Here is a 230,686-nt window from a genome sequence, read left to right as displayed (position 1 = left end):
ACTTAAATAGGATCCTTTTGAAAGGATCCTGCTTAATTGGATCTCATTTACGATCCTTTAAATAGCAATTTTCAGCTTTTCTTACCATCATTTTCAGCTCAATAATGAACAAACCAAGTCGACGAAAGCCCTTTATTTATCCTGAACTGAGTCAATTTAGCTAGAAAATATGTTTATTTAGAAATAATTTAAATTTATTTTATCGTTGGATCCATCACTTATACACAAGATGATCGATGATCATGATCCAAAACCTAATAGTGTTAGATTACGGGTTATACAAAGAGATCTTAATTATTGTGATCACACTTTATACACAGTTAGATCAAACCTTATCCTTTAATGTGGACAAGATGCTGCATAACTACTGTATAATCGTTACATATCCACTTGATAAGAATCGACCAAGATCGCCCTGTGGATAAGATCGCTACTTACCCCCAAGCTATACAAAACAGATCAACGGATGATCACAACAAAACGTTGGCTGTAACTTACTGATATACAATAATTAAATTGACTTACACACCGATCCTTCGATCCCTAATAATAATAATAATAAGTAAAGATCTAAATAGATCTTATAAAGATTAGTGAAGATCGTACCGATCTTCTGAATAAATTTTAAGCATTTAACTTATGCTAAATAACATATAGAATATGTGCCCCTTTTTTGGGATATACATGATTGAAGAGGTTTTAAATGTTTTATCAAGATGAGTTTGATGTAATCGTAGTTGGTGGTGGTCACGCAGGCACAGAAGCGGCACTTGCGGCAGCACGCATGGGCTCAAAAACATTATTATTGACTCACAACATCGAAACCTTAGGTCAAATGTCATGTAACCCAGCAATTGGTGGGATTGGCAAAGGTCACTTAGTTAAAGAAATAGATGCGCTAGGTGGCACCATGGCAAAAGCTATCGACAAGGGCGGGATCCAATTTCGAACTTTGAATTCCAGTAAAGGCCCTGCGGTACGGGCTACACGAGCTCAAGCGGATAGATCTTTATACCGATCAGAAATCCGAAATATCATTGAACACCAAGACAACCTGACCATTTTTCAGCAATCATGTGATGATCTGATCGTAGAAAACGACAGAGTTACAGGCGTAGTAACCCAGATGGGTTTAAAATTCCGTGCTAAAACCGTAGTCATCACTGTTGGTACTTTCCTAGGTGGCACAATTCATATTGGGATGGAAAATTACAAAGGGGGACGTGCAGGAGATCCCCCATCGATTGCGTTAGCAGATCGCTTGCGTGCATTGCCATTTCGGGTTTCTCGTTTAAAAACAGGTACACCTGCGCGTTTAGACGCTAGAACACTCGATTACAGTGTGATGCAAGAGCAACTTGGAGATACCCCTACCCCGGTATTTTCGTTTATGGGCAAAGTCGAAGACCATCCTCGACAAATTGCCTGTTACATCACGCATACTAATACTAAAACCCATGATATTATTCGCGGAGGTTTAGACCGCTCGCCAATGTATACCGGCGTCATTGAAGGTATTGGCCCACGTTATTGTCCATCAATAGAGGACAAAATTAATCGTTTTGCTGATAAAGATTCTCACCAAATCTTTGTTGAACCTGAAGGTCTAAATAGCATTGAAGTTTACCCTAATGGGATTTCAACTAGCTTACCCTTTGATGTTCAATTCGCCTTGGTGCGTTCGATTAAGGGCTTTGAAAATGCACATATTATACGTCCGGGCTATGCGATCGAATATGATTTCTTCGATCCTAGGGATCTAAAACAAACTCTAGAAACAAAATTTATCAAAGGATTGTTTTTCGCCGGACAAATTAATGGCACTACAGGCTACGAAGAAGCAGCGGCACAAGGTTTAGTTGCTGGAGCCAATGCTTCCCTACAAGCTAAAGGTCAGGAACCACTGATCTTACGTAGAGACGAGGCCTATATGGGAGTATTGATTGACGATCTGGCTACCATGGGTACAAAAGAACCCTATCGCATGTTTACCAGCAGAGCTGAATATCGTTTGTTACTTCGAGAAGATAACGCTGATATCCGGTTAACGGCGAAAGGTCATGCGTTAGGCTTGGTTGACGAAGAACGTTGGCAAGCATTCAATATTAAGCTTGAAGCTATCGAGCTTGAACGTCAACGTTTACGTGATACTTGGGTTTATCCTAAGCACGCATCGGCAGAAGCGCTTAATCCATTATTAAAGAATCCTCTAAGCAAAGAAAATACCTTAGAAGACTTGATTAGACGCCCAGAAATGACTTATGAAACCTTGATGAAGGTGACGGATTTTGGCCCTGGGATCGCGGATCCTAAAGCGGCCGAACAAGTCGAAATACAGATCAAATACGCGGGCTATATTGAACGTCAGCAAGATGAGATCGCTAAATCACGTAAGAATGAAAATACCTTGATCCCAATTGACTTCGATTATGGTCAAATTTCAGGATTGTCAAATGAAGTGGTGGCAAAACTTAGTGATGCAAAACCAGAAACGTTAGGTAAGGCATCACGTATATCAGGTATAACTCCAGCGGCTATTTCTTTGCTTCTAGTTTACTTAAAAAAGCATGGTCTACTAAGAAAGTCAGAGCGTAAAACGGCCTAATGTCAGACAATACAGAATATTTAGTTAATTTATTAGTTGGCCACGTAAGCAAAATTGATTTGCAGGTTAGCGAAATCCAAATACGTAAGTTAGTAGGGTTTGTACAGTTGCTGCAAAAATGGAATAAAGCTTACAATCTGACGTCAGTACGAGATGCTGAATCAATGTTGCTAAAGCACATTATGGATTCTATCGTAGTTGCTAGTCATTTGAATCAAAGCCATTACATAGACGTTGGCACAGGCCCTGGTTTGCCAGGGATCCCGCTAGCGATCATGCTTCCCGACACACACTTCATATTGCTAGATAGTTTAGGTAAACGTGTTCGGTTTATGAAACAAGTAGCTTATGAGCTTAAGATCGATAATATTATGCCCGTTCAATCAAGAGTCGAAGACTTTGTTAGTCCCCATCAGTTAAATGGTGTACTAAGCCGTGCTTTTGCTTCGTTGAATGATATGTTGAGTTGGTGTCAGCACTTAATCGATGAAAAGGGGTCATTTATTGCTCTTAAAGGGCAGTTACCTCAACAAGAGATAGATGAATTACTTGCAGGCTTTACGGTGGCGAATGTTATTCAATTACAGGTACCAGAATTAGACGGCGAAAGACATTTAATTAAGATTGTTAAGTGTTAATCGAGCATTCCCTTTTAGCGGCAAAAGCTTTATCTTCTGCTAGATAATTTTTTCACTACGTGTATCTGTTCTACGTAACTGATACGCCATATATACGACTGGAATACTATTTTGGGAAGAGTCATTGCAATTGCCAATCAGAAAGGTGGCGTAGGTAAAACTACTACTGCGGTGAACGTAGCTGCTTCAATGGCAGCTACCAAGCGTAAAGTCTTATTGATCGATTTAGATCCACAAGGTAACGCCACCATGGGAAGCGGTGTTGATAAGTATGATACACCTAATACTTGTTATGAGTTATTGATCGAAGAAAAACCTTTCAAAGAAGTCGTTATTACAGAAACAAGCGGTAAATACGATCTTATTGCCGCTAATGCTGACGTGACTGCTGCTGAAATTAAGTTGATGGAAGTATTTGCTCGAGAACTGCGCTTGCGAAATGCGTTAGCTTCTGTGCGTGATTACTATGATTTTATTTTTATTGATTGCCCTCCTTCGCTAAATCAATTGACGGTCAATGCCATGGCTGCTGCAGATTCGGTTCTCGTGCCGATGCAGTGTGAATATTACGCACTTGAGGGCCTGACAGCATTAATGGATACCATTAAAAAACTGGCTTCTGTGGTAAATCCTGCATTAACAATTGAAGGGGTGTTACGTACAATGTACGATCCACGTAATCGCCTTGCTAATGACGTATCGGAGCAGCTTAAGCGCCATTTTGGTGAACAAGTATACCGTACAGTAATACCGCGTAATGTTCGTTTGGCTGAAGCTCCTAGCTTCGGTACGCCAGCAATGTACTATGATCGCTCTTCTACAGGATCTAAAGCTTATTTGGCACTTGCTGGTGAAATACTTCGACGTAGCAAAAAAGATACCGTCGCGAAAGTTAGTTAACTCAATATTAATACCGGTTGAATAGAGAAATACATGTCAGTGAAAAAAAGAGGATTAGGGCGAGGTTTAGATGCATTATTGGCGACTAGTCAAGCATCACGTAATGCTGAAGGTCAGCAAATACAACATACCGACAGTGAATTACAACAACTAGCCATCGAGTTCCTTAAGCCTGGTAAATATCAACCCCGTAAAGATATGTCATCTGACGCACTGGAAGATTTAGCCTCATCTATCCGTTCTCAGGGTATAATTCAGCCGATTATTGTACGTACCGTTGGTAACAACGAATTTGAAATTATTGCGGGCGAGCGTCGCTGGAGAGCATCCCAACTGGCTGGTTTAGAAACCGTCCCCTGTTTAATCAAAGATGTGCCCGATGAAGCGGCTGTTGCGATTGCTTTGATTGAAAATATTCAACGTGAAGATTTAAATGCCATGGAAGAAGCTCAAGCACTTGAGCGTCTGATGAATGAATTTGAATTAACTCACCAAGAAGTCGCTACCGCCGTTGGCAAGTCTCGCACTACAGTGACTAATTTAATGCGTCTAAATAATCTTCACGAAGATGTAAAATTATTACTCGAACACGGCGATATTGAAATGGGCCATGCTAGAGCACTGCTCGGCCTTGACGGTGATTCGCAACTAGAAGCAGCACATATAGTGTCTGGCAAAGGTTTAACCGTTCGCGATACCGAAAATTTAGTGCGTAAATTTCTTGAACCAGCTAGCCCAAAAGTAGATAAAAAACTTGATCCTGATGTAGAGCGTTTACAAGATAAGTTGTCGCAAAATTTAGGCGCACCAGTACAAATTGCCCATAACGCCAAAGGCAAAGGTAAAGTAGTTATAAATTTTTCTAGTTTAGATGAATTAGACGGAATTTTGTCGCACATAAAGTAATGTTACAAATAGGCAGACGAAATACCCTTTTCAGTTGTAAATTCGTCGCAGATAAGTATACTTTCGGCGCTTTTGAAGGTATCAGCAAGTAGAGGAATAAGTTGATAGCGAGTTTAACCGCATCGGGTCGAGAGTTGGCAAAACACATTTTTTATTGCCAAGTGATTGTTATTATCGTCCTAAGTGTATTTTTCGCGGTATTTTTTGGTCATAACTCGGCTATATCATCTCTGTTGGGCGGTGTTATTTGTATGTTGCCCAGCGCCATATTCGCCTATTTTGCATTTAGATACGCTGGTGCCAGTAAAAATAAACTGGTCGTGCAACAATTTAATAAAGGCTCAAAACTCAAATTTTTCACCACTATCATTTTTTTTATTGTGGTTTATCAATGGAAAGACGTACAACCGCTGCCATTGTTGTTGAGTTATGTAGTGACCTTAGTTAGCCAGTGGCCAGCAATATTATTTTTAGGTCGCGTTAGAGATTAACGAGACTAATACAAATTTTTTAACTTTACATACTTGGGTGGCAAAATGGCAGGATCTGCTGGCGAACAAACCATTAGTGGTTATATTCAGCACCATTTAACCAATGCAACTGTTGGCGAAGGTTTCTGGACCTTTCACGTCGATACACTAGCTTGGTCGGTGGTACTTGGATTAGTCTTTATTTTGAGCTTTCGCGCGGTCGCGAAAAAAGCAAGCGCAGGCGTGCCAGGCAAATGGCAAGCATGTGTTGAACTGATCGTCGAGTTTGTTGACGACACAGTGAAAAGTACATATCACGGTAAAAGTAAATTAATCGCACCTTTGGCATTAACCATTTTTGTATGGGTATTGCTGATGAACTTAATGGATTTAATACCGGTAGATTTTCTTCCTGTTTTGGCATCATTAATAGCAGGCGAGTCTATGGATGTTATTGCCGCTGGCCAATCTCATACTTATATGAAAGTAGTACCAACCACTGACGTAAACATGACCTTCGCGTTGTCTTTGGGTGTATTCGCACTTATGATTTTTTATTCGATAAAAATCAAAGGTGTTGGCGGTTTTTTGAAAGAGCTTTATGCTCACCCGTTTAATACGCCTTGGTTGTACTGGTTTAACTTTATTCTAGAGACGGTATCTTTGATTGCTAAGCCATTGTCCTTATCACTACGTTTGTTCGGTAACTTATACGCCGGCGAGCTGATATTTATTCTTATTGCAGGAACCCTAGGTGTTTGGCAGTTGCCAATTCACTTTTTATGGGCAGCATTTCACTTGTTAATTATTCCATTACAAGCGTTTATATTCATGATGTTGACCATCGTGTATTTAAGCTTAGCAAGTGAAGAACACTAGTTTTACAACGTTTTATTTTTTTAACATTAACTTAAACACAAAGGTGAAAATCTATGGAAATCTTAGGTAATCTTTATATCGCAGTTGGTATTTTGATAGGACTATGCGCATTGGGCCCAGCGATTGGTTTCGGACTACTAGGTGGTAAATTTCTAGAGTCTGCTGCTCGTCAACCTGAGCTAGCGCCTCAACTACAAGTTAAAATGTTCATTGTTGCTGGTCTTATAGATGCAATCGCAATGATCGGTGTAGCAATCGCTCTTTTCTTATTGTTCGTTGAAAGCGCGAAGTTTGCTGTTTAAGCACCTAACTAGACAATAACGAATATAGGAGGAGCGGTTTTGAATATCAATGCCACTCTATTTGGCGAACTTCTAGCATTTATTTTCTTCGTGTGGTTTTGCATGAAGTTTGTATGGCCCCCAATTATGGGCGCAATAGAAGAACGTCAAAAGAAAATTGCTGATGGTCTTGCTGCGTCTGAACGCGGCGAAAAAGATCTAGAACTAGCTCAAGATAAAGTAACTGAGCAGTTAAAAGAGGCGAAAACTCAAGCAGCTGGAATTATCGAGCAGGCTAAGAAGCGTGGTACTCAAATTGTTGATGAGGAAACGCAACGTGCCCACCAAGAGCGTGAGAATATCATTGCTCAAGGTCATGCTGAGATCGAAGCTGAGCGTAACCGTGCAAAAGAAGATTTGCGTAAGCAAGTCGCAGCGTTAGCTGTTGCCGGTGCTGAGAGAATTCTTGAGCGTCAAATTGATGCAGCAGCGCAAAGTGACATAGTTGCAAAACTTGTCGCCGAGCTATAAGGGGAATTTGAGCTATGTCTGAATTGACTACCATTGCTCGCCCTTACGCAAAAGCTGCGTTCGATTATGCGGTTGAGCAGAAAATTATCGCGGGCTGGCAAGAAATGCTGGTCTTTGCAGCGCAAGTCGCGGTCAACCCTGATATTAAAAATTTAATGTCTGGGGCTGTCGCGCCTGATTCGCTAGCAGAGATTTTTAATAAAGTCTGTGGTGAGCAACTCGACCAACATGGTCAGAACCTAGTAACGGTTTTGGCTGAAAATAAACGTCTTCAAGCGCTTCCTGAAATATCTGTTTTGTTTAACGAATTCAAAGCTGAATTCGACAAAGAGATCGATGCTGATGTTATATCAGCAAGCGAACTTAATGCTAAACAAAAAGCCGATATTAGCGCAGCCCTTGAAAAGCGTCTTGCACGAAAAGTTAAGCTTAATTGTAGCGTCGACCCTACGCTGATTGCCGGAGTAGTTATTAAAGCCGGTGATACAGTGATTGATGGATCGGTTAAAAGTAAATTAAACCGTCTCACAGACGCGTTACAAGCATAACGGGGAAAAGAGCATGCAACTGAATTCCACTGAAATTGCAGAACTGATCAAACAGCGAATTGAACAGTTTGAAGTAGTAAGTGAAGCTCGTAACGAAGGAACTATCGTTGGTGTAACCGACGGTATTATCCGTATTCATGGCCTTGCAGATGTAATGCAAGGTGAAATGATTGAGCTTCCTGGTAATCGCTACGCTATCGCATTGAACCTAGAGCGTGACTCTGTAGGTGCGGTTGTTATGGGCCCTTACGCTGACCTTCAAGAAGGCACAAAGGTAACCTCATCAGGTCGTATCCTTGAAGTACCAGTAGGTCGTGGATTACTAGGTCGTGTTGTAAACACACTTGGTGCCCCAATCGATGGGAAAGGAGCAATTGAAGCTGATGGGTTTGAACCCGTAGAAAAAATTGCCCCTGGCGTTATTGAACGTCAGTCGGTAGATCAACCTATTCAAACCGGTTATAAATCGGTTGATGCCATGATCCCAGTTGGTCGTGGACAACGTGAATTGGTTATCGGTGACCGTCAAACAGGTAAAACTGCTTTGGCCATCGATGCGATCATCAATCAAAAAGACTCTGGCGTTAAATGTGTTTATGTAGCAATTGGCCAAAAAGCGTCAACGATTGCTAACGTAGTGCGTAAGCTTGAAGAACACGGTGCAATGGCTCATACCATTGTTGTTGCAGCATCTGCTTCTGAATCAGCGGCATTGCAGTACCTAGCACCCTACTCTGGCTGTACTATGGGTGAATACTTCCGTGACCGTGGTGAAGACGCGTTGATCGTATACGATGACTTGTCTAAGCAAGCTGTTGCTTATCGTCAAATTTCACTATTACTACGTCGTCCGCCAGGTCGTGAAGCCTATCCTGGTGACGTTTTCTACTTGCACTCACGCCTTCTAGAGCGTGCTGCACGTGTGAACGAAAACTACGTAGAGAAGTTCACCAACGGTGAAGTTAAAGGTAAAACAGGTTCTTTGACCGCATTACCTATTATCGAAACCCAAGCCGGTGACGTATCAGCATTCGTACCGACCAACGTAATATCAATTACGGATGGTCAGATCTTCCTAGAAACTGATTTGTTTAACTCAGGTATTCGTCCTGCGGTTAATGCTGGTATTTCAGTCTCTCGTGTTGGTGGTGCTGCGCAAACTAAAATCGTTAAGAAGTTAGGTGGTGGTATACGTCTAGCGCTTGCTCAGTATCGTGAATTAGCGGCATTCTCGCAATTCGCATCTGACCTTGACGAAGCGACTCGTGCTCAACTTGAGCATGGTGAGCGTGTAATGGAATTAATGAAGCAGAACCAATATTCTCCACTTTCAGTGGCTGATATGGCTCTTTCATTGTTCGCTGTTGAAAAAGGTTACTTGAAAGACGTTGAGCTAGATAAAATCTTAGATTTTGAAGCTGCGTTGCACTCGTACATGAACAGCGATTACGCTGAGCTGATAAAAACTATCAACGATACAGGTAATTTCAACGCTGAAATTGAAGCCATGTTAGCTGAAGCTTTAGAGAAATTTAAAGCAACACAAACTTGGTAATCAATGGCACTGTCTTCGCGGACAGTGCATTCGTTGAATAATCGGAGATAGATTTATGGCTAGCGGTAAAGAGATAAAAGGTAAGATCGGGAGTATTAAAAATACTCAGAAAATCACCAGTGCAATGGAAATGGTTGCTGCGTCTAAAATGAAAAAGGCGCAAGACCGTATGACTGCAAGTCGTCCATACGCTGAGAATATTCGAAACGTGATCGGTCACCTGGCTAACGCTAACCTTGAATATCGCCATCCTTACTTAGAAGACCGTGAGATAAAGCGTGTCGGCTATATCGTTATTTCTACTGACCGTGGATTATGTGGTGGTTTAAACACCAACGAATTCAAGAAGGTCACGAAAGAAGCGAAAAAATGGCAAGAACAAGGTGTAGATGTTGATTTTGCAGCACTAGGTTCTAAATCATGTGCATTTTTCAACCGTTTCGGTGGCAATATGTTGGCCGCTGAATCAGGCATTGGTGATTCACCAAGTGTGAAAGATGTGATTGGTTTAGTACGTATTATGCTAACGGCCTTCAACGAAGGTAAAATCGACCGCCTGTATTTGGTGTTCAACAAGTTTGTAAACACCATGGCTCAAGAGCCACTGATCGATCAATTGTTACCTTTGCCTAAATCTGACGATAAAGCATTAAAGCACCGTTGGGATTATATATACGAACCGGATCCAAAACCAATTTTGGACACATTACTGGTTCGTTACATTGAGTCTCAAGTATATCAAGGCGTAGTTGAAAACGCTGCCTCCGAGCAAGCTGCTCGCATGGTCGCAATGAAAGCGGCCACGGATAACGCAGGTGACTTAATTGATGACTTACAACTGATATACAACAAAGCTCGTCAAGCAGCAATCACACAAGAAATCAGTGAGATTGTAAGCGGCGCGGCAGCGGTGTAGGCAAAGGTTTTAGAATTTAAGAGGAATTAACATGAGTCAAGGTAAGGTCGTCCAAATCATTGGCGCCGTTGTGGACATTGAATTTCCACAAGATTCGGTTCCAAAAATATATGACGCATTGCGTATTGCCCAAGGTGATTTGCAAGGTTTGACCCTAGAAGTACAGCAGCAACTAGGTGGTGGCGTAGTACGTACAATTGCCATGGGTTCTACTGACGGCTTGCGCCGTGGCTTGGCCGTTGAAAATAGCGGTGAAGCCATTCAGGTGCCAGTGGGTAAGGCTACACTTGGTCGCATCATGGATGTACTGGGTAACCCTATCGATGAAGCGGGCCCAATTGGTGAAGAAGAGCGTATGTCTATTCACCGAGCTGCTCCTACATATGAAGAACAGTCAAGTTCAGTTGAGCTACTTGAAACAGGTATCAAAGTTATCGACTTGGTATGTCCGTTCGCTAAGGGTGGTAAAGTTGGATTGTTCGGTGGTGCGGGTGTAGGTAAAACCGTAAACATGATGGAGCTTATTCGTAACATCGCTATCGAGCATAGTGGTTATTCGGTATTTGCTGGTGTTGGTGAGCGTACTCGTGAAGGTAACGATTTCTACCATGAAATGAACGAGTCTAACGTACTTGATAAAGTATCGTTGGTTTACGGTCAAATGAATGAGCCTCCTGGAAACCGTCTACGCGTAGCGTTGACTGGTTTAACCATGGCCGAGAAATTCCGTGACGAAGGTCGTGACGTACTGTTCTTCGTAGATAACATCTACCGTTATACACTTGCTGGTACTGAGGTATCTGCATTGTTAGGTCGTATGCCATCTGCGGTAGGTTATCAACCAACATTGGCTGAAGAGATGGGTGTGCTACAAGAGCGTATAGCATCAACTAAGACTGGTTCAATCACGTCGATTCAAGCGGTATACGTACCTGCGGATGACTTGACCGATCCCTCACCTGCTACAACGTTCGCTCACTTAGATGCAACCGTTGTATTATCACGTGATATCGCCTCTCTTGGTATCTATCCAGCTGTTGACCCACTCGATTCAACATCACGTCAACTTGATCCGCTTGTTATCGGTCAAGAGCACTATGACACTGCACGTGGCGTTCAATCGGTACTTCAACGTTATAAAGAGCTTAAAGATATTATCGCTATTTTGGGTATGGATGAGTTATCTGAAGAAGATAGATTGTCAGTTTCACGTGCTCGTAAAATTCAGCGTTTCTTGTCTCAGCCTTTCTTCGTAGCTGAAGTATTCACTGGTTCACCTGGTAAATACGTATCTTTGAAAGATACCATCACTGGCTTTAAAGGCATTCTTGAAGGCGAATTTGACCACCTTCCTGAACAAGCTTTCTATATGGTTGGTTCAATCGAAGAAGCATCTGAGAAAGCCAAAAAAATGTAAGCGTATCTTCGGATACGTTTGATTTTTTTTGTTAGGAGGTTTTATGGCAATGACAATTCAACTGAATGTGGTAAGCGCAGAAGATAGTATATTTTCTGGATTAGTACAGAGCATTCAAGTTACCGGAAGTGAAGGTGAGCTTGGTGTTCAGTACGGTCATGCTCCTTTGCTTACTACCATAAAAGCTGGAATGGTTAATGTGGTTAAGCAGTTCGGCGAAGAAGAATTGATTTATGTTGCTGGCGGCGTACTTGAAGTACAACCCGGTCACATATCAGTACTAGCGGATACAGCAGTTCGCGCGTCAGATTTAGATGAGCAAGCCGTTTTAGAGGCGAAAAAGCGCCTTGAAGAACATATTGCGAATCCAAGCGCTGATTTTGAATATGCAGAAGCTGCTGCAGAGCTTGCCGAAACCATCGCGCAGTTACGATTGATTCGCAAACTTCGCAAATAATTGAAATGCTAAATTGTTTCATGTGAAACCCGGCTATAAGCCGGGTTTTTTGTCTCCAAAATAAACGCAGCAGAGGCGTCGCACTTCAATTATTCTTTTATTGGTGTTAGCACATTAATATCTTATTTCAACGTCTCTGATAGCCTTTGAAGAGCTATTTTAATCGGTTCAATAGCGTCTTCGTATACACTTATGTTTTGTTCGCCGGTGATCAGTAAAGACGAAAGTTGTTCAAGATAAATATTGGCGTGTGTAAACGCGTTATCTGCAAAAGCTTGCTGTAAAAGAGCGACTATTTTTAAGGCTGTAAACGTGTCTCCTTTTCTCATTAATTTAATAACATCATCAATCGCAGCTTCACTGCGCGAAATAGCGGCCGGCAATTGCGCTAAGTATGTTTCAAGTGACTGGTTAAAGTTTACGATTGCTTGAGCTAAGTCTACTCCTGGTAGACCGAGGCACATATGGGTGTATTTAAGTGTTTTCGCTATGCTTTTTGTTAACGTAAATTCGTCATTATCTGCGATAAGTCTTTCATAAGATTTAAATACCTCACTTATATTGGCTAAGCCAAATGAGCCAGCAGCACCCTTAATTTTATGGATTGATTCAGTGATCGCTGTTAAATCTTTATTTAGCCAAGCTTTCTCTATAATGGCCAGCTCATTGCGTAAATCTGCAATGTATCCATTGATTAGAGGCAGCATTTTTTCGTCGGCGACTTTCACTTTATCCGGAGTTGTTAAGTTAAGGTAACGGCTGACTTTATTAACGAATATATTTCGTTCAATGGGCTTGGCTAAATGATCGGTAAAACCAATTCGTAAATAATAATCGACTTCATGCTTCATCGTGTTGGCAGTCAAAGCGATAGCGGGCGTGGTAATTCCCAAACTACGGATTTGTTTTAGTGTTTCCACTCCATCAAGTTCCGGCATATGAATATCAAGTAGTAACAAATTAAATTGTTCGGTCTGTAATACGTTCAAAGCTTGTCGACCTGTTGCAACTTCAGTTACCGCTATATTCATGCGTTTTAGCAGTAAAGCCACGAGCTCTCGATTGTTTGGGTGATCATCAGCGAGTAACACCTTACAAGCACCTAAAAGAGGTAATTTCGGAGAATGAACAACCTGATTAATGTTTGAAAGGTCAACTTCCTGCGCGGTACTTAACCAAGGTGTGTCCTTAGGGGTAACCAGTTTAATCGTAATAGTAAAGTTACTGCCTTGGCGGGGCTGACTTTTGGCCTTGATGTCGCCACCTAACCCTTGGGCTAAGCGCTTCGCTATACTCAAACCTAAACCTGTACCTCCTACTTGGCGATTGATCAAGCTATCGGCTTGAGTAAAGGGATTAAAAAGCTTATGTAAATCACCTTGACTGATCCCTTCTCCGGAATCGATCACCTCGATTACCAGCATCGAATCCAAGATACTGACGTGTAAACGAATATGCCCGAGGTGTGTAAATTTCAGCGCGTTGTTTGTTAAATTAAATAATATTTGTTTGAGCCGAGTCGCGTCAGTAATAATTTTTTCAGGCAGCGGAAATACATAATCTATGCGAAAACGTAAGCCTTTGTCTTTTGCCCTTTTACTCACCACTGACTCTATTTCCCCGAGTAAAGAAAACAAATGGCAAGGTGAGGCGTCGAAGTCGAGTTTGTTGGCATCAATTTTACTGAGATCAAGAATATCATTAATAATATGCAGCAAATGTGCGCCGTTTTGATAAATAATATTAGTCACGCGTTCTTGCTCGGCTTTGTCGATATCGCCTAATAATATTCCGTCTGCATATCCCATGATGGAGGTAAGAGGCGTGCGAATTTCGTGACTCATATTGGCTAAGAAGTGATCTTTAGCTGAATTTGCTTCAACAAGATTGCGATTAGACAGGGCTAAATTTTGATTCGCTTCTACTAGAGCCTGAGTACGAAGCTCGACAGCGTGTTCTAACTGAGATTTAAGTTGGTTATTGCGTAAATTTATCAAGCGCATCTTTTCGGCGAGCGCAAATGCTAAAATCAAGGAATCTGCGGCAATACCAACAAAGCCTAATAAATAGATATCTATGTTACCGATACCAGGCAATATTCTTAAATTTAATAAGTTGCCAATGATATTTGGCGCTATCACACAAATTAGAGCAATAACAAAATAACGAGCTGGTTTATACCCTTGTTTCCATGCAACGATACCTACACCTAGACCGATTAATAAAACGGCTGTACTCATTATGGATACGGCTATTAAGCCCATCGCTTGGCTATAAAATGCTAGCGGAAGTAACAATAAGCACAAGCAACCCACTACCAATAGAAGGTACATAATACGTTTAGATGTAATATTCAGACGGAAAAAAGCAATTTGAAAAAATGCGGAAAACGCTGAACCGAGTAAAAATCCCGGCATTAGCCAAATTTTTGTACTGAATAGATTTAAATACTCAAATACGCCGAAAAGAGCAGCCCATGAACTGGCATAAAATAGTGTAGACAGCGCGTAATAAAGGTATTGGTTATCACGCATAACAATAAAGATAAATAGGTTATATAAACCCAACGCTAAGCAAATTCCGAAGCAGGTAAATAAGGTGACATTTTGAATAGCCACAATGTGCTTCATATGGTCTTGGGTTTGTAGCTTTATCTTCATCGGTGCAAAGAAAAAGTCACTACTGAATAGCATTAGTACTGTAATCGTTTCACCCGGTTGCACGGTTATATGACTGCCATAATGTAACGGATAACTATTTTCGTGATCTAATCCAGATAGCGTTGTCAGTGCAGCGTTGTTATTTTTGTACACGGATATTTGTAACGTCTCGACAACGGATCCATTGGAATGAAGAAACCAATTTTTATTTTTGGTATCGTTATAAATTTCGAAGGCGGTAACGTATCTGTCTTTAAATGGGCTACTCATATCTCGCTCTTTAAAAGAGTGTAGCCAGTCTTTCAAAGCGCTTTGATAGTTAGGAAGTTGAGCACTACCTATACTCAAGTAAGTCAATTGAGTACTAATGTCACTTTGCGTTATTTCTGATGTTGAAAAATGCGGAACTGTGATGCTTTGCGCTTCAGTATCGACACTAAAACAGCACAACATAAAAGCGAAAAAAATAGCTATTTTCAAAATAACACCAACATACTCACTAGACTCTCTATGTTTCCAACCCAACGTCACAAAACCGCGGTAGTAGCTTCCGCAAAATAATAAAATATTGTCGCCAATCAACGACTAATTCAAATTATGCATGACAAAGACTAGATAAGGTTAGTGTTTTTACCTTTTTGGGCCGTTTTCCATAAAAAAAGTGTGGTTATTATAATATTTTCTAAGTTTTACTGGTCTTGGCTTAACTGATTGGATAAATGACGTGCGAATACCCGTGCTTGCATACCCATAAACGTTTCAAGTAATGGGGTTTTATCAATTCCCTGGGTGAGGTACAGCGTTTGCGCCAATGCCTCAAGTGTTGATAAGCCTGATTCAACTGTTGTATTGCGGATCTGATATTTTCCTTTGGGTGGCTCAGCAAAGTTCCATGCGGGTAAGTCATGTAACCAAGGGTTTAATTGCCACATTTTATAAGCCTTACGCCAAGTCGCATCAAGTAATATAAGCGTATCAACATTGCGACGTTCTCTATTGTCTATCGATTCCAATGGAATGCTATTTTGACTTGGATAAACGACACATGCCTTTCGCTTTTGTTCTTTCAAATCATCAATAAGCTGGCAGAAGTCGTGTGCTGTCTCACCCACCCATATTTGACTATTTGGAACACATAAGCGGATTAATTTCACACTACTCTTAGCGTGATTAACTTCACTAGGATGCTGCAGAATAATAACTTCCTGCGTGCTAGTGACAGTACATAGCAAATTACACATACACACTGATTGTGGATAATCGCAGTGTGTACATATAACTCTACTCATAACCCTAAACCAAAAGAGTCAGAGTTTAAGTATGCTATTGATGACAAATAAACGTGTTTGAGCATGGGGATTCTCATCGATGAAGGCATAATGGGGGCTGAACAACCATTCTATCGAGTCATGACTATGGTGAAAAAGACATATTATAACCAAATTTGGCAAACAGTTTGCGTTATCCCAAAAGGAAAGGTTGCTAGTTATGGGCAGATTGCCGATCTGGCGGGATTACCTGGACGCGCTAGGCTGGTGGGGAAATCTCTTGGTTTTGTTCCTAAAGATATGTTTGTTCCTTGGTACCGTGTGTTGCGCTCAACGGGACAACTTGCTTTTCCCGTCGGCTCAGAACAAGCGTTGCTTCAAGCCGGTTTATTACAGGAAGAAAATGTAGCGGTTATTGCAAATAGGGTGAAACTCGCTACTTTTCAATGGCGACCAACACTCGACGAGATGTTATGGAAACTGAACTCTTAACTGCCTTATTTTATATTTAAAGCCTTTTAATCATTGTGTGTACTTACTAACAAAACTTTATGAACACATTAATGGATTTTTGCAATGGATCTTAGATATTGAGAATGTTTTGTTAAATCGTCGGACTTCTACAGTAATGGTGAATAAAATCTAAGTGGTTCGGTAACGTACTCACTCGCCTAGCCGTTTGATGTTTACTGTTTGATAAAAACATCGTTAGTTCTTGCTCAGACATTGAATCGACTATGGGGTGGTAAGCTTCAGGCTTTATGCCCTGACCTAGCATCACTTGTAACCATGACGCTTCACCGAATAATTCACCATTGCCCTGATACACATGACCCCGTTGAACGAATTGTTCCATACGCACCCGCAAAGTATCAGGTATCGACATATCTTTACAATAGCGCCAAAATCTAGAGTCTTTGCGCGCGGTAGCGTGGTAATGCAAGATGATAAAGTCTCGAATATTGTCGATTTCATTTCGCATGGTTGAGTTGAATTTATCCACCAAGGCAGGCTCCATGCGCTTTGTGGGTAAGGACTGCATAAGACGAATGATACTTTGTTGAATAAGATGAATACTGGTTGATTCTAACGGCTCTATAAAACCACCAGCCAAACCTATAGCGACACAATTTTTGTTCCACAGCTTACGTCTGACACCCGTTTTGAACTTGATCACCCGAGGCGTATTTAAAGGTTTTCCTTGAATATTCGCCAGTAGCTGCAGTTGGGCGTCGTTGTCGGTCATGTACTTGCTACAAAACACTAAGCCATTGCCCATACGGTTCTGTAATGGGATTTGCCACTGCCAGCCAGCATTATGAGCAATAGAGCGAGTATAGGGCACGCTATCATTATGTAACTCAGTTTGCACGGCTACGGCGCTGTCACAGGGTAATAAGTGGCCCCAGTCTTCATATCCAGTGTGAAGAGCCTGTTCAATCAATAAACCACGAAAACCGCTGCAATCAATAAACAGATCACCATTAATTACCTGTCCATTCGCCAGCACTAATGATTCAATCTCCCCGTTATTGTGATTTAAATTGACCTGCTGAATTGTACCTTCTACCCGCATTACGCCACTTTTTTGCGCGATATCGCGTAAAAATTTAGCATATAAACTGGCGTCAAAATGGTACGCATGATTTCTCTCTTGTTTAGGGGCTGTTGCAAATTTACCTAATCTGCATGCAAGGTGCTCTGGGCAATAATCGCCAATTTCGCTAGCGATTTTTAATTTCTTACCCCGTAACCAAAAATGTTGAAAGCCCGCAGCCCAACACCCGTGAGAGAAGTGCCCGAACGAATGTAAGTAAGATTGATTTTTTTCTAGCCAGTTTTCGAACATGATGCCTAGCTTAAAAGTGGCGTTAGTTGCCGCCATAAATTCAGCCTCGTTGATTTTTAATAAATCATGAAATAGATGCAAAGTAGGAATGGTTGCTTCACCAACTCCTACTGTGGGGATCGCATCAGATTCAACGAGCGTCACTTGAATATTTTTGCCAAATAATTTACCAAAGGCAGCTGCAGACATCCATCCTGCGGTGCCACCACCAGCGATAACCACATGTTTAATAGCGTATTCATTCATTATTATTACTCGTACTGCATCTGCTTTATTAACGTCTGAGTTTATTTTGTAAATCAGCACGTAATTTACGTAAGGTTAATTCGTCCATTGGGCTAGCTAACATATTCTTAGCTTTATCCGGTATATGTGAGTAATCACTTTCTTGATAATCAAATACATAATGATCAAATAAATGCCGCCAAGCATCTCGCTGATGTTCCGGTAAATCTCGTAGGCTCATCATGGCGAGTAACAAGGCATTAGTCGGCCTGCCCATTTGTGCAGGACTATCGCGCCACCAATGAGTTATAAGCACATTGAATCCACTTAACCCTTGTACATGATGCCACCACATACTTGGTAAAATAAGCGCATCACCAGCGTCGAGTTCTGCTACTTGGGCTGATTCAAGGGCGTGAGTAAAATTTGGATGCAGTGTCAAATCAGGATCCGCAAAATCCACTGTACTAATTGCCTGACCACCGGGTGCTTTATCTAATGGGCCAACGTAAAGATTTTTTATTTGGTCAGGTGGAAACAAGGTAAAGCGGCGTTTGCCTACTGCACAGCAGGCTAAATTTTGGGCAAAGTCATAGTGAGCGGCAATGAGACTGGCATTACCCAGCCAAATATTGACCAGCGGCGCGTTAACGTCACGCAAAGATTCTATTTGTTCAAGTAGCAGGGGTAAGTTCTGGGCAATGCTGGTGGCGCTAACATAGACACATTCTTGGCTCTCAGCTTGAGCGCGGCTGAGGATTTCGTCGAGTACTTGAGTAAGTGCTTGTTGCTTTATCTGAAAATTGAAACCCGACATATCGTGATTGTAAAATACGCGTCCTTTTTCCGATGCTGGCAGATAACTGACATTAAACGGTTTACCTTGATCGAACTGTAATAAATGTTTTGCAGCAGCTAAATCAGATTTTTTTGCCGCCTTTACAAGCGGCCAATGCTGGCAATAGCCTTTTAGAATGATTGGCTCATGACTTGAAAGTAAGGCTGATGGTAGGTTGTCTGGTGAAATACCTTCGATACACTTTACGCTTTGTGTAACGTGCGAAGTATATGTGATTGACTCCTTAGAATTCACAACTCACTCATCTGCAGTATGGCTAATACGCTGATTTTTGCGGGCGACTAAATCTCTGAAATGCACTTGCGAGGCTAAAATAAGATAGGTTGCTTGCAAGTAACCTGCATTGTGTAAGCGCACTATATTCTCCGGACTTAGATTATTAAGTACCTCTTCATTAATCGTATAAAAGCCAATTAGTTGATGATTTGCGCCATTATCTAAGGTTATATCTAACGTCATCGACTCAAGCAAATTGAGCGTGGTTAATGCTTTGACGAATGCTTCGTTGCCTTGTAGTCCGTGGTGCAGTGTTTCTAATATTGTGGCTATATCTTCTAAATATGGACTGTTACCCCCGTACTCTAAAAATAATTCAATGCCCTCAGTTTTGCTCACGCGAGGTGAATCTAAATCGATAGTAATAACACGTTCCTGCTCTGTTATGCCATCGGTTGTAATCTCCTGTTTCCCAATAAAGAATGGCAATCGTTGAACTGACAAAGGTAGATAAGCTGCATCCCATTTATCATCTTGTAAAAATAGGTTTTCATGCTGTTCAAAACCAAACAATGTGATGGGGGTGAATTGACCACTTTCAGGATTTTTATGAAATACAATAGGGTAATGTGCTTGTACGCTGCGTATTTCATCCACGAATGTGGGTGTAAACCAAAGGTTGTCATCATACTCATCACCTCTTTGGGTGATCACACGTAAATCGCTATGCTCAATACTATTTAGTAATGCATGGTTTGCCATATAAGCCCCATCTTTATTTATTACTGCCAATTAACGTTCATTATCGATTATTTTGTTCATTCGCTTAATTAGACAAAAGCCGCAGTACGTCTTAAGTACTGCGACAAATTTTTTGAAATTTTTAGCGAAGAATATTAAAAGGTATATCTTGCTCCAATGTTGTATCGAGCACCAGATTGCGTAAGTTTATAAATCAAACGATTATCTCGGCCGAATTCATTGATATATTCATCAGTAATATTGATACCTTCTAAGAAAACAGTCAGTCCTTCGAGCTGCTTTACTTCGTAACTTACGTTAAAGTCAATTTGATAATAAGCGTCGGTAAATATAGGCGCTGTTAAGTCACCATTTACTCGGCGTTCATTTAAAAATTCATCGCGCCAGTTATAGGCAATTCGAGCTTGCAAACCGTCTTTATCGTAAAAAGCAACTAGGTTAGCAGTGTCACTTAAGCCCACTAATGCTTCGGTGTCACTCAATGATGACTTATCGTACTCTAGTCCAGAATCAACCATTGTGTAGTTAACAATTGCGCCAAAACCGGATTCACCGAACAAGTGCTGAACATTAAATTCAATACCGTCAATAGTGTGCTCTGTATCACCGTTTATCGGTACGTTGATTCTAAAGTTAACAAGGTTGTCAGTAGCTGAATCCCCCAATATTGTTCCGCCGTCCAACTCGCCATTTTCGTTAAACTTGGGTGTAACGTTTGGATCATCAGCATAGTTTTCAAAGATGTAAGTGCGCAACTGTTGGTTAGTCGCACCGGCGCCTAATGCAGCCACTGCAGCATCAAATTTTTCACCGTCTAATGGGTTAGCAAGATTGAAGATCGTTGAGTTGTTGGTACCAGTGGTAATCCAATTTGTAACATCTTTTCTAAAATACCCTAGAGATACGTAACTACCTTCTTCGTAATACCATTCAGCAGATAAATCGTAATTTACCGACTCCAATGGACGAAGTCCTGGATTCCCTGAATTCCCGGAGTAACCACTTAAGCTACCCGCGGTGCTGATAGTAGTGCCGCCTTGTAGGGCTCCATATCCAGCACGTGAAATAGTTTTACTCAACGCAGCGCGCACAATCACGTCATCAGTGACCGACAGATTAAAATTAAAACTAGGTAAGAACTGTGAATAGTCAGCAGATTGTTTAAGTGTTTCAATGCCGGTAACGCCAGTTACAGCCGTAGAAGTCGCTTCAGACCACTCAACGCGACTGTATCCAGGTGCTGAGGCGGTAGAGGTGATATCCGTTTTTTCGTAACGCATACCTAGATGAGCATTATACGGCATGTCACCTAACTCACCATCATAGTGGAATTGCACAAAAGCGGATGTTGTTTCTTCTTCAGTAAAGCGGTTGGTTTCAGCATCCCAGTTGGTTGAAGCACAAAAATGTCCTTCACCATTTGGCCCCGCTGATGCGCCTTCAGGTGCTAAACAGTCTCCCCATACTGTATCGACGTTGGCTACTGGATCTGCAAATTCAGCAGCGCGCACAATTTCATCGAAATCGGCGTACCAAATACGATTGAATAAATCGTATTCACCTTGGGTTGCTGTACCCTCAAAATTACCTGATTTGGCATCGAATTTATCGAGAATAGTGTCTTCGGTCCAGTTCACGTCAGCAAAGTCACCTTCCACCCCTACACCGCCCCAGTCAGCCCGCTGCACTTGGGTATGGCGATAGCGATTATTTACTGTATTAATAGATACCCCAAAATCGATACTGGTGTCGTCATTTAATACATATTTACCTTTCACTTGGGTCTGGTCTATTTCTGATGTATAGAAGTCATTGGCAAACCAGCTTCCCGATAGGCGCATGGTATTTGGATTAAAGTTCTCGATACTACCAGTGGCAATGCCTGGTAACTCGCCTGTTAGATCCAAACCTGTCCGAGTACGTGTGTAAGAAGGTAATTGAATATTGTTACGGGTACCATGGCGAGGGTCTGAAGCCTTCATTTCAGCTTCTGAACTGTGGTGATCTAGTGTTAGCTCAAGGTCGTCATTAACCAGCCATTCTATATTGAGACCTATTGAATCAATGCTCTCTTCACGACCCCATGAACCAACTGTCAATGACGTATCCTCTAAGTCTGCGTCGCTGTTGATTTCATATATTTCTGAATAAACCAGCGGTACCGAGTTTGGCTCCCCGGCCCAAATTGATTCGCTGCGATCACCAGCATAACCAAACCATACTGAAGCGTCGGTGTGTTGCTCTTCTACGTTATTGCGGATCAAGGTGTAATCTAAAGTCGTAGTAATATTATCAGTGGGCCTAAACTGTAAAACAAGTTGGCCATTGGTCCTGTCTCTCTGGCGCTCTTCAAATACATATCTAGGTTGTTGGGGGTTTGAATAGATACCTGATGTTGGACGATTTGTACCGCCTTCTGCCCCAGCAGGCACGCCACCCCAACCGGTATTGGTATATTCACTGGCGCGATATCCTTGGGTATCAATAAATTCTTGCATTCCGCTTTCACGTTCTTGATAACTACCAGATATAGATATACCAAATGTTTCGTCAGCGAAGGTTTGCGAGTATAAGCCACTTATTTCCGGTGTTTTGTCGCCCTTATCAGTCGATTTGTCATCGACTAATTTAGCCCCAAAAGTCGCTTTCGTGGCTGGTGACTGAAATGGACGGTGAGTGGATAAGTTGATGGTTGCGCCAATACCACCAGAAGTTACGCTAGCATCTGCGGTTTTATAAACTTCAACTCCAGATACACTTTCTGAGGCAATATTAGCAAAATCGAAGGTTCTACTACCTGTTGTGGTAGGCAGTTGACGGCCGTTTAAGGTAATAAGGTTATTCGCTGCACCAAAGCCACGAACGGTAACTTGCGAGCCTTCACCACTGGCGCGGTCAATCGATACGCCAGTAATGCGTTGAAGTGATTCGGCGAGGTTAGAATCGGGAAACTTCCCCATGTCTTCTGCGGATATAGCGTCTACTATGCCGCTTGAGTCGCGTTTTATATCCATGGCGCGTAATAAACTGCCACGAATACCACTGACTTGAATAACTTCTACATCTTGTTGGGCTGCTTGCTCTTGCGCCATAACAGGCATAACGGCTGCACTGCTGAGTAGCACTGAAATACTGCTAGTCAGCAATGACTTTTTAAATTTAGTGTGTGAGTTCATAAATGTACCTTGTGATCCTGGTTGATAATCATCCAAAGAGGCGCAAACCTTGGTGCTGCAAATAGCCTTACGCTAACAGCAAGATGTAAACGCAGGATTACGTTAAAGTCATGTTAACTATATGTCAATAAACCATATTTAACTTCTTATTAACAAAAGTTGTTATTAATTTATTTTTTTTCGTGAATTGTTACTTTGCGACGTAATTGGAGAATATATAGCCAGTGATAACCCTAAATTGATCGGCTTAGTACAAATGCGCTGAGAAAGTAATAGTGAATGAAAAGGTACTTATTGCTGTTTAATGATCTATCGGATTTGCGCAAATATGCAAAATCGTTTATTTTTCTCGCATCCTCGGTCTTACGTCTATTTGGAATATATTTTTAGTGTTGAAAACTATCCCGGTAAATGAACTAGAAATCGGCATGTATGTTGACTCGATTGCAGTGCAAAACGGTAACCTAAAAATTAAAAGTAGAGGAAGAGTGACAAGTGATGCTGCTATTGCTGCAATGAAAAAACAAGGGATCGTATCCTTGATTATCGATTTAAGTAAGCAGTTACCTAAGCCTGAAGAATCCCTACCCCAAGTTGAAGACGTTAAAGATATAAATATTAGTTTTGCCGATGAAATAGGTAAAGCAGCCAAGCTTCATGATAAAGGTAAAATTCTGCAACGTCGCTTGCTGCAATCGGTTAACAAAGGCTTACCGATTGACATTGCCATTCCAAAAGAATTTACGACTAAACTGGTGTCGTCCATTAATCGTAATCCCAATGCGTTACTGTGCATGACGAAAATTCGCGAGAAAGACAGCTATTTACTTGAACATTCATTGAACGTCGCTATTTTATTGGCTAATTTTGCGAGTTACCTAGAAATGCCTGACGACGAAGTGCAAGAGTTAGCCTTATCTGGTTTTTTACACGATATTGGTAAAATCAAAGTACCTGATGATATTTTGCATAAACCTGGTCGTTTAACTGATCAAGAAATGGTCGTGATGCGTGATCATGTCTATTTTGGTGTGCGTGTACTAGAAGATATGGGGATTCCCGAACGTATTATTGAAACTATCTCTCAGCATCATGAAAGGCTAGATGGTTATGGTTACCCTGAAGGTGCTAGGGGCGACGAGATTGGATTGTTTGGTCGAATGATAGCAATAGTTGATACATACGATGCCATTACTGCTGATCGTTGCTACAAGGCTGGAATGCCATCGCAAAAGGCATTGAAAATTTTGCACGCAGACACGCCAATAAAATACGATCAAGATTTAGTGGAGCAATTCATTAAATGTATAGGGGTATACCCGGTAGGCAGTTTGGTGAAATTATCCAGTGAGAAAATAGCGGTAGTGATTAAACAGAACGACAACCATCCTCTCAAACCTCTAGTGAAGGTTTTTTATTCTGTTCGCAGTGCACATTACTTATCACCAGTTGAAATTGACTTATTGCACTCCCAGTACCGAGTTGAAAAGGCGGTAATGGCGAGTGAATTCAAGTTAGACTTCAACCGGTACTTCAACGAATCGATCGCTATTTAGCTGCTTCGCACGCACTGTAGAATCACTTTTACCTGATCCGTTGTAACGTCCGAAGGGCATACTCCTTTGCTCACCAATGTGTGGCGAATTTGCTCGGCATCATCGGCAGCTAACGCGTTGCTATTACGTTGAATATATCGAGTAAGTTGCTGCTGTAATTTTCGTGTTAAACAAGACATCTGTACATCTAAACCAGTTAATTATCTTTCATTTAAAATACGTACCCGCTACGTGGACCATGCCAGGTAAAATCGCGGCTACACTGTGCTTAATTTCTATTAGCATATAGCAAGCCATTTAATTAAAAATAATATAAATCAAACGTTTATTATTGTGTGTCATATTCTAATCTAGTCATTGTTAAAAATTTTGACATAGACTAAAGGCTAGAAAGCCAAGCTTTTGACTACGTATTTATTTACCTAATGACAGGGTAAATTGATGTGCGCGCATACTAGATTAGTTGCAAAGATAAGAGAACCCTTTCAATAGTGAAAATGCTACTTATATATTCAGATAGGTTGTTAAAAAACTTAATTGCCCGCGCTAGGTGAGGCTACGTTGCATTAATGAAACAGTATATATTGCTGCCAAATACGGGTAAGTTATTGAATTCAAGTTGGTTAATCAGCTTAAATGTATGTTTCACATGGAACGAAAATATCAATGTATAGCAATCGCATAAGTTCTCGTTCAGAAATGTTTAGTCAATTGATTTGAGACTTTTAGCCGTTCAGGCATGAACCGCATAAAGGTGAGAAACTAACGGCTAAATGAGAAGTGCTTTGGATTAGGTAGAACTGGAGGTAAAAAACCTCTAAAAATAGAGGCTTTTACAGTAAAAATTTATTGGCTAACTTTATTTACTCGATATTCGCAATCTGCTCACGCATTTGTTCTATCAATACTTTTAGCTCCACCGCCGACTGGGTAATGTCACTGTTGATTGACTTCGAGCCTAGTGTATTTGACTCGCGGTTAAATTCTTGCATCATAAAATCTAACCGGCGACCTACTGGTCCCCCTTTTTTAAGAATTTTTCGGGTTTCACCTATATGTGATACCAAGCGGTCAAGTTCTTCTGCCACATCGACTTTTTGCGCCAGCATAATCATTTCTTGCTCGACGCGATTGGCATCAAGTTCTATTTTGGCTTCTTCAAAACGAGCGAGTATTTTATCTCGTTGCCATTGGATAACGATTGGCATGTGAGTGGTGACCTTATCCACTTCCACTTGAATTCCATCAAGACGCTGTTCGATCATCGCGCGCAAATTGGTGCCTTCAGTAGCTCGGGCAGTAATAAAGTCGTTAAGGGTTGCGTCAAATTCAGCCAGTACATCTGCCTGAATACCTTCCATATCTGCTTCTTCTGCGGCTATAACACCAGGCCAGCGCAGCACATCTAATGGATTAACGCCGGCTGATTGGCCATGAGATTGTACCCAATCTGCAGCATTCATGACTTGGCGCGCTAGATCTTCATTTAAACTTAGTTTGCCCACTGCTGCGTCATTGGCTACAAAACGCAACGCACATTCAACTTTACCGCGTTGTAGCTGCTTGCGAAAACGTTCACGTAATATAGGTTCAAGACTTTTGAATTGCTCAGGTAGACGAAAATAGGTTTCAAGAAAGCGTTGGTTAACGGAGCGGATTTCCCATACGGCGGTTCCCCACTGCGCTTTGAGTTCGCGACGGGCAAATGCAGTCATGCTGTATATCATTCGGTTAATTCCTTAGTTAAATCATGAGGTCATTATACCTTTGTGAACTCAATGCGCGATAGCTATCATCTGCCCAGATTTTTACAGGGATAGATAAGTACTGTTTTAAGCGATTTTATTAAGAACCCCTGTCACCATTTCGGTATAATGCGCGCAAATTATTTAAAGGAGTCACCTATGCGCCCGAATGACAGAACTGCGAGCCAAATTCGCCCCGTTACTATTACCCGTAATTTCACCTGCCATGCAGAAGGATCGGTATTGATTGAGTTTGGCAACACTAAAGTATTGTGTAACGCATCAGTGACCGAAGGTGTACCGCGTTTTATGAAAGGACAAGGTAAAGGCTGGGTAACCGCTGAGTACAGCATGTTGCCTCGTGCTACGCACACTCGCTCCGACCGTGAAGCAGCCCGTGGTAAGCAAGGTGGACGCACGCTAGAAATTCAACGCTTAATTGCTCGTTCATTGCGCGCAGCGATTGATTTGAAACTACTCGGTGAGAACACTATAGTCGTAGATTGCGACGTGATTCAAGCTGACGGTGGCACACGAACGGCTTCGATTACGGGTGCTTGTGTGGCATTAGTTGACGCCCTAACGTGGATGCGTAGTAAAGGAATAATCAAAGCGAACCCTATGAAGCATATGATTGCGGCTATTTCTGTGGGTATTTACAAAGGAAACGCCATTGCTGATTTAGAATATATCGAGGATTCTGCAGCAGAAACGGACATGAACGTGGTGATGACCGACACTGGCAAAATGATCGAAGTTCAAGGTACTGCTGAAGGTGAACCGTTTAGCATCGAAGAAATGCACGAGATGCTAGAGCTAGCAAAACACGGCATACGTGAATTGTTCGATGAGCAAAAAATCGCGCTTAACTAAGCTTTAAAATAAAAACAAACTGCTTCTCAAGATATAGGTAGATAAATGCTAGATTATCAAAAAGAATTTATTGAATTTGCCCTTGGCCGTGGTGTGCTTAAGTTTGGTGAATTCACTTTGAAGTCAGGGCGTAAAAGTCCATACTTTTTCAATGCTGGATTATTTAATACCGGTCGAGATTTAGCGAGATTGGGCCAGTATTACGCTCAAGCTTTACAAGCGTCAAAGATTGATTATGACCTGTTATTTGGCCCTGCTTATAAAGGGATCCCCATCGCTACTACTACTGCAGTAGCGTTGGCAGACAAACATGACGTAGATAAGCCATATTGTTTTAATCGTAAAGAAGCCAAAACTCATGGTGAAGGCGGTAGTTTAGTCGGTAGCCCCCTTACCGGAAAAGTGATGCTAGTTGACGATGTGATCACCGCTGGTACTGCAATTCGAGAGTCGATGCGTATCATTGAAGCTCATAACGCTAGCCTTGCTGGTGTACTAATTGCCCTGGATCGTCAAGAGAAAGGTCAAGGTGAGTTATCTGCTATTCAAGAAGTTGAACGTGATTTTGCCACTCAAGTCGTATCAATTGTTAGTTTGGCAGATTTAATTGAATATTTGCAGACCCAAGTTGATGCACAGCCTGAGTTATCCGAACACCTAGCTAATATCAAACAGTATCGCATTGATTATGGGATTTGATGTGGCGTCAGCGGATTTTGACAGTGCCAATCATCAACTTGATGCCATTGGCCTGCGTTGCCCTGAACCCGTAATGATGGTGCGTTTGAGTATTCGTAATATGCAACTTGGGGAAACCCTGGCAATCTGTGCGGATGACCATTCCACCACGCGAGACATACCTAGCTTTTGTCGCTTTATGGGGCATACTTTGCTTGCTAGCGAGATCGAAGATAAACCTTATCGTTACTTGATCCGCAAAGATAAGAGCTAGCAATAATTCTGTTAAATACACAGCATATATTGCTTAGAATTTTGTATAAGCCACTGCACTAAACTGCAGCGGCTTGCAGTAACAGGTTCATCAATATGCGTTTACTTTGAGTGCACTCGCAATGTATCTCTTCGGCACAAACATTATGTTCTGCTAATAGTCGCCTGAGCACATCTACGCGTAGTTGAATGGGTAAAAATTGTTCTTGGTCGAGAGACCCCGCAGCATAATTTTGCATATTTCCCCCTGCTATATAAATTTACTAATGAATACAGTGTTCCTCTTTTACTTGCCCTTGCATAAATTGATGATGGAAACCTGCCCCCAATGCTAAAGACTTTATACAGTCAATAATACATCGCTGAAGTTGTGGCTGCTGATAGCTTATAACGAGCTCGGGCTTTAGCCTCTTTTGTGCTTGCTCATAAACAGCTAAGCTCAAGGTTTTCTGACCTAATTTGTGAAGAGTGTCAGCTAACAATACCGCTGTAGCGGTGAAGTCGACGATTTTTGTTGAGGTTTGTCGCTCTGCTTGAACCAGCACTATTTCTGCCGTTTCGTATGCACAGCCTAGAAACGGTAGAGCCTGTTGCCAAGCGCCTTGCTCTCGATAATACTGCCCATTATCTTGCGTTTCTCGAAGGTGAGTCTGAGCAGCCAGAGGATTGGTGGTTAACCATTGACGGTGGTTAGGACACAGAAAGTTATGTGACATATCGATTCTCTTATTGATTGCGTAAAATCAAGTTAACGCAAATGAGAATGATTATCAATTATTATTGTTAAGTTAATTAACCTTTCTTGATTAAAGCGGAATTAAAACACAAGAAAGGTTCTTATTTTAAAGTTAACTTATTGATTATAATTATATATTTAATTTAGTCAGGTTTTTTGAATTTAAATGTCCAGCGGTCAGTTTTGCCCGTTACACTCTTTTCGCCCACTTCGTATTTTAATTCATCACCTTCCCTGTAATGCAGATCACTGTAATCAACTAGTTCGAAACCAGCCTGTTGAATCTCCTGGATGGCCAGTACAGGATCGACTCTACGCCGATTTGCTGATGTTTCCGGTTCATTGTGCCGAGCTGTGTGATCCACTACCGCGTAAATCCCCCCTGGTTTGAGTGCGGCAAACGCCACTTCATTCATTTTACGTCGGCCTTGCTCGTTAAAATTATGGTAGTTTCGGAAGGTTAGCACCATATCTAGGTTAGTTACGCCCAAAGAACTCACGTCCATTGAATATAATCTGTCGCCTTCTTCACGCCACATTCGGGCGTCCTCTGCTAGCACTTTGGCTTTTTCAAAACCAGGCTCTTTGAGTAACTTGCTTGCTATGTTACTCGTACCTATAGCAGCGTAATATTGACCTTCTTCGGCTACTACAGGGGCGAGTATTTTTGTGTACCATCCTCCACCAGGCATAAGCTCAGCAATGTGCATGTTTGGTTGTAAACCAAAGAATGTTAGGGTTTCTAGAGGCATCCTATTCGCATCGCGAGCAGTATCGCTGGGCCCACGAATGTCGCTAGCCAAAGCGGCTTGAACATTCTCTTTTAAGTTATGGTGGGCCGCTAATGCAGAGCCTGACAAGAATAGACTTGCAGCAGTAAGTATAGTTAACGAATGGTATGCTAATTTCATGTGGCGCTCCAAAAAGTGATAGGTTTATTTTAAATAAAAATGGTTATCCAAAGAGGTGACCGAGTCGTACACGTGAAGCTTTCAACTTTCATTTTGAAGCATCGGTAAACGCGGTCATCGATTAGAGGCGTTACGCCTCAGGGGTTTTATAAATTTGACCATTTTTCATTATAAAACTGACATGTTGCATGCGTTTAATATCATCCAGTGGGTTACCCTTTACCGCAACGAGATCGGCCAGTTTGCCAGCTTCTATCGTACCCAGCGTGTCAAGTTGCTCAATAAGAATAGCGCCGTGGTAAGTGGCTGCGCGTATTGCCTCAATGGGCTTCATACCGGCTTCTACCATTAATACAAATTCCAAGCCGTTATCACCATGAGCTGATACCCCTGAGTCGGTACCAAAGGCAATTTTCACTCCCGCTTCGTGCGCTCTAGATAAGGTTTGTAAAATTAATGGGCCAATGGTTGCGGCTTTAGGGCGAACGAGCTCGGGAAAGAACCCCTCTATTTTTGCTTTTTCAGCCACCCAATTACCCGCCATAACAGTCGGCACGTAATAGGTATTATGTTTTTTCATTAATTTAAACGTTTGCTTGTCCATGTAGGTGCCATGCTCGATGGACGTTACGCCTGCTTTTATGGCTCGTTCCATCCCCTCTTTCCCGTGAGCATGCACAGCAACAGTCATACCGTAGTCTTTGGCCGTATCGACTATGGATTTTAGTTCATCGTCCATAAATTGGGGGTTTTGACCGCTCTTTGCGACTGATAATACGCCCCCTGTTGCTGTTATTTTTATTAAATCAGCACCATCCTTATAACGTTGACGAACCGCTTTTCGTGCTTCAGCTACGCCATTTATCACCCCTTCTTTTGGGCCCGGATCACCTTGAATGCGACTGGCTTGGCCATTAGTAGGATCGGCATGGCCACCTGTTGTGGCAATAGACTTAGCGGCAGTGAATATGCGAGGTCCGTCGATCACACCTTTGTTGATTGCATTGCGTAAAGCAATTGATTCGTTGTAACCATCACCTAGATTACGAATGGTGGTAAAGCCCGCCATTAGCGTTCTGTTCGCGTATTGAACACCTTTAATAGCGAAGTCAGCTTCGTTTAATGTAAAGCGCTCCATGTAACTTGCAGGCCCATTGAGCTGGGATGTAACGTGGGTATGCATATCCATAAGGCCTGGCATCAAGGTGTATTCTTGAAGATTAATGACCTTATCCTGCTCATTACCGGAGACAAAACCCTGTTTAATTTGACTAATTTTATTGTCATCGATCACAACGGTCACCTTACTCAGCACATCGTTAGAATTCGCTGGGATAAGTTTGCCTGCTTGAATGTAGGTGGCTGCTAATGAATTGGCACAGATAAGCGAGGCAGCAAAGGCTGCGCTGGCAATGGAAACACGCATAATATTATTCTCGTTCTAGCTAGTGATTGTCCAGACTAGGGGAAATCCTGCAATAGGTCAAAGTGCTAATGACAGGTGATAGAAGTCTATATGTTTGCTGCGTAAATAATTAGCAACACGATAATTTTGATAAATAATTATTAGACGTGTACCGCAGACAAATGGCTAGGCTAAAGGTGGCCTAAGCAAAATCTGTAGTCACCACTAGAGATATATAATGCGTTACCTTCTTGTTCGGCTTGCGCTATCAGTTGGTAGTAAACATTCTGATGTAGTCGAGCCCATAAATTGCGCCGAATATTAATATAGGGCAAATCGAGCTGATTTTTACTGTCTTCTTTAAGCTCAACGGGGTGCTCGGCGCTGACGATGATTTGTTCTTCGGTTTGCGTAGTGAAAACCAGTAAGTCGTCTTGCCTATCCCACTGAGTGATTACGTAGGGTACATCTTCGACAGTTATTCCAAGCTTCTCGACAGGCGTAACTAAATAATATTTATCATCTACTTTTTTTAACACGCTGGCGAAAAGCTTTACGAGGGCCTTGCGACCAATAGGTGTGCCCATGTAAAACCAACTACCATCGTGTTTTATGACTAAATCCATGTCACCACAAAAATCTGGGTCCCATTTATCGACAGGTGGCAGCTTACCTTGTTGATCACCAAGTTGTTTTTGTAGTGTGGCTAAGTCCATGGGCTATGCTTCTTATTCTTGTGCCGCAGAAATAGCGGTTTTCAATTCACGTAATTTGGCTTTGATACGACGCATATTTTCAGGACCGGTACGTAATAGCTGTTTTTGCGGAGCAGCAAGCGCTTCAAGGCGTTCATCTTTGAATTTGAACATCACGCTATTAGTATAAACTTCTACTGGTACTGGTACTTCAGGTGTATCGAGTAATAGGTCGATGGCGTCTAAAAGCGTTTCATCAAAATCTTGGCCTGGGCTGCTAATTTCAGCAAAAATTTTGTTAATCGCAGGTTTATACTCTTCGTATAACAGCTCAAGAGATTGGGGATCAAGCGATTCAAGTACATCCACGTATGGCGTATAACGTTTGTAACTAGCTGGATCTATCCACTCCTTTTCCGCTTGTTGGAACGTACGGAATGATTGCTCTGGTGCTTTAAGAACTTGATGATTTGCTGGTAGTTCGTCGTCAGCCAAGTTATTAGTCATAATCACGAAACGTTGTAATAAGTCGTTATTAACCAATAAACGCGCAAGCTCACCGTAGTCTGACAATTTAAGCAATTCTGTTTTTACTGCAGCATCGCTGGTATCCAATGGTTCAGGTGAAGGCTCAGGGATTGGTTCAGGTTCAATTTGTTGATCGATTTCAGGCTCAAGAATTGGTTCGGGTTCGACTTCAGGCTCAGGGATAGGCTCAACTTCAGGCAATGTCGTTACCGGTACTTCAATTGGCGCAACAGGTTCGTCAGGTTTTTGTGCAGGCCAAAATAATACAGTACCAACAATGACAATCAGCACAACAGCTATGATTAAGTAAGGGGCTAATGACTTACTTTTAACGTCTTCTTCACTCATAAAAACTCCTTAAGGGGCAATAACTAGGCCTGAAAATATGGATGTCTAGACACAAGTTTAATGCATCAAAATTTTTAACTAATAGGTAGTAACTTATAGTGTTGTGATAAAAGATCAATCTATCAAGAGGGTTTTCTCCCTCAGAATCACAAAAATATTTGGACAATCAGGCTGCCGCAAAATTCAATCGAAGTATACAAGGAATGTATGAATATATAATAAATGTTAATAATATGTTGCCAGAGAGGGGCGGGCATCTTAATTTATCTTAGTTAATTGCCATATTTTGTTTGATTAAGGTTTTAGTTCAATGAGTTATATTATCTACGCGATCCCATTCTTCTTTTTGCTCATCGCAATGGAATTAGTTGCCGAATACGTTCGAAAAACTGATTACTATCGTACCAACGATGCCATTAATAGCCTTACTGCTGGCGTGTTAAGTCGTATGGTTGGGCTCCTAAAGGCATTGGTTCCCTTTGCCCTGTACATCACTTTGTATGATAATTTTGGACTGTTTTCTCTTGGTGAAAACATCTGGTTGGGGCTCGTTGCTTTTATATTATATGACTTTTGTTATTACTGGAATCATCGATTCGGACATGAAATGAGTATCTTGTGGGCTGCTCATGTGGTGCACCATTCGAGTGAAGAGTATAACCTGACGACTGCTTTGCGCCAGACCAGTGGTAGTTTTTTAAGTTGGATTTTTTATCTTCCTTTAGCCGTTTTAGGCATAGATCCTTTACTTTTATTAACGGTGGGATCGCTTAATCTCATCTATCAATTTTGGGTGCATACACAGCACATCGGCAAACTTGGTTGGTTAGAGTTGGTCTTTGTGACTCCGTCAAACCATCGAGCGCATCACGCACAAAATCAAATTTATATTGATCGTAATTATGGCGGCGTGTTTATTATTTGGGATCGTCTGTTTGGCTCATTCCAAGAGGAGCTAGACAACGAGCGGCCTATTTTTGGAATTCGTAAAGCATTGCACAGCTGGAATCCTATATTTGCCAATACGCACGTGTATCAACAACTTATAAAAGACAGCTGGCGTACACAGCGATGGGCAGACAAGCTTAGAGTTTGGTTTGGTAGAACAGGTTGGCGTCCAGCTGATATGGAACGAAATTATCCACTTAGTCGTGTAGATTTAACGCGTTTTGAAAAGTTTGAAATACCCTTAACAACGTTGCGTAAACTATACAGTTTATTGCAACATACCTTAACGACACTTGTTGGGTTACTCTTTTTACTCAACATCACTAATTTGGCGTTAAATCAACAATTGCTGATTATTGCTTGGGTAATAGGCGCCAGTGTATCGGTTGGGGAAATTTTAGCCTTGAAATTGATAGGCTGGTGGTTAGAAATAGCTAAGTACTTATTATTGACGACAGTCGTGATTACCCAACCTATTCCAGGGTGGTTAACAATAACTCTCACAATTTTTACTATATTGAGTGCGATAATGTGGCGGTCATTGAAAAAAGAGCATAACGAATTATCAAATGAAAAAGCGAATTTCGTGCCTACAAGCTGATCTAACACGCTGTTAAATAGGTAGGCATATTACAGATGTATCACTTCTGATTTATGCCAATAAATCAGGCGACATTTAAGGGGTTAAAATGATCATATATATGCTGCAAGATGTATTGGCAACTGAACCTAACATTGACATAGCTAGCGTGGAATCACACGAAATGAGCATTTACATCCTACGCTTAACCATTGCAGGTAAACAGGGAGTGGTATATGAAAAATCAACCCAACGACCCAAAGCGTTTAGGAGCCTTGAACAAGTACGTGCCATATTAAGTAGATGTAATGTTGCCAGAGCAGAGCTTATTCATCACAGTCCATTTGATGAAATGATTGGCAATCCTCAATCTAATAATAGTATGGTCTTGCCATTCTCAATTCGTTCTAGCGTGTAACAAACCACCACTGAACTAACGGTTTTCAATGGTGTTGTGTACAAACAAATAAGCGTAATAACAACATAATGCGACGATAGTAATAATGCCTAAAATTGAGCCCCAAGCAACTGGGTCGCTTAATATAAGTGCCATCATGATCGATTTCCTCTGAGTTAGTTTGTTACAACTATGCTAGCGAAAATCACTATGTAAAAATTGATCTACATCAATAATTAAGTCTATGTAGGCTGGTTTGGATTTGCCATACGCCCTTCATCAAATAACGTTAAGCTTCAATAATTTTTAACCAATGAGTCCATATATTGAGCTGATCTAATGCCAGTTTAATACACACCAAAAGTGGTACCGCTAATAACACACCTACTGCGCCCCACAACCAACCCCAAACCAATAACCACAATACCACTATAAGTGGATTTAACTGCATATTGCGGCCTAGCACTGTGGGCGTAATGAACTGGGACTCAACTAAATTTAATAAAAAATAAACGCCTGGTGGTATTAGTGCCGTGAGCTGTACACCAAATTGAACTAAGCCAGCTAAAGTCAATATTGTGGCACCAATTAAAGAACCCACATAAGGAATAAAGTTGAGCATACCTGCCAAGACGCCCCATAATAATGCATCTTCGATTCCGATGAAATATAGGGTTAACGCGGTACTCAATCCAAGTCCAGCATTGATAATACTTACGGTGACAATATAACGAGACAGTTCTTTTTGAATTGTAGCAACTAAGTTACGGACCTGCCCTTTGTCAGTAATTTTTGGGAAGTATTGAATAAACGCCTCGAATAAGGAGGGGCCAAAAATGAGTAGAAATAGTGTTAATATAATGCCTGTCGCCAGTTGCGCTAAAATCATAGGGGTAGTGGCAAGCATGGATATCATCAATTCCATACCTCCTTGCTTGATACGCTGCGTTACGGTGTTTTCTGCACTAGGTTCGGCTTTCGCTACGGAAGGTTTTTCGTCGAATAATCCGAAAAAACTAAAGCTTTCGTTATCTTTAGTTTGCACTTCAGTGGGTTTATTTTTGCCGTCCATTGCATCACTTAACGAATCAATCTGTTCTGTAAGATGCTGGGTTAATTCAGGTACAAGCTTGGCCCATTTTTGGGCTGGTTCAGCTAATTCGCTGGCTAAAAAAGTAAAAGGTGCGATTAAGGTACTGACCAATAAAAATGCAGAAATTGTGCGTGGCACATGAGCACGCTGTAACGCACCGACCAAAGGGCTGAGCATAAGTGCAATAAGCGACGTCACGACCACTGGCAGTAATAATGTCTGTGCGAAGTACAAAGTGTATAACACACCAAGTGCTAACAGCCACAAAACTGGCTCTGTTCGCTTGGCTTTTAGTGGAGCATCTTCGGGGAATGGGTGCATTAAAGTCTCGTCGTTATTCGTTCAGCGGCCAATAGCATACATTGGGAAATCAGCGCAGAATAGAAATAAAAATGCTCGACCTGTAATAGCCGAGCATCTAACAATTAATTTACCTTAATGATGTTCAAATTCGACTTTTAATAGCTCTATTGAATCCCTAAAAGTCAGGGTTTGAATATCACCCTTACCTTCCACATTGATGGTGTTAATTTGGCTTGGCCATAAATCTCGTAGGGCGTTATGACTGATCACTAAATTATCGAGTTTAGCAGGTTGTTTTGTTTCCTGATAAACCCAGAAAAAATTACCGTCTACTTCGAATCCTGCCGTTTTTAATGCAATGGGCTGTCCATCTTCTCTGGCCATTGTGAAACGTTCACTGACGTAATCACTAAATTGCTGCTGAGTTTTCGCTGAATCGATGATATCGGCGTTTTTGCCAAAAATATGCCGTACTGCATGTTCGGCGTCATGCAGGTTAAACCTATGCATAACTTCTATATTTTCAGTGCGGGGATTAAAAAGTACTGTACTGATAGCGGTTTTCTGTTGATGAGAAAACGCTGAGCTTGCGACTAATAAAAGCAGCAAGCCAGCAAAAGCACGGGTCATAAAATTAATCATGCCTAGTCGTTGTTCTCATCTTCGTCATCATCTGAGCTTTTTATCTCAGTTTTGATGTCTTGCATAATATCTCGAGAGACCTTCTTAGTGCTCTTCTTCGCTTTATAAGCTTCGATGCGCGATGGAATGATCTTACGTGGATAATCGTTATTGCTAACGTCAACATCAGCCGTTTCCCAGCGAGGATCAACTGATACACTGACCAATTCCTGGTCTTTATCGGTCACGATTAATTTGCTAACGGCTTTGGGGGTACGACGCCATATTTCAGCAGGAATATATTGGTTTTGCGTACTACCATCTGCAAATGTTAGCTGCAATATAATCGGCATGACTAGACCGCCTTTATTTGAAAAATCAAGAACATAGTAGTTCTTATCTTCTTTAACTGCGCGTTCAAATACAGTGCGTTCCCAAGGTTCTAGGTCTTTCAAGAATTTGTTGTATTTATTACGCTCTTTGTTGGTCACGGTGAAGCGGTCGTTTTCGTCATAGAAGTCAGTGATATCAGAGAAGCGATTCACCCATAATTCTTTGCCTTCAGCTTTATTGCGCTCCTCAGTTAATGACAATGGCTTGTCTAACTCTTCTTGGCGCTGGCGATCAAAGTCAATATCGGGGTTTTTCGTGTCTAAGCGAAGTTTAGAAATCTTATCTAAAGAGATATCAACATGATCTGTTGTGTAAAACCAACCACGCCAGAACCAATCTAAATCGACACCACTGGCTTCTTCCATCGTACGGAAAAAGTCAGACGGGGTGGGGCGTTTAAACATCCAGCGCTGGGCATATTCTTTAAAGGCAAAGTCAAATAACTCACGACCCAAGATGGTTTCGCGCAAAATATTAAGTGCAACTGCTGGTTTGGTATAGGCATTTGGACCAAGATGTAAAACACTGTCAGATTGGGTCATGACAGGCACCTGTGACGACGACTTCATGTAGCCTACAACGTCACGAGGCTCAACACCCCAAGGAATAGTTGGATCCCATTCACGGCCGGCAACGCCGTCTAAGAAGCTGTTTAAGCCTTCATCCATCCAAGACCATTGACGCTCATCCGAGTTAACGATCATGGGGAAATAGTTATGCCCAACCTCGTGAATAACGACACCAATCAAGAAACGTTTTTCTGCTTGAGAATAGGTACGACTACCATCGTCTTGTAATTCAGTACGAGGACCATTAAACGAAATCATGGGATATTCCATACCGCCAACTGGGCCATTAACTGATTGGGCAGTAGGGTATGGATAGTCGAACGAGAAGCGAGAATATACGTCTAGGGTATGTACTACCGACTCGGTAGAATACTTTTTCCATAAGTCCCCACCTTCTTTCGGGTAGAACGACATAGCCATAACCAAGTCTTGGTTCGCCCCTTTTTGCTTATGACCTTTGGCATCCCACATAAATTTACGTGATGAAGCCCAAGCAAAGTCTCGCACATTTTTGGCACTGAACTTCCAAGTCTTTTCTTTGTTAGTCGCTTCTATTTCGTTATCTAATGCTTCGTCGGCGGTTACTACAAATACAGGACGTTTGGCGTTTTCTGCTTCTTTTAAGCGTTTACGCTGAGTAGAAGTAAGTACTTGCTTCGGATTCTGTAGCTCACCTGTTGAACTAACAATATGATCCGCGGGTACCGTCATTTCAACATCGTAGTTACCGAACTCTAAAGTAAACTCACCACGACCAATAAACTCTTTGTTAGTCCAAGCTTCGTAATCGGTATAAGCGTGCAAGCGTGGGAACCATTGTGCTAGCAAGAAAATATCGTTGCCACCTTCACGCTCATCATCCGGAAAGTGCTCATAACCCGAACGGGCAGAAACGGCATCTTCTTCAACGATGTTATATGCGTAATCGATAGCAAATTCTACTGACTGACCAGGCGTTAATGGCTTGGCTAAATCAATCCGCATATTCGTACCTACAATGACGTGATGAAGCTTGTTGCCTGATTTATCAACGACCTTCTGTATGTCATAGCCTAACTCATGATCAGCAACAAATTGATCGCGACGAAGAGCAGCTAAACTTAATTGAGCGGGTTTACTGCCACTCGCGCCTTGAGTTGCGGGGCCACGTGCACCAATGCCACCAAAAGTCGTCGTCATGGCTGACATAGAGTCATTTCTGAATTTATTTTGATCTAATTGTAGCCACAAATACTTAAGTGTATCTGGAGAGTTGTTATTGTAGGTAATGGATTCACTGGCATCTAAACGATGTTTTTCTTCGTTTAAATGAACTTTAATTTTGTAATCAACTTTCTGTTGCCAGTATTGGTGACCTGGCTGACCGGCCGCATTTCTATATACGTTAGGTGTTGGAAGCGATTCGTCGAGTTGGCGAAACTTGTCTTTAAAGTCGCCTTTGGTTTGCTCGATTGCAGCATTTGCTGCATTAATTGATAGCAGCGATAGTAGCGCTGTAGTGATTATTTTATTAAACATCTTATTCCCTGGCATTTTAGTACGAACTGCATTGAATTAATTATTATTTGTCAGCGCTACTCGGCATAATATTATAAATAGGCAATAAGATCTCGCTGTGGGAGTATTTACTCTGCGTCAGATTGTAAGGAAATTGTACAGCTCGGTGAACTTACGTTTTTACCCTCTCCACTTCGTTCGATATATTTTGTATTCAAAAGACCATAGCTTATAACGACTAAAGCTTGTATCTAAGCGGGTTTATCGTAATCTAATAGGATATTAACTAGGTAGGATTTTACATGTCATCGCTTTCGTGGCAACGGGCCGTAATTAAAGTCGGTAGTGCCCTAATAGCCCCTGATGGCAAAGGGTGTAGCAGTCAATATCTGCTGCCCATTGCACAATTTATATGTAACAGCCGTGCGCAAGGTAAAGAAGTCATTTTGGTCTCTTCAGGCAGTGTTGCCGCTGGGCGTAATAAAATAGCCTTTAAGCATCATCCATCGATTGCCGAGAAGCAAGCTATGGCTGCTATTGGGCAAACCCACATGATGGCCAATTGGGCTCGTTTGTTTGATTTTGACTGTGCGCAAATTTTGCTTACCGCCGATGATCTACACAACCGTACGCGCTATGTGAATATTAAAAATACTTTGCGAGAACTACTGCGTAACGGTGCTTTACCAATCGTAAACGAAAACGATACCGTAGCAATCAACGAATTAAAAGTAGGTGACAATGATAATCTTGCCGCTTATACCGCATTGGTTGCTCGAGCTGATACGTTAATTATTTGCTCGGATATTGATGGTTTATACAATGCTGATCCAAGACAGAATCCACAGGCGAAATTCATTCCGACTGTGCACGAAATTGATCAACAAATTCATGATTTAGCGGGCGGTGCTGGTACTAGTGTTGGGACTGGGGGTATGCGCACTAAAATTCAAGCAGCTGAAAAATGTGCAAAGAGCGGTATACAAACTCTGATAGTTAATGGCCGAAACCCTGACGTGTTTAAACAACTTGGGCAGGGTAAGCAGGCCGGAACGTTGTTTGTGCCAAGCAAAAATCGCGATAGTGCGCGCACGCAGTGGTTGCGCCATACTTTACGCTCGAAAGGCACACTGGTTATTGATGATGGTGCCGAGCAAGCATTGATGCGTAAAGGGGCTTCACTTCTTCCTTCAGGTATTACCAGTGTTTTGGGCGCGTTTAAAGCGGGTGAAGCGGTTGATATTCGCTATAAAGACCAGATAATAGCTAAGGGATTAACCTTATACAGCAACAGCGAATTGATACAGATTAAAGGTCTTCGCAGTGATAAAATAACCGAATTACTTGGCTATTCATCTGGTGAAGTCATTATACATCGTGATGACATGGTTTTACTTTAAGGTTTCTGGGTATCTGTCGACTGACGTTCAGCGATAGACTTCCGGTGAGATCCAATACGTTTTTTAAAAGGCTTATCAGAATGGAATTTTCAATCGCTCAAGCGGCAAAAGCAGCGCGCGTTGCTTCACGTCAAGTGGCTAAATTATCGTCTATAGAAAAAGAAACCCTATTAAAGGATATTGCTCAGCGCATGCTGGAGCAGACTGATGCGATCATCACTGCTAATAAGCAAGATTTAGCGGCAGGTCATGAGAGTAACCTAGATGACGCCATGCTGGATCGTTTGCTATTAACTCCCCAACGCATTCAAGGTATTGCTGAAGCGGTATTAAACATCGCTGCTCAAGCTGATCCCGTTGGCAGCATTGAACACCTGCAACAAATGCCCAGTGGTATTCAAGTGGGCAAAATGCGTATTCCTTTAGGGGTTATCGCGATGATTTACGAATCACGACCTAATGTGACCATTGACGCTGCGGCATTATGTCTTAAAGCAGGTAATGCAGTAGTATTGCGGGGAGGTAAAGAAGCTATTCACTCTAATTTGGCGTTGGCCGAATGTATAAGCTACGCTTTAGACAAAAATGGCATCGACCCTGCTGCCGTGGTTGTTGTGCCTAACCCTGACCGCGCAGTTATGAATGAACTGATGACCCTAAATCAAGATATTGATTTAATTATTCCCCGTGGTGGAGAGGGATTAATTCGCTTCGTTAGTGAAAACAGCCGTATTCCTGTTATTCAGCATTATAAGGGAGTGTGTCATCTATACGTGGACGATGCTGCCGATGAAGATAAGGCTCTCAATTTACTGAAAAATGGTAAAACTCAGCGCACAGGAGTATGTAATTCTCTAGAAACCTTGCTAGTCCATCAGGATATTGCCCCGACATTTATGCTAAAAGTTAGAGCCTTGTTTGATGAGTTCAACGTCAAAGTGCACGCCTGTGAACGCAGTATCGGTTATTTCGAGAATGCTGGTAAAGCGACAGTAGATGATTGGCATGCAGAATACTTAGCGATGGAAATCGCTGTGCGTATTGTAGACGATTTTGATGCGGCTATAGAGCATATTGAAACCTACAGTTCAGGGCACACCGAAGTCATTGCTACGCAAGACTTTAGCCGTGCTCAAGCTTTTATTCGTACGCTAAATTCTGCTGTTGTCATGGCCAATGCGTCTTCACGGTTCTCAGATGGTGGAGAACTAGGTTTAGGTGCTGAGATTGGTATTTCAACCAGTAAATTACATGCTTATGGCCCTATGGGCGCAGAATCACTGACGACTCAAAAGTTTATTGTTTTAGGTGACGGTGAAGTTCGCGCTTAATAACTTATAGATAAAGAAGCAAATATGCATAGGGCGCTGGAGTGCGCCCCATTCCTTTTGGAGTTCACTTTGTTCATCTTGTCAGCCGTTACACAGTTTTACTCTTTTCAAGCATTGGCGCGCTTACTCGATAGGTCTGACGTTCTCGTTAATACGCTGCTCTGTAATATTAATAGTATTATTTTCAGCGTCAAATCTGCGGTATTATTACTTGTCTCTTCTATTGTGTTTTTGTGCCTAAGAGACAATTTTAGTAAGCGCTTGCTAACCCGAAGCGTTAGTCTAGACCTATTGATAAGTTCAACCAATTTTCATCGATTAATCACAGCGCATTTATCTGTAATCCAATGCCAATTTTCAGCTGCTTTCTTCGCTCTTGTTGAGCCCTCAGCCAATGCCATATGTAAACCAAATTCTATCTCAACTTTAAAAGGTAATTATTATGAAACGAATAGTCGTTATAGGCGGCGGGGCGGGTGGTCTTGAGTTAGTTGCTCAACTGAGTCGTTATTGTCGTAAGCATGCTGATGTGGAGATGATTTTAGTCGACAAGGTAAGAACCCATGTTTGGAAACCCTTGTTGCATGAGGTTGCTGCGGGGATAATCGATAAAAACTCTGATGGAGTGGATTACCGTATTCACGCAAGTCGACTTAAATATGAATTTCAGCAAGGTACGTTAAAAGGTATCGATGAGCCGAATAAATCAATTGCATTAGATGCCCTGTATGACGAAGAGGGCGAATTGATATTGCCAGAGCGTAATATTGAATACGATATACTCGTGTTGGCCATTGGTAGCGTGAGCAACGACTTTGGTACGCCTGGGGTGAAAGACCACAGTTATTTCTTAGACTCTCTTGGTCAGGCTGAACGTTTTCATCGCGCTTTGCTGAATCAAATGCTTAGGGTGAATCAGCCAAATACCCAACAGTCTACCTTGCGCGTATCGATAGTGGGGGCAGGAGCAACGGGTACCGAGTTAGCCGCTCAGTTACATCATGTGGCTAACCTTTCTCGTGCCTATGGTATGCCGGCTATGTCGGCCCAGCGTTTAGAAATTTCTATTATCGAAGCAGGACCGCGTATGTTGCCTGCGCTGCCTGAGCGCATTGCCAATGCGGCGAAAAACGCCTTACAAAAAATCGGCGTGAAAATTTATGAAAATACCAAAGTCATTCGTGCTGAGAAAAACGGTTTTGTAACTGCTGATGATGAATTGATTGAAGCTGATTTAATGGTCTGGGCTGCTGGTGTTAAAGCCGCAAACTTGATTAAAGAGTTAGATATTTTCGAGACCAATCGCGCACAACAAGTGTTAGTTGACCCGCAGCTGAGAGCAAAAGGTCTACAAAATATTTATGTGCTGGGTGATTGCTGTGCATTCCAACAAGAAGATGGGACTTGGGTGCCACCGCGTGCCCAGTCGGCCCATCAAATGGCCTCGATTGTATATAAAAATGTAGTGAATCAGCTTCAAGGTAAAGAGCTAGAAGATTACAAATACAGCGATTACGGCTCTCTGGTGCATTTAAGTAAATACAGCACTGTTGGTAGTTTAATGGGCAATTTATCCAGCAGCAGTATGTTTGTTGAAGGTAAATTAGCGCGCTTGGTATATACCTCATTATATAGCATGCATCAATTTTCTGTGCATGGTTGGCTTAAAGCGGTGCTTATCATGCTAAGCAGAAGGGTCAGTAAATTTGTTGGGCCCAAACTTAAATTACATTAGTTATAGGCCTTTATTTTTGTCGTTGATACAGCAGAGTCATTTGGCTCTGCATGTCTATCAAGCATTCCAAAGTAAACTTACTTCACGTTAAATATTGTCAATTAAATTTACATTTCCTTAAACTTACTCCGCCTCGTTAATCATAACCAGTTGTATTTAAATGATATTATTTTTATGGCTTGATGTTTGCTTGGCTCGCGTGGAATTTAATTGCAACATCATTTATAAAAAGGATATTACAAATGTATGATTTAAAATATTTAATAAAGAAGGTGGCATTGTGCAGTATTATTGCATCTAGCTTTATCACTATGACCGCTAGCGCGAGTGTATTGTTAGAGGGTTGGACCGGCGCTGGTGAATCTGGGTTCGGCAACATTGCCTTGGACAAAAACGATGACAGCTCAAGTGCAGAGATTCTTTTCAGTAGTTTTGATGACTTAGGTTTTGACTCGGGTGTTAATTTTTTCAGCAACAGTCATGATTCTTTCTACGTAAATAACAACGGCAACATTAGTTTTAATGGTGCTATTAGTCAATTTACGCCAGATCCATTTCCTGCTACGAGTAACGCCATGATCGCACCTTTCTGGGGTGATGTGGATACACGTTGTACCGACTGCGGCGATGTCTTTATTGGTTCGCCTAATGCTGAAACCTTGGTTATTACTTGGGATAAAGTTGGCTTTTTCCCTTCCGATAACTCGCTCACAAATACCTTCCAATTAGTATTGATTGACCGTGCTGACACTGGTGCCGGTAATTTTGATGTGGAATTTCGCTATGAGGATATTAATTGGACTACGGGCGATGCGTCTGGCGGCAGTGATGGCCTAGGCGGCACTCCCGCACAAGCAGGCTATGACGCCGGCGATGGTGTTAACTTTTTTACTGTGCCTGGCTCCCAAACCGATGGAATTGTCAATTTAGACACGGCTGATAGTAATACCAGCACAGTAGGTATTTGGAAGTTCGCTATTCGTGACGGCCAGTTACCGGGCGACAACGCTGAAAATCCTATTTTGCCAGTGATTAACCCTGAAACGCCTACTGACTATAACTTTGAATTTGTCATCATAACCCCTGAAATACCTATCTTCATCGACCCAGATGTAGCCGTTGGTTATGACTATATCGTTAACAGTGGCCCTAACGTGCAATCAGTTATGTTACCCACTGGTTTTGGCGATGACGTTTATGACCTTTGGTTATGGGATGACGCTCTAGCCTCTTGGTATGACACTGATACAGATTTATTCGGCGGCGTTACTTTTGATTTTGGTACCGCAGTGGATCGTTTTCGTATTTTAGGTATTGAAACGTCTGAAATGGTTGATCCTACCGACGGAAGTGCATTTGTAACAGCATTGACCTTTGATTCTGCGGGTACAATAAACATCAATCAAAATGCTATTACTGAGTTTGTTGGTGGTACGCAAGCGGTTTCTGCTCCTGCAGGGCTAGGTATCTTCGCTCTATCTTTGTTGGTACTATTTCGCTCTAGAAAGCGTCGCGCTTAACGTTAGTTGAATAATAAAAAGAGGAGCGATTGCTCCTCTTTTTTTGCCTTTATGGAGTGATTTTATGCGGTTAATTTTTGCTGCTTTTACCTTTTTATTCTTTTTATCTGGCGTCACGCATGCTCAAAGTCAGCAAACGTTTGGTTCTTGGAGTTTGTTATGCGGCGATCAGGGTAATTGTTCTGTGAGTCAGCTGGTGGCTATGGACCCCGAAGGCAAAAAAGTGTTATTGGGTGCCAATGTTAATTTTTCTATGTCCAATAGCTTTCCAGTTTTAATGTTACGCATGCCACCCAATTTAAATAAAACCAGTGGTGTGGGGATCAAAATTGACGACAATAAAGCCATTCAAGTTGCTTTATCTCAATGTACAGCAGTGGCCTGTCAAAGCGTGATCAAGATAGATAAAACGTTATTTGCAGAATTGCGCGACGGTAAATTGGCAAAAGTGGCCTTTGCCTTAGAAAAAAGTAAACAACTTACCCTGCCCTTATCGCTAAATGGATTCGCAGAAGCGTATACAGCATTACTCGATTCACGAAAAACCTCTGAAGGACGTTAACTTTCTGCTATTTTGATCGGTATAGCCTATTACCGCCTTTCCTGTTATCAACAATGTTATTTCATTCACCCTCGGCATATCCCTTTCCATACGTTACGTGAGAGATTATTCTGCACAGTTAAAATTAGTAGCTTTGATCTCGATAATTTATACTATAAAGTTTAAGTTGATGAAAAATATACTGAAATTATATTCAGTGAATAAAAGGATGTGCAAAAATGGCGTATGATTTTGGTACCAACACGCTCGGGATCAGTAATCCGTTTAAACCCGAAGGTGCTGCGAAAGCACTAAGTGGGCTGGCCGTAGTAGTGCTTGGGGTGATCGCGCTTTTAGGTGTGGCTGATGATTTGAAAAACGATATGGTCTTGGCGTGGGTTAACGCATTACTTGGGTTAACCTTACTTACTTTGGGTTTACGCCATGCTGGGATTGGTTTATTTCAGTTGTTTAAATATTTTGTTGGCCGCTCGGTGCCAACATCCCTCGCCTACAACCATAATTCAAGCGAAAAGCAAAATGCCGAGCGTGAGCGTTTTCAAACTGCCTACGATGCGCAGGAGTTAGAATCCATGTTAATGGGGCGCAAAAACGCCACCTTTACTGAGCCTGAAGGCTGGATAGCGCGATTGATACATACGTTAGTACCGCGCTTAATATTTAGTCCCTATCCTATCCGTAACTTTGTGCAAGAACTCGGCGGTCTAGTGTGTGCCACTGTGGTCGGCTTAATTGCTTTCGGTGCCGCTTATTTCGTTTCTGCGTCAGGCTTAGTGGGTAATGCAGGTGTTATTATTACCCCTATTTTATCCGTATTGTTATTGGTGTATCTGATTGCCCAGTGGCGCAGTACATCCCATTCGTTGGCAGCGCCTAATATGCGTAAACTGCAAGCAAAAACCGCCGCTAGTCTAGCCAAACTTTTGGTCTTTGCGATTGTGGTTCCGATTGCTATTGGCTTTGTTTATAGCCAACTAAATAGTCGTTTGGCAGAGCAAGTACAGCAAGTGTTGACTGACGTCGTAGCGTTTGATGCATGGTGGAACTTACTATTATTGATCGTTATGGTCTTTGCGGTAATAGGATTATCGTGGGTGATGGTGAAGGAACGTTTAGCCCTAGCTAATCCCAGTACAGAGGTCAGTGAGTTTCGTGAAAACTTACAAGAGTCTGTGCATCCAAATGAGATTTTTATCAATATTGAAAACATCGTTTTGGCTAATCGCCGTTACAAAGAAATCCCCAATCGTATGTATCAGGAATTTGACCCTAAGCTGCAGGAGCAAAGTCAGGGCAAAGGGAGTTTCAAAGGCAAGTTACTTATTGAAACGCAACCCGAATTTAGTCAGTTAAACTACAGCGCTAAATTTAACGCATTTCGTTTGCTCGCTACAATTTCCGCGCAAATATTGGTCTTTGCTGGCGCTTTACTTTTGTTCTTTACTGTACAAGAAGGCTACCAGCTGTATCAATTTATCGCCCAACAATTATTTAATTTAGAGGGGATGAGTCAAGTACGCGTTGATGCAATTTTACATGACTTTGGTTTACAGTTGAGCGGCTTTTTGGTGTTGTTATTTAGCTGGCTAACGGTTGCTGCAGGGGCGACTATTCTAGCCAGGGGCACTAATTTATTTTGGGCGGAGATGCAGTTTAGTAGTTTATTGATGTGGATGAAAACAGAGGGCACATTTACCGAGAGCAAGGTGTCTACTGGAATGTCGATTCATGACTCTACGCGTTCTGAGAACGTTGTGGTTCGTAGTTCTATTACGCCTTGGATTATTACCTCTCGTGTGATGACATCTACATTTGCCACTACTGGGACTAAGAACTTAGAGATGCCGCGCTACGTCATGCAAATGGATAAAAACAATCAAGAACTGCAAGGGATCGTAGGGGAAATCACGCAGTTTTTACGCAAACGAGAAGCCATTGCCTCAATCACCAATGAGCAAGACTTGTCCAGCGCCGAAAACATTTATCGGGTGAATGAAGCAAGTCGCGCTAAATCTGATGTGTTAATAGGTGAGAATGCCACATCAGAAAAGCAAAAGCTTGAGGAGCAAGCGGCAGGAAAATTGCGTCAAGATGAGTTAAACGCATCATCTTGACGTAGACCGCTAGTTAGGCTAATTAATAAAAGCGGGCTAGCCTTGGGCAGCCTGCTTAACCATAGCGTAATAAAATTGAATGGCTTGCATATAATCTTCAACCAATATTTGCTCATTGACACCATGAAAACGTTTCATCGTCTTGGGATCAAGACGTACCATCATAAAACGATATACGTTATCTGAGAGTCCGTAGAAATTAGACGCATCAGTCCCGCCTTGTACTAAATAGGGGGCAACCAGCAAATTTGGGTCTAGACGTCGAATAGTCTGTTCAATAAGCTTATACCCGTATGTTTCAGTGGATGAGACTGGCGAAGCTTCATTGGTCATAAAGGCTTCTATCTCTACTCTAGGGTCGCCTATCGCTTTCGTAATATGCTGAGTAACGCTGTCGATTGTATCCCCTGGTAATATCCTAAAATTAACGACAGCTTCTGCCTCTGTGGGTAAAACGTTCGATTTGGAACTGCCTTTTAGCATCGTTACCGCAGTTGATGTGCGAATGCTGGCCGCTGAACTAGGGCTGTCTAGCATCATACTTTCCACTGCGGGAGAGAATAACCATAAGTTTGACATAGGTAAGCGCGTAGCTAAGTCGGTAGCGAAACCAATATGCTGGAATGTCTCAAGAATAAAGCGCATGTCAGCACTAAACGGGCTGGCTTCAACCTTAACTATGGCTTGTGCGAGTATGCCCGCTGCTGTGTGTGCTGGTGGTTGAGAAGAGTGCCCGCCAGGGGCTTTAACCGTTAAACGCAGATTCACGAACCCCTTTTCGGCCACTCCGATAACGGCCACTGATTTTGATACACCAGGCAGCATGTCTTGGGTTACCACGCCGCCCTCATCGAGAACGAATTCAAAGACGACATTTTTTTTTGCTAAAAATGCGGCGATTTGTCGCGCACCGTCTTTACCACCCGCTTCTTCATCGTGGCCAAAGGCAAAATAGATACTGCGCTTAGGTTGAATATTTTGTGCCAGCAGCATTTCCATTGATTCCATCAGTGCGACGACACTGATTTTGTCGTCAATCGTGCCGCGCCCCCAAACCGTCCCGTCGATGACGTTTCCGCTAAAAGGGGGATGTTGCCACTGGTCAGCCGTTGCTTCGTCGACTGGCACGACATCCATATGGCCCATAAAAAGAGCGGGTTTAAGCGTTGGGTCACTCCCCTTTAGATGGTAGAGCAAGCTATAGTCATTGATCACGTCTAAGTTGGCCCGTTGATGAACCAGAGGAAAAGAGTCTTTTAAATATTGTTGGAAGGCTAAGAAGGCTTCATGGTCAAATTGGCTACGGTCATCAAAGGATATGGTGGGTATCTTTATCGCTTGCGAGAAACGTTTTAGGGCGGCTTCGGTATCTATTTTTACGAGTTTTATCGGATTTTCAACCACGTATTGTTGGTCGTCATAAAAGGTGTTCGCGCGGTAAAATAGCAGGCCGCTTAGCAGCAGAATAAAAACGGCAAAACTTATCAATATTTTTTTCATATTTCGCTACTTATCGTTCATTTAAAGATAGAATCGCCAATCAGTATAACGCTATCTTAATCGGGGGATCTAGTTGTCTAATTCAGCCTTATTTTCAATTGTCTCCCTTATTTGGGGAACGACTTGGATTGCTATTACATTTCAGTTAGGTGAAATACATCCGGTTTTGTCAGTGGCCATTCGTTTCTCTCTCGCAGCTGCGATTTTAGGTGTTTTCTGCGTGGTAAAGGGATTATCTTTACGTTTGCCTAAGCATTTACACATCAAAATGGCCGCGGCAGGATTATGTTTTTATGGTCTGGAGTACAGTCTGCTGTATTTAAGTCAGCAATATATTATTAGTGCACTTGTAGCCTTGATGAGCTCAGGCATGATTTATATTAATGTACTGCTCAGACGGGTTATTTTGAAGAAGCCTATTCGCATGGAGGTCGTCATTGGAGCGGCATTTGGTATGTTCGGGATTGGGCTGATTTTTTATCCTGAATTTTCCCAACTAAAGGCGGATACTTTGCTTGTCTTTGGGATTACCTTGGCATTGGCTTCATTTTTATTTGCTGGTTTGGGTAATGTCTTGTCTGAACGCATATTAGATTATGGTACGCCTGTGGTGCAGATGAATTTTTGGGCCATGAGTTATGGCTCCATAGGTATCTTGGCGTTTGCTTTGGTGAGCGACATTGATTGGGTACTGCCTACGCGCTGGGAATATTACCTAGCTATATCGTATTTAAGCATCTTTGGTTCGGTTATAGCCTTTGGCGCATATATGAAGTTAGTCCGCCAGATGGGCTCTGATAAAACAGCATATGTGGTGCTGGTTTATCCCATTGTTGCGCTATTAGTCTCGACCATTTTTGAAGGTTACCAATGGTATTTAGCTTCATTAATAGGGGTTTTCTTTGTTATTTTGGGCAACGCCATTGCGATGGGGAAGTTGTCAATTAAACGTACGCCGGCAGCAATTTAGCTTAGCGAGATAATTGCCGGCCAATGGTAAGAGCTGTCGTACAGTGTAGTTTCACTATACTGCGCTCGTTACAAGCGAGGGTTTATGAGCGATATATTACAACTACTTGAAAATAATAGAGTTTGGTCAGAGGGAATGAAAGAGGCCGAACCTAACTTTTTTGATAAACTTGCCACTCGGCAAAAACCGGAATATCTGTGGATTGGGTGTTCTGATAGTCGCGTTCCTGCAAATCAGCTTTTAGGTCTTGTGCCTGGAGATATATTTGTACACCGTAACGTCGCGAATTTAGTGGTACACACTGACTTTAATTGTTTGTCGGTTTTGCAGTACGCAATTGACGTGCTTAAAGTTAAACACGTAATTGTGTGTGGCCATTATGGCTGTGGCGGGATCGATGCTGCACTTAAGGATCAGCAACTCGGATTAATTGATAACTGGCTAGAAAACATTAAAGATATCGCTAAATTTCATCAAGATGAGCTCGCAACCTTATCCGGCGAGCAGCGCTCAGCACGGTTATGCGAACTAAATGTGATTGAGCAGGCGAATAACATTCGTCGCAGTAATATCTTCAAGGATGCCGCTGCTCGCGGACAGCGTGTTCGTATTCATAGTTGGATCTATAGCCTGCGTAACGGACGCATCAAAGATTTAGCCAAAAAAGAAGGATAAAGCCCAATGCGCTGTACCTCTGTTCGTTTGTATTACTTGACGTTCCTAGCCCTTATTTTAACTGTAGGTTTGGGCGAGGCAAGCGCAGAGCAGCGTTGGTATTTGGTGCGTCATTTTGAGAAACAAACTGGGGACGATCCTAACTTAACTTTCAAGGGACAACAGCGAGCAGCGGCTTTAGCTAATTACTTTCGTTATATTCCATTATCGGGAGTGTTTTCAACTGATTATAAGCGCACCACTCAAACGGTAGCTGATATCGCCAAGCAGCAAAATATGCCGGTCACCCTCTATGATCCTTCTCATCCTAAAACGTTTATTCAACTTATTTCGACTCAACGTGATGTGTTGGTGGCGGGACATAGCAATACGATACCTGACTTGGTCCGTGCGCTTGGAGGGCAAGCTGAAGATTTAACGGACAAAGATTATGGACGATTATTTATTGTGACGCGCATTGATGGTGATGTAACCACGCAGAGTGTCATTGTACCGTTTTAAATCATTCAACACCTGAAATTGTATTTTTTGTCAATTTCGCAAGCTGGTCAACGGTGTAATAAGATTGTAGAGCTAATGTAATGTTTTATAATTAGTTTTTACGATATATCAGCGTTCTTGAATGGCGTTTAACGGATAGCAAAAAATGATAAATATTTCTTTCAATAAATGACGAGCAATGTTGATAAAACGTTCAAGTCCTACTTCAGTCAATGGTAGAATTGACGTTTAATCTAACAGAGGAATTTTCATGCCCAACGCCCGCTCTACAACTGCTGCCAAGGTTAAACCTGCTTTAGGATTAGTCGAATTCGTAGCTCTAATGGCGTTGATGACTTCTCTAGTGGCATTGAGTATAGATGCCATGTTACCGGCGTTAAATCAAATTGCGCTAGATTTAGCGATCACAGATCCTCAGGATACCCATTTAATAGTTTCATTATTTTTCATCGGTATGGCATTTGGCCAACTGTATTTTGGACCGCTATCTGACGCAAAAGGCCGACGCTATACCATTATCACCGGGTTGATCATTTTTGGTCTTGGCACCGTTGTGTGTATGTTTGCTGAGTCATTAAAGGTGTTATTGATTGGTCGCGTTATTCAAGCTTTTGGGGTGTCAGGCCCGCGTATTGCAGCTTTAGCAGTCATTCGAGACCAATATAAAGGTGAGGCAATGGCTCGGGTTATGTCGTTTATCATGATGGTTTTTATTTTAGTGCCTATGCTAGCCCCGAGCTTCGGCCAAGCGGTTCTTTTTTGGTTTTCATGGCAGCATATTTTTTCATCGTTCTTGGTCATCGGCTTATTAACTGGCGTATGGTATTTTCTGCGTCAGCCGGAAACCTTGCCTAAAGATAAACGTGTCCCCTTTAGTTGGCATCAGCTTTATCATTCTAGTCGCTTTATTCTGAGTAATAAGCTCGTGATGTTTTACACCTTCTCTATGGGATTAGTCTTTGGTGGCTTTCTAGCCTATATCAGCGCTTCTCAGACAGTGTTTCAGGTCATATATGACACAGGAGACCTATTCCCTCTATATTTTGCTCTGCTCGCTTTCTCAATTGGATTTGCATCGTTTATCAACGGTACGTTAGTCATGCGTTTGGGTATGCGTAAATTGTGTACTTGGGCCATTTTTGGATGGCTAGGATTTACCTCTATACTACTGATTATGTGCTTAATATATGAGGGGCTTCCACCCCTTAATTACTTAATCAGCATTTTGTTTGCTGCATTTTTTTGTATCGGCATTTTATTTGGCAATCTTAATTCTATGGCTATGCAACCTTTAGGCGATACGGCGGGTCTTGGTGCGGCGATCATTGGCTCACTGAGTAGCATTATATCTGTGCCCTCTGCCGTATTTGTAGGTAGCTTCATTGAAAACTCAATGACGCCTATTGCTATTGGCTTTGTAGGTTTTGGCTTCGCCTCATTTTTATTTTTTTGGTTTGCAGAGCGGCCCAAAGCACCAACTTAGCGACCATCCATTCTACGCCCCTAAACTTTCTGTTAGGGGCAATCTTAATTACCTTGGAACAGTTCGTGCTTCAAGGCTTTAGTAAAGCATTCATATATCGTTCAGTTAAAGGCTGGATAATTGGCATTATAGATTTTGCCTAACGTAAGTAGTAACGATAGTCGAGGCAAAGTCGTTTTCTAAGGAGTCTCAGATGTACAAGAAACTGGTTGTTGGATTAGCGTTGTCGGGCCTAATGTTAGGTGGGTGTGCCTCTAATTCCATGGGTAATGCCTCTAACACGCAAAAAGGCGCAGGCATTGGCGCCATCGTAGGGGCTTTACTGGGTAAAGGCACTGGTGACAACGACAAAAGCCGATATGTGTGGGGTGCAGCAGTCGGCGCACTAGCAGGTTCTGCTATTGGTAATTACATGGATAAGCAAGAGCAGGAGTTTCGTGACGAACTAGCAGATAGTGGCGTTGAGGTTTACCGTGAGGGTGATACTTTGCGCTTATATATGCCTAGCAGTATTACGTTTAGCTCTGGGAATGCTTCAGTCGATGGTAGTTTTTATCCTGTCTTAAAAGATGTGGCTTTGGTTATTAACAAGTATGAAAAAACTACATTGATGGTAGAAGGCCATACCGATAGTACCGGCGCAGATGATATGAATCAGCGTTTGTCTGAAGCTCGGGCTAATAGTGTGAAAAATTATCTAGTGCAGAATGGTGTCGATAACAGAAGAATTTCAACGCTAGGTATGGGGGAATATGCGCCGATTGCTGATAATACCACTGACGTTGGCCGTCAGAAAAATCGTCGAGTAGAGCTTAAAATTATACCTATGAGTAAAAACTAAAAAAGATTAGTGATAATGGGGGCGCAATGCAACGTGCCTCATTGTTATCCTTAACAATGAAAGCAGGACGTCGTTATTATATGTTCGGGTTTTCTAAAACGGATAAAATTTTTATAAATACTATTTAACTAAACGAATAGCAGGACGTTGAACTTTAGTGGGCTCTATCGCAAGAACTTTTGAACTACGAACACCGTTTTTCATGCGGTCATAGCATACATATTTCATGTCTAACGACTCACAAAATTTGTAAATAGTTAAAAAATCGCTTTTAGATAGTTCTTCGTTGTCTTTGGTTAGTTGGGTATCGATATACATTTGCTCACCATTGGCGGTAAGCATCGCTACTGCTGAATATGGATCTCCGTGTTTGGCGACTTTTAACGCTCTAACCATTTTTACTTCAAAGACCCAATCGCCCATTTTAGTCATTCTAGTTATTTTTTCGCTCATTGGATTTCCTGTTATCTTGGTGGGTAAACATTTGGGAGTTCGGGAACTTCGACTAAAGCAATACATAGGCCATGTTTTTTTTCCGCTAATAACAAGGGTTTACGGCAGGGATAATTTTTTTCGTGTTGCTATATCGATACAATGGCATGTATTGCATATGCTGATTGTTAAAAAATTGTTCCTTTAGACTAAGGTCTATATGTTTCTCTATGATTTTTATACAGAAAAAACATGGTTTTTAATGTATGATTTTAGGTACACTCCTTTTATTTACCTCCAGATTCTGACCTATAGTTACATCAAAAATAGTATTTTATCGCTATCCAATAAATGAATATTTATTGAGCGAAAATAAAAATAATCCCGATATACAGTACCCGATACGCGACTGAATAAAGACATAATACTACGGGGAATGATGCTTTTTTGTACGAATTTTAAACGACTTAAGCCAGAATAAGCCCTTTCATAACATCAATTTTTGTAGCTGATAAACAACATATTCTAGTCGCTTTTTATACGACATCTGCGATATTTAGAGGTAAACAATGATTATGATACAGCTATATTTAGTTGAAATTTGCTCGGTATGGTCTTGATTCGTATTGAGACAGATAGTCTCAGACATAAAAAAGCCCAGCCAAATTGGCTGGGCAAAGAGGGCTTTTTACAGCACCTAACGACAGAAATTGTTCAATTTACTATTCGTTTTATGAAGGGTTAAACCGCTTCAACTATGGCTTTCATGTCAGTCATGTAACCACGTAATTTGTCACCTACGCTTTCAACACCATGCTCGCGAATCGCCTTGTTTACGGCAACGAGAGTTTTATTATCAACACTATTACTGGTCGCTGCGAATGGCTTACCGATTAACTCGGTGCCTATGCTTGGCATCAATTTATCTGCTAATAATGGGATGGCTACATTAGCAAATAAGTAGTTGCCATATTCAGCAGTATCAGAGATAACGACGTTCATTTCGTACAAACGCTTACGAGCGATAGTATTCGAAATAAGCGGTGTTTCATGTAGTGACTCGTAATATGCTGATTCAGGAAGAATGCCTGCTTCAACCATTACGTCGAATGCTAGTTCAACACCCGCTTTAATCATGGCAACAATAAATACGCCGTTATCGAAAAATTCTTGCTCATCGATTTTACCGCTGTATTCAGGGGCGTTTTCAAAACCAGATTGACCCGTTTCTTCACGCCACTTTAATAAGTTAGCATCGCCGTTGGCCCAATCTTCCATCATAGTGCGCGAAAATTCGCCGCTGATGATGTCGTCTTGGTGTTTACCAAATAACGGTTTCAACATATCTTTTAATTGTTCAGACAAATCAAATGCTTTGATCTTAGCCGTATTAGACAGTCTGTCCATCATGTTAGTAACGCCACCGATTTTAAGTGCTTCGGTGATGGCTTCCAGGCCGAATTGGATCAATGCGCCTGCATAAGCTGGGTCGATACCGTCAGCAACCATTTTTTCGTAACCAAGAACCGCTGCTGTTTGCTGCATACCACAAAGAATGGTCTGCTCGCCCATTAAGTCAGACTTAACTTCAGCTACAAAAGATGACTCAAGTACACCTGCACGGTCTCCGCCAGTTGCACTTGCTAGTGCTTTAGCGATATCCCAGCCTTGTTGCTGTGGATCATTCTCAGGATGAACTGCGATAAGGGTTGGTACGCCGAACCCGCGTTTGTATTCTTCACGAACTTCAGTACCTGGACATTTAGGCGCGCACATCACAACCGTAATATCTGAACGAATTTGCTGTCCTTCTTCAACGATGTTGAAACCGTGAGAATAACCTAGTGCGGCACCTTCTTTCATTAAAGGCATAATCGCCTCAACTACGCTTGAATGCTGCTTGTCAGGCGTTAAGTTGTAAACTATGTCAGCGCTTGGAATAAGTTCTTTATATGTACCAACGGTGAAACCGTTACCGCTAGCACGCTGAAATGATTCGCGTTTTTCATCGATTGCGGCTTGACGTAAAGTGTAAGAAACGTCTAAACCTGAATCACGCATATTAAGGCCTTGGTTTAAACCTTGAGCGCCACAACCTACGATTACGATCTTTTTACCTTTAAGAAAATTACAGCCTTCTGAAAATTCGCTGCGCTGCATGAATCTGCAACGACCAATTTGGTCTAGTTGCTGACGTAAAGATAATGTATTGAAATAATTTGCCATTCTTTTTGATTCCTATAAGTGCAACAAGTCAGTGACGATCTCGTGTGGTTGAGAGAATAGGGTATTTCTTCTGTTGATTAAAATGATATATTTGCAACGTAACGTTTCATATTTTGCAACACTGTATTTGATAAGGAATTAATGTGGATATTCGAAGCTTGGAATTGTTTCAACATTTGGCCAGCAGTTTACATTTCAGTAGAACTGCCGAAGCCCTATTTGTAAGCCCTTCAACGTTAAGTCGTATCATTCAGCGCCTTGAGGAAGATTGTGGAACGTCCCTTTTTGTCCGTGATAATCGTAAAGTAAAACTGACGGCTGCGGGGGCTAAATTACTTAGATTCACCCAGCAAACGTTGTCAGAATGGAAGAAAGTAAAGTGGGAATTACAACAAGATCATAAGCAAATACAGGGTGAGCTAAGTCTTTATTGCTCAGTAACAGCGAGTCAAAGTCATCTACCAAAATTACTTGATAGTTTCCGTCATCAATACCCGCAAGTAGAGATAAAGCTCAGCACTGGTGATCCAGCGTTATCAGCCAGTAAGGTCATGCAACAAGAAGTTGATGCCTCGATTGCTATCCATACTCCTGACTTTCCCCAGGAATTGACATTTTTGCCTTTAGGAGAGGTTCCCTTATTACTTATTGCGCCTAAAGACACCCAATTAACGCGTTTAAGCCAAGTGGATTGGCGAGAACATTCGGTCATTTTACCTGAGTCTGGGCCGTCAAAACGTATCGTGCACCATTGGTTTGCTGAGCAAGGGATTCGTCCACGAGTATATGCAACGGTTGCAGGTAATGAAGCGATTGTCAGTATGGTTGCTTTGGGCTGCGGGTTGGGCATAGTACCGGAAATCGTACTCGATAATTCGACCATCAGTCAGCGGGTAAATCGCATCAAACTCGATGATATCGAACCCTATCAGATTGGATTATGTTGTATCCGCAAACGTCAAAGTGAGCCAGCTATTCAAGCTTTATTTAATTGCTAACTTGGGTGCAGCTAATTATAGGCAAGCTGTGCGAGCATTCGATCAAAAGCACGGTAATTAAGAGCTTCGGCTAAGTGTTGACGCTTTATATTAGGCTCGCCTGCTAAATCAGCTATGGTGCGTGACACTTTCAGCACTCGATGATATGTACGTAAAGACAATCCTAGTTTTTCAACCGCACCTTGTAAAAAATGTTGATCCTCGGGCGAGAGAGTACAGTGTTTTTGCACTTCTTTGCTGCCCAATAGAGTATTGGGTTTATTACTGCGGGCGAGGGCGACATTACGCGCTTGGATAACTCGTTGGCGTATCTCATTACTGCTTTGTCCTCGTTCTTTCACTTGCTCAGAAAATTCGTTGCTATTTAGTTTAGGCACATCTACTTGTAAATCAATACGGTCCAGAAAAGGTCCCGAAATGCGATTCAAATAACGCAGTATCTGATCTGCTGTACAACGCCCATCATTGAGGCTGCCAGTGGGACTGGGGTTCATTGCTGCGACTAATTGAAATTGTGCAGGAAACTGCGCCTGTCGCGCGGCTCTAGATATAGATACGAAGCCAGATTCTAAAGGTTCTCGTAGAACATCGAGTACTTTGCGGTCGAATTCGGGTAGCTCATCTAAAAATAAAACTCCGTGATGAGCTAATGATATTTCTCCGGGTCTTGGCACACTCCCACCTCCGACGAGTGCCACTGCTGAGCTGGTGTGGTGTGGATGGCGAAACGCTCGCTGCTTCCATGTTTCCGGATTAACAGGTTTTCCAACAATCGAGTGAATAGCGGCACTTGCGAGTGCTTCTTCATCGGTCATGGGCGGTAATATGGTGATTAAGCGACTAGCAAGCATTGTTTTGCCTGTACCTGGAGGTCCGGTGAAAAGTATATTGTGGCCCCCAGCTGCCGCAATTTCGAGCGCACGTTTTGCCGATATTTGGCCCACAACATCTTGTAAATCAACTTCATACTCGGCTTCTTTGGCAATATTGTCCGAGGTGAATAAGGCAAGGCTTTTTTGTTTGCCAAGATGATGAAATACATCAAGTAACTGACTAGCAGGAACGATCTTTGCGCCACTGATTAGGGCTGCTTCATTCGCGTTATCAAGGGGCAAAATTGCAATGCGCCCGGCTTTGTAACAGGCATAAGTGAAAGGCAGAGCACCTTTGATGGAGCGTATTTCGCCAGATAAGGCAAGCTCTCCCACCAGCTCTATACCGTTTAGGCTTGCGCCAGCGAGCTGATTGCTTGCAGCGATAATACCGATGGCGATGGCTAAGTCGAAACGTCCACCTTCTTTGGGTAAATCGGCAGGTGCGAGGTTGACCGTAATACGCCGAGCGGGGAATTCAAATCCAGAATTAATTAATGCGCTGCGGACTCTGTCTTTCGCTTCTCGCACCGACGCTTCGGGTAAGCCAACTAAGTTAAAACACGGTAAACCATTGGCCAGATGCACTTCTACCGTTATAAGTGGCGCATCTATACCAACACTGGCTCTTGAAAACACCACTGCCAACGACATATGCAAAGTCCTTTGCAAGTCAAATAGAATGTCATAAGGCTAGTCAACGCAGAGACTTAATGCCACTGCATTGGATTTACTGGTAATTATAAATAACGACAGCTATTCCATATGCTCTGGGTTAAAAACGGGTAAGTTCCAATGCCATTTCATGGCCAATAAGCGAATGGTTAGGGTGATAACAAAGCCGAGTATCATGCAGCTATAAGTAGATAAGCCAAAGAATAGCGCTGAAACATAACTTAAGCCGCCGATGATACAAGCCGTTGCATAAAGTTCGCCTTTGAGCACCAAAGGAATTTCTCGACAAATGACATCGCGAATAAGACCACCAAATACGCCAGTCATAGTGCCCAGTGCAATGGCGATAAATGGCGACGTGCCGTAAGTAAGTGCTTTTTGTAATCCCATGACATTAAAGAAAGCGAGACCTATAGCATCGGCGACTTGTAAATACCGTAAAGGAAAGCGATGGCTTATTCTGAGCCAAATGATGGTGCAAAAAGCAGCTGCTAATATTGCAAAAAAGAAACTATGATCTTGCACCCAAAATACCGGTAAATCGAGGATGATATCGCGTAATGTTCCGCCTCCAGTGGCTGTTACCGACGCCAGCACGACAACGCCAAAACTATCCATTTGCTTTTTGTAGGCCATCAACGTGCCTGAAACGGCAAAAACCGCAACGCCCATTAAATCAATCCAATGTAACCAGGTACTCATAATATTCTCACTGCTATTTGAGACTGAATGATACCGATAAATGACAAATTCTAAATAGCCAAACCACTATGTTTGTATATAAACGACACAAAAAAAGCATATAGCATTGCTTGATCCTACATGGGGGTTCGTGTTACCTATATATACAGTGACGATATACCAAATTTAAACTAGTAATTAAACTAAGTGTTCTATTCCTACTCGTGCAGCAAAGTAATTATTTTGGTGACAGTGGCGGAGACGTATTCTCCGGGGGGATAGATCTGGATATATGTCAGACTTATTTAGACCCCCCGCACGAAAGTTCGGGGGGTTTTTTGCTTTTATCAAGCATTCTTTAGCTTGGTATAGAAGTAAGATTAAAATGTAATGGCGACGTCATTACATAGCACAATTTAGATGATACCGATTTTGACGAGAAGGCGAGGTTTTTCACGCATAAGATAATTCGATATGCGCCTCGGCTGATTATTTAACACTATATAAAGTAGAGAGAAGAGAGAATGCCCAAATTACGTTCTGCAACCACAACCCAAGGTAGAAACATGGCCGGTGCTCGTGCGCTTTGGCGTGCAACTGGTATGAAAGATGGTGATTTTGGCAAGCCTATTATTGCTGTTTCTAATTCATTTACGCAATTTGTACCTGGCCATGTGCATCTAAAAGACATGGGGCAACTTGTAGCGCGCAGCATCGAGGCTGCAGGTGGCGTAGCCAAAGAATTTAACACCATAGCGGTCGATGACGGTATCGCCATGGGTCACAGTGGTATGCTTTACAGCTTACCATCGCGTGAAATCATTGCCGATTCAGTCGAATATATGGTGAATGCCCATTGTGCTGACGCTATTGTATGTATCTCGAACTGCGACAAAATCACTCCAGGCATGTTAATGGCTTCGATGCGCCTAAATATACCGGTAATCTTTGTTTCTGGCGGACCAATGGAAGCTGGTAAGACCAAGCTTTCAGACCAAATTATCAAACTAGATTTGGTTGATGCTATGGTTGCTGGGGTTGATGACAATGTCAGTGATGATGAAAGCAACGAAGTAGAACGTTCTGCTTGCCCTACTTGTGGTTCATGTTCAGGCATGTTTACTGCTAATTCAATGAACTGTTTAACCGAAGCCCTTGGTTTATCTTTACCTGGTAATGGTTCAATGCTCGCTACTCACGCAGACCGTGAAGGCTTGTTTAAGCAAGCAGGCAGTCAAATTGTTGAGCTTTGTCGTCGTTATTATCAGCAAGACGACGAGTCAGTGTTACCACGTAACATTGCTAACTTTAAAGCGTTTGAAAACGCTATGAGTCTTGATATCGCGATGGGCGGTTCAACCAATACCATTTTACATCTCATCGCAGCAGCTATTGAAGGGGAAGTGCCTTTCACCCTCGATGATATTGACCGTTTATCGCGTAAAGTCCCTCACCTATGCAAGGTTGCACCGTCTACACCGCTTTACCATATGGAAGATGTGCATCGTGCCGGTGGCGTACTGGGTATTCTAAATGAACTGAATAAAGCTGGATTATTACATGGCGACAATATGCATGTATTAGGCAAAACGATTGGAGAGGTGATTGCAGAATGGGACGTTACTAATCCGGCCAACGAACATGCTCTAACGTTTTATAAGGCAGGCCCTGCGGGTATACGTACCACTAAAGCCTTCAGCCAAAATTGTCGTTACCCAACGGCGGACACCGATCGTGAAAATGGCTGTATTCGCAGTCGTGCCAATGCATTTAGTGAAGAGGGTGGCTTAGCCGTATTGTTCGGCAATATTGCAGAGCAAGGTTGTATTGTGAAAACTGCTGGTGTGGATGAGTCGATTCATGTCTTTACGGGTCGAGCGCGTATATACGAAAGCCAAGATGATGCAGTAAAAGCCATATTAGCTGACGAAGTGATCGCCGGTGATGTGGTTGTTATTCGTTACGAGGGGCCTAAAGGTGGCCCTGGTATGCAAGAAATGCTCTATCCAACCACATATTTAAAAGCGAAAGGTTTAGGTAAGCAGTGTGCATTGATTACCGATGGTCGCTTTTCGGGTGGCACGTCAGGTTTGTCTATCGGACATTGCTCCCCTGAAGCTGCTAGTGGTGGTGGTATCGGTTTGGTTGAAGAAGGCGATAGCATGACGATTGACATACCTAATCGTAAGATTGGAGTCGATATCTCAGATAGCGAGCTTGAAACACGTCGTGAAAAAATGGAGCAAAGTGCCAAGCCTTGGAAACCAGCTACTCGTCAACGTAAGGTATCCTTGGCTCTTAAGGCCTATGCGCTATTGGCCACTAGTGCCGATAAAGGCGCGGTGCGTAATGCTGCGATGTTGGAAGATTAAATGGCCCTGTCAGCAAACGAATATTTGAAACGCATTTTATTAGCGCCCGTTTATGACGTGGCGGTAAAAACGGATTTGGTCAAGCTTGACAAACTATCTGCTAATTTGGGCAATGAAGTGTGGCTCAAACGTGAAGACCAGCAAGTGGTTAAATCGTTTAAATTGCGTGGTGCCTATAACAAACTTGCTAGTTTGTCTGATAAGCAATTACAAGCTGGTGTGGTGGCCGCTTCGGCGGGCAATCACGCCCAAGGTGTGGCGTATTCCGCGAGGATGAAAAAAATTCAGGCTACTATTGTTATGCCTGAAACCACTCCCGATATTAAAGTAGATGCGGTGCGCAGCTTTGGTGGGCAATACGCTAACGTTATTTTGTTTGGTACCAGCTTTGATCAGGCCAAAGACGAAGCCCTACGCCTAGCGAAACTCCATGGTTATACTATGGTAGCCCCCTTTGACGATGAAGACGTTATCGTTGGACAAGGTACTATTGGTCGCGAATTGCTTGAGCAAAACCCCGATATCGATACCTTGTTTATCGCCGTTGGCGGTGGTGGCTTAGCCGCGGGCATTAGTGTTTTCCTTAAACAGTTAAAACCTGATTTAAAAATTATTGCTATAGAATCCGACGAGTCAGCTTGTTTGCAAGCAGCGTTAAAAGCAGGAAAGCCAGTACCTTTAGACACTGTTGGCATTTTTGCCGATGGCGTTGCGGTGAAAACTATCGGTACAGAGCCCTTTCGTTTACTGCAAGAATACGTTGATGAAGTGATCACGGTTAATACCGATGAAATTTGTGCGGCGATTAAAGATATTTTTGATGATACCCGGGTAATCGCCGAACCTGCTGGAGCACTTTCGATAGCGGGTATGCATAAATATCTACAGCAAAACCCCATGCAAGGGCACACGTTTGGCGGTATTTTGTGTGGTGCCAATATTAACTTTCATACCTTGCGTTATGTGTCAGAACGTTGTGAGTTAGGTGAACAAAAAGAAGCAGTTTTTGCAGTGAAAATTCCGGAGCATGCTGGCGCCTTTAAACAATTCTGTGAGTTGCTAGGTGGGCGCATAATCACCGAATTCAACTACCGCTTTGCCACAGACCGAGAAGCGCACATCTTTGTGGGTATTAAATTACGTGGAGGCAGAACGGAATTCAAGCAGCTTACTGAAACGCTGGCAGCTCATGATTACCAGTGTTTTGATCTAAGCGAAAACGAAACAGCTAAATTACATGTTCGGTATATGGTGGGTGGCCGTCCAGCTAATCTGCAAAACGAACATATCTTTTCTTTTGAATTTCCGGAATACCCTGGGGCTTTGATGAAGTTTTTAAATACCTTAGGCGAAACTTGGAATATCACACTGTTTCACTACCGTAATCACGGAGCTGCAGCAGGATTAGTTTTATGTGGTTTCGAAATTCCTCCCGAACAGCGAGAAAACTTTAATCAACATTTAGATGCATTGGATTATCAGTACACAGAGCAGACAGTAAACCCCGCTTACAAGTTTTTCTTGTCGGATGTAAATGGCATTTTAGCTAGCAAGTAAAACTTAAAAAGATGTGATGGGTTGGTAAAAACCCACACATCTTTTTCATTAATTAGCCTGCCAAATTAATTTTTAAACAACCTATCGCTAAATTTGCTGCAAACGCTGAGTGATTTCAGGAGAAATCAAGTTCTCTACCGTGGCCAATAACGCTTCACTCGTTTCAGAGTGCTCTAACTGACCTTCGCTGGACGCATTAATTAAGGCATTGTCTTTAAGCGCGTGAATAAAAGTTGATAGTACGTTCTTATCAAAAAACTCTGGTGAATTGATACCATGCAGCGCGGCTAAGCGTTCTGCAAATTCGCGACTTTTTTTCTCTAAACGACCGCGACTAATGGTTTGCTCTTTTTTCAGGATCGTCAGAACAACTGCGTAGCGTTGCAATGTTTCTTGAATACTGCGATTGAGTAACCAAAACGAATAAAACGCTTTGCTGGTAGCCGCTGGTGGCAAGATTTCATTTTCTTGGGATTTCAACAGGCCCGTTTCAAGCATGGCACTTATTATGTGGTCAGTGTATTCCATCGCTTGCTGATGATTCATATAGATAAATAATTCACGTTGCAGAAGTGGATAAAGCTGCCCAACCAGCGCAATCACTTTATCTTTAGCTAAGCCTTTATGAGCGAATACGATGGCACTGATTAAACCCGGAATTGCGAACAGATGAAGAATATTGTTGCGATAATAGGTTAACGCTACTGCATTCTTGCGTTTAAGCGAAATAATGGTGCCAAAAGTGTCTTCGGATACTTCGAGTTTATTGAGTTTTAATGTGCTTTCGAGTAGCGCTTTGCCATTACTTTCTGGCGCGCTAGATAATTCACTATAAGGGGCAAGTTTGAGTAATGCTAGATAATCATCAATCGCGCGTTCTAACTCATCTTGTGCCATGGCGTGTTTCTTTGCTGACAATAAACACATGGCGCACAATGACATACCACTGACTGCAGCCGCTTGATTTATACGGCCCATCACATCATTCGCTAGCGTATTTACGACTGGGGTTAACCAGCGTGGCTTTTTGTCTGTTTCTACGTTTTGCGCGTCACGCCAATCAGGCTGTTGGGTGTCTAAAAAGTTTGTGAGATTAATGGGTTCACCAAAGTTTAGGAAACCATTACCATAATTTTTGAGCTTACGAACCGCAGAAAAAACCTGGAAAAATGATTCCTTCTTCTTATCTGTGCCTTTTAGTTCTTTTAAATAGCTTGAGACTTCCATGACGTGCTCATAACCTATATAAACAGGTACTATGCTCACCGGCCTGTTAATTCCTTTAACAAGGGCTTGGAGTGTCATGGCAAGCATGCCCGTTTTGGGGGGCAGTAAACGTCCTGTGCGACTTCGGCCTCCTTCAGGGTAGTATTTTACCGAGTAACCTTTGTTGAATAACAACTCTAAATATTCTCTGAATACAGCGGTGTAAAGTTTGTTTCCTGCAAAACTACGGCGTAGAAAAAAGGCACCACATTTACGTAAAATGCCGCCTATGGGCCAAAAATTAAGGTTGATCCCCGCTGCAATATGAGGGGTAACTAGCCCTTCGTGGTATATAACGTAGGTCAACAGTAAGTAATCCATATGGCTGCGATGACAAGGCACATAGATAATTTCGTGACCACTTTGAGCAAGCGCCCGAACCTTGTCGGCATGTTTTACTTCTATACCGTTATAAACTTTATTCCAGATTTTAGTTAGCAAGCGGTCGCCGATCCTAACGATGCCTTCACGATAATCAGCAGCAATTTCGTCAACGTATTTTTTGGCTTTAGCTTGAATTTGGTGTTTGGATTGTTTTTTACCGCGAGCTTCGTCATTCACCGCTTGACGCACAGAGTCGGCACCTAAAACTGCGTTATAAAGTGCTTGGCGCTCTAATAAGGTTGGACCAATCAGGTTTTGACGGCGGCGATGAAAATGTGTTCCGGCTAATCGAATCAGCTTATGGGCTATTTCTTCGTCACTGCCTTTTAAATCCGCCATGGTGCGTGAAGATACAGCTTTGCTATAGCACACAAAATTATCACGGCCTAAAAATAAAACGATAAAGAATTTACGCAGCCAATTGGGAGAGACTTGGTGGGCAATAATATCTGACCAACCTGATAGTTTGCGGCCCGGCGCCCTACCCCAAAATATTGAAACGGGTACTATTTGCAAATCTAATTCGGGGTGTTCTCTGTGAATTTGAAATAGTCGAGTGACATCATCGGCGATTTTGGTAATTTTAACTTTACGGGTCAAGATCGAGCGAGGTTGTTGTAAATACAAACAGGCGGGTAATTCTTGGCCACCAATACTCACCGTATCAGTTGGTTTGGGCAAACCCAAGTAATTGGTCGACATCTTTAAAGCAAATTGGTCGGTGACCGAGTGCGTGCGTAATAAATAGATAATAGGTTTAGCTGTATCGATCCCAAGTTCAGTCTGTATATCTGTGGGGATGCTGTTGACCTTAACGAGCCATTTAAGCGGAACAGATATAATTGTTAGCAGCAGTGTATGCAGCCATGCCATAGAGTGGTACCTAAATAGTGAAAGACCTCAATAGGATACCACGTTATTCAGCTTTTCCACCCCGTAGGATCAGTTTACAGGTCAGAGGTCTTGTATAAATTCCCCCTCAAACGACTGTGAACAATAAATATTTGAGATTTAGCAACGACTGTATATACTCACAGTTAAACTGTATGAAACAACAGGCTGTGTATGCGTCCACTAACTCTTAGGCAAGAAGAAGTCTTGCAATTGATTAAAACCACTATGATCGATACCGGAATGCCGCCTACACGTGCGGAAATTGCGAGGCATCTTGGTTTTAAATCTGCTAATGCCGCTGAAGAACATTTAAAAGCTTTAGCACGAAAAGGCGCCATTCAAATATTACCGGGTACCTCCAGAGGTATTAGACTTACTGAGCCATTAGAAGATCAATTAGAAAATCAAGGTTTGCCTCTCATTGGGCGAGTAGCTGCTGGCGAACCGATTTTGGCTCAAGAGCATGTTGAAATGCACTATAAAGTCGATCCGAATTTATTCAAGCCTAGTGCTGATTTTTTACTACGTGTTAGTGGAATGAGCATGAAAGACATTGGTATTTTGGATGGTGATTTACTCGCTGTACATAAAACTACTGACGTTCACAACGGTCAAGTAGTTGTGGCACGTGTTGATGAAGATGTCACGGTGAAGCGCATTGAACGCAAAGGTCGCCAAGTAATCTTACATGCTGAGAACGAAGAATTTCAGCCCATTAAAGTCGACTTAGCAACCCAACCTTTCAATATTGAAGGTATCGCTGTGGGCGTGATACGTAATTCAGATTGGATGTAAGCAGGTAAACAGTTTGTACTGATTTACTCTGATAAATATGTATTACGTTTGGGGTTTCGCAATGAAGCCCCAATGCATTTTTGAATGAACATTTCCCCCCCTATTTATACTCTATAACAAGCCTCATCTAGATTATTATTGCAATTTTTTTTGTTACTGAGATGTAAACGTAACATACTGATTGATTGATTAAATTTTACCCAATTGAATATAAAATAAACAAAATAGCTGGACTCTTCCCCCTGTTTTGGGTAATGCTTGTTGCATCCTTAACAAGTTGGTAACATTTATTAACTTGTATTGAATCTTATAATAATAAATGAAGACGTAAATTTTGCTGGCTATCGCCACTATTTCAAACGTTTGACAAGCAGGGGGTCGAGTGAAGAAAATTTCGTTGAGTGTGATGGCAATGCTAAGCGCGTTTCAAAGCGGTACTGTTTTCGCAGAGTCCGTATCTGACTTAGATCAATATCAACTAAATATGCGCAAAGGTGTCACGGACATCAGTGCGGATGTATATGACTTGCATATGTTGATGTTTATTATTTGTGTGGTTATCGCCGTTGGTGTTTTTGGAGCGATGTTTTATTCCATTTTATTTCACCGTAAATCCAGAGGTGCAAAACCAGCCAACTTTCACGAAAGTGTAAAAGTCGAAATCGCTTGGACCGTTATCCCTTTTGTTATTTTAATTGTTATGGCGGTTCCTGCAGCGAAAACGCTAATCGCTATGGAGGATGCCAGTGAGCCTGATATCACCGTGCTAGTGACAGGCTCACAATGGAAGTGGCATTACAAATACATGGATAACGACGTTGAGTTTTATTCTCGTTTAGCAACTCAAGCCGGCGAGATATCTGGCAAATTGGACAAAGGCGTTAATTATCTTCTAGAGGTCGATCAGCCCCTCGTGATACCGACAGATAAGCGCGTACGCTTTTTGATTACTTCAGACGACGTCATACATTCTTGGTGGGTGCCTGACTTCGCTATTAAACAAGACGCTAACCCCGGTTTTATTAATGACGCGTGGACGAAAGTAAACGAGCCTGGTATCTATCGCGGTCAATGTGCTGAATTGTGCGGTAAAGACCATGGTTTTATGCCTGTGGTGGTCATTGCTAAAGAGCCCGCAGAATATGATAAATGGATAGGTGAAAGACAAGCCATTCAAGAGAAAGCCAAGGCGGAAGAACAACGATTACTTGCAATGAATATGAGTAAAGACGAATTGATGAGTAATGGTCAGAAAATTTACACTGCTAATTGTGCTGCGTGCCATATGCCAAATGGCGAAGGGTTACCTGGCGTATTCCCAGCGTTAAAAGGCAGTAATATCGCGTTGAATGATATGGCAGCTCATATCGACATCGTATTAAACGGTAAATCTGGCACAGCCATGGCAGCCTTTGCTAAGCAGCTAAGTATGTCTGAACTGGCAGCGGTGATTACATTTGAGCGTAACGCTTGGGGTAATGACACAGATGAGTTGGTACAGGCTAAAGATATTAATGCTGCTCTGAACGGGCAATAGGGGGACGATCATGAGCACAGTTACTGAAACGCTTCATCAAGACGACGACCATCACGAACATCATGCGCCACCTTCAGGGATAAAGCGCTGGTTATATACTACCAATCATAAAGATATTGGTACGTTATATTTGTGGTTCGCGTTCATCATGTTTTTAATCGGTGGAGCCATGGCGATGGTTATTCGCGCCGAGTTATTTCAACCGGGTTTGCAAATAGTCGAGCCACACTTTTTTAATCAAATGACCACTGTACATGGCTTGATTATGGTTTTTGGTGCGGTTATGCCGGCTTTTACAGGTCTAGCTAACTGGCTTGTGCCCATGATGATTGGTGCGCCTGATATGGCTTTACCACGCATGAATAACTGGAGTTTCTGGATCCTGCCTTTTGCCTTTTTAATTCTCTTGTCTTCGTTGTTTATGGATGGCGGCGGTCCTGCATTCGGTTGGACTTTCTACGCGCCTTTATCCACGACGTATAGTGGTGACAGTACTGCTCTATTTGTATTTTCGGTTCATATCATGGGTATCTCGTCGATTATGGGTGCGATTAACGTCATCGTTACCATATTCAATATGCGAGCACCCGGAATGACGTGGATGAAAATGCCACTTTTTGTATGGACGTGGCTGATCACTGCCTTTTTACTAATCGCAGTGATGCCGGTTTTAGCTGGCGCGGTAACCATGGTGCTGACAGATAAGTTTTTTGGGACCAGTTTTTTCGATGCGGCAGGTGGTGGCGATCCAGTAATGTTTCAGCATATTTTCTGGTTCTTCGGTCATCCCGAGGTGTACATCATGATCTTGCCGGCATTTGGTATTATTTCGCAGATAGTTCCGACATTTTCTCGAAAGCGGCTGTTTGGTTATTCCTCAATGGTTTATGCGACCGCATCAATTGCCTTATTGTCATTTATCGTTTGGGCACATCATATGTTTACGACGGGTATGCCTGTATTTGCCGAAATGTTCTTTATGTTGGCGACTATGTTGATATCCGTCCCAACGGGCGTAAAAATATTTAACTGGGTGGCAACTATGTGGCGTGGCTCGTTGAGCTTTGAAGTGCCTATGTTATTTGCGTTAGCGTTTATAGTGCTGTTCACCATTGGCGGTTTGTCGGGTCTGATGTTGGCGATTACCCCAGTGGATTTCCAATATCATGATACCTATTTTGTGGTTGCGCATTTTCATTATGTGCTAGTGACCGGCGCTATATTTTCGATTATGGCCGCTGTTTACTACTGGTTACCGAAATGGACTGGAAAGATGTTTGATATCCCGTTGGCTAAATGGCACTTTTGGTGCTCATTAGTTTCGGTTAATGTGTTGTTCTTCCCTATGCACTTCGTCGGTTTAGCCGGTATGCCAAGACGGATCCCTGATTACGCGTTGCAATTTGCAGATTTCAATAAATGGATAAGCTTAGGCGGATTTGCATTCGGTTTATCGCAATTAATTTTCTTGGTTATCATTATTAAAGCTTGCCGTAAGCAAGGTGAACCTGTGAGCGACCAAGTTTGGGAAGGAGCGGAAGGCCTAGAATGGGAAATACCTTCACCAGCTCCTTATCATACGTTCGAAACGCCGCCAGTTATTAAGTAAGTGGTAAAGGAGAATTTTATGTTGCTAAGTGAAGTGAGGTTTTCAAAAAAAAGACTGCTTAAACGGTTTGTAGCATTGGCCTTTGGTTTTATAGCGTTTGGTTTTTGTAATAGTCTGCAAAACGATGCGTATATGCCGCTAAATGACACAGAGTATTTTGCACTAGAAGGTAAAATGCATAATTCTGAGATCGCACAGCAGGGGTTAGTTCAGTCTTACTCAGGTATGTTCTGGCAATCCTTATGACAGACAAAAGGCAACAACCTCAAGCGCCTGACGCCGCCAGCAATAGTCACCCGCCTAGCAATGCTAAGATGGTGGGTAAGTTGTTGGTAGTCGTTCTGGGAATGTTTGGTTTTGGTTTTGCGTTAGTTCCACTTTACGATGTGTTTTGTGATTTGACTGGATTAAACGGTAAAACCGCAAACTCAGCGGCTATCTATGAAGTGATGGAGATTGACGAGTCACGCACCATAACGGTGGACTTTATCACACGTACCAACTCAGGTATGGCATGGCAATTTGAAGCGCAAACACGGCAAGTGAAAGTGCATCCTGGTCAAATGAACGAGGTGAATTTCACAGTTAAAAATCCTACACAGCACTTAGTCGTTGGCCAAGCGGTACCATCAGTTTCGCCGGGCATGGCTGCGTTATTTCTCAATAAAACAGAGTGTTTTTGTTTTGAGCAGCAAGTTTTGCAAGCAGGTGAGTCAGCGGTCATGCCTATGCGGTTTTATGTAGACCCTCAATTACCACAAGACATTACCTATTTTACGTTGCAGTACACTCTATACGACGTCACGTCGACGGCAGGTGATCTTGCAATGAATAGCGGTGAACAGGAGAACGAATAATGGCTCAGCCAAATTATGAAAAATACTATGTACCAGCTAGTAGCCCGTGGCCAATTGTGGGGGCTGTGGCACTATTTTTGATTGCCGTTGGAGCCGGAAATTTTGTTATTGAACATTCAAAAGGAACAACTGGTTACGGTGGATATATATTATTAGCTGGCTTTGCTACGTTAATTTTTATGTTGTTTGGCTGGTTCAGAAATCAAATTCATGAATCCATGACTGGTCTATACAGTGCACAATTGGGCCGTTCGTATCGTCAAGGTATGGCCTGGTTTATTTTTTCAGAAGTGATGTTCTTCGGTGCTTTTTTTGGTGCTCTATTTTATGCCCGCATGATCGCCATTCCATGGCTAGGTGGCTCGTCTAATAACGATGCAACTAATGAAGTGCTTTGGCCAGCTTTTCAGGCTATGTGGCCTTTAGTAGAAACACCTGGTGGAACTAAAACTGAGGCCATGGGGTGGTACGGATTACCCCTTATCAATACTGTGATTCTGCTAATCTCGTCAGTGACATGCCATTTTGCACACGTGGCTTTGGAAGAAAATAAACGTGGTCGGCTAAAACTGATGTTGGGTCTCACCGTGTTGTTAGGCGCTATATTCATGTCTTTACAAGTTGAAGAGTATATTCACGCTTACCAAGAAATGGGACTAACGTTGCAGTCCGGCGTATATGGGAATACCTTCTTTTTGCTTACTGGCTTTCATGGATTACATGTAACCTTAGGTGCGATTATTTTATTCATCATGTTATTGCGAATATTTAAGGGGCATTTTACACCTGAACACCATTTCGCCTTTCAAGCGGCTAGTTGGTACTGGCATTTTGTCGATGTAGTTTGGGTGATGTTGTTCTTTTTTGTCTATATTTTATAGCCGAGCTAGGTATCCCATTGGCCTAATATTTATGCCAATGGGAAAAAATAGATATTGAAGGGGTTTAGAAAGGACGATGGTTTGGTTCGATAAGCCCCGTAGCAATGGCGATAAGAAGCAGGACTACAATCGCTACCGATGTTAAGACGCGTCGTCCAATATATTTACTCATATTGGGTTGTTTAGGTTCGTCTTTAAGCATTATCACCATGGCTTTGAACAAATTAAAGATCATAACAATAAGTAGTATTCCGATGATTATCTTTATTAACACTTTTATTCTCCCTCTCGCTGATGTTTCTATTGTTGATTAAGCATGCTTAGCGTCCTTAAGCGATTGCCTATAGTTTCTACCCTAGTGACTTTATGTGCTGTTGTCATCATGTTTGCTCTTGCTAACTGGCAACTTCAAAGAGGGCTGAACAAAGCACAGCGAATTGAAAGCATGGCGACTGCATCAGCACGTGAACCGTTCTCTTTCGAACAGATCAAAATGTATAAAGGAGATATTCAAGATTTACCGATCACGATCAACGCGACGCTTAATCCAGAGCAGGTATTGCTGCTTGATAATCGTATACATCAAGGGCGTCCGGGTTTCGAGGTTTTAGCCGTGGCTAAAAGTGACGGGCATAATGTATTGGTTAACTTTGGATGGATAACAGGAAAGCAAATCCGCTCGGATTTACCTACTGTGACGTTACCTAATTTATTGGCTGGCGAGCGAGGGCGAGTTGTTCTGCCGAGTAATAACCCACTTATTACAGAAACAGCAACATTGACAACAACTTGGCCTAAGGTCATACAACAAATAGATATCCACTTTGTAGAACAGATGCTACAGATAGAACTCGTTCCTTTTGTCATTACGCTGACCGTCAATGACAACCCACAGTTTGTGCGTAAGTGGCAGCCAGTAATCATGCCACCAGAAAAGCACTATGCCTATGCCATTCAATGGCTCGGCTTAGGTGTGGCCGCATTTTTAGTTTATTTTTTTGCACTTCGCAATCGACTTAAGAAGGTATCCAATGATGAACACCAGTAATAAACGCATGATAATTACCCTCGCCGTTGTTTTTATTTTGCCGGTGGCATTGGCCAAGCTTGCCTTAGATAACAATTGGTTTAATAAAGCATCAACAAATAAGGGACAATTGCTTACCCCTACGCTAGATATGACCGCCTTACAGGACAAAACCACCGAGCCTAAATGGCAGTTGTTATACGTACTGCCTACTAAATGCAGCGTTGAGTGTAAAAATGCCTTATACAGTGTTGAACAGATATGGGCTGCATTGGGCAAAGAGCACGATAGGGTACGTGCAACGGTTATCAGTACTCCTGATAGTGATGTCTTGGCTATGCAGAGAATAGAGCAGCAGAATTCGGTTAAGTTGTTAAAAACTAACGCGGAAAATGTTAATAATGTGTTTAAAGGTGAGCCGACAAATGCTATTTTCATTGCTGATACTTTGAATAACGTCATCTTGCGTTATCCACTTCAGGTTGAGCAGCAGCAAGCTATTTTGCATAGTCGCGACATATTATCCGATTTACGAAAGCTGCTGAAATTATCGCGTATAGGCTAGAGGGAAATACATGAGGAAGTTGGTATTGGCGGGGCTTATCCTTGCCGTAACTGTGATAGTGCTAGGTGCATATACACGGTTAACCGATGCAGGGCTAGGATGTCCAGATTGGCCGGGGTGTTACGGCCATTACAAGGTTCCGGCTGCACAAGAGCAGATCAACGCTGCAGAGCTAGCATTCCCTGAACGGCCATTAGAGCCTCAAAAAGCTTGGAACGAAATGATCCATCGCTATTTTGCCAGTGCGCTCGGTTTATTGATTGTTGTTATCTTTATCATCAGTATTGCTAAAAGGGCCTATCACCGACCAATTAAATTACCGTTTTTTCTTCTGTGCTTAGTGATTTTTCAGGGTATGTTGGGCATGTGGACTGTTACACTAAATTTATTACCTATAGTGGTGCTTGGCCATTTGCTCGGTGGTTTTGCTGTTCTGTCATCGCTATTTTTATTGTATTTACGCTTAGTGCCGTATCGAATTCCGGGGGGCGACCATCAGGTCCGTAGGCTCGGAAAGTATGCTTTGTTGGGTATCGGTATTTTACTTGGACAGATCGCGTTAGGGGGTTGGACGTCTGCTAACTATGCAGCTCTTGCGTGTACCGAGCTACCTATTTGTGAGAGTAACTGGTACCAGAAATTGGATTTTATTGGCGCATTTAGCCTACCTGAAGCGGTTAACTATGAATATGGCGTCCATAATTATGCCCAACGTATGACGATGCACATAGTGCATCGAGCGGGTGCATTACTCACCTTTATCTATCTGTGCTGGCTGGCAACACGCATATATGCAGTGGCCAGTTCTAGTTTCTTGAAAAAAATTGCAGTGGCGTTGGTTGTCGTGCTGGGTATTCAAGTTATTTTAGGTGTCAGTAATGTCGTGTTTAGTTTGCCAGTTGCTGTCGCAGTATTGCACAACGCAGTTGCTGCGTTGTTGTTGCAAATACTCGTTTTGCTTAGCTACAGCCTTTATCGAAAAACATAGGAGAGACCAATGAGTAAATCAGTTGGTATTACACCTCATAACATCACTGCTAAATTTACCGCAAATTGGCGTGATTATTATGAAATGACCAAGCCCAAAGTGGTGATGTTATTATTATTAACGGCCTTGGTGGGTATGTGCTTGGCAAGCGAAAACTGGATAAGCTGGAAGATCCTTATCGCAGGCCTAACAGGTATTGGACTTCTTTCCTCTGCCGCTGCGGTTATCAACCATGTCGTCGATAGGGAAATCGATGCTAAAATGGCTCGAACCTCTAATCGGCCTTTACCTAAAGGAAAGGTTTCTCCTAAAAGGGCGATTATATTTGCAGGGCTACTAACCGTTGTTGGCTACATTATTTTAGAATTGTGGGTTAATCGTTTAACGGCACTGCTCACTTTAGCGAGTTTAGTTGGCTACGCTTTCGTTTATACTATGTACTTAAAGAGAGCTACTCCACAAAATATTGTAATTGGTGGGTTAGCAGGCGCCGCACCACCCTTACTAGGTTGGACAGCGGTAACAAATGATATTCATGCACACGCTCTGCTATTAGTGCTAATTGTTTTTATTTGGACCCCGCCTCATTTCTGGGCGTTGGCTATCCATCGTGAGAAAGATTACGCACGGGCGAAGATCCCCATGTTACCTGTAACCCATGGCATTGAATTCACTAAAACTTCAATCTTGTTATACACAATATTACTGACGCTTATTTGTTTATTACCTTATCTCATAGGTATGACAGGAGTTATCTATTTGCTTGGCTCTAGCGCATTAAATGCCGGCTTCTTGTACTATGCGTGGAAATTGAAATTCGCCAGTGACGACAACACCGCCATGCAAACGTTTAAGTTTTCAATTATTCATTTGATGGTATTGTTTGTGGTCTTATTGGTTGATCATTACATGAGATTTACTTTTTGAAAAAATTAAGTTTAGGGTTAGTCGCCGTGGTGGCATTGGTGGTCGGGATCGTAATTGCGATAAATATTGCGCCGCCACAGAGTGAAAAAACTGAATATATTAAGCTGTATCCTCAGGCTAGGGCGTTACCTGAATTTTCGTTAGTTGATAGCAAGGGCCAAGTATTGACCAACAAAAATTTTCGGCAGCAATGGACGTTGATTTTTGTGGGATACACTTTTTGTCCCGATATATGCCCAACTACCTTAGCTGATTTAAGCAGTATCTATCCACAGCTGCAAAGTATCGATGGCCAGTACCCAATTAAAGTCGCGTTTATTTCTGTCGATCCGGCACGTGATACCACTGAAAGGCTAGCCGAATATATAGAGTTTTTTGAACCTGATTTCATAGCTGCCACTGGAGAACACGCCGATATCTTTCCATTTGTTCGAGCTCTGGGCATGATGTATTCCATTTCACAAAGCACTGATGACCCAAACTATTTGGTCGATCATAGCGCGTCGATTGTGTTGATAAATCCGCAAGGAAATGTGATCGGCCGATTTAAGCCTGAATTTTCGCCAGGGAAAGTCGCGGTCAGTGACAGCGAGCGCATTCTGCATGATATGGCTATATTGGCTACAGAACCGCAATAATGTTTGTTGTGCGTAAAGCAAACGCGGTTGATGGCAAAGATGCCGTGGCATTGATTATTTCATCCGCTCCCGTTGCGTTAAATAGATTATTTAGCCAGCATACAGAAGAGCGTGATTACCTCGCTAAAACTTTTTTAATAAAGGCATTTACTAAGCAAGCCGGGCAATTTGGCTATGGTAACCACAGAGTTATTGAAATTGATAATAAAGTCGCGGCCATAGGTTGTGGTTGGCAATTTGATATGGGCGAGGCTTATGTGCAAGCTACGCTTGAAAGTATGACCAGCTATTACCAAGGTACAGATGTACTCGAGGTTTTACATCGATGTCAGGTCTTACAACAAGTATTTGCGCGTCCTGGGGTTGATGAAATGTGTGTGGGGCACATAGGTGTGGCAGACGAATTTCAACGTCAAGGGTTGTGTCGTCAATTACTAGCGCATTTCGAATCTTTGGCAAAAGCGGACAATAAGCAAGCGCTGACTCTGGATGTAAAACAAGACAACCTTGCTGCTATTCACTGTTATCAGCGTTTCGGTTTCAACGTCGTTCGCACCACCAAGGACGCAAGCCCAATGTCACTCGGCATTTATGTGCATATGCGCAAAACGCTATAGTTTGCTAGTAAAGGTCATGCTACCCCGCAGTTCAAACTGATCACCCCATCAAATTTTAATATTTAACTAAAACTCAGTCCAACCACTTGCCATCTGTTGTTGGTACAAACCATGGTTTAGAGTACCAATAATAACGTGATGGCTGTCGTTTACTTGGCGCTGTACAGTTAACTCTTGAACGTCCCAATGGTAATTGTTGGGTAAACGCTATAGAAATACGCTCGCCTTCACGTGTTATGGCTTGAGAATTACCTTGAAAATAACAGGCCAATTGACTGTTATTAATGTCGTCACTTTGTACGCTAAATTGAAATACAAATGGGTCTGGATCGACTAAAGGTGTTGTTGGTGAAACATTCGTTACTGGCATGGCTAAGCTCGCCATTTTGACCTTTAGTCGGTCTAAGTTGGCGTAAATACCGGCAGCGGGAAAGCGTGACAAAGCTGAAAAGTCACTATAACTGGCGATAGCACCCGAAGACTGCGCAAAACCCACGTAGCCAAGTTCTGTTAAACGTGCTTGTAAAGCAGGTGAGAATTCGCCATAAGGGTAGGCAAAAAATTTATCCTTAACATCTAAGTTTTCTTCAAGTAACGCTTCGGCCTGTTGTATATCGGCTATGCGACGGGCTAACCAAGCAGTATCACTTTCATCAGGTAAGCGGTTTAACATGTGCTCATGACGTAGATTATGGTTAGCAAAGCTTGCTCCTTGCTTAGCCATATTGCGCATATCATCCCAACTTAAATGATAGTCAACTTTGTTGACTAAATCTGGGTTGATAAATACGGTATAGGGTAGATTCAGTTTGGCCATTATAGGGTGGCCATTTTGATAAATATTCTTAAAGCCATCATCAAACGTGATCGCGATCGCATTGTCTGGCAGTGTTCGTTTTTTCTGAAGTGCTACGATGATGTCTTTTAATGGTAAAACATTGTAATGCTCGGCCAAATAATTCATATGTTGCGTAAACGTTTGCGGCGTTACACTCGTTGAAGCAGGTGTTGTATTGCTGACGTGGTGATAAAGTAAAATAACTGCATTGTCCGCAGCTTGCACCTTACTGCTTGAGATGAAAATACAGGTGCAAACTAATATACAAAAAATGATACGATCCATAGAGTTACCTTTAAATATGTTGAAATTTAACTGGCACCGCGTAACGCTGATAAACGTTGCATCGTACCTAATAGCATAAGTGTAACATTGAATTCTCTCAGCATAATGTGCTGGTTCAGCTTTGATAAATTATATTTTTCTTAAATTCGGTAGATAGCGATTTGGCTCAATCACACGTTTCAACGCACCAAGGATTCTGGCATCGCGCCTCTCATCAGCAGCTGATTTTGCTAGCATTACCCATGATCCTGAGCAATATAACGACTCCACTAATCGGCATGGTCGATACGGCAGTGCTGGGTCACATGGGGAGCAGTCAATACCTTGCCTGGTGCGGCGATAGCCTCACTTATTCTGACTCAAATCTACTGGTTATGTGGCTTTATTCGAATGTCGAGCACAGGCCTTAGTGCGCAAGCAAAAGGCGAGCAGGACGCTGAAGCGAAAAGTCGAGTGTTTTGGCAAAGTTGTAGCGTAGCGCTCGTTCTCGGCTTAGTTATATGGGCAGTGCAAAAGCCCTTACTAACACTGGGTGTTCACTTTGCCCAGCCAGAAACGCAACTATTAGAAGTGATTCAGCAGTATTTTAGTGTGCGTATAGCTGGCGCTCCAGCTGCCTTAGTGAATCTTGCGATAATCGGATGGTTAATCGGTCAGCAAAAGACTAAACAAGTACTTTATATTCAAATTTTTGCCAACCTACTCAATGCTGGGTTGAGTATATTGCTGGTTTTTGTGTTTGACCAAGGCGTGAAAGGCGTCGCACTGGCGAGTGTTGCCGCTGAATACAGTATTTTGCTACTTGGTATGTGGGTGGCGTTTAAAGGTATGGGATTACTTATGCCTCATCGGGCACTATGGCGATGGTCTTCACTTGCGCAGCTAATGAGCCTTAATGGATACAGTTTTGTGCGCAATCTAGCACTGCAGGTGTGCTTAGCTTTTGTGATTTTTCAGGGGGCTAGATTTGGTCCTTTAACCGCTGCCAGTAATGCGATTATTATGCAGTTTTTCGCCTTGATTGCGTTAGGCCTAGACGGTATTGCTTATGCGGTTGAAGCACTGGCAGGTGAGGCTAAAGGCAAGAACGATGCGCAAGAAATAAAGCAAGTCGTACTTCGCGGGTTGTTATGGTCCGGTGTGGTCGCTACGCTTTATAGCCTAAGCTTTTTGTTATTTGGTCGACAAATTATTGCTATTTTAACGGATTTACCTGAGCTGAGATCCTTCACGGAGCACTACTTATTGATCATTTGGTTATTGCCCATTATTAGCCATTGGTGTTTCTTGCTTGATGGAATTTTTGTGGGATTGACCCGGGCCAAAGCCATGCAAAATAGCATGCTACTTAGCGCAGTGTGTTTCTTCTTTCCTAGTTGGTGGTTACTGCAAGATTATCAAAATTATGCATTATGGATTGCGCTATTGCTGCTTATGTTAGGGCGAGGCCTTAGTCTTGGTGGCTATTTCGTTTACCTTTATCGTGCTCAGCGCTTGTTAGGCTAAATGCACTTTGCATACGGTAAGCAAGAATGCCAACGTAGCCATAAAGGGCATAAACACTGCCAATAATAAGTGCGAGTAGCCCAGGAATTTGTAACCAAACCCAGCTATTGGCACCTAATAATACCAACACGACACCAATACAAAAAAAACCAAGGCCGTATTTAAAACGACCCCAGCTTTTGTGAGGATCAGCCGCTAACCTAGAGAGCGATTTTTTTTGCATTGCACGGGTCTATTTACTAGTAGTACGAGTGCTCACCGGCTTCGTGCTCGGTGGCATCTTTGACTGCAGTCAGTTCGCCAGAAAACTGTGCAAGCATTTGTTTTTCGATGCCATCTTTGAGCGTTACATCAACCATCGAGCAGCCGTTACAACCGCCACCAAATTGCAATATGGCTTCGCCTTTATCAGTAATTTCCACCAACATTACTTTACCGCCATGGCTGGCTAGTTGTGGGTTGATCTCTGCCTCGATCATATACTGTATGCGCTCTTCAAGAGGCGCGTCGTCATCGACCTTACGTGCTTTGGCATTCGGGGCTTTTAACGTTAACTGAGAGCCCATTTGGTCGGTCACGAAATCAATTTCGGCTTCGCTCAAAAACGGTGCGCTTTCCGCATCAACGACTGCATCGAAGCCATTAAATTCAAGGGTGATATCCGTTGATTCAACTGCGTCAGGTGGGCAATAAGACACACCACATTCCGCACTTGGCGTACCAGGATTAACAACAAACACCCGAATATTACTGTCAGGCTCTTGTTTTTCAAGCAATTTACAAAAATGCGCTTGGGCTGTATCTGAGATAGAAATCATAAAAAAGGTCCTGTTGTAGAAACATATGAAGATTATATCAAAATTACTTGACTAAAACACTCAAGTAATAAGGTTTGCTTATGTTAATTTCAGCTTAAATATGCGAACCTTTTAAGCTTATTTTGCGGTAATAAAAGGTTTATCTATATGAAGCGCGGTTGTTTTTTGGGATTTGTAAGTCTAATTTTGTTTTCCTTTTCGGCCCAAGCCCTAATCGACAGCGACTATTTACCCAATAATACGCAATTTCGTGATGATATTCCTAGCCCTTCCCAAGTCATCGGTGCGCCAGTCGGGGAATGGCACGTCCGCCATGATCAGCTAGTCGAATACATGCGTATCTTGGCCGCTAAGTCTGACCGGGTTAGCATACTAGAAACAGGTCGTTCACATGAAAACCGCCCTCTTTTATTACTGACCTTTAGCTCAGCTAAGAACCAGCAAAACTTAGCATCAATTCGTCAACAACACGTGTCGTCATTTGGTCAAAAAAGCGCACCAGATCAACCGCTTGTCCTATGGATGGGCTACAGCGTGCATGGCGATGAATCGTCAGGCGCTAATGCCGCGTTGTTAATCGCTTATTACCTTGCAGCAGCTAAAGGCGAAGCTGTTGAAGCCTTGCTTGATAACAATGTGGTGCTGATGGAGCCCAGTATCAACCCCGATGGCTTGGCTCGATTTGCCCAGTGGGCTAATGGCAATCGTGGTCAGCAGCTAGTCGCAGATCCTAATCATAGAGAGCATCAACAGCCTTGGCCGAGTGGAAGAACTAATCATTATCTATTTGATTTAAATCGGGACTGGCTATTGCTGACTCATCCTGAATCACAAGCGCGTATTGCTCAGTTTCATCGTTGGCGACCTCATGTGCTAACTGATTTTCATGAAATGGGCACTAACAGTAGTTATTTTTTCCAACCAGGTATTGCTTCACGCAATAACCCGTGGACCCCGGCGCGCAATACTGAGCTAACGGCCGAGCTGGCAAAGTTTCATGCAGCCGCCTTAGATAAAACTAAACAGTTGTATTTCACACAGGAAGCATACGACGATTTTTATTATGGGAAAGGGTCAACCTACCCAGATGCCCAAGGCTCAATTGGTATTCTGTTCGAGCAAGCAAGTAGTCGTGGGCATAAGCAAGAGTCTATTCATGGTGTGCTGAATTTTAGCGATACGATTCAGAATCAAGTAACGACATCTCTTTCTACGTTCACTGGCGCGCAAGCTAATAAAGCCGCGCTACTCGCTTACCCTGAGCAATTTACCGCGCAAACAAATAAGCTTATTAAAGATGATAAAACCGTCGGCTATCTGCTCAGTGAATCCCAAGACGCCAGCCGTTTTGCACAATTGAAATCTATTTTACAGCAGCATCAAATTAAGTTCAGTTACTTGGATAAAGAAGTCAGCGTGGATGATACCGTTTATCAGCCATTGTCGAGTATCTTTGTGCCGTTGAATCAACCCCAGTACCGTTTGGTTAAGTCATTGTTTTCAGAAAGAAAAAGCTTTAATGATAATAGTTTTTATGACGTATCAAGTTGGAATTTACCGCTCGCATTTAATATTCAATACTCTCCTGTTGAACGCAAGTTATGGCGGAATATCCCCGTTAATGATGAACAAAATGCGTCTGCTAAACAATTAACGGCCATTGATGGGAAAGACGCCTACGCTTTCGGATTTTCATGGCAGGACTCTAACGCCCCTAAGCTGCTTTATCGATTATTGGCTGGTGGTGTAAAGGTCAAAATAGCAGGTTCAGATTTCGCTGCCCTGACGACGCAAGGCAATATTAGTTTTACAGCAGGCTCAGTACTGATCCCGTTAGCACTAAAGCAACCCGATAATCTAGAGTCACTATTGAACGAAGGTGCAGCACAAAGCGAAATAAAAATTTGGTCTATACTATCTGGCTTGACCGCGCAGGGCATCGATATAGGCAGTCGTGATATGCACGGACTTAAAACACCTCAGGTATTATTGGTAGGTGGAGAAGGCACTTCGCAGTATGAAGTGGGAGAAGCGTGGCATTACCTTGATACTGTTGTTGAAATGCCAGTGACCATGACTGACTTATCGCGTTTACCTCGACTAGATTTAACGCGTTATAGCCACATTATTTGGGTCAGTGGTAATTACGCTGATGTGCCTGAAAAAACAGTGCGCACATTAGAAAAATGGTTATCGGCTGGGGGCGTAATGATAGGGCAGCGCACTGGTGCTAAGTGGCTTGCAGATAAGGATTGGTTAAAAGCGTCATTTTTCAGTCAAGATGAAATTAAACGCGCCTTTTCGACGACGGATTTAAATTATGCAGATCGCAATCAACTCGCGGCGAAACGACGTATTGCTGGTGCGGTTTTTGATACCCAGCTTGATTTGAGTCACCCCCTTACTTTCGGATTTACGCGTTCACATCTGCCGTCATTTAAAAATAGTACTGTGGTTATGCGAGTGCCTAAAACGCCATTTGTTACTGTGGGGCGCTATACGTCTACCCCCTTAATGTCTGGTTATGCTGCAGATGAATTACAAGCGCTAGTGAGCAAAAGTGCGTCAATTGTGGCTAACAGTGTAGGTAAGGGGAAAGTAATTGCCTTTGTGGACGATCCTAATTTTCGTGGTTATTGGCGGGGAACTAGGCGGTTGTTAAGCAACGCGATATTTATGTCTAATCTTATTGCCACCGATCAGCCATAATCCCTCAGATAGCTGTGGCCATGTTAACGTGATGGCTTACTATCATGTTCAAGAGTAAGGCACATACTCCAAATATCAATTTGTATGTTTGGGTTATGGCTTTTGATAAGTTGGTAAATAGCTTCAACCGTTGCACCCGTGGTGATGACGTCATCTAAAATCGCTATATGCTGGAATTTGACGGGACGATGTAGCGAGAACGCATTTTTCATATTGGCCTTTCTCTGTGAACTGGAAAGTGACGTTTGTGTTTGAGTGGCCTTATGGCGCGCAATTAAATCAGGTTTTAAAGCGATGCCTGTAAGAGCAGAAATGCACTTACCTAGCTCTATACTTTGATTGTATTTACGTGTTTGATAGCGCCGCGGATGTAATGGCACGGGTATTATTGCTTGGGGTAATGAATCATTTTTTCTTAAAGCGTGATGAAAAAAAAGCTCGGCTAACGCATTAGCATGCATAATTTTATTCGAAAATTTCAAACCAGTAATTAGGCGCGACAAAGGCCATTGATAATCTGCCATAGCCAATACATGATCAGCCGATAACAATTTAAGTCCCCGTTGTGCCTTTGGCCAATTCAGTAAGTTGTAATCATATTTTTCACATTCAAATAATACTAAATCTTGGGTGCAATACGCACAAACTAGCGCTTCAGTGCCTTGTTTACACAATAAGCATTGTTGATATTTAGATATATTTAACTTTGCAAAATTCCACACAAGAGCTGCATCCACTTGATTTCACGGTTTGCGTCTTTACACTAACGCGCTAATCCTTAAGCGTAGATGAAGTAAATGACAACAGCTTTAAAAACTCGTACATCAGGTAGTGGCCCCAATCTCGTTTTAATACATGGATGGGGTGTGAATAGTGGCGTTTGGCAACCGATTTCTGCGCAATTAGAGCAGCTTTTTAGCGTGACATATATCGATTTACCCGGATTTGGTCAGAACAGTAATGCATTTCCAGAAACGTATAGTATCGAGGCTGTGGCCGCTGACGTAGCTACCGTTATTCCGGCTAATAGTATTGTTATCGGTTGGTCGTTAGGAGGGCTAATTGCACAACAAATAGCCTTAACTGAGTCGGCAGCTATCAAACAACTCATACTCATAGCGACCTCACCTAAGTTTCAAAAAGATGATAGTTGGCCGGGTATCGCGCCTAATATTTTACGTGCGTTTTCACTGCAACTGGTAAAAAACCTAAGCAAAACAATCGATCGGTTTCTCGCTATACAAGCGATGGGTAGTCAGTCAGCGAAAACAGATATGAAAAAAATTAAAAGTAGTATCGAAGCATATCCGCAAGCTGATATTCAAGCCCTTACCGCTGGACTTGATATATTGGAATGTGTTGATTTAAGACCGAAGCTGCATACGCTAAAAATGCCAGTGCATTGGATGTTAGGGCGTCTCGACAGCTTAGTGCCGGTCAAGTTGGAAGATTATATACAATACTCCTTACCCGCTACCCACAGCGTGACAGTATTCCCTCACGCATCCCATGCACCATTTATCTCTCATACTGAAGAATTTTTGACTGATCTGGTAAGTAAAATCGACATGTAAAAAGTAACTGTTAAATTTCTCTTTTTTGGTTAATAATTAAGCATAAGAGGTAAGTAGAGGTAATCACAGTGGCAATTTCACTTAACAGCAATATTAATTCGGCATTTGCCAATGGTGTTCAAGGAATTCAGCGTTCCAGTGACCAGGTCGCTGAGGCAGCCCTAGACATTGCTAATGTAAATGGTGATTCGCAACGCCATAGTAATACTTCGAGCGTGAACCTGACCGATAGCATAGTTGATTTGAAAACCGGCGCATTAGGCGTCGAAGCGTCCGCTAAAGTAGTAGACGTAGCAAATGACACGATTGGTACCTTGTTAGATACCTTCGCCTAACAATAAATTATTTAACGGAAAAAATGATCTAAGAAAATGAACATCGTTACGCCCATTCCTATCGCTGTTGGGTTTCCGACAGCGAATATAAACACTGAAGCTGCACGCAGAGATAATACCCTGCGCGAAACAGTTCCAGCGACGACGGGGTCTGAAAATTCAGCCGCAGAGTCGGGCTTAGCCGGTGATCATGACAAAGTAAGAACGCCTGCTCAACCGCTTACGTACGAACGCCCCCAGATTCAGCCTCAAGGCGAGCCTGCATCTGATGTGCAGCAAAACGCAGATAAAGACAATGCCCAACAAGAAAGTGCAGGCAAAGACGATGCTGAACAGCAGCAGTTGGCGCAACAACAAGAAGAACAGCAAGAAAAAGCAGAAATAGACGAACTTCAAAAACGTGATACAGAGGTGCGTACTCACGAGCAGGCTCACGCTAATACCGGCGGTCAATATGCTGGCGCGCCTGATTACGAGTATACGACAGGTCCTGACGGTAAGCGTTATGCTACCAGTGGTGAAGTGTCTATTGATGTGTCAGAAGCGGATACACCAGAAGAAACGATCCGTAAGATGCAACAAGTCAAATCGGCTGCTCTTGCGCCAGCGGAACCTTCGCCGCAAGACTTGCGTGTTGCGACTGAAGCCAGCCAAAAAACGCTTGAAGCGCGCAAAGCATTGGCTGAGGACAAAAGCGAAAACACCTTAAGCGTAGCAGGCAGTGTTAGCGTAGAGAAAGGCAACGGTCAAACAACGCCTCAAGCGATATTTGGACCGGAATTAGATGAAATTGTACGTGGTACCAATGAAGGTACGTCTATCCGCGACTTAGATGCAGAAACGTCGTCCTTGAAAACTGAAAGTTCGCAGTCTGCTTTTAACGACGAAGCCGTTGCAGAGCAGCGTAACGGCAATACTTTAATGGCTGAGCAAGTTGTGCAGCGCTTTTATCAAAGTATCAGTGAACCGAAAAGCTACGGTTTGAATTACTCCGCTTAATAGTGCCAATTCTAATACATCTAAAACGCCTATAACCTCAGGTAAGCGGCGTTTATTCGTTGTGTCCTTAATATACGTTACACTAAGGCTAGCGTACAGTGAGTGCAACAGACAACGCTATAGCGCTAATAACCGAAATCATTCACAAACCGGCTTTTATCCTCAGGCGTTGCAGATTCATTACATTTACCAAGAATATGAAAGCGATTTTCCGATTCGTAGGTATCAATTTCAACGTATCCTTCACGACAATAGCCCGTTTCATTTAACTTCAACTCGAGGCGACTATAAAGCGCATTGAGCGAATTTTCGTTTGTATCTTCGCTGTCTGTTTTGCGTGAATTATTTCTGTCTGGAGGAGGGCCGCCTCGGCCGCCACGCTGTGACTTGTTTTTTCCACGGTCACCTTTTTCTTGGTTAGAGCCAATACTGAAATTGAAGACTTTGTCATTGGTATATTTGATATTGGTCACGAACATATCGCTTTGTTTTGTTTCTGGGCGATGTTTGCCTGCGCATGCACTTAGCACCATAGGCAACAATACCGCTAATGGAATAAATTTTTTCATTGTCATTGTTAAAGTTCCGCTTTATTAGGGTCAAGGAAACAAGAATTTACCCATTGTTTGACGTATTAGTTCTTATGTTAGTTTCGCTAGGGTATGTAAAAGCTATGTAAAGGTATTAATTTGCCGACGGTTGAATTTGAAGAGTAGCGAAGTTAATTTCTTAACGTGTGCTATGTAAAAAAGAGGCAGCGTTAAAGTTCGATGAGCTATACCGACTTAAGTGTTTTGGTCAATGGTGATGCGAGCAATTGTTTCTGACAACAATAAAAAATCCGCTAAACATAGTCAGCGGATTTTTATTTTCTTTTCGTCGGACGTTTTAAGGCTTATAGATTCTATCGCTGGCAACAGCGTGGTAGAAGCTTAGCTTTTTTTGGCTTTTGCAAAGGCATCAGCAAACGCGTTACCCATAGCTAGATTCGCTGAGGCTGGCTTGGGCTTTTTGTTGTGAGGCTTGCCCGATGGTTTATTAGCTTGATGCGGTTTATTTTCACTATTACTCCGGCCTTGATTTGCCGGTGTATTGATATCGTCGTCTAAGCGCATGGTGAAAGATACCCGCTTACGGGCGACGTCTACTTCCATAACTTTAACTTTGACAATATCGCCAGTTTTAACAATTTCGCGCGGATCAGAAATATATTTATTGGTCATGGCCGATATATGTACTAAGCCATCTTGGTGTACACCTACGTCTACAAAGGCTCCGAAATTAGCAACGTTGCTAACCACACCTTCTAAAATCATCCCTACTTTTAAATCACTCAACGATGACACGCCTTCTTTGAAGGTCGCTGTTTTAAACTCGGGACGCGGATCACGGCCAGGTTTATGTAATTCTTTAATAATGTCGCTTACAGTGGGTAGACCGAAAGTGTCATCAACAAACTGTTCTGGTTCAAGCTTCTTAAGTAGCTCGGTATTACCGATTAAGTCGTTGACTGCACTACCTGAATTTTTCACTATCGCTTGCACGACCGGATACGCCTCTGGGTGAACCGATGATGCATCAAGTGGATTGCTACCATTCACAATACGTAAAAATCCAGCTGCTTGCTCGTAGGCTTTAGGGCCTAAACGCTCGACTTTAAGTAAATCTTTGCGGCTAGCAAATGCGCCATGGGCATCTCTGAAATTAACGATGTTTGTTGCCAATGTGCGGTTTAAGCCTGATACATGGCTTAATAAGGCGGCAGATGCCATATTTAAATCTACACCCACAGCGTTAACACAGTCCTCAATCACTCTATCTAGTGAACGACCTAGGTTGCTTTGGCTGACATCATGTTGATACTGGCCAACACCAATGGCTTTAGGCTCAATCTTGACTAACTCAGCAAGCGGGTCTTGCAAACGCCGTGCAATAGATACTGCGCCCCTTAAAGACACGTCCATATCTGGTAACTCATTTGATGCCAGCTCTGAGGCCGAATAAACAGAAGCGCCAGCTTCACTTACCATTATTTTGCTTAGGCCTAACTCTGGATTCGCTTTAATTACTTCAGCCGCGAGCTTGTCTGTTTCGCGAGAGCCCGTACCGTTACCAATACTGATAAGCTTCACTTTATGCTGCTTACACAACATACCTAGCGTGCGTAAACTCTTATCCCATAAGTTCTGTGGAACGTGAGGGAATATGGTGCTGGTGGCTACAACCTTGCCCGTAGCATCCACAATCGCAACCTTCACACCTGTTCGTAAACCCGGATCGAGCCCCATGGTGTTTTTGGCGCCTGCAGGTGCCGCCATCAACAAATCATTAAGGTTTTTGGCAAAGACTTGAATCGCTTCCTGTTCGGCTTGCTCTTTAATCACGCCGAATAACTCGGTTTCCATATGCAGGGCAATTTTCACCCGCCATGCCCACTGAACAACAGTCATTAACCAAGCATCAGCAGGGCGATTAGCGAAATTTAATCCAAAGTGCTGAGCGATAATATGTTCGCCATGTGAGCTTTTATCACTGCCTTCTTTTTGTGGATCAGCGTCCATGGAAACCTGCAAGAAGTTTTCATTTCGACCACGAAAAAGAGCCAAGCAGCGGTGGGATGGAATTTTGCTCAAGCGTTCACTGTGTTCAAAGTAGTCAGTATATTTAGCTGCTTCTTTTTCTTTGCCTAGGATCACTTGACTCTTGATATGGGCATTTGCCATCAAGTACTGACGCACTTTTTGCAGCAATGCTGCGTCTTCTGCAAAGCGCTCCATTAATATATATTTTGCACCTTCTAACGCCGATTTTTCATCTGCCACACCTTTGTCTAAGGCAATAAACTTAGCGGCTTCGGCTTCTGGGGTTAAATTCGGATTATCAAAAAGGGTATCCGCTAACGGCTGCAAACCCGCTTCAATAGCGATCTGACCTTTGGTTCGACGTTTAGGTTTGTACGGTAGGTATAAATCTTCGAGTTCGGTTTTATTATCACAACTTAAAATGCTGCGCTTAAGCTGGTCTGTTAGCTTACCTTGTTCATCAATCGTTTTGAGGATCACGTTACGTCTGTCATTAATATCACGAAGATAAACCAAGCGTTGCTCCAGCAGACGAAGCTGAATATCGTCTAAGCCATTGGTCGCTTCTTTACGATAGCGGGCAATAAAGGGCACGGTTGAGCCTTCATCTAAAAGCTTGACGGCAGCTTGTACTTGAGTGGCGTTGACTTGAAGTTCACTCGCGATTTTTTCAATGATCATGTAACGGCCCTATTTTGGCGAATTTATGAAGGTATAAAGTAATTATGAAAATAGCTCAACAAGGCTATATATGGCCTTGACGGTAAAATACCAGAGTAAACAGACATTATTGTCGTTTATTTTTGAAATTGTCGAAATGGATTGTAGAGTGATGTAAAAAGGTCGCGGCTGAGAGGCTCTGACTTCTATTGATTAGGGCCACTAACTTTGAAATTGTTACGTTTTTTAGGAGGGGGTGTTTTGTTTGGCTATCTTTCAGTAAATCAACTGCTACGAGCATTCCAAAACGGTATTTGAAAAATATAAAAACGTCTGATGTAACACTAATAAAGTTCAAGGGGCCAATCGCATAGCTAAGGGATACTTTCACTTTCTTATGGCTACAACGAGTTAATTACTTACGCCAGAACATTGGATAGCTAAGCCTCAAACTATCAACACTATCATTTAGTATATCTAGTCATGTTTGTGGTATTTGTTATCGCTCTCGTTAAAGAGTTCCTAAATAAATCTACTAAACAGTAGTAAATATCTAGGACTTATATAGCCACTCCGGCTGAGTCAAATAGATCAAAGTTACTGGGTCAGAGATGCTGAAACGTAAATTTTGGGTTTTAGTCTAGACTAATTAGTCACTGCTTATTAGAGGAAGACGAGTGGTTAAATTTCTTCGACTTCATCTAGCGGGTAGCCCACCAAGAGAAAAAGAGGGCGGTGTGGGCTGCGCATTTTATTTCTTGTACTCTATCGAAGTGATATACCAGTCTTTACAGCCAGTGGGTGTTCTAACACTTGCCACATCATCCACTTCTTTTTTGATTAACGCACGCGCCATCGGTGAGTCAATGGATATATAACCCTTCGCATCACCGTAGATTTCTTCTGGACCAACGATACGAAACTTTTTTGTTTCTCCCTGATCATTCTCGATTTCCACCCACGCACCGAAGAATACTTTTCCATCTTGCTGGGGGGAGTAATAAACTATTTTCAGATCTGGCAGTAGTTTTCTTAAGTAACGAACGCGGCGATCAATTTCTCTTAGCTTTCGTTTGTTGTATTGATAATCTGCATTTTCGCTTCGATCACCTAAGCTTGCGGCCCAGGTGACGATTTTAGTGATCTCAGGTCGTTGCTTTAACCAAAGATCGTCGTGTTCATCATTGAGTTTCTTATAGCCCTCAGGCGTGATCAATTTTGTTTTCAAGCCTTAATCCCTTTCTACGTGGTAGCGAGTATTATTTGTGCGCAATATGTATGCGTTATGCCGATTAGCTATTATTTTTCATATTGGGCTTTAGATTTCAGAAAAACACGTGCTCTAGAGCAGCCTACATCTGCTTAAGCCTAACTGGAATAAAAACGATTTTATTAGCGTAATTTATTACAAAAAATAATGGCTTTCTAGGTATCGGTTTTTAGTTTGTAGGCTAATCTTAATACATCAAGTAGTTTGACAGCGGATACGCTTCAATTAACTAGTTGATTATATCAAATTCACCCTTTATTTTTTTGATGCTAAGGCAGGGCATCTGCAGAGATACAGCATACCAAGTTCAACCATTACCCGGATATTCTGGGCCAAATAACCCTTTTTAAAGGGTCTAAAACCGAGGGAACAAGGTTCAGCAAGGAAAGAAGCTGGTGAGTAATAAAAAACCGAACATCTGGTGATGCTCGGTTTTTTTATTTATTACAGTTTATTAATGATGGGTCTACACGACTTCAAACATTTACAAACCTAATTTCAACACGATAAAAATTATTCGCTAGCTTCTTCAGCTGAAGCTACATCTAATAATTCAACTTCAAACACTAAAGTTGAATTAGGTGTGATTTTACCTGTTGCGCGCTCACCGTAGGCTAATTCAGATGGGATAAAGAATTTGAATTTAGAGCCAACTTTCATCAATTGAACGCCTTCAGTCCAACCTGGAATGACGCGAGCTAATGGGAACGTTGCAGGCTCGCCACGGGTATAAGACGAGTCAAACTCAGTCCCATCAAGTAACGTTCCTTTGTAATGCACAGTTACCGTGTCTTCGGCCGTAGGAGAAACACCTTCACCTTCTGTTAGCACTTCATACTGTAAACCTGAATCGGTTACTGTCACTTCTTCACGCTCGGCATTTTCAGCCAAGAATTTTTCCCCGTCGGCAACATTGGTTTCAGCTTTTGCATCAGAAATGGCTTGTTGCTTTTCGCGAGAAGAGGCTTCCATGGCTAAAGTAAGCGTTTGAATTTCTTTCATCTCAAGCTGTGATTGTCCTTGCAGGGCAGCAACAAAACCTTTAACCACTAAATCTTTATCAAGGTTAACGTCTAATGCTTGTTGTTCTGCCATTTTCTGCTCAATAAACTGACCCACGCTCGCACCCATAGCATAAGCTTGTTGCTGTGCTTCGGTATCAAGCTTTTGCTCTTCAACTTTTAATAAATCCGTGTTTTGTTGACCACAGGCGGTAAGGCCAATGGCTGAGGTAATTAAAATCGCGATAGCAGTTTTTTTCATTTACTTCTCCCCTGAGATAATATGTGTCGAATACGTGACTTGTGAAGTGTTTCAACTTGATAAAGCGCTTATACTAAACGCCCTGAGTGAAAAGAGAAACCCAATTAGGAACAATCCATTGACCGTATTGATAAGATTAAGTTTAATTTTTTTATTCCTAAGTGGCTGTTCTGGACAATCATCAACGCCAGTAGTGTCTTGGCGACATGCTGACGACGGTGCTTATGCGGCAAATATTTCGGCTGATGCCTCGTTAGCTGTAGTCTCTAGTGTGACAGGTGGTATATCGGTTTGGGATCTCGAGCAGAATGAAAAACTTTACACGTGGCAGCACCAAGGCGAAGGCAATAACTTGGTTGCCAATGTGCATATCGCCTTTGATAACAGTTACGTGGTGACTTCAGACCGAGAAGCTTTTGCCTTATGGAATGTTGCCAGTGGCGACCCTGAAGGATTTTGGCGCATTGATGAGTCAAGCATTCGTGACGTGGCGGTCTCGAATCAAGGGCGCGCAATTTTAGTGGCCAGAGGCAATGGCAAAGTTATGTTTTTTGAACCGAAAACCGGTCGCCGACTGGAGTTTTTAGGACACCAAGAAAAGGTAAATAGCGTCGATATATCGCCCAATGGATTTTATGCCCTCACGGGTGGGAACGATTACACCGCTTATCTGTGGGATACTCGGACTGGACAAGTTATTCATAGTTTTACCCATACTAGTCGCGTGACCAAAGTCACATTAGATGATAATGGGCGTTATGGGTTTACCGCAGACAGCAAGCGCGATGCGCGTATATGGGATCTCGTTACAGGTAAAGAAGTTAGTAATTTACATTATCTTGCTCGACAGAAGATTTTTAGCACAGCTGTTTTTTCCCAAGACGGTCAATATTTATTGACTGGCTCACCGGCAAAACGATTGAATTTGTGGCGTGTGTCAGACGGTAAAGAATTACAAGAATGGCAAGTATCACCAAGAGAAGGCAGCCGACCGCAAACCGCAGTGGTATATGGCGTTGGTTTTGCCAAGAACAATCAAGTTGTGTCAGAGAGTAGCAGCGGTTTAGCTGAGTTCTGGCAGATAAATGAGTAATTAAATTAGAGTTAAATATGCAACACATAGAAGCAGATATAGAGCAGTTACAAATGAAAGTAGCCTTTCAAGAAGATACCATAGAAGAACTAAACAAAGCCTTGATCAAGCAACAAAAACAACTAGAGTCTTTGGAATTTCAGTTGTCGCATGTCATCAATAAGGTTAAAGAAATTGAAGTGCCCAGTGGCGATTCTCTTGACGTCGAACCGCCACCGCCTCATTACTAAGAGGACGGTCTTGAAGATGAATGATTACTCAGGTTTGAATACGCCAATCACGTTTTTACTTTGGTGAGACGCTTTTTTCACCTCTTTATTGGTTTGAGTTTGTTGATAATGGCACTTTATACATTCCATTTTTTCAACATTGTTCTCAAAATAAAGCATCAGGGTATCCATGCTTTTACATTGGGGGCAGGTTGCCCCAGCGATAAAACGTTTTTTAATTTTAGTAGTCATACAAGAGGATTTCTTCGGTCAATCATCTTGTTATCATACCGCAATCGACCGACTATGTTATCCGTCAATAGGTATTCATGATCCAAATTTCTGATTTATCCCTTATGCGTGGCAATAAAACGTTGCTACACGAAACTAATGCTGTGTTGTACCCAGGGCATAAAGCAGGCCTTATCGGCGCTAATGGCTGTGGAAAATCCAGCCTTTTCGGCCTTATTCGTGGTGAATTACATCCTGAGCAAGGAGAATGTAATATTCCCAAAGACTGGCAAGTGGTGTCAGTGGCACAAGAAACACCCGCCGTTGACCGCTCAGCCCTTGATTACGTGATCGATGGTGACAAACTTTATCGTCGTTTACAGGCTGAATTAGAAGAAGCCGAAAACGCTCATGATGGGGTTAAAATTGCTGCCTTACATGGCCAGTTAGATCATGCTGGTGCTTATGATATTGAATCTCGTGCGGCCACAATCTTAGCTGGGTTGGGCTTTGACAATCAGGCTATTGGCAGACCTGTCACGGCGTTTTCAGGCGGCTGGCGCATGCGTTTAAACCTTGCCCAAGCGCTGCTTTGTCATTCTGACTTGTTGTTACTAGATGAGCCAACTAACCATCTGGATTTAGATGCGGTAATTTGGCTCGAAAAATGGTTACAGCGTTACACTGGTACCTTGTTACTTATTTCACACGATAAATCATTTCTTGATAGTACCGTGAGCGAAATCATTAGCGTAGAGCATCAACAACTCATAAGCTACACGGGTAATTATGATGCCTTCGAGCGCCAACGTGCGGAGCGTCTGCGGTTACAGAATCTGCAATTCCAGAAGCAACAAGACAAAATCGCTCACTTAGAATCTTTCATTAATCGTTTTGGCGCAAAAGCCAGTAAAGCCAAGCAGGCCCAAAGTCGGGTTAAGCAACTTGAAAAAATGGAAACCTTATTACCCGCTTTAGCTGCTTCGCAATTTAATTTTGAATTTTTTATGCCGCCGAAATTGCCGAATCCCTTAGTGAAAATGGAACAAGTGCAATTAGGATATGACGACACCATCATTCTAGAAAAACTACATTTAAACTTGGTACCGGGCAGTCGTATTGGTTTATTAGGCCGAAATGGTGCTGGTAAATCGACCTTGATCAAATTGCTTGCCGGTGAAAAGCAGCCTATGAAAGGCATTTATGAAACCTCAGCTGGATTGCGGATAGGTTATTTTGCTCAGCACCAGCTTGAGTACTTACGCGCCGACGATTCTGCTATGGATCACCTTCAACGTCTTGACCCGAAAGCAACTGAGCAAGGGATGCGCGACTTTTTAGGCGGTTTTGGTTTCAGGGGAGATGATGCTCTTGGGCGTGTTGCGCCTATGTCTGGTGGAGAGAAAGCCCGTTTAGTTTTGGCGCTAACCGTGTATCAAAAGCCGAATTTATTGTTATTAGATGAACCGACCAACCATTTAGATTTAGATATGCGTCACGCTTTGAATATGGCGCTGCAAGGTTTTGAAGGCGCAATGGTGCTTATTTCACATGATAGATTTTTGTTGTCATCTGTATGTGATGATTTCTATTTAGTGGATAACCAACAAGTGACGATGTTCGACGGGGATTTAGATGACTACCGTGATTGGTTATTAAAATCAGATCGAGACAAGCAATCAGCAGACAAACAAACGAGTGACAAAAAAGAACCTAAACTCGATCGTAAAAATATTAAACGCCTAGAGGCTGAGTTTAGACAAGCAACGCAATCTCTACGCAAGACGGTGCAGACTCAAGAGAAAAAAATGGCCGAGCTTGAAAGCAAGCTTGAAGTTATAGAACAGAAAATGGCTGACCCCGATATTTACGATATAGACAAAAAAGCCGAACTGAAAGTTCTATTGGCTGACCAAGCTAGTTGCAAGATGGCTCAAGAAGAGGCCGAAATGTTGTGGCTAGATGCCCAAGAGCAAATTGAAGTCAAGCAAGCGGCTTTTGATGCCGAGGTCGCTAGCTAACCTTAACGACCTTTAACTGTTGTTGCAGCCAGATAAATGGATGACTCATATACGTAAAACCAATAGATTGATTTTACGTAATTATCTCCCGAGTTCGGTTTCCCCCAGAACAATTGCATATGCTTACATATGGCTGGGGAGTTGGTATACTCTGGAGAATGACTATTTTGCAATCTGGAATGCATACGCTACTCAATGTCTCAGTCTTTAACCGCTTCTCGTTCGCTTGCTCAGCCTCAGACCATTACTGAAAATCACGTATTTGGTGAAATTGTACGAAGTACTTTTACACCACCGTGGTGGGCTAAAAATCGACATATTCAAACTATTTGGCCGCGTTTTTTTCAGCGGCGCCTAAACGTGCATTGGCAAAAAGAACGTTTGATTCTACCTGATGGTGATTTTGTGAATTTAGCGTGGAGTGGCGAACGCAAAGATATTGAGCAGTCGAAAGGATTAGTGGTTATTTTTCATGGTTTGGAAGGCTCAAATAAATCCCATTATGCCAACGACATGACCGCCAATTTAGTGACTCAGGGGTACGTTGTCGTTCTTATGCATTTTCGTGGTTGTGGTGGAGAACATAACTCGTTACCTAGAGCCTATCACTCGGGCGAAACCCAAGATGCTTGGTACTTACTCAACTGGCTGGCAGAACTTTATCCTGGTGTACCCAAAGTGGCGATGGGATTCTCACTAGGTGCCAATATGTTGCTAAAACTTTTGGGTGAGCGTCCCAAGCAAAAGATTTTACGTGGTGGTATAGCCATATCCCCACCATTTAAATTGGCTGAATGCTCGTTAAGTATCAACCAAGGCATGTCGCGCATGTACCAATCCTATCTTTTGAAAAGTATGGTAAATAATCTTGTGGATAAAATGCGCACCATCGATTACTCCGACCATTTGGAAATTGACGATGTAAAAGCGCGAAAAATTAAGACCTTTAAAGAGTTTGATGACCATGTCACGGCTCCTTTACATGGTTTCGATAGTGCCGATGATTACTATGATAAGTGCAGTGCAATTAATTTCTTACCCACCATTGCGACCCCAACCTTAATTATTCACGCTAAAGACGATCCCTTTATGAATGAGTCGGTATTACCAAAAGCAACCAACTTAGCTTCTGTGGTACGTCTTGAATTAAGTGATAGAGGGGGCCATGTTGGTTTTATGCAGGGGACGCCATGGCAGCCTAAAATTTGGCTGCATGAGCGAGTAAATCAATATTTTCAGGAGATTTTGCGCGTCTAAGTGCAATTCAATGTAGTTTATGATTATACCTATTAGTGAAATAAGCGCCGATGCCCTTAGTAATTTGATTGAAGGTTTTGTGTTGCGCGAAGGGACCGACTATGGAGATGCTGATTGCAGCTTAGCTGATAAGGTGGAACAGGTGCGTTCGCAGTTAAAATCAGGAGAGGCGTTATTGGTGTATTCCGAATTACATGAAACCGTCAATATTATCCCCAAAGGCCAGCTAGAGCTGACCGATGAGGTGACAGAATAAGTTAGCTGATATTACATCAATGCAATAAATGTCAAATTGAAGGTAACGGGCACCGTTGGGCTGATGCTTGACAACTTCGCGACGTTTTGTAGCCAGTCGATACCTGATTGTAAGCCATAATCTCCAGCACTTATCAGTATCGGCTTGGCACTGGTTGCCACAAATCGATTGTGGTCAGTTTTGGTCACTTGAACCTCTATTTCTAATTCGTGTTGCTGACCCATAATCGTCAGTTTACTAGGAATAATAAAGGTACCAGACTGGCCACTGGTGAATTTCGTGATCTCTTCAGGTAGTGTCGCCTTCAAGGTTGCCTTGGGGAAGTTATCCACCATAAACAACTTTTCACGCATACGCGTATTACGGATATCGATACCTGTTTGTACCGAAGATAAATCTATATCAACAGATAATTCACCCGCACTACTAAGGGAGCCGTCAAGCCGAGAAAAATGATGAATTTCGCTCACGTTAACATTTTTAGTCGAGACGAAATTAAGGTGAGATGCGTTGTTTAGTAATCGCCAATCGGCAGAAGCTGATGCGCAGAAAAGTAAGCTAGATATTGCAGCTAATTTTAGTAGCTGAGTGCGCTTGGTGATGTTCATTTGTCATTTCCTGTGGTGTATTTTACGATGGTTTGCCAATTAACTCTTTGATCTCCCATGACGATAAAATCTGGGTTGGTGACTGAGTTACGCTCGTTATAGCTAAGGGGGGAAAAGTCGTGCGCCAAAATGCTGCCTCCGGCCTCACTTACGATGCACTGAGATGCGCCCGTATCCCATTCTCCGGTGATACCTACTCGCAAAAACACATCCGCTTTACCTTCAGCAATAAAGCACGATTTTAACGAACAACTACCAGTTGGGTAAGTTTGATAAGTACGATGACTACTCATGCTTTGCATGACTTTTTCTCTGGCTTGTCTGCGGCTGATAGCAATCATTACCGCGTCATTTTCGATGTCGTCAAATTTACGCACAAAAATTTGTTTATTCTCTGACAAGCTTTCTTTAAAAGCACCATTGTCTTTAGATGCAAAATAAAGGGTTTCGCCGGGCGGCCAAAAGATTACCCCTATGATTGGTTGGTTTTTTTCGACCAGTGCGATATTAACGGCAAAGTCACCACTTCGAGCGATAAATTCTTGGGTGCCATCAATAGGATCGATTAACCAGTATCGATCCCAATCCTTTCGCTGGGCTAATTCACCGTTCTCAGACTCTTCTGACATAATAGGAATATGTGGGGTTTCGCGCTGCAATATAGCAAGAATAATTTCATTGGCTTTATAGTCAGCTGACGTTACTGGAGAATCATCTTCTTTCTGATAACTTTGATAATCGCCGCTATCATAAATCTCCATTACTACTTTTCCAGCCTCCCGGGCAGCGGTTTTAGCAATTTCGAGTAATGCAGGTATTTGGTCGATAGGCATTATTGTTCCTTTAACCACTTTTGGGCCAGAAAAAGCGCTGTGATACAGCGGGCTTCGATAAAATCTTCACGGGCAAGCAAACCATCAAGATCATGTATAGACCATGGAATGACATCTAACGGCTCTGGCTCATCGCCAGGCAATGTTTGTTCGTACAAATCTTCGGCGATGAATATATCCATGCGTGCATTAAAAAATGCCGGCGCCATACTGACGTTTTGTATGTAGTGAAGTTTTGATGCGCCATAACCCACTTCTTCTTTCAGCTCACGATTTGCTGCATCTTTAGGCTCTTCGCCTGCATCAATTAGGCCTTTAGGGAACCCTAATTGATAAGAATGCATACCGGCGGCATATTCTCGAACCAATAGAAATTCATGGTCGTTGATAAAGGGCACTATCATCACTGCACCACGTCCACCGCCCGCCATGCGTTCGAAGGTACGAAATTCGCCGTTAGAAAACTCAAGATCAACTTGCTCAACGGTGAATAATCCGCTTTTTGCGACAGTTCGTCGTTGATGTATTTGTGGAAGTGGTTTGTTGGGGTCTATTTTGCTCATCTGCCTATCACGTTATCATAGCCTCACTAATTGCATCAATGACGCGTAAACTATTGTAAGTACGAATATAACGCTTAACTTAAGGACATGCCACTTGCCTGACTTACCTTGGAACAAAATTAAAACCGTTTTACTTGATATGGACGGTACATTGCTCGATTTACATTTTGACAGTCACTTCTGGTTAGAGCATTTACCGCGCAAATATGCCAGTACAAAAGGGATCAGCGAGGAGCAGGCTAAGGAATATATGATGGCCGAGTATCGACAGGTATTTGGCACGATAGATTGGTATTGTTTAGATTATTGGGCAAACCGACTTGAGCTAGATATTATGCAAGCTAAGCGCGAGGTTGAGCACCTTATTGGCTTGCGTGATGATAGTATTCCATTCCTCGATGCCCTTAAAGCGTCTGGCCGAGAGGTGGTATTAGTGACGAACGCGCATCCTGATAGCCTTTCGTTAAAAGTTGAACATACTGCCCTTGATAGTCATATCGATACGCTTATTTCCACTCACGAATTCGGTGTTACCAAAGAGTCTCAGATGCTGTGGCAGAAATTGCAACAACGGCTTGGTTTTGAGTGCCAACATACGTTGTTTGTGGACGATAGCTTGCCAATTTTGCAATCAGCTAAAGACTTTGGCATTGCACATTTACTGGCTGTGAGTAATCCAGACAGCCAATTACCGATAAAAAATGTTACACAATTTTTGGCAACCCACGATTACCGATCGCTAATAGCTGATATTGAAAAGCATCCGTTCGGTGGGTAGCAAACATTTAACGAAAAGTGACACTATTTGCAATTTTTTGCATATTTTTTCGTAATAACTCGCAAAACCTGCGCTTTATTACCTCAGTGGCGTTTCATATTGTTGTTGATCGCCCTATAATTCGTGCCAATTTCATCAATCTATAGGTCAATTTTATGAGTCTTAACGATGTTCCAGCTGGTAAAAACTTACCAGAAGAAATTAATGTAGTTATTGAAATCCCTGCACATTCAGATCCAATAAAATATGAAGTGGATAAAGATACGGGTGCTATTTTTGTTGATCGCTTTATGGCGACGTGCATGCATTATCCGACTAACTACGGTTATATAAACGAAACTTTATCAGAAGATGGTGATCCAGCTGACGTATTAGTTATGTCGCCCTTCCCACTTTTGGCTGGTTGTGTCATCAAATGTCGTCCTGTTGGCGTGTTGAAAATGACTGATGAGTCAGGTACTGATGCAAAAATTTTAGCTGTTCCTGTTGATAAGTTATCTACTATTTATCGTGGCATTAAAGATATCGATCAAGTTGATGAGTTGACCTTGAACCAGATTCAACACTTCTTTTCGCATTACAAAGATTTAGAGCCTGGTAAATGGGTGAAAATCGACGGTTGGGAAAACGTCGAGTCAGCAAAAGCTGAAATCGTTAGCAGTGTTGAGCGTTACAAAAACGAAGGTTAGTCTTTCCATTTAATAAAATGAGAATTTATACCTAAAAGCCGACTGTCTGTCGGCTTTTCTATTTGTGCTTCCCCGCGGCTATGAGACACTAAACCGATACTTGGCAATGACCTAACCTATGAAACGTTTTCGTTCACTTGGCTCTAACCCACAATACTTTTTACTGGCCATGGCTTTTGTAATGCCGCTGGTTTTTTCGGTATGGAATGCACTATTAAATAATTTTGTGGTCGAAAAAGCGCAATTTAATGGTGCCCAAATCGGCATGTTGCAAAGCTTACGTGAGGTGCCAGGGTTTTTAGCATTTAGTGCCGTATTTCTATTGTTGGTGTTAAAAGAACAAACCATAGCTTTAGTATCTTTAGCGCTTATGTGCGTAGGCATTGCACTGACTGGGTGGCTGCCCTTTGAGCTCGGTTTATATTGCACAACAGTGTTAATGTCTATTGGGTTTCATTATTTCGAGACGATCAATCAATCGCTAACGTTGCAGTGGTTGGATAAAAACAAAACAGCCCATTTTATGGGCCAGCAGCTGGCAGTAAAAAGTTTTGCTTCGCTACTCGCGTATGGCGCCATTTGGCTATTAATGGAATGGGCTGGCGTCTCTTATATTATAATGTATATGCTGGCTGGTGGTGTGGGTCTGCTGATTGTTATTTGGTTGTGGTTTGCGTTCGACAAATTTACTCAGACCTCGGTGCAGCACAAGCACATGTTTTTACGTAGACGATATTGGCTTTACTATGGTTTGGTATTTTTTAGTGGTGCTAGACGTCAAATTTTTATGGTTTTCGCATCGTTTATGATGGTAGAAAAATTTGCATACTCGGTGGGTGACATCAGTCTGCTATTTATGCTGAATTATGTGTTTAATTTACTCTTTGCACCCAAAATTGGTCGTTGGATCCATAAAATCGGCGAGCAGCGTGCTCTGTGTATTGAGTATGCCGGTTTGATAGGGGTTTTTGTTGGCTATGCATGGGTCGAAAATAGCCAGTTAGCGGCAAGTTTGTATGTGATTGACCATTTGTTTTTCGCTATGGCGATCGCCGTAAAAACGTATTTTCAGAAAATTGCTGATCATAAAGACATTGCTTCGACGGCCGGCGTGAGTTTTACCATAAACCATATTGCTGCTGTAGTGATCCCCGCATTATTAGGAATTGTATGGTTAACCTCGCCTTCATCGGTATTTTATATTGGTGCAGGGTTCGCTGTGTGTTCCTTGGTATTAGCGTTGAATATTCCTGTGCAGCCAACACGCGGGAATGAAGTGCGAGTGAATATGTTACGTTGGGCAAATTTGCCTATTGAAATACCAACTAAGGAGCGTTCATGAAGTACCTAGTGTTTTTACTGGCGATAAGTCCGTTTAGTGTTTTTGCGCAAGAGCCTGAAGAGTTATTTTGGGAAGATATGATCCCGAAAAATTATATTGCTCCTCAAGATGAGGTCAATCACGATGGCACTATGATTCAACAAAGCTTAAATGCGCCTGTGGTCAAAGAGCTTAACGGCAAGTTAGTAAAAATTCCTGGCTTTGTTGTACCCTTAGAAGGTGATAGTGATACCACGACTGAATTTCTTTTGGTCCCGTATTTTGGGGCCTGCATTCATGTACCACCTCCACCACCAAATCAAATTGTTTATGTGAAATTTTCGAAAGGTGTACCAATAGATAATATATATGATGCGGTCTGGGTCACAGGTACCCTTTCCACAGAAGTATGGCAAGGTGACATTGCAACAACAGGCTACACTCTGCAGGGCATTGAAGTGACTCCCTACGATGGCTAAGGTCGCGTAAGTGAGCGCAAACACATGAAAACGGTAAATATGGTTTATTAACGGTATATATTTAGAGTGCTAACGCAATCGTTTCACGCAGCCATTTATGGTGCAATAGGTCTTCTTAGTCTTATACAGGGCTTATTGCTGCTGAAAAATAACATTGCCTGGATTAAACGATACCCATGAAGTGAGTATATATTTATCGCTTGAAATAGGCACTTGGCCTCTATGGGTATGAGTAAAGTAAGCTGGTGCAATGACCATAGTACCTTTGCGTGGTTTGATACTTACATCTTGATAATAGAAGTCTGTTTCCCCCCCTTCATCTACATCATTTAAATAAAACATAAATAATAAGACTCGGTGCAATGCGTCGGTGCTATTGGTTTGAGGGTAAACTTCAGAATGCCAATAAGGGTAACCACCCTGTTGGCATTCATATTTTTGCGCATTTATATCACCTAATCGAAATAGGTAGCGCATTAAATTGCTTAGATTAGGAAGACCGACCTCGTTAAAGTTTTCATGGGATAGTTTAACGGGTTGACCTGTTTTAGGATGCTTAACTGTTAAGCCTATCGGCCCAATTAAGGCGAAAAAATATTTTTCGAAATAACGCAAAATATGCTGCCCTACCACAGGCAGCAACGCTTGATACGGCGCTTTAAATTCAGGTTGTTGAACAATCGACACATCGAAACTGCGCTTCTTTTCAGTGTCAATACCGCCACCAGTACGACCCGGCTGTGTATGTTTACTTAATTCGAATTGAGTGACGAACTGATCGCACATCTCGTCACTAATGGCATGTTCAATAACCTGAATAAAGGATTCTGGCTTAGCCATTCACGCCACGAGGTATCGCATGTTCGGTAAGTTGAGCTCGCATATCTTCGTTTATTACCAACGATTTTTTATCAGCGTAGTTATACTGAACCAAGGTAGTCGTGCCTGTAGCACGCTTAGTTTCTTTTTGCCAAAGCTCTTGATAAACATCAAAAGAACTTCCGCCAATCCGACTAATATAGGTACGTACCTGTACTGGATGGCCGTAATGCATTTGATCAAGAAAATCGACTTTGTAACTAGCCAAAATAAGTGGCCAATTTTGCAAGTCTAACTCCGGCGAAAAGATTCTAAAAATGGGCTCACGAGCCATTTCGAACCAATCCACCAACACCGTATTACTCACATGCGCTAGGGCATCCGTTTCACAAAAGCGTACATTAAATTCTTCAAGTAACATCGGTCAATTCCTTCTTTTTGTTTGATAGCAAAGGTTTAAGAAAACGCGCTGTATGAGACACCTCAACCTCGCAAACTTCTTCTGGTGTGCCTTGAGCAATAATTTGTCCGCCACCTGAACCACCCTCAGGGCCAAGATCAATTACCCAATCGGCCGTTTTAATAACGTCAAGGTTATGCTCAATAACCACTACAGTATTGCCATGGTCACGCAGACGATGCAATACCTGTAATAGCTGTTTAATATCATGAAAATGCAAACCAGTTGTTGGTTCATCCAATATATACAGGGTTTGTCCTGTATCTCGCTTCGATAATTCTTTAGCGAGTTTCACCCGCTGGGCTTCGCCACCGGATAGCGTGGTTGCTGCTTGTCCTAATCGTACATAGGACAAACCCACTTCTTTTAACGTTTGTAATTTGCGGGCAATGGCAGGAATAACATCAAAGAACTCTCTCGCATCTTCAACGGTTAAATCCAGTACTTGGTGAATGTTCAAGCCTTTATATTGGATCTCTAACGTTTCCCGATTGTAGCGTTTACCTTTACAAACATCGCAAGGGACATATACGTCGGGCAAAAAGTGCATTTCAACTTTTATGACTCCATCACCCTGACAAGCTTCACACCGTCCACCTTTTACGTTAAAGCTAAAACGACCAGGTTTGTAGCCTCTCGAACGGGCTTCTTGGGTGCCGGCAAACAATTCACGTACGGGAGTGAAAATGCCTGCATAAGTAGCAGGGTTTGAGCGCGGAGTTCGGCCAATGGGGCTTTGATCAATATCGACCACTTTGTCGAGCAATTCCATGCCGGTAATCGATTTATATGGCGCTGGCTCACCTGTAGTGGCACCGTTTAGCTCGCGATGAGCAATACGGTAGAAGGTATCATTTATCAGGGTTGATTTTCCTGAGCCTGATACACCGGTTACGCATGTCATCAAACCAAACGGAATGCGTAAGTCCACATCTTGCAAGTTATTGCCTGATGCGCCGCACAGTTCAATCCACTTGTCTTGGTCGATTTCAGTTCGCTTAGGGGGGATAGCGATAGACTCACGACCTGAAAGGTATTTTCCGGTCAGTGAATGCTCACTTTTCATAATGTCTTCAATGGTACCCTGAGCGACGATCTCACCGCCGTGTACACCCGCACCTGGGCCAATATCCAGCACAAAATCTGCGGCACGAATTGCGTCTTCATCATGTTCCACCACGATGACGGTATTGCCTAAATCCCGTAGGTGCTCCAATGTTGTCAGCAAGCGTTCGTTATCTCGCTGATGCAAGCCGATAGAAGGCTCGTCTAGCACGTACATAACCCCTACTAACCCTGCGCCAATTTGGCTGGCAAGACGAATACGTTGTGCTTCACCGCCTGATAATGTATCAGCGCTGCGTGATAACGATAGATAGTTTAGGCCCACGTTAACCAAGAAATTCAAGCGGTCATTGATTTCTTTAAAGATTTTGTCAGCGATTTTTTCCCGTTTTCCGGTTAATTCTATTTCGCTGAAAAACTGTAATGTCTCTGCAATCGACATGCTTGTAATCGTAGGCAGTGCGGTTTCACCAATAAATACGTTACGGGCTTCAAGGCGTAAACGGGTGCCATTACAGCTACTGCAATGCTGTTGGCTTAGATATTTAGACAGCTCATCTCGTACCGCGTTTGATTCTGTTTCCTTATATCGGCGTTCCATGTTGGGAATAATCCCTTCAAACGGGTGCTTGCGCTCCATGATATCGCCACGATCATTTATGTACTTAAACTTGATCGAAGTGCCTTTGCTACCGTTTAGCACCAAGTCTTTAGCTTCGTCGTCGAGTTCAGCGAAAGGTTTGGCTAAATCAAACTTATAATGGTCAGCCACAGCCTGCAGCATTTGGAAGTAATAATAACTGCGTTTGTCCCAGCCACGAATAGCGCCGCCAGACAAACTTAATTCATCATTGGCGATAATACGTTGTGGGTCGAAAAACTGCCGAGTACCCAAACCATCACAAGTTTGACATGCGCCTGCGGGGTTATTGAATGAAAATAATCTTGGCTCAAGCTCAGCCATCGAATAGCCACAATGGGGGCAGGCGAAATTAGATGAAAAGACCACTTCTTCTTTTTTAGGGTCGTCCATGTAAGCAATTTTTGCCGTGCCAGCAGATAAATTCAATGCTGTCTCGAATGATTCAGCTAAGCGCAGCGCCAAATCATCACGCACCTTAAAGCGGTCAACAACGACTTCGATATTGTGTTTCTTATGTAAATCGAGATCAGGCGGATCAGATAAGTCGCATACCTCGCCATCGATACGTGCCCGAATAAAACCTTGGGCAGCAAGACTTTCTAAGGTTTTAACGTGTTCGCCTTTACGGTCCTGAACGACAGGTGCCAACAGCATGAGTTTTTCGTCAGCAGGCATCGCCATCACACGGTCAACCATCTGACTAACGGTTTGCGCATCTAAGGGAACATGATGTGTTGGGCAACGAGGTTCGCCTACGCGGGCATAGAGCAAGCGTAAATAATCATAAATTTCAGTAATCGTCCCCACGGTTGAGCGTGGGTTATGAGACGTGGATTTTTGCTCGATAGAAATGGCTGGCGATAAACCTTCGATGTGATCCACATCAGGCTTTTCCATCATGGATAAAAATTGTCTAGCGTAAGCTGATAAAGACTCAACATAGCGACGTTGGCCCTCGGCGTAAAGGGTGTCGAATGCCAGTGAAGATTTACCTGAGCCAGACAAGCCAGTTATTACGGTAAGTTTGTCTCTAGGGATATCTAAATCAATGTTCTTTAGATTGTGAGTGCGCGCGCCTCGTACAGCTATTTTATCCATTATTGACCAAAGTCGACCTCAAAGGAGTGAGTATTACATACTTGATATAAGAGCTCTATGTGGTTGATCAATTATACTTTCAATACTCAGTTGATTAATGGCTATCAATTACGAGCGTAGGCGCTGATTAGATCGCTTAATAAATTTGTAAGTTCATGTTTGTAAGGGATGCATATCCTTGAACTTATGTTATTTTCACTCATATTCGCAACCATTTTGCTGTCGTTGTGCGCGATATATTTATGCTAAACTTCAGCGCCTTTAAATCCTCAATCGAATAGTTACTGATTTGAATAGAACTGAAATCCGCGCTTCTTTGGCTTTGGCTGCCGTTTATGTCCTGCGAATGTTAGGATTATTTATGGTGATGCCTGTTCTGGCCATTCTTGCCGTAAATTACCCAGATTATTCTGCTTTGATGCTTGGCCTAGCAATTGGCGGCTACGGGCTAACGCAAGCGATTTTACAAATTCCCATGGGCGTGTTGTCAGATAAAATTGGCCGTAAGCCCGTTATCATCGGCGGTCTGTTGATGTTTGCCATTGGCAGCGGGGTTGCGGCAACGGCTGACAGCATGTTATGGATTGTCATTGGCCGATTCTTACAGGGCGCAGGTGCCATTGCTGGGGCCATTATGGCGTTGGCGGGCGATGTTAGCCGGGAGCAGCATCGTCCAAAAGTGATGGCGATTATTGGAGTGGCGATTGGATTCTCATTTTATATAGCGCTATTAATCGGGCCTGTTATCGCCGATAGTTATGGCCTTCACGGTATTTTTGCCATTACGGGAATATTAGCGATTCTATGTATTCCGTTAGTGATCTGGGTGGTCCCCAGTGCAATAAACTACGCCCCCAAAGGTGATACATTACCGGCTCTAATTGATGTCAAAAAATTGTTTTTTGATCCACAGTTACGCCGTTTGAACGTTAGCGTTTTGCTGCTTCACATGATGATCACGGTTTTATTTGTGCAAATGCCATTACTGTTAAGTGCATTAGGTTGGCAGTTGGACCACCACTGGGAACTCTATCTACCCATACTCAGTGCCTCGGTCGTTGGTTTGGTTGCCCTGATGATGCTAACGAAAAAAATGAGCCAGGCCAGTGTTATCCGTTTCTGTATATTATTGTTAGGTGGCGCGTTACTGGGCTTGCATTTTGCCCATGGTACCGTGCTGGCCGTCATGATTTTTGGTTGGTTGTTTTTCACTGGATTTAACTTCTTAGAAGCCAGCTTTCCGGCCATGGTGTCAAGTATTGCCCCTGCGGGTAAAAAAGGTTCAGCCATGGGAATTTATGCTAGCTTTCAGTTTCTTGGCGCGTTTTTAGGCGGGACTCTGTCCGGTTTAGCAAGCCAATACATCGGCCCTCAGTGGGTGTTTGTTATTGCAGGCGGCGTATGCGCCCTGTGGTGGCTTGGTTTGCGCAAACTTGATGGTAGCGAGCGTTTGAAGCGTTACACCTTAACGCCTGATTTTACCCGTTATTCTGCGCAAACCATAGGCGAGCAGTTATCGACGTTAGAAGGGGTGGTTGATGTCACTGTGGTGCCTGATGAAGGTGTGGTTTATATCAAAGCTGACGGTAAGCTATTTGCATTAGATAAAGCGCAAGTTTTGGTAAATGGTTGATATCATTTGAACGATAATCAACAGCAAATTTCCAAGAAATAATCTCATAAATAACGTTATAATGTGTAGCACAGTGAAAATCATTTTTGTTTGCTACAACATTCAGATTTTGCGCTAAGCGGTGATGTAAAGCGCATACCTAGCCTTTTGGGCAGCACGTTTAATGATCACTAATTAATTGAAAAATAGACAAATCCATACATAAAGCCAGCGTATTATCTAAGCAATATATGCATAGAAATTTGAGCTTTAGGACACAGCATAGGAGTTAAAATGGCGAGCAAAGGCGTAAACAAAGTCATATTGGTGGGCAATTTAGGACAAGATCCTGAAGTACGTTATATGCCAAATGGTAACGCGGTAGCGAATTTAAGCATCGCGACCAGTGAAAGCTGGAAAGACCAACAAGGGCAAATGCAAGAGCGCACCGAATGGCATCGCCTAACGATGTATCGCCGTTTAGCCGAAGTTGCCGGTGAATACTTACGTAAAGGTTCGCAAATTTACGTTGAAGGTAAATTGCAAACCCGCAAATGGCAAGACCAGCAAGGTCAAGACAAGTACACCACTGAAATCATTGTCGACCAAATGCAAATGTTGGGTGGCAAAGGCGGCGGTCAGTCCGAAGGTGGTTTTCAGGGCCAACAACGTCCCGCAGCTGCAGCCCCTCAGCAACGCGCACAAAATTCAGGCGGCCAACAGCCAGGATATCAACAAGCACCTAACCAAGGTTACAACCAGGCTCCTCAAGGTGGCCAACCTAACCAAGGTTTCAATCAAGCCCCACAAGGTGGTCAAAACAAACCAGCACCGATGGCTGAACCCGATTTTGATTTTGATGATGATATTCCGTTCTAGCTTACGTGCGTTAGCACATTGAAATAATATTAATTAAGCCTCTGTTATCAGGGGCTTTTTTTCGCCTATTGTCTGGGCCTGTGCGACATTTTGTCGCATTACTTAACGACTCACATTGCACTACACTTACCCCCGTTTTAAGCACTTTCCGCTGCTTTAGTTGCAATATCTTTGGAATACACGCCATGCTCCAGTTGAATTCAGGCTCACCTTTTAACGTAAAGCAGCTTTATTTAGCCCTTTGGCGTTGGCATTTTTACGCTGGCGTGTTTGTTATCCCATTTTTGCTGATGTTGACCTTGAGTGGCTTTGGGATGTTAATAGCTAAGCCCGTTGAAGCGTTCTTTAATCCGACTTTTACCATGGTTGATGTTGGTGCTGAGCCCTTATCTGCTGAAGCGCTGCTGAGTTCGGTAGACGCGCGATATCCCAAGTTCGATGTAAAACTTTATATACCCAGCACAATGGATACTGACGCGGCTAAATTTGTAGTGGTATCGGGTGGCGGCGAAGGCCACGGGGATCATCATAAACAAAGTTTAATGGTTTATGTGAACCCATATACTGGTGGATTGCTGGGCGCAAAAGATCCAGCAGGCTCAATTTACGCGTTACTAGAGACATTTCACGGTTCATTATTTATGGGCGATATTGGTGATAACCTAATTGAAATTGCCTCAGGCTTGGGCGTATTAATGATCATAAGTGGTTTATATCTCGCGTGGTCAAAGTCTGACAGCCCTAACAAAACATCAATCTTTATTTTAAAAAGTCGTGTGGGCTGGCGAAGACTTCACAGGCTTATCGGGTTTGTTATCGCCATACCCTTGTGCTTATTCTTGCTGTCTGGATTGTCTTGGACCAATATTTGGGGCGGTGTCTTGGTGCAACCTTGGGGTTCGCTGCCGGGTACGGGTTTCGAGGTTCCTAAAACAGAAATAACCCATGATGCAATGAATGAGCATGCTGCGCATAAGGTGCCTTGGGCGTTAGAGCAGACACCTCTACCTGAATCGAAGATCGCCGAGCAAACACTTGGATTAAATTCTATCGTTGGCATTGCTAAGGGGGAGGGGTTAACGCATTACCGCATACATTTCCCGAAGTCTGAACGCGACGCATGGACTATATCGTCTACCACTATAGCCGGCGATATAACCAATCCTTTTGCTGAACGTACCGTGCACCTTGACCAAAGTAACGGTCAAATATTGGCAGACTTGCCGTTTGCTGATTACCCCACACTAGGTAAAGCTATGGCCGCTTTTGTTCCTTTACACCAAGGGGATTTAGGCTGGTGGAACTGGTTAGTAAATGTATTTCTGTTGCTTGTTATATTAGCAATGATGGTCAGCGGGGTGATGATGTGGATAAAGCGACGACCGAAAAAAAGGTTTCAGTTGGCTCCACCTAGCGTTGCTAGTCAGGGGCATTATACGGTATTCGGTATCATGTTTATTATCTCCTTGTGCTTTCCCCTCTCCGCATTAGTCCTAGGCGTTATTATAGTGGTAGATTTTTTGCTGATATCTCGCTCAAGGCAATTAAAGCGCCTGTTAAAATAAGTAGTCTAAATTCAATTTAGTAACGTATCAGTACGAAGAGTAAAAATCGTGTCTAGTATCGTGCGTTAACAATGTGAATAAGCGTGAATAACCGTCAAATTGTATGAAAAAAGCAAATTTACCCAGCAAGGTCTGCCCTATTTGTCAGCGACCGTTTTCGTGGCGCAAAAAATGGCAAAAGAACTGGGAGCAAGTAAAGTATTGCTCGAAGCGTTGTGCAAGGAATCGAAAGCAACTTAATGAAAATGCGTAATCATTTAGGCCTTATTTTCACCATGAGAGGCTCAGCTTTTTCTAGGACGGTTTGCAGCGTGTGTTGCTTGAGGATCCGCTTACTTTCTAGTTGGACATCATCGCGTTTTTGAAACGCCCAAAGCGTGTCTCTCGCTCGCTTGGCTGTTTGTTCAAGATCAACGATAGGATGCGGATAAGTTTCCCCTAATATCACATCATATAACTTTGATTCCATGGGAGTGAGTAGCCATGGTGTATGGATTAACACGTCAGGTAGCTCTGTTATTTCAGGCACAAAGCGGCGAATAAATTCACCTTTTGGGTCTTTCTCTTGTGATTGTTTGACTGGGTTGTATAAGCGAATAAGGTTGGTGCCGGTTACCGATGCTTGCATCTGAAACTGCGGATAATGTATTCCTGGTTCAAAGTCTAAAAACAATTGCGCTAAGTGAGGCGCTCCTTCTCGCCGATATTTAAATGGTGACACAAAAAGCTTACTAGCATGGCTCGCATACGAAAATTAAGATAACCCGTTTGATTTAGGCAGCGCATCGAAGCATCCACGATTGGAATGCCTGTTTGACCGTTTTTCCATGCTTGTAAATTAAGGTCTTTGGCCTCTCCTTGAGCGTATTCATATGCAAGGTAGGCTTTGTTTATGGGGCGAAACTCCATCTCTGATTCACTTTCGAATTTTTGTATGAAATGGCAATGCCAATGCAGGCGCGCTCGAAATGCGCTGATCGCTCTTTGCCATCCGATTTTTTGCTTTTTCGAAGCGGCGAATTGGTAAGCTTGGCGAGTACTTATATTCCCCCACGCTAAATAGGGAGACAGTCTGGAGCAGGCGGTTCTGCTTTTGGTCGGGCTAGACAGGGAGTAGGCGTAAGCTTTGCCCCGCTCTTTTAGAAAATGGTGGAGGGTATACCAAGCTCGTTTTTCACCTCCAAGTTGAAATGCTGGGTCGCTCGTTTTGTACCCTTCTGGTATTACATTACTGTTATCTAGCATTTTGGATTTTTCTGGGGCTAACCAATTTACTTCATTCAGAGGCTGATCTGCACATTGCGCGTTCATGTGCGCGTGCCATTTTTGCTCCCAGTTACGTCGATTAGTTACACCACGGATAACCCCGCCGTGACTAAATTCATGCCAGCCTATACCTTCAGCATTCAATAATAGCGCGATAGCCTTGTCGCGCTTATAAGTGCATGCAAGGCCGATTTCTTGATGGCTATACACGCCAGCAATATGAAAATGCTCCATCAGTTGATAGAACGCGTTTTGTGCCTCTTTAAAGAACACGATAACCCGAGAGTGATAAGCGGCAAGTTGACTGTTCAGGTCTACTATTGATTGCCAAATAAACCGCCAATGACGTATATCGTAATGAGAGTCTGCTATGACCGATGGCTCAAAAACGTAAATCATTAATACGGGCAGTTGATGTTGTGCGGCCGCGACTAAGGCTCGATGATCTCTTAAGCGTAGGTCTCGTTTAAGCCAAACGATGTTAATCAGGGTTTTATCCAAGTGGCCAATCTACCGCATCAGTTTGGTCAATAGGATTAACGTTACTATCACCGGCCCATTGACGAACAAATTCTCCGTTTGGATCATATTGCTCAGCCTGCTTAGCGAGATCGAATCGCCGATGGCCTCGAGGATCGACTCCTACACCCGCTAGATATTGCCAATTTCCCCAGTTTGATGCCACATCGAAGTCGATAAGCTGCTGCTCAAAGTAGGCTGCCCCGAAACGCCAATCAACGCCGAGCTCATTCACTAGACAACTCGCGACCCACTGACGGCCTCGGTTTGACATAAAACCCGTCTGATTCAATTGCTTCATACAGGCATTAACGATGGGATAAGGCGTGTGGCCTTGGCACCACATCGCGAACCGCTGGGCTATAAAGGTGGTTAGCGGTCGAGCTTCTTGTGTACCAGAAAATTGAAATAATTTTGATTGGTATTTGATCAAATGCCATTGGAAATATTCACGCCATAGAAGCTCAAAATACAGCCAATAGGTAGAGTCGTTTTTTCCATGCTCTGATTCATAACGGGTCAGCTCAGAGAATACTTGCCTGACAGAAAGGCTTCCATTGGCGAGCCAAGGGGAAAGTTTGCTGGAATAGTCCCAACCATCGAGACCATTGCGTGTGAGTTTATATTCTTTGATGTTGTGGCTGGTAAAAAGTGTGTATTCGAGTTGCCCTAACGCAGCGTCTTCCCCCCCTGTAAAGTCATGGTGTTTGACCATATCTAACTGATCGAGCTCCCGCACCGGTAACCATGCTAATTCAGGCGCCGGAGGCAAAGAGGTCGGTGATGGTAAAGCAGAGACTACTTGTTGTTCCTCAATGCGTTTTCTAAACGGAGTAAAGCTTGCGGGTAGGTATTCAACTTCAAAGGGCAGTGTATTAATGTGAAATAAGCATTGGGCGTTTTCCTGAATAAAATGAATATCAGGATTACCCTGTTTTAATCTCTGCCATTGCTGACGTTCATACACGCCGGGGTGCATGCCTGAGGCGACTATGTTGGGGGTATAGGTTTCTATTAATGAACCAAGTATATCTAAGGTTTGGCCATCGAGTACAAACAAACGTTGTCCGCGTTTTTGCAAATTATGCTGCAAAGTTGCCAGACTTTGCTGCAGAAACGCCCAGCGTTTATCGCCCATATGTGCCGACTGAAAGTGGCTGCTCTTAAACCATCGAGGGTCGATTACAAATACACATAGAAGTTCGTCAACTTGTTCACTAAGCGTCACAAGTGCAGGATTATCATGTAGACGCAGGTCATGTCGAAACCAAAAAATCCCACGTTTTTTGTGTTCAGAAGCTAACTTTTTCAAAAATGGGCACCCGTAAAGTAATCATAGTAATTATCGATAAATACGCGTGTTCACAGGGATGGGATCAGCTTAGTCAAAGCAAGCAGAATAAGCCGCCTATATTGATATAGGGCGGTGGCATAACGTTTTATGTACGGGGTATTAAAATGTCTATTTAGCCATATTAATGACGTGCACTTGGGTATATTCCAATAACCCTTCTTGGGCGAACTCAACGCCTATGCCGGACGCTTTTGCGCCACCGAATGGCACTACATTTTACCCTGAGCTTTGGGCGCTGGCGAATCATGACGAATATGCCGACAAGTTAATGGATGAAGTGTATGCCTGTGTACGCTTACCTCTTGAAGATTGTATTAAACAATTGAACCCCGTATTGAGCTTTGAGCAAGTGCAAAAAGTGGCATTGTTTATTTCTTATTCCATGGAAGGTATGACCATGTTTGTAGGCCACGGCAAAGTATGGAACGATTCGATTCAACAGATGGCCAACATCGCCACCATGAGTTTTCTAGCAATGGCGAGAAATATTACATCTGAAGATATAGAAAAAGAAATATAAACCGGCTCGTCGCACAACTGAGCGTCAATAAATTGCGCCGTGTTAGTACCCATTGCATTTTATTAGTTGGTTTTGTTGTGCATTAAGAATAATAAAAAAATTTAACGTTTAAATTTTGTTTCCAAAATAACCGATGAATTCGTACGCTCTACACCTTTGAAATTACCAATTTTGTCTAAAATATGACTGAGTTGCTCAAGCGATTCTGCTTGCACTATGGCAATCAAGTCATATTCACCGCTAATGGCATAAAGCTCGCTTACTTCACTGACTTGGCGAAGTTCGGCGTTGGTTTTAGCGGTTAACTTTTGTCTTACTTTAATCGACACGTGCGATGACACAAGATTGTCTTGATATTCGCTACCATATTGCACTGCGTAGCCTTTTATTACGCCGCTTTCTTCAAGCTTACTCATTCTATTTTGCACGGTGGAGCGAGACAAATTTAGCACTCTAGCTAGGTCCGAAATACTTGCTCGAGCGTTAGATCGCAGTATAGAAAGAAGTTGTTGTTCTTGTTTGGTTATCATTTTGACACTTATTTTGGTTATTTTGACAAATTACTCTGCCATTTTAACCATAATGCTACTGCAATTTTAATCTGTTTATCCTGATAATATAGCTTTACCCACACTTTGTTTATCGGCAGAGTGACTCATTTAAAATCTAACAGGAGAACCAAGTATGCAAGTAACCAGAGAATTGTTCGATGAAGTGATGGTCCCCAATTATGCGCCTTCAGCGATCATTCCCGTGCGTGGTCAAGGTTCTCGCGTGTGGGATCAAAATGACAAAGAATATATAGATTTTGCTGGTGGCATTGCAGTGAACTGCTTAGGCCATTGTCATCCCGCGTTGGTGCAAGCCCTAACTGAGCAAGGCCAGAAGTTATGGCATTTGTCGAATGTTATGACTAACGAGCCAGCGTTGCGTTTAGCTAAAAAATTAACTGAGTTGACGTTTGCCGATAAAATCTATTTTGCCAATTCAGGTGCTGAAGCAAACGAAGCTGCATTAAAGCTAGCCCGTCGCTGGGCGCTGGATGTGCACGGTCAACATAAATCGCAAATTATCTCGTTTACCAAAAGCTTTCACGGTCGTACATTTTTTACCGTAACGGTGGGCGGCCAAGCGGCGTACAGCGACGGCTTTGGTCCTAAACCGGGTGACATCGCTCATGCAGATTATAATGATTTAGCCAGTGTCGGAGCGCTAATTTCTGACAATACCTGTGCTGTGATGTTAGAACCCTTGCAAGGCGAAGGCGGCATTATCTCCCCTGAAGCTGATTTTATTAAAGGCGTACGTGCACTATGTGATAAACATAACGCGTTAATGATTTTTGACGAAGTGCAAACAGGTGTTGGCCGAACAGGCGCGATGTACGCGTATCAGGATTTGGGCGTTACGCCAGATATTTTAACGTCAGCTAAAGCATTGGGTGGTGGATTTCCTATCGGTGCAATGCTGACGACCACTGAAATAGCCAAACATCTAAAAATTGGTACTCATGGTTCCACTTATGGTGGTAACCCGCTTGCATGTGCGGTCGCTGAAGCTGTTTTAAATGTGGTGAGTGATAGTGATGTACTCGCTGGCGTTACAGAACGAGAGCAACTATTTCGCGGTGGTCTCGAGCGTATCAATGCTAAATATAACGTCTTTTCTGAAATTCGAGGCAAAGGCTTACTTCTCGGCGCTGCACTAAATGATACCTATAAGGGGCAGGCGAAAGCATTATTAAACGCCGCCGCCGAGCAAGGTTTGATGTGCCTGATTGCGGGTGCTGATGTGGTGCGTTTCACCCCGTCTTTAGTGATCCCTTTGCAAGATATCGAGCAAGGTCTGGTGCGCTTTGAACAAGCAGTGGCATACCTCGTAAAAGGCTAGACAATATGTTAGTAATTCGCCCTATTTGCGCTGCAGATTTTCGTGCGCTAAAACAGATTGCGATTGAATCTGGGCATGGCTTTACATCATTGCCTGACAATGATGAATTATTGCTGAGTAAAATAACTCGGGCGGAAACGAGTTTTGCTGAAAAGGTAACGACTCCTGGTCAGCAAAGTTACTTATTTGTACTGGAAGATACCCAAAGCAAAGATATTATTGGTGTAACGGCTATTGAAGCCGCCGTTGGGCTGAGTGCGCCGTTTTATCACTATCATATTGCTAGCCATGTACATTATTCGCCTAGCTTAGGGGTAAAGAAAGTCGTTGAGACCTTGAACCTATGCAACGACTACACGGGTGCATCTGAAGTATGCACCTTGTTTGTGCGAGAAAAATACCGTCGAGGTTTTTCTGGTCAGCTTTTATCACGTGTACGCTATCTATTTATGGCTAACCACCCCGAGCGGTTTGCAGATTTGGTGATTGCTGAAATGCGCGGTGTTTCCGATGAAAACGGCCACTCACCATTTTGGGCATGGTTAGAATCAAACTTTTTTGGTATTGATTTCCCTACTGCGGATTACTTAGTCGGGATAGGCGATAAGTCCTTTATTGCTGAATTGATGCCCAAACACCCTATTTATGTGGCATTACTTAGCCCTGAGGCACAAAACGTAATTGCCAAAGTGCACGAAAAAACCGCACCGGCTTTACGTTTGCTACAAAAAGAAGGTTTTTTGCACCGCGGGTATGTGGATTTGTTTGACGCTGGGCCTACGGTCGAAGTGGCCCTTAAAAATATACGCACGGTGCAGCAAAGCTGCGTAGCTAAAGTCGTTATTGATGATGCAGTAACGCCTGCTAAATTAGCTTATTCGAAAGAGCAAAATTACATGTTGTGCAACACAGACGTGAGTCAATTTCGCGCCACAGTATCGGCTCTAGTGAACTATTACGAGACAGTAAACGAACTACATATTCATAGGGATATGGCCGAAGCGCTGGGGTTATCCAATGGTAGTGACGTTCGCTTTATCGCACTTTAAGAAGCAAGGTTAAGCCTTGTCTTTTACCGACATAATATTGAATAAAAGGTTGTTAATTATGCATACTAACGTAAACACGTTGTTTGAAAAATTATGGGAAAGCTACTTAGCGGTTACACCTTCCGCGGTCACCGTACATGATTTATTTGGAAAAACCCAAGGCCAAGAAGTGATTAATGATCATATTGCACTGCGCACGTTTAATTTACCTAACATCGGATTAAGCGCCTTGGCCGCGCATTTCGAAGCATTAGGTTATCAAGCTTGCGGTGAATACCACTTTGTCGCAAAAAAACTTTACGCCAAACATTTTGAGCATCCTGAACACCCTGATTTACCTAAAGTGTTTATCTCAGAATTACTGCTTGAACAATGCAGCGAATCATTACAAAGCACCATCGGCGCGTTAGTTGCCAACATGGATAAAAATGCCGTGACTCAAGATAACTTCTTGTACTCAGGGCGTCACTGGGATATCGATTACGCAACCTATCAACAACTGTTGCAAGAATCCGAGTTTGCCGCATGGGTTGCAGCTTGGGGCTATCGCGCCAATCACTTTACAGTGAGTAACAATCATTTGAGTGAATTTGATTCTATCGAACAAATCAACCAAGCAGTAAAAGATGCCGGTTTGTCATTGAATACATCAGGCGGAGAAATCAAGGGTTCGGTTGAGGTTATGCTAGAGCAGTCTTCAACGTTAGCTGATAAATATCCGGTCGCTTTTAGTGACGGTGAGCGAGCTATCCCCAGTTGCTTCTACGAGTTTGCCAAGCGCTACCCCAAGCCGGATGGCACGCTGTTCACAGGCTTTGTAGCTGAATCCGCAGACAAAATTTTTGAAAGTACCAACGCTAGATAAAGTTTTGGTTTATTTTATTACCGTTTAAGGGGCTTTCGAGGCCCCTTTTTTTTAGCCGATTGTCTAATTGTTTGCGCCTCGCAATGTCGTTATTGTCTTCTATACTAAAGCAGAATTACACTGTTAAACACCAAGTTAACTTATTGGTATAGCTAATAAATCATGAATGGAGCAGGGATTTATATTACTAGCGCTTTATTCCAAAGTTTGTTGTAATGTCAACGTAATGTAACAAGGTATGAACCGAAAAATGCGAATTAGCTGGCGGGAGGTTATTAAGCAGTATTTTAGTAAGCCTTCAAAGTTTCATTCAATTGGAATTGAACTTGGCGATGCCGAGCTGCACCTGAATGTTATTCAGAGAAAATCTGGTAAGTTTGAGTGGGTAAAACAACATAGCCTGCCTATGCAAGATTGGGCGAAGCATCTTGCAGCCTACGTAGAGCAAAATAAATTGGCTCGTACCCCCTGTTATGTGGCGTTAGGGCTAAATAAATATCAACTTTTTCAAATCGATAAGCCAGATGTTGAAGAGCAAGAAGTTGCAAAAGCGCTGAAATGGCAAGTTAAAGAACAGTTAATTGGCACAGATGAACACGTACTCGATTATTATGATCACCCCGATGCCATAGGCGGCAAAGAAAAAGTCAACGTTGTTGCCGTCAGTCGCCCTCAAATTAGCGCAATTATAAAAGGTATTCTTAAAGCCGATTTAAAACTTGTGACTATCAGCATAGAAGAGCTGGCTACCAGCGAACTGTTGCCTACTAACGATGATGCTATTTTGACCTTGTTTCAAGAGAAAGGGGGGCAGATTAATTTAAACATTATCAAACAGGGTAAGCTGTTTTTCTCACGCCGATTGAAAGGTTATGAAAACTTACCGAGCTTTTCATTAGAAGAATTTCAGATGGGGATGGGTGACACGTTAAGTGTGGAAATTCAGCGTTCTATGGATTATTTTGAGAGCCAGCTGCGTCAAGCCCCAGTAAGAAGCATAGTGGTGTACTTAAATTCCCCAATACAACAACAGCTAGCCAAAATTATTAAAGATTTGACCTTTATGCCGGTAGAGGTAATGGCTTTGCCCTTAAATTCACCAGAGATTAATCAAACTATCAGTTTAGCCAGTTTAGGCGCCGCTTTGTCCGAAACGGAACTCGGTAATGGGGCTACCCAATGAAGTCACGTATTAATCTATTTCTACCAGAGCTACAACCCAAATTAGAAGTGTTGACGTTGTCATTTGTACTGTCTATCTGGTTTGTTCTATTGACTATTATTAGCGTCGTTTACTTTCTAAGTTATACCCAAGAACGAGATATTCTTGATGAGTTGACCACGGCACAAAATCAAAAAATACAAATTGAAGACAGATTGATGGCGTTAAATGAATCTCTTGGCAGTCGCACAAAAGATCCTGAGTTGGTTGCTGCAATTGAGAGTAAGCAATTTGGTATAAGGCAGAAGCAAAGAATAATTGATGAACTTTCAGGTCAAGAGCAGTTTAAATCTAATGGTTTCGCTGGGCTAATGAATGGCTTGGCGCTCAATCATCAAGCAGGTTTATGGCTAACACGTATTCACCTTGATGAACGACAAGTCATGATCGAAGGCGGCGCCACCGACTCGTCTCTTATACCTAAATGGGTTAGTAGTTTGAGTTTAACACAACGCTTCAAAGGTCAAGAGTTTGCTACTACTAAACTTTATCGTGATGAGAATGAACAGCTGATGTTTACCCTAGGCACAGAAAATTCATCACAAGCGCAAGGAAAAGAGCAACCATGAACCAAGGGCTAAGCGATAGATATAAAACGCTGTTTGAGCAGTTTCAAAACATTACTCAGCGTGAAAAAATGCTTATTTTAGTCGCTGGTGCAGTGGTTATTATTATGGTGGGTTACATGTTATTTATTGAACCCTTGAATGAAAAAATCGTGCGAGAAGCGCAAGATTTAGCCGCTCAGCATAATCAGTATCGCAGTGTCGAAGCCCAATTAGCTGTCAGTGAACAACTATTTAATAACGACCCAAATCTTCAGTTGGCTGATTCTTTGGCTAAGTTAACCCAACGAATGAAAGAATTAGATACGCATTTACAGCATCAAACGGTGAATTTGGTGCGCCCAACACAAATGCCGATGTTACTTGAGAAAGTACTAGCAGATAGTGAGGGCGTGACCTTAGTGAGTATGCAATCTATTGCGCCAACTGCTGTGCTTAGTACTACTATGAAAAACAATGATGAAAAAGAGATCAATGATGACGTCAACACATCAGACGATATCAATTTGTACCGTCATGGCGTGATGTTATCGGTCAAGGGAAGCTATTTTGATATTCAACGTTATTTGACCAAGATTGAAAGTCTTAAGTGGCAGTTTTATTGGAAGCGCTTTAACTATGCGGTGGACAACTATCCAAATGCATTGGTCGAGGTTGAGCTCTATACGCTCAGTACTAGCGAGGCATTTATAGGTGTGTAATATGAAAATTAAATTTGCTTTTATATCTAAATGGTTACTGGTTGTATTGGTATCTGGCATGACAGCCAATGCACAAACATTAATAGATCCCACGCGACCCATGAATGCCATTTCTAGCACTTCAGCTGAAGCAGAACAGGACGATATACTTATTCTGAATGCAATTTTTATCAATGGTGTTAATAAGCGCGCCATTATCAATGGAGTGAATGTGGAAGAAGGGCAGAATGTGGCTGGGAAAACGCTTGTATCAATCAGCAATAATCGAGTTGTATTGCGCGGCTCCGATGGCTCGCAGGAACTTTTCGTTAATCAGTCTCAATTTATAAAAGATGCAAATGATGGATTTTAAGCGTATTACTTTAGCCGGTCTTTTGCTGGTATTAGTTGCCTGTCAGTCGAAACATGATACTCAGCATTATGAGAAGTCACTGGACGACGCAATCGCGGATAGCGACCAGGCGGTGAGCCATAAAAAACAAGATGTACCCCTTTTACCTGATGCAGTTCAGCAAACCTTAATGCCACAATCAGAAGGAACAGATAACGTTCTTTTTGGTGAGCCTAAATTCGATATAAACGCACAACAAATCGATGCGGTAAGCTTTTTCGCTGGAATAGTGGAAGACACCCCTTTTAGTGTGGCTATTCATCCGTCTGTTTCCGGCGTAATTACACTTAATTTAAAGCAAGTCACTCTTGAGCAAATTTTTGACATCGTCACTGAAATCTATGGTTATGATGTGCAGCGTAGGCAAAACATTTACCGTATTTACCCGTCTGGGATGCGTACAGAAACCTTCGCGGTTAACTATCTATTAATGAAACGTGACGGTGCCACCCAAACCAGTATTACGTCTGGCGGTGTATCCCAGTCGCAAGGTAATAATAGTACACAAAGCGGTTCGCAAAATAGTTTTAGTGGTAATTCGTCAACCAGTAGCGGCAGCTCAAATAGTTTGAATTCTGGAAGTAACGGTAATGGCACCAGTATTTCAACCAGTACAGAAACCGACTTTTGGAAAGACTTACTGGCGTCGCTGCAAGTGATGGTAGGGGTTGAAGATGGTCGGAATGTAATGGTTATGCCCCAAGCTGGGCTTGTTACCGTTAGGGCGTTACCAAGCGAAATTCGTTCAGTGAAAGAGTTTTTAGCTATTTCAGAAGAGCATGTGCAACGACAGGTTATTTTAGAAGCACGTATATTAGAAGTATCCCTAAGTGACGGCTATCAGCAAGGGATCAATTGGACAGAAGTGCTAGCAAACAGTGGCAGTACTGATTTTCAGTTTTCAACTACTTCAGGTAGCTTAGGTGATGCGATTTCAGCTTCGCTAGGAGGCATTACCAGCCTATCGTTTATCAATAAAGATTTCAGTGGCGTTCTTAATTTACTGCAAACCCAAGGTAACGTGCAGGTTTTATCTAGTCCCCGTGTAACGGCTATTAATAATCAAAAAGCGGTGATTAAGGTTGGCGACGACGAGTACTTTGTGACGGATGTTTCCAGTTCAAGTACCGTTACGACGACTACGAGCACCAGTACCCCAGATATTGAACTTACGCCTTTTTTCTCAGGAATTGCCTTGGATGTAACACCGCAAATTGATGCCACCGGCGGTGTATTGCTGCATGTACATCCGTCAGTTATAGAAACTGAAGAACAACAAAAAGTGGTCACGTTAAACGAAGAAGAATATGTACTGCCCTTAGCAGCCAGTAATATTCGTGAATCAGATACCATTATCCACGCCCGTTCAGGTGAAATAGTCGTCATTGGCGGCTTAATGCAGTCGATTATTTCCACGACCGAATCAAAAACTCCTTTGTTAGGGGACATACCCGTGTTGGGTAATCTGTTTAAAAATATTCAAGAAACTGAAACCAAAAAAGAATTGGTTATTTTGCTTAGACCCACAGTGGTAGGTGCAGATACGTGGCGTCAACAATTGCTTAGAAGCCGAAATCAAATGGCCGATTGGCTGCACGTGGAATAACGCGATGTATTTATACCACTACGGTATAAAGGAATTGCCTTTTACCCTTACCCCTAACACTAGCTACTTTTTTGGTCTACCTAGCCATAAAGAAGCCATCGATGTGTTACTCACTGCAATAAAGACCGGTGAAGGTTTTATTAAAGTGACTGGGGAAGTGGGGACGGGCAAAACGCTGATTTGTCGCAAATTGCTTAACGAGCTACCTGAACCATTTGTTGCGGCCTATATTCCGAATCCATATTTGACGCCCAGTGAGTTGCGACGCTCAGTAGCTGCAGAGCTCAACGTGACGTTAAGTAGCAATGCGGATCAACAGGAATTTACCCAGCGTCTTCAACAGCGTCTTATTGAAGTTAATCAACAGAATCGAGGTGTGGTGCTAATCATAGATGAGGCTCAAGCTTTGCCTATTGAGAGTATTGAAGCACTGCGCTTGATCACTAACTTAGAGACTGAATCGCGCAAACTTTTGCAGGTGGTGTTGTTTGGCCAACCTGAGCTAGACGATAAGCTTGCATTACCTGAGTTACGCCAATTAAAACAGCGAGTGACATTTTCCTATGCGCTAAAATTAATGAACGCTGATCAGGTGTTTCAGTATGTGCGTCATCGTATGTCCGTTGCTGGTTATCGCGGTGATGATATTTTTTCTAGTCGTGCGTGTAAATTATTATTTAAAGCCAGTAAAGGCACCCCTCGAATAGTCAATGTTTTGTGCCATAAGGCCTTAATGCTGGCGTATGGCGAAGGGAAACAACAAGTGGAAATTAAGCACATTAAATTAGCCATTAACGATACCGAAGCGGCTTATACCAGTCGATTTAGCGTAGTAAAACTGCTGCTTGGTCTTACCACCACCGTGGTTGTGCTGGCCGCTGCCTATTGGGCTTATCAGAGGTTCGCGTTATGAGTGTGGTCAATAAAATGCTGCGTGATCTTGAAGCGAGGCAAGCCCCCCAAGAATCGGCTAGTGCCGATTATCAGCCGCCAAAGCAGAATACTAAGAGATTGGTGTGGTTGCTGTCACTAATGGTGATTACGCTACTCTTTGCTGCGATTAGTTACATTTGGCCTACCGTGACAGACAATGACGCCTTGTCTAATCAAGACAAGCTAAACCAGATGATCAATCCTGCATTAATAGATATGACAGTGCCTGACCCGATCCAGCCTGATAAACCAGTCGCAGGTGCAATGACGTGGGTTGAACCACCAGACGTTGGGCAATCCGATGTTTCAGAGGCACAGGGGCATCAAGCTGCAGATATGAATTCGCAATTGGAAGCAGCGCCAGTAATAGTAAACAACAAAGAACCACTAGCGTCAGTCGTTCAGCCCCCAGTTGCTCAGGTTAACTCTGATAAGGTGATGCCGCCAACAGCGTCATTTAGTAAAAAAGCCAATCGTAGCCAGAATGCTCAAGCTGGATTAAAACAAAGTATTAATCAGGCACTCAGAGAGGGAAACACCTTAATCGCTATCAACGGCTTACAAAAGCTGCTTAGCAGCGAGCCAGAAAATGTGCGAATTCGCAAAAAATTAGCCTCTCTGTTATTTGCTGAAAACCGTATGCGTGAAGCGCAAGCGCTGCTTAGCGACGGAATCGTGGCCCAGCCTCAACAGCATGATTTACGTTTAATGTTAGCCAGATTATTTGCTCAGCAAGGTGAACCTAAAAAAGCATTGCTACTATTGTTAGAAGTTTCGCCATCGTTGGCCATGCACAGTGATTTTTACGCCTATCGTGGCGCATTAGCACAGCGTTCAGCTGATTATGCTCAGGCTCAGCAAGATTACCAACAATTAGCCAATGCAGAGCCTCAAAAGGCTAAGTGGTGGTTAGGATTAGGCATCGCCCAAGATAGTAGTGGGGATAACCTCTCAGCATTAAAAAGTTATCGCCAAGCTGACAATGAACAGCAATTATCACCTGAAGTGATTACCTTTGTGCGTCAAAGGTTAAATGATTTAGTAGGGATAAAATGAAGCCAAAAACTAAAATTCGCTTAGGAGATCTGCTGGTTCAAAAGGATATCATAAGCGAAGAGCAACTTATGCAGACCTTGTCGGCGCAAAAACAAAGTGGCCGTAAACTTGGATATATGCTTATAGAGCTCGGGTTTATGACCGAAAACCAACTGCTCACCTTCTTATCTCAGCATTTGAATGTACCCCTTATTGATATCACCCAATATCGGGTGTCAGTTGAAGCCGTGTTATTGTTACCTGAAGTGCAGGCTCGGCGCTATCGCGCTTTGGTGCTTGAGGATAAAGGCGATCATTTATTAGTGGGTATGAGCGATCCAGCTGATTTGGCCGCGATCGATATTTTATCTGGTGTTTTGCCTAAGCCAGTGGAAGTGGCAGTGGTCAGTGATGCTCAGTTATTCCAAGCTTATGACCGTTTTTATCGCCGAACCGAAGATATCGCGTCTTTTGCCCAAGAATTGGCGGAAGAATATCAAGAAGATGCCGAGTTCGATTTTAATACTGGGGTTGATAACGAACAAGACACAGCGGTCGCCCGTTTATTACAATCAATATTCGAAGATGCTCTGCAAACTAAAGCGTCAGATATTCATATCGAACCAGATGATGACATGGTGCGCATTCGCCTGCGGGTTGATGGGGTGCTACAAGAAAACATCATCAAAGAAAAAAATATTGCCTCGGCGTTAGTATTACGCTTAAAACTTATGTCTGGGTTGGATATTTCCGAAAAGCGTCTGCCCCAAGACGGACGTACGAATATGCGTATCAAAGGCCATTCTATTGATGTGCGGGTATCAACCATGCCTGTGCAAAATGGCGAGTCTGTCGTAATGCGATTACTCGATCAGTCGGCAGGTTTGTTGTCGCTTGATCAAACGGGTATGCCCGGCCCATTACTCAAGCGATTTCGAGTTCTTCTTAAGCGCCCTCACGGTATGATCCTAGTAACGGGTCCTACAGGGTCAGGTAAAACAACGACCTTATACGGCGCACTTAGCGAGCTAAATCAACCGTCGACTAAAATCATTACCGTTGAAGATCCGGTGGAATATCGCCTGCCCCGTATCAATCAAGTGCAGGTAAATAATAAAATCGGTTTGCACTTTTCAAATGTGCTGCGTACTACCTTACGTCAGGATCCCGATATCATCATGGTGGGGGAAATGCGCGACCATGAAACGGCTGAAATAGGTCTGCGAGGAGCACTAACGGGTCACTTAGTGTTATCGACCTTGCACACTAATGATGCCATCAGCAGTGCTGTACGTTTGCTGGATATGGGCGCACCTGGATATTTGGTTGCCAGCTCATTAAGGGCGGTTATTGCTCAGCGCTTAGTACGTAAAGTGTGTGAAAGTTGCACGCAGACCTACCAACCTAAACCGGAAGAAACCCTGTGGTTACTCAGTATTGATCCGCAAATAACCAATGTCACCTTTCGACACGGGCGAGGTTGTCAGACTTGTAACAACACAGGTTACCGTGGCCGCGTAGGGGTTTTCGAATTATTAGAAATGACCGAAAACATGATGAACGCGTTGAAAATGAATGATTCGATTACGTTTGGCAACGCTGCTCTGCTTAGCCCTGGTTTTGTTCCGTTAGCCAAAGTCGCTTTGACCTATGCAAAAATGGGCATTACGACGGTAGAAGAAGTGCTGAAATTAATTGAAATGGTTGCCGATGAGCGAGCTGATCTATCAACAGATAATATGACTGACGAGCCTCAGGAGCCAAGAGAAGATGAGTCTGTGATGGCTCAAAAGCCGCCCACGGTAAATACAAAACAAGACAAAACAGTGCCTTCAAGCAGCGAGTTTTCCTTTGAGCTAGAGCCTCGCAACGATACCCCGGATGGTGGCAATGGCTAATTTTACCTATACAGCCAGAAACGCAAGTGGAGAGCTAACCTCGGGGAACCTTGAAGCGACCGATGCGTCAAGTGTGGCGCATATTTTATTGGGACGTAAATTCACTCCAATTGAGATCAAAGAGGCCAAAGCGAGTGCTAATACGTCTCTCAATATGTCGCTTTTTACGCCCAAGATTAAGCTGGAAGATTTGATTATCTTTTCTCGACAAATGTTCTCATTAACAAAATCGGGTATTCCAATTATTCGTTCGGTTAAGGGATTAGCCGATACCGCTAGCAGTGAACGTATGACTGTGATTTTAAATGATGTGTGTGATCAACTTGAACGGGGTCGTACATTGTCTTCTGCGATGCACCGCCATAATAAAGTCTTTGGCCAGTTGTTTGTTAGCATCGTGCACGTAGGGGAAAATACCGGGCGATTAGATGAGGCCTTTCAGCAATTATCAGATTATTTAGAGCGAGAACAAGAAACGCGTAAGCAGATCAAAGCCGCTACCCGTTATCCTACTTTTGTCATACTCGCGGTGGTCGCTGCTTTGGTTATTATGAACATATTCGTGATCCCCGTTTTTGCCAATATGTTCAATAGTTTTGGTGCCGAGTTGCCCATAATGACCCGTGTTTTATTAGCTACGTCTGACTTCTTTATTACCAAATGGCCGTACCTATTAGTCGGCATTATTTTTGGCGTATTTTTAATTTCGCATTATATCGGCACTCCCTCAGGTCGATATAAATGGGATAGAACGAAAATACGATTGCCCATAGTGGGAAGCATTTTTGAGCGCACATTACTCAGCCGTTTTGCGCGCAGTTTTGCCATGATGTTACGCTCAGGTGTGCCATTAATCTCCGCCCTAAATTTAGTGTCAGAGGCGGTTAACAATGCCTTTATGGCGGATAAAATCGTGCAGATGCGCAATAACATTGAAAAAGGCGAGAGTCTTTCAAGGGTGGCAAGTTCAAGTAAAATGTTTACGCCTTTAGTGCTACAAATGATTAGCGTGGGCGAAGAAACGGGCCGAGTAGATGAGTTACTCGGTGAGGCGGCTGAGTTTTATGAGCGGGAAGTCGATTACGATTTAAAAAGTTTAACCTCAAAAATTGAACCGATTTTAATTATGATTGTAGCAGCTATGGTGCTCGTATTAGCACTGGGTATATTCACCCCTATGTGGAACATGATGGGGGCAATACAGGGCTAAATTATGCGCAAAAATGAAGCCAGTGAAGAACGTGAACGAAGCATCTTTAATAATTTGGTGGTCGTGGTGGTGTTCACGTCGCTTATATTAGGCTTCATTTTTTATTTCAATGAAAGTAGTCCGAATATTCGCAAAATAGCATTGCAAAACTTAGTCGAACAATTTGGCAAAACGACTTTAAATGCGCATTGGCAATGGCAGAATGAAGGCCGCCCTAGCAGTATTTTGCTTATTGAATATGGCGCTCAAGGCGACGAAATAGGTCGTCACCCCCTTGCCATGACTCACTTAGGCTGGCCGCGCTTAGAGCCTACCAGCAAAGGGTGTGCCGTTTTGTGGCAGGAGATATTGGATCTCGACCTAGAGGTTGAAGGGTTTAAAATGTACGCCGAATTTTTTGATGGGGTGCAATTAAGTAATAATGCTCTGGCCTCTATATGTCGATATAGATTATCAACCGGGCCTTATTTTGAATATAAAGTTTATACGGGACAGGTTTCCAAAATTATAAGTTAATCGAATGGGTAGATAAAGATGATGAAATTAGCGAGAGCACAATGTCAGCCATATTCAGTGGGGCGCCCCCAAGGCCAACAAGGTTTTACCTTGATTGAATTGGTAATAGTGGTCGTTATCTTAGGTTTATTAGCCGCTACGGCCTTGCCACGCTTGCTTGATGTGACTAAAGAGGCCGAAGATGCCACCGTTGATGGCGTAGCAGGGGGGTTTGCAACAGGTGTTGGCTTAATACGGGCTCAGTGGGAAATAGAAGGTCGACCGACCGAAAATTTCTCGACCAACTTGAGCTTTGTGACCATTGACGATATCCGTATCGGAGTGGATCAAGACACAGGATACCCAACTGGTCAGTTGGACACCGATAGCAGCACCGAAGACACCCAAATTAGTTTGTTGGATTGTGAAAGTATTTTTAATTTGATTATGCAAAGTGCACCAACTATTTCATCAGATTGGAGCCAGCGCCCTTTTGAAGATTATCGTTATTTTACTCGCCAAAGTGAAGGCACTGGGTCAGGGGGAAATGACCTTTGTTATTATTATTTAACCCAAACTATAAAAAATGATACGTCGGAACCTGTTGACAACACCGCAGGTAATGGCTTTATATACGACTCAAGAATTGGCCAAGTAATTGTTTTTAGTAATAATTAGTCAATAATTTGACACACTACCATTTGCTAATGGCTGAGGCTGAGGCAAGTGATATAAAATAAATATAGCTTGAAAAAACTATTCAGGAATCGGAGAAACATTATGGGACACAGCAAACAGCAAAGCGGCTTTACACTAATCGAATTGATCATTGTTATTGTTATTTTGGGTATTTTGGCAGTGACTGCTGCGCCGAAGTTCCTCGACCTTCAAGGTGATGCTCGCGCGTCAGTGGTACGGGGAATGGAAGGTGCCATGCAATCAGCCAGTGATATTATTTATGCAAAATCGTTACTTAATGGTACTAATTCATCAGCTGCGGCGACGATCACTTTGAAAAATGGTGATTCAGTACGAACTGATTACGGCTATCCTCGTCATGAATGGTTGCTTACATGGGATGAAATGCTCGATGCTAATATCACTTCTCGAACATCTGGATCATGTATCACAGAATTTTGTGTGGATGATAGTCAAGATATCTCGGCTGATTTGACCGCTGCAGGGGTGACTGCGCCGTCTCCTACAACAGCACTAATCATTTACCCTAATGGCACCACTAATGCGGGTAGCTGCTATGCATATTATACACACGATGAAAGTGCGACTGAAGAAGGTTCAGAGCCAGTACTAGGTAGTATTACTACCGGCTGTTAATTAGCTATGCTGCCTTTGTTCGAGTAAATACAAGTTTGCTCGATGTTTTGTTTCAGCTTTAGCTGTTTTGGGAGCAAATAAAATGAAAACGTTGCTGGGCGTAAACAAATTTCATGTTACTGCTTTGCAACGTGGTTTTACCCTTGTTGAATTGATAGTTGTTATTCTTATTATTGGCATACTGGCGGTATCCGCTGCCAGCCGCTTTGATAGTTCAGGTTACGCCGAGTATGGCTACCAGTCACGTTTGCTGTCAGCCCTTCGCGCCATGCAGCAGCGCGCGATGCAAGACACCCGAGTAGGATACTGCTTTCAAATTAATTTCAACACTAACGACCCCGCTTTTGGTCCTCCTACCCTTAGCTATCTTAACGATACAACAGCAGAGCATACAGCTAGCTGCTCAGGTACTATCGATTTTACTACTGCCGAATTTCTTCGAACCAGTAGCGGTGAAATAGCCAGCGATAACGTGGCCATGACCACCAACGATCTTAATGTGGATACATTCGACTTCATTCGATTTGATAATTTTGGACGGCCTTTAACCAATGTGGGTAGTTGTCAGGTTCAATGCCGCGTGACCTTTCAGGGGCAGCAAGCCCCAGCGATTTGTATTGAAAGCCAAGGGTACATACATGAATGCGAATAAGGTAGGCAAACACCGCGCTGGGCAACTCGGCTTTACTCTGATTGAGCTCGTCATTGGTATGCTGGTGTTTGCGATTGCGGTAACGTTTTTTGTTAGTTTTATTGTGCCGCAAACTACCCGCAGTATTGATCCTATTTTCCAAGTTAGAGCCACTGAGTTGGCTCAATCCCTGATCAATGAAATCAGTGGTAAATCTTTTGATGAAAATTCTAGTCGAAACAGCAATATACGCTGTGGTGAGGCCGCAGCAACGGCGTGCACATTACCTGCAGCACTTGGTCCGGATAATGAAAGTCGCGCTGCGTTTAATGATGTGGACGATTTTGATGGTTTGAATGAAAGCGGTGAGAATATCTTAAGCGCCACGGGAGAAAAAATTGTTATAAATGCCGTTAATTTATATCAGGGATTTCGTGCAAACGTAGCGGTCTTTTACGATGCTGACCTAGATGGCTCGCCTGATAGTGCTGTCAGCACAACAAAGTTGATCATGGTCACGGTCATCATGCCCAATAATGAAAATATGGTATTTTCTACTTATCGGTATAATTACTGATGTCTAGGTCAGTGAAAAACCAAAGTGGGTTTACGTTAGTTGAGCTTGTGACCGTTATCATTGTGTTAGGGGTGGTATCTATCGGCATCTCGAGTTTTATTCGTTCAGGGGTGCAAATATTTAATGACGTTAGTGAGCGTGATGAGTTATTGAGCCAAAGCCGTTTTGTACTAGAGCGTTTAAATCGTGAGTTGCGCAGCGCCGTACCGAACAGCGCTAGGCTTGCTCAGGTTGGAGGCGCCCAATGTGTTGAATTTGTGCCAACGATGTGGGCAACCTATTACACTAGCTTGCCTTTAGTACCGTCAGCCCAGCGTACCGTAAATACGGTTGAATTAGGAGATCCCAACGGGCAGTTCAGTTTGGCGGCGGGTGATATGGCGCTGGTGTATCCCACAGACAGTGATGATGTATATGAGCTGAGTCAGCAAAAAAGACACACAATTTTATCGTGTAGTGATAATGGCATTGACGATAGCTGCACTACGAATGACAGCCCAGAACATTTGGCATCACTTACGGTTGACGGTGCATTTGCGGATATTTCTCCAGCGTCGCGTCTATATATAGTGCGCAGCATGGTCAGTTACTGCGTAAGTGGCGGCAGTATTTTCAGGCAGGAGCGCTCTATTGATCTTGCCCAAACGAGTTTGGGGGTATTGATGGCAGAAAATATCGTCAATGATCTTACTAACCCTGCACAGTTTCCGTTTACGGTGCAACAGGCTACGCTGAATAGAAATGGTTTAATTCAGATTCTACTAGCCTTTGAATTAAATGAAGAAACCATCAACTTAAGCAGTGATATACATGTCCCCAATGTGCCTTAAGTCTGCCCTTATCCCTGATACTGGAACTATGCAAAAGCAGCGTGGAAGCATGCTGGTGATTGCGTTATTCATTATTATTTTGTTGGCGATTTTAAGTTTAGCTATGCTCAGAATGTTAGCTGCTTCAGCAGATAGCGTGGTTAGCGAAGTCTATGGTCAGCGAGCACTAAACGCGGCTAGAAGTGGGGTCGAGCGCTCTATCGCTGCGGCTTTTCCCATCTCTGGTGCGAGTAGTTGTTTAGCATCTGATGTGTTTACGTTCGCCAATACTCCAGGGCTTCTCAATTGTGGTTATGAAAGTCGCTGTTCGGTCGTTACCGTCAGCGATGATGGAGACGATTATCAATATTATCGATTTACCGCTCAAGGTAGCTGTGTTGCAGGTGACATCGTTGTTAGTCGCAATGTGTCGGTCGAAGGGATCCAGTAATGTTATTACTTTGTGCGTACTGCAACGCTTATGTTCTGCTCAATGAAACAGGTGTGCTAGATGCGTAAATTCGGTTACTTTTTTTTTGCTATAATAGCATTGCTATTGTCCTTTTCATCATGGGCTAGAATCGATAGCTGCAGCAGTGAAACGTATACAGTGGCTGATAATTTTCCGTCTGCTAGCTATAACTCAACGTCAGGAACCGCTCCTTGGACGTCAAACTGGTTAGAAGCTGGCGAGTCTGATGGGCCATCCAGTGGCATTTTGCGGGTAAATGATTCTTTATGTACCAGCGCAAGCTGTATGCGTCTAGGAATTGTCGCCTCAAGCACGCCACAATCTTATTCGGCTCACTTTTTGTACCGAACACTGGATTTATCCGATGCTGTTTCTGCGCAACTAACGTTTAATTATCGTACTGGGCATAATGCTGGTAGCTCAAATGTGCGTCTGGGTATTTCACGGGATGGCGGGAGAACTTGGGCGAACCTTGAACAATACACTGTGACGACAAGTCAATTTTCGGCAACGGCAGAATCTTTTGATATTTCATCGTTTATCGGTAGCAATGTAGCGATTGGCTTTGAAGTGAGGGGAACAAATTCCCGTTCTGGTTTTTATGTTGACGATCTGGTAGTAACAGCCACCAAGGCAGAAGTGTGTGATGGTTCGGCTATTGCTTTTTATCAGTTTGAGCAAACCGAGTGGTCAGAGCCTAGCAGCATTATTGATTCTTCATCATCGGGATTTAACGGCTCGCCGATTGGCGATGTCTTTCCACAGTTTCCGAGTTCTCAAACCTCGTGTCAGGTGTTAGTTGCACCGAGTAATTCATCAGCATCCATTATCGATGCACTCGATACGCAATTGCGAGTGGATACAGATATTGGCTATCGCGGTACAATCTCATTCTGGTATCGCAGTACGCAGTCTTGGCAGAGTAACACTGGACGCATTTTGTTCGATGCATCAACGTGGATAGGTAACGCGAATTCTAAGTACTTTCGAATGAGCTTACGCTCAGGCACCCTGGATTTTGGCTTAGAGGACAGCGCCGATGCTGATGCCGTTTTTGGCGCGGCAGGATTGGACTTTGCTGCAAATGAATGGGTGCATGTAGCCGTTACTTATAATTATCAAAACGATAGTGCTGCGATTTATATTAACGGCGCTATCGCTGCGCAAACCACTAATTTGGGGTTCAATGGCCAGATCCCGGTCCTCGATACATTATATATAGGCGATAATCGCAGTCTCTATGAAAGCACTAACAGCTCTGGGTCGTCAGCGAGTGGTGAATTCGATGATCTACGTATTTATGACTACGGCCAAACGCTAGCGCAAATCAACACAGACTTAAGCAACTTATCACCCTGCGACGTGCTGCCCTATGCCGTATATGAATTGGAACAAGTCGAATACGATGGCAATCGAAGTATCATTGATAGTAGTGATAATTTACGCCATGGCTCACCGGTAGGTGATATTTCGTCGATATTATCCGTTGAGCAAATTTCCTGTCGCTTTGTCGATATTCCACTTAATTCGTCAGCTGCTACCTTTGACGCCATCGATACTGGCTTTTCTCCAGATGATATTGGCACCGCAGGTACCATCTCATTTTGGTACCGTAGTAATGAAGACTGGTCGAGTACAATTGGGCGACAGCTATTTGATGCATCTACAGATGTAGGCAGCACCAACTCTAAGTATTTCTACTTGAGCTTAAGCGCCTCCACTTTGTATTTTGGACTTGAAGATAGCAATGACACTGACGCTGAAGTCGTTGCTGGGGAGCTCGATTTTGCGGCCAATGAGTGGGTGCATATCGCGGTGAGCTATGATTATGCTGCTAAAACCGCGGTCATTTTTGTTAATGGTAATGAGGCTGGTCGCTCAAACAGTCTTAATTTGAACAGTAACATCGCGCAATTTCAAACGTTGTATATAGGTGATAATCGCAGTAGCTACATAGTGACTAACATGTCGGGCAATTCTGCCAATGGCCAATTTGACAACATTCGCTTATATGCTTATGTACAAAATAGTAGTCAAGTTAGCACTGATATGAACCTGTTGAGTACTTGCCAAGCCATTAGCCACTTCCAGCTTGAACATGATGGACAAGGGCTAACCTGTGATGCTGAAAGTATCACCATAAAAGCCTGTGCAGATGATGGTTGCAGTCAGCTGTACACCGATGTAAGTAGCCTAACGTTGACTCCCCAAGGATGGGAATCAGGCAATCCACTGGTATTTAACGGCTCGTTGAGCGCAACTCAACTTCGCGTATTGGAGCCTAGCTCGTTCACTTTTACAAGAAATGCATCTTACCCCGATGTACCTTTGCGCTGCATAAATACCGGCTCAGGTGAGCAAAGCTGTGATATGACGTTTGTCGATGCAGGCTTTGAGTTTATTGGTTCACAAACAACGGATAAATTTTTACCAGATCAGCTGTCTCAAGTTAATTTCAGCGCTGCTAATTTGCGTGCCGTACAAAATGATGAGGGTGTGTGTAAGGCCTTGTTACAGGGAGAGCAAGATATCACCTTAGGCGTGACATGTACTTCGCCTAATGTGTGTTTAACGTCCTTTGGGCCAGTGGATACCAGCGTTAATCCAGAGGGGGAGTCTACTGGTAATATTAGCCTGACATTTGATGCGGATGGTATTGCGTCTTTAAGTTCGCTTAATTACGCTGATGCTGGTCGAGTGATGTTACGCGCTGAAGCCCAGATAAGCGGCGTGACAGTAACTTCTGGTGAAGCCAGTGTCGATGTGGTGCCGTCCAGCTTGGTATTATTGGTAGCGCCGGAATCTTTGCTTTATACCGACGGCGATTTTAGTATTTATCCTTCTACTATTGATAGGGATTCGTATCCTGCTGGCGAAGAGTTTACCTTTAATATTACCGCATACGGGGCAATAGGTGATACTCCTTTACTTAACTACCAGCCTGGTGAACTACAAATAGCGATAGAGCGAATGTTGCCCTTTGAGACAGCAGGTGCCGACGGCTCACTGACCTATGGTGAATCGGGCGAAATAATACTCAGCATACAGAGCAATCTGACTAAGCAATTTAGTAGTACCGCTACTTTAATATTTGCAGATGGGCAATATAGTTATCAGGCAAATTACAGTGAAGTTGGCGTCATACGAGTGGACGTACGTGACGCTGATTATTTAACCGATAACAATAACCCAACCAGTATTATTAGCAGCGGCGGGACACTAACCTTGGGGGAATTTAGGCCTGCTTATTTTGATGTAAACGTGCTTACGCCTCCAGAATTGACTAACCAGTGTGATAATTTTAGCTACATGGGCCAAGATATTGAATTCTCACCTGCAACTCAGGTAGAACTGTTAGCAATGAGTGCGTTGGGCAGTGTGACCAAAAACTACGCCAATGGTTATTGGCGTTATGACCCAGATCTGCTAAATGGTGTATTGATTGAAGACGCGTCTATTTACGGATCAACCACTCCAGCAGTGACACGTGTGACTTATGAGACAACGGCCGTTATCACCGAGCCAGTCAACTTTGATGGCATAACCTTAATTGAGTTGCCTGACGCGCGTTTTAAATACCAGAAAGTCGATGCAAGTTTCGCCGCTTACGCTCTGCTTGAACCCTTTGCTGCCACAATCGATATTCGCTTGTTAGACACATTTTTAAGTGCTGACAATAATGTGTGTTATCAAAGTGATTATCCCGTATCGGGATGCGAAGAGTTTAGGTTAAATGATATTTCTGGACCTGATGTGATTGTACGCCACGGTCGTCTGGCCCTTGAGCCTAATTTTGGTCCAGAGACTGACTTTTTAGTGGTGCCGGTTAAGGCAGAGCATTATCTTAATGGGCGTTGGCAATTCAACCCAGAGGATAGCTGCACAGCAATTGATTTAACCGAAAGCGCAGGGCAAATAATACTTACGCCTGAGGGCAGTATAGATATTACCGCTGATATAGATTCGGTGTCTAGCTCAGGTGATTTGGTCAATGGTGTGTCAATAGGGAGTTTTAATTTCGCCTTGTTAGGGAATGCTTCAAACAATGGTCCAGGCGCTGCTGGTGTAGTTAAGGTATCTTTAGATCCAAGTGAAAATACGCCTGCTTGGGCGGAATATATGAATTTTGATTGGAATTCTGATGGTTATATCTGCGCTAACTCAAGTCAATGTTCAAGCGAATCAGTTGAACTAGATGAGCCTTCATCCTTGATTACGTTTGGCATATTTCGCGGCAATGACAGGATCATTCATTGGCGCGAGGTATTTAATTAACGCAATAAAATAATTTTGTTGGTTAAGGCACTTTTAACAAAATGAACGGTCTCAACAAGATCATATTTTTCATCAGCAAAAAGTCAGCTTTTGTCTTTTTTTGGCGCATTAATAAAATATTAAGAGCTAAACCTCTATTAATCTAAGGTTTCTGCATTTTTTATTGCGTCAAACGAGGTGTTTACTTGCCCAATACGAGGGGCATTGGTAAAGTTAGCGGATTATCTCTCATATCAAACAGGTTGCGATTTTTCAATGTTCAAAAAGCTTCGGGGAATGTTTTCCAACGACTTATCTATTGACCTCGGTACAGCAAATACTCTTATCTATATTAAAGATCAGGGAATTGTATTAAATGAACCTTCGGTTGTTGCTATTCGACAAGAACGTGCGGGTGGTCCTAAGAGTGTTGCAGCTGTCGGTGGTGAAGCAAAACGGATGTTGGGTCGTACTCCTGGCAACATTAAAGCCATAAGACCCATGAAAGACGGTGTAATAGCCGACTTTTACGTGACCGAAAAAATGCTTCAGCATTTTATTAAGCAAGTGCACGACAATAATTTTTTACGTCCAAGTCCACGAGTACTAGTTTGCGTTCCTTGTGGCTCTACTCAAGTTGAGCGTCGCGCTATCCGCGAATCAGCACTTGGTGCAGGGGCCCGTGAGGTTTATCTAATTGATGAGCCAATGGCTGCAGCTATTGGTGCAGGTTTGCCAGTATCAGAGGCAACAGGTTCTATGGTGGTCGATATTGGTGGTGGTACCACAGAAGTGGCGATCATTTCACTAAACGGTATTGTTTATTCATCATCGGTACGTATTGGTGGTGACAAATTCGACGAAGCCATTATCAGCTATATTCGCCGTAACTTTGGTTCACTTATTGGTGAAGCAACGGCTGAGCGCATTAAGCATGAAATTGGTGCTGCTTACCCAGGTGAAGAAGTTCGAGAAATTGAAGTTCGAGGCCGTAATTTAGCTGAAGGTGTCCCTCGTGGTTTTACCTTAAACAGCAATGAAATTTTAGAGGCCTTACAAGAGCCACTTAGCGGGATTGTTTCTGCTGTTATGGTCGCTTTAGAGCAATCGCCACCTGAATTGGCATCGGACATTTCTGAGCGTGGCATGGTGCTTACCGGTGGTGGTGCTTTGCTGAAAGATTTAGATCGCTTATTAATGGAAGAGACTGGCATTCCAGTTGTGATTGCCGATGATCCTTTAACGTGTGTTGCACGTGGTGGTGGTAAAGCATTCGAGATGATCGATATGCACGGTGGCGATTTATTTAGCTACGAGTAACCCCAACCAAAGGATATTAAAAAAGCGGCGTTAGCCGCTTTTGCACTTTATATGAACTCAATTTTTCTGAGTGGACCATCATTACAAATAAGACTGGTTGTAGCGCTAGCGCTGTCGGCTGGTTTAATTGTGTTTGATCATGTATTTGATGGTTTTGCGACCACCCGTGTATACCTCAATTCTGTCGTTAGCCCAATTCAATATTTGGCTAACTTGCCTAGTGAAATGCTTAATGCCAGTGCTAGTCGCTTGGTATCCCATCAGCAGTTGGTCGAAGAGAATGCTGAGCTACAGCACAATGCGGTGGTACTCAACGGTAAGCTGCAACGTTACACCATGCTTCAAGAAGAGAACGACCGTTTACGTCGTTTGCTGAATACGCCGGTACGAGGTGATATTCGCAAAGAAGTGGCGGAGTTAATGGCAGTAGATAACAATCCTTATAGCCATCAAATCGTCATTGACCGTGGTGCGATTCAAGGGGTGTATGAAGGTCAGCCGGTAATTGATGACCAAGGTATTGTGGGACAAATTATGCAAGTGGGCTCAACCAACAGTCGGGTTTTGCTTATTTCTGATGTGACCCATGCCATCCCTGTGCGAGTGGCCCGTAATAATATCCGTATGATTGCCTCAGGTTCTGGTAGTTTGGATGACTTAATTATTCAACACGTTCCCCACAGTGCAGATATCCAAGAAGGCGATTTATTATTGTCTTCGGGACTAGGTAATGTATTTCCTGAGGGGTATCCGGTGGCTAAAATTACCTCGATTGTGCGTGATGAAGGTCGTCCTTTTGCCCAAGTGAATGCCCAGCCGGTCGCACAACTCGATAGACTGAAATATTTACTCTTATTATGGCCAAACGACTTTGTGGGGCCTGAGCAACAAGATCAGAGTACAGACCAATGAAATTAAGAAATAATGCAATCGGTCTAAGTATTATAGTGGCGTTGGTGTTGCAGATTATGCCCATGCCTAGCATTGTTGAGCAGTATCGACCAGATTGGGCCTTTTTAGTCTTAGGCTACTGGGCACTAGCGATGCCGGAACGAGTTAACGTAGGCGTCGCATTTATTGTCGGGTTAGTACTGGACTTGCTATTGGGCACCAGTATTGGTGTGCACAGCTTCGCCATGAGCTTAAGCATTTTTGTGCTTGCTGCCAATTACCAACGTTTGCGTAATTATTCTGTGTGGCAACAAGCTATTGTAATCGGGATTTTGTGCGCGCTTTATAACTTAGTCGTTTTTTGGTTAATACATTTATTGACCGACATTTATTTTTTGCTTACATACATGTGGCCCGTTGTTACCTCAATGGTAATTTGGCCTTGGATATTTTGGTTATTACGTCGGGTTCGTCGTCAATTTCGTTTGAGCTGAACCCCACCAGACATCAGTTATGCTTATTTTAGCTTCTCAGTCACCCCGTCGCGCTGAGTTACTTAGTCAAATCGGTGTGCCGTTTACCACCCTTAGCGCGGATATTGACGAAACGCTGTTACCTACTGAAACCCCCAGTATTTATGTGCAGCGACTGGCTGAGCAAAAAGCGCAAGCCGGTTGGCAAGCGAGTGCGCATCTTGCTGACAAACGACTCGCATTAGGGGCGGATACCGTTGTGGTTATTCATGGTCAGGTACTGGGTAAACCTAAAGATTTTAGTGACGCCAAGCGCATGTTAAATCTACTTTCAGGCCAACAGCACGAAGTGCTAACCGCGGTTTCTATATTCTCTGGTACGCGGCACGACAGCGTATTGGTGCGTACCCAAGTGACATTTTGTGCACTTAATGACACCTTGATACACGACTATTGGGAAAGCGGCGAGCCCGAAGATAAAGCCGGCAGTTACGCCATTCAAGGTATAGGCGGCAAGTTCGTCACCCATATAAACGGTAGTTATAGCGCCGTAGTCGGGTTACCTTTATATGAAACGAATCAACTACTATCCCGGATGAGCGAAACCCATGAGTGCTGAACTACTAATTAATGTCACCCCCTCTGAATCCCGTGTGGCGCTTATCGAAAACGGTATTTTGCAAGAAGTTCATATAGAACGCCATACCAAAAGAGGTCTGGTGGGCAATATTTATCGCGGTAAAGTCAGTCGCGTTTTACCCGGTATGCAAGCCGCCTTCGTCGATATTGGTTTAGATAAAGCAGCCTTCTTGCATGCATCCGATATCGCTATTCACAGCGAAGTAGAAGATGAAGTGTCATCCAGTCATCTTGAAAAACGAGATATTCGCGAGTTAGTTCGTGATGGCCAAGACATAGTAGTTCAGGTAGTCAAAGATCAAATTGGTACCAAAGGTGCCCGCTTAACCACAGACATCACTATTCCGTCACGTTATTTGGTGTTTATGCCCAGCGTTGAGCATGTAGGCGTATCCCAGCGTATTGAAGACGAAGAAGAACGAGAAAGATTAAAGAGCTTAGTGCAGGAATATTGCAGTAAAAATGGTGGGTTTATTTTACGCACTGCAGCCGAAGGGGTGAAAGCTCAAGAATTGCGTCAAGATGCCGATTTTTTACGCCGTTTATGGGAAAAAATCCGCTCGCGCATGAAGAAAAAAACCCATATTTTATACGAGGATTTACCCTTAGCACGTCGGGTACTGCGCGATTTTGTGGGTACCGAGCTTGATCGTATCCGTATTGATTCAAAGTTGTCTTTTCATGAGCTTCAGCAATTCACCCGGGAATATGTACCTGAGTTGCATCGCTTGTTGGAATATTATCCAGGCGACCGTCCCATTTTTGACTTATATGACGTTGAGAACGAATCGCAACGATCCCTTGAGCGCAGAGTTGATTTAAAATCTGGCGGGTATTTGATTATCGATCAAACCGAAGCTATGACTACAATTGATATTAATACTGGCGCATTTGTTGGCCACCGTAATCTCGAAGAAACTATTTTCAACACCAATATTGAAGCAACATCCGCGATTGCACGTCAGTTACGGCTGCGTAATTTAGGCGGCATGATTTTAATTGATTTTATCGATATGACTGACGCAGATCATAAAAGGCGCGTTATCCATAGCCTTGAGAATGCAACCAGCAAAGATCGGGCTAAAATAAACATACACGGCTTTACCGCGCTGGGTTTGATTGAGATGACGCGTAAAAGAACGCGAGAAAGTTTGGAACATATCTTGTGTGGTGAGTGTCCAGTATGTAAGGGCCGCGGTTCAGTAAAAACGGTCGAAACAGTTTGTTTTGAGATTATGCGCGAAATAGTACGGGTCAACCGAGCCTATGAAGCGGATAAATTTGTCGTATACGCAGCGCCTTCTGTGGTCGAGGCTTTGCTAGGCGAAGAGTCACATATGCTAGCTGAGCTAGAGGTTTTTGTATCCAAACAGATTAAGGTGCACACCGAATTGTTATACAACCAAGATAAATACGATGTGGTAATGATGTGAAATCAGGCTCTTTTTATGCCGCTTATTGCATTAAAAAGCTATGGTATTGCGCCGCTATTCTGCTGGTGCTGGTGGCCGTGGCGATTAGCGTTGTGCGCTATTCTTTACCATACATGGACGATCAAAAGCATCGCTTAGAACAATGGATAGAAGGCCAATACGGTGTTGAAATTAACATCGGTAACATCACCGCTCAGTGGAAAGGCGCAGGCCCTGCCATTGTGTTGGAAGACTTACAATTGGTGCAAAATGCCCAATCTCCTCTCAGTTTAGATATCAAAAAAACCGTGATAGATCTTGATTTTTGGGGATCAATTCTAGCGCGTCAAATTCGCTCTCAACGATTTGATTTAAACGGCTTAAACGTCAAGATGGATTTAACCTTGATGCAAAAAGAAGGCAGTGACTTTCCTGTAGTGTCAGCGTTAAAGCAGTTATTTTTAGAACAGTTACAGTCGTTTTCAGTTAGTGACAGTCAATTTGAAATCATCACAGATCATGATCAGCAAGTGGTACTCGTTAATCAATTGCTTTGGAGTAACCAAGGCAAGCATCACCAAGGTGTAGGTGAGCTGCAAGTGGAAGAGTTGGCCCGTAACTCAGCCTCGTTTACGTTAGATTTACGTGGCGATAAAGATTCACTCAGCGGAACATTTTACGCCAGAGCGCAAGAGGTCGATTTATCGCCTTGGATTAACCAATGGCTGGCCACGCGTTATGATTTGGTAGAAAGTCGCGGAAATTTTGTCGTCTGGGCCAGCATTAAAAATGGTGCATTCAAAAATGCCCAATTAGATTTGGCTGATAGTCGCTTCGTATGGCAAAACCAAGATGCAGAAATTAAGGCTGCGATATTGGGCGGACAGCTCAACGCTGAGCCAAGCAAAGACGGCTGGATATTCAATCTTTATGACTTTGCGTTGCAAGCTAATGAACGAAAAGTGACCTCGAATTGGTATGGAGAAGTGAACCGCCAGGGGCAAGTACATATTCAAAATGCTGACAAGGTAAACTTATCGGCCATTATTCCTTTGCTGCCATTGGTGCTCGACCCAATGGATTACAGCCAATTAAATGCACTAGAACCCAATGCCACATTAAACAAATTCAATGTGCAGTTCGATAAAGTCGATACCTTTGCGCAAATGAATATTAGTCAAATTAGTTGGCAACAAAGTGCTCATATTCCCGGTGTTGATAACTTGGAACTGGATGTGAATTGGCACAACGACAAGGGACGGGTGCAAATACGCGGACGTAACTCCCAATGGAAGCTAGACAATATAGTCGACAGAAATATTGAGTTTCAAGCGGTGGATATTGATATGTTTATCGAATCCTTGGAGCACGGAGTGACGGTGCACGTACCGCAACTTAAATTAGAAAGTGACTGGTTGAATATCAATCAGCACCTACGGTTTGATAGCGAAAATGGCTTCTTGGCGCTAAATGGCACGGTAGGCGGCCTTGACATGGCTCAGGTGAATAAATTGTTCCCTGGTGATGTGATGGGAAAAGACACCAAAGCCTATTTACAACGTTCGCTCAAAGCGGGTCGGGTAACTGGTGCAAACGTCTTGTGGAATGGCGAACTCAGTCAATTTCCCTATGTTAAAAACAACGGGGTCTTTCAAATTACGGTCGGCGTTGAAGACGCCGCCATGGAATTCGCACCTGATTGGCCTCAGTTAACAGAGTTAGATATACAGTTACTGTTCGAAAACCAAGGTTTGTTTATGCAAGCCAGCAAAGGTAAGTTGTTAGACGTAAACTTGTCTGGTTTATCCGCAGATATACCCAACTTGGATGTGGGGGCAATATTAACCATAAATGCTAATGGCTCCGCACTAGGGTCACAAGTTACCCAGCTAATGAATCAAAGTAGCCTCGCGCATAGTCTCGGTAAAGTATTGGGTGAAGTGCAGGTCAGTGATGATCTCAGCGTGGATTTAAATCTAGTCATTCCCCTTTCAGGCAAAGATGTGGTGGCAAGTGGAGTCGTGTATCTAACTGATAACCGAGTGTATGTGCCTCGGGTTGATATGAATCTTACACATGCTAAAGGGCAGGTTGCCTTTAAAAATGAAGTGGTAGACCTAAGTGGTTTACAGGCAAAGCTTTTTGATCAAAACGTCAAAATTGATTTTACTGGGCGTCAACGCAAAGAAGGTTATTTAGCCAATATCGATTTACAAGGAAATTGGCAAGTCAAACCTCTCGCTCAACGCTTTATCCCAGGTCTAGCGAGTTACTTAGATGGCGTGACACCTTGGCAGACTAACGTGAAGTTAACCTTGCCAGAAAACGGTTTTAGTTATCAAGCAAGCCTTATTAGTGGCTTGCAAGGTGTGGGTTCGCAGTTGCCTGAACCATTAAATAAAACGGTTAACCAGAACAAACCACTGACATTAGAAGTGCGCGGTGATGAAACTGCCTCAACCGTCAATTTGAAATTAGGTTCTGAGGTTAAGTTTGATGGGGTGTTACCATACGAGACTATGCAATTTTCTCGTGCTCATCTTGCCATAGGTGAGTCTATTGAACGAACCATGGGTGTTGGCTTTAGTGTGGCGCTTAATATGCCTACTGTTAATATTGATCATTGGTATCAAGCGATTTCGTCACTTATCCACGGTTTTTCTGACTCAGTAAATACGCCGATTTTGGGCGAGCCTCAACGGATTTTCGTTAATGCAAGTAACGCCACAGTCGCATCTCAGCAACTAACTAACTTAGAAGTGGTTACCAAAAATACCAGCGACAGCTGGGAAATTAATCTTAACGCTAAACAAGTACGTGCCGATCTAACCTTTTATAAAGACTGGCTGGCTAAAGGCCTAAATGTATCTGCAGATTACTTAGATCTAGCCGGTTGGGAACAGAGCGAAACCAAATCCGTTGCTTTCTCGCCTAAATTGGAAACGTTACCGCCGATAGAGTTTTTATGTGCTCGCTGTCGTTTCGAAAATAAAGATCTCGGCCGAATAGACTTTAAGCTATCTAGAGCTGCAAACGGTATGCATATCGACTCACTGCGATTAAATAACGATCATGGATTATTTTACGCCAGTGGTGATTGGTTGTTTGATCAAAATGGCAGTGAAACTAAGCTAACCGGCGAGTTTAGTAGTTCTGATTTTGGCTTGTTTTTAAAAGGCTTCGATTTTGACTCAGGTATTAAAGATTCAAAAGCCTCATCCAAGTTTGACTTAAACTGGCATCGTGCACCTTATGAATTCGATTTAGCCACCTTAAATGGCAGCGTAGATTGGCGCCTTAGCGATGGGTACTTAACCGAAGTGACAGATAAAGGCTCGCGAATTTTCAGTTTGCTGAGTTTAGAGTCTTTAGTGCGTAAGCTACGCTTAGATTTTCGTGATGTGTTCGCCCAAGGTTTTTTCTACGACAAGATGAAAGGCTCATTTCAAGTTGCTCAAGGAACAGTAGATACCCGAGACACAGTGGTCGACGGTGGTGCGGGGGAAATCACCATGAAAGGATATACCAATCTCAACACCCGAGAGGTTAATTACAATATCGCCTTTGCCCCCAAGGTAACATCTAGTTTGCCATTGATTGTTGCCTATATGGTTAATCCAGCGACTGCATTGGCAGCCCTCGCGCTCGATCAGGTGTTAACTTCGGCTAAGGTTATATCCAATATTAAGTTTTCGTTGACGGGTACCTTAGATAATCCCAAGTTAGAAGAGCTTGAACGCGACAGTAAAGAAATCAGTTTACCGGCCCAAACCGCACCCGCAAGAAACGCTTCGCCCAAAGTCGGACTTGTTTCTGACCCTGACGGCCTCAATACAGATATAAAATTCCCGCAAGATATTGATCAAGAGCGCATCGCGCTGGAGGTGTCAGGTGGCTAAACTTATGGCTTTACAGATGACGTCGACACCAGACGTCACGCAAAACCTCGATTTTGTAGAACATAAGCTTGCTGAACTGATAATAACAGAGCCCACATTAGTGGTCTTGCCCGAATGTTTCGCCTGCTTTGGCGGTGGTGATAAAACCCAGTTGCATATTGCCGAATCCCTGGGCGATGGTCCGATTCAAACTCGCCTAATGCGCATGGCAAAGCAATACGCCGTATGGTTAGTTGCAGGTAGCATGCCGCTGAAATCTACTCGTTCTGACAAATTTACGGCTTCGTGCTTATTAATTAATGATGCAGGTGAACTGGTAACCGAATACCAAAAAATTCATTTATTTGATGTACAGGTAGCGGATAACACGCAAACTTACTGCGAATCTCGTTATACCCAAGGGGGAAACAAGATAATCAGTGTTGATACGCCTTTTGGGCGCTTAGGCTTAGCCATATGTTATGACGTACGCTTCCCTGGATTATTTCAGGCCATGTCTGAACATAAGGCCCTAGACGTTATTGCGTTACCTGCTGCATTCACCCAAAAGACAGGCCAAGCCCATTGGCAAGCCCTATTAACGGCTCGCGCGGTGGAAAATCAGTGTTATTTGGTGGCGGCGGGTCAAACCGGTATACACGTCAATCAGAGACAAACCCATGGTCATTCCTGTATTATTTCTCCTTGGGGTGAAACCCTAGCTGAAATACCGCAGTCGGTGGGTATGATCCATGCCCAGCTAGATCCCACTATACTTAATAGAATTCGCCGGGACATGCCGGTCTATGCCCATAATAAATTCAGGAGTTACCTTGTCTAATCTGGTTGAACAAAACCTGCTTACTGCCGCTAATCTCGACAGAGAACATCTCGCTTCGGCCCTAGATGCTATTTATCAACACGATAACGACTTCGCCGATCTTTATTTTCAAGCGAGCCAGCACGAAACGTGGGTGCTAGAAGATGGCATTATCAAAGACGGTAGCTACAACGTTGAACGGGGCGTAGGGGTGCGAGCAGTCAGCGGTGAAAAAACCGGATTCGCCTACTCTGATGACATCAACCCTGAAGCGTTAATGCAAGCGGCTAAGGCCTCGCGCAATATCGCAAGTGTCGGTGGCAAACACAAAGTTACTGGCCTAAAAAGTAGCAAGGTTGCCCCAAGATACCATGCTGACAATCCAATTTTAGGCATGCAAGACGAAGAAAAAATAGCTTTATTACGTGCCGTCGACAGCTACATTCGCAAACAAGAATCGGCTCTTAGCCAAGTGGTTGTCAGCATCAGTGGTGTCTACGAAGAAGTATTAATTGCGGCGACTGACGGTACTTTTTGTACCGATATTCGCCCCCTAGTGCGTTTGAATTGCTCTGTGTTAATGGAAAAAGACGCTCGCCGTGAGCGCGGTAGTTCAGGGGCTGGTGGTCGTTATGCTTACGAATATTTTTTGAGTCAAGAAGACGGGCGTCCACTCTATGAACAAGTCGCCGACGAAGCAATTCATATGGCGCGGGTTAATATGCGAGCCGTCGCAGCCCCAGCAGGTCAAATGCCAGTTGTTTTAGGCAGTGGCTGGCCTGGCGTGTTATTACATGAAGCTGTAGGGCATGGTCTCGAAGGTGACTTTAATCGCAAAGGTGCATCTACCTTTAGCGGCCGCATGGGTCAACAGGTTGCATCAACAGGGTGTACGATTGTTGATGATGGTACCTTGGCGAATCGTCGTGGTTCCTTATCGGTGGACGATGAAGGCACACCGACTCAATACAATGTATTAATCAAAGACGGTATTCTTACCGGCTACATGCAAGATAAACTCAATGCGCGGTTGATGGGGGTTAAGCCAACTGGCAATGGTCGCCGAGAATCTTATGCGCACTTACCTATGCCGCGTATGACCAATACCTATATGTTAGGCGGGCAGTATGAGCCTGAGGAAATCATCTCGACCATTAAAAACGGTATTTATGCGCCTAATTTTGGTGGTGGACAAGTAGACATCACCTCTGGAAAATTCGTTTTCTCTACCTCTGAAGCGTATCTGATTGAAAATGGCAAAGTTACCAAGCCTATTAAAGGTGCAACGCTTATTGGAAATGGCCCTGAGGCTATGCAGAAGGTCTCTATGGTGGGTAATGACCTCGCGTTAGATAAAGGTGTAGGGGTTTGCGGTAAAGACGGTCAGAGCGTTCCTGTGGGCGTTGGTCAGCCAACACTTAAAGTTGATGAGTTAACTGTAGGCGGTACCGCTTAACCGTTTCAAAGTCGTTTTTTCAAAGCACAATAAAAAAAGGCGCAAACTTCGCGCCTTTTTTGTCCCTATCTATAACCCACTCATTCAATCTGACTAATTCAGTGTCACTATCATACTGGCAGTGGATGTTACGCCGCTTGGTGATGTAATTAAGGCTGTCACTGTGGCTTGCGTCGTTTCGGATACATCATTTACAAGATTAAAGGTCGCCTGAGAGGCAGAATTTCGGTTGGTGCTAGGCATCGTAAAATTGGTTTGACCGGTTAACTGACCTGTGCTGCTGCTTATGAAAATCGTTGAACCGCTAGCGATAGGTTGACCAGCGGTATCGGAAAACACTAAGGTAAAGCTCTCGATGCTGTCTCGGGCGATCGCAGTGACGCCACTGGCATTTTGATAATTACTGGCCACGATAGAATTGCTGTCATCCTCAATATCAATTTGGGCCGCTGAACTTGAGGTCACCAAGACCAATGCACGGCGTACGTGCATAGTGTCAGCACCACAATAACTGCCAATACATTGGGGGCCGTTGAATAGGTTATCTGGCCCATCAAAACTGCCATTATTATTGTAATCTAGGAATATCTCGCCGCTGTCTCGAGTGCCATCTTCGTTGTCGTCGCGCCATGCTTCGCTAATATCTACAAATCCCGTCTGCCCGTATAAACTTGTAGTAAGCCCATTGTCGGTACCATCGTTGAAGCCGAGCCCATCATCGTCATCGTACATATTATTGCCATTACTATCGAACAGCGTCTCATGACCAATCGCTGTGGCTAATATAGTGACGCGGTGTTCAGGGACTGTGGGATTAGCGCTAAACCAATTGACAGAGCATGTGCCTGAAACCGTATTGCAATTTGAATCAATTGAGCCACCCTCAGCCGTAAATGAAACCGTTGTTCCATCAGGCACTGGATTATTGAACGTGTCGGCCATACGAACCGTTATGGAGACTTCTTGCTCATTAATATTATATGCCTCAGGGTTGAGATCATCAGCAGAGAGCGTAATGCTATTTTGGTCTGGTAAACCTGTATTAACTGACAGCAGGTCAGATTGAGTAGACATGATTTCACCAGAACTCGTTTCGACTTCGGCTGTAACACGAACGGATGTAGGTACCGTACCTGCAATTACACGGGTGCTAACTTGACCTTGTGAATTACTTAACCCTGTTTCTGACGATAAAGCCAAGCCGCCAGTTTCTGTGTTGAGACTAAAGGTAACAAGCTGTTGTGAAAGAGGATTGCCTAATTCACCATTAACTTCAAAAATTAGCGTCGACACGGATTCGGAATCTTGTCCCCCTGTACCTCGTAACACTATCTCGGTTGGGTCCGCTGAAATAAAAGAAAGCGAACCGATGGACTCTGCCTGAATCGTGATAATTTGTGAAACACTTAAGGTCGAGTTATTGACTACGACTGAAGCGATAATTGTATCACTGGTGCCTGAACTGCCTGCGCAGCTTAGATCTTCATAAGTACTATTGGCTATACCATTCACGGTATTAACTTGGGTGTCGATAGTCGCTGCATCATTTTCTACGCAGTCTGAACTAAACGTTACGGGAGTTTGGTTGAGTATAGGTAAATCATTTTCATCCACTAAAGTAAGTGAAACGCCCATAGTGCCACCTGCGCTTAACACTATATCCCCGTCATCATCACGCAAGGTAACACCCAATTGATTCTCAACGAAAACGCTGTCGTCATCGAAATACCCCAAACGCACAATGTCCTGCGTAATGGTGCCTGACGCCTGTACTTCGTAATTGTATGTGGCGTCTAAACTTACATTATTGACTTCAGCCGAGATGGTTGCCACACCTGCACCAATATCGCTATCTGTTGCCGACAAGGTAACTTGGGCGTTGCCGTCGCTGTCGGTTAGGGCGGTAGAAGTATTCAAAGTGCCAAGCTCGGCAGTGAAAGTGACTACGATATTTTCTATCGGAGCGTCTTCTTTATCACGGATAGTTGCCTGAACCTGTATTTCGGAATCGGCTTGAAAGCGATTTATGCCTTGGCCATTGCTTAGCATTACCACGCTGATTGAGGTTGCTTGTTCGGTTACAGCATCACCACTCAAATACTCGTAATTTTGTTCGACACTAGCGTCGCTGAAACTCGCGCTTAATACCGCTGCACCTAAATCGGTTTCTTCGTTAGTAATGGTAATTTGTGCAATACCTTGGCTATTCGTTAGCTTGGTGCTAGCTGAAAGCGACCCGAGAGAGCCGCTAAATGTTACTATTTCGCTTTGGACTGGGTTACCGTCTTGCGTCAAAGTAGCTTGTACACAGACCACTTCGCCTGAGGTAAAGCTTTGAGTTGATGTAGCGCATTGTTCATCAAAGATTGATAGCGTTAACGCATAGCTTAACGTTTCAGTATCTGAATCACTGTCAGAGTCAAATGGATCATCGCCATTTTCACCTGACACCCCACCACCACAACTGGTTAATGTAAAAAGCACTAACCACACTATGTACACCGGTAACCTAAAACTCATATTTATTTATCCATCTATTGAATACTGCAGATACTTAAATAACTCGCGAGCCGCCTTGGGCGGTTTATTATCCGCTTGTTGTTTTACCGCTTGGCGAACCAACTGGCGCAACTTCTGACGTTCCAGAGCAGGATGCTCTTCTAGTACATCTTCGATTGCGCTATCACCTTGAGCAATTAAGTTATCGCGCAAAACTTCCAATTTGTGAAATTTTTGGTTACTTTTTTGATGAGAAGCTTGAATTTGCAGCAAAGCTTGCTCAATTGGCGTCACATCTCTGTGGCGCATTAGCTTACCGATCAACTGCAATTGTCGACGGTAACCCTCTTTTTTACGCAAAATACGCTGAGCTAACAGCACAGCGTCGAGTAATTCCTGATCCATTGGAATTTTCGCTAAAGCTGCTGGGCTTAAATCCACAAGGGATACGCCCAATTTTTGCAAGTCGTTTGATTGATTCTTGAGCTGAGTCTTGCTCAATTGCGTGTCGTCTTGTTCTACTTCGAATTCGTTTTTATCTGGAGATACGGCCATAACAATGTCTTTAGTGGTACACTAGAAAAATATTGTAACCTTGTATGGGCGATTAATATAGTTCGCCGCTCAAGGTAATCTCGTTTGATAGTGAAGGGTGTATGCAGCAGCAATTAACGGATATCCAACAAATAGTCGAAGATGTACTAAAACTTGCCAAAGAAAAAGGCGCCACACAAGCTGAAGCAAGCATGTCGAAAGTGCGTGGTATCGCCGTTTCATCACGTTTGAAGGAAGTAGAAACCGTCGAATTTACCAATGACGGTGGTTTAGGCATAACGGTTTATAAAGGGCAACGCAAAGGTAGTGCATCTACTGCAGATTTAAGTCCTGGGGCGCTGCGGTTAACAGTCGAAAAAGCAATTGAGATTGCTAAATACACTGGCGAAGACCCATGTTCCGGTTTGGCCGACAAAGACCTAATGGCTTTTGAACCGCAAGATCTCGATTTATATCACCCTATTGAACTTGATACTGACTTTGCCATTGAGCAAGTTATTAAAGCTGAAACCGCAGCGCTTGCTTTTGACCCCCGTATTACTAATTCTGATGGCGCGTCATACAATGCCAACTTAGGCACTAAGGTATACGGTAATAGCCATGGCTTGAACGTGGGCTATAACAGCAGTCGATATAGCATGAGTTGTGTGGTTATTGGTGAACAAGACGGTGATATGCAACGTGATTACAGCTACACCGTTGAGCGTCAGGCTAATTTAATGGCCAGCCCAGAACAAGTGGGCAAAGAATCAGCTGAATTTACCCTTGGTCGTTTAGGCGCTCGTCAAATTAAAACCGCTAAAATGCCGGTATTGTTTGATAAAGAAATCGCCTCGGGTCTTATTGGTCACTTTATCAGTGCAATAAGCGGTGGCAACTTATTCCGCAAGTCGTCGTTTTTGCTGGATAAATTAGGTGAGCAAGTATTACCTAGCTGGTTTGCTATTAGTGAACGACCCTATATTATGCGCGGCTTAGCCAGTTCGTCATTTGATCACGAAGGCGTGCGCACTAAAGATGCCGAAATCGTTACCGATGGCGTATTAAATCAATACCTATTGACCAGCTATTCAGCACGTAAAATGAATATGCAGACCACTGGTCATGCAGGTGGCATCCATAACTGGCTGATTAAATCTTCAGGACAAAGTGATAAACAAATGCTGGCAGAATTAGGCACTGGTTTATTGGTGACCGAATTGATGGGGCAGGGCGTAAATGTAGTGACCGGCGATTATAGCCGTGGCGCGGCTGGCTTCTGGGTTGAAAATGGCATTATTCAGTATCCAGTACATGAAATCACTATTGCGGGCAACTTAGCCGATATGTTGAAAAATATCGTGGCGGTCGGCGCAGAAATTGAACGTCGTGGCAGTATTCAAACCGGTTCTATTTTGATTGATAATATGCAAGTTGCTGGCGACTAAAGCGTAATGTTGGGCCCGTGTTCACGGGCCTATCCAATGATACTTTTTTTGATTTTTGTGAACGTTTCATTCACTGCTTCGCGCTAATACTCCCCATTACCCATTACCCATTACCTATTCCCTATAGCCCAAACTTGCCGGTTTCACGTGACGGGTTAAGCCTAAGCAATCAAATCATGTATTTCATTCAATGATGGCAGGGGTTGTTTCTCTTGATAAAATAAACGATTTAGTCTGCCCAGTAAGTTCACGCTGCGAGTAGGATCATGTTCTTTCATGCGGTGTTCGCTGGTGGTTTCTAAAAACTCCCATGGCTTTAAATTCCATGCGGCTATTTGCTTAGGCGTTGATCCCACTGCGGCAACAGTACTCAAAATACGCTCAGTTTTACTTTCGTTGGTGGATATTAAATCGTTTTGATAGGTGTTTTCTAATGGCGCTGCAATAGCAGCAATGGTGCTGTCGATGGCTTGCCAAATTTGGTCATGCTCAAAGGCCTGTCCTACAGGGGCATAGTAGCCCATCACTTCCCATTCTAATTCAGCATTGCCTTTGGCAATTGAGCTGCCTATCTCCGCTGAATAGGCTAAATCAGGACGCGCGCCAATGTTATAAGCATCAACGGATAAGCCCACGCACACAGCGATATCACCAAAGCGACTTGGATCATAATAAATCGCTTCAAACGCTGCGCGTTTTACCCCCATCCAGCCATGCACAACGGGTTCTTCTAAGGCGAACTGGCGTACTTCATCTGGTAGGTCTTCACCGTATTTATCGATAAATAAATGTGATGGGTCTTGGGCTAAGTGAGCGTCTTGTATCCACACTTCATACTCTTGACGATTATCCGCCTTGCCTCGGCTTTTAATACCGTACGACAAGTTAATAGGACGGCAGATATTACGGTTTTCACCATCTTTGTGAAAAAACTCTGAGCGGAAACGTTTGATAAAAGGCGCATCGCTACCCGCGATGGCGGCTGTTGGGTAACGGAAGCCAATTTCGCTGTTCGGAATGATGTGGAAGCCAGCGATGCTTTTGGCTAATTGGTTTTTAACCCCACGAAGCACAGTTACGTTAGGTACCACTATGCTGCGCTCTGGCTCGATGGTCAGGCGTCGACCGTCCGGGGTGATAAATTTAGGGGTCTTGTGAAATTCATGATTACTTAAACCCAACTGTTCAACGTATTCGCTGCGTAATAAAGCTAATTCAGAGAACAAGGCATCGTGATTTCTAATATGTTTGAACAAGGGGCGATGGTCAGCCATAGGTGCATTCTTCTCTATTGTGGGTTATTTTCGCATTTCACTGCCGAGTATTTTTGATTATTGCTGATTATTTATATGGATTTATCGGCAAAATTACAAGCGAGGATTGTTATTTCACTACAACGTCTGCCCGTACCTATAAATCGTAACAACAACCATAAGATAAGGTAAATATTGCATGAAAATTTATGCTGATGAACAATCGGGTAATTGCTACAAAGTAAAATTGGTCTGCGCCTTATTGGGTATCGAGCATCAATGGGTGCATGTCGATATTCTCGCTGGTGATACAGCAGCTAATTCTTTTCTGGCTAAAAACCCAAACGGCAAAATACCGTTGCTGGCACTTGATGATGGGCGGCATATTTGGGAGTCAAACGCGATTACCAATTACTTGGCCAGTGGCAGTGATTTATTGCCCACGGATGCGTTTACTCTGGCTAAAGTGCAGCAATGGCAATTTTTTGAACAATACAGCCACGAGCCATTTATCGCAGTAGCGCGTTTCATTGCTAAGTACTTGGGGTTACCTGAGGACAAAAAAGCCGAATACGCAGCCAAACAAGCTGGTGGGCATAAAGCCTTGTCGGTGATGGAGTCTCAGTTAACCCATAGCGCCTTTTTGGTCGGTGAACAGCTCACTACCGGCGATATTAGTTTGTACGGTTACACTCATGTGGCCCATGAAGGCGGCTTCGATTTGAGCCTTTACCCCGCTGTACAAGCTTGGTTGGCGCGTATCGAAGCGTTACCTCATTATGTGCCTATGGGCTCAGCGTAAGCTTACTTGCAAGGTTTTATGGTAAATTGCCCTACGTCCACAGCAATCACCTCTACCTTGGTGCCACTGGCGATGGGATCTTCACTGACTAAACGCCAATTTATACCTGAATAACGATGCACACCGGGTTTCTCCGCGCTGATCTCTGTGGCTAATATAAACGTAAGGCCGATTAGGTCATTGCTGGCTTTTTTAGGATCCACATCTTTTTGCATATTTTTAAGCGGTTTCCATAAAAACACAGCCAGTAATGCGGTAAAAAGAGACACGTATAATGTCGCGTTTAAATTTGTGTCTTCCACCACACCCATTTGCATCAGCAAACCAGTAATAACGGCCGCTCCTCCCACAAAAAACAGCACGAAAGTGGAAAACCCCAAGACCGCTATTTCAATGACCAGTAATATTAAGCCAACGCTTATTAGACCAATACCGAGATTATCGCTTAACCACATCATGTTTTGCTCGATTTAGTGAGTTAATAATGGTGGTCGCTTGCGCGACTACGCCTGCGATATCGGTTCCGCTATCAGGCAGCAATACCACGGATGACTCTTTTGCGATGGCATGTTTTGCTTCAATCGCCTTGGTCGCTAAGTCGAGTTGTATGGCCTTTTGACCTTCTTCGGTGGCTGCGGCTTCGCCGACCTGACGCAATGCCTCAGCTTGTGCGGTCGCAACCGCCACAATGGCTTTTGCTTCACCTTCAGCGCGTAACACGGCTTCAGATTTATCCGCTTCGGCGGCGAGGACAACAGACGCTTTTTCACCTTCAGCGCGGTTAATGGCTGCTTGTCTGTCGCCTTCAGATTCTAAAATTTGTGCACGTTTCACTCGCTCGGCTTTCATTTGCGCTTCCATGGCTTCCATGACCGACGAAGGGGGCACAATATCTTTAATTTCATAACGCAGTACCTGAATACCCCAAGGGCCTGACGCTTCGTTGATAGCGGCAACGATATTGGTGTTGAGCACATCACGCTCTTCAAAGGTTTTATCTAACTCCATCTTACCTAACTCTGAACGCATGGTCGTTTGGGCTAGCTGGGTGACGGCAAATACATAATCGTCGATACCGTATGTGGCTTTATACGGGTCAAGCACCCGAAAATACAATACACCGTCCACGGATAATGAAATATTGTCTTTTGTGATCGCGCTTTGCTCGGGCACATCAACGGCTTTTTCTTTTAATGAACGGTCAGCAGAAACGCGGTCAATAAAGGGGATAATAAAGTTTAAGCCAGCTTCTTTGGTAGACTGATATTTACCAAAACGTTCAATCACATAAGCGCGGTTTTGGGGTACAAATTTGATAGATGATTTAAGTAATACGATCACAAACACTAAAAGCAATGTTTGTACCGAGAGTAAATAACTGAGTAAAACGTCCATATATATCTTCCTTATTGAGTGGCCAAAGAGCCGTACTACTATTGTAAGTTGGACTAACAAGATTAACGTGTATCGCTAACCTCGTTAGACTTCAAATATTCAATCTTGAGCTAATGCATTGTAAGTTTAAGGCGTTATCTAACGCGCAGATTGTTTCAGTTCAATTAGTGTAAACCCAAGTCACGAGTCATATTCTCGTTTTTGTCTCTGTGCACAATAATGTTGTCTTCGATACGAATACCACCGTAAGGCCTAAAGCTATCAACCACATCCCAATTGATAAACTTAGATTTTTCAGAGCCTTTCAAATCAGCCAATAAACTATCGATAAAGTATAAACCAGGTTCAATGGTGAAAACCTGACGAGGCTCAATGATACGCGTTGTACGTAAAAATGGGTGTTCAGCAGGTGGTGGATTTGGCGTACCGCGATCATCGGCCACGTAGCCGGCCACGTCATGAACCTGTAAACCCAAAAAGTGACCAATTCCATGTGGGAAAAACGTACTCACAATCTGTTCAGCTAGGATGTCTTGGGCAGCCAAATTAACGATATTAAATTGATTCAACAACTGAGCAATCAGCGTATGAGCGGCAATATGCACGTCAGTGTATGGCACGCCCGGTTTTAGCATATCTACTAGGGTCAATGTGACTTGATCCATACCCTTGATGAGCTCGGCGAAGTGATCATTTTTAGGACTGTTTGCGATGCAGTGTGTGCGGGTAATATCCGCGGCATAACCGTTATAGCTAGCGCCTGCGTCAATTAAGAACGAACGAAACTCGCTAGGTGCAGCAATGTCTTGATCCATATAATGCAAAATAGCGCTGTTTTCATTTAGCGCCACAATATTGTTGTATGGCACTTGGTTATCACTTTGGCGCACAGCCGCTAAATAGGCTTGATTAATATCGAATTCACTTTTGCCTGCTCTAAAAGCAGCCGCGGCAGCGTTGTGGCCAGCGACCGCTAATTTGTTTGCTTGGCGCATACAGACTAGCTCGTAGTCTGTTTTATAAGCGCGCTGATAGTGCAGGTAATTCAGTACGCGGTCAGGGTTTACCAAATCGAAACCGAGTGCTTTGGCGACTTCGATATACTCGCCAATATAGGCAAAGCGACTTCTGTCGTAGGGTAAATGTTTTTCAACCGCATCGGCTTGGGTCAACAAGACAACATCGAATTGCTCAACCCAAAAGTCATTGGGTTCAGGCGGCACTTTATGCCAAAAATCTTTTGGACGATAAAAAATTAGCTTAGGCTTATCTAAACCATTCACAATTAACCAGCAATTTGGATTGTCGATGACGGGCAACCACGCTTTAAATTGAGGATTGCATTTGAACGGATAATTATTGTCATCTAAGAACATGCGTTTAGCTTGCCCAGAATGAATAATTAGGCCGTCAATGCCCTCGCGAGACAAGGCCTCTTTTGTTCTGGCTTGTAATTCTTCGATATGTTGCGGATAAAGTTGAGCTAGCTGTTGCATGTTTTACGTCCACGAGTTGATCATCCCTTTACGGTATCACAACCCGCGATTATCGCGCTAGCTACCTCATTGATGTATAGGGGCAATTTGCATATCGACTAACTCTTTAAACACATGGCTAGGCTGGCCTAAACGCTGGGCATATATCTGTTTATATGCCATGACCGCTTTTACATAATTTCGGGTTTCTTTGTAAGGAATCGTTTCCACCCATATGTCCATAGGTACGGTATCTTGCGCGGGTAGCCAATCCAATACTTTGCGCCAGCCCGCATTGTATGACGCCGTAGCGAGTACCGGATTGTTATCCATTTTGTCCATCAGGTAGCGCATGTATTGTGTGCCAAATTCGACGTTTTGTTTTGGGTCAAACAAGGTGCTGCGACCGACTTTCTTTTTGGCTAAATAATTTGCTGTGCCGGGCATCAGTTGCATTAGGCCCCGGGCGCCAGCATGTGAATTGGCATCCGCCATAAAGGAGCTTTCACGGCGCACAATAGCAAACGCCCACGCAGGATCTATTTGGTATTTTTCGGCGCTATTGATCAATGTTTTATCGTATGCGATGGGAAAACGGCGTTCTAAATCATCTAAATAGCCCACTCGCGCAAAGGTGAATATAGCTTGGTCGTGCCACTGCCAACTATCGGCCAGCACAGCGGCCATTAGGCTTTGTTGTTCTGTTAGCTTTAACTGTAAGTCATACCATTCACGCCTAGCGCTAAGGTCACGCTCTAATTGTAAAAACTCATAAGCCCGCCTAGCTTGGGGCATATTTGCCACTTCAAGAAGTTGCACAGCGCTAAAACTCAGAGTTTTGTCGTGTAGCGTAGGTTTTTGAGCCAATTTACCGCTAGCCATAAACCCATAATAGTGTCGTTGATCCGCCAGTTTACTAAAGGTTTGTTGGGCTAAATCCACCGCTTTTAGTTGTTCATATGTGCGACCCAACCAGTATTGAAACGCCAAGTCTTGAGAAATTCCTTGTGGCGCAGCTTCAATCAACTCTAAGGCATGTTGCCAATTGCCTAAACGCAATACGTGAGCCAGATGCCAGCGAAATAACTCAATATCAGATGAATCAGCACTGGCTTTATCTAACCATAAATCTGCCTGAGGATGGTCGGCTACAGCCAACGCGATAGCGAAGCGTTCGGTCATCGACTGGCGCTGAGGTAGACTAAAGGCAAAGCGCTTTTCTAACGCAAACCAACTTTTTAAGGCTAACTCAGGCTCGCTAAAAGCCAAGCGTCGTAAACCGTAAATTAATATCTGGGTTTCTTTGTCTACCTGTTTATGGGGGAATTTCGAGCCCCGGCTTACATAGCTTGGATCTTTGCGCACAGCTAGCCATAAATCGGCTAAGTAACGCTGATCCTCAGGCAGCAACCTTTTCAAATAAGGCACTAATGTCTGCTTACCGTTGGTGGCGGCCAGTACTAGGCGTTGCCAAACCATTTCTTTGGTTAAAAGATTCTCTTTTTGCCAGATTCGAAAAACCTGATCACAAGCTTTGGGCTGAGACTGACCCACCACCCATAATCTGGGTACTTCGGTTAGGGCAACTTCGCGCTGAGTTGGGTCCGATAGGCTAAATTCAATTTTTCGACAGGCTAACTCGGCGCTACCGGTATTTTTGTATGCGGCCAAAAACTCGCCTTTGCGCTGGCTTTTAGCCAAATACTGTAACCACGCCTTACGTAAAGATCTGTCTAGTGGGGTATTTTCATAGCGCGCTAAAAAAGCCTCAATTTCTGATTCATTTTTTCTATTGATGTTATGCATCAGTGCTTTCAACTGGACATAAGGTAGCAAAGGATAGTCTACTAATTGTGCGACCAACGCTTGATACTCAGCGCTTTGAGGATTGTTAGCCTGAGATTCTGCTTCAACGAAAATTTTGCGCTGGTTTGTCAGTTTTTGTTCTGTTGGGGAAAGTACAGTTGTTGCTTGAGATGAAAAACACACTAGCAGTAGCAACAGAAAATGGTTGATACGCAGAATAGCCCTGCCTCGTTTATTGGTTAAATTACTACCATAAGATATCTGCATTGATGGCATAGGGACAACCTAAGTTTCAACATATTTAACTGGCATGACCAGTTGAAATGTGGCAAGTTACCCCAATTTTATAATTGTTATAAATTAGTTGATGTTTTGATATGAAGATATTAATTAAAAGTTGTTCGGGAATTAATCGTAATTTGAACGTTTATCCAGTTGATACCCTCAATCCTGGCCATAGCCAAAGGAGAAAATAATGATATATGAAGGCAAATGCCTCAACGTAACACTGTTGCCAAACGGCATTGCAGAGTTAGTATTCGATGCCCAAGGTTCGGTAAATAAATTCGACCGCCAAACTGTTAACGAGCTAGACGAAGCCACTCAAGCCCTTAACAGTCAGTCAGACGTGAAGGGTGTTTTGGTTCGCTCGAATAAGTCGACCTTTATCGTAGGTGCTGATATTACCGAATTCACTAGCTTGTTCGACATGCCCGAAGAAGAAGTGCTGACTTGGGTAGCGAAAACGTCTCAAGTGTTCGATCGATTCGAAGACTTACCTTTCCCGACAATTTCGGCTATCAATGGTTTTGCCTTAGGCGGCGGTTGTGAAATGACGCTAGCCTGTGACTTGCGCGTAGCAGACACCACAGCAGCCATCGGCTTACCTGAAGTGAAACTCGGTTTAATGCCCGGTTTCGGTGGCACAGTACGCTTACCTCGCCTAATCGGTGCTGATAACGCCCTAGAGTGGATGACCACAGGCCGTGACCGTAAAGCCGCTAAAGCATTAGCGGAAGGCGCAGTTGATGCAGTCGTTGCACCCGAAAAATTACGTGATGCAGCGCTTAGTATGTTGCAAGACGCGATTGACGGTAAGTTTGGCTGGGAAGCACGTCGCGCCCAGAAAAAGGCCCCGCTCAAACTAAATAAAAATGAATCCATGATGAGCTTCTCAACAGCCAAAGCCATGGTATTCGCCCAAGCGGGTAAGCACTACCCAGCACCGCACGCCATGGTAGATACCGTTGCTAACGCAGCCCGTTTAGACCGCGATGGCGCATTAAAGCTTGAAAACCAAGGTTTTACCAAATTAGCGAAAAGTGATGCAGCGAAAGCCCAAGTGGGTATCTTCCTTGCTGACCAACTGGTGAAAAGCAAAGGTAAGAAGCAGGCTAAAGCGTCTACTAAAGACGTTAAGTCAACTGCGGTATTAGGCGCAGGCATCATGGGTGGCGGTATTGCCTATCAGTCAGCCGTGAAAGGCACGCCGGTTATCATGAAAGACATCAACCAAGGTGCATTAGACCTTGGCTTGAATGAAGCAGCGAAGATTTTAGGCAAGGGCATGGCGCGCGGTAAGGTCACCCCAGCGTTAATGGCCAGCACCTTAAACAGCATAGTGCCTACCCTTGAATACTCAGCCATTAAAGATGTTGATTTGGTTATCGAAGCGGTCGTTGAAAACCCGAAAGTTAAAGGCATCGTGCTTAAAGAAACTGAGCAACATGTGTCTGATGACGCGGTGATTTGCTCAAACACATCCACTATCTCAATCAACCAGTTGGCAAAAAGCTTAGAAAAGCCAGAGCGCTTCTGCGGCATGCATTTCTTTAACCCCGTGCACAAAATGCCTTTGGTTGAAATTATTCGCGGCGAGAAAACCACAGATGCGACTATCGCAACTGTTGTAGCCGCCACCTTGAAGATGGGTAAAACCCCGATTGTAGTGAATGATTGCCCTGGTTTCTTGGTAAACCGTGTGTTGTTCCCTTACTTCGCGGGCTTTAGCAAGCTAGTTATGGACGGCGCAGATTTTGTTGCAGTCGATAAAGTCATGGAGAAAATCTTCGGTTGGCCTATGGGTCCAGCGTACCTACTTGACGTAGTGGGCATGGACACCGCAGATCACGCCTCAAGCGTAATGGCTGACGGTATTCCTGAGCGTATGCAAAAAATCGATAACGATCCGGTGACGTTGTTGTACAAATCTGAGCGTTTAGGTCAGAAGAACGGAAAAGGTTTCTACAACTTCAGCCTAGACAAACGTGGTCGTCCTGCGAAAGTCGCTGCTGACGAAGCATACGCCTTGTTTGCACCACATTGTGCTGATAAGCGCGACTTCGATGCCGATGAAATCATTGCACGCGTGATGATCCCAATGGCTAACGAAGCGATTCGTTGTTTAGAAGAAGGCATAGTGGGCAGTGCAGCAGAAGCTGATATGGCCTTATTGTACGGCTTGGGCTTCCCTCCATTTAGAGGCGGCGTGTTCCGTTACATCGAAACCATGGGCTTGGCTAACTTTGTAGCCCTTGCCGACAAATACGCGGATTTAGGTCCGATTTATCAGATTTCTGATGGGGTGCGTGAAATGGCCGCCTCAGGTAAATCTTATTTTTCTCAATCAGCCTAAATTGCACCAGAGGACAAGAAAATGAAAGAAGTTGTAGTAGTCGATTGTATTCGTACCCCAATGGGGCGCTCCAAAGGCGGTATTTTCCGCAACGTACGAGCTGAAACCTTATCAGCTCACCTAATGAGCAAATTGATTGAACGTAACCCAAATCTTGATCCAAACGAGATTGAAGACATTATTTGGGGTTGTGTACAACAAACCAAAGAGCAAGGCTTTAACATCGCCCGCAATGCTCAGTTACTGACTGATATTCCACGCAGTGTGGCAGCCGTAACGGTTAACCGTTTATGTGGTTCATCTATGCAAGCCTTGCATGATGCAACAAGTGGCATCATGAGTGGCCGCGGTGACGTGTACATGATTGGTGGTGTTGAACACATGGGCCATGTACCCATGGACTTTAATATCGATTTTCACCCAGGCATTGCTAAAACGACCGCTCGCGCGTCAGGCAGCATGGGGATGACCGCTGAATTATTAGGTCGTCAAAACGGTATTACCCGTGAAATGCAAGATGCATTCGGTGCGCGCTCACATCAAAGAGCCCACGCCGCAACTGTTGAAGGTCGCTGGAATGAAATCGTCGCCACCGAAGGGCACGACGCTGATGGCGTGTTAAAGCTGATTGATGCCGATGAAACTATTCGTCCAGACTCAACAGCGCAAAGTATGGCTGCTTTACGTCCGGTGTTTGATCCTGTTAACGGCACAGTGACTGCGGGTACATCGTCAGCGTTATCAGATGGCGCATCAGCCATGCTGATTATGTCTGCTGATAAAGCCAAAGCGCTTGGCTTAACTCCACGTGCGAAAATTCGCGCGATGGCAGTTTCTGGTTGTGATGCCGCTATCATGGGCTTTGGCCCAGTACCGGCTACCCAAAAAGCCCTTAAGCGTGCAGGCATGACCATGGCCGATATCGAACTAGCTGAGTTTAACGAAGCATTCGCGGCACAGGCATTGTCTTGTATAAAACATCTGGGTTGGTTAGATTCTTACGAAGATAAAGTGAATCTTAACGGCGGGGCGATTGCGCTTGGTCACCCACTAGGGTGTTCTGGCTCACGTATATCAACTACCTTAATCAACCTAATGGAAGCGAACGATAAATCTATCGGTTTAGCGACCATGTGTATTGGTTTAGGCCAAGGGATTGCAACTGTGTTTGAGCGTGTGTAACGGTCTTTTTAACTCAGCATAAAGAAGGGCGCCAGATAGGCGCCCTTTTTTTATGACTTCGCCCACAAAGCATGCGCTGCGGGTACTAGCATGTATGCTGCTAAGCGCAGCGTAGGTTTCAAATGTACGCAGTACATGCTCTGTGGCCGCAGGCTATAAATAGGCAACGCGCATAGGTGCACGAAATACACGCTAACGCTGGGCATTTAAAGGCAAGGGGTAAATCGAGTTAGTCTGCGAACTCGCTTTAAAACACCAATTCACTAGTTTCCGAACTTCACCCTAACACCGGCATTGGCGATGAAGCCGTCGTTTCGTGACCAGATATCCGTGGTCCACTGGCCGCTTGCGGCTCTTGAAGGCAGTAATAGCGGATGTTCGTCGGTTTGTTTTACATCTAGTAGGTTTTCTAGGTTTAAAAACCAGCTGGCTCTGCCGGTAGTAATTTCTCCCATCAAGCCAAGGTGCCAGTACGGGTTCGACTCGTCAATATAGGGGTTGTCGTTCAATCTTTGTGTGCCTGTGTAATAGGCTTCAAAGCCTACTCGAAACTGACCGTGTCGTTCCCACATCGCAACAAAACCGGCTGAGTGTCTGGGCGTGAGAGCGATTGTTCTTCTGTCGTTACCATCCAGTGAAACTTCGGTGGCATCTAAATACAGGTAGCTTGCTGTGAGCTTTATATCACGCCAGTAATAGCGCAGTAGCACTTCAGAGCCGCGGATCTGAGTTTCGCCCTCGGCGTTGACTAACCTGACTCTGTCGAATACTGCTGTGTTGTTCGATGAGAAGGCTTGTAGCTCGGTGACATTGTCAATATTTGAACCAAATGCCGTTATGCTGGCTTCAATATTCTCAAGGGTATAGGTTATATCAAGAGAAGCAGTTTCAGCTTGCTCTTCTTTTAGGTCTTGCAGCGGTTCAAGTCTAGATAACCCAGCGGCTTCAATTTCTTCCACAAAAGGCGTGGGCGCGAAGTAACCTTGCCCATAGGAGCCTCTTATTGTTATATCGCCTGGGCGATAGAGCATCGATACTCTAGGGCTGAATTGGGTGCCGTATTCGCTGTGGTCATCTACGCGAGCGCTTATCGATGTGGTCAGTTGTTCCGTTAGCTCATAGTCTAATTGGGTGAATACCCCGGGCACTTCATAAGAATAATCAAACTGTTCGAAGGTGTCTGAGGTGAATTCTTCTGCTTGATAGGCAATGCCCACTAGCCAGTCACTGGCGCCGCTATAGCCGGCGATGCTGGTTTCTAATAAATAACTTTCATGTTGATCATCCTCGCTAATATCACCATAGGTATGATCGTGTTCTTGCACCATAGCTGACGCTCTGGTGCTAAAAGTAAGGGAATTCAGCACGGGCATATTTAATACCAGACCGCCGTCAATGCGCTGTGAATCTTGCGCTTGTTTGAATGGGTTACCGTCTGCAACGACTTCCCCAGGCATAGTGCCACCTTCGCGCTGCTCGGTCATAAAGCCTGTGGTGACATACAGAGATTCACCGTTCTCACCTTCCCAAAACAATCGAGGGCGAGCGCTGTATCGCTCGTAGCTTGGTAGGTCAATCCAGCCATCATCATCAATGTCTTGTTTTGTTTGACGATGGGCGCCAACCGTTAATGAACCTTTGATATCTTCGCCGAGGGGGCTTTCTACATAAGAGGTTAGGTCTTGCCCATCGCGGGTGGTCATATTAACTAATGCTTCGCCATTAAGCGTATCGCCTGGGGTTCTGGATACGAGGTTAATCACCCCGCCCAATGCTGAGCCGCCATATAACGACGAGGCAGAGCCTTTAATGATCTCAACACGTCCGAGGTCGGTAGGGGGGATTTGCAATAAGCCGATAGACGATGCTTGATTTCCGTAAAGGGGTAAACCGTCTGCCAGTAACTGGGTATAGCGTCCGTACAAGCCTTGCAGTCGAATATTCGCACTGCCTAAAGCTGGCGAAGTGGTTTGCACACGTACACCGCCTGTTTCAGCCACCAGCATCGAAATATTGCCTGGGCGCATGGCGGCTTTTTCTTCAATCTCTTCGCGGTCAATAAGCTCTACGCGTATAGGCTGATCATCGGCGATACGTCCTGAACGTGTGGCCTGAACAACAATTTTCTCGACCTCTTCTGTATGCTCATGTTCATCTTCGTGAGCGTCATCATCATGTACGTCGTCGCGATTGATATTGTCGGTAAACGGTTCTGGCGCTTGATAAGCGACAGTAGTCGATTGGGTATTCGCATCATGTGCTGCGAGTAGCTCATCTGCCTGACTAAGCGGTGTAAAGGTTAAGGGTATACAACTCAGGGTAAAAGCAAATGTGGTAGACAAAGAGTGGCTAGGCATAAATAAATTCTTGAACGTGTGAATTAAACTTTGTGCAAGGCTAAAGGTTCTTGTAGGTGGAAGGTCAAGGTAAAAAGATTGTTTAGTCAGTAAAAGAAAACGTTAGCACAGAGAGTGGGCAGAACAGTCATGTTAATTCACGGCAAGTCTTTATTCTTCGCAACGGGGTCACCAGTCCGATGCTTCTGTGTTGCCTTACCTTACAATATCCATATTGGTCGCCTGTGTGTTTCAGCTAACACTGGCCGTGAAAACGTATTTATTGGTAATTTATACTACGTTATTAACACGTCCGTGATGATCGGCTCCCCATAATGGACTTACAGCCCCGCCTTCCTTGACGAGTCGTTCAACTGGCCGCTAATGGCTAGCGAAGGTGTCCATGTTTTGTGTCAAAATAAAATTGAAAAATAGGACGGAAAAGCTAATTTTTTAGTGATTTGGCGTAATATTAAAACAAGTGGGTAATTCCCCGAGTTCTTAGTTGCGGTTATGGTAAAAATGGCTAATCACGTATGCCAAGAACCAAGACTGATTGGCTTCAGTAAAAGGCCATAAGCAACTCAACTTCCGTATGCGTTGTAGGTCTGATGTTATTCACTTACCACGGTAACCGGTCCGGTGGCATGCCTGATCACCTTTTCGCTGATGCTACCCAAAGTCAGGCTGCGCACCATTGAATGGCCGCGTCTGCCCAAAACCAGGTGAGTGCCCGGATTAGCTTGCAGATATTCAACGATTTCTTTGGCAGGGTCACCTTTGAGCAGTATCTCTAGGGTGGGACTGGCTTTCCCCGTCATGGCCTCTTTTGCGGCATCAAAGACTTTGCGCCCATAATTCTTTTCTTCTTCCACTACATCACTGTGCTGTACGCCATTGATAACCAGCCTTTCTGCTTCTGAGTCGGGAAATACGGATAATAGTTTAAGTGGCTGGCCGGTTGCTTTAGCCAAATCAGCTGCCATTTTTGCCGCCTGTAACGATTGACCTGAACCGTCGCAAGCGACCACAATGCTAGGAGTAACGTTGGTCATGATACCTTCTGTGTTTTATTGAATGTGCTGCCAAAGTAACATCAATTAACAGGGCAACCATGTTAATTCGCATATTTTGCAATCCCATCATTGGGAAGTAAGTGCCTAAGGTGTAGGTTAAAAAGATTCGTTGATGATTGTCATAGCCAATTCTACCCACGCTAGACACAATTTATCTTTAGCCATAGTGAATCTTTTACTTGGCGAGCCCCTTATACGCATATCGTACAAAACCGCCTGATTTCGTGTGTTCATGAAAAATACGATATCACTCAGCGCTACTGACATAGATAAGCCTGTTATGTAGTGTATCTAGATAATTTCGGAAGGAAAACGGGGCTTTATTTTATCGAATAAGCGAAAAACCGATGGAATATATCATTAACTTTTCGGTTTTTAGTCTTAGGACGGTGCCAGGTTTTTGTGTTCTATCGAACATCAACTATTCTGGCACGCCCCAATTATACATTTATGGACTCTATGGTACCTCTATCGTACCAAGTTCCAAGCTCTTGGCCCATGCTTGTTCATATTGACTCAAATCTAGCGGTTCTAATATGACCAAGCGAGGGGGGATTAGTGTGAAAATTTCATCGGTTATACCATCAGAATTAGAGTCATCTAATAAAGCCCAGTATTCGACAACAACAAGGCGACCCGATTCATTGGTTGAAATAATATGCCAAGCTCGCTTATCGACAGTTATTGTTGAAACTCTATCGAATAGTAAAACGTTTTCTGATTCACTCCACGCCCATCCATTAGATATAGTATGAAAGTAGGGTATCAATGTCTGTGAGCCACTCATGTCTTTAGTGAATATCCTACGCATTTGAAAATTACTATCCAGATGAAATCCAAACACAGTTTCCACTTTTAACGTGTTTCCTTGCCATAGATCGGCATCAAACATAGTGTCAAACTTAGCGTAGATCAAGGGTAATGCAGTGACTAAATCTGTTCCCGTAACTTGGGTACTAGACGTTATATTCGATTTAATCATTGGGAGCACTGTAATGTTTTGTAGTTCACTTCCATCATAATATTCGATTGAAGCTAATAGTTCTGTTCCATTATCCATGTGTGGGGTAATGATAAATTTTTTGTCATCTGTCTCTAGCGTGATCGCACCGCTCGAAAACTGCCAAATAAAATCAACTTTGCTTAGAAGCCCTGACGCAGTACCATCTTGATTAAATGTGACGATATCAAATTGAGATCCTTGTGCAGAAGTCGGGTCTGTGGCTTCACCGTTTACCTCAGTAACAAAAGTATAGTCAAGAGATATGGCCCAAGTGCCCACAATATCTTCGGCGGTTTTATCGGTAAATATTGTTTCTGGATTGAACAAAAAACTACGTGTTTCAGAAACTATTTCTGATGCTGTAGCGGTGTAAATATCGTTAATTTTTACAAGATGCTCTATTTTTTTTTCGCTCAAAATCAAAGCTTGGCGGCTACCTTTTGATAAAACTGAAATCTTTTCACTTACGGCGTTAGTCGACACTTCTAATTGGAAAAAATAACCTTGATCGTATAATTCCCGTATTTCTTCCGCTGTTTCAAATCCCCAAATACTGTAAACGTACGCATAATCATAGAAAGGAACTTCGGTTAAACGAGGTTCATCAGCATAAGCAATATTCAGTTGGCCATTTTCAATATTCCAAGAGAAATTTTCTGAGACAGTAAACAAATGATTACTTTCGCTTGGAGGATAATAAAATGTTCCTTGGCCATCTTCAGCAAATTGATACACATCCGCGGATGCGGGCAAATATCCTTCTTTAATATTATTAAATAAGGAAATGACTTCCTTGCCTGCAAGCATTGCAGTGGTAAATGTTTCAACGAGTGTTTGTTGTTTAAGAGATTGTTCAATGGCGATTTGTAAATCAGCAAGGTATTCAGCACTAGGTTGACCATCTTCATCGGTCAATTCCTGTTGACTTAAGTAATTGGCGATGCGCTCAGCGATCGAATTATCATTTGAGTTTTGTAAAACGCTCAAACTGGTTTGATTCTCAGGTACGGTGTAATTTGGGTTATCGACTAGTAGCTTTATAAAACCGGATAAGGTTGTCATTTCTGTTGCTGTGAATTTATCGATATTTTGGCGGAACGCTTCCATATCAGTGGGAGCGTCTCCGTTGTTATTTTCAACCACTAGTAAATAATTAGCGGTGGAAAATTGAGTGATGTTTAGCGCGCGATATTGCTCTGAAGATAATTGGCGGCTGGCATCGGGAAACGTTACGAAATCAGCAAAATTTCCCAAATAACTCACTAGCTCCACAGATTCCTGTTGGTTTTCAGTCGCGCCTTTTGCATTGAGAAGTAGAGGAGCGTTTGCGTCTGAAAAAACCAAGTTTAGGGTGTAATTTCCATCTGCATCGGCGACAGAGAAAAAAGATTGGCCTGCCATATTTATGGTGACTGTAGCATCAGCAATAGGCCCATCTGTCACGACACCGGATAAGGTGTAAGATTGGCTGCTAATTATACTCACTTGAGCTTCTGAGGTGAGTGCACCATCAGATACTTGGTAGCTAAAGTTATCTGAACCAACATAGTATTGCTCAGGTGTGTAAATTATTGAGTTTTGACTGATTGATACTGTTCCATGTTCAGGCTCAACACTGATCGAGCTTATGGTTAAGGGATCATTCTCAGCATCTGAGTCATTGGCGAGTACGTCAATAGTGACGGCTTCGTTATCGAGTGAACTAGCGCTATCGGCTGAGGCGACAGGTGCACTATTTGAAGGAGGTGCAGGTGTGGGGGAATCTGATCCGCTTCCTCCGCAGGCTGTTAAAAAAAATGCTGTAATGAGTGAGCAAATCGCAATCCGTTTTGGTGTTAAGTCCATAATCCTGCTTTCCTTTATTTTTATGTTTTTTATAAAAGGTAGTAATCAACTGATTTATATACATAACTCTTAAAAATAGAGCGTGAAAAAATACCCTGTGGATTGTATAAATCCTAATCGGATAAATCTAGGATAAACTTAGTTCTCTTCAATAAAGCGTGATGGTCCGATACGGAGTCATCATCCCAAAACCGAATTAAAAAAATCCATACTGCAACGTACTTATTTAATGCACCTAAATAGCGCATTTGCCTCTTGCTGAATCTTATTACCCCTCCCGTTTTCATGTAAACAAGGGAAACCACGCTTTCTTTTCTGTGTGTATTTAATCAGATTTATTCATTGCGGTGCAGTAATGGCGGGTGATTGCTAGGGTTAGGCTGTGACCTTTTTAATATTCGGATCATGGCAATTTTGAAAGGGCATAGTATTTGCTGACCGTTTGGTCAACTTTTGTTAGCCTCTATGGATAAATTCCTTCATGTCGTTTTTAAAACACGCTAGATCTGCCTTTTTTGTTTTGTTATCCCTCAACGCATTTAGCACCCGTGCTGCTGATAGCGTAGCAACTGACATTATCCCCGTTAAAACCGTTGTTGTGACCATGTACGAAGATGGTGAAGCGATGGGTGATGGAGCCGGTGAATTGCAGTTGTGGTTAGAGCGGGGCAACTTTTCAACTCAATTAGACTTTCCGTTGGGGGAGTACGATTTATATCTTAGTGAAGATGGCGTATTGGTCATATGCGTAGGCGGTGGTATTCCCAATGCCACGGCGTCGATTATGGCTCTTGGTCTTGACCCTCGCTTTGACTTAAGCAAATCATATTGGTTAATAGCGGGTATCGCAGGTGGCGACCCTGAAGATGTATCGTTAGGCACGGCTGCTTGGGCTAAGCATATTGTTGATGGTGACTTGATTTATCAAGTGGATTCACGAGAAATACCAAAATCATGGCCTTATGGCATTATTCCATTGGGCGCGACCGAACCTGCTGAAGAGTCAGAAGATATTTCAACGGGATGGACGTTAGACACGGTTTCGTTTGATTTAAACAGTGCGTTAGCTGATTGGGCTTTTGCGCAAACAAAAGATATTAAGCTTGCTGATTCAGACGAAATTAAAGCATTTAGATCCCTATATAAGACTTATCCAAATGCGCAAAAACCGCCCTTTATAACCCAAGGTGATACCTTAAGTGCAAGTAAGTATTGGCATGGCAAGTACCTCAATCAGTGGGCAAATGATTGGTTGAAGTTATACGGTGGTGACTCAGCTAATTTTATGACCAGTAACATGGAAGATTCAGGCACATTAACCTCACTTATGCGTCTAGCCCGTATTAATAAAGTCGACCCTAACCGCGTCATGGTGTTACGCACGGTGAGCAATTATACTATGGCTCCCGCAGATAAGGCGACGAGCTGGAGTATTACCGCTCCTTATCCTGATGGTGGCTTCCCTGCTAAAGACGCAGCTTATATTGTGGGTAATAAGGTCGTGCAAACCATCGTTAATAACTGGGGTAAATACGAAAATACCCTACCTTACGATGCGAACTAGTGTGTTTGTTACAGACTTAAATTAATGATACCCCCCTTGGAGTTTTGGTTATGAGAATGCTTTATTTACTCATCCTTTTATGTGTGAATTCTACGCCTTTTGCACAGGCAAAAACATTTAATGATGAGTTTGAAGCATTCAAAAAGACTGCCTCAGCGCAGGCGCTATATACCTTTTTATATGCCATGCCCAAGGGCGGTGACTTACATAATCATTCAACAGGTTCAAACCTGTCTGAATGGTGGTACGAAGAAGTTCTTGCCCAGCAAGAAAAAGGCTATCGTTACTACACAAAAGTTCAAATTAACAATTGTCGAGCCTATGGCAGCAATGAATTTACCCAAGCGCCGTACCTGTTGTTATTCGTCAATATTCAAGCGTATGAATATGAAAAGCTTGATAGCTGCGAGCAATCTGAATACGTACGCATTCAAGATCTGAACCCTGAGCAAAAAAAGGCTTGGCTAAATAGCATTCGTCTCGATAAAAGCAGCGAAGGCCGTGACGAGTTCTTTCAAACTCATTGGGCGCGCATTAATTCTTTGCTATCTAATCCCTATATGCAGGCCAATTTAATCGTTAAAAACATGCAAGCCTTTGGGGCTGAAGGGTTAACTTACCTTGAAACAGACGCTGGGGTACGCGGCTTTGTGCACCCTGACGGTAGTCCATTTAATAGTGAAGAGGTGTATCAAATTTACCTTGAGCGCTTTGCACAAAAAGATGCCCTTGCCACGGGGGTTACTGTGCGATTGCAGTACGCCTTAGTGCGTTTTATCACCCAAGCAGAAGACGCGCTTAAGTGGATGTATGGCTTTGTGGCTTCGCATTCAGAGCTCTATGTTGGGGTGGACATGGTGGGCCGCGAAGATAACGACAAAGGCCACCCATTACGTTTTTTGCCAACACTGCGCGCGCTTAGGCGTCAGTATCATGGGGTGAATTTATCTATTCACGCTGGGGAGTCAGACGAGCCTAATCATCATATACGTGACACGCTTTTGCTTGGTGCAACGCGCATTGGTCATGGCTTAAATTTAACCGGCGACCCAGACACACTTTTACTGATGCGCTACAGCCAATACCTGATTGAAATCAATCTTATCAGCAATTTGCTGCTGGAATACGTGGATGATTACACGCAGCACCCGTTCCCTGAATATTTACGCTTAGGCATACCTGTCGCGCTGTCAACCGATGATCGCGGCATGTGGGACTCGAACATGACCGATGAATACTACACAGCGGTCACCAATTTCAACTTATCCTGGTCAGAATTAGTGAAAACCGGTGCCAACTCGTTAGCGCATGCATTTGTTGATGAAAAAACTAAGCAGCAGCTTTTAGATGACTACTATCAACGTATTACTGCTTTTGAAAAAGCCTTTAGCGATAAAAAAATGGCGGCGTTTAACAACGTGAAACCCGAAAGTTACTCCTTCGCTTGCAAGCAGTTTAAGGTCTGTCATTAAGCAATCGATATAAGTCGAATGAGTCTTAAGTAAACCCGTCAGGTGTATATTAGGGGTTAATTCATGCGTCGTATGTGTGCCAATTACAGACATGAGCACTCCAATAAGTCCATGGGCCATTACTAGTAAACAGACACTATTGATTAACCGTCAAAACGGCAAACTTGATGATCAAGACTACCTAATCCGCAGGTTTGAGATGAGGATTAAAAAAAGGTGGTTTTTTCATTGTATTCTCTTACGTAAAAACTGTTTTTTTATACAGCCACCGTCTCTCACCCGTATATATGCAAGATCTTGTGTAATGCCCGTATTTCCCCAGAGCAAAAAATAGGCGAATAAAAAACCTTAGCGTTTGCAATAAGTTACCCTCAGTGTTAAAGATAATGGATATAAAACAAACGCAAAGAGCCGTGTTTAAACACGGGCGTTTGCGTCTTGTTAATATTGTTAGGTGCTAAATCACACGTCCAACCTATTGTGTTCTTCAAAGACGGAATTTAAATGACATCTATTTTTAATAAATTGTACAGCCTATATTTTAGACCCTCACAATTCTTTTCAGATACAAACTTACTTCAAAAACGTTGGCTTATCTTTTTAGCTACAGCTTTTTATAGTGTGACTGGTGTCTTTGAAAGGATAGAGCAAAAAGTAATTCGCTACGATATGGTTAATGTACCAGAGTCTAAAGAGGCTCTATTAAATACAATAGTTACTAGTTGGTTTGTATTTTGGTCTGTATCTTTGGTTATTGGTCTTCTCTTTGCGTGGTTAATATGGTGGATCGGCGGTTGGTTTTATAACTTACGAATAAAGTGGTGTGGTGCTGGACAGTTTAATCGAAAACTAGGGCGCTCTATTTACGTCATTTCTAATATGGTATATGCCTTACCTGTTGCTATAGGAATGCTTGTTGTAACTCTTTGTTATAAAGATTATTTAAGCTTTTATAGTGAAGATTATATACTATCAATTGTAGTTATGGTTTCTGTTTTTTGGTCTTTAATCGCCAGTTATAAAGCTGTAACTACAAATTTCAAAGTTAAAAAGTGGTTAGCTATATGGTGGTTTATTGCTGCTCCAATAATAGTAAATATAATTATTTTGTGCTTTTATGTTTTTGCTTCTTTATATGTAAAATAAAGAAGCACCTAACAAGAAATTAAACAAGGACAAAAAACAGTTGGCTTTTTGTTCACTTCGTTCACTTATTTTAGCCAACAATTTTTTGCCAGTTAATTAGGCGTTAGGCGACAAATATGACTACCAAAGACGATTACATCGAATTACACAGACACCCATTTTACAATCACAGAACATAAATCGTCCTGGTTGTTTTTAGTTAGCAGAAATTATTCTCGAGAAGAGTTAACGTAGATTAATCTGGGCTATGGAGGATGTTTTTTAAATATTGTTTGTTAGCAGAGGAGTAAAGTGAGTTTCATGCACGAGTCAGCGACACAATATGTTATGCATGGGATGTGCTATGAAAAAACAGATTTAGACGTGATTTAACAGCTCTTTAGCTTTAGTCATTCCGCGTAACCTTTGATGGTGTGTATGACGCTTAAACGCATTCATCATTTGCTTAGCGCCAGCGGCGTAGCAGAAGTGCTTCTCGAACTCAGTGGTCAGGGTTAACCACTGACCACTATCTAATCCTAATCTTTCTAGAATTGGGCTTTGAGTATTATAAATATAGCCAGCTTTGTCATCACGAATACAGCGACCTGACTCAATAAATAATATAAAAGCGAGTAATAGCAGCGTACCCAGTAAGCTTAAAGGGCACGCTTTAGCAGTAATATTTGCCTTTAGGTAGGAATCGGCGCGTTTTGGGCGATTAGATCGTTTGATTTTAAATCACTCCAAAATGCATCTGGAATTTTAACTTTCATTGAAGCAACATTCGCTTCTATTTGCTGGGCTGTTCGTGCGCCAGGTATAATAGCTGAAACGGTTGAGGGGGCTTCTGCAAATTGCAGTGCAGCGGTTTTCATATCAATTCCATGTTTAGCTGCAATTTCACTCATTGCTACGTATTTTTGTTGCATTGGCAGAGGAATTTTAGGCGAGTAGTTAAATCGATCACGACCTGCTAAAAAACCACCATTAAGAGGGGCACCAATAACAGCCGATATGCCGTGTTTATCTAACATTGGGAATGTTTTATCTAATGCTTGTTTATGATCCAAAATAGAATATTGAAGCGCTAATAGGCAAATGTCTGGATCAGACATATCAATTGCTTTGTATATTGCATCAGGGGTATTAATCCCAAAACCCCATCCTTTAATTATTCCCTCGTCACGCATTTTAGTTAGTTCAGGAATAGCGCCCTTGGCGGCTTGATCAAAGTATTTTAACCAGTCTTCACCCATGTCACTGTTTTGAGGTGATAAGTCATGAATATATACAATATCAAGCGAGGCAACACCTATTCGTTGTAAGGTGTCTTCAATAGAGCGACGGGTTCCCGAAGCGGAATAGTCGTACTTGTAATGAAATGGGGAATGATCAGCCCAATGCCAGCTGTTTTCTAATGGCTCGGCTGATGGGGTGAGTAGGCGTCCAACTTTAGATGATAATACATAGTCTTCGCGATTTTTATTACGAAGTAAGTCGCCAAAACGTCTTTCGCTTAGGCTCAAGCCATAAAATGGCGATGTATCAAAATGCCTAATTCCAGAATCCCATGCGGCATGTAACATTTGAAGAATTTCTTCATCGGGTGAAATTGTATTAAAACCGTTACCTGCTGCAAGTCCTCCTAAACCCATTCTGGATTTAGGGCGGTAATGTTTACTGCCGCTAACATCATTAGTGGGCAGTAATGCATCTTCATCAATGGGACCTCTGGTTTGCATTACTTTTCCAGATGACATTTTTACTTTTAATTGTTGTGCTAACGTTGGTGCGCTCAACATTGAGCCAATACCAAATGCTGCACCAGCTTTTATAAAACTCCTACGTGATACCATGTTACTTATCTCCATTAGTGATTTTAAATGCTTGTTTTTTACACTAATTTAGTTGCACTGTTAGTTCAACTTTTGATGCGGTGAATTAACCCTTTTGTGCGATAAGATATAGATGGATATTATAAAGTGAAATTATTTATTAATTTTAATAATCTTTTTATTTTTTAATGTATTAGCGTAAGTAAAATGAAGTTGTGAAAATTGTAAGCTCAATAATTGCTAACTGAATCTGCGGTGAATTTTCTGATGTTTTTTTGCGGTATACACAGTTTTCTTTAGTCTTATTTAATTTGAATATGATTTGATAAAAAGAGGTTTAAATTTATAAAAATCAGCTTACATAGACACCCATTTTAAAATCACAGAACATAAATCGTCCTGGTTGTTTTTAGTTAGCAGAAATTATTCTCGAGAAGAGTTAACGTAGATTAATCTGGGCTATGGAGGATGTTTTTTAAATATTGTTTGTTATCAGAGGAGTAAAGTGAGTTTCATGCATGAGTCAGCGACACAATATGTTATGCATGGGATGTGCTATGAAAAAACAGATTTAGGCGCGCTTTAACAGCTCTTTAGCTTTAGTCATTCCACGTAATCTTTGATGGTGTGTATGACGCTTAAACGCATTCATCATTTGCTCAGCGCCAGCGGCGTAGCAGAAGTGCTTCTCGAACTCAGTGGTCAGGGTTAACCACTGAACACTATCTAATCCTAATCTTTCTAGAATTGGGCTTTGAGTATTATCAATATAGCCAGCTTTGTCATCACGAATACAGCGACCTGTAGTATCTAAAAGCTCACAATAGTCTTTAAGTGAAAAAGGAATACCTTTGGGCATTTTTTCACGAGGATTACCCACAAAGGGCATTAAAACGCACGGTTGTGACTGTTGATTTTTAGTGTCGTGAATACGTTTTTTGATACTGGTGTGCTTTGATGTTTCAGGTGTTTTTTCGGTTTTCGCGCGTATGGGGTTTAAATCCACATAGGCCATACAAGCTAACACGGCACTTTCATCTAGTAGTGCTTGTGATTTAAATCTACCCTCCCAGAAACGACCAGTGCAACCGTCCTCTTTATTGGCTTCACGGGCAATGTATTCATTCAAGTCACGCATAAACCAGCTTATTTCGTACAGGCGTTTTCTATATGTTTTTACGGTCTCATCAAAGGTGATTAGCTCTCCTTGGCTCAGCGTATCACCATTCATAAATTTCTGAGTCAGCAGTGTCCCCTTATGAAGTCGATGATAACGCCTCAACACTTCATCGGTATCCCAGTTACAAGCCAACGTTTTATCAACGCACAACACTATATGTGTATGATTATTCATGACTGCATAGGCACAGATGCCTATGGAGAATATCGTAGATAAAAACAATAAACGTTCTTCTACCCAGCCACGGCGGTGCTCGTAACTCTGGCCGGAATACTTATCAATCCCACACAAGAAAGAGCGGCGAACACACCGGGAAACGCAGTGATAGTAAGGCGTATCAACTAAACTAATTTGGCTTTTTCGAGGCTGAGGCATAACCGCTTACCTGACAAAAAATGAGAGACCTAAAAAGTCTAGTTCAGCCCTGAAAATTGACCATTTTTATTATGGATGTCACTTTAAAGCTCTGTTACGCTCATTTTTGTGTATGTCGCGTAGCTCTATTTTACACAAAAACGCTCTCTGCAATATTTGCAGGTGAGCTTGGCGTTAGGTAACAAATAGTATATTTAATTATGAGTGAAGGATTACAAGGAATTATTATCCTGATATCAATATCGTTTCTGTGCTCTGTCATTTCGCACTGGCAATTAAAAAATTTCAAATTTGCGATTGGGGCGGCTACTTTAGTTTCAATTTCACTTTTTCAATTGGTAAACTATTTCCACCTTGGTTATCTTGATCCGTTCATTATTATCGCTTTAATAACATCTTCTTTTTTTGCTTTAATCATCGCAATTTTAGTCGGTTGTCCGTTTTATTTTGTCAGACGAAAGAGGTCTGTATAAAGTATGTTTTTTTACAAAAACATAATGGCGGGTATTTTACTTGCTGGCCTTCGGCCAAAAGCGCTCCTAAAATACTCATACGTTAAGCGTTAAATACTAAGGAAAGCGCGTGACTCTATTAGCAGCAATTTTTATGCTTACCTTTGTCATTGGCGTGATTAAATATGGCATCGAATTGAGGAAAATTAGGACTTACATTAAGGAAAATGACCCAGCTCTATTCAAATCGTATAGCCTAGATGCTGTTAGTCTGCTTCTTGGTACGGATGATGTAGATTGGAACTTTCAGAAGTTCATATTTAAAAGACAATATGGTCAAACTGGTAATGCTGAATTTGTTTGCATGTGTAACAACGCTCGCAAATTAGGCTTACTCGCATACTCAGCCGGTCTTGGAGTTCTATTAACTATGGTCGCCGCTAATGTGTTTGGTAGTTAACAAGTTGCCTAAATTCGCCGCAAAAAGCGCGGCGGGGGAAAATATTCACTGGGCAAAGCCCAGCAAGGTTCGCATTTGCCCTTTGGCAAAGCGTTAAAACCACATAACCCCAATAACTGCCTCTCACCCAAAGACGCCCATCATGTGAGGCTGATTTCTTAACGTAAACCGTTCAACGCCCCCTCCCCAGAGTTAGTCTAAAAAAAATTTAATTGCGGGGCCGGCCACGTCACACTCCATCCAGTTTATATTCACCCTTGTTGTGCATTAATCAACGGGCTAACGGATTGTTATTGGGGTAAGTTCAAATTCATTCTGGACTTCATATGCTGAAACCACCACTATGTGGATCTTCAATATTTCAACGCTCTCAACTTTGCTTTAGCTTGTTTGAGTCAGTGTTTGTACCTGTCACTGTCGGTGGCTTAAGATAAATTTCGAATTGGATCGTGCTATGCCGACCTTATTAAAGTCCATGTTTTCTTTGTTGTTTTCTGCTGCCATTTTACTTGTGGGGCATGGCTTGCAGCTCACCGTTGTGCCGCTTTACGCTATTAGCTTAGGGTGGGAGGCTGATTTAATAGGCTATATCGGCTCAAGCTATTTCCTCGGTTTTGTCTTGGGTTGCTTGACGGTTCCGCGCCTTGTGGCAAGGGTTGGTCACATTAGGGTGTTTACGGTACTCATTGCGTTGTTTACCTCGTCCTTGTTATTTATCGGTTTGGTGGATAATTTCGTGCTTTGGTTGGTGGCTCGCTGCCTAATTGGCTGGGGCATTGCGGGCATTTATATGGTGATCGAAAGTTGGCTTAACGATAAAACATCCGTTGAATACAGAGGCAGTGTGCTTTCTGTGTATACCGTGATCTCGCTTTCAGCTATCTGCGTGGGGCAGTTATTGGTTGGCTTTGATCTTGGTTACGCCGGTTTATTTATGTTGGCGGCTGCTTTACTGGTATTGGGTATTGTACCTGTTGGCTTAACTAGGCGAGCTGCTCCGCAGCCCATACCTGCAGTTAGCTTCAGCTTTAGGCGTTTATTTGCTGTATCGCAAGTGGCCATGGTGGGAGCGTTTTTTGGTGGGCTAGTGACCGGTGGTTTTTGGGCGTTAGGGCCAGTGATAGCGGATGCCAATCAGTTGAGTGCAGGGCAAGTAGGTGTGTTTATGGCGGTGACTATATTGGGCGGCACGGCATTGCAATTGCCCGTTGGCCGTTTATCTGACCGTATAGACAGGCGCTACGTGATAACCGGTTTGGCCGTTATTGCCGTATTAACCAGTATTGCAGCCATTATGCTTGATAGCCGCACGCCTGAAGTAATTTATGTGACCATGTTTTTGTTAGGTGGTTTGAGCTTCCCGCTATATTCTTTGTGCCTAGCTCATGCAAATGACAACACTGATCTGTCTATTATGGAGGTAGGTAGTGGTGTGTTAATGATGAATAGCGTTGGCAGTATTCTTGGGCCACTTATTGTTTCGTTTTTGTTGGGGTATACCCATATGGCACTGTTTATGGTGTCGGGTGTGGCGCTGTCGATTTTGGCTTGCTGGACGTTATACCGTATTCGCTTCCACGATGTGGCCAGAGAGCATTATGAGCCGTTTGTAAATATGCGAAGTACTACCCAGGAAGTCGTCGAGATGGGCCTTGAAAATGAAGATGAAGATGAATCGGACACGACAGAAGATAACTTAAAGGCTCAAACAGCGAACAAGTAACATTGTAGTCGCTGGTCTTTACACTTTAATATAGTTGACGGTTAATTTTTCACGCTTATAGGTAACGGTTGAGGGATAGAAAGATGCGATTATGGACAGTGTTGTTGGTACTTTTTATAGCAGGTTGCAGTAGTACTTCATCAACTCAGGGCAGTAACTCTTCACTAACCCAACCTGTGCAAGTTGATGCAGCCAGCGATAAGACCGACACCATGACGTATCGCGGTTTAGCCGCTGCACTTTATCCAAAAACGTTAGAGACCGTGGGTGTGTTCAAAGTAAAAGCTACAGGAGACATAATAGGGCGTGTGTTTTTAAATACTGAGTATGATTACCGCGACCCAAGAAATATCACTGTGGTGATCCCGCCTAAGCTGGCTGCTGAATTTGAGCAGAAACACAAAACGTCACCCAAAACTTATTTTTTAAATAAACAGATTTTTGTTAAAGGTGAGTTGGCGCAAGTCAAAATTTGGTTTGCCTTTAACGGTAAGCGCAGCAGCAAATATTACTACCAAACCCATATCCGTATCGCTTCATTAGATGATATACGACTGCTGAGCAAGAATGAATCTAGTTAGCGTCATTGGGACACTTCTTCACAGAGCTTATCCACGATAATGTTTGAAACCTGATCGCAAAAATCAAAACCGGAATAATCAGGGTTAAAACCGCTGATAAACGGCACCGCCATTACAAAATATCGATTGCTCGGTGAGCCATCCGCCAATATTGGCTGAAAGTAATCGTTGATCGCTAATCCCTTTAAGGTGAGGTAGTAGTGCTCATCACTGCCTAGGTTTACATTCTTATTACCTTTTGCTAATTCCTCTTCCCCTTGTTGTTTATCTTTAAATCTTACTTTCGCGGGCAATACTGGCTCATGGCTAAACATGGACTTAAATGGAAATGCATCATTCTCCAGGTGTTGCTGGCCTGTACAATCCACAAACGTTGCATAGCTTTGTGTTATTGGCTGATGACTTTCATTTTGATAATGGTAGTCGAATTGGTTATCCCCGTGGACTTGCAGATAACTGTCACGATCAACGGGAATAACCTGAAGTACACCACAATGATGTAGGGCCAAAAGTTGCTCTGCAGACGATTGGGGCACGTTCGCTATCATAAGGCCAATTAAGGGCAGCAACACACTATGTAAGCGGGTCATATCCTCGGCAGATAAATATTTTGCTGGGTGATTAAGGGTGAAACTGAGCAGCGCCAGTACTTCTTTCCATTGTAAGGAGTTTTCATTTTTAATTGACTGCTCGGCCTGCAAATATTCTATTTTAAAGAGTGTAAAAGGCTCGAAGGCTTTCCTTGATTCAAGCATCCATTGCGCGAAACTCTCAAGGTTTTTATCGACAATTTTTTCATAAAAAAGTGGGTCTTTTTGCTGCAATACCAATTTGAAATTATGTTCAAACATAAAATCGAGACTCAAAAATCCGTCATTTTCAGCCATGTGCTGGGCTATCTGTTGCTGCGTCAGCATGCCATCGTCTGAAACCAACGGGTCGTCTAAATGAAAGCGAATATTGGGTAACAAACCATTTAGTGAATGCATAACAATCTTAAAATTGGGCACATCGTTATCTACCTTATAACGGAGTTGCCCTTGGTCTTCGTAAAATTGTCCATTTGCTGTGCTAAGTGAACGAATGGCATCAATGGCGGTTAATGAACTGCCTTTTAAGGCTACGGGATGATTATATTTTTTGCTTAATTTTGCGGGTGGGTAAGGAGAGTCATAGTAGCCAGCTACCTTTGCTTCTTGCTGTTTTGGCCAAACATGGCCCGTGCAAATAATCACTTTATCAAAGCCTTTCACACTTTTATTTGCTAGCTGCACATCGCTGGTATTGTCATTTTTAGCGGATGTTATATCCACCACCTCACTGTTGAGATGTACATGAGTGGTTAACCCTTTTTCGGCGCATTCATCGAGCAAAGCGCTAAATTGTTGCTCTAAATAAAGACCAAATAATAGCCTAGGAACCACATGTTTAGCATGCAATGTTGTTTTATCGATACCATAGTTAGCGAGCATTTTATGACTTTGTTTACCTAGCCATTCTTCTAACGTTTCGTCGAAAGGTGAGAGTTCATCGGATGACACGTTAGTAATGTGTTCAAGAGATGCGCCCTGGGCACTGTAGGGCATACCTTTTCCCAGAGACGCATTGCGTTCAAATATATCGAGTGCAAATATTTGCGGCTGTGAGCACAATAATTTTCTAACGATCGTGAGCGCACTGGGCCCGCCGCCAATCAACGCAATACGTAATTTGTTCATATGACCCGCTTTATGGAATGAGGTGCTAAACGTTCAACTACCTAAGCAGATGTTATGCCTATTATATTTTTGACCTAGGTGTAAATAATACACCTGTAAACATACGCACTGTAGGGATACTGAGCAGGGTATTCTGGCAAATACTTTCTGGATGTTCCGATTGGATATCGCGCTCGGGGGCTAGTTTTTTCTTGTTCTGAGAAATAATTACACGCGTTTTTGCGATTCCATACATAAAGCGAGGTGAGAAGTAGATAGTCACTTAAGCATAATGACGGGATAACTTACCGGATCGCTGTGAACAGTGCGCGGAGAAGAATTGCGCAGTTTGAAAAACTGACCATTTTACGCCATGTAGCATTCAATACCGTGGTATTTTGAGAGCTTGATTATTACCTGACAAAAGAAGGCAAACGTTGTGAGCGCGAAAAAAGAGCAAATGAACATCAAATTTAACGAATTTATGCAACTGCACGTTAAGGCTATACGCAATACAGGTATTATCTTAGTGGTACTGGGTTTTATCGCCCTACTTTTGCCTATAGCTGCGACACTTGCCATTGAATTAATGCTCGGTTGGTTAATCATGCTCGGGGGCGTAACGCAAATTTTGCACGCTTTTCGTAGCAAAGGCGTCAGTCGCTTTTGGTGGGAGATCGGGATTGGTGTGCTTTATTGTTGTATTGCCTTGATGTTATTAGTTAACCCTATGCAAGGGGCCGTCACTATTACGGTGCTACTGACCATTTTATTTTTGATTGAAGGTATATTCAAAATTATGCTGGCAATACAGCAGTGGTCAACATCGACTTCTTTGTGGTTGCTTTTTAGCGGCCTAATATCTGTCGCGTTAGGGCTCATTATTTTATCGGATATATCTGGCAATGCTAGTTGGGTATTGGGTTTGATGGTAGGGATAAATTTTGTATTTGCAGGATGGGCATTGATCCGTCAAGCCAGCTATTTTAATTCTGACAAATAAGCCAATATGCTCTGTTAATCCCAAATAACAGAGCAAAGCCCCCTTGCTAACTAACTGGCTTTGAGGATTGCTATTACATTTGTGCCTGCGCGGTAGCCGCGTTCCTTTAATACTCTTTGATAACTTCTGTTTGTGGGCTCCTTAGTGGATTGCTTGCACGAAAGGGGGTCTCAGGGCATCTGCGTTAAATCTCCTTATTTACTGCACGGTTACTACCCACTTATTTGTTAGGTTTCGCTCATTGATTTTATAATTTTGATTGCGGAGATATTTTCATGACCCGATCCAGCATATATCAGCTTTTAGTGGTTTTAATGATAACTGCCTCGTTAAGCGCGTGTGGTTCTTCTGATTCGTCCTCTGATAGCACCGAGAGTGAGATTATTGTTGATGATAGCGACACTGATGAGAGCACGTCGCTGGCATTGGTTGTGAATGAAATTGTCGCTGCAGCAACAGATGATGGCAATGATTGGATTGAGCTCTACGCGAATACAGATATTGCCGACCTGTCTATTTACTCGCTGGTAGATGATAGTGCCGATCACGCCCTTCAAGCCCTGCCGGAAATAGCCTTGTCTGCTGGCGAATTTATAGTTATTCAAGCCATCGATGAAAGTGATACGCCCCCTGATGACGGATACTATGTGACTTTTAAATTGGGCGGCGATGACGCGGTTTATCTGTATGAGAGCGATACGCTGATCAGCCAATTAGATTGGCAAGACGGTGAGGCCGAAGAAGGCTATAGCTATGGTCTGTATGTTGATGGCACGGGTAGTGCGCAAACCATGTTACCCACTCAAGGTACGGCCAATGAAGAGTTGACTGAAGATGTAGTGGTAACGGATACCATTATTAACAACGATGCCCAGCTGCGTATTAATGAAGTTGTTGCTAAAGACGCTGATGATGGATACGACTGGATTGAGTTTTACGCCTCAGGCGACGACGCTGTTTTCTTAGGGGATTATTCCGTTAGTGACGAAGGGGGGGAGTTATTCTCATTGCCTGATGTAACCATTGCCGCGGGGGAATTCTACCGAGTGTATGCCACTACTGATGAACTAGACGATTTTGCTACAGTTGGCTTTAAACTGGGCTCATCTGATGAAGTCAGCTTGTTTCTTGATACAGATTTAATTGACCAGCTTAGCTGGGATAGTGGCGAGGCGCTAATCGGGTTTAGTTATGGTCGATATCCAGATGGCAGCGATGCAACGGCTACTCTCGCGGCTACGCCTGTGGCAGCCAACAGTTCAGCCAGTCATGGTCCACTAGTCATCAACGAAGTCGTGGCCTCGGCTGAAGATGACGGCAATGATTGGTTTGAGCTATATAACAACAGCGCCAGCGCTATCCTGCTGAGTGATTATCAGGTGCTTGATAGCAGTGATGATATCGACCCTGTCACCTTGCCTGAGGTTACCCTTGAAGCGGGTGGATATATTGTAATCTATGCCACCGACGAAGACCCTGGCAGTGACTATGTGCCCTTTAAGCTAGGTAAAGAGGACGAACTGAGCTTAATCAAAAATGACGAGACAGTCGATTATTTAGAGTGGCAAGAAAGCGATGTTTCACAAGGATACAGCTATGGCCTTTCAACGGACGGAAGTTGGGCGATCAACACGCTGGCTGTCACACAGGGGACGGCCAATCAACTGCCTGATATCTACGCCAAAGATGTAGTGGAGTCTATTTATTTTGAAATCGACGAAGATCAATGGCAAGACTTACTCGATAATGCCTTAGATGAAGAATATCACATTACATCGGTTACTTTTAAAGGCGTAACGCTGGATGAAGTAGCAATACGCACTAAGGGTAATTCAAGCCTGCAATCTGTTTACCAATCGAATAGCGAACGCTTTAGTTTTAATATAGATGTGAATGAATACGTGAGCGGCCAGAAGCTATTGGGCATGAAGAAGTTTGTGCTCAATAATATGTACAACGACCCATCTTATATGCGCGAGTATATAGCCTACGAATTGATGGACGAAATGGGCGTGGCGGCGCCTGATCATAGCTACGTTAATGTCTATGTGAATGGCGAGTTGAAAGGACTGTATTTGCTGGTGGAGTTTGTCAATGAGCAGTTTCTTGCTAAGCATTTCAGTAATACTAATGGCGATTTATACAAACCTGATGGCACCGGTAGCGATTTACAATATATAGATGACAACTTTTCGAGTTACAGCGGTGTTGAATTAAAGACTAACGAAGACAGTTCAGACAACGGCGCATTTATGGACTTCGTTTATGACATGGAATACAGCGATGGTTTAAGTGTGATTGACCAAGATTCTGTGTTGCGTTATTTATCGGTTAGCGTGTCGTTATCGAACCTTGATAGTTATCACGGCTCGCTTGCCCATAACTATTATATCTATGATCAAGATAACGTATTTACTATGTTGCCTTGGGATTTAAACGAGTCGTTCGGTTCCTTTAGTCAAGGATGCAACAGTGCTGATATTCGCGAATTGTATATCGATGAGCCCACTGACGGAGCGCTTGCCGATAAACCCCTAGTGGCGCTTGCATTAGCCAGCAGTGATAACCTAGATACGTACCATGCTTACTTAAATCAACTCATTGATGGACCACTCTCTAGCAGTGCATTTGCTGAGCGAGTAGCAGATATAGATACACTTATTGGTGAACATGTGGCTAATGATCCGACCGCTTTTTACTCATTTTCTGAATATGAGCAAAATCAAACCACCACAGTGGGGAGCTTTTACGGATTAACATCGTTCATCAATTATCGAGTAGAAAACATGACACAGCAGCTAAATGGCACTATCGCATCAGCAGGCAACGGAAATGGTTTCTGTAGTCGTTAGTTAAGTTACTTACACAATGTATTAAAGGGCTGGGCAAGTATTATATGTCCAGCCCTTTTTATTTAGCTGTTAAGCAGATTAGCCTTAAAGAAAGCGACGGTGCGAGACCATGCTAACTCCGCTGCCTTTGGGTCATAGCGGCTGGTAGAGTCGTTATGAAAACCATGTTGGGTGCCGGGATAAATATGCGCTTCGTAGTCCACGCCATTGGCTTTTAATGTGCTTTCGTATGCTGGCCAACTTGCATTTACTCGGCTGTCGTTTTCAGCGAAATTAAGCAATAGTGGTCCTTTGACCTGACTCACTAAGTTTTCGGCGGCGGGAGTACCATAAAACGGCACCGCTGCATTAATTACGTCGGGTATTTTAGCGGCTAAAAAATTACTGATGTAACCCCCAAAACAAAAACCGACCACACCTAATTTATCAGTTGTTTTCTCGTGCTGCTTAATAAAATTGGCAGCAGCGATAAAGTCATTTTCTATCTTTTGGCGATCCATACTACGCTGCATTTCTTTGCCTTTCTCATCATTACCAGGATATCCACCAAGGGGAAATAAAGCATCGGGGGCAAAGGCGATAAAACCTTGTTTGGCTAACCTGCGGGCCACGTCTTTTATATAAGGGTTTAAGCCGCGGTTTTCGTGCACCACCAAAACCGCAGGGACGGCTTTTGATATATTGCTGGGCAAAACTAGGTAACCTTGGCCTTCGCCGTAACCATCCGGCGACGGGAATTTTTGGTAGCTGGCGGTTATGGCTTCATCATTAAAGGACACCTGTTCAGCCAACGCATAATTAGGCGTCAGTGCGCCGCTTAGGGTGCCAATGCTTAACCCTGCCACCGACAAAGATGCTAAGCGTGACATAAAGGTACGTCTGTCCATATCACCATGGGCATATTCGTCATACCAATCAAAGGCTTGCTGGGGGATTTGCTTGGGGTCAATATGTGACATGGTGTTTCTCCTGATAGTTGATAATGCGCTGGTTTAAAGTGCCAAGATTGAATATTGATCATTTGATTAATATTCAATCAAATCAATTTACTATCTGCTGATATGCTTGAGAATTCAATAGTTATACAACGCTAGCCTTGGGATAACTGTTTTGAAATGTAACAAATCAGAGTGAGATAAACGATAAGAGTGAAACTAAAAGGCTGGTTTGTCTTTTAACGCAAAGGGTTTATTCAATCGACACCTAATGAGAATCGATTGCTGCGAAAAGACTGAAGATGTGTTTATTCACGCTTGGTAAAAATGCACGGAAGCGTGCCTATTAAGTCAAAATGACAGCCATTTTGACTGTTACTAAGATAAGCCTATACCACGAAGACTGTGCTCGATGACCGTTTTCAATTCACTTAATGGGACACCTGCTCGAGCCATAGAGGCTGTACCTCTGAGGGTAGTAGCGATACATAATGCGATACTCTCTGCGCGGGTATTTAACCCAAGTTTAATCGCTTGTGGGTCATCAGTGAAGATATCAACTAACGCGTCCTGAATTTTTTGACTCGCCTGATTCAGTAAATTGCTCGGCAACTCAGGCATATCGCCACTGGCAATCTCTCCTTGGCATAAAAATATGAAACATCCTTTAGGATCTTCAGCGGTACACTGCTCGCTTACCACTGATGTCATGTAATTTTTAATACGCTGTGCTAACGGAATGCCTTCTTGCTGTAAATGCACAAAATGAGGTTGGGCATTTTTCTCAATATATCTCTGGGTCGCCTTTAGAAACAACGCTTCTTTGTTGCCAAAGGTGCGATACATACTGGGTTTGTTGATCCCCATGCTTTGGGTTAGCTCCGCTAGCGATGCACCCGCGTAGCCCTTTTTCCAGAACACGCCCATAGCCGACTCAAGTGCTTTTTCATCATCAAAAGTACGTTTACCACTCATCTCTATGAACCTCGTAAAAATCAATTTAGAAATGTATTTGACGTATGTTACCGATCGGTATAAGATTAATCAACGTTACCGATCGGTACAACTTAAAATACTTTAAACCTTAATAGGAGCAAAATAATGAGCGACGCAATAAAAGACAAAGTAGCACTAGTCACAGGCGCCAATCGTGGTATTGGTAAAGCAATAGTAGATTCACTAATCGAAAATGGCGCGACGAAGGTTTATTTAGCGGTACGCAACCCTGAATCAACCAAAGAAATCGAAGCGCAATACGGCGACAAGGTTGTTACATTAGCTGCTGATGTTGCAGATACAGCATCTATTCAAGGTTTAGCTAAGCAAGCCACCGACGTGGATATTTTGGTTAACAACGCCGGTATTATGCATGTGACTTCACCCTTGGCTGAAAACGCAGAAGAATCTTTGATGGAACAAATCAATGTGAATGTGTTTGGTTTGATGCGCGTAGCCAATGCTTTTGCTGAAACATTAGAACGTAATAAAGGCGTATTGGTGCAATTGAACTCTATCGCATCGATTAAAGCCTTCGGCGATATTGCTACGTACTGCGCATCTAAAGCGGCATCATATTCGATTACCCAAGGCTTAAAAGACAAATGGGCTGACAAGGGCATTCGTGTATTGAGCGTACACCCAGGGCCAATTGGCACCGAGATGGGTGATTCAGCAGGTTTTGAAGGTGCACCAGGTGCAACCGTGGTTTCAGAAGCGATTATTACTGCGCTAAATAATGGCGATTTCCACTCGTTCCCTGATCCAGTGGCGAAGCAGCTCGAAGCGGCTTATCAAAGCTACTCAGATGCGATCATCACCAGTGACTTATCTTTATAAGGTTTAGCGTAAGTTCGCGTTAGTCATCACAGCAGCGCGGTTCTGGGTTTTACACTCAGCTCCGTGTTGTTGGTAATGTATTCTAGACCCCTTCTTTTTGATTTTTATCTCTTTTCATATTTGCTGCTAAAGCCAATTTTCTTTCTATTGAATAAATGGTTTACTCATTGTCATTGCAGTAATAAAGAAGTGATATGAATGAACATCGTTATCTTAGCCAACCGAGATCTCGCCAGTAACTACGCGCTGAATTTACTACTTCCGCAGCTGTCACAGCACAGTGTCAGCTTATTTTTATCTGCAAAAGTGGGTGGTAATAGCAGTAAACCTGCTGAACTCGTTACCCTTAGCTTTTTTGAACAAACGTTATTAAACCAATTACTGTCACCATTGTTTGAAAAATTACCCAGCCATAAAGGGTTTATGAGTTTTGCGCAAATGAACCGTATATTGGTACAACCTGTTGAAGAGCTCAATGCAATCAATAGCCCTCAAGGCCTAGCAAAAATAAGTGCTTTACAGCCCGAATTAATATTATCTATTCGTTATGGCTGTATTTTAAAGCAAGACATATTGAGCTTACCCCGCCTTGGTGTATTGAATTTACACTCGGGTTTGTTGCCAGATTATCGTGGCGTTATGGCCACATTTTGGGCGATGTTAAATTCGGAGAAGAAAATCGGCACTACTTTACATTTCATCGATGATGCAAATATCGACACTGGGCGAATTGTCGCCCAATCACATCTTGAGGTTGAACCTGACAAGTCCTATTTATGGCATGTTTTACAACTGTATGTTGAGGGCATCAATGTGCTGAGCGAGGCAGTATCAACCTTAGCCTTAGGTGAAAGTTTATCGCTGCGGAAACAGAGCGGCGGTCAATATTTTTCATTTCCAAAGGCGCAGGACCTGACAAAGTTTAAAGACCAAGGGTTCAGTTTGGTTAATGAGGATGAGCTAGTGACGTTTATTCATAAGCATTACTGCTAGGCTGATCAATGGGATCATCTCTGGATTACATGCTAGATTATTCGTGAATGCAGTTTACATTCGCGCATGAATTGACACAGCACATATTCCGAGACCAGTTTACGGCTATAGTGGATGTTATTCTCGTTACGAAAAAGAAGGGAAAATATGAAAATTAACCCAGCAGATTTTAAAGCCAAGCACGGTGAGTCGTGTAATTTAACGCAACGACCCACAGCTATCGGCCCCTTATATACGTCAAAAGCGCACTATAAACAAAAACTAAAAAAGCAAATTGGAAAGATGAGTGACCAGCAGCGTTTGCTGTATGCATCTAACGAGCATTCAGTGCTAATCATTTTTCAGGCGATGGACGCAGCGGGAAAAGATAGCTCAATTCGCCATGTTATGTCAGGTATTAATCCCCAAGGCTGTCAAGTACACAGTTTTAAACACCCCAGTCAAAATGAGTTAGAGCACGACTTTTTATGGCGCTCGAATGTCGCATTGCCTGAGCGGGGACGTATCGGTATTTTCAACCGCTCTTATTATGAGGAAGTACTTATTTCTCGGGTGCATCCAGAAATACTGCATAGTCAAAATATTCCTGATGAAGCTCTGCACCTAAAGGACATTTGGAAAGAGCGATTTCGTTCGATCAACGATTTAGAGCAGCATTTACACCGCAACGGTACTCGCGTGATTAAGTTTTTCTTACATTTGTCAGAAGAAGAGCAGCGTAAGCGGTTTTTGGCACGGATCGACAACCCAGATAAAAATTGGAAGTTTACCGACGCAGATATTCAAGAGCGGCAGTTTTGGCCACAGTATATGCAAGCCTACGAGGAATGTATTAATGAGACCTCCAGTAAAGAGGCACCTTGGTATGTTATCCCGGCGGATGATAAACGTAATGCCCGTTTAATTATTGCTAAAACAATAGTTGAGACGTTTGCGTCATTAAATATGCATTATCCGGAAGTAGACGAGGCGCGCAAACAAGAATTACAACGTTTACGCACGCAGTTGGCAGAATAATGTATTGTTATCCTGGCTGATAAGGTATGGGTTTGCCGGTCTCTGGGTCGATTCGATCGAGAGAAGGGCCGCTGTAACTATCGTTCAACAAGTCGACTACAGCATCACCATACTGTTTAAACCAAAAGTCTCCCATGCCTTTAAGGCGTTTAATATTGGTTTGGCTGATATCGTCTAGCGCATCATCCGGTGCCTTGTCGAACCCTGGCTGGGCGCGCATTTCCGCATTTACTCTTATATAGCTACCCGGTGGCGAGATGGTAATTGCTTGATAACCAACTACTTTTTCGTCTGCTAGCACATCAATAATGCATCCTTTGAGCATCCATTGCAGGGCTCCCCAGTTGCGCGAGTCAGGCCCATTAATTTTGCGCGTGCGGGTGCCTGTGCCAACTGACAGCACACGCCTTTTGTTGTCAGGCCACAAGCGACAGGCCTCCGCAATAGCGCACATGGTGGGGTTGTTAGCTATTACGCCACCATCGACCATCCATGCCTGCTCATTGTCTGGTGGAAGCAGCATATCTCGGGTCGGGAAGTGCGTGGGCGCTGCACTTGACGCATCCGCGACTTGATACGAGAGTAAATTCTGAAATTCGCTGCGGGTTGATTTAATAACGTAAGGGCGACGTTGTTCAATGCCATAAGCAACTGCCAATACATGCTTGCCCTCTGGTACATCTTTAATTTTGGCTTGGCCTAAGTACTTCTTAAGCATTGCGGTTTTGCCTTTGGCCTCATATTTAGGAGCATTTAGGCCATCTATTTCTAGAAAACCTCGGTTCTCAATAAATATTTTTTTAGCGTTGGGGTAGCTATACAGTTTATTAATATCCTGAATATCCATGTCGGTCGTGGCCAACGCTAAAGCAATTAGGCTGCCTGTGCTTGTGCCCGCATAAAAGTCGACACAATCTCTTAATGATTTTTGATGCGTACTTTGCAGGGCTTTTTCGACGTGCGTTAAAAATTGGGTAGTGGCTGCACCGCGAATACCGCCGCCATCTAATGAAAGTATGAGCTTAGACATACGCTTCTCCTGTGATTTCTGATTAGTCCGTTGTAACCCAAGGGAAATACAGCACGATGACAGCTAGGCAATGGCTATCCCTGTTGGTTATTTAAGCATAAACGATGAAAAAAAAGATACGTATTTAAATGGCATACAAAGCGCGGATTTATCACTTTGTATGCCTATGACAAGTTTCTAGCGCATATTATCGAGGGTGCTTTCTAGCGCAGACATACCAGTGGGTAAATCTACTTTGTGACCTAAGTCGATAAACGCAGAGCCTAAAGCGTGAATGGTTCTAAACAAGTTATGCGTACGGCACTGTTCGCCCATTTGACCTATGCGTACAATATTGGGCCCAAAAGAGCCGGATATTTCGACGCGATAGCGATTAGACATGGTCTTAAGTAACTCTTTGCCGATCACGTTTTCGGGTAGACGGATCCCGACGACTGAATTAAGACGCGCGTGCGGCGGTACATATAACGTCAACCCCATACCCTCAATCGCTGCTTGTAAAGACCTGGAGCACCTTTGATGGCGTGCGAAACGTATTGGCAGGGTTTCGATGCACACTAAGCGTAATGCTTCATGAATGGCTAATATGCCAGAAACGGGAGCGGTGTAGTGATACGACTTTTTATACCAAAACTGGTACGCCAGTTTAGCATCTAGGCACCAGTGGCGAAGTTGATCGGTGCGAGACTCAATAAACGCCCACGCTTTTTCAGAAAATCCCACTAAAGATACACCAGGAATACACGACAAGCCTTTTTGACCACCTGTTATCACCGCGTCAATGCCCCAATCATCCATTGCCAATTCCATGGTGCTTAACGTGCAAACTGCATCGACAATGACCATGCAGTCATGCTTCTTGGCGATTCTACAAATTTCTGCCAATTCAGCATTATGTACCGTGTTCGAGGTTTCCCCTTGCACTATTGTCATCACGTTTGGCTGGGTCCGAATGATGTGCTGCTCGATTAACTCGGCGCTAGCGGTTTGTCGCTCATCTACGACCACTTTTATGACATCAGCTTGTAAACGGTCAGCCATTTCTGCCAATCGACTACTAAAAAAACCATTGCAGATACTGAGTACTTTGTCGCCTGGGCGCACTAAGTTTGCCACTGCCATTTCCATAGCCGCAGAGCCTGGTCCGGCTACACCGAGGATCAGACCATTTTCAGTTTGGAAAACATAGCGAGACATCACTTTTACTTGTTCGATAATTTGCGCCATAGTGTCGCCAAGGTGGTTTATCACTATGCCGTTCGCCGCTGCAACTTTGGCCGGGATAGGTACCGGGCCTGCACCCATCATCAATAATGGTTCATCGGGTAAAATATTATCTAGTGAAATAATTCCTTGTGGCACACAAATCGACACTGGGTCTCCTGAGTCTTTCGACGGCTTTAAAAAAAAGGGTCACTAGCATATCGCCAAGCAGCATTCACGCATAGTGCAAAATTGAAACAATTAAATTTTAATAGTGAGCTTGTTAGTAAAATTATATCTTGCTCAAAGGTACATCCATAAAACACATTTTTTACCACCATAGGTGTATGGCGTTACCCCTTTTACTTATGTCTAAATCACGTTGTAATCTATGCTGAACTTGAAGTAGATTTACAATAAATATCATGTATTTACTTCGCATTAACTTAACCCGTAATTCCACTGGTAAGCTTGCATTATTACTGTACAATCCCGCCCCTCGAAAATTTCGAACTGTTTAAAATATGCACAATTTAAGGCTCGTAAGCGATCACTTTTATTTGGCTAATATAGGAGCAAAAAAGGCATGCATTCTTCTACTCATCGATTTTATGAAGACGTATTAGCAATATTAAGCGGGACGGTTTTTGTTAGCTTAGGGCTGGCGATATTCAAAACATTGGGTTTACTCATCGGCGGCACGGCCGGTATCGCATTGTTATTAAGTCAGTTTGTACCGCTAAAATTTGGCTTATTATTTTTTTTGATTAACTTGCCGTTTTATTATTTTGCTCTGAAGCAACTAGGCTGGCGCTTCACCATTAATACCTTTGTGACGATTACGTTAGTGTCATTATTGGTAGAGAACATGGACCAGTTTATTTCACTTAATAATATTCAGCCTATTTTTGGGGCAGTAGTTGGCGGCATGTTGATTGGCATGGGCATGCTGATATTGTTTAGGCACAAGTCGAGTTTAGGTGGACTGGGAATACTGGCGTTCTATTTACAGGGTAGCCGTGGGATCCGTGCTGGTACGTTTCAATTGGTGGTGGATAGTTTGATTGTCGTAGGTGCGCTATTTATTATGAGCCCAATACTATTGGCTATCTCACTTTTAGGTATGGTGACCACTAACATCATTTTAGCGGTCAATCACAAACCAGGTCGATACCATAGCAATTACGCCGAAACAATGGCTGAATTGACCGTTGAATCGATAGCAGAACCAGTTAAAACAAACGATTAGCTGGCAAAAAGCTGGTCCATATCGTTAAAGGCTTTAAACTCTAAAGCGTTACCACATGGGTCTAGTAAAAACATAGTGGCTTGCTCGCCAGGCTGGCCTTTAAAACGCACATAAGGTGCAATCACGAACTCAATTTCTGCCGCTTGCAGGCGATTAGCTAAGCGTTGCCAGTCATGCATTTTCAGTACAACGCCAAAATGTGGCACAGGAACGGCTTTATCATCCACGTTGTTTGGAGCAGGCCGGCTCGGCATAGCTGCCACTAAATGCGTGACTAATTGATGACCAAAGAAATTCCAATCTATCCACTGTTCAGATGAACGGCCTTGTTCACAGCCAAGTAAATCAGCATAAAATCCTCGACTTGCGCTCAAACTGGTAACCGGAATTGCTAGGTGAAACGGCATAACTGACATGGTTGGTCTCCTTCGGGTATAAAAAAAGCCGCTTAAAAGCGGCTTTCAGAATACAGCAATTGCGTATTACACTTCAAACGGATGACGTAAAACGATAGTTTCGTTACGATCAGGACCAGTAGAAATAATATCAATTGGTACGCCCGTTAATTGTTCTAGGCGTTTAACGTAGTTCTTCGCTGCTTGTGGCAAATCTGCATACTCAGTTACGCCGAATGAGTTTTCACTCCAACCTGGCATTTCTTCGTAAACAGGGGTGATTAGGTCGTAATCATCCGCTGCCATAGGAGGAACATCTTTAACCGTGCCATCAGCATGCTTGTAGCCAATGCAGATGCTTAAGGTTTCTAAACCATCGAGTACGTCGAGTTTTGTTAAGCAAAACCCTGTAATCGAATTGATTTGCACAGCACGCTTCATTGCCACTGCATCGAACCAACCAGTGCGGCGTTTACGGCCTGTGGTTGCGCCGAATTCGTGGCCTTTTATACCTAAATGCTGACCGACATCACAATCTAATTCCGTAGGGAAGGGGCCAGAGCCAACGCGAGTTGTGTAGGCCTTAACAATACCCAAAACGTAATCTAGGTGAAGAGGACCAAAACCTGAACCAGTCGCAACGCCACCAACAGTGGTGTTACTTGAGGTCACATAGGGATAAGTACCGTGGTCAATATCAAGCAAGGTGCCTTGAGCGCCCTCAAACATAATGGCATCGCCGCGTAAACGAGCGCGATCCAATACGTCAGTGACATCTACTACCATGGCTTTTAGTACATCAGCGACAGCCAATGCATCAGCAAGTGTTTTCTCATAGCTTACCGGCTCAACTTTATAATAGTTGGTCAGCATAAAGTTATGATATTCAAGTACTTCTTTTAGCTTGATAGCGAAATCTGTTGGGTTGAATAAGTCACCAACGCGTAAGCCACGACGAGAGACTTTGTCTTCGTAAGCAGGACCGATACCACGACCAGTGGTGCCGATTGGCTTATCGCCTCGGGCTTTTTCGCGTGCCAAGTCGAGTTCAACGTGAAATGGAAGAATAAGTGGACACGCCTCACTGATACGCAAGCGCTCTTTGACCGGAACGCCGCGTTCCTCAAGCATTGCTGTTTCTTTTAGCAATGCCTCAGGGCTCAGCACGACGCCGTTGCCGATAACACAGGTTACGTTTTCACGTAAAATACCAGAAGGTATGAGGTGCAAAACGGTTTTCTCGCCGTCAATTACCAGTGTATGCCCTGCGTTGTGTCCACCTTGATAACGTACTACGTAAGTAGCTTTATCAGTTAAAAGATCTACAACCTTACCTTTACCCTCGTCACCCCATTGGGTTCCGAGTACCACTACATTTTTAGCCATGGATTAGAGAAGTGTCAGAAAATTAGGCGGGGATCCTATCAAATTTCACGCGCCATCTGAATAACTAAATTCGGTTAATTTTTAAAGTAAGAAAAACAGACTCACTAAACCGATAGTGACCAGCACTCCACCAACGCTACGTAGTTGATTTGCAGGCTGTTCTACCATTTGTTGTAGGTAATTGCGCCATTTGTTGGGGAATAACATAGGGCCAAGGCCTTCGATGATTAACACTAATGCACCGGCGATAAGTAGGGTATGCAGCATAAAAACGCTCTAAAACGAAACAAGCGGAATATGATATAGCAAATTAATCCCTCACCCTAATGGGTAAGGGCGTTGCTGTTAACTAATGTCAGTTCGAAACTAAAACACGTTCCTTTGCCTAACTGGCTTTCTACTTTTAGGTCAGAATTGAGTAATGTCATCAGTTTTCGGCATATTGCTAAGCCAAGACCGGCATGACTGCACGCATCTGTTTTTGTGTTACTGGCTTGATAGCGAGCATCAAAAATATAGGCTATTTCTTTTGCGCTTATCCCTACACCTGTGTCACGAATATCCACTCGCAGTTTTTCATCATGGATAGCTACAGCTAAGTCAATTTTGCCAAATTCTGGTGTATGACGAATGGCATTAGCAATAAGGTTGGTAAGAACGCGTTCTAATTTGCCAATATCAGCAAACACGTGATATTCACAATCATTGGGAATAACGCTAATTTGGATATTTTTCCCTTGGGCGTCTAAGGCGAATTTGGCGGCGACATCATGCAGTAACTCACCCAAAGGAAATGGTTCTTGGTGCAGCGTTACTTGGCCGCCCTCTAAATAAGCTAACTCAAAAATCTGATCAATAAGGTGTTTAAGGTTTTTAGCGTTTTTGAGTGATACATCGATAAAGTGCTTACGGTCTTTTACTGACAAGGTATCGTCGTTTATTGCCAGTGTTTCGATGTATCCTTGTAAGCTAGATAATGGCGTGCGCAAATCATGGGATAGGTCAGCGAGTAAGGTGCGGCGCTGACTGTCGATTTGACTGAGTTGATCAAATTGCTTGTTGATGTGCGTTAACATATCGGTGAAAGCACACCCTAAGCGGTCTACTTCGTTGTAGCTATTTTTATTCCAAACCGCTAAATCTCGCGGCAACTGCTCTCGATGGAAATCAGCTTCACGGACTTTGTCCATATCATCACTTAAGCGCTGAAGGGGAGACGTAAAGTACTTAAATATAACTAATAGGGCTGCTAACAGTAGTAACAATCCAACGACTAAAAATAGGGCTATTTCGCGCATACTTTGACTGTTTTTAAGATTCGCTAATATTGAATCGTAGCGCTCACCGCCAATGATCACATACAAGTAGCCCTGTAACTTATCGTCGTTAAAAACAGGCGCGGCGGAAAATATTTTTTGTCTGCCAAGTTGTCTTGGATCGTCGCCTTCGATAGGAAAGTTTTGATTATCGCCAATCAAACTTTTAATGGGGGCAATATTGACAGACTCTGCTTTTACTTTACCCGGTTCGGCCGAGTAAGTGAGAATTTTACCTTGTGGATCTAGGTAATAAAATTCGAAGCTTGGGCCTAAAATCATCAAGGTGTGAAAAAGATTGCCTAAGGCTGCGTAATCGTAAACGCCCTCCTTAAGCAAAGGATTATCTCTGACAAGATGTTCAGCCAAGCCGATATGTAATTTCTGCGCTGCTTCTTGTTGGGTCAGTTTTTGTAATTCATTGGTTGAATAAAAACAGGCGATCATGACCAGCATAAACACTGCAACCAATGAAATGGCGAGACGCTGATAGAAGCAGATCCGCATTAGGTTGATACTCCTTGAGGATTAAATTTATAACCGACACCCCAAACGGTTTGGACGATTTTAGGGGAGGTTGCATCTGTTTCTATTTTTGCCCGGAGTCGATTAATGTGCGAATTAACCGTATGTTCGTATCCGCTATGGTGGTAACCCCATACTGATTCCAACAATTGACTGCGGCTAAATACTTGACTGGGGTGACTAGCCAAATGGTGCAGTAACTCAAATTCTGTGGCGGTTAACACCAGTTCTTGATCAGCGAGGAATACTTGGTGATTCTTTTGATCTATTCGCAGAGATCCCAAGTTCAAAGCGGTGTCAACTTGCTCCGATGGTAGCTGAGCATTTTTTAACAGATGCACTTTACGTAGCTGAGAGCGCACTCTAGCTTGCAATTCTCGTACACTAAAAGGTTTGGTCATATAGTCATCAGCGCCCAACTCCAAACCTAATACGCGATCGGTCTCAGAGGTTTTTGACGTTAGCATAATGATGATTTGCATGGGACGTTCGTCACGGATTTTGCGACAAATGTCCAAACCGCTCATGTTAGGTAACATGACATCCAAAAGGATCACCGCGTAATCGTTATCGAGTGCTTGGCTCAGCGCGATTTTACCGTCTGCTTGGTGATCAATTTCGACCCCCAATTCTAGTAAATTTACACGCATCAGATTTGCTATATCAAGATCGTCTTCAACGATGAGGATTTTATCAGTCATTGGTATCACCACAATTCTAAAAACATATAGAGCGATGAAAAAGCGCTAATCTTTCACAAGATCAGCGCTTTTATTTACGTGTGTATTAATCGTGTGCCATTTTTTATTATTCAGTACGCGATAATACGGGCTAAATTACTCGGTGCGAGTGACTTGTATACGTATCACAGGGTTATCAAACTTATGTTCGATGGTAAGTGTTGAATTGGTTAAACCGTCATCAGCGCTTACGACTCCTGGGTGCATAGAAATAAAGCCCGTGTCGTCACGTGTTGGGTTAAAACCTTCACCATTACCTGCAGGTCCGGGCACGGTTTCTGCTGTTTCAGTATTTTTTTCGGTACCCGCGTCATAGGCAGGGCTGTTGGTTGTCCAGCTGTCACCTACTTCCAGTTGAGATAAATCCCAAGCACTTAAGCCACTAAACGTATCATTGGTGTTACCTAACATCGCGGCTATGGTCATTTTGGCATTGGTGATGTCTTGAATAGTAACGCTGATGGTTAGCTGCTCACCTGGATTGATCCCTGTTTCGCCACCAGCACTAACGGTGCCTAAGGTTAAGAATTCTGCAGAGTCACCGACTTCAGCAATACGCTCTAACGCGACGGTTGCCACATCTCCTAACGCCCAAAGTGTGCCTTCGGTATGAAGTACAACAGCAGGGGGAGACACGGGTTGACCATTGGTTAGATTTGTCACTGTGACTTCATAGCTCACATCAACAGGTACCACTTCTGGTGCGGGCACTTCGACCTCAACAATAACTTCTCTGGTGTCATCGTCATCACAGGCGCTTAATGCCAGTGGAAGCGCTATAAGTAACGCTTTTTGATAATTTTTAATGCTCTTCATCACAGTCTCCTTATCTGACGGTTACTGTTACTTTGGCAACGGGGTTCAACCAACGATGTACGGTATTGTCGACATCGCTTTTACCATCAGTGAGTGAGTCATCACCTATGTTACCGCGGTGAATATGCACTGTTGCGTTGGTATCAGCACCTGCAACACCACTGCCACCTGTACCTAACAATGGCTCTAATGGAGGAGGAACAGGCATACCTGGCGTGCCTGGTGTGCCACTACCGCGAAGCTCATCGTTTGCTTCTGTGCCAGCATCGTAAGCATTTAAATAAACGGTGTACGTACCGGCCTCGGTAGGAATTTCCCAGTTATCTAGACCGACAAAACCATCGTTAGAGGGTAAAACCATGGCCACAACTGACAACATAACGTTGCCATCAACCGTCATTAAATCAGCTGATGCTTTCATCGTAGGTGCAAGTAAACCGCCGGCAGGATCTGAAATCATGTCTGCACTGGCTGCGCTAGCGATTGTAGTAATTCCATCGATGCTGCCACCTTCGGCCATCATCTGTAACTCGGTACTAGCCGTTTCGCCTACTTCAAATAAGCTTACATCTGCAGTATGGGCGACCGCTGCAATAGGGGTGAAATATAGACCGTGTGTTAAATTTTGAATTTCGACTGTGATGTCTGCAGCTAAACTCTGTTGACTTGTTAATGCCAACAAGGTTGCGGCAGATAAAATATTAATACGTTTCATGTTCGTTCCTATAGAGATTGTTGTTTAAGTGCTAACAATCTTGATAGGTAATCGTCCCGAAAGTATCACAGAAAGAAAACGATTTTGTGCTAGTCAAATAGCAGGTAATAAAGCGTTTTCGAGCATAGTTTATCTTTGTCTGGGTGTTGTTACGGTTCGCTCTTATTTGGCTTGGCTTTGACGGCTCTTTTTACCTGTTTTCGGACTGGGATTTTCTCCGCTTTATCGAGCTGTATACTGTAACCGTTGCCACCAATGCCGTTAAATACTTCATCGGTAAAAATAATCGTGTTGTTATCAGCGGCGAACGTTACGGCTTCTTTTTGCGTAACAATGCCCAAATCAATTTGATAAGCGTCTCCTGAAAAAAAGTCGTCTCCTTTCCAGTTTTCAAATAACCATAGGCGTTCTGAATCTAGTAGAACAAGTTTGGTTCGGTCAGGGCTTAATGCTGCTGATGTGACCCAGCACAATTCTTTGATAATGGTGCAGGTCGAAAATTCATTAACGTATTCCGCGTCAAAATTTGCTGCATAGTCGCCAACGCGATACAGGCGAGTTTTTCCATCGAAAGGGCTGGTTCTATTTTTGGTAAACAGATACAGGCTGCGTTTGTAGTAAATGAACGCTTCAACATCATAATGTACGTTCTTACGTGGTTTTTCACCTTCCACAGCTTTAAATTTAGGGTAAGTAAATTTGATGATTTCAGCCGTGGTGGTATCGCCCTTGATATCGATCGGGTTTTCAATTTTATAGATGGTTAACCATTCACGATCGTTATCATTGTTACCAAAGTCGCCAATAAAAAAATGACCAAAATAATCTTGCGTCATATCCTCCCAGTCAGAATTCTTGGCATTGGTGATCTCGATGCTACGGACGATGTCGCCTTTATCATCAAGCTGATATAAACGTGGCGCATCACCTCCATCATTAATCGCCCATAGACGCTGTCTTTTATCATACTCAATACCTGAAATTTCCTTCAAACGGCTATCGAAGCTGATGAATTTTATGCTGTTTAGCATCCACACACGGTAGCCTTGTACTGCCACGAAAATCGTAACGGTTGCGAGTACCAGAAAAGAGATAGATTTTTTTGTTAGCATCGAGAGTAAATAATATGAGTGGTTGTGCAAAGTATACCGTTCTAAAGTAAGAATATTTGGTTATATTCGACAGCAAAGTGCAAAAAAGTGTTACCGCATAGCAACAGCTTTTAGAATTTAATAAATATCACAAAAATGTCGTTAAAAAGCGACAATTTTAAAACGAATTTCACTTAACTTTCTAACTTGTAAGTACATGATGAGTATGTGTTTTTTTGCTTTTTTGATAGTGAGGTAACAAGGGTGTTAATTTTTTATTGAAATACGTTAAAATTTATCTTGACGAGATATAAAATTGGGCGTAAAAATCCGCCGATTGCAGACATTTATCACTGCAAGAAAATACTCTACTATCGCCGAAAGGCATCCTTATTTTGGTGAGGAATTTATGAAATTTTTACTGGGATTGGTTTTATCACTGACTATGTTCGGTGCAGTTGCTGATGAAGGCGAAGTTGCCGATGCAGCGCTAATTGCAGAGTTAACGCAATATTGTACTGATATCGCAGAAGAAGATGGTACCGGCGGACAAAGCCTTAACACATTCTTACTTGAGTGTGTTAACAACGAACTAAGTAGCGAAGGCTACAAAGCTGTTGATAAAATCTAAGTCATATCTGGACTTAATCTTTTAGCCACGCCTTAGGCGTGGCTGTCTTATTTTGACCATCCGTATTTTATATATTCTCGTTTAGCCTTTCGCTAAGACCTCAAGCATATGCAAAAAACCTACGACTGACGTTAAAGGCGCAGACTCCTGCATGGTGTGATAGCCAGATGATGGCACTTGTAAAGTTGTACCGTCTACCAAGCCATTGGATGATGAAATAATACGTCCCAATTCTGTTGCGCCCAAAGAATAAGGCGCTTCGCCTTTGGCTATCAGTTTGGCGTTTTGCGCTTCTACGTAGGTATCTTTAAATTGGTAACTTAATCCAAGGCGCTGACATTCCAACACTAAACGCTCGGTCAAGCGTGGATTAAATACCGCATTGGCATCTTTGTGCCGCAAAATAAGATTTTGCTGCGCCGCGGTGGGTAAATCTGGATAAGGGCTGGTATCAACTACGATTAACTGATTGGTCGAGCCTCCGAAACGTCTGAACCATTCAAGCAAATAACGCCAGCTTTTACCTGCCTCTTCTTGTGCCGTAAAAAATGCCGTGCCTTGAAAGCCACCTTCAAACAAGTGTACCAAGGCTGCAGTGGTCAGTATATTGTCGAGTTGGCCCACTAGTGCTTGATCAGTAATGTTTAACTTGTCAGTAAAGGCCACGGGTGTGCCCGCTACAACATGTTCTAAACCATTGACTTCAAAGATTAAGTTATTACGATTTTCACAGATATAGGCGCCTTTGATTGTCCCCCGGCCACGATAGGCTCCTGACCAAGGCTCATAGGCATAAACTGATTCGCCGTCGAAGCGGTCAACAATTTTTCGCATTAAGCTTTCGCTGACCGAATTACCCAGTAAATCTGAACGAGCGCCTGCTACAAATGCCGCATATTGGAATTCGTTAGGGCCGGTACAGATTAGACCGTGGCGATCAATATGGGCCGAAAACATCATACTGTCAGGTGCATTGCCCTGAGCCACAAGCAAGCCTTCATACCAGGTGACGTTGGCGCCACGTTCTTCTAACTCTCGCTGTAATACGCGAAAGAAAGAATGCTCAGCCCCCACTACGCTGGGGCTGCGCATCAGGCTGCTGAGCAGTTCTATAAAGCTTGTGGGTAATCCAGTCTGAGCGGAGGTATAGGGCATAGTGTACAACCTAAAAGTGTTCTGCCTAATGCGGCAAAAAGCTGATGAAGGTTGCGTTATAGCACGTTAGCTGGCGATTGTTGATAGCAATTGACCTTGAAAGCCATAATGGCGTTACGACTTGTCCGAGACCCAATCCATTTGAAAACCAGCACGGCGCTTTTTATCGAGTATTTCTTCAAGCAAGGGCGTAAGGATTAATTCCATGGCTAAGCCCATTTTGCCGCCAGGTACCACAAGTGTGTTGATGCGTGACATGAAAGCACCTTCAATCATCTGTAGCAAATAAGGATAGTTAACGGTTTTCATTTCGCGGCGAAAACGCACCACGACAAAGCTCTCGTCTTGACTGGGGATTTCCCGAGCGCTGAACGGATTCGATGTATCAACCGTTGGTACTCGTTGAAAATTAACATGGGTGCGTGAAAACTGTGGCGTGATGTACTGAAAGTAATCGTCTAGGCTACGTACTATGCTGCTCATGACCGCCTCACGTGAATGGCCACGCTCTGCAGTGTCACGAACAATTTTTTGGATCCATTCTAAATTAACGATAGGTACCATGCCCACCAGTAAATCAACGTGTGTTGCTACATCGGCTTCTTCCGTTACCACTCCCCCATGTAAGCCTTCGTAAAAGAGCACGTCAGTGTTGCTGGGTAATTCTTGCCAAGGAGTAAAAGTACCTGGCATTTGATTAAACGGTACGGCTTCATCAAATGAATGCAGATAGTGTCGATGTTTGCCACTTCCCGTCTCGGCGTATTCGCTAAATAATTGTTCTAGCATCACGAAGTCGTTAGCTTTCGGCCCGAAGTAACTAATATGTCTTCCCTGTTCTTGGGCTTTACGGATCTCGACTTCCATCTCTGGGCGTGTAAAACGATGAAAACTATCCCCAGCGACCACAGCGGCATTAACCGACAAATTACGAAATATATGACGGATCGCATTTGTAGTTGAAGTGGTGCCGGCGCCAGATGAACCAGTGATAGCGATAATTGGGTGTTTTACAGACATGTATGTTTCTTGACAGAAAAAATGACAACCATTTATAAGCAAGCGACTAGTTTGGGTCAAGGGCTATTCGTATTTAGTTGTGCTTTATCCGCAAATTTTAATGGCAAATTCTCAGGGGGAGGCGTTGCTGGGAAAGGCATACACGCGAATTAGCGCATACTTTTAAGAGAGCTTAAAACTATTTTGCATAGTTAAACATACTAAATAGACTAACGCAGAGCGTACGAAATAGTTGGGTAAAGCGTCGTGCTATGAATTGATGGGTTGCGCCATGAACTGAAAACAACTGTTTCCCATGGAAAATGGGACAAACTTTGTAACAAACCAAAGCCTACTGAATTCAGAGGATGCTTTGGTATTTCAGCGCTTTACCTTATAGTGAGGCTACTGTGATAAAGGGATCCGATAATGGGACAAGAAACCACAAAAATTTTAGTCGTAGACGATGATATGCGTTTGCGTAGCCTGCTTGAGCGTTATTTAGTTGAGCAAGGTTATCAGGTACGAGCTGCTGCCAATGCCGAGCAAATGGATCGCATGTTAGAGCGCGAAAACTTTCATTTGATGGTGCTAGATTTAATGTTGCCTGGTGAGGACGGTTTATCAATTTGTCGTCGTTTACGTCAAAAAGAAAACGAAATTCCTATCGTGATGTTGACCGCTAAGGGTGATGAAGTCGACCGTATTATCGGTCTGGAAATGGGTGCAGACGATTATCTGCCTAAACCATTTAACCCACGAGAATTGTTAGCTCGGATTAAAGCAGTACTACGCCGTAAAGTGGTTGAGGCTCCAGGTGCCCCTTCCCATGCGGAACAAATTGTCGAATTTGGTAAGTTTAGGCTGAATTTGGGTACCCGAGAAATGTCCAGTGACGGTGTGCCAATGACGCTCACCAGTGGTGAGTTTGCGGTATTAAAATCATTAGTTACTCATCCTCGTGAGCCATTATCTCGAGACAAATTAATGAACTTAGCGCGGGGCCGTGATTACAGCGCACTTGAGCGCAGTATTGATGTACAAGTTTCACGCTTGCGCCGCATGTTAGAAGAAGATCCGGCTAGCCCTCGCTATATTCAAACGGTATGGGGTCTAGGTTATGTCTTTGTGCCCGATGGCGGCGGTGCGTAGTTGAACATCAAACCTAGCTAATTTAACGTGAGATTCCTTCCTAAAAGTGCATTTGGGCAAACGGTACTGCTGATTGGTATGTTATTACTGATCAATCAGGTGGTATCGTACCTCTCTGTTACCTATTACTTTATTCGGCCCAGTTATCAACAGATAAATAATCTGTTGGCTACGCAGATTAATTTGGTTTTTATCGAAGAGATTGACCACAAAGATCCTGCACTGCATAAACGCTTTTTTGATGCCACAGGTATGCGCTTGTTAAGCAATGAAAAAGCCCTAGCTGAGGGGGTCGAGCAGGCTATTTATTACCCTTATTTATCTCGTCAAATGAGCTTGAAACTCGGCGGAGAATCTGAGGTGCGTATTACCCAAGGTAATCCGTACTTAGTGTGGGTAAAACCTCCTCAAGATCCTAGTGTATGGGTCACCATTCCAATGCTTAGCCATGGCGAATCAGATATTTCACCGCTGACAATTTATTTGCTGGTAATCGGTATCTTGAGTGTGGCTGGCGGCTGGATTTTTGTCCGCAGGTTAAACAAACCTCTACAAGCATTACAGTATGCTGCTATCGAAGTGGGGCGTGGCAATATACCCCCGCCATTGGAAGCTCAGGGTTCAACCGAATTAATGGCGGTGACCCAAGCGTTTAATCAAATGGCCAAGGGAATTAAGCAGTTGGAAGACGATCGAGCGTTGTTGACGGCAGGGATATCCCATGATTTGCGCACCCCGCTAACCCGAATACGTTTAGCGACTGAAATGCTACCTGAAGCGCAAGATTGGTTAAAAGAAGGCATCGTTAACGACATTGAAGACATGAACGAGATAATCGATCAGTTTATTAATTATGTGCGCCAAGATCAGCAAGAGAGTATGGTTAGCGTGGATGTAAATGATCTTATTCGTGATGCCGTTCAAGTACGGAATATTGAAGAACATCATAATATTCATCTACATTTGAAGCCAATCCCAACCGCGTGCATGCGCCGAGTCGCGTTAAAACGTGTATTGGATAACCTGATCGAAAACGCCTTTCGCTATGGTAGTGAAGATATCGAAATTCGTTCGGGCTTTGATAAAGGCCGTAACTTGTTATTTTTCTCGATTCGAGATTTTGGACCTGGTATTCCAGATACCCAAATAGAAGGCTTATTTAAACCTTTTACTCAAGGTGATAAAGCCAGAGGCAGCTTAGGCTCAGGCTTAGGGCTGGCGATTATCAAGCGTATCGTCGATATGCACAGCGGTGAAGTGACATTAAAAAACCACCCTGAAGGTGGTTTGATAGCCAGCGTGTATATACCTCACACCTGCCCTTAATTTATAAGAGCGGTGCTGTTACTGGGTTTGCCCTTTATCTAATGAAAATGTACCAGCGTGAATGGCATGTACGTCAATTTCATCGAAACGGTATTCGGTATGGCAGTATTGGCAATTCATTTTAATCGCCCCTTCAGTGGCGACGATATCAAGCAACTCTTCCTTTTCTACCGCGGCCAATGCATTGGCACTGCGTTCACGGCTGCAACTGCACTTAAATATTATGTCAGATGGCGCATACACTTCTATCTCTTCTTGATGATAAAGGCGGTGTAAAATCTCTTCTGCGGGCAGGGTAAATAGCTCGTCATCCTTAATGGTGTCAGTAAGACTTGCTAAGTGCTCAAAACCAGTGTCAGCGGTAGATGTAGACTCACTGCTGGTGGGCAGTATCTGCAAAAACATACCGCACGCTTTGGCACTGCCTGCTATTTGTTGGGTGCGTAAAATTACTTTGGTTGCCAACTGTTCAGATTGTTGGAAATAGCTTTCGATACACTCAGCCAATGTCGGTTTGTCTAAAGCAACCATACCTTGATAGCGTTCACCGTCAGTTGGGGTAATGGTGATAACCAACAAACCATTTTTAAAAAGGTCACTGAAATTAGTTGGCAGTGTTTCTACTGTTTCATCCCAGCGGGCAACGCCTCTGAGTTCCTGATTATGGGTACCATTTATTACCGCATAATTAACTGGGCCGTCACTTTGCAGTTGCAATGCAATGTCTCCTTCAAACTTCAACGTTGCCGTTAACAGTGAAGTAGCCGACATTAATTCCCCCAGTAATTTTTGAATAACCGGTGGATAAGCGTATGAGTCTAAGATTGATTGGTAGCTGTTCTCTAGGCGAACAAGCTCGCCACGAACATGGACTTGGTTAAAAAGATAACGGTGAAGTTGGTCAAATGGCATAGTAATTTCTCGATGGTTCAGCAGATACGCTGGTTACTGGTGTTTTAATTGAATAATTTGTCGACGTTGTTTTTTGTCGGGACGCTGATCGGGCTTCGGGCTATGAAAGGCACTTAACTTGCGCATTTCCGTATTTTTTTCACGTTGCGCAATACTTGTTGGTTTTTCTTCAAACATAAGCTGGGCAAGCACTGCAGAGCGTCTATGTTGAGCTAATTCTAACACGGTGATCTCTTTAACATCGAAACCTTGCGGAACTTTTATCTCTGCGCCGAGCTCTACCGCTCTGCTAGGTTTGCAACGTTGGCCATTGTAATTGACCTTGCCAGACATCACTGCGTCTCTGGCTAATGAACGTGTTTTAAAAAAACGTGCAGCCCAAAGCCACTTGTCTAAGCGAACACTTTGTTCTGTAAGAGAATTTTTGCTGTTTTGCATGTAAGTGACCAATATGTAATATTTTCGTAACGATTGCTTAATAGAGTTGTGACCCCAGTGCCTACTCGTTATCATTGGGGGGAAGACAGCGTAATTCAAATAATAATAAAAAATGAGCTGGGGATGTTACGCTCACAGCTTCGAAAAAGAAAACTTAACTCGCGAAAATAGTACTCGTATTAGAAGTTAACGTTAGCATCCTCTGTCGGCAATATTTCCTAGGTATTTATGTTACTGCTTTGAGTGACACGAAATAGGATCTAAATTTGGCTATTCTTGCAGTGAATGCTGGATGGGTAAAGCGGACACGGGTAGACATTAAGTCACGAGCACGGTAGAAGGGATATGAATTAAGCTTATTACCTTACTCGAGGGTTTAACTCAAACCGATAATGGTAAGTTTTAGATGCGTTTGGGGTATGGTTACCTAGGGTAAAAGATCAGAATAATATGCGTATAAATAACGCGAAGCCTTTGCATAACAAAGCTCAACCGCGAGACCATGACTATTACAAATTATAATTACAATCATTTATGGCTAGTTTTGCTTAAGAATCAACAGCAAATTAATCGCGTTGTAGTGGCTCTTTTAGTGATTTTTTTATTGGCTTATTTAGCTGAATTAACTTGGCGTTTGATGCCTCAAAGCGAACTAGCGGCAATTGAAACACCAACAATGCGAGCTAACCCTATAACCGGTGAGACGAATAACGCTCTGGATTTGAACGCGTTGAAACGACTTAATCTGTTTGGTGATTTTCAAGCAGGGCCTGCGGTTGAACAAACAGTAACCGATGCACCTGAAACAAGATTAAATCTGACCTTAACGGGCGTCGTGACCAGTTCAGTAAAAGAGCAGGGCGCGGCCATTATCGAGAACAAAGGCAGCCAAGAAACGTACGGCTTAGGGGACAAGATTATCGGCACCAATGCTACTCTACGTGAAGTCTTTCGAGATCGCGTTATTATTCGAAATGGCGTCGTGAATGAAACGCTTATGCTTGATGGTATTGACTACGACGAAGCAAATAATAAACGCTCAACACCAGCATCAAGGCGCAAAACGCCTGTATCTGCCCCTGCACCAGTTCAGCGAGATGTTGTTACCTTATCAGATGATGTGATTGATGCTACGCGTATGCTTCAGCAGCAACCCGCAAATTTCACCGAGTTTATTTCTGTGGCCCCTCATAATCAAAATGGTGAGTTACAAGGTTATCGAGTGAGTCCGGGCAAAAAACCAGAATTATTTCAAGCCGCTGGCCTGAAAAATGGCGATGTTATTACCGATATTAACGGTTTAAATTTAACCGATCCTCAACAAGCTGTTGAGGCCATGGGCGAATTGCGTCAAGCACAGTCCTTACAGATTACCGTCAGTCGTGATAACGAATTGCTGACCTTATTTTTAGATTTACCCGATGCGGAACAGGAATAACTAGAATGAATTTTATCCAGCGAACAAGCCGTAATATTTTACCCAGCTTGTGCTTTGTTATTGGGACCGCATTTTTTTCTGCGTCAACCTATGTGGCGGCCAACGAGTATTCTCCCAATTTTAAAAACACCGATATTGGTGAGTTTATTAATATTGTGGGTAAAAACCTAAAGAAAACCATCATAGTAGACCCCAATGTGCGAGGTAAAATATCGGTTCGTAGTTATGATTTATTAGATGAAGCTCAGTACTACCAGTTCTTTTTAAATGTACTGCAAGTCTATGGTTATGCTGTTGTTGAGATGCCCAGTGGTATTGTCAAAGTAGTACGTTCAAAAGATGCGAAAACGTCAAACTTACCCGTAGTTGAAGGCACGCCTTTTGATGGCGACGAAATGATCACTCGGGTTATGCCCGTCTATAACGTACCCGTTCGGGAGCTTGCTCCTATATTGCGTCAGCTAAACGATCAAGCGGGTGGCGGCAATGTAGTGAGTCATGATGCATCAAACGTGATGATGTTAACTGGTCGAGCTGCGGTGGTTAACCGTTTGGTGGAAATTATCGAGCGAGTCGATAAAGCGGGTGACGAAGAAGTTGAAATCATCAAGCTGAAATACGCATCCGCCACAGAAATGGTGCGCATTATCGACAGTATTAACAAAACCTCAGGCAAAACAAATGCCGGTGGCAAAGATGCCCCTCGGGTGGTAGCAGATGATAGAACTAACAGCGTTATGGTCAGTGGTGATATCAAAGCGCGCAAACGCATTATTAATTTGATTGAGCGCATGGATCAAGAGCTGGAAAGTAACGGTAATACCCGTGTTATTTTCTTGAAATACTCAAAAGCCGCAGAGTTAGTAAAAGTGCTGCAAGGTGTTAGTGCCAGTATTCAAGCTGAAGAACAAGGTGCGGCGAAAACAACCGCAAAAACGGATCGAGGTATCAGCATTGAGGCTCACGAAGATTCTAACGCCCTCGTTATCACTGCTCAGCCAGATATGATGCGTTCGTTAGAAGATGTTATTCGACAGTTAGATATACGCCGTGCGCAGGTGCAAGTAGAGGCGATAATTGTTGAAGTATTTGAGGGCGACGGCACCACAGTTGGTGTGCAATGGGCTAGTGAAAAATATGGGGCCCAACAGTTCAGCAATGGCAACGTAGTAGGGATCGGCTCGTTAGCAGTCGCGGCCGCTGAGGCAGAAGATTCCACCACGACTACGGTTGGTTTCGATGATGACGGAGACCCTTATTCGTTCGATGAAACAACGGAAGGAGATTATACTGCCCTGGCATCTTTACTTGGTGGTGTGAATGGTTTCCTTGTTGGCGCAGTTAAAGATGGTTGGGGAGCTGTATTACAAGCGGTCAGCACCGACACTAATTCCAATGTACTTTCGACGCCGCATTTAACCACGCTAGATAACGAAGAAGCGTATTTTATAGTTGGTCAAGAAGTGCCGATCATTACCGGTTCAACTACCGGTTCTACTAACTCGAATCCGTTCCAATCCGTTGAGCGTCAAGAAATAGGTATCAAACTAAAAGTTACCCCACAAATTAACGAAGGTAATGCTGTTCAACTACTTATCGAACAAGAGGTTTCGAGTATTAGTGGTGCTACATCAGTGGATATCTTAATTAATAAACGTGAAATTAAAACGACGGTTATCGTGGATGATGGCGGTACGATTGTATTGGGTGGTTTGATTGATGATGATGTACAAGAGAGTGTCTCTAAGGTGCCAATTTTAGGAGATATTCCTTATATTGGTAACCTATTCAAATCAACGACTACTAGTAAATCGAAACGTAATTTGATGGTGTTTATTCGGCCCACTATTATTCGGGACGGAATAACCATGAATGATATTAGTCGTAAAAAATACAACTACATTCGTGCCGAGCAACTTAAACGTCAATCTGAAGGTATTCCATTAATGCCATTCTCAGAAAATCCTGCTTTACCGGAGTGGAACGAAGGGTTGGCTCTGCCTCCTTCATACAATGAATATATGCAAAAGAAAGCTGAAACGGAAGCTGAAAAAGCCATGGAGAAAAAGGGTGACGACGAGTAATGAGCTCTGAAACAATCAGCACTGTTGAAGCGGAAGAGCAGGCGTTAGTTGCAGCGGGAACCGATGTGGATGCGCCTATCGATGAGGCTGAACATAAGCAATTGGCATTTAGCTTTGCTAAACGACATAAGGTGTTACTGGAAACCGCAGAAACGCCAGCTTTGCTTTATCATACCAATGAAACTGACTTTGCCATTTTTGCCGAAGTGCGCCGTTTTTTAGGGCAACCGTTTCAATTACGTGAAATAGAAAGCGGCCAATTTGAAAAGTTACTCACCAGTGCGTTTCAGCGCGACTCATCGGCAGCCAAACAATTAATGGAAGATATCGGTAACGAAAGCGATTTATTTGCTTTGGCTGAAGAGTTGCCTGATACCGAAGATTTGCTTGAAAGTGAAGATGATGCGCCCATTATCAAATTGATCAATGCCATGTTAGGTGAAGCGATCAAGGAAGGTGCCTCGGATATTCATATTGAAACCTTTGAAACGCAACTACTAGTGCGTTTCAGGGTTGATGGGGTGTTACGAGAAATTTTACGTCCCAATCGTAAAATGGCTTCTATGCTGGTATCGCGTATTAAAGTTATGTCTAAGATGGACATAGCCGAGAAGCGTGTGCCGCAAGATGGCCGTATTACGTTGCGTATCGCTGGCCGTGCAGTCGATGTGCGTGTATCGACTATGCCATCAAGCCACGGCGAACGAGTGGTGCTGCGTTTGTTAGATAAAAATAACGTACGCTTAAATCTCGAAGATTTGGGTATGACCAAGGACAACCGTGGACACTTTTCTGAATTGATCCGTAAACCTCACGGTATTATTTTAGTCACTGGGCCAACAGGTTCAGGTAAATCAACGACTTTATACGCGGGCTTAAGCGAAATTAACTCCAAAGATCGCAATATTCTGACCGTAGAAGATCCTATCGAATTTGATTTGCAGGGTATTGGTCAAACCCAAGTGAATGCGAAAGTGGATATGACATTTGCTCGAGGGCTAAGAGCCATATTACGTCAAGATCCGGATGTGGTTATGGTCGGGGAAATTCGCGATTTGGAAACTGCACAAATTGGTGTCCAAGCCAGTTTAACCGGCCACTTAGTGATGTCGACTCTGCATACAAATACCGCCGCGGGGGCGATTACAAGACTTGAAGACATGGGCATTGAACCCTTCTTATTGTCGTCTAGCTTGTTGGCGGTACTGTCACAACGTCTAGTGCGTACATTATGTCCTGAATGCAAAACGTCTTATCAACCTAGTGCGCAAGAATGCACTGTTCTAGGGGTCGCCATCGGCAGTGAGGCGAGCCTGAAAGTATGTCGTCCGAAAGGCTGTGCAGCCTGTAACCATACTGGTTATCGCGGACGTACGGGTATTCATGAATTATTGATTGTCGATGAAGGCATTCGTGAATTGATCCACAACGGCCATGGTGAGCAAGCAATTGAAAAATATATACGTCAAAATACCCCAAGTATACGTGATGATGGTTGTCGCAGGGTGCTCGCTGGTATCACTTCGTTAGAAGAAGTACTACGCGTTACACGAGAAGACTAGAATGGCAGCGTTTGCATTTAAAGCACTTGATAGAAACGGCAAAAATAAAAGCGGTGTACTAGAAGGCGACAACGCTAGACAAATACGCCAGCAATTGCGTGAGCAACACCTTATTCCGTTAGAAGTGGAGCAAGTCGCAGAGAAGGAGCGACAATCCGCTACACAGTTTTCGTTGTTTAAACCTAAGATTTCTGCCTCTGATCTCGCTTTGCTTACCCGTCAACTCGCGACCTTAGTTGAGTCATCATTGCCGATTGAAGAAGCATTGATGGCGGTGGCGCAACAATCTGAAAAACCGCGCCAGAAAAACATGATGATGGCGGTACGCAGTAAAGTTGTCGAAGGTTACAACTTGGCTGATGCGATGGCTGAATTCCCCCATGTTTTTGATGAGTTATTTCGCGCCATGGTGGCCGCAGGTGAAAAATCTGGACACTTAGATACCGTATTAAATCGATTGGCTGATTACACAGAAAAACGTCAACAAACCCGCAGCCAAATAACCCAAGCCTTGGTGTATCCCCTGCTTATGATGTTTTTTGCCATGGGTATCGTTATTTTATTACTCACCGTGGTGGTACCCAAAATTGTTGGTCAGTTCGATCATATGGGACAAGACTTACCTACTATTACTAAAGTGCTGATCAGTGTAAGTGAGTGGATGCAAAGCTATGGTTTGATACTGATAGTCGTGCTGGCATTGCTCGCGATGGTGATAAGTCGTGTGTTACAGCAACCAGTCATGAAAAAACGTTATCATCATTTTATTCTTGGCTTACCCTTACTGGGCAAGGTCTCTAAAGGCCTCAACACGGCACGCTTTGCTCGTACATTGAGCATATTAACCTCTAGTTCGGTGCCCTTGCTTGAGAGCATGAAAATTTCTAGTGATGTGCTGGCGAACTTGTACATTCGTGATGAGGTCAAAGGTGCATCAATCAATGTAAAAGAAGGCTCAAGCCTACGTGCAGCTCTTGAACGTACTAAGATGTTTCCGCCGATGATGATGCATATGATTGCCTCTGGTGAACGCAGTGGTGAGCTGACCCAGATGCTTGGTCGAGCGGCAGATAACCAAGATAGAGAGTTTGAATCTTTGGTAGGTGTGTCACTGAAAGTATTTGAACCACTCTTGATTGTCTCTATGGCGGGTATTGTGCTGTTTATTGTAATGGCCATCCTGCAACCTATTTTAGCTTTAAACAACATGGTGAATCTTTAAATGAAAATGTTACAACGTACCCAGCGCGGCTTTAGCTTGATTGAAGTCATGGTAGTTTTACTTATTATCGGCATTATGGCGTCGATGATCGCGCCATCAATTTTAGGCAATCAAGAGCAAGCGCAAGTGAAAAAGGCCGCTGTGGATATTCAGCAGCTTGAAAGTGCTCTTGAGATGTACAAGTTGCGCAATAATGTGTTTCCTACCAGTGAGCAAGGTTTAGAGGCCTTAGTGACTATTCCAACGATTGATCCTATTCCGCGCAATTACCAGGAAGGCGGATTTATCAAGCGTTTGCCTCAAGATCCATGGGGTAATCCTTATCAATTATTGAGCCCAGGCGAAGTAGGGGTAATCGATATCTTCTCCAATGGTCCTGACGGTGAGGCCGGAACCGATGATGACATTGGGAACTGGAATCTTAACGATTATTTAGGTTAGTTGCTCAGTGCCACAGTCTGCCTTTTTTAACTCGTTTAGCGCAACTCCCCGAAAATCGCGAGGGTTCACCTTAATAGAAGTGATGTTAGTGCTGGTCATAATGGGATTACTAGCAGGCACTGTGGTATTTAATATCGGGGGGCAAAGTGGTCAAGACCGCCTCAAAAAACAAGTGCAGCGCTTTCAGGTGGTGTTTAGTATGGCATCTGATTTTGCCGTACTAAACCAGAAACAGCTGGGTTTAAGAGTCGACCAAGATAAAAATCAATATAGCTTTATGGTGCTCGATGAAGAGCAGAATTGGCAACTTATCGCTAGCGATAAAACATTCGAGGCGCATATCTTGCCTGACGAATTCACCTTCGAATTAGAACTGAATGATTTACCTTGGGACACAGACGATAGCCTATTTAACGAGTCTACTATTGATGCCGAGTTATCCGTCAGTGATGACAGCGTCAGTATAGGTGATGAGGAAGAAAAAACGCTTCCTCCACCACAAGTCTTTCTATTATCAAGCGGTGATATCACCCCTTTTTCTTTATCTTTTGCATATGACCCTGGATTTTCATCTGAAGTACCGAGTTATTTTCGAGTGAATGTTCAAGATTCGTTACCCGTAACGGTTGACGGTCCGCTGGATCAGTTATGAGTTCATGCACCGCACAGCAAAAAGGCATGACCTTGTTGGAAGTGATGGTGGCATTAGTCATTTTCGCTATGACAGCTACCGCAATTATGAAAGCTGCCAGCGACCATCTTGCTAGCATTGGACAAATTGAAGAGATTACCTTTGCTACTTGGGTGGCAAATAATCGCTTAACGCAATTACAGTTATCGACTCAGTGGCCGCCAAAAAATAATGCCAAAGGTGAGCAGGATATGGCAGACCGAACTTGGTATTGGCAACAAAAAGTGACCAAAACTAATGACAAAGAGTTGTTGTCGGTTGAGGTCAGCGTAGCCTTAGACGAGAAACTTGCGGCGCCTATTACCTCGGTTGTGACTTTTGTGGCAAAGCGAGATACCGATGCATAGTTACCTTGATTCTATTGCAGCGAACAATCGTTCTTCATCTCTAGGGAGAGCCAGAGGTTTTACACTGCTTGAAATTTTGATTGCTATGGCAATTTTTACCCTGATTGGCATAGCAAGCACAGGTGTACTTACTAGCGTGATCGATAGTGACAAGTTGTCTAATGAGCGTTTCGGCAAACTTCAAACATTACAGCGCGCTATGCTCACCCTCGAGCGTGATGTGTTACAAGCTGTTGAGCGACCCGTTCGAGTGGAAGGTGAAGCGAGTGAGCGCGTAATGTATGGCGGCGACGGTGTTCTCGAGAGTGACCACGATGGACTCGCGTTTGTACATGGCGGTTGGTATAACCCACAATTAAGATTGCCACGCAGTACTTTGCAGGGTGTGGGTTATCGGGTGCAGGAGCGCCAGTTACAGCGTTTATACGGCAACTATGTTGATAATGTGATTGGTTATGAGCCTAAGGTCAAAGTACTGCTGGAAAACATAGATGATTTCAAAGTGTACTTTATTTCAGCCCAAGAGGATGAAGAAGGCGACTCAGCATGGCAAGAAGATTACAGCGATACCGTGCTGCCTAAAGCTGTTGCAATCGAATTTACGAGTCAAGATTTTGGTTTTATTCGCCGAGAATTTTTACTCTCCGGCAGTAGCTCATGAATCATTTAATGAAACCAAAACAGCATCAGACCGGTGTTGCGCTGATTATTGTATTGCTAATCGTGGCATTAGTGAGTGTGCTGGCAACTGAAATGGGTTCTCGTTTACAGCTGCAAGTTAAACGTGCATCAAATATAAAAGACAACAATCAAGCCTATTGGTACGCCATGGGCGCAGAACAATACGCGCAGAAATCCATTAAGCTTTTACTGGAAAACAGTGATGGCGTAATCAGCTTTGACCAACAATGGTCTGAACCATTTGTTTATCCCTTAGAGGGCGGCGGCATTCAAGCGCAACTATACGATATGCAAAGTTGTTTCAACGTGAATAGTTTACGTGGTGGTACGCAAAGTAGTGCTGGTGGGACTAGCGGCCCAAGTGAGCGTCAAATGGCGTTTAAACGCCTGATGGAGAACGTTAACGGCGATATTAGTACCTACGATATAGATACTTTTAGTGACTCGCTGGTGGACTGGTTAGATAGCGACAGCGATATGAGTCAACAAGGGGCCGAAGACAGTGAGTATGAATCACGCCAATTCCCCTATCTTGCAGCCAATAATTTGATGGCACACAAAACAGAATTACGTTTGGTCAATGGTGTCAGTAGTGAATGGCTTGACGTATTGCTAAAGCAGGTATGCGTGATACCGGGCAATGATGACCTTAAAATTAACGTCAATACCATAGATGAAAAAAGCGCGCCTGTGTTGGCTGCCTTGACTGGTTTAAGCTTGTCTGAGGCGCAAGGCATTATAACTAATCGTCCTAAGGATGGCTTCAAAACCGTAGCTGACTTCTTGGCCAGTAGTGCTATTACAGCACTAAATATGCCTGATGAGCGTGACGATTGGTTTGACGTCACCACTGGGCACTTCTTGTTAGAAGTTAAGACTGCTTACAATGACGCCACGTTTTCAATGGTTAGCGTATTTGCAGTGGATGAAAGTGAGAATGTGACGTTGTTGCGCAGAGAATTTGGCACCCTATGAAAAATGATAAAAATAGTAACCCACACATGGGTCTAATAGACATAAACAGCATGTGTAAAGACCAGAGTAGGCTAGCATAATGGAACAATTAATAGTTAGATTGGGTTCAAATGAAGATGACATAATCCATTGGATCGTGTGTTCAGCCCAAGGTGATGACGTTATTGCAAGCGGTGAGCTTCCAGATGCAGAGCATTTGTCATCGTTAAAAGATCGTGCAGGTCAGCGGCCTATTATCGTGCTCGTGCCTACGAGTGACGTACTGCTTAAATGGGTGACATTACCAAATAAAGGTGGACGTAAAGCCCTTAGTGCCATTCCGTTTATGTTAGAGGATGAAATTAGCGGGGATATCGGCGCGCAGTTTTTTGCATTAGGTGGGCGAAAAGGTAATCAACAAGCGGTTGCTGTAGTGAGCAAGGTACGTTTACACGCTTGGCAGACACAACTTGCAGAGGCTGGTTTACAATGTGAACGCATTTTACCCGATATATTAGCGGTACCGGAGCCTGCCGAAGGTTGGGCTGCCCTAGAATTAGGCGAACAGTTATTAATTCGTCAAGATCAGTGGGCTGGCATTCAAGGCGAAAAAAACTGGCTGGTGCAAGCTATTAACCATCACGCTAAGCAGTTAGCAGTACCGCTGCCTTTAGATAATTACACTAGTCTTTCTGCTGCTGAAATGAATAACGTCGTATTACATGAGAAGCCAGTTGATATGCCGATGAAAATTTTGGCAAGTGGATTACAGGCAACGCATTTTAATTTACTGCAAGGTGAATTTAAATCCCGGAAAAAGCAAGGCGGGGATTTTAGAAAATGGCGCTTAGCCGCTGTATTAGCTGTGATTGCACTGTGTACAACTTTGATTGATAAAGTTGCGATGCAGCAGCAACTAAGCAGCGAGAAAGCGGCGTTGTCTCAGCAAGTTAAAGCGGAGTTTCAACGTGCATTTCCTAAAGCTGGCGCTTATCGAGACCTGCGCGCGACTATGCGCAGTAAAATGGCAGCCCTTGAACAAGGAACTGGCAGCTCGTCCATGCTAGTAATGATGAACCAGCTTTCAGAGGCATTTGCTACAAGTCAGGTGAAACCGGCCAGTGTGAAATTCGATTCAGCTCGCAGAGAGATAAGAATGCAAGCCATGGCTACAAACTTTGAATCGTTAGAAGAATTTAAGCGTTTAGCTGAAGCTCAAGGTTTTGAAGTAGAGCAAGGAGCAATCAATAACCGTAATGATTTAGTATACGGTTCGTTGGTGGTAAGGAGCTAATATGAATATGCTTAAACAAAAATTTAGTCAGCTAACAGAGCGTGAGCAACGCCTAGTTATTATCTCTGCAGTTGTGGTGGTCGTGGGTATGTTTTATTGGTTAGTTTGGGCGCCATTAAACCACGCTATTGAACGTGACCAAAAAGCAGTCATTGCACAAAAATCATTATTAAGTTGGGTGCAAAAGAATGCTAATCGAGCCATGCAGCTCAGAGCTGCACAGGGTGTAGTCGCTGGTTTTAATGGTTCACTCGCCCAAGCCGCAAATCAAACAGCCGCAAGAGCAAATATTGCCATAACCCGCATGCAGCCCCAAGGTGATGAATTACAAGTATGGGTTGATCAGGCATCTTTTAACGATGTATTAGATTGGCTTAAGTCTATGGAAGAAATGGGGATCAGTATCTTGGATGTAGATATCGCTGAGAGTGATGCACCAGGAGAGGTTAAGATCCGTCGTTTGAAATTAGGTAAATTATGAAGTCAGTTTTAAAATGGGGCATTACCTGCCTAGTTATTTACGCTATTTTTCTCATTGCTAAACTACCTGCAGCGCAAGTTATTTCACGAGTTCAACTGCCGCCAGAAGTGACGGTGCACGGGGTATCGGGTACCATTTGGAGTGGTCATGCATCCATGGTAACGGTACAGGGGTTGCCTGTGCATGATTTGAATTGGGAATTGGCCTTTTTGCCATTGCTTACAGGCTCAGCCAGTTTGAATCTAAAAGCAGGCAATATTCGTGAGGTGGAAGATATTTCTCTGAACGGTAATGTAGCGATATCCAATGGTCGCGTGCAAGGGGAAGACCTGCAGATATTTTTACCAACAAGCTTAGTGATCAGTAGTTTGCCTTTACCGATTCCAGTCAATGCTAGCGGGCGCTTTAAAATTGCCCTAGAGGAACTAGATTATAGTGAGCATTGTACAGCAATGACAGGCCAAGGTTTGTGGTTAAAAGCTAAAGTACAAGGGACACAGCAAGATATTGAGTTAGGCAATTTTGAAGCTACGCTCAAATGTGAAAACAAAGAAATAGTGATGACTATTAATGAACCTAACAGCTTTGGTTTAAGTGCTGTGGCACATATTCCAAGTTCGCTAGCGTTTCGTATTAATGGCCGTTTTAAACCTGATAATGCGTTGCCTGAAGAAGTACATCAAGCGGCTCAGTTTTTTGGCAAGAAAGACGCACAAGGTTACTACCCCGTTAAGTTTTAGCTAGCGTACAGCGAATATAAAAAAAGCGCTTTAAAGCGCTTTTTTTTATTGATTTTCTAAATATAATTTAGGCTTTGTAGTAGGTTAAACAAGTTTCTACTTCTTCCTTGGAGCCTAGAATTACCGGTACTCGCTGATGGATTTCAGTCGGCATTACTTCCAATATTCTACCTTGGCCCGTTGATGCCAAGCCACCCGCTTGTTCCATCAAAAATGCCATTGGGTTGGCTTCGTAAAGTAAGCGTAGCTTTCCTGGCATTTCAGGGTTGCGCTTGTCAAAAGGATACATAAATATACCTCCGCGACTAAGTACGCGGTGAATGTCTCCTACCATGGCTGCCACCCAACGCATGTTAAAGTCTTTACCACGCGGACCATCTTCACCAGCAATTAAATCGCCGATGTAGTCTTGTACAGGATCTTCCCAATGACGCTGGTTGGATGCATTGATGGCAAATTCAGACGTTTGCTTGGGCACTTGTACATCTTTTTGGGTTAATAAAAAACCGCCATGAGTTTTATCAAGTGTGTACAAGTGGGTGCCGCGCCCTGTACTCAAGGCAAGCATGGCACTTGGGCCATATAAAACATATCCAGCGGCAACTATCTGTGTACCGGGCTGTAAAAATGCAGATGGGTCATCCGCATCCATCCATTGTGGGGCGTGGGTAATAGAAAAGATGGTACCGATAAGACTATTAATATCAGTATTTGATGAGCCGTCTAGGGGATCAAAGCTAACTAAGTAGTTACCATTGGGATTACAAGGTACTACATCATCTTCTTCTTCTGACGATATGGCCTTCACATAGCCTGATTCACTTAAAATATCTTTAAGAATCTGGTTAGATATAACATCCAATTTTTTTTGCGTCTCGCCTTGAACATTTTCACTCAAGGTTGAGCCGAGTACGCCTGCTAATGCCCCTTGGCTAACCCTAAATGATATTTCCTTACATCCTGCTAAAAGTGTTCTTAGTAGCAGAATAAGCTCCATAGGAGCGCCATCTTCTTGAAGTTGCGAGTTAAGTCTTTTCATGTATTACCTTGGCCTTTTATCACGATTGTAGGGACAGAATTACAGACGAATATTGTTATTTTTATGATCGCTGTGCAAGAACTAATGAGTGTAACTGGATTTGTCATAAAACTCAGCCCAGAATAACGTAGTTTGTATTGTTGATCATTAAATTGTCATCTTGTCAGTGCGAACTGGTGTCAGTATCTGGTAATCTAGGGACCTATTTATTCTAGAAAAAATCATATGCATCTACATATTTTAGGTATTTGTGGGACGTTTATGGGCGGTATCGCGGCGATTGCTAAGGCGATGGGCCATAAAGTGACCGGCTCAGACAATAATGTTTACCCGCCAATGAGCACGCAATTGGAAGAGTTGGGCATCGAATTAACCCAAGGATTTGATGATAGTCAGTTTGATCCGCAACCAGATATCGTCATCATTGGTAATGCACTTTCTCGTGGTAATCTTGCCGTAGAATATGTACTGAATCGCGGAATACCCTATACAAGTGGCCCTCAATGGCTATTAGAGAACGTACTCAAAGATCGTTGGGTATTGGCGGTTTCTGGTACCCATGGTAAAACCAGTACCTCAAGTATGTTGGCGTGGATACTCGAATTCGCGGGAATGTCACCGGGTTTTTTGATTGGTGGGATCCCGCAAAATTTTCATATTTCTGCGCGCTTAGGAGAAACCCCTTTCTTCGTAATAGAGGCTGATGAATATGACAGCGCTTTTTTTGATAAGCGCTCAAAATTTGTGCATTACCGTCCGCGTACGCTGGTTATTAATAATATTGAGTTTGACCATGCTGATATCTTTGACAGCATCGCTGATATTCAGAAGCAATTTCATCATCTTATTCGTATGCTGCCAGGCAATGGGTTGGTTATTGCACCAAAAGCCGATCAGCATATTACACAAGTGCTCGATAAAGGTTGTTGGTCGCCTGTGCAGTTTGTTGGTAGTGACTGGCAAGTGACAAATGCGTTACCTGATGGCAGTGAGTTTGATGTGGTGTACAAAGGTAGTGCTTTTGGCCGCGTTAAATGGTCGTTGTTAGGTCAGCACAATGTACAAAATGCCATGATGGCTATTATTGCGGCGCGTCATGCTGGTGTGTTACCAGAAGTTGCTATTGAAGCGCTAGGTAGCTTTATAAATGCTAAGCGGCGTATGGAAGTGTTGGGTACCGTAAACGGTATAACGATTTACGACGATTTTGCCCATCATCCCACAGCAATAGCAACGACTTTACAAGGGCTGCGAGCTAAGGTAGGTGATGCCCGTATTTTAGCTGTGCTAGAACCACGTTCTAACACCATGAAAATGGGGGTACATAAACAGACGTTAGCCAAGTCATGGTCTGCGGCAGATCAGGTTTTTATTTATCAGCCAGGAAATCTTAGCTGGTCGATGGATGCACTTTTAGCCCAAAGCGATGTGACGGCTTCGTTGCACAGTGACCTAGACGTACTGGAGAAATCTATTCTGTCGTACGTTAAACCAGGCGATCACGTGCTGATTATGAGTAACGGCGACTTTGGTGGTATTCACCAGCGTTTATTAAAAAAGTTGTCACAATAGCAAAACATAGTATTCGACACATTTTCAGCGCTCAGCAAGGGCATTTAAGTAGGGATTAATCATTTATGCAGAAAGTTATTTTGGGGCTAGTCGTAGCAACCTTTAGTGTTAACGTATTGGCATGGGGGCAGATAGGTCATAGGATAACGGGAGCCATCGCCCAACAACATCTAACACCTCATGCTCAGGCTGAAATCAGCGCTTTGCTGCCTAACGAAGATTTAGCTGAAGCGGCAACTTATCCAGACGAAATGCGTTCTAATCCTGAGGTATTTTGGCAGGAAACAGCGGGGCCGTTTCACTATGTAACGATCCCTGAAGGTAAAACCTATGCACAAGTTGGAGCGCCAAAAGAAGGTGATGGGGTAAGTGCATTGAAAATGTTTACCGCCACGTTAAAGGACAGCAAAACGAGCAAAGAAGAAAAGCAATTAGCATTGCGCTTCATCGTACATATTATTGGCGATTTACATCAACCATTGCACGCCGGAAATGGTACTGATCGCGGCGGAAATGATGTGAAGGTTAACTTTTTTTGGAAAGATTCTAATTTACATCGAGTATGGGACAGTGAGCTACTTGACCAGCGTCAACTGTCATACACAGAATGGACCGTGCGCTTGAACCGCAAGATTAGCTTACAAGATATTGATACTTGGAGCGTTGTTGACCCACAGGTTTGGATTGCTGAGAGCGTTAAAATCCGCGATGAGATTTATCCAAAAGAAGAGAAGATATCGTGGGACTATTTATATAACCATCTGCCACAGGCGCAATTGCGCTTACAAATGGCTGGGATCCGCATTGCTACTTACCTTAACGACGTTCTTAAATAGCTTTTTTTAACGGAGTAAGCATACAGACTGCAAAAAGGCAGCGATTAAGCTGCCTTTTACTGTCTGTGTACTCCATCGTGAAATACGTTAACCTGTTTAGTTCTTGTGGTACTGGGCGCTGTATTTGTGCACTGCGTCCACAAATACCTTGGCATTTTCGGGTGGAACATCTAAATGGATACCATGGCCTAAATTAAATACATGACCCGGGCCTTCGCCAAATCCGGCTAGAATGTGTTGCACCTCTTGTTCGATTCGCTCCGGTGATGCATACAGCATAGAGGGATCCATATTGCCTTGAAGGGCGACTTTATCGCCTACCCGAGCCTTGGCATTGTCGATATCTATGGTCCAATCTAGACCTATACCGTCACAGCCCGTTGCCGCAATAGACTCTAGCCACATTCCTGCATTTTTTGTGAATAAGGTAACAGGTACTCTACGTCCATCATTTTCACGGGTTAATCCATCGACGATTTTATGCATATATTGCAAAGAAAAATCCCGATAATCGCGAGGTGATAATACCCCGCCCCATGTATCGAAAACCATAACAGATTGTGCCCCTGCTGCGATTTGCGCATTCAAATACAAAATGACCGAATCGGCAAGTTTATCCAGTAATAGGTGTAGTGCTTTGGGCTCACTAAAGGCCATTTTTTTGATTTTGGTAAATGCCTTACTGGAACCGCCTTCAATCATATATGTAGCTAGGGTCCAAGGACTGCCTGAAAAGCCAATAAGCGGCACTTCACCTTGTAAATTTTTGCGAATAGTACGCACTGCATTCATGACATATTGCAGTTCTTGCTCTGGATCCGGCGCAGGTAAATTTTGAATGTCGGCCATACACGTAATCGGTCTAGCGAACTTAGGGCCTTCTCCTTGCTCGAAATACAAACCCAAACCCATTGCATCTGGGATGGTGAGTATGTCTGAGAACAAAATAGCCGCGTCTAAATCATATCGGCGCAAAGGTTGTAATGTCACTTCACACGCTAATTCAGCGTTTTTACATAAAGACATGAAATCGCCAGCTAGCGCCCGTGTTGCTTTATATTCAGGTAGGTAACGGCCAGCTTGGCGCATCATCCATACAGGAGTCACATCTACGGGTTGACGCAGTAGTGCGCGTAGATATCGGTCGTTTTTTAAAGAATGCATGAATTTCCTCTGTAAAAGTGGTGCGCCAGTCCTAGGCCAAAAAAGTCGACATTGTACCTTGTTCGCAGCAATGAAGAAGTGAAAATCAACCTAAATATTGTAAATACTTGCAACAGCAATGGGAACTCTGTTATAACATTGTTGCGAAAGCAAACTAACAATAAGAAGCTCGAAAAAACGAGACTTAGACGCTAAAATATTCGAACCCCACTTAAAGTGGGGTTTTTTATATCTATTATTATACGTTAGTCAGCACAAATTTCTTGGATGGTGCGCTCAATCAGTTGTCCTGCAATTGAAAACTTCGGGGGAATATTCGGCAGCTCATCGTACTTGAACCAATGGGCTTCAATTATCTCGTGACCGTCCACTTTTATATCGCCGCTGTCGAAGTCAGCTAAGAAACCTACCATCAATGAATGTGGAAAAGGCCAAGGTTGACTTGAAACATAGCGCAAATTTTTTATTGCCACACCTACTTCTTCGAATACTTCTCGGTGGACGGCGTGTTCAAGTGTTTCTCCACTTTCGACAAAACCAGCAAGCGTCGAGAACATGTTGCGTTCTTTTTGAGGCTTTCCTTGAGCAAGTAGAATTTTATCTTCGTGACGGATTGCCACTATGATGCAAGGCGATATTCTGGGGTAGCATCTGTGGTTGCAGCGATGGCAATGCATCGCCATTTCCCAGTCGATTTTCTGCATCGTTGAACCACACTGCCCACAGAATCGATGAGTACGCAAAAATAATGCTACCTGCCAAGCACGAGCTGCGATGGCAAATACCTCTAAATCATCTTGCTGTAAAAGTGATCTGAGGTGAGCTAGATGTATATCTTGTTGTAGAACTTGTTCGTTACCCATATCCACTAAATAACATATGTGACCATTGTGCTCGCCAATTTGAACCACTTGTTCTTTATAAGCGTGGGCAAATTGAAGGTTATTCCATGCTTCAATAAGTGGACCAGGTTGACCATAAGGGACCAACAGTTTTTCGGCGCTAAAAATAAACCAAATATTTGGTGTGTCGCCCTGAATTTGAATGTTTTGCTTAATCATAATACTTTTATAATCACCTTTTTAAACAGCTATCGACTACTGCTTTCATTGGTATGATGAGTCTTATGCACAGGTAATTATTCGTAATATGGAATTTCGAATGTTGCTAAGACGCCCTTAGAATTTAACCGTTCAGCTTTCGTTAATAAATATTTGTACACAATGATACCCACATTGCGCATCAATTCCTTAAGTTTATGATGTAAATCAAGTTACTATTCGTACAAAGCGCTTTAGATGAATGATATACTTCGCTAATATGTAACGATAAATGTAATTGCGCTTCGATCTCGCTATTAGTGATGAAGGGGTGGCATTTGCAGGAAGGCCAGCAACATAAAGATGAGCATTGGATCACAAGTAGAAAAGGCACGTCAATATTGTGAGCAAAAAGGCGCACGTTTTACCCATTTACGGGAAACGGTTTACGCACTTTTGCTAGACAAGGAAGGAGCGGTGGGCGCTTATGATTTACTGGATACGTTGAAAGAAACAGAAACCAATGCCAAACCAGCGACCGTTTATCGCACCTTGGATTTCTTGCTTGAATTTGGTCTAATTCATAGGTTGGAGTCGACAAACGCTTTTGTAGCCTGCCATCACTTTGGTTGCAGCCACCCAGTGCAGTTTTTGATTTGTGATAAATGTGGTTTGGTAAAAGAGATTCAGTCGGAAGGTTTGCAGGACACTTTGGTTAAACAAGCTGAATCATATGGCTTTCAAGTTTCCAAGCAAACCATTGAAGCTCATGGTTTGTGCGCAACCTGTCAATAAGGGTTATGGTGTTGAGCCAAATATTAATTGATAGGAAGCAAAATAAAACATGAATGCAGAGTTTATTAATCCATTTATTGCAGCTTTGCTCAATGTAATCAGCACCATGGCGCAAATAGAATTAGTACCAGGCAAGCCTCAGAAAAAAACCGATCCGCTTGCTCGGGGTGATGTATCGGGATTAATTGGCATGGTCGGCGATGATATTAAAGGTTCGTTGTCGATTACATTTGAGACCAGTATCGCCTTGAAAGTCATGCAAAACATGTTAGGTGAGCATTTAGAAGCAGTTAATGATGACGTTGCCGACATGGTGGGTGAAGTGACCAACATGATTTGTGGTGGCGCAAAAAATGAGTTGGCTAAACTTGGTTACAATTTTGGTATGGCTACACCGGTTGTAGTTTTCGGTAAAGATCATACACTAAGCCATACGGCATCTGGTCGAAAATTAATCATGCCATTTGCTAGTGACCATGGGAAAATTTTTTTAGAGATGTGTTTTGACAAGTAATTTACCTGTTTGGCACCAATCTAGATTGTGCATCAGCGCTAAACCTCGAGGATTTCACTTGATTACAGATGAAATCGTTCGAGAGCTAGATTGCATAGCAAAAGTAAATATTGGTATTTTGCATCTGTTTATACAGCATACAAGTGCCAGTTTGACGATTAATGAAAATGCAGACCCAACAGTCAGGTCGGACCTAGAGAGTCACATTAATCAAACTGTTCCTGAGAATGCGGCATATTATCTGCATAACTATGAGGGATCAGATGATATGCCTGCACATATTAAAGCTAGTATATTTGGTAATAACTTAACAATTCCTATACAAAACGGAAGGTTAGCACTAGGTATATGGCAAGGAATATATTTAGGCGAGCATAGAAATCACGCCAATGAGCGTTGCTTGATTGCAACTATTACGGGCCAATAAATTTTTTACACACTAAATCAGACGATATATCGATGCCTAGAAGGCAGTGATATCAAATGATTAACACATTACATTAAGGACGTTTATTATGAAAAAAACCATGACAGCCATGGGTATCTTGCTTGCTTTCACCGGTGGTGCTTTTGCACAATCAGTTCCTGAAGGCGACAAATGGGTAGGTGGTTTCGCTGAGTATTATAAAACTGACGGTGAGTTGGATGGCGTACCTACATTTTATGATGACGGAGTTGGTTTCGGTGCTGAAGTTGGTTTTCGCTTCAAGCCTCAGTGGGCTGCGAGAATAGAGTGGTCTCATTTAAACATCGATCAAACTAATGGTTTAGGCGATGAATCAGGCAACCGCTTTGGTGTTGATGCTATGTACTTCTTACCAGATGACTTGATGTATGTATTTGCTGGTGTTAAACACTTGGATTTAGCTGACAGCTCACGTTTAGCCAATGTTGGTTTGGGTAAGCATTGGGCAATTAATGATAAATGGCGTGTAATTACTGAAATCGCTGCTTATCACGATTTTGGCGAAGCTTATCATGACCTAAGCGCAAAAATTGGTTTGGCTTACAGCTTCGGCGCAACGTCTGCTCCTGTAACACGCGATTCTGACAATGACGGCGTAAACAACAGCATGGACAAATGTCCAGGTACTGCACCAGGTGTTAAAGTTGACGCTATGGGTTGTGCTTTGGCAATGGTTGCTGAGTCTGACTCAGATAATGATGGCGTTGTAGATAGCAAAGATAAATGTGCTAATACTCCTTCATCAGATAAAGTTGACGCGGTAGGTTGTAGTGTATTCACTGAAGTTGAAGTTGAAGAAACATTACGTATCTTGTTCGGCAACAACAGCGCCAAAATTGAAAACCGTGCCAATTCAGATATCAAAGAATTCGCTGCGTTTATGAAACGTTTCCCATCTACTGATACAGTAATCGAAGGTTACGCATCAGCTCCAGGCGAAAGCGATTACAACCAGTGGTTGTCTGAAGAACGCGCTAAAGCGGTTCGCATGGTATTGATTGAAGACTATGATATTCAACCAGCACGCATAATTGCAGTTGGTTTTGGTGAAAGCAAATTGCTTGACGCACCAACCGCGAAAGAAGCTAATAAAATTAACCGTCGCATCGTTGCACGTGTTAGCGCCTCTGAGCGTGAGAAAGTATCTAAGTAATAAAGTCTTAGATTGAAGCATAAAAAAAGGAGGTGAAATTCACCTCCTTTTTTGTATCTAAAATTTATAGTCAAGAACTCACTACAACATAAAAAATAGTCAGTTAATATTCATCGTCTCTGGCAGGCCCTGCATAGTTATCAAAGCGAGAAAATTGGCCTTGAAACGTTAATCGTGAGGTGCCTATTGGACCGTTACGTTGTTTGCCTATGATAATTTCTGCCACACCTTTATCTTCGCTACCCTCGTTATAAACTTCATCCCGATAAATAAACATAATTAAATCAGCATCCTGCTCGATTGAGCCTGACTCACGAAGATCCGAGTTAATTGGGCGTTTATCCGAACGTTGCTCTAATCCTCGGTTTAGCTGGGAAAGCGCAACTACCGGCACTTCAAGTTCTTTAGCTAAGGATTTTAGTGAGCGTGAAATTTCTGCAATTTCCAAATTTCGATTATCACTCAACCCCGGAACTTGCATAAGTTGAAGGTAATCGATCATAATCAAGCTGATACCACCACGATCCCTAGCGAGTTTACGCGCGCGAGTACGAACTTCCATGGGGGTTAAGCCTGATGAATCATCTACGTACAAATTGTCTTTGTCTTTGAGCATCGCCATGGTATTTGACATACGTGCCCAATCTTCATCATCTAACTGAGCGGTACGAATCTTGGTTTGGTCAACACGGCTCAAAGAGGCCAGCATCCTCATCATAATTTGTTCGGCAGGCATCTCAAGGCTAAATACTAATACCGGTTTCTCTTCCAGTAGCATGGCATTTTCACACAAGTTCATGGCGAAAGTTGTTTTACCCATGGACGGGCGAGCCGCCACTATGATTAAATCAGATTTCTGCAAACCACTGGTTTTTTTATCTAAATCGGTATAACCGGTAGACACACCAGTGACTTCTTTATTATTTTTAACGAGTTCTTCAAGGCGGTCGATAGTTTTGGTTAATATCGTCTCAATGCCCCTGGGACCTTCGTTTTTACCGGTGCGCTTTTCGGCGATTTCGAAGACTTTACTCTCAGCCATATCGAGTAACTCACCACTGTTGCGCCCCTCAGGGTTATACCCCACATCAGCAATATCATGCGCAACGCCAATTAACTCTCGTACAACAGCGCGTTCTTTAATTATGTTGGCATAAGCGGTTACGTTAGCAGAGCTGGGAGTATTTTTTGCAAGTTCACCAAGATAGGCAAAGCCGCCAGCTGCTTCGAGTTCATCTAAGTTTTCTAAATTCTCAGAAACAGTAATTAAATCAATTGGATGATTGTTTTTTAGAAGCCGTAAAATGGCGCTATAGATGACCTGATGAGAGCGGTTATAAAAGTCTTCTTCGGTAACAAGCTCGGCGACTTTATCCCACGAGTCAGGGGCGATCAACATACTGCCCAGCACCGATTGCTCCGCCTCTATAGAGTGAGGTGGAACTTTCAGTTTCTCGACTTTTGGATCTTTATTTTTTGGTGAGACGGCTTTCACAGCAGGTATATTTATCCTCAAAAACAGATGACTAGTATGCGCCAAATCACCCCCGTTAGTAAAGGTGATATGACGCTCAGAGGAATTGGTATGTAGACTATTAAACGTCAGCAATAAACCAATATGTTAAGTTAAGCAGATGGCCCTTTATCGAATAAGCTAGCCAATGGAATAGGCGGAAATAGCGCTTAAAAACTCACTTCCATAGCGGTCAAGTTTGGTTTGGCCTACTCCATTAACATCCAAAAACTCGGCGGACGACTGGGGAAGCTTATCAGCCATATCGGCCAAGGTGGCATCACTGAATACCACAAACGGAGGAACATCTTCTCGCTCTGCAATAGATTTGCGTAGATGTTTCAATTTAGCAAACAACTTGCGATCGTAATTCATTTCTTTGAGTTTCGATTTTTTGCCAGAATCAATCGTTAAGCGTGGCACAGCCAAGGCGAGTTCTAGCTTCCCTCCGAGGACATTGCGCGCTTCTTCAGTTAATTTCAAAACGGCATTTTGGGTGATATCAATCCGCAAAAAACCTTTGTGTATCAATTGATTAATAATATTATGCCAGTGGGCATCGGACTTATCCTTGCCTATGGCGAATGTGCTAAGACTGTCATGCCCCTGTTCTATAATTCGCTTCAGTTTTTTACCGCGTAATACATCTATCACATATTGACTGGCCACATTTTGACCTAAACGATAAATGCATGACAAGACCATTTGCGCAGGTATTGTGCCGTCAAAGCGCTTAGGGGGATCAAGACAAATATCGCAGTTTCCACAGTCTTGCGCTGAGTATTCAGAAAAATAATTTAACAGTACTTGTCTACGACAAGTTTGCGCCTCAGCAAACGCTTCCATGGCGGCAAATTTTTGTAGTTCAATATCCAAACGGGCTGGATTATCTCCCATGCTGATCCATTGTCTGATGCGAGCGGCATCTTTCTCATCGAACAAAAGAAGGGCTTCAGCAGGCATGCCATCACGACCGGCGCGTCCTGTTTCCTGATAGTAAGACTCAACACTCCGAGGTAAATCAAAATGTACCACGAAACGCACATTTGATTTATTTATGCCCATGCCAAAGGCCACAGTTGCCACGATGATGTCGATATTGTCCTGAATAAAATCACGCTGTATTTTATCCCTGATTGGTCCCTCGAGGCCTGCATGATAACCAGCACAATTAATACCTTGGCGCGCTAAAGCGATACTTAAATCATCGACTTTTTTGCGGCTGTTGCAGTAAATAATGCCACTGCCGTCTTGCTGCTTCACATACTGAATAACCTGGTCTGTGGCTTTATATTTGAACAATTGATTATAGCGAATATTGGGTCTATCGAAACTGCCTTTAAATACAAATGGTTGTTCTAAAGCGAGCTGTTGCAAAATGTCACTGCGGGTGGTGATATCGGCAGTTGCTGTTAGTCCAACAATGGGCACCCCCAAAAACTGCTGCTTTAATTGACCTAGCTGACGATATTCTTTACGAAAGTCGTGGCCCCAATGTGAAACGCAATGGGCTTCGTCTACGGCAAATAGGGCGATTTTTAAACTGTGCAAACGTTGCATGAAGTCAAATTGCATCAGGCGCTCTGGAGCAACATAGATAAGCTTATAGTGACCGTCTTGCATGCCACGGTATACCTTTAGCATTTCTTCACTGCTGAGGTTCGAGTTGATATACGCAGCACTAACCCCAGAAGCGACTAAGGCATCAACTTGATCCTTCATTAGAGCGATTAAAGGAGACACAACGATAGTCAAGCCTTCCAGCACCAAAGCGGGTATTTGATAACACAGCGATTTGCCGCCGCCGGTGGGCATCAGCACTAATACATCTTGACCCTGCATGATGCGTTCGATGACTTCTCGCTGGCCTTCGCGAAATTCATCATAGCCAAATACGGTTTTCAGCACCTCTTGGGCGCGGGCGATATCAGGGATTGAAGGAGTAAGCTGGGACAAAAACAGGCTCTAAAACAAAATTCTGCGCGCATTTTACGCGTTTTTAACCCATACATCACTTGCCAATAGTTAAAAAGTTAGTCACATTGGGATTTTACCCAAGACAAGGAAGATAATATGAGCGATAACAAAAGCTTAACCCCAGAGCAATTAGCCGAATTCGTATTGGCATTTTTCCAAGATAGTATGCCATTTAATCAAGCGTTAGGATTTCAAATTGAAACTGTAGGTGATCACGAAGTGCAAATACGTATGCCTTGGAATGATAAGTTGATGGGCAACCCCGTACACAAAATACTCCATGGAGGGGCCACCGCTGCCATTCTTGATACAGTGGGCAGTGTTGTTGCTTTGATGTACGGTATCAAACAACTTAAACCAGATGAAGTGGACGAATTTAAAAACACGTTAGCAAATAATGGCACCATAGATATGCGTGTTGACTATTTGCGCCCAGGTAAGGGCAAAGAATTTATCGCAACCGCGACCGTTATACGCCGAGGAAGAAAATTAGCCGTATGCCGGATGGAGCTGCACAACGAGGAAGGACAGCACATTGCTTCTGGTACAGGTACTTATCTAGTGGGTTGAGTAATAGCCTACGTTATATAATGAGGCTATGTGATACGTCTTAAAATACAGGCATAGCGGTGTATTAATTGCTTAGATATAGAGCATTTCGTTACGCTTTGTAGCGAGAATAGCCAATACCTTGTTCTGCACCGTATGG

The 230,686-nt window shown here is 43.1% G+C and carries 209 protein-coding genes and 2 pseudogenes (1 of these 211 only partly in view); 131 read left to right on the top strand and 80 right to left on the bottom strand.

Annotation, left to right across the window (positions count from 1 at the left end):
- Positions 1–703: 703 nt before the first annotated feature.
- The 13 genes from mnmG to GQR89_RS21135 all read left to right on the top strand — a co-directional run bounded on the left by mnmG (position 704) and on the right by GQR89_RS21135 (position 12,103).
- Positions 704–2,605, top strand: a complete 1,902-nt coding sequence (gene mnmG / locus GQR89_RS21195) for a tRNA uridine-5-carboxymethylaminomethyl(34) synthesis enzyme MnmG (RefSeq protein WP_158772068.1) — start codon at positions 704–706, stop codon at positions 2,603–2,605.
- Complete coding sequence (gene rsmG, locus GQR89_RS21190; protein WP_158772067.1) at positions 2,605–3,243, top strand: 16S rRNA (guanine(527)-N(7))-methyltransferase RsmG; 639 nt, start codon at positions 2,605–2,607, stop codon at positions 3,241–3,243. The genes mnmG and rsmG overlap by 1 nt, the downstream gene beginning before the upstream one ends.
- Positions 3,244–3,354: 111 nt before the next feature.
- On the top strand, positions 3,355–4,143 hold the full coding sequence (locus GQR89_RS21185; RefSeq protein WP_158772066.1) for a ParA family protein: 789 nt from the start codon (positions 3,355–3,357) through the stop codon (positions 4,141–4,143).
- A 33-nt stretch (positions 4,144–4,176) separates the two neighbouring features.
- Positions 4,177–5,049 (top strand): ParB/RepB/Spo0J family partition protein, encoded by an 873-nt coding sequence (locus GQR89_RS21180; protein WP_158772065.1) that lies wholly within the window; start codon positions 4,177–4,179, stop codon positions 5,047–5,049.
- Between the two features lie 101 nt (positions 5,050–5,150).
- Positions 5,151–5,540 carry an ATP synthase subunit I gene (locus tag GQR89_RS21175; RefSeq protein WP_158772064.1) on the top strand — a complete coding sequence of 130 codons (390 nt, stop codon included), beginning with the start codon at positions 5,151–5,153 and terminating at the stop codon, positions 5,538–5,540.
- A 45-nt stretch (positions 5,541–5,585) separates the two neighbouring features.
- The gene (gene atpB, locus GQR89_RS21170; RefSeq protein ID WP_158772063.1) at positions 5,586–6,398 is read left to right on the top strand and encodes a F0F1 ATP synthase subunit A; all 813 of its coding nucleotides are present in this window, start codon (positions 5,586–5,588) and stop codon (positions 6,396–6,398) included.
- Positions 6,399–6,451: 53 nt separating this feature from the next.
- Entirely contained in the window at positions 6,452–6,700 is a 249-nt protein-coding gene (gene atpE / locus GQR89_RS21165; protein WP_006994918.1) for a F0F1 ATP synthase subunit C, read from the top strand.
- Positions 6,701–6,739: 39 nt separating this feature from the next.
- Positions 6,740–7,210 carry a F0F1 ATP synthase subunit B gene (atpF, locus tag GQR89_RS21160; protein ID WP_158772062.1) on the top strand — a complete coding sequence of 157 codons (471 nt, stop codon included), beginning with the start codon at positions 6,740–6,742 and terminating at the stop codon, positions 7,208–7,210.
- Positions 7,211–7,224: 14 nt separating this feature from the next.
- Positions 7,225–7,758 carry a F0F1 ATP synthase subunit delta gene (gene atpH, locus GQR89_RS21155; RefSeq protein ID WP_158772061.1) on the top strand — a complete coding sequence of 178 codons (534 nt, stop codon included), beginning with the start codon at positions 7,225–7,227 and terminating at the stop codon, positions 7,756–7,758.
- Positions 7,759–7,771: 13 nt separating this feature from the next.
- Complete coding sequence (gene atpA / locus GQR89_RS21150; protein ID WP_158772060.1) at positions 7,772–9,313, top strand: F0F1 ATP synthase subunit alpha; 1,542 nt, start codon at positions 7,772–7,774, stop codon at positions 9,311–9,313.
- Between the two features lie 55 nt (positions 9,314–9,368).
- Positions 9,369–10,229 carry a F0F1 ATP synthase subunit gamma gene (gene atpG / locus GQR89_RS21145; RefSeq protein ID WP_158772059.1) on the top strand — a complete coding sequence of 287 codons (861 nt, stop codon included), beginning with the start codon at positions 9,369–9,371 and terminating at the stop codon, positions 10,227–10,229.
- A gap of 31 nt (positions 10,230–10,260) precedes the next feature.
- Positions 10,261–11,646, top strand: coding sequence for a F0F1 ATP synthase subunit beta (gene atpD, locus GQR89_RS21140; protein WP_158772058.1), 1,386 nt, complete (start codon positions 10,261–10,263; stop codon positions 11,644–11,646).
- A gap of 43 nt (positions 11,647–11,689) precedes the next feature.
- Entirely contained in the window at positions 11,690–12,103 is a 414-nt protein-coding gene (locus GQR89_RS21135; RefSeq protein WP_158772057.1) for a F0F1 ATP synthase subunit epsilon, read from the top strand.
- Positions 12,104–12,225: 122 nt separating this feature from the next.
- Here the strand turns inward: GQR89_RS21135 and GQR89_RS21130 are convergent, their stop codons facing one another.
- Positions 12,226–15,243, bottom strand: a complete 3,018-nt coding sequence (locus GQR89_RS21130) for a 7TM diverse intracellular signaling domain-containing protein (RefSeq protein ID WP_158772056.1) — start codon at positions 15,241–15,243, stop codon at positions 12,226–12,228.
- Positions 15,244–15,452: 209 nt separating this feature from the next.
- Positions 15,453–16,052 carry a tRNA-uridine aminocarboxypropyltransferase gene (locus GQR89_RS21125; protein ID WP_158772055.1) on the bottom strand — a complete coding sequence of 200 codons (600 nt, stop codon included), beginning with the start codon at positions 16,050–16,052 and terminating at the stop codon, positions 15,453–15,455.
- Positions 16,053–16,178: 126 nt separating this feature from the next.
- On the opposite strand from GQR89_RS21125, the gene GQR89_RS21120 reads away from it, so the two are divergent.
- A complete protein-coding gene (locus GQR89_RS21120; protein WP_158772353.1) occupies positions 16,179–16,523 on the top strand; it encodes an MGMT family protein in 345 nt (114 codons plus the stop codon).
- Between the two features lie 112 nt (positions 16,524–16,635).
- Here the strand turns inward: GQR89_RS21120 and GQR89_RS21115 are convergent, their stop codons facing one another.
- From GQR89_RS21115 to GQR89_RS21100, 4 genes are all read right to left on the bottom strand, one after another.
- Positions 16,636–18,126, bottom strand: a complete 1,491-nt coding sequence (locus tag GQR89_RS21115; RefSeq protein ID WP_158772054.1) for a tryptophan halogenase family protein — start codon at positions 18,124–18,126, stop codon at positions 16,636–16,638.
- A 28-nt stretch (positions 18,127–18,154) separates the two neighbouring features.
- Positions 18,155–19,198, bottom strand: a complete 1,044-nt coding sequence (locus GQR89_RS21110; protein ID WP_233269036.1) for a cupin-like domain-containing protein — start codon at positions 19,196–19,198, stop codon at positions 18,155–18,157.
- A gap of 3 nt (positions 19,199–19,201) precedes the next feature.
- On the bottom strand, positions 19,202–19,942 hold the full coding sequence (locus GQR89_RS21105; protein ID WP_158772053.1) for a SapC family protein: 741 nt from the start codon (positions 19,940–19,942) through the stop codon (positions 19,202–19,204).
- A 134-nt stretch (positions 19,943–20,076) separates the two neighbouring features.
- Positions 20,077–23,118, bottom strand: a complete 3,042-nt coding sequence (locus GQR89_RS21100) for a TonB-dependent receptor (protein WP_158772052.1) — start codon at positions 23,116–23,118, stop codon at positions 20,077–20,079.
- A 389-nt stretch (positions 23,119–23,507) separates the two neighbouring features.
- Between GQR89_RS21100 and GQR89_RS21095 the strand changes: the two genes are divergently transcribed.
- Entirely contained in the window at positions 23,508–24,674 is a 1,167-nt protein-coding gene (locus GQR89_RS21095) for an HD-GYP domain-containing protein (protein ID WP_158772051.1), read from the top strand.
- Here GQR89_RS21095 and GQR89_RS21090 read toward each other — a convergent pair.
- The gene (locus GQR89_RS21090) at positions 24,671–24,853 is read right to left on the bottom strand and encodes a hypothetical protein (protein ID WP_158772050.1); all 183 of its coding nucleotides are present in this window, start codon (positions 24,851–24,853) and stop codon (positions 24,671–24,673) included. The genes GQR89_RS21095 and GQR89_RS21090 overlap by 4 nt on opposite strands.
- A 684-nt stretch (positions 24,854–25,537) precedes the next feature.
- Positions 25,538–26,401, bottom strand: coding sequence for a YicC/YloC family endoribonuclease (locus tag GQR89_RS21085; protein ID WP_158772049.1), 864 nt, complete (start codon positions 26,399–26,401; stop codon positions 25,538–25,540).
- A 177-nt stretch (positions 26,402–26,578) separates the two neighbouring features.
- Between GQR89_RS21085 and rph the strand changes: the two genes are divergently transcribed.
- From rph to tusA, 3 genes are read left to right on the top strand one after another with little or no spacing between them, the layout of a single operon-like run.
- A complete protein-coding gene (rph, locus tag GQR89_RS21080) occupies positions 26,579–27,292 on the top strand; it encodes a ribonuclease PH (protein ID WP_158772048.1) in 714 nt (237 codons plus the stop codon).
- Positions 27,293–27,337: 45 nt separating this feature from the next.
- Positions 27,338–27,991, top strand: coding sequence for an orotate phosphoribosyltransferase (gene pyrE / locus GQR89_RS21075; protein ID WP_158772047.1), 654 nt, complete (start codon positions 27,338–27,340; stop codon positions 27,989–27,991).
- Positions 27,981–28,244: a sulfurtransferase TusA gene (gene tusA, locus GQR89_RS21070; protein ID WP_370460992.1), complete on the top strand. Its 264-nt coding sequence runs from the start codon at positions 27,981–27,983 to the stop codon at positions 28,242–28,244. Before pyrE ends, tusA begins: the two co-directional genes overlap by 11 nt.
- 58 nt (positions 28,245–28,302) lie before the next feature.
- Here tusA and GQR89_RS21065 read toward each other — a convergent pair whose 3' ends face one another.
- The 6 genes from GQR89_RS21065 to GQR89_RS21040 all read right to left on the bottom strand — a co-directional run bounded on the left by GQR89_RS21065 (position 28,303) and on the right by GQR89_RS21040 (position 32,866).
- Entirely contained in the window at positions 28,303–28,482 is a 180-nt protein-coding gene (locus tag GQR89_RS21065; protein ID WP_158772045.1) for a hypothetical protein, read from the bottom strand.
- A gap of 24 nt (positions 28,483–28,506) precedes the next feature.
- Entirely contained in the window at positions 28,507–28,959 is a 453-nt protein-coding gene (locus tag GQR89_RS21060; protein ID WP_158772044.1) for a hypothetical protein, read from the bottom strand.
- A gap of 163 nt (positions 28,960–29,122) precedes the next feature.
- Entirely contained in the window at positions 29,123–29,890 is a 768-nt protein-coding gene (locus GQR89_RS21055; RefSeq protein WP_158772043.1) for a class I SAM-dependent methyltransferase, read from the bottom strand.
- A 130-nt stretch (positions 29,891–30,020) separates the two neighbouring features.
- Positions 30,021–31,316 carry an amidohydrolase family protein gene (locus tag GQR89_RS21050; protein ID WP_158772042.1) on the bottom strand — a complete coding sequence of 432 codons (1,296 nt, stop codon included), beginning with the start codon at positions 31,314–31,316 and terminating at the stop codon, positions 30,021–30,023.
- A gap of 170 nt (positions 31,317–31,486) precedes the next feature.
- On the bottom strand, positions 31,487–32,011 hold the full coding sequence (locus tag GQR89_RS21045; protein ID WP_158772041.1) for a DUF1285 domain-containing protein: 525 nt from the start codon (positions 32,009–32,011) through the stop codon (positions 31,487–31,489).
- 12 nt (positions 32,012–32,023) lie between these two features.
- Positions 32,024–32,866, bottom strand: a complete 843-nt coding sequence (locus tag GQR89_RS21040) for a DUF3014 domain-containing protein (protein ID WP_158772040.1) — start codon at positions 32,864–32,866, stop codon at positions 32,024–32,026.
- Positions 32,867–33,176: 310 nt separating this feature from the next.
- Between GQR89_RS21040 and GQR89_RS21035 the strand changes: the two genes are divergently transcribed.
- Entirely contained in the window at positions 33,177–34,415 is a 1,239-nt protein-coding gene (locus tag GQR89_RS21035; RefSeq protein ID WP_158772039.1) for a sterol desaturase family protein, read from the top strand.
- Positions 34,416–34,503: 88 nt separating this feature from the next.
- A complete protein-coding gene (locus tag GQR89_RS21030; protein WP_158772038.1) occupies positions 34,504–34,812 on the top strand; it encodes a DUF6482 family protein in 309 nt (102 codons plus the stop codon).
- A 15-nt stretch (positions 34,813–34,827) separates the two neighbouring features.
- Here the strand turns inward: GQR89_RS21030 and GQR89_RS21650 are convergent, their stop codons facing one another.
- The 4 genes from GQR89_RS21650 to GQR89_RS21015 form a co-directional block, all read right to left on the bottom strand.
- Positions 34,828–34,950 carry a hypothetical protein gene (locus GQR89_RS21650; protein ID WP_255455655.1) on the bottom strand — a complete coding sequence of 41 codons (123 nt, stop codon included), beginning with the start codon at positions 34,948–34,950 and terminating at the stop codon, positions 34,828–34,830.
- Positions 34,951–35,080: 130 nt separating this feature from the next.
- The gene (locus tag GQR89_RS21025; RefSeq protein WP_158772037.1) at positions 35,081–36,205 is read right to left on the bottom strand and encodes an AI-2E family transporter; all 1,125 of its coding nucleotides are present in this window, start codon (positions 36,203–36,205) and stop codon (positions 35,081–35,083) included.
- A gap of 114 nt (positions 36,206–36,319) precedes the next feature.
- Entirely contained in the window at positions 36,320–36,829 is a 510-nt protein-coding gene (locus tag GQR89_RS21020) for a DUF6702 family protein (protein WP_158772036.1), read from the bottom strand.
- 2 nt (positions 36,830–36,831) lie between these two features.
- A complete protein-coding gene (locus tag GQR89_RS21015; RefSeq protein WP_158772035.1) occupies positions 36,832–39,288 on the bottom strand; it encodes a M1 family metallopeptidase in 2,457 nt (818 codons plus the stop codon).
- Between the two features lie 281 nt (positions 39,289–39,569).
- Between GQR89_RS21015 and proB the strand changes: the two genes are divergently transcribed.
- From proB to GQR89_RS20985, 6 genes are all read left to right on the top strand, one after another.
- Positions 39,570–40,667, top strand: coding sequence for a glutamate 5-kinase (gene proB, locus GQR89_RS21010; protein ID WP_158772034.1), 1,098 nt, complete (start codon positions 39,570–39,572; stop codon positions 40,665–40,667).
- 80 nt (positions 40,668–40,747) lie between these two features.
- Positions 40,748–41,998 carry a glutamate-5-semialdehyde dehydrogenase gene (locus GQR89_RS21005; RefSeq protein ID WP_158772033.1) on the top strand — a complete coding sequence of 417 codons (1,251 nt, stop codon included), beginning with the start codon at positions 40,748–40,750 and terminating at the stop codon, positions 41,996–41,998.
- Between the two features lie 442 nt (positions 41,999–42,440).
- The gene (locus GQR89_RS21000; protein ID WP_158772032.1) at positions 42,441–43,733 is read left to right on the top strand and encodes an NAD(P)/FAD-dependent oxidoreductase; all 1,293 of its coding nucleotides are present in this window, start codon (positions 42,441–42,443) and stop codon (positions 43,731–43,733) included.
- A 242-nt stretch (positions 43,734–43,975) separates the two neighbouring features.
- A complete protein-coding gene (locus GQR89_RS20995; RefSeq protein ID WP_158772031.1) occupies positions 43,976–45,253 on the top strand; it encodes a nidogen-like domain-containing protein in 1,278 nt (425 codons plus the stop codon).
- Between the two features lie 64 nt (positions 45,254–45,317).
- On the top strand, positions 45,318–45,815 hold the full coding sequence (locus GQR89_RS20990; RefSeq protein ID WP_158772030.1) for an invasion associated locus B family protein: 498 nt from the start codon (positions 45,318–45,320) through the stop codon (positions 45,813–45,815).
- Positions 45,816–46,033: 218 nt separating this feature from the next.
- Entirely contained in the window at positions 46,034–47,929 is a 1,896-nt protein-coding gene (locus GQR89_RS20985; RefSeq protein WP_158772029.1) for a hypothetical protein, read from the top strand.
- Positions 47,930–47,965: 36 nt separating this feature from the next.
- Here the strand turns inward: GQR89_RS20985 and GQR89_RS20980 are convergent, their stop codons facing one another.
- Entirely contained in the window at positions 47,966–49,429 is a 1,464-nt protein-coding gene (locus GQR89_RS20980) for a M20 family peptidase (RefSeq protein WP_158772028.1), read from the bottom strand.
- A 73-nt stretch (positions 49,430–49,502) separates the two neighbouring features.
- Here GQR89_RS20980 and GQR89_RS20975 point away from each other — a divergent pair, with 73 nt between their 5' ends.
- From GQR89_RS20975 to GQR89_RS20955, 5 genes are all read left to right on the top strand, one after another.
- Complete coding sequence (locus tag GQR89_RS20975; RefSeq protein ID WP_158772027.1) at positions 49,503–50,399, top strand: DMT family transporter; 897 nt, start codon at positions 49,503–49,505, stop codon at positions 50,397–50,399.
- Between the two features lie 84 nt (positions 50,400–50,483).
- Positions 50,484–51,074, top strand: coding sequence for a carbonate dehydratase (can, locus tag GQR89_RS20970; protein ID WP_158772026.1), 591 nt, complete (start codon positions 50,484–50,486; stop codon positions 51,072–51,074).
- Positions 51,075–51,080: 6 nt separating this feature from the next.
- Positions 51,081–51,575: a histidine phosphatase family protein gene (locus GQR89_RS20965; RefSeq protein WP_158772025.1), complete on the top strand. Its 495-nt coding sequence runs from the start codon at positions 51,081–51,083 to the stop codon at positions 51,573–51,575.
- A gap of 250 nt (positions 51,576–51,825) precedes the next feature.
- The gene (locus GQR89_RS20960) at positions 51,826–53,058 is read left to right on the top strand and encodes a multidrug effflux MFS transporter (protein WP_158772024.1); all 1,233 of its coding nucleotides are present in this window, start codon (positions 51,826–51,828) and stop codon (positions 53,056–53,058) included.
- A 193-nt stretch (positions 53,059–53,251) separates the two neighbouring features.
- The gene (locus GQR89_RS20955) at positions 53,252–53,899 is read left to right on the top strand and encodes an OmpA family protein (RefSeq protein ID WP_158772023.1); all 648 of its coding nucleotides are present in this window, start codon (positions 53,252–53,254) and stop codon (positions 53,897–53,899) included.
- Between the two features lie 120 nt (positions 53,900–54,019).
- Here GQR89_RS20955 and GQR89_RS20950 read toward each other — a convergent pair whose 3' ends face one another.
- Positions 54,020–54,331 carry a hypothetical protein gene (locus GQR89_RS20950; protein ID WP_158772351.1) on the bottom strand — a complete coding sequence of 104 codons (312 nt, stop codon included), beginning with the start codon at positions 54,329–54,331 and terminating at the stop codon, positions 54,020–54,022.
- A 741-nt stretch (positions 54,332–55,072) separates the two neighbouring features.
- The gene (ilvC, locus tag GQR89_RS20945) at positions 55,073–56,557 is read right to left on the bottom strand and encodes a ketol-acid reductoisomerase (RefSeq protein ID WP_158772022.1); all 1,485 of its coding nucleotides are present in this window, start codon (positions 56,555–56,557) and stop codon (positions 55,073–55,075) included.
- A 143-nt stretch (positions 56,558–56,700) separates the two neighbouring features.
- Between ilvC and ilvY the strand changes: the two genes are divergently transcribed.
- Positions 56,701–57,555 carry an HTH-type transcriptional activator IlvY gene (gene ilvY / locus GQR89_RS20940; protein WP_158772021.1) on the top strand — a complete coding sequence of 285 codons (855 nt, stop codon included), beginning with the start codon at positions 56,701–56,703 and terminating at the stop codon, positions 57,553–57,555.
- Positions 57,556–57,566: 11 nt separating this feature from the next.
- On the opposite strand, the gene GQR89_RS20935 is transcribed toward ilvY, so the two are convergent.
- Complete coding sequence (locus GQR89_RS20935) at positions 57,567–59,081, bottom strand: YifB family Mg chelatase-like AAA ATPase (protein ID WP_158772020.1); 1,515 nt, start codon at positions 59,079–59,081, stop codon at positions 57,567–57,569.
- Between the two features lie 102 nt (positions 59,082–59,183).
- The gene (locus tag GQR89_RS20930) at positions 59,184–59,804 is read right to left on the bottom strand and encodes a trimeric intracellular cation channel family protein (protein WP_158772019.1); all 621 of its coding nucleotides are present in this window, start codon (positions 59,802–59,804) and stop codon (positions 59,184–59,186) included.
- A 503-nt stretch (positions 59,805–60,307) separates the two neighbouring features.
- On the opposite strand from GQR89_RS20930, the gene ilvD reads away from it, so the two are divergent.
- Complete coding sequence (gene ilvD, locus GQR89_RS20925) at positions 60,308–62,155, top strand: dihydroxy-acid dehydratase (protein ID WP_158772018.1); 1,848 nt, start codon at positions 60,308–60,310, stop codon at positions 62,153–62,155.
- The gene (gene ilvA / locus GQR89_RS20920) at positions 62,156–63,712 is read left to right on the top strand and encodes a threonine ammonia-lyase, biosynthetic (protein ID WP_158772017.1); all 1,557 of its coding nucleotides are present in this window, start codon (positions 62,156–62,158) and stop codon (positions 63,710–63,712) included.
- An 87-nt stretch (positions 63,713–63,799) separates the two neighbouring features.
- Here the strand turns inward: ilvA and plsB are convergent, their stop codons facing one another.
- The gene (gene plsB / locus GQR89_RS20915; protein WP_158772016.1) at positions 63,800–66,235 is read right to left on the bottom strand and encodes a glycerol-3-phosphate 1-O-acyltransferase PlsB; all 2,436 of its coding nucleotides are present in this window, start codon (positions 66,233–66,235) and stop codon (positions 63,800–63,802) included.
- 192 nt (positions 66,236–66,427) lie between these two features.
- Here plsB and lexA point away from each other — a divergent pair, with 192 nt between their 5' ends.
- The 6 genes from lexA to GQR89_RS20885 all read left to right on the top strand — a co-directional run bounded on the left by lexA (position 66,428) and on the right by GQR89_RS20885 (position 71,935).
- Positions 66,428–67,051: a transcriptional repressor LexA gene (lexA, locus tag GQR89_RS20910; RefSeq protein ID WP_158772015.1), complete on the top strand. Its 624-nt coding sequence runs from the start codon at positions 66,428–66,430 to the stop codon at positions 67,049–67,051.
- A gap of 406 nt (positions 67,052–67,457) precedes the next feature.
- Positions 67,458–68,588: a cytochrome c oxidase subunit II gene (coxB, locus tag GQR89_RS20905; protein WP_158772350.1), complete on the top strand. Its 1,131-nt coding sequence runs from the start codon at positions 67,458–67,460 to the stop codon at positions 68,586–68,588.
- Positions 68,589–68,598: 10 nt separating this feature from the next.
- A complete protein-coding gene (gene ctaD, locus GQR89_RS20900; protein ID WP_158772014.1) occupies positions 68,599–70,197 on the top strand; it encodes a cytochrome c oxidase subunit I in 1,599 nt (532 codons plus the stop codon).
- Positions 70,198–70,215: 18 nt separating this feature from the next.
- Positions 70,216–70,443 carry a hypothetical protein gene (locus GQR89_RS20895; protein ID WP_158772013.1) on the top strand — a complete coding sequence of 76 codons (228 nt, stop codon included), beginning with the start codon at positions 70,216–70,218 and terminating at the stop codon, positions 70,441–70,443.
- Positions 70,440–71,054: a cytochrome c oxidase assembly protein gene (locus tag GQR89_RS20890; protein ID WP_158772012.1), complete on the top strand. Its 615-nt coding sequence runs from the start codon at positions 70,440–70,442 to the stop codon at positions 71,052–71,054. The genes GQR89_RS20895 and GQR89_RS20890 overlap by 4 nt, the downstream gene beginning before the upstream one ends.
- Positions 71,054–71,935 (top strand): cytochrome c oxidase subunit 3, encoded by an 882-nt coding sequence (locus tag GQR89_RS20885; RefSeq protein ID WP_158772011.1) that lies wholly within the window; start codon positions 71,054–71,056, stop codon positions 71,933–71,935. The genes GQR89_RS20890 and GQR89_RS20885 overlap by 1 nt, the downstream gene beginning before the upstream one ends.
- Before the next feature lie 64 nt (positions 71,936–71,999).
- On the opposite strand, the gene GQR89_RS20880 is transcribed toward GQR89_RS20885, so the two are convergent.
- Complete coding sequence (locus GQR89_RS20880) at positions 72,000–72,209, bottom strand: DUF2909 domain-containing protein (protein WP_158772010.1); 210 nt, start codon at positions 72,207–72,209, stop codon at positions 72,000–72,002.
- Positions 72,210–72,251: 42 nt separating this feature from the next.
- Between GQR89_RS20880 and GQR89_RS20875 the strand changes: the two genes are divergently transcribed.
- Genes GQR89_RS20875 through GQR89_RS20850 form a run of 6 tightly spaced genes read left to right on the top strand, consistent with a single transcriptional unit; the run spans position 72,252 to position 76,697 of the window.
- Positions 72,252–72,983: an SURF1 family protein gene (locus GQR89_RS20875; protein WP_233269034.1), complete on the top strand. Its 732-nt coding sequence runs from the start codon at positions 72,252–72,254 to the stop codon at positions 72,981–72,983.
- Positions 72,967–73,527 (top strand): hypothetical protein, encoded by a 561-nt coding sequence (locus GQR89_RS20870; protein WP_158772009.1) that lies wholly within the window; start codon positions 72,967–72,969, stop codon positions 73,525–73,527. Before GQR89_RS20875 ends, GQR89_RS20870 begins: the two co-directional genes overlap by 17 nt.
- A 10-nt stretch (positions 73,528–73,537) precedes the next feature.
- On the top strand, positions 73,538–74,515 hold the full coding sequence (locus tag GQR89_RS20865; RefSeq protein WP_158772008.1) for a heme A synthase: 978 nt from the start codon (positions 73,538–73,540) through the stop codon (positions 74,513–74,515).
- A gap of 9 nt (positions 74,516–74,524) precedes the next feature.
- Positions 74,525–75,442, top strand: coding sequence for a heme o synthase (gene cyoE, locus GQR89_RS20860; protein WP_158772007.1), 918 nt, complete (start codon positions 74,525–74,527; stop codon positions 75,440–75,442).
- Positions 75,439–76,080: an SCO family protein gene (locus GQR89_RS20855; RefSeq protein WP_158772006.1), complete on the top strand. Its 642-nt coding sequence runs from the start codon at positions 75,439–75,441 to the stop codon at positions 76,078–76,080. The genes cyoE and GQR89_RS20855 overlap by 4 nt, the downstream gene beginning before the upstream one ends.
- Positions 76,080–76,697 carry an N-acetyltransferase gene (locus tag GQR89_RS20850; protein WP_158772005.1) on the top strand — a complete coding sequence of 206 codons (618 nt, stop codon included), beginning with the start codon at positions 76,080–76,082 and terminating at the stop codon, positions 76,695–76,697. Before GQR89_RS20855 ends, GQR89_RS20850 begins: the two co-directional genes overlap by 1 nt.
- 73 nt (positions 76,698–76,770) lie before the next feature.
- Here the strand turns inward: GQR89_RS20850 and GQR89_RS20845 are convergent, their stop codons facing one another.
- Entirely contained in the window at positions 76,771–77,820 is a 1,050-nt protein-coding gene (locus tag GQR89_RS20845; RefSeq protein WP_158772004.1) for a polysaccharide deacetylase family protein, read from the bottom strand.
- Positions 77,821–78,062: 242 nt separating this feature from the next.
- Here GQR89_RS20845 and GQR89_RS20840 point away from each other — a divergent pair.
- Positions 78,063–79,326 (top strand): annotated as a pseudogene (locus GQR89_RS20840) (MATE family efflux transporter).
- Here the strand turns inward: GQR89_RS20840 and GQR89_RS20835 are convergent.
- Both GQR89_RS20835 and nfuA read right to left on the bottom strand, forming a co-directional pair.
- Positions 79,271–79,549: a hypothetical protein gene (locus tag GQR89_RS20835; protein WP_158772003.1), complete on the bottom strand. Its 279-nt coding sequence runs from the start codon at positions 79,547–79,549 to the stop codon at positions 79,271–79,273. The pseudogene GQR89_RS20840 and the gene GQR89_RS20835 overlap by 56 nt on opposite strands.
- A gap of 16 nt (positions 79,550–79,565) precedes the next feature.
- On the bottom strand, positions 79,566–80,144 hold the full coding sequence (nfuA, locus tag GQR89_RS20830) for a Fe-S biogenesis protein NfuA (protein ID WP_158772002.1): 579 nt from the start codon (positions 80,142–80,144) through the stop codon (positions 79,566–79,568).
- A 147-nt stretch (positions 80,145–80,291) separates the two neighbouring features.
- Between nfuA and GQR89_RS20825 the strand changes: the two genes are divergently transcribed.
- Positions 80,292–82,853, top strand: a complete 2,562-nt coding sequence (locus tag GQR89_RS20825) for a M14 metallopeptidase family protein (RefSeq protein WP_158772001.1) — start codon at positions 80,292–80,294, stop codon at positions 82,851–82,853.
- A 23-nt stretch (positions 82,854–82,876) separates the two neighbouring features.
- Here GQR89_RS20825 and GQR89_RS20820 read toward each other — a convergent pair whose 3' ends face one another.
- Positions 82,877–83,575, bottom strand: a complete 699-nt coding sequence (locus tag GQR89_RS20820) for a ComF family protein (RefSeq protein ID WP_158772000.1) — start codon at positions 83,573–83,575, stop codon at positions 82,877–82,879.
- A 75-nt stretch (positions 83,576–83,650) separates the two neighbouring features.
- Between GQR89_RS20820 and bioH the strand changes: the two genes are divergently transcribed.
- The 3 genes from bioH to GQR89_RS20805 all read left to right on the top strand — a co-directional run bounded on the left by bioH (position 83,651) and on the right by GQR89_RS20805 (position 85,761).
- Positions 83,651–84,427, top strand: coding sequence for a pimeloyl-ACP methyl ester esterase BioH (gene bioH, locus GQR89_RS20815; protein ID WP_158771999.1), 777 nt, complete (start codon positions 83,651–83,653; stop codon positions 84,425–84,427).
- A 68-nt stretch (positions 84,428–84,495) separates the two neighbouring features.
- Positions 84,496–84,762 carry a hypothetical protein gene (locus GQR89_RS20810; protein WP_158771998.1) on the top strand — a complete coding sequence of 89 codons (267 nt, stop codon included), beginning with the start codon at positions 84,496–84,498 and terminating at the stop codon, positions 84,760–84,762.
- Positions 84,763–84,798: 36 nt separating this feature from the next.
- Positions 84,799–85,761 carry a putative metalloprotease CJM1_0395 family protein gene (locus GQR89_RS20805; protein ID WP_158771997.1) on the top strand — a complete coding sequence of 321 codons (963 nt, stop codon included), beginning with the start codon at positions 84,799–84,801 and terminating at the stop codon, positions 85,759–85,761.
- 125 nt (positions 85,762–85,886) lie between these two features.
- Here GQR89_RS20805 and GQR89_RS20800 read toward each other — a convergent pair whose 3' ends face one another.
- From GQR89_RS20800 to fkpA, 4 genes are all read right to left on the bottom strand, one after another.
- Positions 85,887–86,336 (bottom strand): hypothetical protein, encoded by a 450-nt coding sequence (locus GQR89_RS20800; RefSeq protein WP_158771996.1) that lies wholly within the window; start codon positions 86,334–86,336, stop codon positions 85,887–85,889.
- Between the two features lie 357 nt (positions 86,337–86,693).
- The gene (locus GQR89_RS20795) at positions 86,694–89,024 is read right to left on the bottom strand and encodes a Tex family protein (RefSeq protein ID WP_158771995.1); all 2,331 of its coding nucleotides are present in this window, start codon (positions 89,022–89,024) and stop codon (positions 86,694–86,696) included.
- A 730-nt stretch (positions 89,025–89,754) separates the two neighbouring features.
- Entirely contained in the window at positions 89,755–90,231 is a 477-nt protein-coding gene (gene greB, locus GQR89_RS20790; protein WP_158771994.1) for a transcription elongation factor GreB, read from the bottom strand.
- Between the two features lie 555 nt (positions 90,232–90,786).
- Positions 90,787–91,536, bottom strand: coding sequence for an FKBP-type peptidyl-prolyl cis-trans isomerase (gene fkpA / locus GQR89_RS20785; RefSeq protein WP_158771993.1), 750 nt, complete (start codon positions 91,534–91,536; stop codon positions 90,787–90,789).
- Between the two features lie 118 nt (positions 91,537–91,654).
- Between fkpA and GQR89_RS20780 the strand changes: the two genes are divergently transcribed.
- Both GQR89_RS20780 and GQR89_RS20775 read left to right on the top strand, forming a co-directional pair.
- Positions 91,655–92,629 carry a WD40 repeat domain-containing protein gene (locus GQR89_RS20780; RefSeq protein WP_158771992.1) on the top strand — a complete coding sequence of 325 codons (975 nt, stop codon included), beginning with the start codon at positions 91,655–91,657 and terminating at the stop codon, positions 92,627–92,629.
- Positions 92,630–92,646: 17 nt separating this feature from the next.
- Complete coding sequence (locus GQR89_RS20775) at positions 92,647–92,859, top strand: SlyX family protein (RefSeq protein WP_158771991.1); 213 nt, start codon at positions 92,647–92,649, stop codon at positions 92,857–92,859.
- Positions 92,860–92,883: 24 nt separating this feature from the next.
- Here GQR89_RS20775 and GQR89_RS20770 read toward each other — a convergent pair whose 3' ends face one another.
- A complete protein-coding gene (locus tag GQR89_RS20770) occupies positions 92,884–93,090 on the bottom strand; it encodes a YheV family putative zinc ribbon protein (protein ID WP_158771990.1) in 207 nt (68 codons plus the stop codon).
- A gap of 77 nt (positions 93,091–93,167) precedes the next feature.
- Between GQR89_RS20770 and GQR89_RS20765 the strand changes: the two genes are divergently transcribed.
- From GQR89_RS20765 to GQR89_RS20755, 3 genes are all read left to right on the top strand, one after another.
- Positions 93,168–95,090, top strand: coding sequence for an ATP-binding cassette domain-containing protein (locus GQR89_RS20765; RefSeq protein WP_158771989.1), 1,923 nt, complete (start codon positions 93,168–93,170; stop codon positions 95,088–95,090).
- Positions 95,091–95,285: 195 nt separating this feature from the next.
- Positions 95,286–96,347, top strand: coding sequence for a hydrolase (locus GQR89_RS20760; RefSeq protein ID WP_158771988.1), 1,062 nt, complete (start codon positions 95,286–95,288; stop codon positions 96,345–96,347).
- Between the two features lie 19 nt (positions 96,348–96,366).
- On the top strand, positions 96,367–96,603 hold the full coding sequence (locus GQR89_RS20755; protein ID WP_158771987.1) for a YheU family protein: 237 nt from the start codon (positions 96,367–96,369) through the stop codon (positions 96,601–96,603).
- 11 nt (positions 96,604–96,614) lie between these two features.
- Here GQR89_RS20755 and GQR89_RS20750 read toward each other — a convergent pair whose 3' ends face one another.
- Genes GQR89_RS20750 through nudE form a run of 3 tightly spaced genes read right to left on the bottom strand, consistent with a single transcriptional unit; the run spans position 96,615 to position 98,607 of the window.
- Positions 96,615–97,211 (bottom strand): YceI family protein, encoded by a 597-nt coding sequence (locus tag GQR89_RS20750; RefSeq protein WP_158771986.1) that lies wholly within the window; start codon positions 97,209–97,211, stop codon positions 96,615–96,617.
- Complete coding sequence (gene cysQ, locus GQR89_RS20745) at positions 97,208–98,044, bottom strand: 3'(2'),5'-bisphosphate nucleotidase CysQ (protein ID WP_158771985.1); 837 nt, start codon at positions 98,042–98,044, stop codon at positions 97,208–97,210. The genes GQR89_RS20750 and cysQ overlap by 4 nt, the downstream gene beginning before the upstream one ends.
- Complete coding sequence (nudE, locus tag GQR89_RS20740) at positions 98,044–98,607, bottom strand: ADP compounds hydrolase NudE (protein WP_158771984.1); 564 nt, start codon at positions 98,605–98,607, stop codon at positions 98,044–98,046. Before nudE ends, cysQ begins: the two co-directional genes overlap by 1 nt.
- A 94-nt stretch (positions 98,608–98,701) precedes the next feature.
- Between nudE and yrfG the strand changes: the two genes are divergently transcribed.
- The 4 genes from yrfG (at position 98,702) to GQR89_RS20720 (ending at position 101,874) form a co-directional block, all read left to right on the top strand.
- The gene (yrfG, locus tag GQR89_RS20735) at positions 98,702–99,385 is read left to right on the top strand and encodes a GMP/IMP nucleotidase (protein ID WP_158771983.1); all 684 of its coding nucleotides are present in this window, start codon (positions 98,702–98,704) and stop codon (positions 99,383–99,385) included.
- A gap of 155 nt (positions 99,386–99,540) precedes the next feature.
- Complete coding sequence (gene ppa / locus GQR89_RS20730) at positions 99,541–100,074, top strand: inorganic diphosphatase (RefSeq protein ID WP_158771982.1); 534 nt, start codon at positions 99,541–99,543, stop codon at positions 100,072–100,074.
- Positions 100,075–100,192: 118 nt separating this feature from the next.
- Positions 100,193–101,416, top strand: coding sequence for an MFS transporter (locus tag GQR89_RS20725; RefSeq protein WP_199271352.1), 1,224 nt, complete (start codon positions 100,193–100,195; stop codon positions 101,414–101,416).
- Positions 101,413–101,874: a DUF3299 domain-containing protein gene (locus tag GQR89_RS20720; protein ID WP_158771981.1), complete on the top strand. Its 462-nt coding sequence runs from the start codon at positions 101,413–101,415 to the stop codon at positions 101,872–101,874. Before GQR89_RS20725 ends, GQR89_RS20720 begins: the two co-directional genes overlap by 4 nt.
- Before the next feature lie 132 nt (positions 101,875–102,006).
- Here the strand turns inward: GQR89_RS20720 and GQR89_RS20715 are convergent, their stop codons facing one another.
- The 3 genes from GQR89_RS20715 to uvrA are packed head-to-tail and all read right to left on the bottom strand — an operon-like array spanning position 102,007 to position 105,959.
- The gene (locus tag GQR89_RS20715; RefSeq protein ID WP_158771980.1) at positions 102,007–102,714 is read right to left on the bottom strand and encodes a 2OG-Fe(II) oxygenase; all 708 of its coding nucleotides are present in this window, start codon (positions 102,712–102,714) and stop codon (positions 102,007–102,009) included.
- Positions 102,707–103,114, bottom strand: a complete 408-nt coding sequence (locus GQR89_RS20710; protein ID WP_158771979.1) for a thioesterase family protein — start codon at positions 103,112–103,114, stop codon at positions 102,707–102,709. The genes GQR89_RS20715 and GQR89_RS20710 overlap by 8 nt, the downstream gene beginning before the upstream one ends.
- A complete protein-coding gene (uvrA, locus tag GQR89_RS20705) occupies positions 103,104–105,959 on the bottom strand; it encodes an excinuclease ABC subunit UvrA (protein ID WP_158771978.1) in 2,856 nt (951 codons plus the stop codon). The genes GQR89_RS20710 and uvrA overlap by 11 nt, the downstream gene beginning before the upstream one ends.
- A 289-nt stretch (positions 105,960–106,248) precedes the next feature.
- Between uvrA and GQR89_RS20700 the strand changes: the two genes are divergently transcribed.
- The 4 genes from GQR89_RS20700 to GQR89_RS20685 all read left to right on the top strand — a co-directional run bounded on the left by GQR89_RS20700 (position 106,249) and on the right by GQR89_RS20685 (position 110,268).
- Positions 106,249–107,592, top strand: a complete 1,344-nt coding sequence (locus GQR89_RS20700; RefSeq protein ID WP_158771977.1) for an MFS transporter — start codon at positions 106,249–106,251, stop codon at positions 107,590–107,592.
- Positions 107,593–107,865: 273 nt separating this feature from the next.
- A complete protein-coding gene (locus tag GQR89_RS20695; protein WP_158771976.1) occupies positions 107,866–108,450 on the top strand; it encodes a single-stranded DNA-binding protein in 585 nt (194 codons plus the stop codon).
- A gap of 185 nt (positions 108,451–108,635) precedes the next feature.
- Positions 108,636–110,015 (top strand): PepSY domain-containing protein, encoded by a 1,380-nt coding sequence (locus GQR89_RS20690; RefSeq protein ID WP_158771975.1) that lies wholly within the window; start codon positions 108,636–108,638, stop codon positions 110,013–110,015.
- Between the two features lie 103 nt (positions 110,016–110,118).
- Positions 110,119–110,268, top strand: a complete 150-nt coding sequence (locus GQR89_RS20685) for a DUF2256 domain-containing protein (protein ID WP_158771974.1) — start codon at positions 110,119–110,121, stop codon at positions 110,266–110,268.
- Here the strand turns inward: GQR89_RS20685 and GQR89_RS21795 are convergent, their stop codons facing one another.
- Genes GQR89_RS21795 through GQR89_RS20675 form a run of 3 tightly spaced genes read right to left on the bottom strand, consistent with a single transcriptional unit; the run spans position 110,269 to position 113,112 of the window.
- A complete protein-coding gene (locus tag GQR89_RS21795; RefSeq protein ID WP_370460987.1) occupies positions 110,269–110,736 on the bottom strand; it encodes an FAD-binding domain-containing protein in 468 nt (155 codons plus the stop codon). It abuts the gene before it with no gap.
- Positions 110,694–111,782, bottom strand: a complete 1,089-nt coding sequence (locus tag GQR89_RS20680; RefSeq protein ID WP_370460986.1) for an FAD-binding domain-containing protein — start codon at positions 111,780–111,782, stop codon at positions 110,694–110,696. Before GQR89_RS20680 ends, GQR89_RS21795 begins: the two co-directional genes overlap by 43 nt.
- Positions 111,775–113,112 (bottom strand): DASH family cryptochrome, encoded by a 1,338-nt coding sequence (locus GQR89_RS20675; RefSeq protein WP_158771973.1) that lies wholly within the window; start codon positions 113,110–113,112, stop codon positions 111,775–111,777. The genes GQR89_RS20680 and GQR89_RS20675 overlap by 8 nt, the downstream gene beginning before the upstream one ends.
- Before the next feature lie 166 nt (positions 113,113–113,278).
- On the opposite strand from GQR89_RS20675, the gene GQR89_RS20670 reads away from it, so the two are divergent.
- Positions 113,279–113,674, top strand: coding sequence for a hypothetical protein (locus GQR89_RS20670; RefSeq protein WP_233269033.1), 396 nt, complete (start codon positions 113,279–113,281; stop codon positions 113,672–113,674).
- Positions 113,675–113,775: 101 nt separating this feature from the next.
- Here GQR89_RS20670 and GQR89_RS20665 read toward each other — a convergent pair whose 3' ends face one another.
- Positions 113,776–114,204: an Lrp/AsnC family transcriptional regulator gene (locus GQR89_RS20665; protein WP_158771972.1), complete on the bottom strand. Its 429-nt coding sequence runs from the start codon at positions 114,202–114,204 to the stop codon at positions 113,776–113,778.
- A gap of 154 nt (positions 114,205–114,358) precedes the next feature.
- On the opposite strand from GQR89_RS20665, the gene GQR89_RS20660 reads away from it, so the two are divergent.
- From GQR89_RS20660 to tldD, 28 genes are all read left to right on the top strand, one after another.
- On the top strand, positions 114,359–115,564 hold the full coding sequence (locus GQR89_RS20660) for an aspartate aminotransferase family protein (RefSeq protein ID WP_158771971.1): 1,206 nt from the start codon (positions 114,359–114,361) through the stop codon (positions 115,562–115,564).
- A 5-nt stretch (positions 115,565–115,569) separates the two neighbouring features.
- Complete coding sequence (gene astA, locus GQR89_RS20655) at positions 115,570–116,613, top strand: arginine N-succinyltransferase (protein ID WP_158771970.1); 1,044 nt, start codon at positions 115,570–115,572, stop codon at positions 116,611–116,613.
- Positions 116,614–116,671: 58 nt separating this feature from the next.
- Complete coding sequence (locus tag GQR89_RS20650; protein WP_158771969.1) at positions 116,672–117,478, top strand: DUF1338 domain-containing protein; 807 nt, start codon at positions 116,672–116,674, stop codon at positions 117,476–117,478.
- Between the two features lie 250 nt (positions 117,479–117,728).
- Complete coding sequence (locus GQR89_RS20645) at positions 117,729–118,661, top strand: MSHA biogenesis protein MshI (RefSeq protein ID WP_158771968.1); 933 nt, start codon at positions 117,729–117,731, stop codon at positions 118,659–118,661.
- Entirely contained in the window at positions 118,658–119,269 is a 612-nt protein-coding gene (locus GQR89_RS20640) for a PilN domain-containing protein (protein WP_158771967.1), read from the top strand. The genes GQR89_RS20645 and GQR89_RS20640 overlap by 4 nt, the downstream gene beginning before the upstream one ends.
- Positions 119,266–119,967, top strand: a complete 702-nt coding sequence (gspM, locus tag GQR89_RS20635; RefSeq protein WP_158771966.1) for a type II secretion system protein GspM — start codon at positions 119,266–119,268, stop codon at positions 119,965–119,967. Before GQR89_RS20640 ends, gspM (GQR89_RS20635) begins: the two co-directional genes overlap by 4 nt.
- A 1-nt stretch (position 119,968) precedes the next feature.
- Positions 119,969–120,319, top strand: a complete 351-nt coding sequence (locus GQR89_RS20630) for an MSHA biogenesis protein MshK (RefSeq protein WP_158771965.1) — start codon at positions 119,969–119,971, stop codon at positions 120,317–120,319.
- Positions 120,309–121,964 carry a pilus (MSHA type) biogenesis protein MshL gene (gene mshL / locus GQR89_RS20625; protein ID WP_158772347.1) on the top strand — a complete coding sequence of 552 codons (1,656 nt, stop codon included), beginning with the start codon at positions 120,309–120,311 and terminating at the stop codon, positions 121,962–121,964. Before GQR89_RS20630 ends, mshL begins: the two co-directional genes overlap by 11 nt.
- 4 nt (positions 121,965–121,968) lie before the next feature.
- A complete protein-coding gene (locus GQR89_RS20620; RefSeq protein ID WP_158771964.1) occupies positions 121,969–122,877 on the top strand; it encodes an ExeA family protein in 909 nt (302 codons plus the stop codon).
- Complete coding sequence (locus GQR89_RS20615; protein ID WP_158771963.1) at positions 122,874–123,953, top strand: lipopolysaccharide assembly protein LapB; 1,080 nt, start codon at positions 122,874–122,876, stop codon at positions 123,951–123,953. The genes GQR89_RS20620 and GQR89_RS20615 overlap by 4 nt, the downstream gene beginning before the upstream one ends.
- The gene (locus GQR89_RS20610; protein ID WP_158771962.1) at positions 123,950–125,830 is read left to right on the top strand and encodes a GspE/PulE family protein; all 1,881 of its coding nucleotides are present in this window, start codon (positions 123,950–123,952) and stop codon (positions 125,828–125,830) included. Before GQR89_RS20615 ends, GQR89_RS20610 begins: the two co-directional genes overlap by 4 nt.
- Positions 125,823–127,040, top strand: a complete 1,218-nt coding sequence (locus tag GQR89_RS20605; RefSeq protein WP_158771961.1) for a type II secretion system F family protein — start codon at positions 125,823–125,825, stop codon at positions 127,038–127,040. Before GQR89_RS20610 ends, GQR89_RS20605 begins: the two co-directional genes overlap by 8 nt.
- A 3-nt stretch (positions 127,041–127,043) precedes the next feature.
- Positions 127,044–127,556 (top strand): hypothetical protein, encoded by a 513-nt coding sequence (locus tag GQR89_RS20600; RefSeq protein ID WP_158771960.1) that lies wholly within the window; start codon positions 127,044–127,046, stop codon positions 127,554–127,556.
- Between the two features lie 18 nt (positions 127,557–127,574).
- Positions 127,575–128,213 (top strand): type II secretion system protein, encoded by a 639-nt coding sequence (locus tag GQR89_RS20595; RefSeq protein ID WP_158771959.1) that lies wholly within the window; start codon positions 127,575–127,577, stop codon positions 128,211–128,213.
- Between the two features lie 102 nt (positions 128,214–128,315).
- Positions 128,316–128,870, top strand: coding sequence for a prepilin-type N-terminal cleavage/methylation domain-containing protein (locus tag GQR89_RS20590; RefSeq protein ID WP_158771958.1), 555 nt, complete (start codon positions 128,316–128,318; stop codon positions 128,868–128,870).
- A gap of 82 nt (positions 128,871–128,952) precedes the next feature.
- The gene (locus GQR89_RS20585; protein ID WP_158771957.1) at positions 128,953–129,522 is read left to right on the top strand and encodes a prepilin-type N-terminal cleavage/methylation domain-containing protein; all 570 of its coding nucleotides are present in this window, start codon (positions 128,953–128,955) and stop codon (positions 129,520–129,522) included.
- A complete protein-coding gene (locus GQR89_RS20580) occupies positions 129,509–130,078 on the top strand; it encodes a prepilin-type N-terminal cleavage/methylation domain-containing protein (RefSeq protein WP_158771956.1) in 570 nt (189 codons plus the stop codon). The genes GQR89_RS20585 and GQR89_RS20580 overlap by 14 nt, the downstream gene beginning before the upstream one ends.
- Positions 130,078–130,908 carry a type II secretion system protein J gene (locus GQR89_RS20575; RefSeq protein ID WP_158771955.1) on the top strand — a complete coding sequence of 277 codons (831 nt, stop codon included), beginning with the start codon at positions 130,078–130,080 and terminating at the stop codon, positions 130,906–130,908. Before GQR89_RS20580 ends, GQR89_RS20575 begins: the two co-directional genes overlap by 1 nt.
- Positions 130,889–131,338, top strand: coding sequence for a type II secretory pathway protein (locus GQR89_RS20570; protein ID WP_233269032.1), 450 nt, complete (start codon positions 130,889–130,891; stop codon positions 131,336–131,338). The genes GQR89_RS20575 and GQR89_RS20570 overlap by 20 nt, the downstream gene beginning before the upstream one ends.
- Positions 131,339–131,398: 60 nt before the next feature.
- Positions 131,399–135,634 (top strand): DUF6701 domain-containing protein, encoded by a 4,236-nt coding sequence (locus GQR89_RS20565; protein WP_158771954.1) that lies wholly within the window; start codon positions 131,399–131,401, stop codon positions 135,632–135,634.
- 255 nt (positions 135,635–135,889) lie between these two features.
- Positions 135,890–136,933: a rod shape-determining protein gene (locus tag GQR89_RS20560; RefSeq protein WP_158771953.1), complete on the top strand. Its 1,044-nt coding sequence runs from the start codon at positions 135,890–135,892 to the stop codon at positions 136,931–136,933.
- 51 nt (positions 136,934–136,984) lie between these two features.
- On the top strand, positions 136,985–137,845 hold the full coding sequence (gene mreC, locus GQR89_RS20555) for a rod shape-determining protein MreC (RefSeq protein WP_158771952.1): 861 nt from the start codon (positions 136,985–136,987) through the stop codon (positions 137,843–137,845).
- A complete protein-coding gene (gene mreD / locus GQR89_RS20550; RefSeq protein ID WP_158771951.1) occupies positions 137,842–138,318 on the top strand; it encodes a rod shape-determining protein MreD in 477 nt (158 codons plus the stop codon). The genes mreC and mreD overlap by 4 nt, the downstream gene beginning before the upstream one ends.
- Before the next feature lie 19 nt (positions 138,319–138,337).
- Positions 138,338–138,916 carry a nucleoside triphosphate pyrophosphatase gene (locus GQR89_RS20545; RefSeq protein ID WP_158771950.1) on the top strand — a complete coding sequence of 193 codons (579 nt, stop codon included), beginning with the start codon at positions 138,338–138,340 and terminating at the stop codon, positions 138,914–138,916.
- Positions 138,906–140,369, top strand: a complete 1,464-nt coding sequence (gene rng, locus GQR89_RS20540; protein WP_158771949.1) for a ribonuclease G — start codon at positions 138,906–138,908, stop codon at positions 140,367–140,369. The genes GQR89_RS20545 and rng overlap by 11 nt, the downstream gene beginning before the upstream one ends.
- A complete protein-coding gene (locus GQR89_RS20535) occupies positions 140,366–144,247 on the top strand; it encodes a YhdP family protein (protein WP_158771948.1) in 3,882 nt (1,293 codons plus the stop codon). The genes rng and GQR89_RS20535 overlap by 4 nt, the downstream gene beginning before the upstream one ends.
- The gene (locus tag GQR89_RS20530) at positions 144,240–145,067 is read left to right on the top strand and encodes a carbon-nitrogen hydrolase family protein (protein ID WP_158771947.1); all 828 of its coding nucleotides are present in this window, start codon (positions 144,240–144,242) and stop codon (positions 145,065–145,067) included. The genes GQR89_RS20535 and GQR89_RS20530 overlap by 8 nt, the downstream gene beginning before the upstream one ends.
- Positions 145,060–146,502 (top strand): metalloprotease TldD, encoded by a 1,443-nt coding sequence (gene tldD, locus GQR89_RS20525; RefSeq protein ID WP_158771946.1) that lies wholly within the window; start codon positions 145,060–145,062, stop codon positions 146,500–146,502. Before GQR89_RS20530 ends, tldD begins: the two co-directional genes overlap by 8 nt.
- A gap of 93 nt (positions 146,503–146,595) precedes the next feature.
- Here tldD and GQR89_RS20520 read toward each other — a convergent pair whose 3' ends face one another.
- On the bottom strand, positions 146,596–149,022 hold the full coding sequence (locus GQR89_RS20520) for an Ig-like domain-containing protein (RefSeq protein ID WP_158771945.1): 2,427 nt from the start codon (positions 149,020–149,022) through the stop codon (positions 146,596–146,598).
- Positions 149,023–149,028: 6 nt separating this feature from the next.
- Positions 149,029–149,556, bottom strand: coding sequence for a ribosome biogenesis factor YjgA (gene yjgA, locus GQR89_RS20515; protein WP_158771944.1), 528 nt, complete (start codon positions 149,554–149,556; stop codon positions 149,029–149,031).
- 101 nt (positions 149,557–149,657) lie between these two features.
- Between yjgA and pmbA the strand changes: the two genes are divergently transcribed.
- Positions 149,658–150,983, top strand: a complete 1,326-nt coding sequence (gene pmbA / locus GQR89_RS20510; protein ID WP_158771943.1) for a metalloprotease PmbA — start codon at positions 149,658–149,660, stop codon at positions 150,981–150,983.
- 161 nt (positions 150,984–151,144) lie between these two features.
- On the opposite strand, the gene GQR89_RS20505 is transcribed toward pmbA, so the two are convergent.
- A complete protein-coding gene (locus tag GQR89_RS20505; protein WP_158771942.1) occupies positions 151,145–152,257 on the bottom strand; it encodes a hypothetical protein in 1,113 nt (370 codons plus the stop codon).
- A gap of 178 nt (positions 152,258–152,435) precedes the next feature.
- On the opposite strand from GQR89_RS20505, the gene GQR89_RS20500 reads away from it, so the two are divergent.
- On the top strand, positions 152,436–153,038 hold the full coding sequence (locus GQR89_RS20500; protein ID WP_158771941.1) for a glutathione S-transferase family protein: 603 nt from the start codon (positions 152,436–152,438) through the stop codon (positions 153,036–153,038).
- Positions 153,039–153,040: 2 nt separating this feature from the next.
- On the opposite strand, the gene GQR89_RS20495 is transcribed toward GQR89_RS20500, so the two are convergent.
- The 4 genes from GQR89_RS20495 to GQR89_RS20480 all read right to left on the bottom strand — a co-directional run bounded on the left by GQR89_RS20495 (position 153,041) and on the right by GQR89_RS20480 (position 157,909).
- The gene (locus GQR89_RS20495; protein WP_158772345.1) at positions 153,041–153,493 is read right to left on the bottom strand and encodes an NfeD family protein; all 453 of its coding nucleotides are present in this window, start codon (positions 153,491–153,493) and stop codon (positions 153,041–153,043) included.
- Entirely contained in the window at positions 153,477–154,433 is a 957-nt protein-coding gene (locus GQR89_RS20490; protein ID WP_158771940.1) for an SPFH domain-containing protein, read from the bottom strand. The genes GQR89_RS20495 and GQR89_RS20490 overlap by 17 nt, the downstream gene beginning before the upstream one ends.
- Positions 154,434–154,597: 164 nt before the next feature.
- A complete protein-coding gene (gene pepQ / locus GQR89_RS20485) occupies positions 154,598–155,929 on the bottom strand; it encodes a Xaa-Pro dipeptidase (RefSeq protein ID WP_158771939.1) in 1,332 nt (443 codons plus the stop codon).
- Between the two features lie 66 nt (positions 155,930–155,995).
- The gene (locus GQR89_RS20480; protein WP_158772344.1) at positions 155,996–157,909 is read right to left on the bottom strand and encodes a lytic transglycosylase domain-containing protein; all 1,914 of its coding nucleotides are present in this window, start codon (positions 157,907–157,909) and stop codon (positions 155,996–155,998) included.
- Positions 157,910–158,189: 280 nt separating this feature from the next.
- Here GQR89_RS20480 and fadB point away from each other — a divergent pair, with 280 nt between their 5' ends.
- Positions 158,190–160,349 (top strand): fatty acid oxidation complex subunit alpha FadB, encoded by a 2,160-nt coding sequence (gene fadB, locus GQR89_RS20475; protein ID WP_158771938.1) that lies wholly within the window; start codon positions 158,190–158,192, stop codon positions 160,347–160,349.
- Positions 160,350–160,370: 21 nt separating this feature from the next.
- Positions 160,371–161,531 carry an acetyl-CoA C-acyltransferase FadA gene (gene fadA / locus GQR89_RS20470; RefSeq protein ID WP_158771937.1) on the top strand — a complete coding sequence of 387 codons (1,161 nt, stop codon included), beginning with the start codon at positions 160,371–160,373 and terminating at the stop codon, positions 161,529–161,531.
- 263 nt (positions 161,532–161,794) lie between these two features.
- Here fadA and GQR89_RS20465 read toward each other — a convergent pair whose 3' ends face one another.
- From GQR89_RS20465 to GQR89_RS20455, 3 genes are all read right to left on the bottom strand, one after another.
- Positions 161,795–163,888 carry a TonB-dependent siderophore receptor gene (locus GQR89_RS20465; protein ID WP_158771936.1) on the bottom strand — a complete coding sequence of 698 codons (2,094 nt, stop codon included), beginning with the start codon at positions 163,886–163,888 and terminating at the stop codon, positions 161,795–161,797.
- A 593-nt stretch (positions 163,889–164,481) separates the two neighbouring features.
- Positions 164,482–164,922 (bottom strand): universal stress protein, encoded by a 441-nt coding sequence (locus tag GQR89_RS20460; RefSeq protein ID WP_158771935.1) that lies wholly within the window; start codon positions 164,920–164,922, stop codon positions 164,482–164,484.
- A gap of 478 nt (positions 164,923–165,400) precedes the next feature.
- Positions 165,401–167,791, bottom strand: coding sequence for an Ig-like domain-containing protein (locus GQR89_RS20455; protein ID WP_158771934.1), 2,391 nt, complete (start codon positions 167,789–167,791; stop codon positions 165,401–165,403).
- 481 nt (positions 167,792–168,272) lie between these two features.
- On the opposite strand from GQR89_RS20455, the gene GQR89_RS20450 reads away from it, so the two are divergent.
- The 3 genes from GQR89_RS20450 (at position 168,273) to GQR89_RS20440 (ending at position 171,973) form a co-directional block, all read left to right on the top strand.
- On the top strand, positions 168,273–169,355 hold the full coding sequence (locus GQR89_RS20450) for a purine nucleoside permease (RefSeq protein ID WP_158771933.1): 1,083 nt from the start codon (positions 168,273–168,275) through the stop codon (positions 169,353–169,355).
- A 50-nt stretch (positions 169,356–169,405) separates the two neighbouring features.
- A complete protein-coding gene (locus GQR89_RS20445; RefSeq protein WP_158771932.1) occupies positions 169,406–170,827 on the top strand; it encodes an adenosine deaminase in 1,422 nt (473 codons plus the stop codon).
- A gap of 504 nt (positions 170,828–171,331) precedes the next feature.
- On the top strand, positions 171,332–171,973 hold the full coding sequence (locus tag GQR89_RS20440) for a YIP1 family protein (protein WP_158771931.1): 642 nt from the start codon (positions 171,332–171,334) through the stop codon (positions 171,971–171,973).
- Positions 171,974–172,330: 357 nt separating this feature from the next.
- On the opposite strand, the pseudogene GQR89_RS20435 reads toward GQR89_RS20440, so the two are convergent.
- From GQR89_RS20435 to GQR89_RS20425, 3 genes and pseudogenes are all read right to left on the bottom strand, one after another.
- Positions 172,331–172,564, bottom strand: a pseudogene (locus GQR89_RS20435) (transposase); the annotation flags it as partial.
- Positions 172,565–172,644: 80 nt separating this feature from the next.
- On the bottom strand, positions 172,645–173,811 hold the full coding sequence (locus tag GQR89_RS20430; protein WP_158771930.1) for an aldo/keto reductase: 1,167 nt from the start codon (positions 173,809–173,811) through the stop codon (positions 172,645–172,647).
- Positions 173,812–174,361: 550 nt separating this feature from the next.
- Entirely contained in the window at positions 174,362–175,345 is a 984-nt protein-coding gene (locus GQR89_RS20425; RefSeq protein ID WP_158771929.1) for a transposase, read from the bottom strand.
- A 582-nt stretch (positions 175,346–175,927) separates the two neighbouring features.
- On the opposite strand from GQR89_RS20425, the gene GQR89_RS20420 reads away from it, so the two are divergent.
- The 3 genes from GQR89_RS20420 to GQR89_RS20410 all read left to right on the top strand — a co-directional run bounded on the left by GQR89_RS20420 (position 175,928) and on the right by GQR89_RS20410 (position 178,561).
- Entirely contained in the window at positions 175,928–176,257 is a 330-nt protein-coding gene (locus tag GQR89_RS20420; RefSeq protein WP_158771928.1) for a hypothetical protein, read from the top strand.
- 454 nt (positions 176,258–176,711) lie between these two features.
- Complete coding sequence (locus tag GQR89_RS20415) at positions 176,712–177,980, top strand: MFS transporter (RefSeq protein WP_158771927.1); 1,269 nt, start codon at positions 176,712–176,714, stop codon at positions 177,978–177,980.
- Between the two features lie 83 nt (positions 177,981–178,063).
- Complete coding sequence (locus tag GQR89_RS20410) at positions 178,064–178,561, top strand: hypothetical protein (RefSeq protein ID WP_158771926.1); 498 nt, start codon at positions 178,064–178,066, stop codon at positions 178,559–178,561.
- A 2-nt stretch (positions 178,562–178,563) separates the two neighbouring features.
- On the opposite strand, the gene GQR89_RS20405 is transcribed toward GQR89_RS20410, so the two are convergent.
- Entirely contained in the window at positions 178,564–180,279 is a 1,716-nt protein-coding gene (locus tag GQR89_RS20405) for an FAD/NAD(P)-binding protein (RefSeq protein WP_158771925.1), read from the bottom strand.
- A 418-nt stretch (positions 180,280–180,697) separates the two neighbouring features.
- Between GQR89_RS20405 and GQR89_RS20400 the strand changes: the two genes are divergently transcribed.
- Both GQR89_RS20400 and GQR89_RS20395 read left to right on the top strand, forming a co-directional pair.
- Positions 180,698–181,261, top strand: coding sequence for an HdeD family acid-resistance protein (locus GQR89_RS20400; protein ID WP_158771924.1), 564 nt, complete (start codon positions 180,698–180,700; stop codon positions 181,259–181,261).
- A 275-nt stretch (positions 181,262–181,536) separates the two neighbouring features.
- On the top strand, positions 181,537–184,113 hold the full coding sequence (locus GQR89_RS20395; RefSeq protein ID WP_233269030.1) for a CotH kinase family protein: 2,577 nt from the start codon (positions 181,537–181,539) through the stop codon (positions 184,111–184,113).
- Positions 184,114–184,175: 62 nt separating this feature from the next.
- On the opposite strand, the gene GQR89_RS20390 is transcribed toward GQR89_RS20395, so the two are convergent.
- The gene (locus tag GQR89_RS20390) at positions 184,176–185,072 is read right to left on the bottom strand and encodes a dienelactone hydrolase family protein (protein WP_158771923.1); all 897 of its coding nucleotides are present in this window, start codon (positions 185,070–185,072) and stop codon (positions 184,176–184,178) included.
- A gap of 354 nt (positions 185,073–185,426) precedes the next feature.
- Positions 185,427–186,023, bottom strand: a complete 597-nt coding sequence (locus tag GQR89_RS20385) for a TetR/AcrR family transcriptional regulator (RefSeq protein ID WP_158771922.1) — start codon at positions 186,021–186,023, stop codon at positions 185,427–185,429.
- Between the two features lie 126 nt (positions 186,024–186,149).
- Here GQR89_RS20385 and GQR89_RS20380 point away from each other — a divergent pair, with 126 nt between their 5' ends.
- From GQR89_RS20380 to GQR89_RS20370, 3 genes are all read left to right on the top strand, one after another.
- The gene (locus tag GQR89_RS20380; protein ID WP_158771921.1) at positions 186,150–186,884 is read left to right on the top strand and encodes an SDR family oxidoreductase; all 735 of its coding nucleotides are present in this window, start codon (positions 186,150–186,152) and stop codon (positions 186,882–186,884) included.
- Positions 186,885–187,082: 198 nt separating this feature from the next.
- Positions 187,083–187,877 (top strand): formyl transferase, encoded by a 795-nt coding sequence (locus tag GQR89_RS20375; RefSeq protein WP_158771920.1) that lies wholly within the window; start codon positions 187,083–187,085, stop codon positions 187,875–187,877.
- Positions 187,878–188,024: 147 nt separating this feature from the next.
- Positions 188,025–188,894: an ADP-polyphosphate phosphotransferase gene (locus GQR89_RS20370; protein ID WP_158771919.1), complete on the top strand. Its 870-nt coding sequence runs from the start codon at positions 188,025–188,027 to the stop codon at positions 188,892–188,894.
- Between the two features lie 7 nt (positions 188,895–188,901).
- Here the strand turns inward: GQR89_RS20370 and GQR89_RS20365 are convergent, their stop codons facing one another.
- Both GQR89_RS20365 and GQR89_RS20360 read right to left on the bottom strand, forming a co-directional pair.
- Positions 188,902–189,924, bottom strand: a complete 1,023-nt coding sequence (locus tag GQR89_RS20365) for a patatin-like phospholipase family protein (RefSeq protein ID WP_158771918.1) — start codon at positions 189,922–189,924, stop codon at positions 188,902–188,904.
- 177 nt (positions 189,925–190,101) lie between these two features.
- Complete coding sequence (locus tag GQR89_RS20360) at positions 190,102–191,298, bottom strand: alanine--glyoxylate aminotransferase family protein (RefSeq protein WP_158771917.1); 1,197 nt, start codon at positions 191,296–191,298, stop codon at positions 190,102–190,104.
- Between the two features lie 415 nt (positions 191,299–191,713).
- On the opposite strand from GQR89_RS20360, the gene GQR89_RS20355 reads away from it, so the two are divergent.
- Positions 191,714–192,376 (top strand): YitT family protein, encoded by a 663-nt coding sequence (locus GQR89_RS20355; RefSeq protein ID WP_158771916.1) that lies wholly within the window; start codon positions 191,714–191,716, stop codon positions 192,374–192,376.
- Here GQR89_RS20355 and GQR89_RS20350 read toward each other — a convergent pair.
- The 8 genes from GQR89_RS20350 to GQR89_RS20315 all read right to left on the bottom strand — a co-directional run bounded on the left by GQR89_RS20350 (position 192,373) and on the right by GQR89_RS20315 (position 199,381).
- Positions 192,373–192,792 carry a VOC family protein gene (locus tag GQR89_RS20350; protein ID WP_158771915.1) on the bottom strand — a complete coding sequence of 140 codons (420 nt, stop codon included), beginning with the start codon at positions 192,790–192,792 and terminating at the stop codon, positions 192,373–192,375. The two genes, GQR89_RS20355 and GQR89_RS20350, sit on opposite strands and share 4 nt — an antisense overlap.
- 66 nt (positions 192,793–192,858) lie before the next feature.
- Positions 192,859–194,157, bottom strand: coding sequence for an adenylosuccinate synthase (locus GQR89_RS20345; RefSeq protein ID WP_158771914.1), 1,299 nt, complete (start codon positions 194,155–194,157; stop codon positions 192,859–192,861).
- An 81-nt stretch (positions 194,158–194,238) separates the two neighbouring features.
- Positions 194,239–194,424 (bottom strand): DUF2065 domain-containing protein, encoded by a 186-nt coding sequence (locus GQR89_RS20340; protein ID WP_158771913.1) that lies wholly within the window; start codon positions 194,422–194,424, stop codon positions 194,239–194,241.
- 56 nt (positions 194,425–194,480) lie between these two features.
- Positions 194,481–195,980, bottom strand: a complete 1,500-nt coding sequence (locus tag GQR89_RS20335) for a cell wall metabolism sensor histidine kinase WalK (protein ID WP_158771912.1) — start codon at positions 195,978–195,980, stop codon at positions 194,481–194,483.
- On the bottom strand, positions 195,980–196,699 hold the full coding sequence (locus GQR89_RS20330) for a response regulator transcription factor (RefSeq protein ID WP_158771911.1): 720 nt from the start codon (positions 196,697–196,699) through the stop codon (positions 195,980–195,982). Before GQR89_RS20330 ends, GQR89_RS20335 begins: the two co-directional genes overlap by 1 nt.
- 135 nt (positions 196,700–196,834) lie before the next feature.
- Positions 196,835–197,554, bottom strand: a complete 720-nt coding sequence (locus GQR89_RS20325; RefSeq protein ID WP_199271351.1) for a spondin domain-containing protein — start codon at positions 197,552–197,554, stop codon at positions 196,835–196,837.
- A gap of 10 nt (positions 197,555–197,564) precedes the next feature.
- Complete coding sequence (locus tag GQR89_RS20320; RefSeq protein ID WP_158771909.1) at positions 197,565–198,269, bottom strand: spondin domain-containing protein; 705 nt, start codon at positions 198,267–198,269, stop codon at positions 197,565–197,567.
- A gap of 149 nt (positions 198,270–198,418) precedes the next feature.
- Positions 198,419–199,381, bottom strand: coding sequence for a hypothetical protein (locus GQR89_RS20315; RefSeq protein ID WP_158771908.1), 963 nt, complete (start codon positions 199,379–199,381; stop codon positions 198,419–198,421).
- A gap of 388 nt (positions 199,382–199,769) precedes the next feature.
- Here GQR89_RS20315 and GQR89_RS20310 point away from each other — a divergent pair, with 388 nt between their 5' ends.
- A complete protein-coding gene (locus GQR89_RS20310; protein WP_158771907.1) occupies positions 199,770–199,991 on the top strand; it encodes a hypothetical protein in 222 nt (73 codons plus the stop codon).
- An 81-nt stretch (positions 199,992–200,072) separates the two neighbouring features.
- Here GQR89_RS20310 and GQR89_RS20305 read toward each other — a convergent pair whose 3' ends face one another.
- Both GQR89_RS20305 and GQR89_RS20300 read right to left on the bottom strand, forming a co-directional pair.
- Complete coding sequence (locus tag GQR89_RS20305) at positions 200,073–201,146, bottom strand: peptidase M42 (RefSeq protein ID WP_158771906.1); 1,074 nt, start codon at positions 201,144–201,146, stop codon at positions 200,073–200,075.
- 114 nt (positions 201,147–201,260) lie between these two features.
- Positions 201,261–202,166, bottom strand: coding sequence for a phosphoribulokinase (locus GQR89_RS20300; protein WP_158771905.1), 906 nt, complete (start codon positions 202,164–202,166; stop codon positions 201,261–201,263).
- 408 nt (positions 202,167–202,574) lie between these two features.
- On the opposite strand from GQR89_RS20300, the gene ompR reads away from it, so the two are divergent.
- On the top strand, positions 202,575–203,297 hold the full coding sequence (ompR, locus tag GQR89_RS20295; RefSeq protein ID WP_158771904.1) for a two-component system response regulator OmpR: 723 nt from the start codon (positions 202,575–202,577) through the stop codon (positions 203,295–203,297).
- 27 nt (positions 203,298–203,324) lie between these two features.
- Positions 203,325–204,623 (top strand): two-component system sensor histidine kinase EnvZ, encoded by a 1,299-nt coding sequence (gene envZ, locus GQR89_RS20290; protein ID WP_158771903.1) that lies wholly within the window; start codon positions 203,325–203,327, stop codon positions 204,621–204,623.
- 18 nt (positions 204,624–204,641) lie between these two features.
- Here envZ and hslO read toward each other — a convergent pair whose 3' ends face one another.
- The gene (gene hslO / locus GQR89_RS20285; protein ID WP_158771902.1) at positions 204,642–205,535 is read right to left on the bottom strand and encodes an Hsp33 family molecular chaperone HslO; all 894 of its coding nucleotides are present in this window, start codon (positions 205,533–205,535) and stop codon (positions 204,642–204,644) included.
- A gap of 33 nt (positions 205,536–205,568) precedes the next feature.
- A complete protein-coding gene (locus GQR89_RS20280) occupies positions 205,569–205,973 on the bottom strand; it encodes an RNA-binding S4 domain-containing protein (protein WP_199271350.1) in 405 nt (134 codons plus the stop codon).
- Between the two features lie 502 nt (positions 205,974–206,475).
- Between GQR89_RS20280 and gspC the strand changes: the two genes are divergently transcribed.
- The 12 genes from gspC to GQR89_RS20220 all read left to right on the top strand — a co-directional run bounded on the left by gspC (position 206,476) and on the right by GQR89_RS20220 (position 217,908).
- Positions 206,476–207,411 carry a type II secretion system protein GspC gene (gene gspC / locus GQR89_RS20275; protein ID WP_158771900.1) on the top strand — a complete coding sequence of 312 codons (936 nt, stop codon included), beginning with the start codon at positions 206,476–206,478 and terminating at the stop codon, positions 207,409–207,411.
- A 5-nt stretch (positions 207,412–207,416) separates the two neighbouring features.
- Positions 207,417–209,495, top strand: a complete 2,079-nt coding sequence (gene gspD / locus GQR89_RS20270; protein ID WP_158771899.1) for a type II secretion system secretin GspD — start codon at positions 207,417–207,419, stop codon at positions 209,493–209,495.
- On the top strand, positions 209,495–211,057 hold the full coding sequence (gspE, locus tag GQR89_RS20265) for a type II secretion system ATPase GspE (RefSeq protein WP_158771898.1): 1,563 nt from the start codon (positions 209,495–209,497) through the stop codon (positions 211,055–211,057). Before gspD ends, gspE begins: the two co-directional genes overlap by 1 nt.
- Position 211,058: 1 nt before the next feature.
- On the top strand, positions 211,059–212,279 hold the full coding sequence (gene gspF / locus GQR89_RS20260; protein WP_158771897.1) for a type II secretion system inner membrane protein GspF: 1,221 nt from the start codon (positions 211,059–211,061) through the stop codon (positions 212,277–212,279).
- Positions 212,280–212,720 (top strand): type II secretion system major pseudopilin GspG, encoded by a 441-nt coding sequence (gspG, locus tag GQR89_RS20255; RefSeq protein WP_158771896.1) that lies wholly within the window; start codon positions 212,280–212,282, stop codon positions 212,718–212,720.
- 7 nt (positions 212,721–212,727) lie between these two features.
- A complete protein-coding gene (gene gspH / locus GQR89_RS20250) occupies positions 212,728–213,372 on the top strand; it encodes a type II secretion system minor pseudopilin GspH (protein ID WP_158771895.1) in 645 nt (214 codons plus the stop codon).
- Complete coding sequence (gspI, locus tag GQR89_RS20245; protein WP_158771894.1) at positions 213,369–213,758, top strand: type II secretion system minor pseudopilin GspI; 390 nt, start codon at positions 213,369–213,371, stop codon at positions 213,756–213,758. Before gspH ends, gspI begins: the two co-directional genes overlap by 4 nt.
- Positions 213,751–214,419 (top strand): type II secretion system minor pseudopilin GspJ, encoded by a 669-nt coding sequence (gene gspJ / locus GQR89_RS20240; RefSeq protein ID WP_158771893.1) that lies wholly within the window; start codon positions 213,751–213,753, stop codon positions 214,417–214,419. Before gspI ends, gspJ begins: the two co-directional genes overlap by 8 nt.
- A gap of 8 nt (positions 214,420–214,427) precedes the next feature.
- Complete coding sequence (gene gspK / locus GQR89_RS20235; protein WP_370460982.1) at positions 214,428–215,414, top strand: type II secretion system minor pseudopilin GspK; 987 nt, start codon at positions 214,428–214,430, stop codon at positions 215,412–215,414.
- Positions 215,415–215,493: 79 nt separating this feature from the next.
- Complete coding sequence (gene gspL / locus GQR89_RS20230) at positions 215,494–216,687, top strand: type II secretion system protein GspL (RefSeq protein ID WP_158771891.1); 1,194 nt, start codon at positions 215,494–215,496, stop codon at positions 216,685–216,687.
- A gap of 1 nt (position 216,688) precedes the next feature.
- The gene (gspM, locus tag GQR89_RS20225; protein ID WP_158771890.1) at positions 216,689–217,168 is read left to right on the top strand and encodes a type II secretion system protein GspM; all 480 of its coding nucleotides are present in this window, start codon (positions 216,689–216,691) and stop codon (positions 217,166–217,168) included.
- A complete protein-coding gene (locus GQR89_RS20220; RefSeq protein ID WP_158771889.1) occupies positions 217,165–217,908 on the top strand; it encodes a type II secretion system protein N in 744 nt (247 codons plus the stop codon). The genes gspM (GQR89_RS20225) and GQR89_RS20220 overlap by 4 nt, the downstream gene beginning before the upstream one ends.
- 67 nt (positions 217,909–217,975) lie before the next feature.
- Here GQR89_RS20220 and GQR89_RS20215 read toward each other — a convergent pair whose 3' ends face one another.
- Entirely contained in the window at positions 217,976–218,947 is a 972-nt protein-coding gene (locus tag GQR89_RS20215; RefSeq protein WP_158771888.1) for a class 1 fructose-bisphosphatase, read from the bottom strand.
- A gap of 225 nt (positions 218,948–219,172) precedes the next feature.
- Between GQR89_RS20215 and mpl the strand changes: the two genes are divergently transcribed.
- Positions 219,173–220,519, top strand: coding sequence for a UDP-N-acetylmuramate:L-alanyl-gamma-D-glutamyl-meso-diaminopimelate ligase (mpl, locus tag GQR89_RS20210; RefSeq protein ID WP_158771887.1), 1,347 nt, complete (start codon positions 219,173–219,175; stop codon positions 220,517–220,519).
- A gap of 65 nt (positions 220,520–220,584) precedes the next feature.
- Positions 220,585–221,355 carry a S1/P1 nuclease gene (locus GQR89_RS20205; RefSeq protein WP_158771886.1) on the top strand — a complete coding sequence of 257 codons (771 nt, stop codon included), beginning with the start codon at positions 220,585–220,587 and terminating at the stop codon, positions 221,353–221,355.
- A 96-nt stretch (positions 221,356–221,451) separates the two neighbouring features.
- Here GQR89_RS20205 and hemE read toward each other — a convergent pair whose 3' ends face one another.
- Together hemE and nudC are read right to left on the bottom strand one after the other, a co-directional pair.
- The gene (gene hemE / locus GQR89_RS20200; protein WP_158771885.1) at positions 221,452–222,519 is read right to left on the bottom strand and encodes a uroporphyrinogen decarboxylase; all 1,068 of its coding nucleotides are present in this window, start codon (positions 222,517–222,519) and stop codon (positions 221,452–221,454) included.
- A gap of 245 nt (positions 222,520–222,764) precedes the next feature.
- The gene (gene nudC / locus GQR89_RS20195; RefSeq protein WP_158771884.1) at positions 222,765–223,580 is read right to left on the bottom strand and encodes an NAD(+) diphosphatase; all 816 of its coding nucleotides are present in this window, start codon (positions 223,578–223,580) and stop codon (positions 222,765–222,767) included.
- A gap of 342 nt (positions 223,581–223,922) precedes the next feature.
- Here nudC and GQR89_RS20190 point away from each other — a divergent pair, with 342 nt between their 5' ends.
- From GQR89_RS20190 to GQR89_RS20175, 4 genes are all read left to right on the top strand, one after another.
- The gene (locus GQR89_RS20190) at positions 223,923–224,354 is read left to right on the top strand and encodes a transcriptional repressor (RefSeq protein WP_158771883.1); all 432 of its coding nucleotides are present in this window, start codon (positions 223,923–223,925) and stop codon (positions 224,352–224,354) included.
- 49 nt (positions 224,355–224,403) lie between these two features.
- Positions 224,404–224,868 carry a chemotaxis protein CheX gene (locus GQR89_RS20185; protein WP_158771882.1) on the top strand — a complete coding sequence of 155 codons (465 nt, stop codon included), beginning with the start codon at positions 224,404–224,406 and terminating at the stop codon, positions 224,866–224,868.
- Positions 224,858–225,295, top strand: coding sequence for a secondary thiamine-phosphate synthase enzyme YjbQ (locus GQR89_RS20180; RefSeq protein WP_158771881.1), 438 nt, complete (start codon positions 224,858–224,860; stop codon positions 225,293–225,295). Before GQR89_RS20185 ends, GQR89_RS20180 begins: the two co-directional genes overlap by 11 nt.
- A gap of 88 nt (positions 225,296–225,383) precedes the next feature.
- The gene (locus tag GQR89_RS20175; RefSeq protein ID WP_158771880.1) at positions 225,384–226,487 is read left to right on the top strand and encodes an OmpA family protein; all 1,104 of its coding nucleotides are present in this window, start codon (positions 225,384–225,386) and stop codon (positions 226,485–226,487) included.
- Between the two features lie 103 nt (positions 226,488–226,590).
- Here GQR89_RS20175 and dnaB read toward each other — a convergent pair whose 3' ends face one another.
- Complete coding sequence (dnaB, locus tag GQR89_RS20170) at positions 226,591–227,982, bottom strand: replicative DNA helicase (RefSeq protein ID WP_158771879.1); 1,392 nt, start codon at positions 227,980–227,982, stop codon at positions 226,591–226,593.
- A 159-nt stretch (positions 227,983–228,141) separates the two neighbouring features.
- A complete protein-coding gene (gene recQ, locus GQR89_RS20165; RefSeq protein WP_158771878.1) occupies positions 228,142–229,956 on the bottom strand; it encodes a DNA helicase RecQ in 1,815 nt (604 codons plus the stop codon).
- A gap of 117 nt (positions 229,957–230,073) precedes the next feature.
- On the opposite strand from recQ, the gene GQR89_RS20160 reads away from it, so the two are divergent.
- Positions 230,074–230,547 (top strand): thioesterase family protein, encoded by a 474-nt coding sequence (locus tag GQR89_RS20160; RefSeq protein WP_158771877.1) that lies wholly within the window; start codon positions 230,074–230,076, stop codon positions 230,545–230,547.
- A 72-nt stretch (positions 230,548–230,619) separates the two neighbouring features.
- On the opposite strand, the gene GQR89_RS20155 is transcribed toward GQR89_RS20160, so the two are convergent.
- Positions 230,620–230,686, bottom strand: the end of a protein-coding gene (locus GQR89_RS20155) for a group 1 truncated hemoglobin (RefSeq protein ID WP_233269029.1). 359 nt of this gene lie beyond the right edge of the window; only the last 67 of its 426 coding nucleotides appear in the window; its start codon lies beyond the right edge, outside the window; the stop codon is at positions 230,620–230,622.

It is taken from the genome of Paraglaciecola sp. L1A13, from assembly GCF_009796745.1.
Taxonomy (GTDB): domain Bacteria; phylum Pseudomonadota; class Gammaproteobacteria; order Enterobacterales; family Alteromonadaceae; genus Paraglaciecola.
This window is presented reverse-complemented; position numbering and strand designations above follow the sequence as displayed.

Coding starts and splice junctions, on each gene's coding strand:
- mnmG (WP_158772068.1), top strand. CDS start 704: ATGTTTTATCAAGATGAGTTTGATGTAATCGTAGTTGGTGGTGGTCAC.
- rsmG (WP_158772067.1), top strand. CDS start 2,605: ATGTCAGACAATACAGAATATTTAGTTAATTTATTAGTTGGCCACGTA.
- GQR89_RS21180 (WP_158772065.1), top strand. CDS start 4,177: ATGTCAGTGAAAAAAAGAGGATTAGGGCGAGGTTTAGATGCATTATTG.
- atpB (WP_158772063.1), top strand. CDS start 5,586: ATGGCAGGATCTGCTGGCGAACAAACCATTAGTGGTTATATTCAGCAC.
- atpE (WP_006994918.1), top strand. CDS start 6,452: ATGGAAATCTTAGGTAATCTTTATATCGCAGTTGGTATTTTGATAGGA.
- atpH (WP_158772061.1), top strand. CDS start 7,225: ATGTCTGAATTGACTACCATTGCTCGCCCTTACGCAAAAGCTGCGTTC.
- atpA (WP_158772060.1), top strand. CDS start 7,772: ATGCAACTGAATTCCACTGAAATTGCAGAACTGATCAAACAGCGAATT.
- atpG (WP_158772059.1), top strand. CDS start 9,369: ATGGCTAGCGGTAAAGAGATAAAAGGTAAGATCGGGAGTATTAAAAAT.
- atpD (WP_158772058.1), top strand. CDS start 10,261: ATGAGTCAAGGTAAGGTCGTCCAAATCATTGGCGCCGTTGTGGACATT.
- GQR89_RS21135 (WP_158772057.1), top strand. CDS start 11,690: ATGGCAATGACAATTCAACTGAATGTGGTAAGCGCAGAAGATAGTATA.
- GQR89_RS21125 (WP_158772055.1), bottom strand. CDS start 16,052: ATGAGTAGAGTTATATGTACACACTGCGATTATCCACAATCAGTGTGT.
- GQR89_RS21120 (WP_158772353.1), top strand. CDS start 16,179: ATGGTGAAAAAGACATATTATAACCAAATTTGGCAAACAGTTTGCGTT.
- GQR89_RS21115 (WP_158772054.1), bottom strand. CDS start 18,126: ATGAATGAATACGCTATTAAACATGTGGTTATCGCTGGTGGTGGCACC.
- GQR89_RS21105 (WP_158772053.1), bottom strand. CDS start 19,942: ATGGCAAACCATGCATTACTAAATAGTATTGAGCATAGCGATTTACGT.
- GQR89_RS21100 (WP_158772052.1), bottom strand. CDS start 23,118: ATGAACTCACACACTAAATTTAAAAAGTCATTGCTGACTAGCAGTATT.
- GQR89_RS21090 (WP_158772050.1), bottom strand. CDS start 24,853: ATGTCTTGTTTAACACGAAAATTACAGCAGCAACTTACTCGATATATT.
- GQR89_RS21085 (WP_158772049.1), bottom strand. CDS start 26,401: ATGATATACAGCATGACTGCATTTGCCCGTCGCGAACTCAAAGCGCAG.
- rph (WP_158772048.1), top strand. CDS start 26,579: ATGCGCCCGAATGACAGAACTGCGAGCCAAATTCGCCCCGTTACTATT.
- pyrE (WP_158772047.1), top strand. CDS start 27,338: ATGCTAGATTATCAAAAAGAATTTATTGAATTTGCCCTTGGCCGTGGT.
- tusA (WP_370460992.1), top strand. CDS start 27,981: ATGGGATTTGATGTGGCGTCAGCGGATTTTGACAGTGCCAATCATCAA.
- GQR89_RS21065 (WP_158772045.1), bottom strand. CDS start 28,482: ATGCAAAATTATGCTGCGGGGTCTCTCGACCAAGAACAATTTTTACCC.
- GQR89_RS21060 (WP_158772044.1), bottom strand. CDS start 28,959: ATGTCACATAACTTTCTGTGTCCTAACCACCGTCAATGGTTAACCACC.
- GQR89_RS21055 (WP_158772043.1), bottom strand. CDS start 29,890: ATGAAATTAGCATACCATTCGTTAACTATACTTACTGCTGCAAGTCTA.
- GQR89_RS21050 (WP_158772042.1), bottom strand. CDS start 31,316: ATGCGTGTTTCCATTGCCAGCGCAGCCTTTGCTGCCTCGCTTATCTGT.
- GQR89_RS21045 (WP_158772041.1), bottom strand. CDS start 32,011: ATGGACTTAGCCACACTACAAAAACAACTTGGTGATCAACAAGGTAAG.
- GQR89_RS21040 (WP_158772040.1), bottom strand. CDS start 32,866: ATGAGTGAAGAAGACGTTAAAAGTAAGTCATTAGCCCCTTACTTAATC.
- GQR89_RS21035 (WP_158772039.1), top strand. CDS start 33,177: ATGAGTTATATTATCTACGCGATCCCATTCTTCTTTTTGCTCATCGCA.
- GQR89_RS21030 (WP_158772038.1), top strand. CDS start 34,504: ATGATCATATATATGCTGCAAGATGTATTGGCAACTGAACCTAACATT.
- GQR89_RS21650 (WP_255455655.1), bottom strand. CDS start 34,950: ATGATGGCACTTATATTAAGCGACCCAGTTGCTTGGGGCTCAATTTTA.
- GQR89_RS21025 (WP_158772037.1), bottom strand. CDS start 36,205: ATGCACCCATTCCCCGAAGATGCTCCACTAAAAGCCAAGCGAACAGAG.
- GQR89_RS21020 (WP_158772036.1), bottom strand. CDS start 36,829: ATGATTAATTTTATGACCCGTGCTTTTGCTGGCTTGCTGCTTTTATTA.
- GQR89_RS21015 (WP_158772035.1), bottom strand. CDS start 39,288: ATGTTTAATAAAATAATCACTACAGCGCTACTATCGCTGCTATCAATT.
- proB (WP_158772034.1), top strand. CDS start 39,570: ATGTCATCGCTTTCGTGGCAACGGGCCGTAATTAAAGTCGGTAGTGCC.
- GQR89_RS21005 (WP_158772033.1), top strand. CDS start 40,748: ATGGAATTTTCAATCGCTCAAGCGGCAAAAGCAGCGCGCGTTGCTTCA.
- GQR89_RS21000 (WP_158772032.1), top strand. CDS start 42,441: ATGAAACGAATAGTCGTTATAGGCGGCGGGGCGGGTGGTCTTGAGTTA.
- GQR89_RS20995 (WP_158772031.1), top strand. CDS start 43,976: ATGTATGATTTAAAATATTTAATAAAGAAGGTGGCATTGTGCAGTATT.
- GQR89_RS20990 (WP_158772030.1), top strand. CDS start 45,318: ATGCGGTTAATTTTTGCTGCTTTTACCTTTTTATTCTTTTTATCTGGC.
- GQR89_RS20985 (WP_158772029.1), top strand. CDS start 46,034: ATGGCGTATGATTTTGGTACCAACACGCTCGGGATCAGTAATCCGTTT.
- GQR89_RS20980 (WP_158772028.1), bottom strand. CDS start 49,429: ATGAAAAAAATATTGATAAGTTTTGCCGTTTTTATTCTGCTGCTAAGC.
- can (WP_158772026.1), top strand. CDS start 50,484: ATGAGCGATATATTACAACTACTTGAAAATAATAGAGTTTGGTCAGAG.
- GQR89_RS20965 (WP_158772025.1), top strand. CDS start 51,081: ATGCGCTGTACCTCTGTTCGTTTGTATTACTTGACGTTCCTAGCCCTT.
- GQR89_RS20960 (WP_158772024.1), top strand. CDS start 51,826: ATGCCCAACGCCCGCTCTACAACTGCTGCCAAGGTTAAACCTGCTTTA.
- GQR89_RS20955 (WP_158772023.1), top strand. CDS start 53,252: ATGTACAAGAAACTGGTTGTTGGATTAGCGTTGTCGGGCCTAATGTTA.
- GQR89_RS20950 (WP_158772351.1), bottom strand. CDS start 54,331: ATGACTAAAATGGGCGATTGGGTCTTTGAAGTAAAAATGGTTAGAGCG.
- ilvC (WP_158772022.1), bottom strand. CDS start 56,557: ATGGCAAATTATTTCAATACATTATCTTTACGTCAGCAACTAGACCAA.
- GQR89_RS20935 (WP_158772020.1), bottom strand. CDS start 59,081: ATGTCGTTGGCAGTGGTGTTTTCAAGAGCCAGTGTTGGTATAGATGCG.
- GQR89_RS20930 (WP_158772019.1), bottom strand. CDS start 59,804: ATGAGTACCTGGTTACATTGGATTGATTTAATGGGCGTTGCGGTTTTT.
- ilvD (WP_158772018.1), top strand. CDS start 60,308: ATGCCCAAATTACGTTCTGCAACCACAACCCAAGGTAGAAACATGGCC.
- ilvA (WP_158772017.1), top strand. CDS start 62,156: ATGGCCCTGTCAGCAAACGAATATTTGAAACGCATTTTATTAGCGCCC.
- plsB (WP_158772016.1), bottom strand. CDS start 66,235: ATGGCATGGCTGCATACACTGCTGCTAACAATTATATCTGTTCCGCTT.
- lexA (WP_158772015.1), top strand. CDS start 66,428: ATGCGTCCACTAACTCTTAGGCAAGAAGAAGTCTTGCAATTGATTAAA.
- coxB (WP_158772350.1), top strand. CDS start 67,458: ATGGCAATGCTAAGCGCGTTTCAAAGCGGTACTGTTTTCGCAGAGTCC.
- ctaD (WP_158772014.1), top strand. CDS start 68,599: ATGAGCACAGTTACTGAAACGCTTCATCAAGACGACGACCATCACGAA.
- GQR89_RS20895 (WP_158772013.1), top strand. CDS start 70,216: ATGTTGCTAAGTGAAGTGAGGTTTTCAAAAAAAAGACTGCTTAAACGG.
- GQR89_RS20890 (WP_158772012.1), top strand. CDS start 70,440: ATGACAGACAAAAGGCAACAACCTCAAGCGCCTGACGCCGCCAGCAAT.
- GQR89_RS20885 (WP_158772011.1), top strand. CDS start 71,054: ATGGCTCAGCCAAATTATGAAAAATACTATGTACCAGCTAGTAGCCCG.
- GQR89_RS20875 (WP_233269034.1), top strand. CDS start 72,252: ATGCTTAGCGTCCTTAAGCGATTGCCTATAGTTTCTACCCTAGTGACT.
- GQR89_RS20870 (WP_158772009.1), top strand. CDS start 72,967: ATGATGAACACCAGTAATAAACGCATGATAATTACCCTCGCCGTTGTT.
- GQR89_RS20865 (WP_158772008.1), top strand. CDS start 73,538: ATGAGGAAGTTGGTATTGGCGGGGCTTATCCTTGCCGTAACTGTGATA.
- cyoE (WP_158772007.1), top strand. CDS start 74,525: ATGAGTAAATCAGTTGGTATTACACCTCATAACATCACTGCTAAATTT.
- GQR89_RS20850 (WP_158772005.1), top strand. CDS start 76,080: ATGTTTGTTGTGCGTAAAGCAAACGCGGTTGATGGCAAAGATGCCGTG.
- GQR89_RS20845 (WP_158772004.1), bottom strand. CDS start 77,820: ATGGATCGTATCATTTTTTGTATATTAGTTTGCACCTGTATTTTCATC.
- GQR89_RS20835 (WP_158772003.1), bottom strand. CDS start 79,549: ATGCAAAAAAAATCGCTCTCTAGGTTAGCGGCTGATCCTCACAAAAGC.
- nfuA (WP_158772002.1), bottom strand. CDS start 80,144: ATGATTTCTATCTCAGATACAGCCCAAGCGCATTTTTGTAAATTGCTT.
- GQR89_RS20825 (WP_158772001.1), top strand. CDS start 80,292: ATGAAGCGCGGTTGTTTTTTGGGATTTGTAAGTCTAATTTTGTTTTCC.
- bioH (WP_158771999.1), top strand. CDS start 83,651: ATGACAACAGCTTTAAAAACTCGTACATCAGGTAGTGGCCCCAATCTC.
- GQR89_RS20805 (WP_158771997.1), top strand. CDS start 84,799: ATGAACATCGTTACGCCCATTCCTATCGCTGTTGGGTTTCCGACAGCG.
- GQR89_RS20800 (WP_158771996.1), bottom strand. CDS start 86,336: ATGACAATGAAAAAATTTATTCCATTAGCGGTATTGTTGCCTATGGTG.
- GQR89_RS20795 (WP_158771995.1), bottom strand. CDS start 89,024: ATGATCATTGAAAAAATCGCGAGTGAACTTCAAGTCAACGCCACTCAA.
- fkpA (WP_158771993.1), bottom strand. CDS start 91,536: ATGAAAAAAACTGCTATCGCGATTTTAATTACCTCAGCCATTGGCCTT.
- GQR89_RS20775 (WP_158771991.1), top strand. CDS start 92,647: ATGCAACACATAGAAGCAGATATAGAGCAGTTACAAATGAAAGTAGCC.
- GQR89_RS20770 (WP_158771990.1), bottom strand. CDS start 93,090: ATGACTACTAAAATTAAAAAACGTTTTATCGCTGGGGCAACCTGCCCC.
- GQR89_RS20765 (WP_158771989.1), top strand. CDS start 93,168: ATGATCCAAATTTCTGATTTATCCCTTATGCGTGGCAATAAAACGTTG.
- GQR89_RS20760 (WP_158771988.1), top strand. CDS start 95,286: ATGTCTCAGTCTTTAACCGCTTCTCGTTCGCTTGCTCAGCCTCAGACC.
- GQR89_RS20755 (WP_158771987.1), top strand. CDS start 96,367: ATGATTATACCTATTAGTGAAATAAGCGCCGATGCCCTTAGTAATTTG.
- GQR89_RS20750 (WP_158771986.1), bottom strand. CDS start 97,211: ATGAACATCACCAAGCGCACTCAGCTACTAAAATTAGCTGCAATATCT.
- cysQ (WP_158771985.1), bottom strand. CDS start 98,044: ATGCCTATCGACCAAATACCTGCATTACTCGAAATTGCTAAAACCGCT.
- nudE (WP_158771984.1), bottom strand. CDS start 98,607: ATGAGCAAAATAGACCCCAACAAACCACTTCCACAAATACATCAACGA.
- ppa (WP_158771982.1), top strand. CDS start 99,541: ATGAGTCTTAACGATGTTCCAGCTGGTAAAAACTTACCAGAAGAAATT.
- GQR89_RS20725 (WP_199271352.1), top strand. CDS start 100,193: ATGAAACGTTTTCGTTCACTTGGCTCTAACCCACAATACTTTTTACTG.
- GQR89_RS20720 (WP_158771981.1), top strand. CDS start 101,413: ATGAAGTACCTAGTGTTTTTACTGGCGATAAGTCCGTTTAGTGTTTTT.
- GQR89_RS20715 (WP_158771980.1), bottom strand. CDS start 102,714: ATGGCTAAGCCAGAATCCTTTATTCAGGTTATTGAACATGCCATTAGT.
- GQR89_RS20710 (WP_158771979.1), bottom strand. CDS start 103,114: ATGTTACTTGAAGAATTTAATGTACGCTTTTGTGAAACGGATGCCCTA.
- uvrA (WP_158771978.1), bottom strand. CDS start 105,959: ATGGATAAAATAGCTGTACGAGGCGCGCGCACTCACAATCTAAAGAAC.
- GQR89_RS20695 (WP_158771976.1), top strand. CDS start 107,866: ATGGCGAGCAAAGGCGTAAACAAAGTCATATTGGTGGGCAATTTAGGA.
- GQR89_RS20690 (WP_158771975.1), top strand. CDS start 108,636: ATGCTCCAGTTGAATTCAGGCTCACCTTTTAACGTAAAGCAGCTTTAT.
- GQR89_RS20685 (WP_158771974.1), top strand. CDS start 110,119: ATGAAAAAAGCAAATTTACCCAGCAAGGTCTGCCCTATTTGTCAGCGA.
- GQR89_RS20670 (WP_233269033.1), top strand. CDS start 113,279: ATGACGTGCACTTGGGTATATTCCAATAACCCTTCTTGGGCGAACTCA.
- GQR89_RS20665 (WP_158771972.1), bottom strand. CDS start 114,204: ATGATAACCAAACAAGAACAACAACTTCTTTCTATACTGCGATCTAAC.
- GQR89_RS20660 (WP_158771971.1), top strand. CDS start 114,359: ATGCAAGTAACCAGAGAATTGTTCGATGAAGTGATGGTCCCCAATTAT.
- astA (WP_158771970.1), top strand. CDS start 115,570: ATGTTAGTAATTCGCCCTATTTGCGCTGCAGATTTTCGTGCGCTAAAA.
- GQR89_RS20650 (WP_158771969.1), top strand. CDS start 116,672: ATGCATACTAACGTAAACACGTTGTTTGAAAAATTATGGGAAAGCTAC.
- GQR89_RS20645 (WP_158771968.1), top strand. CDS start 117,729: ATGCGAATTAGCTGGCGGGAGGTTATTAAGCAGTATTTTAGTAAGCCT.
- GQR89_RS20640 (WP_158771967.1), top strand. CDS start 118,658: ATGAAGTCACGTATTAATCTATTTCTACCAGAGCTACAACCCAAATTA.
- gspM (WP_158771966.1), top strand. CDS start 119,266: ATGAACCAAGGGCTAAGCGATAGATATAAAACGCTGTTTGAGCAGTTT.
- GQR89_RS20630 (WP_158771965.1), top strand. CDS start 119,969: ATGAAAATTAAATTTGCTTTTATATCTAAATGGTTACTGGTTGTATTG.
- mshL (WP_158772347.1), top strand. CDS start 120,309: ATGGATTTTAAGCGTATTACTTTAGCCGGTCTTTTGCTGGTATTAGTT.
- GQR89_RS20620 (WP_158771964.1), top strand. CDS start 121,969: ATGTATTTATACCACTACGGTATAAAGGAATTGCCTTTTACCCTTACC.
- GQR89_RS20615 (WP_158771963.1), top strand. CDS start 122,874: ATGAGTGTGGTCAATAAAATGCTGCGTGATCTTGAAGCGAGGCAAGCC.
- GQR89_RS20610 (WP_158771962.1), top strand. CDS start 123,950: ATGAAGCCAAAAACTAAAATTCGCTTAGGAGATCTGCTGGTTCAAAAG.
- GQR89_RS20605 (WP_158771961.1), top strand. CDS start 125,823: ATGGCTAATTTTACCTATACAGCCAGAAACGCAAGTGGAGAGCTAACC.
- GQR89_RS20600 (WP_158771960.1), top strand. CDS start 127,044: ATGCGCAAAAATGAAGCCAGTGAAGAACGTGAACGAAGCATCTTTAAT.
- GQR89_RS20595 (WP_158771959.1), top strand. CDS start 127,575: ATGATGAAATTAGCGAGAGCACAATGTCAGCCATATTCAGTGGGGCGC.
- GQR89_RS20590 (WP_158771958.1), top strand. CDS start 128,316: ATGGGACACAGCAAACAGCAAAGCGGCTTTACACTAATCGAATTGATC.
- GQR89_RS20585 (WP_158771957.1), top strand. CDS start 128,953: ATGAAAACGTTGCTGGGCGTAAACAAATTTCATGTTACTGCTTTGCAA.
- GQR89_RS20580 (WP_158771956.1), top strand. CDS start 129,509: ATGAATGCGAATAAGGTAGGCAAACACCGCGCTGGGCAACTCGGCTTT.
- GQR89_RS20575 (WP_158771955.1), top strand. CDS start 130,078: ATGTCTAGGTCAGTGAAAAACCAAAGTGGGTTTACGTTAGTTGAGCTT.
- GQR89_RS20570 (WP_233269032.1), top strand. CDS start 130,889: ATGTCCCCAATGTGCCTTAAGTCTGCCCTTATCCCTGATACTGGAACT.
- GQR89_RS20565 (WP_158771954.1), top strand. CDS start 131,399: ATGCGTAAATTCGGTTACTTTTTTTTTGCTATAATAGCATTGCTATTG.
- GQR89_RS20560 (WP_158771953.1), top strand. CDS start 135,890: ATGTTCAAAAAGCTTCGGGGAATGTTTTCCAACGACTTATCTATTGAC.
- mreC (WP_158771952.1), top strand. CDS start 136,985: ATGAACTCAATTTTTCTGAGTGGACCATCATTACAAATAAGACTGGTT.
- mreD (WP_158771951.1), top strand. CDS start 137,842: ATGAAATTAAGAAATAATGCAATCGGTCTAAGTATTATAGTGGCGTTG.
- GQR89_RS20545 (WP_158771950.1), top strand. CDS start 138,338: ATGCTTATTTTAGCTTCTCAGTCACCCCGTCGCGCTGAGTTACTTAGT.
- rng (WP_158771949.1), top strand. CDS start 138,906: ATGAGTGCTGAACTACTAATTAATGTCACCCCCTCTGAATCCCGTGTG.
- GQR89_RS20520 (WP_158771945.1), bottom strand. CDS start 149,022: ATGAGTTTTAGGTTACCGGTGTACATAGTGTGGTTAGTGCTTTTTACA.
- yjgA (WP_158771944.1), bottom strand. CDS start 149,556: ATGGCCGTATCTCCAGATAAAAACGAATTCGAAGTAGAACAAGACGAC.
- pmbA (WP_158771943.1), top strand. CDS start 149,658: ATGCAGCAGCAATTAACGGATATCCAACAAATAGTCGAAGATGTACTA.
- GQR89_RS20505 (WP_158771942.1), bottom strand. CDS start 152,257: ATGGCTGACCATCGCCCCTTGTTCAAACATATTAGAAATCACGATGCC.
- GQR89_RS20500 (WP_158771941.1), top strand. CDS start 152,436: ATGAAAATTTATGCTGATGAACAATCGGGTAATTGCTACAAAGTAAAA.
- GQR89_RS20495 (WP_158772345.1), bottom strand. CDS start 153,493: ATGTGGTTAAGCGATAATCTCGGTATTGGTCTAATAAGCGTTGGCTTA.
- GQR89_RS20490 (WP_158771940.1), bottom strand. CDS start 154,433: ATGGACGTTTTACTCAGTTATTTACTCTCGGTACAAACATTGCTTTTA.
- pepQ (WP_158771939.1), bottom strand. CDS start 155,929: ATGCAACAGCTAGCTCAACTTTATCCGCAACATATCGAAGAATTACAA.
- fadB (WP_158771938.1), top strand. CDS start 158,190: ATGATATATGAAGGCAAATGCCTCAACGTAACACTGTTGCCAAACGGC.
- fadA (WP_158771937.1), top strand. CDS start 160,371: ATGAAAGAAGTTGTAGTAGTCGATTGTATTCGTACCCCAATGGGGCGC.
- GQR89_RS20465 (WP_158771936.1), bottom strand. CDS start 163,888: ATGCCTAGCCACTCTTTGTCTACCACATTTGCTTTTACCCTGAGTTGT.
- GQR89_RS20460 (WP_158771935.1), bottom strand. CDS start 164,922: ATGACCAACGTTACTCCTAGCATTGTGGTCGCTTGCGACGGTTCAGGT.
- GQR89_RS20455 (WP_158771934.1), bottom strand. CDS start 167,791: ATGGACTTAACACCAAAACGGATTGCGATTTGCTCACTCATTACAGCA.
- GQR89_RS20450 (WP_158771933.1), top strand. CDS start 168,273: ATGTCGTTTTTAAAACACGCTAGATCTGCCTTTTTTGTTTTGTTATCC.
- GQR89_RS20445 (WP_158771932.1), top strand. CDS start 169,406: ATGAGAATGCTTTATTTACTCATCCTTTTATGTGTGAATTCTACGCCT.
- GQR89_RS20440 (WP_158771931.1), top strand. CDS start 171,332: ATGACATCTATTTTTAATAAATTGTACAGCCTATATTTTAGACCCTCA.
- GQR89_RS20430 (WP_158771930.1), bottom strand. CDS start 173,811: ATGGTATCACGTAGGAGTTTTATAAAAGCTGGTGCAGCATTTGGTATT.
- GQR89_RS20425 (WP_158771929.1), bottom strand. CDS start 175,345: ATGCCTCAGCCTCGAAAAAGCCAAATTAGTTTAGTTGATACGCCTTAC.
- GQR89_RS20415 (WP_158771927.1), top strand. CDS start 176,712: ATGCCGACCTTATTAAAGTCCATGTTTTCTTTGTTGTTTTCTGCTGCC.
- GQR89_RS20410 (WP_158771926.1), top strand. CDS start 178,064: ATGCGATTATGGACAGTGTTGTTGGTACTTTTTATAGCAGGTTGCAGT.
- GQR89_RS20405 (WP_158771925.1), bottom strand. CDS start 180,279: ATGAACAAATTACGTATTGCGTTGATTGGCGGCGGGCCCAGTGCGCTC.
- GQR89_RS20395 (WP_233269030.1), top strand. CDS start 181,537: ATGACCCGATCCAGCATATATCAGCTTTTAGTGGTTTTAATGATAACT.
- GQR89_RS20390 (WP_158771923.1), bottom strand. CDS start 185,072: ATGTCACATATTGACCCCAAGCAAATCCCCCAGCAAGCCTTTGATTGG.
- GQR89_RS20385 (WP_158771922.1), bottom strand. CDS start 186,023: ATGAGTGGTAAACGTACTTTTGATGATGAAAAAGCACTTGAGTCGGCT.
- GQR89_RS20380 (WP_158771921.1), top strand. CDS start 186,150: ATGAGCGACGCAATAAAAGACAAAGTAGCACTAGTCACAGGCGCCAAT.
- GQR89_RS20375 (WP_158771920.1), top strand. CDS start 187,083: ATGAACATCGTTATCTTAGCCAACCGAGATCTCGCCAGTAACTACGCG.
- GQR89_RS20370 (WP_158771919.1), top strand. CDS start 188,025: ATGAAAATTAACCCAGCAGATTTTAAAGCCAAGCACGGTGAGTCGTGT.
- GQR89_RS20365 (WP_158771918.1), bottom strand. CDS start 189,924: ATGTCTAAGCTCATACTTTCATTAGATGGCGGCGGTATTCGCGGTGCA.
- GQR89_RS20355 (WP_158771916.1), top strand. CDS start 191,714: ATGCATTCTTCTACTCATCGATTTTATGAAGACGTATTAGCAATATTA.
- GQR89_RS20350 (WP_158771915.1), bottom strand. CDS start 192,792: ATGTCAGTTATGCCGTTTCACCTAGCAATTCCGGTTACCAGTTTGAGC.
- GQR89_RS20345 (WP_158771914.1), bottom strand. CDS start 194,157: ATGGCTAAAAATGTAGTGGTACTCGGAACCCAATGGGGTGACGAGGGT.
- GQR89_RS20340 (WP_158771913.1), bottom strand. CDS start 194,424: ATGCTGCATACCCTACTTATCGCCGGTGCATTAGTGTTAATCATCGAA.
- GQR89_RS20335 (WP_158771912.1), bottom strand. CDS start 195,980: ATGCGGATCTGCTTCTATCAGCGTCTCGCCATTTCATTGGTTGCAGTG.
- GQR89_RS20330 (WP_158771911.1), bottom strand. CDS start 196,699: ATGACTGATAAAATCCTCATCGTTGAAGACGATCTTGATATAGCAAAT.
- GQR89_RS20325 (WP_199271351.1), bottom strand. CDS start 197,554: ATGAAGAGCATTAAAAATTATCAAAAAGCGTTACTTATAGCGCTTCCA.
- GQR89_RS20320 (WP_158771909.1), bottom strand. CDS start 198,269: ATGAAACGTATTAATATTTTATCTGCCGCAACCTTGTTGGCATTAACA.
- GQR89_RS20315 (WP_158771908.1), bottom strand. CDS start 199,381: ATGCTAACAAAAAAATCTATCTCTTTTCTGGTACTCGCAACCGTTACG.
- GQR89_RS20310 (WP_158771907.1), top strand. CDS start 199,770: ATGAAATTTTTACTGGGATTGGTTTTATCACTGACTATGTTCGGTGCA.
- GQR89_RS20305 (WP_158771906.1), bottom strand. CDS start 201,146: ATGCCCTATACCTCCGCTCAGACTGGATTACCCACAAGCTTTATAGAA.
- GQR89_RS20300 (WP_158771905.1), bottom strand. CDS start 202,166: ATGTCTGTAAAACACCCAATTATCGCTATCACTGGTTCATCTGGCGCC.
- ompR (WP_158771904.1), top strand. CDS start 202,575: ATGGGACAAGAAACCACAAAAATTTTAGTCGTAGACGATGATATGCGT.
- hslO (WP_158771902.1), bottom strand. CDS start 205,535: ATGCCATTTGACCAACTTCACCGTTATCTTTTTAACCAAGTCCATGTT.
- GQR89_RS20280 (WP_199271350.1), bottom strand. CDS start 205,973: ATGCAAAACAGCAAAAATTCTCTTACAGAACAAAGTGTTCGCTTAGAC.
- gspC (WP_158771900.1), top strand. CDS start 206,476: ATGACTATTACAAATTATAATTACAATCATTTATGGCTAGTTTTGCTT.
- gspD (WP_158771899.1), top strand. CDS start 207,417: ATGAATTTTATCCAGCGAACAAGCCGTAATATTTTACCCAGCTTGTGC.
- gspE (WP_158771898.1), top strand. CDS start 209,495: ATGAGCTCTGAAACAATCAGCACTGTTGAAGCGGAAGAGCAGGCGTTA.
- gspF (WP_158771897.1), top strand. CDS start 211,059: ATGGCAGCGTTTGCATTTAAAGCACTTGATAGAAACGGCAAAAATAAA.
- gspG (WP_158771896.1), top strand. CDS start 212,280: ATGAAAATGTTACAACGTACCCAGCGCGGCTTTAGCTTGATTGAAGTC.
- gspI (WP_158771894.1), top strand. CDS start 213,369: ATGAGTTCATGCACCGCACAGCAAAAAGGCATGACCTTGTTGGAAGTG.
- gspJ (WP_158771893.1), top strand. CDS start 213,751: ATGCATAGTTACCTTGATTCTATTGCAGCGAACAATCGTTCTTCATCT.
- gspK (WP_370460982.1), top strand. CDS start 214,428: ATGAAACCAAAACAGCATCAGACCGGTGTTGCGCTGATTATTGTATTG.
- gspL (WP_158771891.1), top strand. CDS start 215,494: ATGGAACAATTAATAGTTAGATTGGGTTCAAATGAAGATGACATAATC.
- gspM (WP_158771890.1), top strand. CDS start 216,689: ATGAATATGCTTAAACAAAAATTTAGTCAGCTAACAGAGCGTGAGCAA.
- GQR89_RS20220 (WP_158771889.1), top strand. CDS start 217,165: ATGAAGTCAGTTTTAAAATGGGGCATTACCTGCCTAGTTATTTACGCT.
- GQR89_RS20215 (WP_158771888.1), bottom strand. CDS start 218,947: ATGAAAAGACTTAACTCGCAACTTCAAGAAGATGGCGCTCCTATGGAG.
- mpl (WP_158771887.1), top strand. CDS start 219,173: ATGCATCTACATATTTTAGGTATTTGTGGGACGTTTATGGGCGGTATC.
- GQR89_RS20205 (WP_158771886.1), top strand. CDS start 220,585: ATGCAGAAAGTTATTTTGGGGCTAGTCGTAGCAACCTTTAGTGTTAAC.
- hemE (WP_158771885.1), bottom strand. CDS start 222,519: ATGCATTCTTTAAAAAACGACCGATATCTACGCGCACTACTGCGTCAA.
- nudC (WP_158771884.1), bottom strand. CDS start 223,580: ATGATTAAGCAAAACATTCAAATTCAGGGCGACACACCAAATATTTGG.
- GQR89_RS20190 (WP_158771883.1), top strand. CDS start 223,923: ATGAGCATTGGATCACAAGTAGAAAAGGCACGTCAATATTGTGAGCAA.
- GQR89_RS20185 (WP_158771882.1), top strand. CDS start 224,404: ATGAATGCAGAGTTTATTAATCCATTTATTGCAGCTTTGCTCAATGTA.
- GQR89_RS20175 (WP_158771880.1), top strand. CDS start 225,384: ATGAAAAAAACCATGACAGCCATGGGTATCTTGCTTGCTTTCACCGGT.
- GQR89_RS20160 (WP_158771877.1), top strand. CDS start 230,074: ATGAGCGATAACAAAAGCTTAACCCCAGAGCAATTAGCCGAATTCGTA.